This is a genomic window from Paenibacillus sp. FSL L8-0333 (genome assembly GCF_037965665.1).
Taxonomy (GTDB): domain Bacteria; phylum Bacillota; class Bacilli; order Paenibacillales; family Paenibacillaceae; genus Paenibacillus_AQ; species Paenibacillus_AQ odorifer.
Map to the genome: position 1 here is coordinate 2768229 of NZ_CP150186.1, position 230686 is coordinate 2998914.

Annotated in this window: 221 protein-coding genes, 1 pseudogene, 1 riboswitch and 1 other annotated feature (2 of these 224 only partly in view); of the genes and pseudogenes, 160 read left to right on the forward strand and 62 right to left on the reverse strand. The window is 43.7% G+C overall.

The genetic code is table 11. The annotated features are described in order from the left end of the window. Positions 1-2863, reverse strand: the 5' portion of a protein-coding gene (locus NYE72_RS12175; RefSeq protein ID WP_051491442.1) for a transglycosylase domain-containing protein. The gene continues 50 nt to the left of window position 1, outside the view; 2863 of the gene's 2913 nt are visible here — the first part of the coding sequence; the start codon lies at positions 2861-2863; the stop codon falls past the left edge of the window. A gap of 244 nt (positions 2864-3107) precedes the next feature. Further along, entirely contained in the window at positions 3108-3707 is a 600-nt protein-coding gene (gene rpsD / locus NYE72_RS12180; protein ID WP_036686147.1) for a 30S ribosomal protein S4, read from the reverse strand. 400 nt (positions 3708-4107) lie between these two features. Here rpsD and NYE72_RS12185 point away from each other — a divergent pair, with 400 nt between their 5' ends. The 5 genes from NYE72_RS12185 (at position 4108) to NYE72_RS12205 (ending at position 10108) form a co-directional block, all read left to right on the forward strand. Next, a complete protein-coding gene (locus NYE72_RS12185; protein ID WP_076099563.1) occupies positions 4108-6111 on the forward strand; it encodes a sensor domain-containing diguanylate cyclase in 2004 nt (667 codons plus the stop codon). Positions 6112-7218: 1107 nt separating this feature from the next. Next, entirely contained in the window at positions 7219-8046 is an 828-nt protein-coding gene (locus NYE72_RS12190; protein WP_076141716.1) for a hypothetical protein, read from the forward strand. Positions 8047-8141: 95 nt separating this feature from the next. Next, positions 8142-9257 (forward strand): aminopeptidase, encoded by a 1116-nt coding sequence (locus tag NYE72_RS12195; RefSeq protein WP_076141715.1) that lies wholly within the window; start codon positions 8142-8144, stop codon positions 9255-9257. A gap of 106 nt (positions 9258-9363) precedes the next feature. Beyond that, a complete protein-coding gene (locus tag NYE72_RS12200; protein ID WP_036686154.1) occupies positions 9364-9609 on the forward strand; it encodes an HPr family phosphocarrier protein in 246 nt (81 codons plus the stop codon). Between the two features lie 202 nt (positions 9610-9811). Beyond that, positions 9812-10108, forward strand: a complete 297-nt coding sequence (locus NYE72_RS12205) for a YlaN family protein (protein ID WP_036686156.1) — start codon at positions 9812-9814, stop codon at positions 10106-10108. Positions 10109-10195: 87 nt separating this feature from the next. Here NYE72_RS12205 and cax read toward each other — a convergent pair whose 3' ends face one another. Next, on the reverse strand, positions 10196-11266 hold the full coding sequence (cax, locus tag NYE72_RS12210; RefSeq protein ID WP_038570286.1) for a calcium/proton exchanger: 1071 nt from the start codon (positions 11264-11266) through the stop codon (positions 10196-10198). 154 nt (positions 11267-11420) lie between these two features. On the opposite strand from cax, the gene NYE72_RS12215 reads away from it, so the two are divergent. Beyond that, positions 11421-11786, forward strand: coding sequence for an Asp23/Gls24 family envelope stress response protein (locus NYE72_RS12215; RefSeq protein ID WP_019911482.1), 366 nt, complete (start codon positions 11421-11423; stop codon positions 11784-11786). Positions 11787-11874: 88 nt separating this feature from the next. Here NYE72_RS12215 and ftsW read toward each other — a convergent pair whose 3' ends face one another. Continuing rightward, the gene (gene ftsW / locus NYE72_RS12220) at positions 11875-13116 is read right to left on the reverse strand and encodes a putative lipid II flippase FtsW (RefSeq protein WP_080742469.1); all 1242 of its coding nucleotides are present in this window, start codon (positions 13114-13116) and stop codon (positions 11875-11877) included. Beyond that, positions 13113-13460 carry a YugN family protein gene (locus NYE72_RS12225; RefSeq protein WP_036686159.1) on the reverse strand — a complete coding sequence of 116 codons (348 nt, stop codon included), beginning with the start codon at positions 13458-13460 and terminating at the stop codon, positions 13113-13115. Before NYE72_RS12225 ends, ftsW begins: the two co-directional genes overlap by 4 nt. Before the next feature lie 239 nt (positions 13461-13699). Here NYE72_RS12225 and NYE72_RS12230 point away from each other — a divergent pair, with 239 nt between their 5' ends. The 10 genes and pseudogenes from NYE72_RS12230 (at position 13700) to NYE72_RS12275 (ending at position 22999) form a co-directional block, all read left to right on the forward strand. Next, on the forward strand, positions 13700-14881 hold the full coding sequence (locus tag NYE72_RS12230) for a M20 family metallopeptidase (RefSeq protein WP_076141714.1): 1182 nt from the start codon (positions 13700-13702) through the stop codon (positions 14879-14881). A gap of 63 nt (positions 14882-14944) precedes the next feature. Beyond that, positions 14945-15376 (forward strand): CBS domain-containing protein, encoded by a 432-nt coding sequence (locus tag NYE72_RS12235; RefSeq protein ID WP_036686162.1) that lies wholly within the window; start codon positions 14945-14947, stop codon positions 15374-15376. A gap of 119 nt (positions 15377-15495) precedes the next feature. After that, positions 15496-17208: a DNA repair helicase XPB gene (locus tag NYE72_RS12240; protein WP_076141713.1), complete on the forward strand. Its 1713-nt coding sequence runs from the start codon at positions 15496-15498 to the stop codon at positions 17206-17208. Continuing rightward, positions 17205-19130 carry a helicase-associated domain-containing protein gene (locus tag NYE72_RS12245; RefSeq protein ID WP_076141712.1) on the forward strand — a complete coding sequence of 642 codons (1926 nt, stop codon included), beginning with the start codon at positions 17205-17207 and terminating at the stop codon, positions 19128-19130. The genes NYE72_RS12240 and NYE72_RS12245 overlap by 4 nt, the downstream gene beginning before the upstream one ends. 20 nt (positions 19131-19150) lie before the next feature. After that, on the forward strand, positions 19151-19588 hold the full coding sequence (locus NYE72_RS12250; protein ID WP_036686168.1) for a YlbF family regulator: 438 nt from the start codon (positions 19151-19153) through the stop codon (positions 19586-19588). Between the two features lie 40 nt (positions 19589-19628). Next, a complete protein-coding gene (locus tag NYE72_RS12255; RefSeq protein WP_036686170.1) occupies positions 19629-19892 on the forward strand; it encodes a YlbG family protein in 264 nt (87 codons plus the stop codon). Between the two features lie 163 nt (positions 19893-20055). Then, positions 20056-20493, forward strand: a complete 438-nt coding sequence (locus NYE72_RS12260; protein WP_036686574.1) for a hypothetical protein — start codon at positions 20056-20058, stop codon at positions 20491-20493. A gap of 170 nt (positions 20494-20663) precedes the next feature. Then, positions 20664-21563 (forward strand): selenium metabolism-associated LysR family transcriptional regulator, encoded by a 900-nt coding sequence (locus tag NYE72_RS12265; protein WP_036686171.1) that lies wholly within the window; start codon positions 20664-20666, stop codon positions 21561-21563. 23 nt (positions 21564-21586) lie between these two features. After that, a pseudogene (locus NYE72_RS12270) lies at positions 21587-22039 on the forward strand (GNAT family N-acetyltransferase); the annotation flags it as partial. A 72-nt stretch (positions 22040-22111) separates the two neighbouring features. Beyond that, positions 22112-22999 (forward strand): PHP domain-containing protein, encoded by an 888-nt coding sequence (locus tag NYE72_RS12275; protein WP_076141744.1) that lies wholly within the window; start codon positions 22112-22114, stop codon positions 22997-22999. Positions 23000-23081: 82 nt separating this feature from the next. Here NYE72_RS12275 and NYE72_RS12280 read toward each other — a convergent pair whose 3' ends face one another. Beyond that, a complete protein-coding gene (locus NYE72_RS12280) occupies positions 23082-24965 on the reverse strand; it encodes an NFACT RNA binding domain-containing protein (protein ID WP_076141711.1) in 1884 nt (627 codons plus the stop codon). Positions 24966-25255: 290 nt separating this feature from the next. Here NYE72_RS12280 and NYE72_RS12285 point away from each other — a divergent pair, with 290 nt between their 5' ends. From NYE72_RS12285 to NYE72_RS12305, 5 genes are all read left to right on the forward strand, one after another. Then, positions 25256-28075 (forward strand): calcium-translocating P-type ATPase, SERCA-type, encoded by a 2820-nt coding sequence (locus NYE72_RS12285; protein ID WP_036686174.1) that lies wholly within the window; start codon positions 25256-25258, stop codon positions 28073-28075. A gap of 137 nt (positions 28076-28212) precedes the next feature. Next, positions 28213-29049: a diaminopimelate epimerase gene (gene dapF, locus NYE72_RS12290; protein ID WP_038570307.1), complete on the forward strand. Its 837-nt coding sequence runs from the start codon at positions 28213-28215 to the stop codon at positions 29047-29049. A gap of 146 nt (positions 29050-29195) precedes the next feature. Then, complete coding sequence (locus tag NYE72_RS12295; RefSeq protein ID WP_063829831.1) at positions 29196-30857, forward strand: spore germination protein; 1662 nt, start codon at positions 29196-29198, stop codon at positions 30855-30857. Then, positions 30775-32061: a Ger(x)C family spore germination protein gene (locus tag NYE72_RS12300; protein ID WP_081390148.1), complete on the forward strand. Its 1287-nt coding sequence runs from the start codon at positions 30775-30777 to the stop codon at positions 32059-32061. Before NYE72_RS12295 ends, NYE72_RS12300 begins: the two co-directional genes overlap by 83 nt. A gap of 22 nt (positions 32062-32083) precedes the next feature. After that, positions 32084-33184 carry a GerAB/ArcD/ProY family transporter gene (locus tag NYE72_RS12305; protein ID WP_036686178.1) on the forward strand — a complete coding sequence of 367 codons (1101 nt, stop codon included), beginning with the start codon at positions 32084-32086 and terminating at the stop codon, positions 33182-33184. Here NYE72_RS12305 and NYE72_RS12310 read toward each other — a convergent pair. Beyond that, positions 33157-33414, reverse strand: coding sequence for a hypothetical protein (locus tag NYE72_RS12310; RefSeq protein ID WP_036686181.1), 258 nt, complete (start codon positions 33412-33414; stop codon positions 33157-33159). The genes NYE72_RS12305 and NYE72_RS12310 overlap by 28 nt on opposite strands. A gap of 184 nt (positions 33415-33598) precedes the next feature. On the opposite strand from NYE72_RS12310, the gene NYE72_RS12315 reads away from it, so the two are divergent. The 16 genes from NYE72_RS12315 (at position 33599) to spoVM (ending at position 50656) form a co-directional block, all read left to right on the forward strand. Then, a complete protein-coding gene (locus NYE72_RS12315; protein ID WP_076141710.1) occupies positions 33599-35467 on the forward strand; it encodes a bifunctional homocysteine S-methyltransferase/methylenetetrahydrofolate reductase in 1869 nt (622 codons plus the stop codon). A gap of 38 nt (positions 35468-35505) precedes the next feature. Beyond that, on the forward strand, positions 35506-36399 hold the full coding sequence (locus NYE72_RS12320; RefSeq protein ID WP_036686185.1) for a YicC/YloC family endoribonuclease: 894 nt from the start codon (positions 35506-35508) through the stop codon (positions 36397-36399). Between the two features lie 48 nt (positions 36400-36447). Further along, positions 36448-36708: a DUF370 domain-containing protein gene (locus NYE72_RS12325; protein WP_006209218.1), complete on the forward strand. Its 261-nt coding sequence runs from the start codon at positions 36448-36450 to the stop codon at positions 36706-36708. 19 nt (positions 36709-36727) lie between these two features. Then, positions 36728-37297, forward strand: a complete 570-nt coding sequence (gene gmk, locus NYE72_RS12330) for a guanylate kinase (RefSeq protein ID WP_036686186.1) — start codon at positions 36728-36730, stop codon at positions 37295-37297. A gap of 52 nt (positions 37298-37349) precedes the next feature. Beyond that, a complete protein-coding gene (rpoZ, locus tag NYE72_RS12335; protein ID WP_036686188.1) occupies positions 37350-37550 on the forward strand; it encodes a DNA-directed RNA polymerase subunit omega in 201 nt (66 codons plus the stop codon). 216 nt (positions 37551-37766) lie between these two features. Further along, positions 37767-39002, forward strand: coding sequence for a bifunctional phosphopantothenoylcysteine decarboxylase/phosphopantothenate--cysteine ligase CoaBC (gene coaBC / locus NYE72_RS12340; RefSeq protein ID WP_076141709.1), 1236 nt, complete (start codon positions 37767-37769; stop codon positions 39000-39002). Then, positions 39002-41533: a primosomal protein N' gene (gene priA, locus NYE72_RS12345; protein ID WP_036686191.1), complete on the forward strand. Its 2532-nt coding sequence runs from the start codon at positions 39002-39004 to the stop codon at positions 41531-41533. Before coaBC ends, priA begins: the two co-directional genes overlap by 1 nt. Before the next feature lie 85 nt (positions 41534-41618). Next, complete coding sequence (gene def / locus NYE72_RS12350; protein ID WP_036686193.1) at positions 41619-42098, forward strand: peptide deformylase; 480 nt, start codon at positions 41619-41621, stop codon at positions 42096-42098. A 5-nt stretch (positions 42099-42103) separates the two neighbouring features. Then, positions 42104-43039, forward strand: coding sequence for a methionyl-tRNA formyltransferase (fmt, locus tag NYE72_RS12355; protein ID WP_076141708.1), 936 nt, complete (start codon positions 42104-42106; stop codon positions 43037-43039). A 137-nt stretch (positions 43040-43176) separates the two neighbouring features. Next, on the forward strand, positions 43177-44508 hold the full coding sequence (gene rsmB, locus NYE72_RS12360) for a 16S rRNA (cytosine(967)-C(5))-methyltransferase RsmB (RefSeq protein WP_256720278.1): 1332 nt from the start codon (positions 43177-43179) through the stop codon (positions 44506-44508). Positions 44509-44659: 151 nt separating this feature from the next. Continuing rightward, entirely contained in the window at positions 44660-45700 is a 1041-nt protein-coding gene (gene rlmN / locus NYE72_RS12365) for a 23S rRNA (adenine(2503)-C(2))-methyltransferase RlmN (RefSeq protein WP_036686196.1), read from the forward strand. A gap of 6 nt (positions 45701-45706) precedes the next feature. After that, the gene (locus NYE72_RS12370) at positions 45707-46480 is read left to right on the forward strand and encodes a Stp1/IreP family PP2C-type Ser/Thr phosphatase (RefSeq protein WP_076099575.1); all 774 of its coding nucleotides are present in this window, start codon (positions 45707-45709) and stop codon (positions 46478-46480) included. Next, the gene (gene pknB, locus NYE72_RS12375) at positions 46480-48726 is read left to right on the forward strand and encodes a Stk1 family PASTA domain-containing Ser/Thr kinase (protein ID WP_036686199.1); all 2247 of its coding nucleotides are present in this window, start codon (positions 46480-46482) and stop codon (positions 48724-48726) included. The genes NYE72_RS12370 and pknB overlap by 1 nt, the downstream gene beginning before the upstream one ends. A 96-nt stretch (positions 48727-48822) precedes the next feature. Further along, a complete protein-coding gene (gene rsgA, locus NYE72_RS12380; RefSeq protein ID WP_036686201.1) occupies positions 48823-49728 on the forward strand; it encodes a ribosome small subunit-dependent GTPase A in 906 nt (301 codons plus the stop codon). Positions 49729-49732: 4 nt separating this feature from the next. Beyond that, positions 49733-50398, forward strand: a complete 666-nt coding sequence (rpe, locus tag NYE72_RS12385; RefSeq protein ID WP_036686202.1) for a ribulose-phosphate 3-epimerase — start codon at positions 49733-49735, stop codon at positions 50396-50398. A 177-nt stretch (positions 50399-50575) separates the two neighbouring features. Next, on the forward strand, positions 50576-50656 hold the full coding sequence (gene spoVM, locus NYE72_RS12390) for a stage V sporulation protein SpoVM (protein WP_020431362.1): 81 nt from the start codon (positions 50576-50578) through the stop codon (positions 50654-50656). A gap of 101 nt (positions 50657-50757) precedes the next feature. On the opposite strand, the gene rpmB is transcribed toward spoVM, so the two are convergent. Beyond that, positions 50758-50946 carry a 50S ribosomal protein L28 gene (gene rpmB / locus NYE72_RS12395; protein WP_036686205.1) on the reverse strand — a complete coding sequence of 63 codons (189 nt, stop codon included), beginning with the start codon at positions 50944-50946 and terminating at the stop codon, positions 50758-50760. Between the two features lie 190 nt (positions 50947-51136). On the opposite strand from rpmB, the gene NYE72_RS12400 reads away from it, so the two are divergent. The 5 genes from NYE72_RS12400 (at position 51137) to NYE72_RS12420 (ending at position 56524) form a co-directional block, all read left to right on the forward strand. Then, positions 51137-52924, forward strand: coding sequence for a DAK2 domain-containing protein (locus tag NYE72_RS12400; RefSeq protein ID WP_038570325.1), 1788 nt, complete (start codon positions 51137-51139; stop codon positions 52922-52924). An 83-nt stretch (positions 52925-53007) separates the two neighbouring features. Then, positions 53008-53871, forward strand: a complete 864-nt coding sequence (locus tag NYE72_RS12405) for a DegV family protein (protein ID WP_036686209.1) — start codon at positions 53008-53010, stop codon at positions 53869-53871. A gap of 9 nt (positions 53872-53880) precedes the next feature. After that, complete coding sequence (gene recG / locus NYE72_RS12410) at positions 53881-55932, forward strand: ATP-dependent DNA helicase RecG (protein WP_036686210.1); 2052 nt, start codon at positions 53881-53883, stop codon at positions 55930-55932. Between the two features lie 66 nt (positions 55933-55998). Next, on the forward strand, positions 55999-56286 hold the full coding sequence (locus tag NYE72_RS12415) for a stage VI sporulation protein F (protein WP_036686212.1): 288 nt from the start codon (positions 55999-56001) through the stop codon (positions 56284-56286). A gap of 52 nt (positions 56287-56338) precedes the next feature. Further along, positions 56339-56524, forward strand: coding sequence for a hypothetical protein (locus tag NYE72_RS12420; protein ID WP_141118525.1), 186 nt, complete (start codon positions 56339-56341; stop codon positions 56522-56524). A gap of 927 nt (positions 56525-57451) precedes the next feature. Here NYE72_RS12420 and NYE72_RS12425 read toward each other — a convergent pair. Together NYE72_RS12425 and NYE72_RS12430 are read right to left on the reverse strand one after the other, a co-directional pair. Continuing rightward, positions 57452-58312 (reverse strand): YitT family protein, encoded by an 861-nt coding sequence (locus NYE72_RS12425; protein ID WP_051491444.1) that lies wholly within the window; start codon positions 58310-58312, stop codon positions 57452-57454. Between the two features lie 937 nt (positions 58313-59249). Then, positions 59250-59612, reverse strand: coding sequence for a hypothetical protein (locus tag NYE72_RS12430; RefSeq protein ID WP_038570328.1), 363 nt, complete (start codon positions 59610-59612; stop codon positions 59250-59252). 184 nt (positions 59613-59796) lie between these two features. Here NYE72_RS12430 and NYE72_RS12435 point away from each other — a divergent pair, with 184 nt between their 5' ends. Together NYE72_RS12435 and NYE72_RS12440 are read left to right on the forward strand one after the other, a co-directional pair. Next, complete coding sequence (locus NYE72_RS12435) at positions 59797-60210, forward strand: DUF2500 domain-containing protein (protein ID WP_249267720.1); 414 nt, start codon at positions 59797-59799, stop codon at positions 60208-60210. Positions 60211-60335: 125 nt separating this feature from the next. Continuing rightward, the gene (locus tag NYE72_RS12440; RefSeq protein WP_076141512.1) at positions 60336-63032 is read left to right on the forward strand and encodes a calcium-translocating P-type ATPase, SERCA-type; all 2697 of its coding nucleotides are present in this window, start codon (positions 60336-60338) and stop codon (positions 63030-63032) included. Positions 63033-63122: 90 nt separating this feature from the next. Here NYE72_RS12440 and NYE72_RS12445 read toward each other — a convergent pair whose 3' ends face one another. Then, positions 63123-64058, reverse strand: a complete 936-nt coding sequence (locus NYE72_RS12445; protein ID WP_036686216.1) for an NlpC/P60 family protein — start codon at positions 64056-64058, stop codon at positions 63123-63125. Between the two features lie 324 nt (positions 64059-64382). On the opposite strand from NYE72_RS12445, the gene NYE72_RS12450 reads away from it, so the two are divergent. The 12 genes from NYE72_RS12450 (at position 64383) to NYE72_RS12505 (ending at position 78188) form a co-directional block, all read left to right on the forward strand. Further along, entirely contained in the window at positions 64383-65453 is a 1071-nt protein-coding gene (locus tag NYE72_RS12450; RefSeq protein WP_076141508.1) for an ABC transporter substrate-binding protein, read from the forward strand. 61 nt (positions 65454-65514) lie between these two features. Further along, positions 65515-66438 carry an ABC transporter permease gene (locus tag NYE72_RS12455; RefSeq protein ID WP_076141507.1) on the forward strand — a complete coding sequence of 308 codons (924 nt, stop codon included), beginning with the start codon at positions 65515-65517 and terminating at the stop codon, positions 66436-66438. Beyond that, positions 66431-67225, forward strand: coding sequence for an ABC transporter ATP-binding protein (locus NYE72_RS12460; protein WP_036686220.1), 795 nt, complete (start codon positions 66431-66433; stop codon positions 67223-67225). The genes NYE72_RS12455 and NYE72_RS12460 overlap by 8 nt, the downstream gene beginning before the upstream one ends. Before the next feature lie 223 nt (positions 67226-67448). Beyond that, on the forward strand, positions 67449-69215 hold the full coding sequence (locus tag NYE72_RS12465) for a sensor histidine kinase (RefSeq protein ID WP_038574396.1): 1767 nt from the start codon (positions 67449-67451) through the stop codon (positions 69213-69215). Beyond that, entirely contained in the window at positions 69208-70776 is a 1569-nt protein-coding gene (locus tag NYE72_RS12470) for a response regulator (protein ID WP_076141506.1), read from the forward strand. The genes NYE72_RS12465 and NYE72_RS12470 overlap by 8 nt, the downstream gene beginning before the upstream one ends. 121 nt (positions 70777-70897) lie before the next feature. Continuing rightward, complete coding sequence (locus tag NYE72_RS12475; protein ID WP_036686225.1) at positions 70898-72235, forward strand: extracellular solute-binding protein; 1338 nt, start codon at positions 70898-70900, stop codon at positions 72233-72235. A gap of 143 nt (positions 72236-72378) precedes the next feature. Next, on the forward strand, positions 72379-73299 hold the full coding sequence (locus tag NYE72_RS12480; protein WP_076105030.1) for a sugar ABC transporter permease: 921 nt from the start codon (positions 72379-72381) through the stop codon (positions 73297-73299). Positions 73300-73302: 3 nt separating this feature from the next. Then, positions 73303-74142 carry a carbohydrate ABC transporter permease gene (locus tag NYE72_RS12485; protein WP_038570347.1) on the forward strand — a complete coding sequence of 280 codons (840 nt, stop codon included), beginning with the start codon at positions 73303-73305 and terminating at the stop codon, positions 74140-74142. 57 nt (positions 74143-74199) lie between these two features. Beyond that, positions 74200-75312 carry a rhamnogalacturonan acetylesterase gene (locus tag NYE72_RS12490; protein WP_038570350.1) on the forward strand — a complete coding sequence of 371 codons (1113 nt, stop codon included), beginning with the start codon at positions 74200-74202 and terminating at the stop codon, positions 75310-75312. Between the two features lie 112 nt (positions 75313-75424). Continuing rightward, positions 75425-76216: an SDR family NAD(P)-dependent oxidoreductase gene (locus NYE72_RS12495; protein ID WP_036686230.1), complete on the forward strand. Its 792-nt coding sequence runs from the start codon at positions 75425-75427 to the stop codon at positions 76214-76216. A gap of 181 nt (positions 76217-76397) precedes the next feature. Continuing rightward, positions 76398-77114, forward strand: a complete 717-nt coding sequence (locus NYE72_RS12500) for an MgtC/SapB family protein (RefSeq protein WP_036686231.1) — start codon at positions 76398-76400, stop codon at positions 77112-77114. Between the two features lie 84 nt (positions 77115-77198). After that, positions 77199-78188, forward strand: a complete 990-nt coding sequence (locus NYE72_RS12505; RefSeq protein ID WP_076141505.1) for an aldose 1-epimerase — start codon at positions 77199-77201, stop codon at positions 78186-78188. A gap of 80 nt (positions 78189-78268) precedes the next feature. On the opposite strand, the gene thrS is transcribed toward NYE72_RS12505, so the two are convergent. Next, the gene (thrS, locus tag NYE72_RS12510) at positions 78269-80182 is read right to left on the reverse strand and encodes a threonine--tRNA ligase (protein ID WP_076141504.1); all 1914 of its coding nucleotides are present in this window, start codon (positions 80180-80182) and stop codon (positions 78269-78271) included. A 472-nt stretch (positions 80183-80654) separates the two neighbouring features. Between thrS and NYE72_RS12515 the strand changes: the two genes are divergently transcribed. Next, positions 80655-81323 carry a TraX family protein gene (locus tag NYE72_RS12515; protein WP_036686237.1) on the forward strand — a complete coding sequence of 223 codons (669 nt, stop codon included), beginning with the start codon at positions 80655-80657 and terminating at the stop codon, positions 81321-81323. Positions 81324-81415: 92 nt separating this feature from the next. Beyond that, positions 81416-82933, forward strand: a complete 1518-nt coding sequence (locus NYE72_RS12520) for a copper amine oxidase N-terminal domain-containing protein (protein WP_081383565.1) — start codon at positions 81416-81418, stop codon at positions 82931-82933. A 98-nt stretch (positions 82934-83031) separates the two neighbouring features. Here the strand turns inward: NYE72_RS12520 and NYE72_RS12525 are convergent, their stop codons facing one another. After that, a complete protein-coding gene (locus tag NYE72_RS12525; protein WP_076179010.1) occupies positions 83032-84429 on the reverse strand; it encodes a metallophosphoesterase in 1398 nt (465 codons plus the stop codon). 272 nt (positions 84430-84701) lie between these two features. Between NYE72_RS12525 and NYE72_RS12530 the strand changes: the two genes are divergently transcribed. Next, entirely contained in the window at positions 84702-85301 is a 600-nt protein-coding gene (locus NYE72_RS12530) for a nitroreductase family protein (protein ID WP_038570356.1), read from the forward strand. Positions 85302-85372: 71 nt separating this feature from the next. Continuing rightward, on the forward strand, positions 85373-85567 hold the full coding sequence (locus NYE72_RS12535) for a hypothetical protein (RefSeq protein ID WP_036686240.1): 195 nt from the start codon (positions 85373-85375) through the stop codon (positions 85565-85567). An 83-nt stretch (positions 85568-85650) separates the two neighbouring features. Here the strand turns inward: NYE72_RS12535 and NYE72_RS12540 are convergent, their stop codons facing one another. Beyond that, positions 85651-86808 (reverse strand): peptidylprolyl isomerase, encoded by a 1158-nt coding sequence (locus NYE72_RS12540; protein WP_038570359.1) that lies wholly within the window; start codon positions 86806-86808, stop codon positions 85651-85653. A 185-nt stretch (positions 86809-86993) separates the two neighbouring features. Then, positions 86994-87329, reverse strand: a complete 336-nt coding sequence (locus NYE72_RS12545; RefSeq protein WP_036686243.1) for a hypothetical protein — start codon at positions 87327-87329, stop codon at positions 86994-86996. A 206-nt stretch (positions 87330-87535) separates the two neighbouring features. Here NYE72_RS12545 and NYE72_RS12550 point away from each other — a divergent pair, with 206 nt between their 5' ends. Beyond that, entirely contained in the window at positions 87536-88642 is a 1107-nt protein-coding gene (locus NYE72_RS12550) for a lactonase family protein (RefSeq protein ID WP_038570362.1), read from the forward strand. A gap of 137 nt (positions 88643-88779) precedes the next feature. On the opposite strand, the gene hfq is transcribed toward NYE72_RS12550, so the two are convergent. Then, positions 88780-89001 carry an RNA chaperone Hfq gene (hfq, locus tag NYE72_RS12555; protein WP_036686247.1) on the reverse strand — a complete coding sequence of 74 codons (222 nt, stop codon included), beginning with the start codon at positions 88999-89001 and terminating at the stop codon, positions 88780-88782. Positions 89002-89112: 111 nt separating this feature from the next. On the opposite strand from hfq, the gene NYE72_RS12560 reads away from it, so the two are divergent. Then, positions 89113-89754, forward strand: a complete 642-nt coding sequence (locus NYE72_RS12560) for a phosphatase PAP2 family protein (RefSeq protein WP_036686249.1) — start codon at positions 89113-89115, stop codon at positions 89752-89754. A gap of 68 nt (positions 89755-89822) precedes the next feature. On the opposite strand, the gene NYE72_RS12565 is transcribed toward NYE72_RS12560, so the two are convergent. Beyond that, positions 89823-90326 (reverse strand): hypothetical protein, encoded by a 504-nt coding sequence (locus NYE72_RS12565; RefSeq protein ID WP_076101670.1) that lies wholly within the window; start codon positions 90324-90326, stop codon positions 89823-89825. A gap of 184 nt (positions 90327-90510) precedes the next feature. Here NYE72_RS12565 and NYE72_RS12570 point away from each other — a divergent pair, with 184 nt between their 5' ends. The 3 genes from NYE72_RS12570 (at position 90511) to NYE72_RS12580 (ending at position 95572) form a co-directional block, all read left to right on the forward strand. Continuing rightward, positions 90511-91554, forward strand: a complete 1044-nt coding sequence (locus tag NYE72_RS12570) for an aromatic acid exporter family protein (RefSeq protein ID WP_038570371.1) — start codon at positions 90511-90513, stop codon at positions 91552-91554. Positions 91555-91774: 220 nt separating this feature from the next. Further along, entirely contained in the window at positions 91775-94126 is a 2352-nt protein-coding gene (gene helD / locus NYE72_RS12575) for an RNA polymerase recycling motor HelD (protein WP_076179011.1), read from the forward strand. A gap of 132 nt (positions 94127-94258) precedes the next feature. After that, complete coding sequence (locus NYE72_RS12580) at positions 94259-95572, forward strand: MFS transporter (RefSeq protein WP_081393389.1); 1314 nt, start codon at positions 94259-94261, stop codon at positions 95570-95572. Between the two features lie 56 nt (positions 95573-95628). Here the strand turns inward: NYE72_RS12580 and fsa are convergent, their stop codons facing one another. Further along, positions 95629-96276, reverse strand: a complete 648-nt coding sequence (gene fsa / locus NYE72_RS12585; protein ID WP_036686257.1) for a fructose-6-phosphate aldolase — start codon at positions 96274-96276, stop codon at positions 95629-95631. Between the two features lie 231 nt (positions 96277-96507). Between fsa and NYE72_RS12590 the strand changes: the two genes are divergently transcribed. Continuing rightward, positions 96508-96963, forward strand: a complete 456-nt coding sequence (locus NYE72_RS12590; protein WP_038570375.1) for a hypothetical protein — start codon at positions 96508-96510, stop codon at positions 96961-96963. A 154-nt stretch (positions 96964-97117) separates the two neighbouring features. Here NYE72_RS12590 and NYE72_RS12595 read toward each other — a convergent pair whose 3' ends face one another. Further along, positions 97118-97315, reverse strand: a complete 198-nt coding sequence (locus tag NYE72_RS12595; RefSeq protein WP_036686261.1) for a hypothetical protein — start codon at positions 97313-97315, stop codon at positions 97118-97120. A gap of 81 nt (positions 97316-97396) precedes the next feature. On the opposite strand from NYE72_RS12595, the gene rpiA reads away from it, so the two are divergent. The 5 genes from rpiA (at position 97397) to NYE72_RS12620 (ending at position 102780) form a co-directional block, all read left to right on the forward strand. After that, positions 97397-98077 carry a ribose-5-phosphate isomerase RpiA gene (gene rpiA, locus NYE72_RS12600; protein WP_143760539.1) on the forward strand — a complete coding sequence of 227 codons (681 nt, stop codon included), beginning with the start codon at positions 97397-97399 and terminating at the stop codon, positions 98075-98077. Positions 98078-98124: 47 nt separating this feature from the next. Then, positions 98125-98550, forward strand: a complete 426-nt coding sequence (locus NYE72_RS12605; protein ID WP_051491448.1) for a VanZ family protein — start codon at positions 98125-98127, stop codon at positions 98548-98550. Positions 98551-98553: 3 nt separating this feature from the next. Continuing rightward, a complete protein-coding gene (locus NYE72_RS12610; protein ID WP_038570379.1) occupies positions 98554-98994 on the forward strand; it encodes a GNAT family N-acetyltransferase in 441 nt (146 codons plus the stop codon). 172 nt (positions 98995-99166) lie between these two features. Further along, positions 99167-99622: a MarR family transcriptional regulator gene (locus NYE72_RS12615; protein ID WP_038570382.1), complete on the forward strand. Its 456-nt coding sequence runs from the start codon at positions 99167-99169 to the stop codon at positions 99620-99622. Beyond that, positions 99619-102780 carry an MMPL family transporter gene (locus tag NYE72_RS12620; protein WP_038570385.1) on the forward strand — a complete coding sequence of 1054 codons (3162 nt, stop codon included), beginning with the start codon at positions 99619-99621 and terminating at the stop codon, positions 102778-102780. The genes NYE72_RS12615 and NYE72_RS12620 overlap by 4 nt, the downstream gene beginning before the upstream one ends. Before the next feature lie 85 nt (positions 102781-102865). Here NYE72_RS12620 and NYE72_RS12625 read toward each other — a convergent pair whose 3' ends face one another. Then, positions 102866-103537, reverse strand: coding sequence for a tetratricopeptide repeat protein (locus NYE72_RS12625; RefSeq protein ID WP_038570388.1), 672 nt, complete (start codon positions 103535-103537; stop codon positions 102866-102868). Between the two features lie 194 nt (positions 103538-103731). On the opposite strand from NYE72_RS12625, the gene NYE72_RS12630 reads away from it, so the two are divergent. The 3 genes from NYE72_RS12630 (at position 103732) to NYE72_RS12640 (ending at position 106307) form a co-directional block, all read left to right on the forward strand. After that, the gene (locus tag NYE72_RS12630) at positions 103732-105291 is read left to right on the forward strand and encodes a hypothetical protein (RefSeq protein ID WP_339211823.1); all 1560 of its coding nucleotides are present in this window, start codon (positions 103732-103734) and stop codon (positions 105289-105291) included. A gap of 89 nt (positions 105292-105380) precedes the next feature. Further along, positions 105381-105974, forward strand: coding sequence for a TIGR00730 family Rossman fold protein (locus NYE72_RS12635; protein WP_052096989.1), 594 nt, complete (start codon positions 105381-105383; stop codon positions 105972-105974). 171 nt (positions 105975-106145) lie between these two features. Beyond that, positions 106146-106307, forward strand: coding sequence for a hypothetical protein (locus tag NYE72_RS12640; RefSeq protein ID WP_169744764.1), 162 nt, complete (start codon positions 106146-106148; stop codon positions 106305-106307). 78 nt (positions 106308-106385) lie between these two features. On the opposite strand, the gene NYE72_RS12645 is transcribed toward NYE72_RS12640, so the two are convergent. Further along, positions 106386-106598, reverse strand: coding sequence for a hypothetical protein (locus NYE72_RS12645; RefSeq protein WP_036686275.1), 213 nt, complete (start codon positions 106596-106598; stop codon positions 106386-106388). A 292-nt stretch (positions 106599-106890) separates the two neighbouring features. Here NYE72_RS12645 and NYE72_RS12650 point away from each other — a divergent pair, with 292 nt between their 5' ends. The 14 genes from NYE72_RS12650 (at position 106891) to NYE72_RS12715 (ending at position 122430) form a co-directional block, all read left to right on the forward strand. After that, positions 106891-108249 (forward strand): extracellular solute-binding protein, encoded by a 1359-nt coding sequence (locus NYE72_RS12650; RefSeq protein ID WP_036686277.1) that lies wholly within the window; start codon positions 106891-106893, stop codon positions 108247-108249. A gap of 103 nt (positions 108250-108352) precedes the next feature. Next, positions 108353-109306 (forward strand): sugar ABC transporter permease, encoded by a 954-nt coding sequence (locus NYE72_RS12655; protein WP_036686279.1) that lies wholly within the window; start codon positions 108353-108355, stop codon positions 109304-109306. Next, the gene (locus NYE72_RS12660) at positions 109303-110166 is read left to right on the forward strand and encodes a carbohydrate ABC transporter permease (RefSeq protein ID WP_038570403.1); all 864 of its coding nucleotides are present in this window, start codon (positions 109303-109305) and stop codon (positions 110164-110166) included. The genes NYE72_RS12655 and NYE72_RS12660 overlap by 4 nt, the downstream gene beginning before the upstream one ends. Before the next feature lie 83 nt (positions 110167-110249). Beyond that, positions 110250-111974, forward strand: coding sequence for a sensor histidine kinase (locus tag NYE72_RS12665; RefSeq protein ID WP_036686283.1), 1725 nt, complete (start codon positions 110250-110252; stop codon positions 111972-111974). Between the two features lie 61 nt (positions 111975-112035). Beyond that, complete coding sequence (locus NYE72_RS12670) at positions 112036-113355, forward strand: extracellular solute-binding protein (RefSeq protein ID WP_339211824.1); 1320 nt, start codon at positions 112036-112038, stop codon at positions 113353-113355. 17 nt (positions 113356-113372) lie between these two features. Continuing rightward, complete coding sequence (locus NYE72_RS12675; RefSeq protein WP_036686284.1) at positions 113373-114971, forward strand: response regulator; 1599 nt, start codon at positions 113373-113375, stop codon at positions 114969-114971. Positions 114972-114985: 14 nt separating this feature from the next. Beyond that, entirely contained in the window at positions 114986-116182 is a 1197-nt protein-coding gene (locus NYE72_RS12680; protein WP_036686286.1) for a hypothetical protein, read from the forward strand. A gap of 142 nt (positions 116183-116324) precedes the next feature. Beyond that, positions 116325-117389, forward strand: a complete 1065-nt coding sequence (locus NYE72_RS12685; RefSeq protein ID WP_036686288.1) for a fatty acid desaturase — start codon at positions 116325-116327, stop codon at positions 117387-117389. A 158-nt stretch (positions 117390-117547) separates the two neighbouring features. Further along, on the forward strand, positions 117548-118684 hold the full coding sequence (locus NYE72_RS12690) for a sensor histidine kinase (RefSeq protein ID WP_036686290.1): 1137 nt from the start codon (positions 117548-117550) through the stop codon (positions 118682-118684). Continuing rightward, a complete protein-coding gene (locus NYE72_RS12695; RefSeq protein ID WP_036686291.1) occupies positions 118684-119286 on the forward strand; it encodes a response regulator transcription factor in 603 nt (200 codons plus the stop codon). Before NYE72_RS12690 ends, NYE72_RS12695 begins: the two co-directional genes overlap by 1 nt. A 437-nt stretch (positions 119287-119723) precedes the next feature. After that, on the forward strand, positions 119724-120809 hold the full coding sequence (gene asd / locus NYE72_RS12700; protein ID WP_038570412.1) for an aspartate-semialdehyde dehydrogenase: 1086 nt from the start codon (positions 119724-119726) through the stop codon (positions 120807-120809). 121 nt (positions 120810-120930) lie between these two features. Next, complete coding sequence (locus NYE72_RS12705; RefSeq protein ID WP_038570415.1) at positions 120931-121329, forward strand: hypothetical protein; 399 nt, start codon at positions 120931-120933, stop codon at positions 121327-121329. Positions 121330-121445: 116 nt separating this feature from the next. Further along, on the forward strand, positions 121446-121628 hold the full coding sequence (locus NYE72_RS12710) for a DUF3934 family protein (RefSeq protein WP_038570418.1): 183 nt from the start codon (positions 121446-121448) through the stop codon (positions 121626-121628). A gap of 109 nt (positions 121629-121737) precedes the next feature. Beyond that, entirely contained in the window at positions 121738-122430 is a 693-nt protein-coding gene (locus NYE72_RS12715) for a pseudouridine synthase (protein WP_076101683.1), read from the forward strand. Here NYE72_RS12715 and thiE read toward each other — a convergent pair. The 6 genes from thiE to NYE72_RS12745 are packed head-to-tail and all read right to left on the reverse strand — an operon-like array spanning position 122411 to position 127233. Next, positions 122411-123067 carry a thiamine phosphate synthase gene (gene thiE / locus NYE72_RS12720; protein WP_081382642.1) on the reverse strand — a complete coding sequence of 219 codons (657 nt, stop codon included), beginning with the start codon at positions 123065-123067 and terminating at the stop codon, positions 122411-122413. The two genes, NYE72_RS12715 and thiE, sit on opposite strands and share 20 nt — an antisense overlap. After that, positions 123057-123887, reverse strand: a complete 831-nt coding sequence (thiD, locus tag NYE72_RS12725) for a bifunctional hydroxymethylpyrimidine kinase/phosphomethylpyrimidine kinase (RefSeq protein WP_339211825.1) — start codon at positions 123885-123887, stop codon at positions 123057-123059. The genes thiE and thiD overlap by 11 nt, the downstream gene beginning before the upstream one ends. Positions 123888-123910: 23 nt before the next feature. Then, a complete protein-coding gene (thiM, locus tag NYE72_RS12730) occupies positions 123911-124705 on the reverse strand; it encodes a hydroxyethylthiazole kinase (protein WP_036686302.1) in 795 nt (264 codons plus the stop codon). 41 nt (positions 124706-124746) lie between these two features. Continuing rightward, a complete protein-coding gene (locus NYE72_RS12735; RefSeq protein WP_339211826.1) occupies positions 124747-125784 on the reverse strand; it encodes an ABC transporter substrate-binding protein in 1038 nt (345 codons plus the stop codon). Continuing rightward, a complete protein-coding gene (locus tag NYE72_RS12740; RefSeq protein WP_081386761.1) occupies positions 125781-126557 on the reverse strand; it encodes an ABC transporter permease in 777 nt (258 codons plus the stop codon). The genes NYE72_RS12735 and NYE72_RS12740 overlap by 4 nt, the downstream gene beginning before the upstream one ends. Then, a complete protein-coding gene (locus NYE72_RS12745) occupies positions 126538-127233 on the reverse strand; it encodes an ABC transporter ATP-binding protein (RefSeq protein WP_169744765.1) in 696 nt (231 codons plus the stop codon). The genes NYE72_RS12740 and NYE72_RS12745 overlap by 20 nt, the downstream gene beginning before the upstream one ends. 198 nt (positions 127234-127431) lie before the next feature. Then, positions 127432-127535, reverse strand: a riboswitch (TPP riboswitch). A gap of 222 nt (positions 127536-127757) precedes the next feature. Here NYE72_RS12745 and NYE72_RS12750 point away from each other — a divergent pair. The 3 genes from NYE72_RS12750 to NYE72_RS12760 are packed head-to-tail and all read left to right on the forward strand — an operon-like array spanning position 127758 to position 130082. After that, positions 127758-128594, forward strand: a complete 837-nt coding sequence (locus NYE72_RS12750) for an amino acid ABC transporter substrate-binding protein (protein WP_076273865.1) — start codon at positions 127758-127760, stop codon at positions 128592-128594. A gap of 53 nt (positions 128595-128647) precedes the next feature. Next, the gene (locus tag NYE72_RS12755) at positions 128648-129316 is read left to right on the forward strand and encodes an amino acid ABC transporter permease (RefSeq protein WP_076275545.1); all 669 of its coding nucleotides are present in this window, start codon (positions 128648-128650) and stop codon (positions 129314-129316) included. 13 nt (positions 129317-129329) lie between these two features. Next, positions 129330-130082 (forward strand): amino acid ABC transporter ATP-binding protein, encoded by a 753-nt coding sequence (locus tag NYE72_RS12760; protein WP_036686311.1) that lies wholly within the window; start codon positions 129330-129332, stop codon positions 130080-130082. 95 nt (positions 130083-130177) lie between these two features. Here NYE72_RS12760 and NYE72_RS12765 read toward each other — a convergent pair whose 3' ends face one another. Then, on the reverse strand, positions 130178-130834 hold the full coding sequence (locus tag NYE72_RS12765) for an S-layer homology domain-containing protein (RefSeq protein ID WP_038570438.1): 657 nt from the start codon (positions 130832-130834) through the stop codon (positions 130178-130180). Positions 130835-131152: 318 nt separating this feature from the next. Between NYE72_RS12765 and NYE72_RS12770 the strand changes: the two genes are divergently transcribed. Further along, the gene (locus tag NYE72_RS12770; protein ID WP_036686314.1) at positions 131153-131632 is read left to right on the forward strand and encodes a transcriptional repressor; all 480 of its coding nucleotides are present in this window, start codon (positions 131153-131155) and stop codon (positions 131630-131632) included. A 69-nt stretch (positions 131633-131701) separates the two neighbouring features. Here the strand turns inward: NYE72_RS12770 and NYE72_RS12775 are convergent, their stop codons facing one another. After that, a complete protein-coding gene (locus NYE72_RS12775; RefSeq protein WP_036686316.1) occupies positions 131702-132382 on the reverse strand; it encodes a TIGR00266 family protein in 681 nt (226 codons plus the stop codon). A gap of 162 nt (positions 132383-132544) precedes the next feature. Between NYE72_RS12775 and NYE72_RS12780 the strand changes: the two genes are divergently transcribed. Together NYE72_RS12780 and NYE72_RS12785 are read left to right on the forward strand one after the other, a co-directional pair. After that, positions 132545-132751 (forward strand): hypothetical protein, encoded by a 207-nt coding sequence (locus tag NYE72_RS12780; protein ID WP_036686317.1) that lies wholly within the window; start codon positions 132545-132547, stop codon positions 132749-132751. Positions 132752-132812: 61 nt separating this feature from the next. After that, positions 132813-133544: a class I SAM-dependent methyltransferase gene (locus NYE72_RS12785; RefSeq protein WP_076275543.1), complete on the forward strand. Its 732-nt coding sequence runs from the start codon at positions 132813-132815 to the stop codon at positions 133542-133544. A 24-nt stretch (positions 133545-133568) separates the two neighbouring features. Here NYE72_RS12785 and NYE72_RS12790 read toward each other — a convergent pair whose 3' ends face one another. Beyond that, complete coding sequence (locus NYE72_RS12790) at positions 133569-134387, reverse strand: AraC family transcriptional regulator (protein WP_036686319.1); 819 nt, start codon at positions 134385-134387, stop codon at positions 133569-133571. Between the two features lie 277 nt (positions 134388-134664). Here NYE72_RS12790 and NYE72_RS12795 point away from each other — a divergent pair, with 277 nt between their 5' ends. The 6 genes from NYE72_RS12795 (at position 134665) to NYE72_RS12820 (ending at position 139925) form a co-directional block, all read left to right on the forward strand. Continuing rightward, positions 134665-135432: a sugar phosphate isomerase/epimerase gene (locus tag NYE72_RS12795; protein ID WP_036686321.1), complete on the forward strand. Its 768-nt coding sequence runs from the start codon at positions 134665-134667 to the stop codon at positions 135430-135432. Further along, positions 135425-136522 carry a Gfo/Idh/MocA family oxidoreductase gene (locus NYE72_RS12800; protein WP_076275542.1) on the forward strand — a complete coding sequence of 366 codons (1098 nt, stop codon included), beginning with the start codon at positions 135425-135427 and terminating at the stop codon, positions 136520-136522. The genes NYE72_RS12795 and NYE72_RS12800 overlap by 8 nt, the downstream gene beginning before the upstream one ends. 22 nt (positions 136523-136544) lie before the next feature. Next, complete coding sequence (locus tag NYE72_RS12805; protein WP_038570443.1) at positions 136545-137615, forward strand: Gfo/Idh/MocA family oxidoreductase; 1071 nt, start codon at positions 136545-136547, stop codon at positions 137613-137615. A 34-nt stretch (positions 137616-137649) separates the two neighbouring features. Further along, positions 137650-138618 (forward strand): sugar phosphate isomerase/epimerase, encoded by a 969-nt coding sequence (locus tag NYE72_RS12810; RefSeq protein ID WP_038570445.1) that lies wholly within the window; start codon positions 137650-137652, stop codon positions 138616-138618. Beyond that, complete coding sequence (locus NYE72_RS12815; RefSeq protein WP_052096991.1) at positions 138606-139595, forward strand: aminoglycoside phosphotransferase family protein; 990 nt, start codon at positions 138606-138608, stop codon at positions 139593-139595. The genes NYE72_RS12810 and NYE72_RS12815 overlap by 13 nt, the downstream gene beginning before the upstream one ends. 72 nt (positions 139596-139667) lie before the next feature. Beyond that, positions 139668-139925, forward strand: a complete 258-nt coding sequence (locus NYE72_RS12820) for a DUF2164 domain-containing protein (RefSeq protein ID WP_036686326.1) — start codon at positions 139668-139670, stop codon at positions 139923-139925. Between the two features lie 19 nt (positions 139926-139944). Here the strand turns inward: NYE72_RS12820 and fabV are convergent, their stop codons facing one another. Next, positions 139945-141135 (reverse strand): enoyl-ACP reductase FabV, encoded by a 1191-nt coding sequence (gene fabV / locus NYE72_RS12825; protein ID WP_038570448.1) that lies wholly within the window; start codon positions 141133-141135, stop codon positions 139945-139947. Positions 141136-141315: 180 nt separating this feature from the next. Between fabV and NYE72_RS12830 the strand changes: the two genes are divergently transcribed. From NYE72_RS12830 to NYE72_RS12845, 4 genes are all read left to right on the forward strand, one after another. Next, positions 141316-142278, forward strand: coding sequence for an aminoglycoside phosphotransferase family protein (locus NYE72_RS12830; RefSeq protein ID WP_052096993.1), 963 nt, complete (start codon positions 141316-141318; stop codon positions 142276-142278). Positions 142279-142345: 67 nt separating this feature from the next. Further along, a complete protein-coding gene (locus tag NYE72_RS12835; RefSeq protein ID WP_036686330.1) occupies positions 142346-142885 on the forward strand; it encodes an HXXEE domain-containing protein in 540 nt (179 codons plus the stop codon). 139 nt (positions 142886-143024) lie between these two features. Next, complete coding sequence (locus NYE72_RS12840) at positions 143025-144092, forward strand: ABC transporter ATP-binding protein (RefSeq protein WP_036686331.1); 1068 nt, start codon at positions 143025-143027, stop codon at positions 144090-144092. A gap of 189 nt (positions 144093-144281) precedes the next feature. Then, on the forward strand, positions 144282-145748 hold the full coding sequence (locus NYE72_RS12845) for a glycoside hydrolase family 43 protein (protein WP_038570451.1): 1467 nt from the start codon (positions 144282-144284) through the stop codon (positions 145746-145748). An 83-nt stretch (positions 145749-145831) separates the two neighbouring features. Here NYE72_RS12845 and fabF read toward each other — a convergent pair whose 3' ends face one another. Then, the gene (fabF, locus tag NYE72_RS12850; protein ID WP_038570454.1) at positions 145832-147070 is read right to left on the reverse strand and encodes a beta-ketoacyl-ACP synthase II; all 1239 of its coding nucleotides are present in this window, start codon (positions 147068-147070) and stop codon (positions 145832-145834) included. A gap of 127 nt (positions 147071-147197) precedes the next feature. Between fabF and NYE72_RS12855 the strand changes: the two genes are divergently transcribed. Then, a complete protein-coding gene (locus NYE72_RS12855) occupies positions 147198-148058 on the forward strand; it encodes a helix-turn-helix transcriptional regulator (RefSeq protein WP_038570458.1) in 861 nt (286 codons plus the stop codon). 60 nt (positions 148059-148118) lie between these two features. Here NYE72_RS12855 and NYE72_RS12860 read toward each other — a convergent pair whose 3' ends face one another. After that, the gene (locus NYE72_RS12860; RefSeq protein WP_036686338.1) at positions 148119-148406 is read right to left on the reverse strand and encodes a hypothetical protein; all 288 of its coding nucleotides are present in this window, start codon (positions 148404-148406) and stop codon (positions 148119-148121) included. 162 nt (positions 148407-148568) lie between these two features. Continuing rightward, positions 148569-149714, reverse strand: coding sequence for an MFS transporter (locus NYE72_RS12865; protein ID WP_339211828.1), 1146 nt, complete (start codon positions 149712-149714; stop codon positions 148569-148571). A 191-nt stretch (positions 149715-149905) separates the two neighbouring features. Here NYE72_RS12865 and NYE72_RS12870 point away from each other — a divergent pair, with 191 nt between their 5' ends. After that, positions 149906-150670, forward strand: a complete 765-nt coding sequence (locus tag NYE72_RS12870; protein ID WP_339212075.1) for an exodeoxyribonuclease III — start codon at positions 149906-149908, stop codon at positions 150668-150670. A 67-nt stretch (positions 150671-150737) separates the two neighbouring features. Here NYE72_RS12870 and NYE72_RS12875 read toward each other — a convergent pair whose 3' ends face one another. Together NYE72_RS12875 and NYE72_RS12880 are read right to left on the reverse strand one after the other, a co-directional pair. Further along, positions 150738-152177 carry a serine hydrolase gene (locus NYE72_RS12875; RefSeq protein WP_339211829.1) on the reverse strand — a complete coding sequence of 480 codons (1440 nt, stop codon included), beginning with the start codon at positions 152175-152177 and terminating at the stop codon, positions 150738-150740. A gap of 87 nt (positions 152178-152264) precedes the next feature. Further along, positions 152265-153401: a VanZ family protein gene (locus NYE72_RS12880; RefSeq protein WP_339211830.1), complete on the reverse strand. Its 1137-nt coding sequence runs from the start codon at positions 153399-153401 to the stop codon at positions 152265-152267. A gap of 152 nt (positions 153402-153553) precedes the next feature. Between NYE72_RS12880 and NYE72_RS12885 the strand changes: the two genes are divergently transcribed. From NYE72_RS12885 to NYE72_RS12895, 3 genes are all read left to right on the forward strand, one after another. Continuing rightward, positions 153554-153901, forward strand: a complete 348-nt coding sequence (locus NYE72_RS12885; RefSeq protein ID WP_339211832.1) for a hypothetical protein — start codon at positions 153554-153556, stop codon at positions 153899-153901. 103 nt (positions 153902-154004) lie between these two features. Continuing rightward, positions 154005-154463, forward strand: coding sequence for a hypothetical protein (locus NYE72_RS12890; RefSeq protein WP_339211833.1), 459 nt, complete (start codon positions 154005-154007; stop codon positions 154461-154463). Between the two features lie 104 nt (positions 154464-154567). Continuing rightward, positions 154568-155800 (forward strand): aminopeptidase, encoded by a 1233-nt coding sequence (locus NYE72_RS12895; protein WP_036686346.1) that lies wholly within the window; start codon positions 154568-154570, stop codon positions 155798-155800. A gap of 68 nt (positions 155801-155868) precedes the next feature. Here the strand turns inward: NYE72_RS12895 and trpS are convergent, their stop codons facing one another. After that, on the reverse strand, positions 155869-156864 hold the full coding sequence (gene trpS / locus NYE72_RS12900) for a tryptophan--tRNA ligase (protein WP_339211834.1): 996 nt from the start codon (positions 156862-156864) through the stop codon (positions 155869-155871). A gap of 104 nt (positions 156865-156968) precedes the next feature. After that, positions 156969-157251 (reverse strand) — a binding site (T-box leader). 197 nt (positions 157252-157448) lie between these two features. Between trpS and NYE72_RS12905 the strand changes: the two genes are divergently transcribed. Continuing rightward, positions 157449-157874 carry a hypothetical protein gene (locus NYE72_RS12905; protein WP_036686349.1) on the forward strand — a complete coding sequence of 142 codons (426 nt, stop codon included), beginning with the start codon at positions 157449-157451 and terminating at the stop codon, positions 157872-157874. 150 nt (positions 157875-158024) lie between these two features. Here the strand turns inward: NYE72_RS12905 and NYE72_RS12910 are convergent, their stop codons facing one another. After that, positions 158025-158408: a winged helix-turn-helix transcriptional regulator gene (locus NYE72_RS12910; RefSeq protein WP_036686351.1), complete on the reverse strand. Its 384-nt coding sequence runs from the start codon at positions 158406-158408 to the stop codon at positions 158025-158027. Between the two features lie 223 nt (positions 158409-158631). On the opposite strand from NYE72_RS12910, the gene NYE72_RS12915 reads away from it, so the two are divergent. Both NYE72_RS12915 and NYE72_RS12920 read left to right on the forward strand, forming a co-directional pair. Then, the gene (locus tag NYE72_RS12915; RefSeq protein WP_036686352.1) at positions 158632-159168 is read left to right on the forward strand and encodes a sigma-70 family RNA polymerase sigma factor; all 537 of its coding nucleotides are present in this window, start codon (positions 158632-158634) and stop codon (positions 159166-159168) included. Then, complete coding sequence (locus NYE72_RS12920) at positions 159161-160282, forward strand: DUF4179 domain-containing protein (RefSeq protein WP_076101707.1); 1122 nt, start codon at positions 159161-159163, stop codon at positions 160280-160282. Before NYE72_RS12915 ends, NYE72_RS12920 begins: the two co-directional genes overlap by 8 nt. A gap of 828 nt (positions 160283-161110) precedes the next feature. On the opposite strand, the gene NYE72_RS12925 is transcribed toward NYE72_RS12920, so the two are convergent. Together NYE72_RS12925 and NYE72_RS12930 are read right to left on the reverse strand one after the other, a co-directional pair. Next, on the reverse strand, positions 161111-162178 hold the full coding sequence (locus tag NYE72_RS12925; protein WP_305953804.1) for a hypothetical protein: 1068 nt from the start codon (positions 162176-162178) through the stop codon (positions 161111-161113). A 56-nt stretch (positions 162179-162234) separates the two neighbouring features. Further along, on the reverse strand, positions 162235-163107 hold the full coding sequence (locus tag NYE72_RS12930) for a LamG-like jellyroll fold domain-containing protein (RefSeq protein WP_076213038.1): 873 nt from the start codon (positions 163105-163107) through the stop codon (positions 162235-162237). A gap of 167 nt (positions 163108-163274) precedes the next feature. Here NYE72_RS12930 and NYE72_RS12935 point away from each other — a divergent pair, with 167 nt between their 5' ends. Next, positions 163275-164846: an ABC-F family ATP-binding cassette domain-containing protein gene (locus NYE72_RS12935; protein ID WP_076141492.1), complete on the forward strand. Its 1572-nt coding sequence runs from the start codon at positions 163275-163277 to the stop codon at positions 164844-164846. 2 nt (positions 164847-164848) lie between these two features. On the opposite strand, the gene NYE72_RS12940 is transcribed toward NYE72_RS12935, so the two are convergent. Next, positions 164849-166654, reverse strand: coding sequence for a sensor histidine kinase (locus NYE72_RS12940; protein ID WP_076141491.1), 1806 nt, complete (start codon positions 166652-166654; stop codon positions 164849-164851). Positions 166655-166659: 5 nt separating this feature from the next. Further along, positions 166660-168288 (reverse strand): response regulator, encoded by a 1629-nt coding sequence (locus tag NYE72_RS12945; protein ID WP_076104300.1) that lies wholly within the window; start codon positions 168286-168288, stop codon positions 166660-166662. A gap of 262 nt (positions 168289-168550) precedes the next feature. Between NYE72_RS12945 and NYE72_RS12950 the strand changes: the two genes are divergently transcribed. From NYE72_RS12950 to NYE72_RS13000, 11 genes are all read left to right on the forward strand, one after another. After that, entirely contained in the window at positions 168551-169942 is a 1392-nt protein-coding gene (locus NYE72_RS12950) for an extracellular solute-binding protein (protein ID WP_076104299.1), read from the forward strand. Positions 169943-170071: 129 nt separating this feature from the next. Continuing rightward, the gene (locus NYE72_RS12955; protein WP_052097471.1) at positions 170072-170920 is read left to right on the forward strand and encodes a sugar ABC transporter permease; all 849 of its coding nucleotides are present in this window, start codon (positions 170072-170074) and stop codon (positions 170918-170920) included. 12 nt (positions 170921-170932) lie between these two features. Next, a complete protein-coding gene (locus NYE72_RS12960) occupies positions 170933-171820 on the forward strand; it encodes a carbohydrate ABC transporter permease (RefSeq protein ID WP_076101717.1) in 888 nt (295 codons plus the stop codon). 58 nt (positions 171821-171878) lie between these two features. Beyond that, entirely contained in the window at positions 171879-172796 is a 918-nt protein-coding gene (locus tag NYE72_RS12965) for a dihydrodipicolinate synthase family protein (RefSeq protein ID WP_076141489.1), read from the forward strand. 8 nt (positions 172797-172804) lie between these two features. After that, positions 172805-173491: an N-acetylmannosamine-6-phosphate 2-epimerase gene (locus tag NYE72_RS12970; RefSeq protein WP_036686363.1), complete on the forward strand. Its 687-nt coding sequence runs from the start codon at positions 172805-172807 to the stop codon at positions 173489-173491. Beyond that, positions 173484-174491 carry an ROK family protein gene (locus NYE72_RS12975; protein WP_076101721.1) on the forward strand — a complete coding sequence of 336 codons (1008 nt, stop codon included), beginning with the start codon at positions 173484-173486 and terminating at the stop codon, positions 174489-174491. The genes NYE72_RS12970 and NYE72_RS12975 overlap by 8 nt, the downstream gene beginning before the upstream one ends. A 697-nt stretch (positions 174492-175188) precedes the next feature. Beyond that, positions 175189-175476, forward strand: coding sequence for a hypothetical protein (locus NYE72_RS12980; protein WP_036686365.1), 288 nt, complete (start codon positions 175189-175191; stop codon positions 175474-175476). Continuing rightward, positions 175421-175879: a PQQ-binding-like beta-propeller repeat protein gene (locus NYE72_RS12985; RefSeq protein ID WP_076179036.1), complete on the forward strand. Its 459-nt coding sequence runs from the start codon at positions 175421-175423 to the stop codon at positions 175877-175879. Before NYE72_RS12980 ends, NYE72_RS12985 begins: the two co-directional genes overlap by 56 nt. A gap of 11 nt (positions 175880-175890) precedes the next feature. Beyond that, positions 175891-176439 carry a hypothetical protein gene (locus tag NYE72_RS12990; protein WP_076213041.1) on the forward strand — a complete coding sequence of 183 codons (549 nt, stop codon included), beginning with the start codon at positions 175891-175893 and terminating at the stop codon, positions 176437-176439. A 243-nt stretch (positions 176440-176682) separates the two neighbouring features. Beyond that, complete coding sequence (locus NYE72_RS12995; RefSeq protein WP_076104294.1) at positions 176683-177411, forward strand: DUF4163 domain-containing protein; 729 nt, start codon at positions 176683-176685, stop codon at positions 177409-177411. A gap of 103 nt (positions 177412-177514) precedes the next feature. Beyond that, complete coding sequence (locus NYE72_RS13000; protein WP_081388037.1) at positions 177515-178921, forward strand: GNAT family N-acetyltransferase; 1407 nt, start codon at positions 177515-177517, stop codon at positions 178919-178921. Positions 178922-178976: 55 nt separating this feature from the next. Here NYE72_RS13000 and thyX read toward each other — a convergent pair whose 3' ends face one another. Together thyX and NYE72_RS13010 are read right to left on the reverse strand one after the other, a co-directional pair. Then, entirely contained in the window at positions 178977-179693 is a 717-nt protein-coding gene (thyX, locus tag NYE72_RS13005; RefSeq protein ID WP_076141485.1) for an FAD-dependent thymidylate synthase, read from the reverse strand. After that, positions 179690-180226 (reverse strand): GNAT family protein, encoded by a 537-nt coding sequence (locus NYE72_RS13010; RefSeq protein WP_076141484.1) that lies wholly within the window; start codon positions 180224-180226, stop codon positions 179690-179692. Before NYE72_RS13010 ends, thyX begins: the two co-directional genes overlap by 4 nt. Before the next feature lie 167 nt (positions 180227-180393). On the opposite strand from NYE72_RS13010, the gene NYE72_RS13015 reads away from it, so the two are divergent. Next, positions 180394-181635, forward strand: a complete 1242-nt coding sequence (locus NYE72_RS13015; RefSeq protein WP_076141483.1) for a stalk domain-containing protein — start codon at positions 180394-180396, stop codon at positions 181633-181635. A 119-nt stretch (positions 181636-181754) separates the two neighbouring features. After that, the gene (locus NYE72_RS13020) at positions 181755-181943 is read left to right on the forward strand and encodes a hypothetical protein (protein WP_036686376.1); all 189 of its coding nucleotides are present in this window, start codon (positions 181755-181757) and stop codon (positions 181941-181943) included. A gap of 143 nt (positions 181944-182086) precedes the next feature. Here NYE72_RS13020 and NYE72_RS13025 read toward each other — a convergent pair whose 3' ends face one another. Next, positions 182087-183376, reverse strand: a complete 1290-nt coding sequence (locus NYE72_RS13025) for an adenylosuccinate synthase (RefSeq protein ID WP_076141482.1) — start codon at positions 183374-183376, stop codon at positions 182087-182089. A 115-nt stretch (positions 183377-183491) separates the two neighbouring features. Here NYE72_RS13025 and NYE72_RS13030 point away from each other — a divergent pair, with 115 nt between their 5' ends. The 7 genes from NYE72_RS13030 (at position 183492) to NYE72_RS13060 (ending at position 192210) form a co-directional block, all read left to right on the forward strand. Next, entirely contained in the window at positions 183492-184370 is an 879-nt protein-coding gene (locus NYE72_RS13030) for a LysR family transcriptional regulator (protein ID WP_036686616.1), read from the forward strand. A gap of 51 nt (positions 184371-184421) precedes the next feature. Next, positions 184422-185663, forward strand: a complete 1242-nt coding sequence (locus NYE72_RS13035) for a molybdopterin-dependent oxidoreductase (RefSeq protein WP_076141481.1) — start codon at positions 184422-184424, stop codon at positions 185661-185663. 151 nt (positions 185664-185814) lie between these two features. Then, the gene (locus NYE72_RS13040; protein WP_076213045.1) at positions 185815-186558 is read left to right on the forward strand and encodes a hypothetical protein; all 744 of its coding nucleotides are present in this window, start codon (positions 185815-185817) and stop codon (positions 186556-186558) included. 13 nt (positions 186559-186571) lie between these two features. Then, the gene (locus NYE72_RS13045) at positions 186572-188260 is read left to right on the forward strand and encodes a VWA domain-containing protein (protein WP_076213050.1); all 1689 of its coding nucleotides are present in this window, start codon (positions 186572-186574) and stop codon (positions 188258-188260) included. A 24-nt stretch (positions 188261-188284) separates the two neighbouring features. Beyond that, positions 188285-189424 (forward strand): toxic anion resistance protein, encoded by a 1140-nt coding sequence (locus tag NYE72_RS13050; protein ID WP_036686385.1) that lies wholly within the window; start codon positions 188285-188287, stop codon positions 189422-189424. Positions 189425-189579: 155 nt separating this feature from the next. Continuing rightward, positions 189580-190302 (forward strand): sensor domain-containing protein, encoded by a 723-nt coding sequence (locus NYE72_RS13055; RefSeq protein ID WP_051491455.1) that lies wholly within the window; start codon positions 189580-189582, stop codon positions 190300-190302. Positions 190303-190818: 516 nt separating this feature from the next. Further along, complete coding sequence (locus tag NYE72_RS13060; RefSeq protein WP_036686387.1) at positions 190819-192210, forward strand: alpha/beta hydrolase-fold protein; 1392 nt, start codon at positions 190819-190821, stop codon at positions 192208-192210. Positions 192211-192382: 172 nt separating this feature from the next. On the opposite strand, the gene NYE72_RS13065 is transcribed toward NYE72_RS13060, so the two are convergent. After that, positions 192383-193111: an SDR family oxidoreductase gene (locus tag NYE72_RS13065; RefSeq protein WP_076213054.1), complete on the reverse strand. Its 729-nt coding sequence runs from the start codon at positions 193109-193111 to the stop codon at positions 192383-192385. Between the two features lie 165 nt (positions 193112-193276). Here NYE72_RS13065 and NYE72_RS13070 point away from each other — a divergent pair, with 165 nt between their 5' ends. From NYE72_RS13070 to NYE72_RS13100, 7 genes are all read left to right on the forward strand, one after another. Next, on the forward strand, positions 193277-193615 hold the full coding sequence (locus NYE72_RS13070) for a winged helix-turn-helix transcriptional regulator (protein WP_036686390.1): 339 nt from the start codon (positions 193277-193279) through the stop codon (positions 193613-193615). A gap of 75 nt (positions 193616-193690) precedes the next feature. Further along, positions 193691-194095 (forward strand): hypothetical protein, encoded by a 405-nt coding sequence (locus NYE72_RS13075; RefSeq protein ID WP_143763122.1) that lies wholly within the window; start codon positions 193691-193693, stop codon positions 194093-194095. Positions 194096-194312: 217 nt separating this feature from the next. Beyond that, complete coding sequence (locus tag NYE72_RS13080; RefSeq protein ID WP_076213058.1) at positions 194313-195329, forward strand: ABC transporter substrate-binding protein; 1017 nt, start codon at positions 194313-194315, stop codon at positions 195327-195329. A 13-nt stretch (positions 195330-195342) separates the two neighbouring features. Beyond that, the gene (locus NYE72_RS13085) at positions 195343-196359 is read left to right on the forward strand and encodes an iron ABC transporter permease (RefSeq protein WP_036686394.1); all 1017 of its coding nucleotides are present in this window, start codon (positions 195343-195345) and stop codon (positions 196357-196359) included. Between the two features lie 25 nt (positions 196360-196384). Continuing rightward, a complete protein-coding gene (locus tag NYE72_RS13090; RefSeq protein WP_076104305.1) occupies positions 196385-197389 on the forward strand; it encodes an iron ABC transporter permease in 1005 nt (334 codons plus the stop codon). Positions 197390-197408: 19 nt separating this feature from the next. Then, positions 197409-198209 (forward strand): alpha/beta hydrolase-fold protein, encoded by an 801-nt coding sequence (locus NYE72_RS13095; RefSeq protein ID WP_076104284.1) that lies wholly within the window; start codon positions 197409-197411, stop codon positions 198207-198209. An 11-nt stretch (positions 198210-198220) separates the two neighbouring features. Then, entirely contained in the window at positions 198221-198973 is a 753-nt protein-coding gene (locus NYE72_RS13100; RefSeq protein WP_076104283.1) for an alpha/beta hydrolase-fold protein, read from the forward strand. Between the two features lie 82 nt (positions 198974-199055). Here the strand turns inward: NYE72_RS13100 and NYE72_RS13105 are convergent, their stop codons facing one another. After that, positions 199056-199592 carry an SRPBCC domain-containing protein gene (locus NYE72_RS13105; RefSeq protein ID WP_036686397.1) on the reverse strand — a complete coding sequence of 179 codons (537 nt, stop codon included), beginning with the start codon at positions 199590-199592 and terminating at the stop codon, positions 199056-199058. A gap of 51 nt (positions 199593-199643) precedes the next feature. Further along, the gene (locus tag NYE72_RS13110) at positions 199644-199976 is read right to left on the reverse strand and encodes a metalloregulator ArsR/SmtB family transcription factor (protein ID WP_036686399.1); all 333 of its coding nucleotides are present in this window, start codon (positions 199974-199976) and stop codon (positions 199644-199646) included. 349 nt (positions 199977-200325) lie between these two features. On the opposite strand from NYE72_RS13110, the gene NYE72_RS13115 reads away from it, so the two are divergent. From NYE72_RS13115 to mnhG, 7 genes are all read left to right on the forward strand, one after another. Next, complete coding sequence (locus NYE72_RS13115) at positions 200326-200964, forward strand: universal stress protein (RefSeq protein WP_232061321.1); 639 nt, start codon at positions 200326-200328, stop codon at positions 200962-200964. Between the two features lie 127 nt (positions 200965-201091). Continuing rightward, on the forward strand, positions 201092-203956 hold the full coding sequence (locus NYE72_RS13120) for a Na+/H+ antiporter subunit A (protein WP_038574415.1): 2865 nt from the start codon (positions 201092-201094) through the stop codon (positions 203954-203956). Then, a complete protein-coding gene (locus NYE72_RS13125) occupies positions 203956-204291 on the forward strand; it encodes a Na(+)/H(+) antiporter subunit C (RefSeq protein ID WP_036686402.1) in 336 nt (111 codons plus the stop codon). Before NYE72_RS13120 ends, NYE72_RS13125 begins: the two co-directional genes overlap by 1 nt. Next, positions 204288-205766, forward strand: coding sequence for a Na+/H+ antiporter subunit D (locus NYE72_RS13130; protein WP_076101745.1), 1479 nt, complete (start codon positions 204288-204290; stop codon positions 205764-205766). The genes NYE72_RS13125 and NYE72_RS13130 overlap by 4 nt, the downstream gene beginning before the upstream one ends. 4 nt (positions 205767-205770) lie before the next feature. Beyond that, on the forward strand, positions 205771-206247 hold the full coding sequence (locus NYE72_RS13135) for a Na+/H+ antiporter subunit E (protein WP_076213071.1): 477 nt from the start codon (positions 205771-205773) through the stop codon (positions 206245-206247). After that, positions 206244-206537 (forward strand): Na(+)/H(+) antiporter subunit F1, encoded by a 294-nt coding sequence (locus NYE72_RS13140; protein WP_036686407.1) that lies wholly within the window; start codon positions 206244-206246, stop codon positions 206535-206537. The genes NYE72_RS13135 and NYE72_RS13140 overlap by 4 nt, the downstream gene beginning before the upstream one ends. Then, positions 206512-206910, forward strand: a complete 399-nt coding sequence (mnhG, locus tag NYE72_RS13145) for a monovalent cation/H(+) antiporter subunit G (protein ID WP_036686408.1) — start codon at positions 206512-206514, stop codon at positions 206908-206910. Before NYE72_RS13140 ends, mnhG begins: the two co-directional genes overlap by 26 nt. Positions 206911-207044: 134 nt before the next feature. Here the strand turns inward: mnhG and NYE72_RS13150 are convergent, their stop codons facing one another. From NYE72_RS13150 to NYE72_RS13170, 5 genes are all read right to left on the reverse strand, one after another. Then, positions 207045-207422, reverse strand: coding sequence for a PilZ domain-containing protein (locus NYE72_RS13150; protein WP_036686410.1), 378 nt, complete (start codon positions 207420-207422; stop codon positions 207045-207047). An 80-nt stretch (positions 207423-207502) separates the two neighbouring features. Continuing rightward, on the reverse strand, positions 207503-208312 hold the full coding sequence (locus NYE72_RS13155; RefSeq protein WP_076213076.1) for a hypothetical protein: 810 nt from the start codon (positions 208310-208312) through the stop codon (positions 207503-207505). A 60-nt stretch (positions 208313-208372) separates the two neighbouring features. Beyond that, a complete protein-coding gene (locus tag NYE72_RS13160) occupies positions 208373-209674 on the reverse strand; it encodes a HAMP domain-containing sensor histidine kinase (protein ID WP_256715451.1) in 1302 nt (433 codons plus the stop codon). A gap of 73 nt (positions 209675-209747) precedes the next feature. Continuing rightward, entirely contained in the window at positions 209748-210407 is a 660-nt protein-coding gene (locus tag NYE72_RS13165) for a response regulator transcription factor (protein ID WP_036686413.1), read from the reverse strand. Positions 210408-210619: 212 nt separating this feature from the next. Continuing rightward, positions 210620-212110, reverse strand: a complete 1491-nt coding sequence (locus tag NYE72_RS13170) for a 4-hydroxyphenylacetate 3-hydroxylase N-terminal domain-containing protein (RefSeq protein ID WP_076213082.1) — start codon at positions 212108-212110, stop codon at positions 210620-210622. 202 nt (positions 212111-212312) lie between these two features. On the opposite strand from NYE72_RS13170, the gene NYE72_RS13175 reads away from it, so the two are divergent. Both NYE72_RS13175 and NYE72_RS13180 read left to right on the forward strand, forming a co-directional pair. Further along, the gene (locus NYE72_RS13175) at positions 212313-212690 is read left to right on the forward strand and encodes a BlaI/MecI/CopY family transcriptional regulator (RefSeq protein WP_076213085.1); all 378 of its coding nucleotides are present in this window, start codon (positions 212313-212315) and stop codon (positions 212688-212690) included. A gap of 5 nt (positions 212691-212695) precedes the next feature. Beyond that, complete coding sequence (locus NYE72_RS13180; protein WP_339211836.1) at positions 212696-214936, forward strand: M56 family metallopeptidase; 2241 nt, start codon at positions 212696-212698, stop codon at positions 214934-214936. A gap of 166 nt (positions 214937-215102) precedes the next feature. On the opposite strand, the gene NYE72_RS13185 is transcribed toward NYE72_RS13180, so the two are convergent. After that, positions 215103-217166 carry a methyl-accepting chemotaxis protein gene (locus NYE72_RS13185; RefSeq protein WP_036686418.1) on the reverse strand — a complete coding sequence of 688 codons (2064 nt, stop codon included), beginning with the start codon at positions 217164-217166 and terminating at the stop codon, positions 215103-215105. Between the two features lie 375 nt (positions 217167-217541). Here NYE72_RS13185 and NYE72_RS13190 point away from each other — a divergent pair, with 375 nt between their 5' ends. The 3 genes from NYE72_RS13190 (at position 217542) to NYE72_RS13200 (ending at position 220603) form a co-directional block, all read left to right on the forward strand. Next, positions 217542-219497, forward strand: coding sequence for an AraC family transcriptional regulator (locus tag NYE72_RS13190; RefSeq protein ID WP_339211837.1), 1956 nt, complete (start codon positions 217542-217544; stop codon positions 219495-219497). 253 nt (positions 219498-219750) lie between these two features. Then, positions 219751-219936 (forward strand): hypothetical protein, encoded by a 186-nt coding sequence (locus NYE72_RS13195; protein ID WP_339211838.1) that lies wholly within the window; start codon positions 219751-219753, stop codon positions 219934-219936. A 208-nt stretch (positions 219937-220144) separates the two neighbouring features. After that, complete coding sequence (locus tag NYE72_RS13200; RefSeq protein ID WP_339211840.1) at positions 220145-220603, forward strand: hypothetical protein; 459 nt, start codon at positions 220145-220147, stop codon at positions 220601-220603. On the opposite strand, the gene NYE72_RS13205 is transcribed toward NYE72_RS13200, so the two are convergent. Next, positions 220604-220984, reverse strand: coding sequence for a hypothetical protein (locus NYE72_RS13205; protein WP_339211842.1), 381 nt, complete (start codon positions 220982-220984; stop codon positions 220604-220606). Between the two features lie 84 nt (positions 220985-221068). On the opposite strand from NYE72_RS13205, the gene NYE72_RS13210 reads away from it, so the two are divergent. Then, positions 221069-221536: a hypothetical protein gene (locus NYE72_RS13210; RefSeq protein WP_094901800.1), complete on the forward strand. Its 468-nt coding sequence runs from the start codon at positions 221069-221071 to the stop codon at positions 221534-221536. 375 nt (positions 221537-221911) lie between these two features. On the opposite strand, the gene NYE72_RS13215 is transcribed toward NYE72_RS13210, so the two are convergent. From NYE72_RS13215 to NYE72_RS13225, 3 genes are read right to left on the reverse strand one after another with little or no spacing between them, the layout of a single operon-like run. After that, positions 221912-222667 carry a class I SAM-dependent methyltransferase gene (locus NYE72_RS13215; protein WP_339211846.1) on the reverse strand — a complete coding sequence of 252 codons (756 nt, stop codon included), beginning with the start codon at positions 222665-222667 and terminating at the stop codon, positions 221912-221914. Positions 222668-222680: 13 nt separating this feature from the next. Next, complete coding sequence (locus NYE72_RS13220) at positions 222681-223028, reverse strand: cupin domain-containing protein (protein ID WP_036686430.1); 348 nt, start codon at positions 223026-223028, stop codon at positions 222681-222683. Positions 223029-223044: 16 nt separating this feature from the next. Continuing rightward, entirely contained in the window at positions 223045-223383 is a 339-nt protein-coding gene (locus tag NYE72_RS13225; RefSeq protein ID WP_076104275.1) for a cupin domain-containing protein, read from the reverse strand. Between the two features lie 172 nt (positions 223384-223555). Here NYE72_RS13225 and NYE72_RS13230 point away from each other — a divergent pair, with 172 nt between their 5' ends. Beyond that, positions 223556-224248 carry a Crp/Fnr family transcriptional regulator gene (locus NYE72_RS13230; RefSeq protein WP_339211847.1) on the forward strand — a complete coding sequence of 231 codons (693 nt, stop codon included), beginning with the start codon at positions 223556-223558 and terminating at the stop codon, positions 224246-224248. 271 nt (positions 224249-224519) lie between these two features. On the opposite strand, the gene NYE72_RS13235 is transcribed toward NYE72_RS13230, so the two are convergent. The 3 genes from NYE72_RS13235 to NYE72_RS13245 all read right to left on the reverse strand — a co-directional run bounded on the left by NYE72_RS13235 (position 224520) and on the right by NYE72_RS13245 (position 226321). Next, complete coding sequence (locus tag NYE72_RS13235; protein WP_339211849.1) at positions 224520-224810, reverse strand: DoxX family protein; 291 nt, start codon at positions 224808-224810, stop codon at positions 224520-224522. 201 nt (positions 224811-225011) lie between these two features. After that, positions 225012-225848 carry a sulfurtransferase gene (locus NYE72_RS13240; protein ID WP_339211851.1) on the reverse strand — a complete coding sequence of 279 codons (837 nt, stop codon included), beginning with the start codon at positions 225846-225848 and terminating at the stop codon, positions 225012-225014. Between the two features lie 101 nt (positions 225849-225949). Beyond that, on the reverse strand, positions 225950-226321 hold the full coding sequence (locus tag NYE72_RS13245; RefSeq protein WP_339211853.1) for a hypothetical protein: 372 nt from the start codon (positions 226319-226321) through the stop codon (positions 225950-225952). A 195-nt stretch (positions 226322-226516) separates the two neighbouring features. Here NYE72_RS13245 and NYE72_RS13250 point away from each other — a divergent pair, with 195 nt between their 5' ends. From NYE72_RS13250 to NYE72_RS13270, 5 genes are read left to right on the forward strand one after another with little or no spacing between them, the layout of a single operon-like run. After that, a complete protein-coding gene (locus NYE72_RS13250; protein ID WP_235219535.1) occupies positions 226517-227473 on the forward strand; it encodes an ABC transporter ATP-binding protein in 957 nt (318 codons plus the stop codon). Continuing rightward, positions 227466-228212, forward strand: coding sequence for an ABC transporter permease (locus tag NYE72_RS13255; RefSeq protein WP_339211855.1), 747 nt, complete (start codon positions 227466-227468; stop codon positions 228210-228212). Before NYE72_RS13250 ends, NYE72_RS13255 begins: the two co-directional genes overlap by 8 nt. Positions 228213-228214: 2 nt before the next feature. Further along, on the forward strand, positions 228215-228589 hold the full coding sequence (locus NYE72_RS13260) for a GntR family transcriptional regulator (protein ID WP_076101764.1): 375 nt from the start codon (positions 228215-228217) through the stop codon (positions 228587-228589). 13 nt (positions 228590-228602) lie between these two features. After that, a complete protein-coding gene (locus NYE72_RS13265; protein ID WP_179089030.1) occupies positions 228603-229304 on the forward strand; it encodes an ABC transporter ATP-binding protein in 702 nt (233 codons plus the stop codon). Next, entirely contained in the window at positions 229298-230026 is a 729-nt protein-coding gene (locus tag NYE72_RS13270) for a hypothetical protein (RefSeq protein ID WP_076144001.1), read from the forward strand. The genes NYE72_RS13265 and NYE72_RS13270 overlap by 7 nt, the downstream gene beginning before the upstream one ends. A gap of 111 nt (positions 230027-230137) precedes the next feature. On the opposite strand, the gene NYE72_RS13275 is transcribed toward NYE72_RS13270, so the two are convergent. Next, on the reverse strand, positions 230138-230518 hold the full coding sequence (locus tag NYE72_RS13275) for a PilZ domain-containing protein (RefSeq protein WP_036686449.1): 381 nt from the start codon (positions 230516-230518) through the stop codon (positions 230138-230140). Between the two features lie 123 nt (positions 230519-230641). Between NYE72_RS13275 and NYE72_RS13280 the strand changes: the two genes are divergently transcribed. Further along, positions 230642-230686: the 5' end (the start) of a pentapeptide repeat-containing protein gene (locus tag NYE72_RS13280; protein WP_036686451.1), read on the forward strand. The gene runs 564 nt beyond the window's last position; only the first 45 of its 609 coding nucleotides appear in the window; it begins with the start codon at positions 230642-230644; its stop codon lies beyond the right edge, outside the window.

Here is a 230686-nt window from a genome sequence, read left to right on the forward strand (position 1 = left end):
TACTGTTACCTCCACCGGCTGGTGTTTCCGTCGGTAGCGGGAGAATGTTACCTGGATCCTCAATAATGTCTCCTGGTGTCGTCTCAGGCTCTGTAGGCGGCTCTGTGCCAGGTTGTTGATCAGGTGTAGGAGTTGCTTCTGGTGTTGGTGTAATCCCTCCAGCAACGCTGCCAGAAGCCGTCTCATTACCTGCAACATCCACGGCGGTTACATAGAAGGTTGCATTAGCACTTGCCGGTGTACCCGGCGTGAATACCTTGTTCTCATCTGCCATGAGTATAGATTGCTTTTGGAAAGAACCTCCATTTAATGAACGATATAAGCGGTATCCCACAACATCTGCCGAGCTGCTAGCGGAGAAGCTGATGACCGCTTTACCAGTGCTATAAGAGACGTTAACATTTCCAGGAGCAGCAGGGGAAGCCCCGTCGTCCACTCGTGGATCAACTTCTGTTGGGAAATCCGTCTTGGCATCGGCTGGCATATAATACTCCAGTGATTTATGATCCTTCATCTTAGGGAAGGCAGCCAGGAGTTCTTTGACGAGTTCCTGTATCGGCTTCTCACGTTTAACGACAATTTTTTCCTTTAGGAACTCCTCTGGAGTACCTTCCAACGGGATATAATTGACGCCTTTGTAAGTAATATACTTGGCTTTGGAAATCCCGTCGTCGCTCTCTTTTGGCACATATTTTGTATTAAATATATCCGTTGTGAATTTATCAGTCAGAGATGTTGGCAGTTTGCCGCTATATGCTGAAACTGTCTTTTTGATAATTCCTTCAGGCTGTGCAAATTTGTCTGTGACGAATAGTTCCGGCTGCTTATCAATGACAGCATTCAATACTTTTGCCCATAATGTTTGGGCTTGACGTTTTTGTGTATCTCCCGTAAGGGTGTTGATTTGCTCTTTGTAACCGACCCACATTCCCAATGTGACATCAGGAGTGTAGCCCATAAACCATACGTCCCCATAATTCTGGGTAGATCCAGTCTTACCGACAATCGGAATTTCTTTAGAGTGTTTGTATGCTCTTTTTACGGTGCTGGCTGTACCCTCTGTAATTACAGTTCGCAGCATATCTGTCATTAGGTAAGCTGTTTGCTTAGAGAATACTTGCTCAGGATTAACCTTGTGCTGATAGATAATTTTGCCCTCTGAATTGACGATTTTCTCAATCATGTAGGCATCATTAAAGGCTCCCTGGTTGCCGATAGCGGAATAGGCATTGGTTAACTCTTCTACGGATACACCGTATTTGAGACCGCCTATAACCCCAGTCTGCGCGCTGTAATCATCATCTGTGAGGGTGGTGATCCCCAGCTTTTTAGTAAAGGCCCAAGATTTCTCTATTCCGACCTTTTCATTAAACAGCTTAAGCGCAGGCAAGTTGAGCGATTTATTAAGTGCGTAACGGGCAGTGACCAGACCTTGATAGCGGTTATTGGCATTCTTGGGAATATGGAATCCTTTTCCGCCGTCTTTTAGAATAATTGGCGCGTCATCCACAATCCCGGCAGGCTGAATCAGCCCTGCATCTAAGGCTGGTAAATAAGCTGAAATTGGCTTCATAGTCGATCCGGGCTGACGGATCATTTGGGTAGCATAATTCATCTGCTCAATATTGAAGTCGCGGCCCTCAATCATGCCGAGAATGGCTCCCGTTTTGTTATCAATTAACATGCCAGCCGTCTGTTCCATACCTTTGGTTTTGCTGTCTTTAGTAAAATTATTGCTGTCTTCTGAGACACTATGCATTGCATTGTAAACTTTTTTATCAATAGTTGTGTAGACTCGATAACCGCCGGTCATGAGCTGCTGTCTTGCTTCTTCAAGTAACACGGCATTGTCAGTAGTGCTATTGGCATCCGTTGTGCCATTTTTCTCTTCATTCAATGATAGAAGGATCTCGGATGCTTTACGCTCAGTCTCCATCATCAGGTATGGATATGTAGCATAGGCTTTTTTGGTATGTGGCGCCAGAGAACTCTTGATATCAAATTTAAGGGCTTCATCATATTGAGAGGTAGTGATCTTATTCTCCTCAAGCATACGACGAAGTACAAGATGTTGGCGGTCCATAGCTCTGTTGAAAGCTTTTTCGTTGAATTCACCTATGCCATTAAATGCAGAATAAGCAGAAGGGAGCTGCGGAAGACCAGCCAAATACGCTGCTTGAGCGACATTCAATTTGTCCAGATCGTCTAGACCGAATATCCCCTTGGCTGCTGCTTTAATCCCGAAAACATTGTAGCCATTCGAACCATTGCCGAAAGGAACCTTATTTAGATAAGCCGTTAATATTTCTTGCTTGGTCAAGAAGCGTTCCAATCTAAGAGAAAGTAGAATTTCTTTTACTTTACGATCTTCTGTCCGATCCAGATTCAGGAATACACGTCTTGCGAGCTGCTGGGTGAGTGTACTGCCTCCGGTCTGAACGGATTCGTTGAGAAGCTTTTGTTTGACGGCACGCAAGGTGCCTTTGAAATCCACGCCATTATGCTCATTAAAATTATTGTCCTCTATTGCGAGAACTGCATCGATAATAAGCTGGGGGATATCGTTGAATTCAATGAGCCTTCGGTCTTCTTCTGTCCGAAGCTGGCCGATCGGTGCGCCGTCTCGGAAATAAGCGAATCCGGTGATCGCATTTTGACTGACCTGCTGCTGAATCATTTCTTCGGAGCGAACAGGTTCATCCTTCACAATGGAAGCGACATAGCCTGCTACAGCACCACCGGCAAATAGAACGCCTATTATTCCAAGAATAAACATCCACTTAACTACAGAACCGAACCTGCTTAGGGCGGATCTGCGGGGTGAAGGCTTCTTAGCGTTTTTTTTCTTGTTCTCTTGAGCCATCGACGATAATTCCTCCTTTTAACGGAATTATTATAGCATAAATTGGCGTTTTTGAATGCGCTTCTACCTGATTCTCATGGTCTTAAGATTCGACTTTTGTGCAAAAATTATAAATAAAGTAATTTAGGGTATGATTTGCGAAAGCGTAATAGGCAACAAACGGCTTGGAATTTAGAATATAGACATAACAAAAAGCCCCCGGATTAATCCGGAGGCTTCGGTCATACCCGCTAAAAGCGAGATATTAACGGTTGTAGAACTCGACGATTTGTTTCTCATCGATATCCTGGGAAAGCTCGGAACGTTCTGGCAAACGGATATATTTACCTTCGAAAGATCCTTCAGCATATTCCAGGTAAGCTGGAAGGTGGTTACGGTTAGCAAGAGCTTCTTTGATGGAAGCCATGCCTTGGCTCTTCTCGCGAAGACCGATAACGTCGCCCAAGCTTACACGGTAAGAAGCGATGTCGACTTTTTTGCCGTTTACAGTTACGTGTCCGTGGGAGACCAACTGACGTGCTCCAGCACGGGAGTTAGCAAATCCAAGACGGTAAACTAGGTTGTCCAAGCGGCTTTCAAGCAAGAACATGAAGTTTTCGCCCGCAAGACCTGGAAGTTTTTGTGCTTTAGCGAAGAGAGTACGGAATTGTTTCTCTCCTAAGCCGTACATGTGACGCAGTTTTTGTTTTTCCAAAAGCTGCATTCCGTAGTTACTTACTTTTCTGCGTTGGTTAGCGCCGTGTTGTCCTGGTGGGAAAGGGCGTTTCAGGTCTTTGCCTGTACCGCTAAGGGAAATGCCCAGACGGCGGCTGAGTTTGAATTTAGGTCCGGTGTAACGTGCCATGTTATAGTAGACTCCTTTATATTTGAAATTTCAGGTTAGGGCTCTATTTGCGCCGCATTTCGTATCCGTGATTAGCATTATTGGCTTCCACACTACCAGGGAAGTTCAGCCGCTGCCCTGGCAGTAACGAAATGCGTGAGGGTGACACAACGTTACGCCCAAGTAAGACTTGTTACAGTCTTGTTCAACAATAAATATTATATGAAAGTAGTATATAAAGTCAAGCGCATATTAAAAGAGTTTTTGTCATTCTTTGTCGTTAGTTCTTTGGTCCTAAAAAAAATCCCGGAAATAAGGAAAATATAATGCAATACACAAAGAAAGGGAGTAAAATATAGTTAATTAGATGTTAATTGGGAAGGTTTTTTTTCTTAATTGAGAAGCAAAGGGGATCTTCGTTATGTCAGAACAGAAAGCATACGCTTATAAAGACAGTCGTATGCTGATACAGGACAAATTGCACGCTAGTAGAGATTCCGAAGATCCCACCGCCTGGCTTAGGGAAACGGAAATAGTGTCCCATGACTTCCCATATTTGGCCAATCTGATTGCAGACAGCTTCGAGGAATGGATCGATGGGCTAGAGGCTCTACCGTTCGCTAAATCATGGGATTGGTGTGTACTGAATTTTGAAGGCAGATATTTTGCTAATATTGCCGATCAGCAAGAACGATGGAGGCACCAATGGGAGCAGGCGGCGGCAGCTAGTTTACTTTCCGGCACAACCTCATCTGTTCAACTGACGGTGCAAGGTCAGGATATGAGCTTTTTTACTATACCGCTCATCACTCGCGTTGACAAAGAAATTTTTGCTTTCCTGGGCTGTGCTATGCCGACACAACAATATTTAATGGGTGGACGAGATACTGCTGAGGCTATATCGTTGCAGTACCGGACCATTTTCTATCATAAGTTTGAACATATTTTTGTAACTGATCTTGCGAGTGTTCATCTACATGCTGAACGTGAGAGCAATCGCCGCTCCTTGTTATTTCAGATCGTTCAGCGGATGCATGACAATATTGATGTGAACGCCGTGCTTACGGAGGTTATAGATAGCATTTCTGCAATGTACCCTGGTGCCAGGCTTGAGCTGTTTATGTCGCAAGATCACCGCAGCACTCATCCGCAGGTCAAACCTTTACCGTTTCAGATGTCCAGTGATGATGTCTGCGCTAGAGCATTTAAAGACGGCCGTGTTGCTCTGAACACCAATACTGAAGATCAACACATTGTAGAAATTGGTCTTCCGCTAGGCGGGAAGCAAGGGGTTTATGGCGTATTCCACATGGTGATGGATAACTCGATCTTTATGGATGTAGATTTACGTTTTCTCTCGATGGTGGCGGATACCGCAGGTACTGCTTTTGAGAATGCCAAGCTGTATGAACGGTCCAATCAGCTCATTCGTGAGCTGCGTATGAGTAATGAACTTACACAACGGCTGAATCAGAGCTTGCGTTTAGGGGATATTTTTCAATTTGCGTTTGAAGAGCTGTTAGAGATGTTTGGCGCAGACTACTGCTGTATTTTACATATGAACGAAGAAAAGGGCGGGCTAGAGGTTATTGCTTGCAATCATTCCTCCTTGCAAAATGAAATTTTAGAAGTAGGACAAGGTTTAGGCGGGAAGGTCTATACTACTGGGGAATCATTAATCATGTCTAACTACATAGATAATCCTAACACTACTTCTCGTTTAATGAATGCTACCGGGTCGCAGTCGCTGATTGCCACACCTTTAAGTGTAGGTGGTGAAGTGCGTGGTGCCATCATGTTGGCGCATCGCGATGCCCATTATTTCTCTTATGACAATTACAGATTGCTTCAGGCGATGGCGGGGCATATTGGACTTGCTGTAGGGAACGCAAGGCTGCATGCCGAAGTTAGACGTCTAGCGAACAGAGATAGCCTAACTGGACTTTATGCTCGTCATTATCTGGACGAAGAAATAAAGGAACGGCAGTCTACAGATTTTTGCGGTTGCTTAATCGTTGTGGATATCGATCAGTTCAAGATGGTGAATGATACCTATGGTCATCAAAAGGGTGACAAGATTTTAAAAGAGGTCAGTGAAATTGTGAAGTCCTCCATCCGACAAGGTGATATTGCTGCGAGGTGGGGCGGAGAAGAACTGTCGGTCTATTTACCATTAATGGGAGTAGAACAGGCAGTAAATGTGGCTGAGCGTATTCGCAAGCGGGTGATGAACGAAACCGAACCTAATGTAACAGTGTCCTGCGGTATAGCAGAATGGAGCTGGATGGACGAACGTGTAAGCGTGGAATCCCTGTTCTATCGAGCGGATATGGCACTGTATAAAGCTAAGAACAATGGGCGTAACCAGGTGATCGTTGACACTAAAGAGAATGGCAGTGGTGTGAAGGGATTGCCTCATAAGTAAAAAAAGATAGCAGAGCAGCGGTTCTCCCCTTATTGGAGAGTCGCTGCTTTTTGTTTTGGCAGATGGCTGGCTGCTTCGACTGTGTATCTATCATCCTGCTGCGATGCATCGGACTCAGATGACGTTATTTGCGTGATTTTAGCCATTGAAGCATGTTTTCGGACTCCGGAGACGCTATTGTTTGGAAAAGGACTCATATTGTGCGTTTTTGAGGTCAATAGCTGCGCTGGAGTCCGTTGGTATGGGAAATATCGGGAAATGCTGCGTTAAGGGTCAGTTGTGTCCGTTAGGGAGTTACTGTGCATATCTTTAGTTAGCCAGGACTGTGGCGCTGTAAGTCTCGCATTAACTATCGACACCACGCGGATTCATTAGCGAATATGTATGGACACATTGAATAGTTCTGAAAAAGGAAGGTGAGAGTGAAGTAGGTTCCTATGCACCACCGCATTACATTTGATAATGGCTCCATGCTTACGGTGACTTTGTATGCGCACAAGATTGCGACTACCTAATTGAGTCTATATCTTAAATGTACGCACATTTAAGATAGGTCGACGCTAATAAATCAGTATCTGACTCCCACATGAGCAGCGGTTCTCCGATATTGGAGAAATGCTGCTCTTTGTGTTGCACGTTAGCTTCGCGTTTCATCTGCGTCCACAGCATCCAACGTGCATCGGACTCAGATGACGTTATTTGCGTGATTTTAGCTTTTTAAGCATGTTTTCGGACTCCGGAGACGCTATTCCTTAATAAGAGGGGCATATCGGACGCATTTCGGATCAATAGCTGCAATGGAGTCCGTTGGCATACGAAATATCGCAAAATACTGTAATTAAGGTCAGCTGTGTCCGAAAGCGACAACGGTGCGGCGACTGGCAGCGGTAACTTCGTGAGTCTGAAGGTGGTATGTACTGACATTCGAAAGCAAGCGACGAACGCGCATAAGTTAGAGCAATGTATGGAAAACGATAGCAGCAACGTATTTGCATCTGTATAAGGCGCGCAGGAAGGGAGAACCCTATAGTGGGCTGTAAAGTAAAATACTCCAAGAAAGGCCTGATGACCGTGAGAAAGTCATTGTTACTAAAGGGGTTAGTTCTTATGATTTTTACCTTGTCCTGCGTGTTCAACAGCGGTTGCAGCGTTATTAGAGACAAACCAGCCAAGAAAGATCTAAGTTTGGTGTTAGCGGGTATAACGGGCAGCGATGGGGTTACTTTTAAAGGGTCAACCATGCTTACAAAAGGTGGAAAGACCGTTCCGGAATCCATGATATTTTACGAAGGCACAGTACAGGACCATAAGAAGGTCAATCTGTATACACTGCTTCCTGATAAATCCTCATCCACAAAAAAAGCAGCTAATAGCGCTAAAGATTTAAAAAGCGGCATCACTTCTATGAAAGCTTTCCATAGTCAGCTAGAGAAAAAAGAGGGGGAATGGGTAGCGTTGACCACTGAAGGTTCATCTGAGGACGGAAATCCGCTTGCTTTGCTTAATCCGTTAAAACAGCTGGAGGAGCTGCAATCCATGGAGGCTAATGTGACTGAAGATGCGGGTGCAGGCAGAGGGACAAATGTGCTGCGGATCGAGCTGACGCCTGCTGAGGCCAGAAAGCAGCTGACTGCTGAATTAGAAAAAGAGATGCAAGACCTTCGACCTGAAACACCTGATTCGGCTGGAAAAATAACAAAGAACGATCAGGCGGTTACGCAAGCTTTAGTGGAGCTGTGGGAGAAGAAAAATAATGAATTACAGCAAAAGCTGAAACAAGCTAATGTTGAGACAGTCTACCATTTAACGGTTGATACAAAACATAATCTGCCGAGAAAGCTCACCTTAAATCGTAAGGTTACCTACTTGGAAGCGGGGAATAAATCTGATAATGAAACTTATGTATCACAGGTAAATTTTTCAGGCTTTCGTTGATTTTCACATTATGCTACAGGTCTTGCGCTCCATACAGGGCGTGCTACAATAGAAAAGCTTGCTTATTTTTTAGACAGAGGAAGGAAGAATACACAATGAAAGATCCCAGAATTCAAAAGCTGGCGGCTAACCTAGTCGGTTATTCCGTAAATGTCCAGCCAGGCGAGAACGTGCTCGTCGAAATGATTGGCAATGAAAGAGATTTAATTAAAGCAGTTGTAGAGGAAATCGGCAAAGCCGGCGGTCATGCTTTTGTACAATTAACAGATCGTACAGTCCTGCGCAGCATGCTTAAATACGCAACTCGTGAGAGTCTTCAGACATGGGCTGAAATTGACTTGAACCGGATGAAGCAAATGGATTGTTATATCGGGATTCGTGCAGGTGAGAATGTGAATGACCTGTCTGATGTTCCTGAAGAAAATATGAAATTGTATAACTCGTTGTACTCCCATCCAGTGCACAGTGAACAACGTGTGAAGCACACGAAGTGGGTAGTGCTGCGTTATCCGAATGCGAGCATGGCTCAGCTTGCGAATATTAGCACTGAAGCGTTTGAAGACTTTTATTTCGAAGTGTGTAATTTGGATTACGCCAAGATGGACAAGGCTCAGGATGCTTTAGCTGATCTCATGCGCAGAACGGATAAGGTACATATTTTGAGTGCTGGAACAGATCTTAAGTTCTCGATTAAAGGAATCGGTGCAGAGAAATGCTCCGGGCAAAAAAATATTCCGGATGGCGAGGTTTACAGCGCCCCAGTTCGCAATTCTGTAAATGGAACGATCAGCTATAATGCACCGTCAGTATATAATGGAGTGACCTTTGAAAATATCAAATTCAAATTCGAGAACGGAAAAATTGTTGAAGCCACCAGCAATGACTCCGCCCGTTTGAACGAGATTTTGAATTCAGATGACGGCGCACGTCATATTGGCGAATTCGCTATCGGGTTTAACCCTTACATTCTTCACCCGATGAATGATATTCTTTTTGACGAAAAAATCGCAGGCAGCCTGCACTTTACGCCAGGACAAGCATATGATGTTACAGATAACGGTAACCGCTCCTCCATTCACTGGGATCTTGTGTTGATCCAACGTCCAGATTATGGCGGCGGAGAAATTTATTTTGACGATGTATTGATCCGTAAGGATGGAATTTTTGTGTTGCCGGAACTCGAAGGTCTGAATCCTGAAAACTTGAAATAAAATGTAATAACAAGAAAACTCCTTGCACAAGTAAGCGGATTCAATGTATCATAAGAAATGATAACAAAAGACTAAAGTTTTATAATCAAGTTGCGGAGGGATTTCTATGTCCAGTAACAATGCGGCAATTGTCGATATTGCCCAAACGGCAGGCCAGTTCAACTCTTCAATCGTTCTTCAAGCGGACAACAAGTACATTGATGTTAAAAGTATCCTTGGTTTGTTCACTACTTTGGTATCCAGCCAGAGCTATGAGCTTCATGTTCATGGGGCAGATGCTGAAGAAGCTAAGAAGGCAATGACTGAAGTGTTTGCAAAACACGGTTTGAAATTCACAGTTGTTGCTGAGTAATAGTCGTGCTAAAAACGTCCTACCGGTTTTCGGTGGGGCGTTTTTTCTAGAAGTAGATATGAAACTTGATAGGATAACGCAGCAGGTTCTTTTAAATATATGGTTAGTATAAACTGAATTGTTGTATTGATACCGGATTTCGTCTAATATTAAGTAAAATAGTAAAAGCAGCTTAACTTTTGGACATGGGGGGGATAGAGGCATGACTTCATCGGAATTACAGGAACAGTATAATCTTAAAGCAATCAATCTTCTACAAGAAGATGCCGATAAAATTCAGCAACTTATAGAAGTGCAGATGGAGAATCTGGCAACACGCTACTGCCCTCTCTATGAGGAAGTGCTGGATACCCAGATGTACGGTTTCTCCAGAGAAGTGGATTTTGCGGTTAGAGCAGGTTTGGTCCCAGAAATTACTGGTAAAATGGTACTAAGTAAGCTGGAGCGTAACTTAGCAGTACTCTACGAGGCTTTGAACAACAAAGCGAAAGAAGAATAAATATCGGTTTCTTAAGTATTTATAGAAGCGCACATGAGGACGAATCGCTCATGTGCGCTTTTTGTTGTGTACAATGGTTAATAATAATTATACGAGATAGAAGGAGACTCCTAAAATCAGGTAAACAGTTAATAACAAAAGGCCCTCATACCAGTTAGTCGAGCCGTCCTGGGTAATTGATTTGGCAATAAAGACGGCTACACCGATGGCGACAATCTCAATGGTCGTAAAAACAATGTCCATTGTATCACCCATGAAATAACTGGCGAAGATTAGGACAGGTGCTACGAACAGGGCGATTTGGAGACTGCTTCCAACTGCAATTTCTACGGCTGCACCGATTTTGTTCTTCATGGCCAGCATAATGGCTGCACTATGCTCTGCGGCATTACCGATGATGGCTACGAGGAACGCACCTACAAACAGCTCGCTGAATCCGAAACGTTCTGTTAAAGTCTCTAACGTCCCTACCAGCCACTCACTCACGAAGGCTACCATTACGGTGGCAAGCACTAGATAAAGGATGGATTTGTTTCTGGACCATGCAGGGGCATGCTCATGGGCTAACTCTTCTTTACCCTCTTCTGTAACGTCCTCTAGATGTTTCTTATGCGTGATCATGGAGAAGATTAGCCAAGCAATGTACGAAGCGATGAGCAGCCCGGCAACGATTAAACTGAGCACATCTGTATCCTTCTCCGTAATAGAGTGGGTGGTAAAGAACATAGCGGGAACAAATAAGGCAATGACGGCAACGATCATCAAGGAGCCATTCATTCCGGCAAGGGTTACGTTAAAGTTCTGAACTTTGAACTTCATCCCGCCGGCGAAAATACTCAATCCTAGAACAAGCAACAGGTTGCCGATAATAGAACCGGTAAGACTGGCTTTGACCATGTCGAACAATCCTTCCTTGACCAGGAAGAAGGCAATGATTAGCTCAGCAGCATTGCCGAAGGTGGCGTTAAGGAAGCCGCCCAGTCGCTGTCCGGCATAATGAGCTACACTTTCAGTAGCCCGGCCGAGAAATCCAGCCACAAACACCACAGCGATTGCTGAGAGAATGAACTGCAGGGTATGATCCCAATCGGCATAATGGCCGATTGCACTAAGGATAAAGGTGATACCCATCAGTGATGGTGAAATCCATTTTTTCAATGTAAAGGACACTCCTATCTATGTATTTAGATTGAATTCATAATCAATATACCCAAATTGTTCCTAGGTGTAAACGAGAAAGCGATAAAGTGATTTGCTTTTTAGCCTGTTTTGGAATTACAATAATTGATAATGAGTGTAGGGGGGATATGGCATGGCAGAACAACTTCAACTGGAAATGGGAAATATACGAATTTCAAATGACGTCGTCTCAAAAATTGCCGGTTTGGCTGCCTTGGAGACTCCGGGAATTGCAGCCATGTCTGGTGGCCTGTCAGAAGGCTGGGCGAAACGTCTAAGCGGTAAGAACGTTCAGAAGGGCGTTACCGTTGAAGTAGGACAGCTGGAAGCAGCAGTAGATCTACGAATTATCGTTCTCTATGAAACACCGATCCACGAAGTGTGCCGGATGCTTCAGCAGAACGTACGTGAAGCTGTGGAGAGCATGACTGGACTTCATATTGTTGAGGTAAATGTCAAAGTTGAAGGCGTAGCTTTCAAGAATGATGAAATCTCTTAAAAAACTTGTACACAAAAAAGCAGTCCAAGGTTAATTCCCTGGGCTGCTTTTTTATGTGTATATCCCCTAACCTCCGGCTTTATAAAGCTTACCGGGAACGAACCTGTCTAACCGTTGTTACAGATTTCGTTACTTCCTCTTTGGCAGGAAGGTTGGTTTCTCTTGAGATGCTTAGCATAATTCCCATGCACAGCATGCTGACAAGGAGTGAAGAGCCCCCGTAGCTGATAAACGGCAAGGTAACGCCGGTAAGAGGGATTGTATTGGTTACACCACCGATATTGACAAAGGCCTGAATGGCTATGAGGCCCATAATCCCAATTCCGACGAGCGTACCAAAGGGATCCTTACACCTTAAAGCGATTAGAATACCCCGCCAGATAAAATACAGATATAACATCAAAAATATGGAGGTCCCTAGAAAGCCGAACTCTTCACCAATTACGGGGAAGATAAAGTCCGTATAAGGGTATTTTAGATAGTCCAGCTTTTGAATGCTTTTGCCGAAGCCGGAACCACTTACTCCACCTTGGCCAAGAGCGGTTAAGGATTGAATAATGTTATAACCATCACCCTCAGCAACCTGATAAGGATCTAAAAAGGCAACGATACGACCTTTTCTATAATCCTGAGTGTCAGTGGCTTTATCGGATGGAGATAAGGAATCAATCGCTGCTTTGGCGCCTATAACTAGTCCTACACCCAGCACTAGCAGTGCTATAGAGCCCAGAATATGCTTCATGCTGGCACCACCGGCATAAATAACAAGTCCGCTGGTAGCTACGAGAATGAGGCAAGAACCTAAATCCGGCTGCATCATTATAAGTCCGGCAACAATACCCACGATAACCATTACAGGGATATATCCTGTACGGAAATCTCTAAACCGTTCACCTTTTTTGGTGATGAGTGCTGAGATATACAGGATAATCGATATTTTGGCTAATTCGGTGGGTTGAATTCCAAGTTTCCCGATACTAAGCCAGCTCTTGGCACCATTAATTTTTTCAGAGAAGGCTACCACGAGCAGAAGAATAACGGTGATGATAAAAATAGGTACATACCACTTCTTAAACTTACTGTAGTGAATGTTCATAGCTATAAACATAACAACGGTTCCGAGTACGATCCAGATCACTTGGCGTTTAATGAAATATAGAGGGTCATTACCGAACTTCGAGCTTGCTAATGTTAAGCTTGAGCTAGCACTGAAGACCATGACTAGACCGAAACCCACAAGTAGTAGTGTTAAGATAAGTAGTTGGAAATCGGGTGTTCCTCTTTTGGGCAGGCTGACATTTTGTTTCGTCGTTCCCTTTCTGTTACTCAAGCCTCTAACAGCTGCTTTAATTCAAGAATCCGCTTAGCAGCAGTGTCCAATACTGGTTTTGGCACCGGAGATTCATATTCCAGGCCATGAGGGAAGGTTGCTTTTCCTAAGTATACGGCTTCAATTGCAAGTACGGCATCAGACTTCTCTAGCTTTCCCTCGACAGCGCGAGTGTTAATGCGTAGGAAGTATTCGCCACCATCCTGTGGGTCTTCAATTTTGCAGTCGTAAGTGGCACGATAGTATTCCCATTGCCAGCGGATGAAGCCAGCTTTTGTGGCACTCTCGTCCAGATAGAGAAGATCACTCTTCAATCCTACGAGGCCCGTGTTCTCAAAAATCATAGCACGCATATCCCCCTTATGAAGTATAATGATGAATTTCTGATCCGATTGCTGATGTTCTACCTCATGATAGTATGTTTCTAAAGGTTGTGCAAGAGTAGGCAGTGCCTAACAATACCCAGTTTTTTGCGTTTCTGCTACAATAAAAGAATTATAGTCGTTCGCGGCTGGAACAAAGTGAACAGGACTGCTATCGCTTGCTATGGATGCGGGTTTATCGAGAAGGGGATGGAGAACTTATGAAGAGCTTAGCGGTTGATTCGCTCATGCCGGAGATCGTGGAATGGAGACGCCATTTGCATCGTCATCCGGAGTTGTCTTTTCATGAAAAGGAAACGTCAGCATTTATAGCAGATAAGTTAGCCAAATTCGGAATTGAAGTCAGAAAAAGCGGGACAGGGTATGGTGTGCTTGGCATATTACGGGGGAAGCGGCCGGGGAAAACCGTTGTTCTTCGCGCGGATATGGACGCCCTACCTATTAAAGAGGAGAACAAGAAGGATTACGTTTCGCAAAATGAAGGGGTAATGCATGCCTGTGGACATGATGGCCACACTTCCATACTGCTCGGTGTAGCCTCTTACTACAGCAGTCGGCTTGAGGAGCTGGAAGGGGAGCTGCGTTTTCTTTTTCAGCCCGCAGAGGAAGTATGCCCAGGAGGGGCGCAGGGGATGATCGCCGAAGGCATGTTAGAAGGAGCGGATGCGGTGTATGGTCTGCATCTGTGGACTCCATTGCCTATGGGAACTGTAGGGAGTGCTCCGGGACCGTTGATGGCGTCTGCGGACGAGTTTTTTATAGATATCATTGGCAAAGGCGGACACGGCGGCATGCCGAACCGTACCATTGATAGCATCGTGGCGGGAGCGGCGCTGGTGACCCAGCTCCAGAGCATTGTAAGCCGCTCTGTGAACCCGCTGGAGCCTGCTGTACTCAGTGTAGGAACCATTCAAGGGGGATTCGCCCAGAATGTCATTGCCGAGCAATGCCGGATCACAGGGACAGTGCGGGCATTCGACGAGGAGACACAGCATTTGATACGCCAGCGAATCGAAGAAATGACCGTTTCTATTGCCAGCGCTTACGGGGCAGAAGCTAAGATAGATTACGTAATGGGATATCCTCCCCTCGTAAATCACGATGGTGAAGTTCAGCGGTTTTTCGAGGTGGCCCCAGCGGCTTTAGGAGAATCTGTTGAGGTGATTCGGATGGAAAAGCTGATGCCAGCTGAGGATTTTGCCTATTATGTTAAGGAGATTCCGGGCTGCTTTATGTTTGTAGGTGCAGGAAATCCGGATAAAGAGGCTGACTATCCACATCATCATAGCAAATTTGATTTTGACGAAGATGCCATGCTGCACGGAATGAAGCTGCTCATTGCTATGGCGAATTCCTGTATGCGTGAGAACACAATCGTATAATTTCGTTTCATAGAGGAGAACCTATTCCCATAACATGGAGATCATGATTAGGAGGGTTCATTCTTGAAGACAGTGAAAGAGGTTATGACGAAGGAGCCTGCAACGGTTACGCTGCAAGATAATGTGTATGAAGTTGCCGTGAAAATGCGAGATTATGACACTGGATTTATACCTGTTGTTGATAATGAAGAACATAAGACACTGATCGGCGTAATTACTGACCGCGATCTCGTGATTAGAGGTTATGCGGCTAAACATCCTGGTTCAACCTCAGTGGAAACTGTAATGAGTAAAGAGATTCAGACCGTCTCGGAGAATACTTCAGTAGATGAGGCTGCAGAGTTAATGGCTGGCTGGCAAATCCGCAGGCTGGCGGTGACACGTGACCAGAAGCTGGTGGGCGTAGTGTCGATTGGAGATCTGGCTGTGCGCGACATTTTTGCGGATGAAGCTGGTGAAGCACTCCATGATATTTCGCAGCAGCATTTACATTAAATAGTCAGATAGGGAAGCTCATGACCGTTATGCGGGGATGGGCTTTTTCCTGTTATATGAAAATAAACAAAATTACATAGCGCAAGCTTAAATTACATGAACACTAGGGAGGAAAAACTATGAATGGATCAGGAGCTTGCATCGTGCGCAGGGACCGGACAATTTTACTGGAATGTGCTCATCCGGATTTTGAGGTGGCAAGGAAAAAGCTAGGGACCTTCGCGGAGCTGATAAAAAGTCCTCCTGCTTACCATACCTACCGAATTACCCCGTTATCTCTTTGGAATGCGGCTGCGCTTAATTATACTGCTGAGGAGATTATCACTAACCTGCATCACCTTGCACGCTGGGGTGTTCCCACAGGACTGGAGGAGGAAATCGAAACTCTTTTGTCCAGATATGGAAAGCTGACTCTTCATGGCCAAGAGACTCGGAATGAGGTCGTTATGTTAAGAGCGGATGCTCCTGAGCTTTTGGATGAATTGAGTGATGAACAAGGTCTAAAAGCGTTGGGTCTACTGAGAATAAATCCTCTGGAATGCTCGTGTCCTGCGGAGAATAGAGGGCTTTTGAAACAAGAGCTGATGAGATTGGGTTATCCAGTTCTCGACTACGCCGGATATCATGAAGGACAAGCGCTTAGCTTGACCTGGAAGGAGAATCTCGATGCCTGCAAGGCTGATACGGCAAACGATTCATTTGGCTTACGTGAATACCAGCAGGAGGCCGTTCAGCTGTTTCAAGGGACAGAAGGACAAGGGGGAAGCGGTGTGGTGGTGCTGCCTTGTGGCGCAGGAAAGACAATTGTAGGAGTAGCAGTACTTGAAAGTCTCCAATGTGAAACCTTAATTTTAACTTCAAATACAACATCCGTAAGGCAATGGATGGATGAACTGCTGGAGCGAACAGATTTGGCCGGGGAGGCAGTGGGAGAATATTCCGGTGAAAAAAGAGAAGTGCGGCCAGTTACCATTGCCACCTATCAAATATTAACCCATCGTTCGTCCAAAGACGGTCCGTTTCTCCATATGAAGCTGTTTAACGAACGCAATTGGGGCTTGATTATATATGATGAGGTTCACCTGCTTCCAGCGCCTGTATTTCGGGCTACAGCAGACATTCAGGCTACACGTCGACTGGGGCTTACAGCCACTTTGGTTAGAGAAGACGGGAAGGAAGGGGATGTGTTCTCTTTAATCGGACCGAAACGCTACGATCTGCCTTGGAAGGAGCTGGAGCAGCAGGGCTGGATCGCTGAAGTGGAATGTGTAGAGATCATTGTGCCCATGAATCCGGAGCTTAAACAAGAATATATGTACGCGGCGGCAAAAGAAAAATTTCGTATGGCTTCATGCAATCCTGCCAAAGCTGAGATTGTAGCCAAGCTTCTAAAGGTCCATGCAGGCTCTTCGGTACTGGTTATTGGACAATATCTCGACCAGTTAAGTGAACTGGCTGACAGGATCGGGGCACCTTTAATTACCGGCAAAACGAAGCAGCGTGAAAGAGACGAGCTATATGCGGCTTTTAACGAGGGAGATATACAGGTACTGGTGGTGTCAAAAGTAGCGAATTTCGCGGTGAATTTACCTGACGCGTCGATTGCTATTGAAGTCTCGGGAGCTTATGGATCCCGGCAGGAGGAAGCTCAGCGACTAGGTCGAATCCTCCGTCCAAAAGCGGGGGAGAATAAAGCCTATTTTTATACACTGGTATCTGAAGATAGCCGGGAACAGGATTTCGCTTTGCGCCGCCGGATGTTTTTGACTGAGCAGGGTTATGAATATGTCGTTAAAAAGATGCCGAGTGGAGAGGAGCGAACCATTCATTGAACCAGCTATCAACAGAAGCATTAGAGGTCTTAAAGCGGTTATGTGCAGCTTATGCTGCCCAGCCGTTTGAAGAAGGGAAAGAAGAACGATTGCGCCCTGTGGCGCTTTGTCGTGCTGAGCAAAAGCTTGCAATGAACGAATTGCGCCGCGAGGGGCTGTTAACTGCAAGGCATAAAATTTTGGGCGAAAAGCTGTATCAGATTCCGGTTGATCAACTACCGGCAATTGAACAAGAATTTTTCCCGTATCAGCCGCAATTCATTGCCGGGCATTTAGTGAGTCTTACCATGGAGGCGGGGGCCGGACTGGCGATAGATCTGTTTCGGGCTTTGCTGTTCACCGCTTGGGAAGGACTGCCGCTGACAGCCAAGGGGATTATTCATAAAAAGCACCTAAACCGCTTAGCGGCGCAGCTCTCTTTTGGCGAGGAGCATTTGCAATGGCTCTCCGTGGGTTCTCTTTTAGAGGAACAGAAAACTCTTTCTGTCATTGCGACGGTGGATATCCTGCTGTTTCTTGGACTTATTCGCAGGCAGAGCGCCGGGTACACGCTTGATATGGAGCTATTGGATCGTTGGCTGCAGCTTCCTGAAGCGACGATGAGTGACATTCTCTATGGAATTGTAATTAATCGCTGCGGATGCGTGGGACCTGCCGATCAACATTTTCGTTATATAATCTCAAATGCAGATTTTATCCCCGGGAAATGGATAATGCTGCCCGCGCTATTAGACTGGATGATGGATGCTAATCTCACAGGTACCGTTGCCCGTAATGAGCTTGAACAATCAAGCTTGAACTGGTTACGTTGTTTAACAGGCTTTGGCTGGTGCGAGCTGGGAGAAACCGCTGAGGGTATGTTGTGTTTTTGCTGGACCGCTGCTAAGCCAATGTTATCTGCTGAGAGGGGATCATTCGCTGCTGTTGGGTCTGGAGATACACAGGAACAGTTTATTGTGCAGCCGGATTTCGAGGTGCTGGTTCCACCAGAGGTCCCCTATTCTGTACGATGGACACTGGCTGGCTGCGCTGAGCTCCAGCAAAGTGATACGATATGGAGCTTCCGGCTGACGAAAGAGAGGTTGGAACTTGCAGCTGAGCGTGGAATGTCACCGAATGACATCATCTCATGGATAAGTGAGCATGCACTAGGCGGGCTTCCTTTGGTGGTTCAAATGTCTCTTGAGCAATGGGCAAAAAGCATTGGCCGTACCTCACTCACCCAAGTAATTATTTTGACCTGTCAGACGGAAGCAGATGGAGCTGCTATCGCAGCTCACCCGCGTTTACAGGAGAACCTTGAACGTATCGGTCCTTTACATTTCATAGTGGACCCGCAATGTATGGAACAGATACGAAAAGAGCTGTACTCCGCGGGGTTAGCGCCTTCCAGAATCATTGGAGGACAGGTAGAGGAAACAAACCTAGGGTGGTGTTTGTTTCCTCATGAAACAGGAAACCCCGAAGCAATGTATGTTCTTCCAGAGCTGAATGTAGAACTAGGATTGCTGTCCAAAGGGAATCCTTTTCTTAACCTGCCGGTTATTGCTCCTGAACAGGAGGAAGAGATTCTCTTCGGTGGAGAAAATGTACCGCAGATCTGGAGCAAAGAATGGCGGCATTATCATAGCTCGACTGCACAAAAGGTGATGGAGCAAGGGTTAAGATGGGGAGTCAAGGTGCGTTTTGCACTAAAGGATCAGATGTTAGATTTTATCCCTTCACGCATAAGTGGGAATCCATGGAGAGTTTCCGGACAACTGCTCTTTCATGATGGTGAAACGGTTGAAGATATAGAGCTCACTCCGGAAGACTGGAAGGAAATGAAGTTAGTTATTCCCAAAGGACGAAGAAATTCCTCTTCTGCTCAAGCGAGTGATTATGGTATGATAGAAAAGTCTACTGAATCGGTAGATCATTAACGAAGAAAAGAGCTGAGTTCATGAGCGTAGCTGAAATAAATACGGTCGATATGGCTGAAGTACTGACATACGCCTATGAATTAGGCGATATGATTAATCAATCCGCCGAGGTGTCGGATTACTTATACTGGAAAGGGCGGGTTGATACGAACCCCGAAATTCAGGCCATGGTCAAACGACTTCAGACTAAGAAGGAGCTGTTTGAAGAAACACAGCGTTTCGGACATTTCCACCCGAATTATCATTCAGCAAAGGATGAGGTTTCGGCAGTAGAAGCGGAACTGGAGCAGTTCGAAGAAGTTGTTCGTTTCAAGCTGGCAGAGAAGACCCTTGACGACATTCTGCATTCCATGTCGGAAGCGATTGCTTTTTCAGTATCAGATAGCATTAAAGTACCAAGTAATGATCCTTCCCCTAAAGGTGGATGCGGCAGCGGGGGAAAATGCTCCTGCGGATAAGCTTCCCTTAGGATTTAGAGAGAGAAAGGCGGTTTAGCTTATGTTTGCGGAACGGACAGGATACATCATTTGGGTAAGTGACGTTAAAGCGGCACGTAACCTTGAGAAATACGGAACATTACATTATGTTTCTCGGAAAATGCATTATGCAGTTATGTATGTAAATGCAGAACGGGCCGAGGAAGTTATGAAGAATGTCCGCAGACTCTCCTATGTACGAAAGATTGAAAGATCTTATCGTAACGAAATTAAGACAGAGTATACTAGTAATGGACCGGACAAGTCCCGTAATTACAGTATGTGATTCCAGGAGATAAACAGGCGCTTAAACAGCGCCTGTTTTTTTTATGCTTATTTACAAAAAAAGCCATTACTCTCAAGGGGAGAAACTTGTACAACTTTCGGCAATGAGGTAAGATGACAACATTAAGTGCATACTAAGACCCTTATGGTGGAGTGTGATGATGATGCGCAACAAGGGGATGGATTGGCCCAGCACTTATGAGCCCTTCCACATCATGCTGAACGATTACAGGGTCGCCGACATCGTTATAACAAATCATGCGAAGAGCCGTTATATGGACCGCATCAGCAATGGTGCAAGCAATGCCGAAGAGGTCGCTGCATGGATGTGGCAGTGCCTAATGCAGAATCGGATCAAGCCCTTTTCAAGCAGTGATTATAACGCATATTTAATTGACGATGACTCTGTAGTAATCGCTGAGTTTACGGAATTGACAGGTGAGAGAGATCTCTCAGGCCAGCCATTATATTCTATGATCATCGTTTCGTTTCTTGGTAGAATCTCGGTGATGCCACAGCTGAGAGATTTAAAGACCTATTTTTCACTGCTGCGTAATTCTCACCGTACAAAGCTGTCGAAGAAGAAGCGAAGACGCAAATAGTCTATAAAGAAACGGGCAAGAGGCATGCGGCGAGTCTGCATGTCCTTTTTGAAAATATAAGAATTTATATACTGCACAATTATAATATTCTTAGATTTCTACGGGAAACGATTGTCGTCTTTAAAGGACGGCAACGACGTTTCTTCTTGTAATATAAGGAGTTGCGAAGCATGAACTTTCACCAGCTGCATATTTTTTATACGGTCTCCGAGCGGGGAAGCTTCTCGGCGGCGGCGCAGACTTTACATATGACTCAACCAGCTGTGACCATGCAGGTACAGGCGCTGGAGGATTATTTTGGCACCAAATTGTTTAATCGTTCCACCAAAAAAATCGTACTCTCTGAGGCAGGGCACACTCTAATGCCATACGCGCTACGCAGTATTCTGCTGATGCGAGAGACGGATCAAGCCATGTCAGCATTCACACATATGCTGGAAGGGAGATTGCAGCTTGGGGCGAGTCTTACGATAGGAGAATACGTGCTGCCACGGCTGTTAGGCCCTTTCGGAAAGCAATATCCTAACATTTCAATTATGATGAAAGTGATGAACACCTCGCAAATTATGGAGGAAATCCTCAAGCATCAACTGAATTTTGGTTTAATTGAAGCCCCGGTCACACATCCGGACATGGAGATCGAGCCCGTGATGGGGGATGAGCTGAAGTTGATCGTGCCATATGATCATCCACTTGCGGAGCAGCAAGAGGTTACCTTGGAGCAAGTGCTTCAGCATCCTTTTGTATTGCGTGAGCAGGGCTCAGGAACACGGCGTGTGATGGAAGAGCAGCTGTTCTCCAAGGGACTTGATCCGGGAACAATGAAGATCGTGATGGAGCTTGGAAGTACGGGAGCTGTGAAATCAGCGGTGGAAGCAGGTCTTGGCATAACGATCATATCGACCTCTTCGGTTAAGCATGAAGTTGCGCTTGGACTGTTGAAAATTGTGAATATCTCCGATGCCTCTTTTAAAAGACAATTCTACGCCATTCATTTAAAATCAACATTGCTGCCAATTTCTGCAGTAACCTTCCTGACTTATTTGCGTGAGCATTCGAATGAAATCTGATAGTTAAAGCGGGGGATATCACAATGTCAATTGTTCTACGTGGAGAAAAGCTAGTATTGCGCGATATTACAGAGGCTGATTTTCAGAAGCTTTATTATCACTATCATGAAGCTGAAGACCGTGAACACTTGAAATGGGATGGTCCTTATAAATCTTTGGCACATCAAAGATTCGAAAAGTTTACCGAGGACTACATAGGTCATTTGGCGTTAGTTGAGACGGAAACCCCGCGTAACCTGTTGATCATAGAAATAGACGGCAAGGTAAAGGGGAAAGTAGGACGCTACTGGATATCGCAAGAAACCAACTGGATGGAGATTGGCATAGTAATCTTTGATTCTAGTTATTGGTCAGGTGGTTACGGTACGGAAGCGTTTAAGATGTGGATAGATTATTTATTTAATTCTCTTGATACAGTCCGTCTTGGAATAGGCACCTGGTCAGGGAATAAAAGAATGATCGGGTTGGCAGCGAAATGTGGCATGGTGGAGGAAGCTCGCGTCCGTAAAGCACGAATCGTGCGAGGAGAATACTACGATGCCATAAAAATGGGGATTCTGCGGGAAGAGTGGGAGAATGCAGGCAACCTACCTGCGAAGGATGTATGCGACCTCCATACCCATACTCAAGCATCTGACGGCATGCAGCCGCCAGCGGAGAATGTACGGCTTGCTAAGGAGAAGGGGCTAAGCGCTGTTGCCATTACGGATCATGATACAGTGGCTGGCGTGAAGGAAGCCTGTGAAGCAGGGGATAAGTACGGAATAACCGTTGTGCCTGGTGTAGAGATCAGTACGCGTGCTGGTGGCAAAGACATTCATGTGCTGGGCTATTATGTTGATCCTGAGAATGAACAATTTCTCTCACGTTTGGAAGGGCTAAGAGATACCCGGGCACTTAGAAATGAAGCGATAATTACCAAGCTGCAAGACCTTGGTATTGCGATTACCTTGGAACAGGTTATAGCGGGGATCGGGCGGGAATTGAAGCCTGATGAAAGCATCGGCCGCCCACATATTGCCGACGAGCTGGTTCGGCTTGGGGCAGCTACCGATATGAGAGATGCCTTCAACAAGTATTTGGCCGAGGGTGCAGCGGCCTATGTGTCACCTCCTAGAATCACACCGGAGGAAGCTTGCGAGTGGATCATTGAGGCAGGAGGGTCTCCAGTATTAGCCCATCCGGGTTTGTACGGGGATGACCTTCTGGTGCGAGATATTCTGGAGCAAGGCGCTTTTAAAGGGATTGAGGTCTATCACTCTGATCATGGACCTGCGGAAGAAGAACGTTACCAAGTTATGGCTGAGGATTATAATCTGTTAATAACCGGAGGTTCTGACTTTCATGGTGCCCGTCAAGGCGTGATTTTTCACGGGGATATCGGCAGTGTTACGGTTTCTACAGAAGTACTGAAGTTTTTAAACAAAAAGGCATGAAATTAGTGCGGAGCGAATTATAAAAAACCTCCAGCTTTAGATGTTCAACATCTGCAGCTGGAGGTTTCTTTATATCTAGTATTTAGCTTCTCAAAGTATTTGGAAGACTCTTAATTCTTTCCTCATTGGGTGTGACGAACAGTGTCTTTTGATGATCATAGATTACAAATCCCGGCTTGGAACCGCTTGGTTTACGTACATAGCGGATCAATGTACAGTCCACAGGCACACTGCTGGACTGTTTGGCTTGGCTGAAATAAGCGGCAAGCTGAGCGGCTTCTTCCAGCGTTGCATCTCCAAATTGCTCACTTCGGATGACCACGTGTGATCCGGGGATGTCCTTGGTATGCAGCCAAGTATCATTCGGAGAAGCCAGTCGATTGGTGACGTATTCGTTCTGCAAATTATTTTTGCCGACATAAATATCGATTCCTTCTGAAGAGGTGAAGACCTGTAATGTGGGTCTGGTGGCCTTTTTCTTCTTTTTGCCCTTTTTGCTCCGGTCTCGCAGATAACCTTGGCTTACAAGCTCGTCGCGGATCTCCTCAATATCGTTGAGGGAAGCGTGGGCAAGTTGCTGCAGCAGACTCTCCATATACAGAATTTCCTCATGCGTCTTCAAAAGCTGTTCATTAATGACAAGCAGGCTGTTTTTATATTTGTTGTATTTTTTGAAATAACGTTGTGCATTGTCCGAAGGATTTAATAACGGATCGAGCGGAACCACCATTTCCGCCTGATTTTCATCATAATAATTGACCAAGGAGGTTTCTTTATCCCCTTTGGATACCGCGTGTAATGAAGCGAAAAGCAACTCACCCCAAATGCGGTAACGATCAGCATCCTGAGCTTCGTCGAGATCCTTCTGCAAATTAGCGAGTTTCTTAACGTTTTTGCTCCGTTCATTGCTGAGGAAGCGGATCAAATCACTCACCCGTTGCTTTACAGTATCGCGCTCGGCTTTATCCCCGTAATAATCCTCCATACATTCACTGATGGAGTTGTAATGTTTCGCACTCTCACCCAGAAGTGTTAAGGGGATCGCAGAAAAAATCATCTTACCTTTTGCGTTTGCACCTGCAACAGGAGAAAATTCGTTATCGCGTACGGATCCCATTACGGAATGGAAGGCAACCCATAATTGTGTCGGAAATGCTGCTTCGGATTCTGTAACGCCTTTATCCAGGGTGTTTCTCAGACGAAGAGCAATTTCACCAGCAATCAGTGGGCTCATTCCGCTGAAAGCATGTACCATCCAGCCCACGGGGTCAGCTGAGGGAGAAGGACCGCCAGAGCCGTCAGGTTTTTGCTCTACTGCTTCTTTTGTGATCAGATTAGCAAGCTCACCCTCAATGATTTCTTCTGGCTCAGCCTCCTCATCATCCTCTATCAGTGCAGCTTCTTCAGCAGCCGAGATTAAATTGAGAAATTGCTCCTGGCCAATCTCCAAAGGGTTCAGCTTATGTTGCTGTGGCGGCTCTGTGTATGCGATGCCGGGCATCACAATCCGATAGCTGCTGATCGATGGAGTTACATGATGAATGCCGTCTATGATCGTTCCAGAGCTGAGATCAGTAAGAATGATGTTACTGTGTCGACCCATGAGTTCTATGATGATCTTTTTGGCAAAGACGTCACCAAGCTCATCTCTAGTCTTGACGTTTATGTGAATAATTCGTTCCATACCTACCTGCGTAATACTTTCAATGGTCCCTCCCTCACAATGCTTCCGCATAAGCATGCAGAACATGGGTGCTTCCGAAGGATTAATGCTGTTTCTTTCGGTAAAATGCACCCGAGGATACGTTGGATTAGCAGAGAGCAGCAGCTTGCCGCCGCCACCTGCGCCGCGCAGGTTAAAAATTAAATCGTGATTGTTCGGTTGATATATTTTTCCTATACGTGCACCTATGAATGATTGCAATTCGTGCACGATAGCTCGGGTAACAATGCCGTCTAATGCCATGATAAAGCTCTCCTGTCGCCGTGAAATGAATTTCTTAAATATAAGAAAGTAAAAGTTTCATACAATACTTATATCTTATATTTCTCGCTCAAACGCTTACCTGTCCTTATAAGGACACCGAAGACGTCTATGCTCACCTCTCTATGATGCCATACTTTAGGACATTCGCGCAAAAGGGGAATTGGATAGGGGTGATATTATTGGACGACCTTGAATACATTTGTCATGAACAGGTGGAAAAGCTGTGCGCCGCCGGAAGTAAAGAAACGACCGGGAGGGAAAGAAAAGTCATGGAACAAAACAGTTGGCACCGTCTCGGTGCAGAAGAGCTGCAGAAAATGTTCAATGTCCAGCCAAGGACGGGCCTCAGTGATGAGGAAGCCGCGGAGAGACGAAAGGAGAACGGGTACAACGAGCTGTCGGAAGGAAAGACAGTATCTCCGTTTACCCTGCTGTTGAACCAGTTCAAGGATTTCATGGTGCTTGTGCTCATGGGTGCAACGCTTGTATCCGGGTTGCTAGGCGAATACTTGGATGCCATCACGATCATCGCGATTATCCTACTGAATGGAGCGCTTGGATTTGTTCAGGAGTTTCGCGCCGAACGTTCGCTAAGAGCTTTAAAGCAACTCTCCGCACCTTCTGCCAAAGTGCTACGTGGAGGGAATAGCGAGATTATCCCAGCCAAGATGTTGGTGCCAGGTGATATTGTCTTGCTGGAGAGTGGAGATCGGATTCCTGCCGATGTACGTTGGTTGGAATGCAGTGCTCTATATGTGGAAGAATCCGCACTTACTGGGGAATCATTGCCTGTCTCGAAGCATTCGGAAGCGATCCGTGCAGAAGAGATTCCGCTTGGTGATCAGAAGAATTTAGGCTTCATGGGCACTATGGTGACCAGAGGAACAGGGCGAGCTGTTGTAATCCGTACCGGTATGAACACGGAAATGGGTAAGATAGCGGATCTAATCCAAAATACGGATTCTCAGGAAACACCTTTACAGCATCGGCTTGAGCAGCTAGGAAAGATTCTGATCTACGTATCTCTGGGATTGACAATTGTAGTTGTGGTAGCAGGTATTCTGCATGGACAGCCTGCCACCTCCATGTTCTTAGCTGGTGTGAGCTTGGCAGTTGCCGCGATTCCGGAAGGTCTCCCCGCTATTGTAACTATTGCGCTTGCGCTAGGCGTGCAGCGGATGATCAAACGCAAGGCTATCGTTCGTAAATTGCCGTCAGTGGAAACGTTGGGCTGTGCCTCGGTAATCTGTTCAGACAAGACAGGAACATTAACGCAAAATAAAATGACGGTGACCCGATTATGGACGGGTGGACGTGGTCTTGAGGTAACAGGTGAAGGGTATGCTCCAAATGGACAGGTTCTGGAGAAAGGCAAAGCAGTGGATCTAAAACATGATCAAAGCTTACGGCGGATGTTGCAGGTTGGCGCATTATGCAGCAACGCGGAAATTATTGAGACCTTCCAGTCTGAAGTGCGAGGCAAACGAAAAGGGAAGGATAAGGATGCTGTTCTTGAAAAGTCTGCAGACAACACTTCCGTTTGGGAACTGAAGGGCGACCCGACAGAAGGAGCGCTCGTGGCACTGTCAGGAAAGATGGGACTGACCGCTCAGACGCTTGCCGTAACCTACACTCGTGAACAGGAATTTCCGTTTGATTCTGAGCGGAAGCTGATGTCTGTGATCGTAGGCCATCCGGGAGGACGGATGGTATGTACCAAAGGTGCGCCCGATGTATTGCTGAATCGCTGCGCATATATGCTTTGGGAGGGCGGTGTTGTGCCTTGTACGCCAACTTTGCGGCAGAAGGTGCTTGATGCCAATGAGCAAATGGCTTCAGGAGCCCTTCGTGTGCTAGGTATGGCTTACCGGGATATGCGTCCAAATGAACATGTGAATAGTGAAAAGGATGCGGAGAATCAATTAGTCTTTATTGGCTTGGCAGGAATGATCGATCCGCCACGTCGTGAAGTCCGCGATGCCATCAGTGTCACACGCCGGGCAGGGATTAAGACGGTTATGATTACTGGTGATCATGGAACAACTGCCGAGGCAATTGCTCACCAGCTGGGAATTCTGCAGCGTGGTGGAACGGTGCTGACAGGCGCTCAGTTAACCCGGATGGATGATGATGAGCTGGATAAGATATCGGACAATGTGTTTGTATTCGCCCGCGTATCTCCAGAGCATAAGCTTCGGATCGTTAAATCTCTACAACGTCACGGTCACGTAGTGGCTATGACCGGAGATGGAGTGAACGACGCTCCAGCCATTAAGGCTGCAGATATCGGGATATCCATGGGGATCACAGGTACAGATGTGACCAAGGAAGCATCGTCACTTGTTCTCGGGGATGATAACTTCTCAACGATTGTTGCTGCCATCGAAGAAGGCAGAAATATCTATGAGAATATTCGTAAATTCATTCGTTATCTGTTGGCATCCAATGTGGGAGAGATTCTGACTATGTTTTTTGCCATGATGCTGGGTCTGCCTTTACCACTCGTTCCGATCCAAATTCTTTGGGTCAATCTAGTGACAGACGGACTGCCAGCGATGGCACTTGGAGTGGATCAGCCCGAGAAGGATTTGATGGAGCATAAACCTCGTGGTGCGAAAGAAAATATTTTTGCCCGCCGCTTAGGCTGGAAAATTATAAGCCGTGGATTCTTGATTGGTTTATGTACGCTAGGAGCATTTTGGCTAACTTTACGTATAGCACCAGAGAATCCTGCACAATTGATTCGGGCACAGTCCGTTGCTTTTGCAACACTAGTTATGGCACAGTTGATCCATGTGTTCGATTGCCGCAGTTCGCGTTCAGTGTTCCACCGCAATCCGTTCCAGAATAAGTATCTAGTGCTTGCCGTGTTGTCATCAGTCTTACTGATGCTGGCCGTAATGTACGTGCCTGTGCTCCAGCCTGTCTTCAAAACAGTGCCGCTCAATTTCCGCGAATGGTGTCTGGTGTTTGTAACAGCGGGGATCCCGACCTTCTTGATGGGTGCCGGCAGTGTTTGGGGCGGCAAACGTAATCGTGGACGCAGCGGCAGTAATCCGATGATAAAAAGTACAAAAATTTCAGCATAAAGTCAATACTAATGCTCCATTCCTAAAGGTATACTTGTTGCAGTTAACCGCTCATATGCTTGCGAAATGCTCAATTACACAGAACTTTAAGCTTAAGCGAATGCTAACATAACATAACCTTTAGGAGTGGACTTTTAATGGAATTCACAAAAATGCACGGCCTCGGTAATGACTTCATCGTTGTTTTCGGCGAGCAAGAGCTGCCAAGTAATGCAGCGGAGCTTGCTGTAACCCTATGCAACCGGTTCTTTGGAATCGGTGCTGACGGACTGGTATATATCCTGCCTTCTGAGCGTGGCGATTTCAAGATGCGTATTATGAATTCTGATGGTTCGGAGGCGGAGCAGTGCGGAAATGCCATTCGCTGTGTCTCTAAATATGTATATGACCACGGACTGGTAAGCTCAGAGCAGATTGTAATAGAAACGATTGGTGCCGGAGAACAAAAGGTTACTTTAAACGTGAAAGACGGTGTTGTGGAGACTGTAACCGTAGATATGGGCGAACCTGTATTGTCCGGTCTGCAAATTCCAGTATCTATTGATGCAGAGCCAGTGCTCGCTCAGCCGATTGAAGCGGACGGAACCGAATTTAAGTTCACAGCGGTATCCATGGGAAATCCTCATTGCGTGATTTACGTAGAAGATGCAGTGAATTTTGATCTTGCCACATGGGGACCTAAGCTTGAGGTACATCCTTTATTCCCGAGAAAAGTAAACGTTGAATTCGCAACGGTACTGGATCGGGGCAGAGTGGATATGCGTGTCTGGGAACGTGGGGCAGGACCTACGCTTGCCTGTGGCACTGGAGCCTGCGCAACCCTTGTCTCCTCTGTGCTGAATGATCTTACAGACCGGGCAGCTTGGATTAGTCTAAAGGGCGGCGATCTCTATATTGAATGGAATGAAGAGGATAATCATGTGTATATGACTGGACCTGCTGAGGTCGTATTCACGGGCAGTGTAGCAATATAGAAAAATAATAAAAAGGCAGTCCAAGAGCGCATTCTTGGACTGCCTTTTTTGTGTTTCTAACCTGAGGTGACTTTAAGCAGCCGAATAATGGAAGGAGTAACCGAGAATAATACTACAATGTTTATGAAAAAAAGGAGGGGAGCTTGTTGAACATCAACGGGTTAACTAAAAAAAATAAATCCGGTAAGGGACAGCAAGCTGACCCGGCAGGTCCAGGTTCTGGAGTGAGATTAACCATTTATCTGGAGCAGACGCTAAACAATATCATAACCGAGCTGGGAGATAGTCCGGATCTTAGAATCCGCCAGGTAAAGCTTGGTGAGGAATCCGTTGTTGAGGCTGCTGCGGTACATCTTAATGGTCTAGCTAAGACAGAAACCGTTAATCAATTTGTAATGGGTTCATTGCTCTCCATTACGGATGAGATGCTCAAGGAAAGCAATACTGCAGCAAATAATCTGAATGACCTCATCTTAAACCGTGCCCTGGAAATAGGTGAAGCGCAGCTGCAGGAGGATTGGAACGAGGTGCTGCTCGGAATTCTTTCTGGGAAGACACTGATTCTCATTGAAGGTTATGACAGTGGCATCATGTGTGAGACTGAAGGAGGGGAAGCACGTTCTGTCACTGAACCCTCCACTCAGCTAGTTGTGCGTGGTCCAAAGGATAGCTTTGTTGAATCTTTGGCTACGAATGTCTCATTAATACGCAGAAGAATAAGATCACCCAAACTAAGACTCGAGCATGTGAAGATCGGGTCGGTAACTCAGACCGATGTGGCTTTAATGTACATCAAGGATACTGCGGACGAGAAGCTGGTTGAAGAAGTTAGAAAACGGCTGCAGCAGATTAATGTAGATGCCATCATGGAATCCGGTTATATCGAAGAGCTGATTCAGGATAAGACCTTTACCCCTTTTCCAACCATCAATAACAGCGAGCGGCCAGACGTTGCTGCAACGAATCTGTTAGAAGGGAGGGTAGTGATTGTCGTAGATGGCACCCCCTTTGTATTGATTTTGCCTGCGGTTTTCACTCTTTTTTTTCAGTCAGCTTCGGATTATGCGCAAAGGTTCGATATTGCTATTCTGATGCGAATTATTCGGTATATCAGTTTTATCGTGCTTATTCTAGGGCCTTCCGTGTATATAGCTTTGACGACGTTTCATTATGAGATGATCCCTACGACTTTGCTGATCAACCTTTTATCGCAACGGGAAAATGTGCCTTTCCCCGCTTTTGTCGAAGCTATTCTAATGGAAGGTGCGTTTGAGATCATCCGGGAAGCGGGAGTAAGAATGCCGCGTGCAGTTGGGCAGACCGTATCTGTAGTAGGTGCTCTGATTCTTGGTCAGGCCGTGGTAGAGGCTGGAATTATTACGCCCGTTATGGTGATTGTGGTCGCGTTGACCGGGATTGCGAGCTTTGCCATTCCAGCGTATAACATGGCGATTGCGGGCAGAATTATCCGTTTTGGTTTTTTGATATTGGCCGGTATGTTTGGTTTTTACGGGATTACTTTAGGTTTAATCGTACTGGTTGCACATATGAACAGTCTGCGTTCTTTTGGCGTTCCTTATTTGTCTCCAATAGTGCCTTTGTCATCCAGAGGTCAGAAGGATGCCGTCTTAAGGCTGCCTTTGTGGGCGCTTGGCACAGCAGAACCAGCTCCTGCTACTGCGCAGCAAGGGAACATTTCAGAAGGGAAGGAGATCACAACCGGACATGAACAGAACCTATCTCCAAAAATTCTTGATAAGACTAAAGGGACACAGCCGCATAAGAAAGGAAAGCAAGATTCTGAGTAAATGCAATTTTTTCTTAGCAGGACTTTTACCTTGCGTATTGATCTGTCTTAGTCTCACAGGCTGCTGGGATAGTGTGGAATTAAACAGAAGAGCCATCGTTTCCGGTGTGTCCATAGATAGAGGACCTACAGAAGAAGAGAAATATGTATTATCCTTTCAGGTTATCGTTGCTGACGAAATCTCTGGGAAGAACGCTAGAGGAACTTCACCTGTTTCGGTTTATAAAGGTAGCGGCCGCACTATGTTTGAAGCATTAGCTAATGCCTCGCGTCAGACTGCACGTTTTTTGTCTTTAGGACATATTAGGGTGGTCATCATTTCCGAGAAGTTCGCTCAAGAAGGCATCAAGGATATCATGGATGTGCTGGAAAGGGAAAGCGAAACCCGGCTGACAAGCCTGATTTTTATTTCCAAGGGACAGCCTGCAAGTGAATGTATGACGACTATGACCGTGTTCGGAAGGATTCCAGCCAATGATTTGGTGGAGAAGCTGCAGACAACCTCTAAACAATTCGGATATAACTATCGGATGGAAGTGGATGATATTATCCGGGGGATTCAGGTTCCGGGTGGGGGGCCTGTGATCAATGGCGTGCTAGTGACTGGAGATTTGGACCAGAGGGAGAGCAACGATAATTTAAAGAACGTAAGTCCGAAGACCATAATAAAGGTTACCGGTCTTGCAGCTTTTAAAGAAGACAAGCTTAAAGGATGGCTGCTCGGCGAAGAGGCGATCGGTACCGTTCTACTTAAGAATAAAATATCTCAGATGCCGGTATTGGTCTCGATAGGGGAGAAGGACTATATATCGTTTAATGTGTATTTATCACAGGTACATATCCACGCGGATGCGAAAGATATAGAGCATCCTATCTTCACGGTTAATGTCACTCAGCAGGCTGGATTAAAGGAATCGCCCAATGGCTTGGATCTAACAGATCCAACAGTGTTAAACGATCTTTCGAAGCTTTTGGAAAAGAATATTCAAGAACAGATCCGCGCTGCCATAGCAACTGCCCGTTCATTAAAAAGTGATTATCTAGGTTTCGGTGAAGCAGTAGAAAGAGCTAATCCACGTGGCTGGAAACAAGTAAAAGATCATTGGGAGAGTATATTTGAAACCTGCCAGATTAATATCGAGGCTGATGCTGTGATCAGGCATACGGATATGCGAAGTGATTCCTTTCAATCCAAGAATAAGTAATGACAATAAAGGAGGGACAGCTATGGGAAAGATAAAAATAGGACTACTCCAATTTTTCACGTTGACTTTGTTGTTTGAGCTGGGAACAGCGCTGGTAGTGAATCTTGGGATGGAGTCTGGTAAAGATGCGTGGATTTCCATACTCCTCGGAAATTTGATCGGTTTGATTGTATTTTCGGGGTACACTTATTTGTACAGAAAGTTTCCGGATCTCCCCTTAACGGCTTATACCCGCAAGCTATTGGGAAAATCCTTAGGTACGGTGATTTCCGTTCTCTACATTACCCTATTCCTCAATTTAGCGGGTCGTGATTTACGGGATGGCAGTTCCATGCTGGTTATGGCTACTATGCACCGCACACCTTTGTTTATTATTTCAACGTTGATGATCTTATCTTCTGCGTATGTTTTGCATAAAGGAGTAGAGGTATTATCCCGAACTTCATTGGTATTCGCAACTCTTGTAATGCTGATAGGAATATTTTGCTCGATCATGCTGATGTTATCGGGCTCAATTAATTTGAATCGATTACTTCCTATTTTTGAGAATGGGTTCCAGCCTGTGATTGATTCTGTTATTCGCCAGAACTATATGTTCCCTTTTGGTGAAATGATTTGTTTTACCATGCTGATGCCCTATCTGAACAATGTTAAAAAAGGTCCTTGGGTCATCGCCGCGGGGATATTTGTTTCAGGTTTGCTCTTAAGTCTGACTATGATGCTGAATATTTCCGTGCTTGGCACAGATATAGTGAAACGGTCACCCCTCCCTCTGATGCCCACGATTAGCAAGATTTCAATCTCCGATTTTATTCAACGTGTGGATATTCTAATTGTTATGGTGCTGATTATCGGCGTTTTTTTCAAAATGTCTGTGTTTTTTGCGGCCGCACTTATAGGAATTTCGGAATTGTTCAAGATTCCTTACCGGAGAATGGTCTATCCCTGTGCTCTGATCATTCTGTTCAGCTCGATGTTGAATGCGCGGAGCTTTACTGAACATATTAATGAGGGGGGGAGATTGTTATATACGATTTTTCCCTTCTTTATGGTGTTGATCCCTGTAATTCTTATCATCGTTGCGGCGATAAGAAGTCATCTTTCCCCGCCACGTTCTGGTTGATGTCCTGTTTTCCAGTAATAGATATCGGGGATGAACAAGCAGAGCAGCAAAATACAAGCAGTAGCTTTCTCAGAGGCGGTATAGAATAGATAGTTAAGGATATACCCGACGTTACCCAGCCCATAGCCATACAGCCAATCTAGCAAATAAATATACAGCAAGCAGAGAGTGGCTAGCAGTAAAGTTACAGCGTATTTTCGGATCAGAAACTTTCTTGTTTTTTTCTTCAAAGTATTCTCTCCTTTATGGAAATAACGGCATTAACGTTAGTATGAAGCTTTTTACATATGAACATGCATGGTGATATTTTGGTCTAAATGCTTTTCTTTTGTAAAGCTTATCATCCATACCGATTTATGTTACATTAGTATGAAACTAAAGTTAGAAACTAATGTGGCAGGGGAGGATCTTGTTGTGAAGCCGGATTTACGTTCCGCATGGGGAAATAAAGTATTAGTCGGAGACGGAGCGATGGGGACCTACTTATATCAGAAGGGTTTCCCGGTCGGCATTTCCTATGAAGAATTAAATTTGACCTCTCCGGGGGTAATCGAAGATGTTCATCGCAGCTATATTGAGGCAGGGGCAGTGCTGCTGGAAAGCAACACCTTCTCGGCGAACTATGACAGGCTGTCCAAATATGGTCTAGAATCCAAGGTTGAGGAAATAAATCGAGCCGGGGTTAGAATCGCTCGCCAGGCTGCTGGAGATCATGGGTATGTATTAGGAGCTGTAGGATCTATTCGTGCGGGCAAACGTGCGAATCTCTCTTCCACAGAGCTGAAAAAATATTTTACACAGCAGATTGCTGCATTGCTAAAAGAGGACGTAGATGGCATTATGCTGGAAACCTTTTACGATGTTGAGGAACTGCATTTAGCTCTAAGAACGCTCCGCAAGATCAGCTCGCTTCCTGTAGTTTGCCAATTAGCTGTCGATGAAACGGCACGCACATTAGATGGATTAACTTTGCCAGAAGCCTTTCGTATTCTGGAAGGCGATGGCGCTGATGTTATCGGATTTAACTGTAACACAGGCCCGAACGGAATGATGCGAGCGCTCAAAGCTGTACAAGGGAATCTGGTTCTGCCAGCCTCTGTGTATCCAAATGCGGGTGTGGCGGATTATGTAGACGGAGAATACCGGTACGGGGCTTCACCAGAATATTTTGGCCAAATGGCACAGACTTTCGCGGAGATGGGCTGCCGGATAATCGGTGGTTGCTGTGGTACAACTCCGCAGCATATCGCAGAAATCTCCTCTGCACTGAAGAATTATGTACCGCAACCGCTTCCTAAACCGTTGCCACCTGCAGTGGAGCGTGTATCGCTGCAAGAGAATTTTGGCGATGAGGATAGAGATGGTAAAGAGCCGAACCTGGTTGATCTGGTAAAGGAACGACATACGGTTATTGTCGAGCTTGATCCACCTCGTGAATTGGATATTGCAAAGTTTATGCAGGGCGCAGAAGTTTTGAGAAGAGCAGGCGCGGATGCGCTGACACTCGCCGACAACTCCCTGGCTGTCACACGGATGAGCAACATGGCTTTGGGACATTTGGTGCACGCTAAAACTGGACTTCGTCCGCTAGTGCATATTGCTTGCCGGGATCGTAATTTGATTGGTACTCAATCCCATTTGATGGGTTTTGATGCGCTTGGAATTGATCATGTGCTGGCTGTAACAGGTGATCCTGCGAAATTTGGAGATCTTCCCGGCTCAAGCTCGGTTTATGATTTAACCTCTTTTGAGATTATTAGAATGATCAAGCAGCTGAATGACGGGATTTCCTTCTCAGGTAAACCTTTGAAACAGAAAGCGAATTTTGTAATCGGAGCTGCATTTAACCCGAATGTTAAACATTTGGATAAGGCAGTGCAACGTCTGGAGAAGAAAATTGCCTCTGGTGCCGACTATATTATGACCCAGCCTGTCTATGATCAGGAACTTATCGTGAAGATAGCTGAGGCAACAGCACATCTGGAAATCCCCGTATTCATTGGTGTTATGCCACTGGCAAGCGGACGTAATGCAGAGTTTCTACATAATGAGGTTCCGGGTATTCAGCTTACGGACGATGTCCGCAACCGCATGAAGGGACTTGAAGGGGAAGCTGGAAGAGCAGAAGGTGTCGCTATCGCTAAGGAACTGTTAGATGTTGCTACTGCCCATTTTAATGGAATCTATCTGATGACTCCGTTCATGTTCTATGATATGAGCGCACAGCTAATGGAGTATGTGTGGGAGAAATCAGGACGCAAATTGTCCCCCTTGTTTCGCTAGTAATAATCAATTACAATAGTGTAATGGATGTGATTCCGTTGTCATTTAGCATGACCGGATACGGTCAATCGTCCCTGCAATTCGGCGGCTACAAGATTATGTTCGAAGTGAAATCGGTGAATCACCGGTACTGCGAAGTTGTACTGCGGATGCCCCGGGATTGGACGGGTTATGAGGATGTGTTGAGAAGAAAGGTTCAACAGCACATCAAACGGGGAAGAATAGATGTTACCATCAATAGAGAGCACGATGAGTCGACAGTTAGACCGGTTCTGAATCACTCTGCTGTAATGACCTATCTAAAGGCAGCAGAGCAGCTTAAGAACGAATATGGTTTGACTGGTGAGTTGACTTTACGTGATATACTTTCTATACCCGGTATTATGGACAGCAAAGACGAGGCTGCGGGTGCCGTGTCTGCGACATTAGAAGACTACTCCGAAGTATTGGAGGCGGGACTTGAGCAGTGTTTGCAGTCTCTGCTGGAGATGCGCGCCCGTGAAGGCAGTTATCTAGCCGCAGATATTGAACAGCGCCTGAACCATCTTGAGAACATGCATGCTGAAATGGTTGAACTTGCACCTGTCGTAATCATTGAATATCGTGAGAAACTTCGACATCGATTGAATGAACTAAATGATGGGACGTTCGCTTTTGATGAGCATAAATTCGGGATGGAGATCGCTATTTTTGCAGATCGCTGTAATATTGATGAAGAGTTGACCCGGTTGTATAGTCATTTCGAGCAATGCAGAGCCCTCCTGAAGGGGAAAGGACCGGTAGGACGCAAACTGGATTTTCTCATTCAGGAGATGAACCGTGAGACGAATACAATCGGATCGAAATGCAATCATCTAACTCTCGTGGGTCTTGTGCTAGATATGAAAGCAGAACTGGAGAAGATTCGAGAACAAGCTGCGAACATAGAGTAATCGGGAATAGGTAATAGCATAGAACTTTATGGGGGGAACTACCGGAACATGGCAATCAAACTTATTAACATTGGCTTTGGAAATATTGTGTCTGCCAACCGCATTATTTCTATCGTCAGTCCGGAATCTGCACCAATCAAACGTATTATCCAGGAGGCACGTGATCGGCATATGTTGATCGACGCCACCTATGGCCGACGGACTCGTGCCGTAATCATTACAGATAGTGATCATGTCATCCTATCGGCTGTACAGCCGGAGACTGTGGCGCATCGCTTATCCAGTAAAGATGACGACAACGACGAATAACAACTAAATGGAGTGTATTATGTCAAAAGGATTGCTCATCATATTATCCGGACCTTCCGGCGTGGGTAAAGGTACTGTTTGTACTGCACTACGTCCGAAGATGCCCGAACTTGTCTACTCAGTTTCTGCTACTACTCGCAGTCCGCGTGCGGGTGAGGAAGATGGCGTCAACTATTTTTTCAAAAGCAAAGAGGAATTTATGACAATGATCGAAGCCGATCAATTGCTTGAATACGCGGAGTACGTAGGTAATTATTACGGTACTCCCCGTGATTTTGTAGAGAGAACTCTCAATAGCGGCAAAGACATTATTCTCGAAATTGAGGTTCAAGGAGCTCTCAAAGTCAAAGAGAAATTTCCTGAAGGGATTTTTGTGTTCCTTCTTCCTCCATCCATGGACGAGTTGAAGGACCGCATTCGCGGACGGGGTACTGAGCATCCAGATGTGATCGATCACCGCATGACTGTAGCGGAAGATGAGATCAACTTAATGCAGCATTATGATTATGCTGTAGTGAATGATGAGATTGATCTGGCTTGTAAGAGAATAGAAAGCATTATTATCGCCGAACATTGTAAAGTCAGATAATTTATGCTGAAGGTCAAATGGTATTAACAGTAAACTATGAAGAGGTGTCCCAGTGCTATATCCATCCATTGATGAAATGATGACCAAGGTTGACAGTAAGTATTCGCTCGTTGTCGCTGCTGCACGTCGTGCTAGACAATTGCGTGAGGGTGGCAAGACAGATGTGAAGAATCCTAGATCGCATAAATTTGTTGGTGTTGCTCTTGAGGAAATTTACGAAGATCGCATTACTCTAACCCGCGGTGAAGAGTAGTCTCAAGTATAAGTAATAATGACCTATTGTAGAAACGGATGCCGCCTATTTGTTTTGAGGCGCTGCCGTTTCTTCTTGGGTTATGGAGCAATTACGGGTCTTAAATTTATGATGAAAGCCCAGAACCGGGCTCTTTATGACAACCGGAAGGTTGTTATTTTTTTCTCGTCGTAAAGATAGCCATTCGTTGTAAGAGTAGGGAACAGGGGGGAGATCATGTTGAAGAGCTTGAAGGGGAAGACTATTTTACTTGGGATCACAGGAGGCATTGCTGCTTATAAAGCGGCGTCCTTGACCAGTAAGCTTGTCCAAAAAGGAGCCGAGGTTCATGTCATTATGACAGCTTCGGCGAAGCAGTTCATTACAGAATTAACTCTACAGTCACTATCGAAGCAACGAGTATATAGCGATACATTCCAGGAGAGAGATCCATCCTCCATTTCACATATTGATCTGGCAGATGCTGCGGATCTTGTGCTGGTAGCACCCGCAACCGCAAATATAATTGCCAAAATGGCACACGGGATCGCCGATGATATGTTATCTACTACACTGCTTGCTACTACGGCTCCTATTATGGTTGCACCAGCTATGAATGTTCATATGTATCAGCATCCAGCTGTACTTAATAATTTGAATATTCTCGCTAGCCGGGGCATTCAGTTTATTGAGCCTGGTGAAGGACTGCTGGCATGTGGATACGTTGGCAAAGGTCGGCTAGAAGAGCCAGAGGCTATTGTGAGTGTGGTTGAGAATTTTTTTGCACACCAAGCAAGCGTCGCATCCAAACCTCTTGCGGGTAAAAAAATCGTCATCACAGCGGGTGGAACGGTAGAACGGATTGATCCAGTGCGTTATATCTCCAATGATTCATCCGGTAAAATGGGCTTCGCGCTAGCACGTGCTGCACGTGCAATGGGTGCTGAGGTAACGTTGATTGCTGCGCGTACAGATGAGGCTCCTCCACTGGAACCAGAGATTTCAGTTATTCGTGTTCAATCTGCACAGGAAATGTATGAAGCAGTTACCGCACTGTGGGACAGCTGCGACATTATGATCAAGGCGGCTGCTGTATCGGATTACCGTCCGAAGCATAGTGAGCCTTCCAAGATTAAAAAAAGCGGAGAGACGATGACGCTTGAGCTTGTGAAGACAACGGATATTCTGGAAACACTCGGTAAGACCAAAAACAAGCAGTTTTTGGTCGGCTTTGCTGCGGAAACGGGCAATACGGAATTTTATGCTAAGGACAAGCTGGTCCGCAAAAACTGCGATCTCATCGTTGCTAACAATGTAGCGGCTGCAGGAGCCGGATTTGGAGCGGATACGAATATCGTTTCGATATATGATGTGAATGGATTGGTGCTTGAATTGCCACAATTGTCGAAGGATGAGGTTGCTCGTCGTTTGTTGACGCTCGTGGCAGAGCGGATTACTGGAGCTTCATTATAATGGATATCGCCAAGGTCATTGTGGATGTGCCTGTACGCAGCACTGACCGGCCATTTGATTATAGTATTCCAGAATCCCTGAAGTTATGGATTGAAGTGGGCAGTCGGGTAGCCGTTCCGTTTGGGCACCGGACAGTCCAAGGTTTTGTAGTATCTTTAGAATCAGGCGAGACCCTAGTGAGTCCTAGCCTGAAGCCTATTCAAGAAGTGTTGGATTTGCTTCCGCCTTTATCTCCTGAATTAGTTGAGCTTGCGGACTGGATGAGTAAAAGATATGCATGTAGACGAATTTCAGCACTGCAGGCGATGTTGCCCACCGCTCTAAAAGGGAAGGCAGAACGGCTGATTTCACTTGGAGATGTGCAGGAAGAGACAGCATTTCCAGAGGATGAATTGTTCCCAATGTTTGCCGACACAGGGGATGAGGAACGACTAATCACAGAATTTATTGGACGTAGTGGCGAAGTTTCCATGAAGCAGCTTACTCGTGCATTTCCTGAGGCTGCTGAGACGGTGAAGTTCATGCTGCGGCGTGGAGTACTTATAGAGAGTCAATCCATTAAGGATAAAATGGGCAAGAAAAAGCTCAAGGCAGTCGATCTGGCGATAGGTGTCACTGCTGCCCGTGAGGCTTTGAACAAATTCCCAAAAAAATCCGCACGCCAGAAGGAAGTTCTGAGCTTTTTAGTTGATATGGAAGCTACACTCCCTATGGCCCTTAAAGAAGTTTTGTCTGCACTCCAAGTAACGGCAAGTACTGTAAAGGCCTTGGAGGAAAAAGGTTTTATCGAGATCAGTGAAATTGAAGTCTATCGCGATCCTTATCAAGGACGAGATTTTAAACCTACCACACCTCTGCCGCTTACAGCGGAACAAGAGGTCGTATATACAAGAATTTCTCGAACCTTAGAGGAGCAGCTTCACGAAGTATTTCTGCTTCATGGAGTTACGGGTAGTGGTAAGACAGAGATCTATTTGCAATGTATTAAACGCTGTTTAGATCAGGGCAGACAGGCTGTTGTTCTTGTGCCAGAGATTGCTTTAACACCACAAATGGTGGAGCGGTTTAAGGGGCGGTTCGGCAGCGGTGTCGCGGTTATGCATAGCCGGCTGTCTGTTGGTGAGCGATACGATGAGTGGCGTAAAATCCGTGAAGGAAAGGCCACAGTCGCTGTAGGCGCAAGATCGGCCGTGTTTGCTCCTTTCTCCAACCTAGGGTTGATTATTATGGATGAAGAACATGAAACCTCTTATAAACAGGAGGAGAATCCGAAATATCATGCCCGTGATGCTGCTATTCGTAGAGCGGAACAGTGTGGCGCAGCTGTGATTCTAGGTTCTGCTACGCCTTCGCTGGAAAGCTATCATGCTGCAAGATCGCAGAGTGATATTCACTTTTCACCGGTACTGCTAGAGATGCCTACCCGTGCGCTTGGAAATGAACTTCCAAAGGTGAACGTAGTAGACATGCGGGAAGAGCTTAAAGAAGGCAACCGTTCGATGTTCAGCCGAAAGCTTCATTCAGCACTGGAAGAGAGGCTGGAACGCGGAGAACAGACGGTGCTGCTGCTTAACCGTAGAGGTTTCTCAACCTTTGTCATGTGTCGTAGCTGTGGTTACGTAGCCGGTTGTCCAGAATGTGATATCTCACTAACGTATCATAGCCGTAGTGACAATTTGCGTTGTCATTATTGCGGACATGCTGAACCAGCACCTAAGCTTTGTCCGGAGTGTGGTAGTGAGCATATCCGGTTTTTCGGAACGGGTACACAGCGGGTGGAGGAAGAGCTTGGTAAGCTATTCCCAGGCATACGAGTGATTCGTATGGATGTGGACACAACAACAGAAAAGGGCTCGCATGAGAAGCTGCTGAACCAATTTAGAGACAAAAAAGCGGATGTTCTCCTGGGCACTCAGATGGTAGCAAAGGGACTGGATTTTCCAGATGTCACTCTTGTTGGTGTAATCACAGCAGATTCAGCTTTGAACCTGCCCGATTTTCGCGCAGCAGAGAAGACATTCCAATTGCTTACACAAGTTGCAGGCAGAGCAGGCCGGCACCAGCTTCCAGGCGAAGTGGTCGTTCAGTCCTATACGCCAGAGCATTATTCTATTATTCATGCCAGCGGACATGACTATCTCTCTTTTGTACGTGAAGAGCTGAAGCATCGCAGAGGCCTCCATTATCCGCCATATTGCAGACTCATCCTGGTCACATTGTCTCATGAACAGCTGCCGCTTCTACTGCGGATGGCAGAGAATTATGCTCTGAATCTTCAGGGAAAGGCCAGACAGCTAAGGTGGTATGGAAGTCTCGATAAGCTAACCAGCGATGTGTTAGATCTGTTGGGTCCTGTGGCATCACCTATCCCTCGATTAAAGGGTAGATATAGATTCCAGTGTATGATAAAATGGCGCGGCGCCATCGATGTGATTGGACTTGTCCGCCAAGTGGCTGAAGAGTTAGAGGATTCTGTGCGGGATACCGGTCTTCAGATCAGCATTGATGTGGATCCGCAGATGTTGATGTAAATCCGTATCATGTTACAATGTAAAAAAAGAGCTTTATCAATTGACTTTAAATATAGAAATGTTCAGAACGGGAAGGTGTTTTGTAATGGCTATACGTTTGATCGTTAAAGAACCGGATGAAGTATTGCACAAAAAAGCTAAAGAAGTAGCTGTAGTTACTCCTAATGTTAAAAAATTGCTGGATGATATGGCACATACGATGTATGACGCTGAAGGAGTAGGGCTGGCGGCACCCCAAGTCGGAATTTTGAAACGTTTAATTGTGGTGGATGCGGATGAAGAGCATGGATTGATCAAAATGATTAACCCTGAAATCATCAGCATGGAAGGTGAACAGCTAGGACCAGAAGGATGCCTTAGTATTCCTGGCTTGAATGGTGATGTACGCCGTGCGGAGACTGTAACTGTTCGTGGCCTTAACCGTGAGGGAAAAGAGATTACGATAACCGGCAGTGGTTTACTTGCCCGGGCTTTTCAGCATGAGATTGACCATTTGAATGGAGTTCTATTTACAGATATCGCTGAAAAAGTATACGAGATGACTGCTAACGAGACTGAGGAGTGAGGAATATGAAGATTGTATTCATGGGAACTCCAGCTTTTGCGGTGCCAAGCTTGCAAATGCTGGTAGATGAAGGCTATGAAGTTGTAGCTGTCATCACCCAACCAGATCGTCCGCAGGGGAGAAAAAAGATCTTGGCTCCTTCACCAGTTAAGGAAGCCGCATTAGCTCTCGGATTACCTGTGCTTCAGCCAGAACGCATGCGTCGTCCTGAGGCAGTCGCCGAGCTGGCAGCTTATGAGCCGGATTTGATCGTCACGGCTGCTTATGGTCAAATTTTGCCTAAAGCTGTGTTGGACTTACCGCGGAATGGTTGTGTGAATGTACACGGTTCGTTGCTTCCTAAATATCGGGGAGGTGCTCCGATTCAGCGCAGTATCATCAATGGTGAGAAAGTGACCGGCGTTACTTTGATGTATATGGCTGAGGGGCTGGATACCGGTGACATGATCTCTCGTGTCGAAGTGGCTATTGAGGATGAGGATACCTCTGGAACTCTTTTTGAGAAGCTGAGCCTGGCTGGACGAGATCTGTTAAAGTCTGAAATGCCACGTTTAGTAAGCGGAAAAGTTCAAGCTGTTCAGCAAGACGATAGTGAGGCAACTTATGCCCCTAACCTTAATCGCGAGGATGAACGCTTGGATTGGAACGCTAGCTCACGTGACAACTATAATCGAATTCGTGGATTAGTTCCTTTTTCCGGCGCATTTACGCTCTGGAATAGTGAGACCTTTAAAGCTTGGGCTTCTAAGCTGCCTGAAGCGCAGAAAGCAAGCGATAGTGCTCCAGGAACGGTGCTTTCTGTAACTGAACGAGGTGTCGAAGTGAAAACAGGTGACGGAAGTCTGCTGCTGACAACGGTTCAACCTGCTGGCAAAAAAGCAATGAGTGCGGCCGATTTTAGCCGTGGTGCTGTTATGAAGCCAGGGACGGTGTTAGGTTGAGCGGCGGTGGAAATGGTGTTGGCCGATCAGCAGTAAATCCTAGCGCTGGTAAGAGACAGGGGAATAACTCTAAAGCAGTTGGCAACAACGGCAGAGCTGGCAACAAGGGTAAGGTTACCCCTGCTTCTGCCCGGGAAATCGCGCTTGATATAATGGTTAAAGTTGAGCAGCAAGGTGCTTATAGCAATTTGCTGCTCAACAGCAGTCTACAGAAGGCAACGCTTAGCAGAGAAGATGCCGGACTGGTCACAGAACTTGTCTATGGCTCTATTTCGCGGATGAACACCCTGGATTATGTGCTTGAAGGATTTGTTAGTAAAGGGATAGCCAAACTACAGCCATGGGTCCGTAATTTACTGCGGTTTAGTTTATATCAAATTATGTATCTCGATCGTATACCGTCCCATGCAGCTGTAAATGAGGCTGTTAATATAGCGAAGAAAAAAGGCCACCAGGGAATCTCAGGGATGGTTAACGGCGTGCTGCGCAGTGTATTGCGTGCTGGTGATCTGCCAGTTCTGCCTGAGGGGCTAAGTCAAGCGCAGCGGATATCGATATTATATTCACATCCGTTGTGGTTAGTGGAACGTTGGATTACCGAGTACGGTGTCGACACGGCGGAAGCTATTTGTGCATCAAACAATGAGCCGCCTGCGGTCAGTGTACGCGTGAATACAACGATGATCAGTCGTGAAGCTCTGCTGAACCAGATGATTGAACAAGGTCTGCAAGCTTCAGCATCTGATGTTAGTCCCTATGGCATTGTTGTGAAAGGCGGCGGAAACCTGGCACTCACCTCCTGGTATCGTGATGGATATATCTCCGTTCAGGATGAGAGTTCTATGCTAGTAGCTGAAGCGGTAGCTCCGGAGCCTGGCATGAGGGTGCTTGACTGCTGCGCTGCTCCTGGGGGCAAAACAGCACATATGGGCGAGCTCATGAAAGATGAAGGATCGATTTACGCTAATGATCTGCATTTGCATAAAGCGAAATTGATCTCAGATCAAGCAGAACGTTTAGGTCTTGATTGCGTATCTACAGGCAGTGCAGATGCGCTGGAGCTGGAGCACACTTTAGAGCATCAATCCTTTGATAGAATTCTTCTCGACGCACCTTGCTCTGGACTCGGCGTAATTCGCCGTAAGCCAGACCTCAAATGGCGTAAGCAGCCGGAAGATGTGGCTAGCGTAGCGTCATTGCAACGGGAATTGCTGCAGTCGGTCTCTAAACTGTTGAAACCGGGTGGCATTCTGGTATATAGTACCTGTACGACTGAACAAGCAGAAAATAGTGAAGTAGTAGCTGAATTTTTGAAGCAGAATCCTGACTTCACTGCTGTAACTTTTGCCTCCCCATTATGGGACAGGCTGGAGGGTACTGCGCTGGCTGAGGGTGAAGGAATTCAGCTGCTGCCTCATCATTATGGGAGCGACGGGTTCTATATTTCCAAGCTTCAGAGAGTCTTGTAATATAGCAAATTTTCTGACAATTGTAGTATCCTCCGCCCGCCGGGCTACCGTACGGCGGGCGTTTTCTTTTACCGTCTCTGAAATTTGTGTTAAAATAGGAAGAATGAGAAATAATACGCATATCCTTATGAAAGAACAGGTGTAGATAATAATGAAACCTTTAATATATGATTTTTCTTTAGAAGAGTTACAACAGTGGGCGAAAGACAATGGTGAGCCTGCTTTTCGTGGTGGACAAATTTTTGATTGGCTGTATGTAAAACGTGTAAATGACTTTGAAGCAATGAGCAATTTGTCCAAAGGGCTTCGCCAGAAGCTGAATGAACAATTCTCTATTGCAGCGCTAACTGAAATTACTAAAATGGAATCTAAAGATGGAACTGTAAAATTCCTGTTTGGATTGCATGACGATCATGCTATCGAAACAGTTATCATGAAACATAATTATGGCAATAGCGTTTGTGTAACAACCCAAGTAGGGTGCCGAATCGGCTGTACTTTCTGCGCTTCCACACTAGGTGGATTAAAACGGGATTTGACAGCGGGAGAAATTGTAGCTCAGGTAGTTCGTTCCCAACAAATCCTGGATGCGCGCGGCGAACGTGTCAGCAGCATTGTTATCATGGGTACTGGTGAGCCGTTTGAGAACTATGATGCAACAATGAGATTCCTGCGTCTAATGATTCATGAGAAGGGCCTAAATATCGGACAACGGCATATTACTGTTTCCACCAGCGGTATTGTACCGAGCATTTATAAATTTGCAGAAGAAGATACCCAGATTAATTTGGCGATTTCAATTCATGCACCTAACGACGCCTTGCGTTCAAAGCTAATGCCTGTTAACCGCCGTTTTCCGTTTGATGATGTAATTGAATCCTTGCGTTATTATCAAGCTAAGACGGGACGACGTGTCAGCTTTGAATATGCCTTGATCGGCGGGGTAAATGACCAACCGGAGCATGCTGAGGAATTGGCTGGGGTGCTTAAGAGCATGCTGTGCCACGTCAATTTGATTCCGGTAAACCATGTGCCTGAGCGAAAATATGTACGTACTTCACGCAATGATATCTTTGAGTTTCAACGTATTTTGGCTGATAACGGGGTGAATGTTACTATTCGCCGTGAGCAAGGCCATGATATCGCGGCCGCATGCGGACAGCTGCGTGCCAAACATATGGAGTTGGGGTGAGGATATTTGATCAGAACAGTTCATGCCAGCGATATTGGCCGAGTGCGCTCTGTCAATGAGGATTCGGTCTGGATCGGCGCGACGCGCCACGGTTATACACTCGGTATTATTGCCGATGGGATGGGTGGACATCAGGCTGGTGAAACCGCAAGCAGGCTCGCTTTGGAGACAATGAGGAATAACCTAGACGGGTTAGAGTCTGGACTTCAAGACGAAGCTCTGCGTGATGCGTTGTCAGCTGCTATTTTGGAAGCTAACAGCACTGTGTTCAGGGAGGCTTCCGGTGACGATAAGTATCATAATATGGGTACTACTGTCGTTGCTGTTCTTTTGAATGGATCAAACGGATATATTGGCCATATCGGAGACAGCAGAGCCTATTTAATAAAAGACAGTGCGGCAGTTCAACTAACCGAGGATCATACGCTAGTCAATGAGCTGTTCAAGAACGGTCAGATCAGTGTGGAGGAATTGGATAATCATCCGCGTCGTAATGTGCTGACGAGGGCACTTGGAACAGATGCTGAGGTTGAAGTTGATATGGCGCCTATAGCTCTGCTACCTGGGGAAATTTTGCTTCTATGCAGCGATGGTTTAAGCAACTTTGTCACAAATGAGCATTTAGGCAAAGTAGCAGGTATACATGAGATATCGTTAGAGGAAAGAGCGGACCGTTTACTTCAGCTGGCACTGCTCGCCGGCGGTGGCGATAATATTAGCGTCGCTTTGTTAGAACATCATGGAGAGGCCGCTGTGCCCGAAACAAAGGAGTGGGATTGATGATCGGTCACGAATTGGGCGGCCGTTACCAAGTCATCGAACGGATCGGCGGAGGTGGAATGGCGCTCGTCTATAGAGCACATGACATTCTTTTAAACCGAAATGTCGCCATCAAAGTATTGCGCAATCAGTTTGTGCATGACGAGGAATTTATTCGCCGTTTTAGGCGTGAGGCGCAATCTGCCGCATCTTTGTCTCATCCGAATGTCGTCAGCATATACGATGTAGGACAAGAAGACGAAATTCATTACATTGTCATGGAGTATATTGAGGGTCAGAATCTTAATGAAATTATAAAAGAACGAGCGCCATTACAGGTTGATGAATCCGTACGGATCGCTTCACAAATCTGTGATGCCCTAGATCATGCGCATCAGAATCAAATTATTCATCGTGATATAAAACCACATAATATCCTGATCGGACGCAACGGCCGGGTGAAAGTAACCGACTTTGGGATTGCCCGCGCAGTTACGTCAACAACCATTACACAGACCGGTTCTGTGGTTGGTTCAGTACATTATTTCTCGCCAGAGCATGCCAAAGGTGTCTCTACAGGAGAAAAGTCTGACTTGTATTCATTAGGTATTGTACTTTATCAAATGCTTACCGGAAGCCTGCCCTTCTTGGGAGAGAGTCCGATTAGTGTAGCTTTAAAACATCTGCAAGAAGAGTTTGAAGAACCAAAACTTCTGAATCCACTCATTCCGCAAAGCGTTGAGAATGTAATTCTGAGATCAATGCGTAAAAATCCGGAGGAGCGGTACGACTCTGCCAAAGAAATGTTGCAGGATTTGGAAACATGCTTATTGCCGGAGCGCCGCAGTGAGGCGAAGATTCTGTTCAACGATGAAGAAGATGAGGATCGTACGCGGGTTATCCCGGCGATAAAACCGATTCAAAGAAGCAATGGTAATCGTAATCATCGTGAGGAACGGATGGTTCGTGATGAAGATGATGAACCGGTGCCTTCAAGCAAAGGTAAAAAACAATGGGCAAAACCCACATTATGGATTGGGCTTACCTTGCTGTTGCTGTTGGCTATGGCCAGTCTCGTATGGTACGTTAAATCACAGCTAGTTGTTCCTGAGGTTTCCGTTCCTTATGTAGTAGGTAAACAGATAGAACAAGCACAAACTGAGCTTGAGGATTTGGGGCTTGAGGTTGCTGATCCTATTCTGTATGACTACAGTCCGAATTTTGAAGAGAATGTGGTCATTAAGCAAAGTAGGGAAAAGGATGCCAAAGTGAAAAAAGGAGCGTCCCTAATACTCACTGTGAATACGGCTAAGCCACTACCCAAGATGCCAGATGTAGTTAACAAGAGCTTTGATGATGCGGTTAAAGCATTGATGGCGCTGGGTGTAGCCCAGGACCGGATTGATAATAAACCTCTCTATGACGAAAATACAGATGAAGGTCTCATTGTAAAATCTGACCCTGCATTAAATACAGAATTCGATCCTGAGACGGTTCAAATCACCCTTTACGTTAGTAAAGGAGAAGAAAGTGTACTGTTGCCAGATCTCATCGGTAAGACGGAGAGTGAGGCAAAGGCGCTGCTGGAAGGTGCCAAGCTTGTTCTTGGAGAAGTTAAACAAGAATCCAGCTTCAGCATTGAAGAAGGTAAAGTAACAAAGACTTGGGCATTTGATAAGGGGACAGGTACTTCTGTTCCACCTGGAACAGCGATTACGATTTACTTAAGTACAGGTTATCCACCTGAAGCCCTGAATTATACCTTTAATGTGCCAGTCGCTCCTGCTCAGGATGGGAAAAAGAGCAAGATTCGTATCGAATTCGTGGATGCGCGCAATAATGGAGAGAAGCAGGATTGGGGAACACGTACCATTGGAAAGAGCCAAGTGTTATCTGTGAATCTAGTATTGGCTCCTAATAAAGATGGTTCAGTTATTGTTACCCGTGACGGTGTGCTTTTGGATACTTATGTCATTCCTTATATCGATGCTAAGAACGGAACCGTTCAGGAGCCTGAACCACCAGTTATAGCAACACCACAGCCAACTCCAACACCTTCTGCTGAACCTACGCCTACAATTGAACCTACGATTGAACCGGAGATCTTGCCAGGTTCAGGTTCAGAGAATGACGGAGGGAATAACGGGGCGGTGAATCAGACAGGGTTCGTAAACAATAGTTCTATAAATAGTGAATCGACTAATAATGGCAATAATAAGCACAACAATAAAGGCAAGGATAAATCTAAAGATAAAAACAACAACTAAACAGGGTTTAACCTGAACGGTTGGCGTAGCGAAATGACCCGGGGATATCAGACTTGGGTCATTTTCGCAAAATCAGGAGAGGAAGGCTCACTATGTATGCCTGAAGGTATAATTGTTAAGGCGTTAAGCGGTTATTATTATGTGAAACCGCTCCGCGAAGGATTAATTGCGACTGAAGAGCATTCTGTTCAATGCAGAGGCCGAGGAATTCTCAAGAAAAAAGGGATCGCTCCGCTAGTTGGAGATCGGGTTATTTATATACTTACTGAGCATGGAGAAGGAATGGTGGATGAACTTCTACCTAGAGAATCTGAACTGATTCGTCCACCTGTAGCGAATGTTAAGCTCGCAGTCCTTTTATTCTCCGTTCGAGAGCCCGATATGAACCTGAATCTGTTGGACAAGTTTCTAGTTCATATTGAGCATTCGGGTCTGGAACCCCTAATTGTTCTGACTAAACAGGATTTGGCGGATGATGATGGTGAAGCTACTCGTTATGTTAAAGAACTTTATGAGGATATCGGATATGAAGTGATGGTCACAAGTTCACTTACTGGTGCCGGAAGCGATGAGCTAAGACAACGGCTTACTGGTGGTATTAGCGTATTTGCGGGTCAATCGGGGGTTGGTAAGTCCACCTTATTGAATCGTATTGTTCCAGGGCTTAAACTGGAGACTGGAGAGATCAGTTTACGATTGGGACGTGGTCGCCATACGACCCGTCATGTGGAGCTGATGGATATTGGTGGTGGAGGTTTTGTTGCAGATACCCCAGGTTTTAGTCAGCTTGATTTCTTAGAGCTTGGTGTAGAAGAGCTGTCCACTTGTTTTCGTGAATTTGCTCAATATGCATCCGATTGTAAGTTCCGGGGCTGCAGTCATCAGCATGAACCAGGCTGCCGTGTAATAGAGGCTTGGAAAGCAGGGAAAATTGCGGATAGTCGCTATGATCATTACAAACTGTTTTTTAATGAAATGAAAGATAAAAAGCGGAGGTACTAACATCATGATACGAATAGCACCATCTTTATTGTCGGCGGATTTCGCGCGTTTAGGTCCAGAAGTAGCAGAGGCGGAAGCCAGTGGTGGAGATTGGATACATGTGGATGTAATGGACGGTCATTTTGTGCCGAATATCACATTGGGTCCACCTATTGTAAAAGCTGTATCGTTACATACCAAGCTGCCACTTGATGTTCACTTGATGATTGAGTCACCAGAACGTTATATCCCTGATTTTGCTGCAGCAGGTGCAAGTGTGATCACCGTTCACGCTGAGGCATGCGTTCATTTGCATCGTGTGGTTCATCAGATCAAGGAGCTGGGGCTGAAGGCAAGTGTAGCAATTAATCCGGGTACTCCGGCTTCAGCGGTGCGTGAGGTGCTGGAGGATGTGGATATGATTCTGGTGATGACCGTTAATCCAGGCTTTGGTGGTCAAGCATTCATTCCTAACACTTTGCGCAAAATCATTCAAATTCGAGAATGGGCGAATGAAGTGAATCCAGATTTATTGATCGAAGTAGATGGTGGAGTCTCGGAAGAGACAGCACCCTTAGTTGTGGCAGCTGGAGCCGATGTTTTGGTAGCGGGGAATGCAGTTTTTGGCCGGAGTGATCGTGCTGCGGCGATCCGCGGAATTCGAGAAGCAGCCGAATCTGCACTGCGTTAAAAAAATAGGCTATTGAGACTAGAGGTATAGGCCAAGTCCTCGGTGCATAAATATGGTTACATGAGCAGAAATCTCATGTAGCCTTTTTTGTTTTGGCAGGGAGGACTGCAGTTCGTTTCCGTTATTGACAAGAGGAAAGTCTCCTGCGTACGGCATGAATTGATGGGAGGGTAAATCATGAAATTTTACACGTTTAAGCTGCCAAGGTTTTTGGGAGGTTTTGTTAAAGCAATATTGAACACATTTCAGAAGAGTTAAGCCGCTAACAGAAAAGAAAACATGAAAAAAAGCACCTTACAAATGTAAAGGGTGCTTTTTGCTTCATATAAGTTATCGTTCGGTCTTAAAATTGCTAAAGACTAAACGCGTTCAACTTTACCGGCTTTCAAAGCACGGGTGCTGACGTACACGCGTTTTGGTTTACCGTTCACGAGGATACGGACCTTCTGAACGTTAACTCCCCAAGAACGACGGTTGCGGTTATTAGCGTGAGACACGTGGTTGCCGCTGCTCGGTTTCTTGCCTGTTACTGCACATTTGCGGGACATAGATTACACCTCCTTATTCCTAACACCTGCATAAACAATACTTATCTATAATATCACAGCAAATTTTGCTACGTCAACCGATTCAAAAACATTTATTTCTTTTAATACTTATAGTACAATGTAAATTAGTGCATTATGTCCTGTTAATCATAGAATGATTAGGCATGAAGTTAGGAAGGGGAATTCTCAATTGAGTAAGCGTTCTATAAACGGAACAGATTTTACCGCTATGGTATTGGCTGGAGCGGATAAGCTGCAACAGCATGCAGAACACGTCAATTCCCTAAATGTTTTTCCGGTCCCAGATGGAGATACCGGCACAAACATGAATTTGACGATGACCGCAGGTGCGAATGAATTAAAGAAAAATAACACCACTTCTGTGGGCCAATGTGCAGGTGTACTCTCCAAGGGCTTATTAATGGGAGCTCGTGGGAATTCCGGCGTTATTTTGTCCCAGTTATTCAGAGGGTTTAGCAGGTATGCGGCTCAACATGATGAGCTTAATACACAGCAGTTCGCTGCTGCGCTGCAAACCGGAGTGGACGCTGCGTATAAAGCAGTTGTAAAGCCCGTAGAGGGAACTATTCTTACTGTAGCTAAAGAGGCTGCAAGACATGCTGTTTATTATGCCCGCCGTACTACTGACGTTGTGGAGCTGATGACAGAGGTATTAGCCAAAGCAAAAGAAGCCTTAGCTTATACGCCTGAGCAATTGCCTGTATTGAAGCAAGTCGGTGTTGTAGATTCTGGCGGCCAAGGTTTGGTCTACATTTATGAAGGGTTTCACCAGCATCTGACGAATGGAAGTACTACCGGTCTGTCTGAATCTGTGCAAGGACAAACCCACACACCAGTTGCACCAGCGCCTAAACCCGTATTAACGAAACCTGAAAGTGAACTGTTTTCTGTACAGTCTTCTGCGCAGTCACAGCTATCTACTGAAGATATAGAATTTCTATATGATATGGAGTTTTTCATTAATCGCCAGTTAGGCGTTAACGTGAGAACCAATTTTGATGAGGAAGCTTTTAGGAAAGCGTTGTCAGTTAATGGCGACTCCATTATTGTTATTTCGGATGATGAGACGATTAAAGTGCATGTGCACTCTAAGGCTCCAGGTGAAGTGATGAACTTGGCTCTTCTTTATGGGGAGATCACGCAGATTCACATTCTTAATATGCGAGAGCAGCATCGTGACCTGCTGACTGCGGGCATGGATATTGCACCAATGCCTGATGTATTCGCTGATATGCCGAATGAGAAGAGCGCAGTGCAAATGTCTCCTGCTGAACCACCGGCCGATGATTTGGCGCCTTACGGCTTCATCGCGGTATCATCTGGCGCAGGTATTGCTGACATTTTCAAAAGCCTTGGAGTGGACGTAGTCCTAGCTGGCGGTCAGACAATGAATCCTAGCACTGAGGATTTCGTGAACGCGATTTCTTCCATATCTGCGAAGCATGTTTATATTTTGCCAAATAACTCGAACATTGTTCTTGCCGCTCAACAAGCTAAAGATCTTCTAGAGGGCGAACGTGAGATTACGGTGATTCCAAGTAAAAGTATTCCGCAGGGAATAGCAGCAGCTTTTGCATTCCAAGAGGAAGATGCAGTGGAGACTAATTCTGAGAATATGCTGGAAGCAATCTCTCATGTGAAGTCCGGACAAGTAACGAACGCTGTGCGTGATACAAGCTTTGATGAGCTGGAGATTAAATCGGGCCAATTTATTGGGATTTCTAATTCCAAAATTGTTGCTGCTGCAGATGATCTTTTGGCTGCAAGTCAGGCGCTGTTATCCAATATGCTGGAGAATGGCGACGAAATCGTTACGATCCTTATTGGTGCAGAAACAGAATCCGAGGCTACTGATTCTTTGAGTGAGTGGCTGGAAGAGACTTATCCGAATGTGGAAGTTGAGATTCATGAGGGTGGCCAACCCCTGTATTATTATCTGTTCTCTGTAGAGCCATAGGTAGGAATTAATGGTTCTTTAACAATGGAGTAGAAATTTGTTATTGCGTAGTTGGCAAAATTATAGCTTGGGGGAGAAAATCCATGAATCGTACCATTATCGTCACCGACAGCACTTCAGATATCCCGCCAGCAATGGCGGAAACGTACGGAATTGAGGTAGTACCGTTGACCTTAATGTTCGGCGAAGAGGCTTTTAGGGACAATCTGGATATGACTCCGGAGCAGTTCTATGAGCGTCTTCCCCGTACCTCACAGCTGCCGACTACTTCTCAACCCTCACCGGTTGAATATATGAATGTGTACCGCAGTATTCTGGAGCGTAACCCGGGCTGTTCTATCCTTTCCTTTCATATTTCTTCTGGACTGAGCGGGACTTATCAATCTGCATTGCTGGCTAAATCGATGCTGGAGGAAGAGGGAGAAGGGATCACTGTTGTGGATTCTCTCTCCGCTTCTTATGGTTTTGGATTTATGGTAGTGGAAGCTGCCAGAATGTCTGCTGAAGGCAAAGGACCTGAAGAGATACTTGAGGCTGTAGAAAGCCTACGTCAATCGCGTAAGCTTTACTTCTTAGTAGATACACTTGAATATTTACAAAAAGGCGGGAGAATTGGAAAAGCCTCCGCTATTCTGGGGACACTTCTGAATATTAAGCCGATATTGTCCATTGATGCAGAAGGTATTATTTATGCGGTGGAGAAAGTTAGAGGCCGTAAGAAGGCTGTCGCCCGTATGATTGAACTGTTCAAGCGGGATCTGCAGGGTGTAAACAAAATCAATGTGGCCGTAGGTCATACGGCTGAACCGGCTTCCGGCGAGGAGTTCCTGAATGAGCTTGCAGGACACTTCACCTTGGAAGAAAAAGTGCTGACGAACGTCGGCCCTGTCGTGGGCAGCCATGTCGGTAACGGTACATTAGCTGTGTTCATTTGGCCTGCAAAATGAGGGATAAATATGACACTGGCATTAAATCAAATTGAAGTAAAAAACATAACTGGCGTGAGTGCTCAAAAGCAAAGCGAGCTTCACGCCTTTGGCGTCTTTACAGTAAAGGATTTATTAGAGTATTATCCGTTCCGCTACGAGGATTATCGGCCCCGCTCGCTGAGTGAGACTAAACACGGGGATAAAGTGACCGTTGAGGCAAAAGTAATCGGTATCCCTGTACTGCAGCGTTTTGGCGGCAAGTCACGTCTTAGCTGTAAGATGGTTGCAGAGCCATGGATGTTCACAGCAACCTGGTTTAACCGCCATTACGTAAGAGAGCAACTCACTGTGGGACGGGAAATTGTGCTGACCGGAAAATGGGATCAGAAGCGCAATCAGATTACAGTGACTGATTATGAATTTCCGGATCGTGGTGAAGGGAAGACGGGAACACTGCAGCCAGTCTATTCGGTAGGTGGTAAGATCACTCAGTCCTGGATCAGGAAGGTTATTAATCAGGGACTTCAGCAGTATGGGGATCTGATTCCAGAGATTTTACCGCATTCTATTATGAGGGAATATGACTTCATGCCGCGTAAACGGGCCATTGCCACTATCCATAGGCCTGAGGACACTCGTGAGGGGCAGCAGGGGCGCCGTAGGATGGTATATGAGGAACTATTCCTGTTCCAGTTGAAGATGCAAGCGTTCAGGGTTCTGAACCGCGGGCGGATGGATGGGGTAGTCCACACAGTGGATAACGCGACGGTACGCCAGTTCGTGCGCAGTCTGCCCTTTGAGCTTACAGATGCACAGAAACGTGTAGAGCTGGAGATTTTACATGATCTGCGTTCACCATATTGCATGAATCGTCTGCTGCAAGGAGATGTTGGCTCGGGTAAAACAGTGCTTGCGGCTGTGGCGCTTTTTGCTACGGTAAGATCTGGTTTTCAGGGCGCACTAATGGTGCCCACAGAGATTTTAGCAGAACAGCATATGCGTTCACTTACCAGGATGTTTGAGCCGTTTGGGATTACTGTAGGACTCCTGACGGGCAGTGTGACTGGCCGAAAACGTAAAGAGTTATTGGCCTCGTTGCAAATGGGGATGCTTGATATCGTGGTAGGAACACATGCTTTGATTCAGGAGGATGTATTTTTCCGTGATCTGGGTCTTGTGGTAACTGATGAGCAGCATCGTTTTGGTGTGAATCAGCGTGGTGTATTGCGGCGAAAAGGATATAATCCGGATGTACTGACGATGACTGCGACGCCTATTCCACGTACACTTGCGATCTCTGTTTTTGGCGATATGGATGTATCCACTTTATCTGAAAGGCCGAAAGGCCGAGTTCCTATAACTAGTTATTGGGTAAAACATGATCTCATGGATCGTGTGCTGAATCTGATTAAGCGTGAAATTGATCTGGGTCGTCAGGCTTATTTGATCTGTCCGCTCATTGAAGAGTCAGAGAAGCTGGATGTGCAGAATGCTATTGATTTGCATATTCAGATGAGCCAAGCTTTCCCTAGCTATAAAGTTGGGCTTTTGCATGGGAAAATGACTCCCGCTGAAAAAGATGAAGTGATGCGGGCGTTTTATAACAATGAGCTGCAGCTGCTTGTGTCCACTACGGTGGTAGAGGTTGGTGTAGACGTTCCTAATGCTACATTGATGATCATTATGGATGCGGATCGTTTTGGCCTGTCACAGCTGCATCAGCTGCGTGGACGGGTAGGAAGAGGGCAGCATGCCTCTTTTTGTGTGTTGGTAGCTGATCCAAAATCTGAAATCGGACGTGAGCGAATGACTGCCATGACCGATACGGATGACGGATTTGAGATTTCCCGAAGGGATTTGGAGCTGCGTGGACCGGGGGATTTTTTTGGGACAAAGCAGAGTGGATTACCGGAGTTTCGGCTGGCAGATATGACGGCTGACTTTGAAATTCTGGAGCAGGCGCGTGATGATGTCGCAGAGCTGCTTAAGGATGAAGCCTTTTGGACATCACCTGAATATGCATCTCTTCGGCATTATTTACAGAGTGAACAGATCTTCCAAGGAGAATTAATTGACTAACTAGGCACATGTAGCACCGAAGGCTCATATACTGTGAAAGATTGGATATGACGGGAGGTGCTACACTTGGGTTATCAACAATTCGGAATTAGCCCTCAGTTGGTGGATCGCATCAAGCTGAAGATGAAAAACTCGACTGTGAAGGATCGTATCAAAAGTATGATTGAGGGCATCTCGAAACAGGAGCTGCAGGATCCTGCGGTTGTTCGCAGATTGGTACGGAAAGCGTCAGGTGTATTGAACGAGAAACTGACCTCGACACAGGAAGAACAAATTGTAAAGTTTATCATCGCGCAGAAAATCGATCCGAACAACACCTTTCATTTAATCCGCTTGTGGGGAATGTTCCGTTAAGTAGCGGATTAAATGAAAAGTAGGGGTTGTCCATGGGTGTTTTTTTCATCGTATGAGACAGTCTGCAAGCAGCGATCCTCCTATTACTGGAGGATCGCTGCTTTGCGTTTTTGGCCGTAGTTACGGCATGCTGCAATATGTCTCTAATCCGGATAAACCGATGCCACCGAACATAGTCATTCGTCGTCCGGTAACGCCTAATCATAGTCAACCGCCGTCTGATGTCACTGAATCATAGCTCCGCTTATCCGATACCGCTGAATCACATTCAACCATCTTCGGACGCTACCGAATCATGGTCATCTGTCGTCCGATCCCGGCGAATCACATCCATCCATCGTCGATGCCCCCGAATTACATCGCTCCATCGTCCGATACCACGGAATCATGTTCATCCACTGTCCGATACCGCCGAATCACATTTACCCATCGTCCGATCCCACCGAATCATGTACATCCGCTGAAGCTTTCGGACTCCAATGACGTTATTCGCAAATATATCGCCTTTGGAGCAAGGTTTCGGACCCCAGTGCAGCTATTCATAAGAAATAGGCTCGTAGTTGGCGTTTTTTGTGCCAATAGGGGCTATGCGGTCCGAATGCATTCAGAATTCCGGGAAATTCTGCATATAAGGTCCGCTGTGTCCGATACCACCGAATCATAGTCAACCGCCGTCTGATGCCACCGAATCATAGCTCTCCGCTTATTCGATACCGCTGAATCACTTTCATCCATCGTCCGATACCACCGAATCATATTCATCCATCGTCCGATCCCACCGAATCATGTACATCCGCTGAAGCTTTCGGACTCCAATGACGTTATTCGCAAATATATCGCCTTTGGAGCAAGGTTTCGGACCCCAGTGCAGCTATTCATAAGAAATAGGCTCGTAGTTGGCGTTTTTTGTGCCAATAGGGGCTATGCGGTCCGAATGCATTCAGAATTCCGGGAAATTCTGCATATAAGGTCCGCTGTGTCCGATAGCTGCCTCATGCGCGTAAACGTCTTCGAATAATGCGAAATTTGAGTTCTCGCAAGAAGTTTGGGGTCTCGAACAAGAAGTTTGAGGCCTCGCTCAGAAAAATTGGTTGCGATCAAAGGCTAAATTCAAAAAGAAGGGAGCGCTCCAGCCATTTTCATGGCTTAAGGGCGCTCCCTTTTTTTATTCGTGTAAGCGTGTTTGTCTATGATCTTTAGTGGCTGATCTGAACACGATTTGGCTCTCTGAATCACACTGTAGAACGATTGCCCGAAGATGATCTTCTTCCATTCTGTTTGTCAGACAAAACAACGTGCTAACCTCTCCATCTTGCCCTGAACCTTCGGCAATCGCAGCTTCTCGGTTTAGAGAGGTTGCGATTGCTTGCTGAATGTCCAAACATCGGCTGCTGGTAATCCAAGCAGTGCGGGAGTGGGATAATCCCCGTAGTGAGATACGAACACCTTCGAAAGCCAGCAGGTAGGCAATAATAGAATACATCGCTTGCTCCCAACCGAACAATGTACCTGCAAAAAGCAGAATTGCACAGTTCAGGATCATAATCACAACTTCCGTTGATTTTGGAGGTCCGCCGCTCAGCAGAGAATACCCCTGGTCACTGGCTTGTTTATTTACACCGCCGAATCTCACAGATATTCCAATACCTACTCCAAGACAGATGCCTCCTGCCATTGCGGCAGGTAAAGGATCGCTAATCACAGCAGGAAAACGATGCAGCGCAAGAGACGCGATGGTTAGGCAGGTTAATCCCAGAACAGTGTAAAGAGCAAAGCGGAGATTTACTTGTTTTCGCGACATAAATATAAAGGGCAGATTGAATAGAAATAGAAACAATCCAAGCTGCATTTCAGTAGTATGAGCGAATAATGCGGATAAGCCTGTAATCCCGCCGACAACAAGGCCATGTGGCATTAAAAATAATTCCAATCCTACAGCAGCAAGCAATGCGCCGGCAATGACGGTAAGAACTCGGAAGGTAGAGCTTCTTTGTAGCTGTTGACGTTGATTTATTTTGTTCTGCATAGTTTTTCCTCCTTCAACAGGGGAAACGACCTTACTCATTTTCAGTGGCTATGGCAGATTTTTTGGATATTCGTGCATCATGTCGTTTCTCAAAGTTGAATACTTTATCCATTATTTATAAATCTATTTAGATTCCTTCGTCAGACAATGTCCAAGGAGAACAAGGATCAGCACGTAAATGGCTGCAAATATCTGCAAATGTCTGCGAAAGGCTGCGAAAGGCTGAAAATGGCTGCAAATAGCTGCAAAGGGCCGCAAATGGTTGCAAATGACGGAGAATGTTGCAAAGGCTCCAAGTGGCTGCGAATGGCTACAAATAGTGAAGAATAGCCAGCACTCCGCAATGCTTTACCCAAATTGGCCATAATTATTGAAAATTCATCCCGCGCGACTATGGGCATCGAATGTTGGATGATGAAGCATGAAGGCTGTGACCAACGCTACGTCCGGCCAGCAAGCCTGCAATAAAGTTGCCATTTAGCGTAACGATAACTGCTGCAAGGGAGTACCAGAGCGCCTCACTGCCTAAGGTGAGTGGATCTATGTCAGTCCGAAGCTGAAGCAGAAGATGACACTGAAGAAATCACGAAACAGGATCACCAGATTTATCAATCCGTTTCACATGTTCGGTTTCAGCGAGGACAAGTCCACTAGTAGTGCGCCAATAACTTCTGTCTGCTAGATGAATGGTCTCGGAGAATCCAGCAATCAGGAATAGTGCTGCGAATATTACTAATGCAAAAAGCTCACCGGAAGAGATATTCAGGACACGTTTCAGCCAAAATACTTGCTTTCTTCCGGTGGAGGATGAGCAATGCGAGCATGTATACCAACCGGTAAATCCGCTTCTCTATATTCATGAATCATAAGATTATTTATCAATCGAAGTTCTAAAATCCCTTCAGCAGACATTCAATTAGGGCAGAGGTGAACTTCGCTAGGGGAGTGATATTAGAAAATGAGAAGTGAATTTTAACAGGTACAGCCGAAGTCGAAGCAGGAATTTATAAATCACTGGACGGAACAGTAAAGAAAGTACAGGGAGTATTGCAGCTACCGCAATAGACTTCGTTCCCCACTGTTCAGCTATTTTGATGGCTCCTACCTGAGGGGTTATTTGAGGTGCAATCCTTACGGGAGGTGTGAACTTTCGCTCGTAGCGTTCATTTTCGGATGTCGTTGATTCTTGCTCCGTAGTGAATGATCCTCCAGACCAGGCAGGTGGAAAAGAAAATATCATCCCCAGGATTAGGACTATACGAAGAAACCAAAGTAATGACAAACGCGCTATATATTGCACCGAAATAACACCTCCCAACTGCATGTAGTATAAAAAGCATACCATACCTTTTCCATTGAATCCAAATTGTTTTGTGAAAAAAATTCATATATAGATGATGAAAACATGAAACCGAACGGGAAAAATGACGTATTTCGCAGCATAGATAACTTTTATTATCTTGTTTCAGTCAGGAGGGATAAATTTGAGCGAATGGCAGGATTTTAACGGTTTTGATGAGCGCAGCTTTTTCGGAAGTTTCATTCATGAGATGCCACTGTTTTTTAAATTATTTGCTTTGCTTTTTCTTGGCCTTTTTGTTTTTATAATTGTTAAATCAGTGAGAATCTGGATATCCAATAACGCAAGTCCTTTGATAAAAGCAAACTGCACAGCGGTCACCAAACGAACCGAGGTATGGGGGGGATCCGGTGAATCGAGAGCAAATACTAGCTATTTTGTTACGTTTGAGTTTGCCGATGGCTCTCGATTGGAGTTGCAGGTAAGAGATCAGGATTTTGGTCTGATTGTGGAAGGGGATCGAGGCGAACTCCTGTATCAAGGGACCAGGTTTAAAAGCTTCAATCGCGATTTGAAGAAAGAACATCTAAATTTCTAAAAAAGTACATACCATTCAAGAATCACCATGCCTATTTTGGGTAAAACTCATATGAGAGGTTTTACCAGATCTCAATTCTGGAAGGAGGCTATGGTTTGAATTCAAATAATCCACAATCGCAAGGGCTGGTACCCTTCCATACACTGAGCGAGGAAGAAGTGCTGAATAGGCTGGAAACTCGGAAAGAGGGTTTATCTTCCGATGAAGCGTCCAAACTTGTGGAGCGATATGGGAAGAACGTACTTCAAGAAGCGAAGACCAAATCGCTATTAGGAAAGTTTATCGAACAATTTAAAAATGTAATGATCTTTATTTTGCTAGTAGCAGCTGTATTGTCAGGAGTCTTGGGGGAATGGACGGATACGATCATTATTTTGCTTGTAGTCATTTTGAACGCGGTGCTTGGAGTTATTCAGGAAAATAAGGCTGAGCAAGCACTCGATGCGCTAAAAAGTATGTCCTCTCCACACGCCAGAGTAAGACGTTCCGGCCAGGTTACTGAGATAAAAAGTGAAGACCTTGTGCCCGGGGATATCGTATTGCTGGAAGCTGGAAATGTAGTTCCGGCGGATATAAGACTTTTGGAAGCCGCTTCGTTGAAGACGGAGGAAGCCGCGCTTACCGGAGAATCATTGCCCTCTGAAAAGCGGGCCGGTGTGCTTGAGGGTAGCGACATTGTAATCGGCGACCGCACCAATATGGCTTATATGAGCAGCAGTGTAACTTATGGCCGAGCAATTGGTGTAGTTACAGCTACAGGAATGCAGACGGAGGTCGGTAGAATTGCCGGTTATATCTCGGAAGAAGATACAGATGTAACACCGCTGCAAAAAAAGCTGGATGAGCTAGGTAAATATTTTACCTTTATTATTCTTGGCGTCTGCGTGATTATCTTTGCCGTTGGGATCTTCGAAGGAAGAGAGCTGCTGGATATGCTACTTACCTCGATCTCACTCGCGGTAGCGGCTATCCCGGAAGGGCTGCCAGCAATTGTTACGATCATTCTCGCGCTTGGTGTGCAGCGAATGGCGGGACGAAAAGCGATTATTCGCAAGCTTCCCGCCGTGGAGACACTTGGAAGTACAGAGATTATATGCTCCGATAAGACAGGTACTTTAACATTAAATAAAATGACTGTCGAAAAAGTGCATGTCAACGGAAAGACCACTGATTCCAGTGCAGGGCTTGAAGGGATTCCTGGTGGCGAGTTATTGCTTCAAGCTATGACGCTTTGTAATGACTCCAGTATTGACGAAGGAAAGACTCCTAGTGAACCTGAAGCAAAAGCTGGAGCTAAGGACCCACAAACCAAGAGCGGAAAAGCAATCATCGGCGATCCGACGGAGACTGCGTTAGTCGATTATGCGCTTAGTATAGGCACTGACAAAAGGGAGCTGGAAAAGAAATACCCACGTAAAAATGAGCTGCCTTTTGACTCCGATCGCAAGCTGATGACAACGGTTCATGAGGTCGAAGCTGGACGTTATCGTGTGCTGACAAAGGGTGCACCAGATGTACTTTTGTCCAAATGCAGCCATATCTATGTGGATGGAGAAATTGTAACTCTACAAGACGAACATAAGCGGAATATCATGGAAAGTAATAAATTACTTGCGAATGATGCACTTCGAGTCTTGGCATTTGCTTTCCGAGATGAGGAGCAGCTGCCGACCGATCTCTCACCAGATACCACGGAGAAAGAGTTAATATTTATTGGTTTGGTCGGTATGATTGACCCGCCGCGTGAGGAAGTACGGGATGCGGTAGCTATCTGCCGTAAAGCGGGAATTAGACCTGTAATGATTACAGGCGATCATCGTGATACAGCAGCGGCTATTGCAAAAAGATTAGGGATTATTGAAGATGAATCAGGTGTATTAACGGGTAGTGAGCTGGATAAATTCAGCGAAGAGGAATTTGCGGAGAAGGTTACCGATTATTCGGTTTATGCACGCGTCTCTCCTGAACACAAGGTTCGTATCGTTAAGGCTTGGCGACAAAAAGGAAAAATTGTGGCGATGACCGGAGATGGTGTAAATGATGCTCCTGCACTTAAATCATCCGATATCGGCGTGGGCATGGGAATAACCGGAACGGATGTTGCCAAGGGTGTATCAGATATGGTGCTTGCCGACGATAACTTTACGACTATAGTTGTTGCCGTAGAAGAAGGACGGAAGGTTTACAGCAATATCCGCAAGGCTATCCAGTTCCTTCTCTCCGCTAATCTTGGGGAAGTGCTGACATTATTTATTGCCACTATGATTGGCTGGCGTATTCTAGAGCCGATCCATATTCTGTGGATTAATCTCGTTACGGATACCTTACCTGCACTTGCCCTCGGACTTGAGAAAGCCGGCGAGGATGTAATGGCGAAGAAGCCGCGTAAAGCAAGCAGTAGCATCTTTGCGGGCGGCGTGGGGATCGGGATTATATATCAAGGGATTATAGAAGCGGCGCTTACGTTGATCGTGTATCAATGGGCGCATACGCATTACAATGAAGGTATTGCGGTTACAATGGCCTTTGGTACATTAGGATTACTGCAAATCGCTCATGCTTTTAACGTCAGATCCAATAAAAAATCGCTATTCCAGATCGGTTGGTTCAGCAATCGCTATATGTTATGGGCTTCGCTGATCTCTATACTAATGCTTGTGCTTGTGATCATCATCCCGGGCTTAAACGACTGGTTTGGTGTTTCACATTTAAGTGGATTACAGTGGGGAATAGTATGTGCAGCGGCCGTAGCGATTATTGTTATAGTTGAACTTGTAAAGCTGTTTGTCCGGATGAGCGGAAGGGGCAAGAGCTGGGATTAAGAAACTGGATAAAAGTTATAGTCAAAAAGCCTGAACCCCATCAATAGGGATTCAGGCTTTTTGAATGATTTCTTTTAAAGTATGGGAAGCTTATAAAACACGTTGCATATGGAGGATTACATTACTCCAATAACCTGAGTCGAGGTCACTGATCTGAACTCCGGGTTCACCCCAGGTGTGGATAAACTTTCCGTCTCCAATGTAAATACCGACATGACCAGGTATAGCATCACTTTCAAATCGACCGGGAACGGTAAAGAAGATAAGATCTCCTACATCCAGTTCGCTTCGACTTACACGGGTACCTAAATTGTCCTGATCTTTAGCTAAACGAGGTAAGCTGACTCCGAATTTTTTGAATACATGCCTTGTAAAAGAAGAGCAATCAAATTTTTTGGTTTCTTCATAAGATCCAGCGCCAAAGTCGTAGGGAACACCCAAGAAATTTTTGGCAAAAGAGATTAACTCCTGTTTATCCGCTTCAGAAATACTTTGAATGCGTAAAGATTTAGATTCACTCGTGGATTCGACCGTCGATAATTTTTCGATAGTCTTACGTTCGGACGGTGTAGCAATGTTTATCTCACCCGACTGGGGATTCCAGCCTACTTCTGTTTGCAAAAATTTGGACAAGGCTAAAGGGGTGATATAGATTTGCCCTTCTTGCCGTCTAGGGGCTTGTGGCAGTGTGATTTTTTCCCCAAGTGAGAATACCTGTGGAGAGCCAGGGCGCAGCATATACATAACATCGCTATAACCGATTTTAGTGTATCCATCACTAGAACCATCATCCTTCATCCGATATCCGAGCGAAGTAACCGCAGGCTTGAGTGGAATCCAGTACTTTCCCTGAGCGTCAGTAATTGCAGATTGTTCATAATAACTGGAGGCATTTTTACCATCAGGAGTTAGCGCGTTAACCTTAGGTTTTTGCGATTGAGAAGAATAACCGCAGGATGAACTCGTTAAAGCGACAGCAAGCAATACAGTAGCGGTGGTTAGTAGTCTTTTGTGATTATTAGCCATTTAACACGCTCCATCTTCAAACTGTAAATTAAGTTTGTGCAGGGCGATTTTTTTTATGTAAAAGAAACGAAGGCAATCGCTGTAAGAGACAACCAAGCATTACCTCTTTTGATGTCATATATTCTTCAGAATTTGAAATCTATGGAAATATGATAAGTGATTGACGGATAAACAACCTCCATATAATATAGGTTTAATAGATTTCTATCATTAATGTGAGGTACGTGTAAGCTTATGCTTTAATGCTTTTATCGATAAAAGTGATAATGCTGAGTCGCTCACCTTGATGTATGCGTTAATAAACTAATGAAATGGGGTACTTTGATGAAAAAGAGAAACATTTTGGCGGGATTAAGCTTATGCTTCATGCTCGTAGCAGCTGGTTGTGGCAACAATAACACCGCTGAAAACTCAGGAAATGCAGTGAATTCCGGTAATTCCCCTACGAATGCAGGAGCAGCAGATTCAAAAACGTACAAAATTGCGATCTCACAATATGTGGAACACCCCTCACTTGATGCTACACGCGAAGGAATTCTCGCTGCTTTGAAGGATGCAGGAATCGTTGAAGGCGAGAACCTGAAGGTTGACCTTGAGAATGCTCAGGCTGACCAAGCGAATAACTTGTCCATTGCTCAAAAAATTGCCGCTGACTCAAATGATTTGGTATTGGCAATTGCAACGCCTTCCGCTCAATCAATTGTTCAAGCACTCAGCAAAGCAAGTAAGGATACACCGATTTTGTTCGCAGCAGTAACTGACCCACTCGACGCGAAGATTGTCACGGATCTGGAGCATCCAGGTGGAAATGTATCAGGTGTATCGGACACCAATCCCGAAGCGATTAACAGATTAATGCAATTTATAGCTACCCAATTTCCTAACGTGAAAAAGCTGGGCATCGTTATTAATGAAGGTGAACCCAATGCAGTAATTATGGCTGAGATTGCTAAAAAAGAATTGGATAAGCATGGAATTGAGCTAGTGAAGGCTGCCATCACGAATACCTCTGAAGTCAAACAAGCTGCGGAATCACTTGTGGGTCGTGTAGATGCATTCTACATTACTTTGGATAACACAGTCGTAAGTGCAGTGGATACCATTATTCAAACGGCTAATGACAAGAAAATCCCGTTCTTCTCCAGTGACCGTGATACGGTTGAAAAGGGCGCTTTTGCCACCGTTGGTTTTAAATATTTCGATCATGGTTATCAAGTGGGTCAAATGGCCGTGGATATCTTGAAAAATGGTAAAAAGCCAGCTGATATGAAAGTAACCATGCAAGAAAAACTTGATCTCATTCTTAACCTGAAATCTGCAGCAGCACAAGGCATAGAAGTGACTGATGCAATGAAGGCAGAAGTTGCCGATCAAGCTAACAATATTATTCAATAAGCCATTATATAGGGGCGATTTCGTGAGAACGCCCCTTTCCGCTCGAAGGAGGAAGTCATCTATGTTAAATTCGATGCTCGGGGCCGTTGAAATGGGTTTGCTTTACGCATTTATGGCTTTAGGTGTATACATTACCTTTCGTATTCTTGATTTCCCTGATTTGACTGTAGATGGGAGCTTTACCACTGGTGGCGCCATTGCCGCTGTTATGATTACTAACGGTTATGCACCATGGCTTGCTACCTTGGCCGCTATTGCTGGTGGAATGCTGGCAGGAATGTGCACGGGCCTATTACATACGAAAGGCAAGATTAATGGACTGTTATCCGGTATTTTGATGATGATTGCACTTTATTCCATTAATCTGCGGATATTTGGTGGCAAACCCAACTGGTCTTTAATGGGCGTCACTACCTTGTTCACTTCCATTGATCCTCTGCTCGTACTGCCGTTTGTAGTTATTTTTGTGAAAATAGTAATGGATTTATTCCTGCGTACGGATCTTGGACTTGCGCTGCGGGCTACCGGAGATAATGCAAGAATGATCCGTAGTCTGGGTGTAAACACGGATAATACCACTATTCTTGGTGTCAGTTTATCCAATGGAATGGTGGCGCTCTCGGGAGCGTTAATTACTCAGTATTCTACTTTTGCGGATTCCTCCATGGGTATTGGGATGATTGTAATCGGGTTAGCTTCGGTGATCATCGGTGAAGCCATATTTGGTGCCAAAAATGTATTTCGGGCCACACTGGCTGTTGTGCTCGGATCCATAGTTTACCGGATCGTAGTTGCACTTGCCTTGCGGGTACCGTGGCTGAAAGCTTCGGATCTTAAGCTGATCACAGCAATTATCGTTATTTTCGCTCTTGTATTCCCGTCGATTCAGCGTTTCCTGAAGCAGAAGAATATGGCGCGGAGGCGTTCCGTTGAATTAGCTGAGCAAGCGCTAAGCAGCAAGAGAGGAGGCACCATCGATGCTTAAACTGGAGAACGTATCTAAGCTGTTCAATCCCGGAACACCAGATGAGAAAATAGCGCTGCTCGGCATTGACTTGGAGCTTCTTCCCGGTGATTTTGTCACCATCATTGGAAGTAATGGAGCTGGTAAATCTACGTTGATGAACATTATTTCCGGTGTCATGAAGCCGGATCTGGGTACAGCCAGCATTGAAGGAAATTCAATCAGCCATTTGGCGGAATTTCAACGGAGTCGCTGGATCGGCCGGGTCTTTCAGGACCCAATGGCGGGTACGGCTCCACATATGACGATTGAAGAAAATTTAGCTATGGCTTATAAAAGAGGCAAAAGCAGAGGGTTAACCTTTGGAGTAAATAAAGCAAAAAGAGCTTTATTTCGCGACGAGCTAAGCCGTCTGGGGATTGGGCTGGAGGATCGCCTGCGGGCAAAAGTAGGGTTGTTGTCAGGTGGAGAGAGACAAGCGCTAAGTCTGCTAATGGCGACCTTTACTCAACCGCAAATTTTACTTTTAGATGAACATACAGCAGCCCTTGACCCTTCTCGTGCGGAGCTGATTACTAAACTGACAGAGTCCATTGTCCGTGAGATGAAGTTAACCACCCTAATGGTTACCCATAACATGGAGCAGGCCATTCGTCTTGGCAATCGTCTGATCATGATGGATAAGGGGCGTATTATTTTGGATATCGACGAGGTTCGTAAAAAAGATCTTACCGTAGAACGGCTGCTCGGAGAATTCGAGACAATCAGCGGACATAAATTGGCAGATGACCGAATGATGCTTGGTTAGTCTGTTGTAGGTGTGAAGGTAGCTCAATATAAGGGCTTGAAGTGAACTCTGATTCTGGATTTCATTTCGAGCCCTTTTTTACATAGGATTTTTTTCGCCGAGCCATTATACTATCCTTATCTTTCAGTTCACGTAAATTTACCCAAATGGAACATTATGGTTTATAATGGAATTATAGTGATAATAAATGAAAATTATCATATTTAGGGAGCGGAGAAAACAGATGATTTGGAAAAATGTTAGCGCTTACAGAAGTTCGGGCATTTTCAACAAAATGATACTGATTATTTCCTTTTTGCTTCTACTTTCCTTTTTATTCTCGTTGACCGTTTTGCAATATGTGTATCGTATCTATGACAAGCAAATTTATGAAAAGGCCTCTGAGGTATTGGGGATGTCCTCCATTAGCATCGAGAATGCCCTAAGAGAATTGGATCAGCTTTCTTTTACAGTGGTGTCTGATGAGCAAATCCAAGAATGCCTGCGCCAATTGCAGAATGATCCACAGCCTTATGAAAGACAAGTTCTACATAACAAGATCATAAACAGGCTGGTTGCTTTTGCAGGGGCAGAGAAATACGTTTATTCCATGATGCTAATGGATACGAGTGGCGGAGTAATGACTGCGGGCAATCGTGAAGGGGTATCACAGGATCTGCAGGATCAGTTAAAGCCGTTAGCTGCGGAAGCTAGCGGGAGTATAGTGTGGTATCCGCAAGGAAACAGAAATTCACTTTTGGCGGTTCGGCAGATTAAATCTTATACAGGGTCAACGTTTACGCTGGATGATCTGGGAACACTCGTGATCCGTATTCGGATCGATCTAATCATTGCGGATAGTACGAGCGATACCGACCAATTAATAGCTGTTGATGCCACGACGGGACAGGCGATCTATCCTGAAGCACCGATTCTTTTGCCAGAAGAGCTTAAAGAAGAGACAGAACGTCCGGAGCTATATCGCACGGCCAAATATCAAGAAGGTACTTATTTTATAACCAAGACGAAATCATCTTATATAGATTGGATCTACATCAATGCAACTCCATTTAATGAGATGTTCAAACATATTACTTTTGTCAAAAAACTGGTTGTCATCATATTCGCACTAATCTTATTAATTGGTCTCCTTTTAGGCTACAGGCTTGCTCGTAGTATTGTACGTCCGATCTCTAAGCTGACCAAAAAAATGAAGCAAATCGAGAAGGGCGATCTGGACAATCTGGAGGAACAGTCATTAGGTGTGGTTTCACAGACTGCGCAGGACGAGGTTAGTCAGCTAAACCGGACTTTTAAAATGATGATCCGCAGGATCAGAGAGCTTATTGATGAGAACTATGCGAAGCAGCTGATTATTAGAGAGACCGAGCTGAAAGCATTACAGGCACAGATTAATCCGCATTTTTTGTACAATACACTGGAATCGATCAATTGGTTAGCCAAAATGAACAAACAAGCCAAAATCTCAGAAATGGTAGAAGCGCTCGGTTACTTGTTCCGCAGCTCTATTGGTCTCAAGGATCCGCTAATTACACTTGAAAAAGAGATCACTATCGTGCGAAATTATGTCATTATCCAGAAAACACGGTTTGATGAGAGGCTTGATTTCCGGATGGATGTACCTGAAAATCTGCATGATGCATTAATTCCGAAGCTGACCTTGCAGCCTTTAATCGAAAATGCTATTCGCTATGCGCTAGAGCCTAATATTGAGCCGTGCACCATTTCTATAACAGTTAGTGAAGAAGATCAGGGCCTCGATATCAAAGTCAGTGATAATGGACCGGGGATGAGCGCTGAATTTATCAAAGATTTACAGATGGGGAGAGTTAAGACACGTGGAGAAGGCATCGGCTTAGCTAACATCGCGGAGCGTATTCAAATCGTCTTCGGCCCTGAATGGGGCACAGTCATAGAAAGTGAGCCGGGTCAAGGAACAACTATACATGTGCGTATACCTTACTTAAAAGGAGTGCTAGAGAATGTATAAACTGCTGCTGGTGGATGATGAACGCTTGATTCTGGAAGGGATATCGCAGGTTGTGGACTGGGGAAGAGCGGGAACAGAGCTTGTAGGCACGGCGCGGAACGGGATTGAAGCTTTGGTGAAAATTGAGGAGCTTAACCCTGAAATTGTGATCACGGATATTTCTATGCCTGGTCTAGATGGCCTGGGACTGGTGCAAAAATGCAGTGAACGATTTCCAGAAGTGAAATTCGTTATGCTGACTGGTTATAAGGATTTTGATTATGCTTGTATTGCTATGCAGAACGGGGTCAAACATTATCTTTTAAAGCCGTGCAATGAGAATCAGATCCATGAAGCACTGATTGAGCTGGTAGCGGAACTCGATGAGCAAAAGAGCAGAGGCGAATTCGTAAATCGTATGAAACAACGTCTTCAGAAGGTATTGCCCCATGTGAAAGAACAATTTTTGAAGGAATGGATCTCTAATAAAACTTATGGAAGTCAGGATCTAGAGTATTATCAGGAACTATTCGGCATTGAACTTAATGACAAAACGGTGCGCTTGCTCCTGTTCCGACTAGAAGGTTCTTACGAATATGAGCAACTGTTCGCTCTGCAAAATATTGCCCAGGACGTACTTCAGGAAACACTCCTGAGTGCGACGATAGGCGGTCATTTATTAATTTTACTAGAAGACGAAGGAAATACGGTGCAGAATAGCCCCCTGCTTAAACGTATCGCTGAAGTAAGAGAGGTATTCTGCAAGTTTTATAAAATGGATGTGACAATCGCGATTAGTGATGCTGACCTTATGATTCATTCCCGGAGATTGTATCGTCAGACCTTGCAGTGCCTGAACCATCGTTTTTATTTGGAGGCGGGCGGTTTGATTACCGGGAGTGATATCCCAAGTGATGAGCTAAGTGGAAGAAATGATATCGAGCTAGATGAAGAGCATATTTGTCTACTTATAAAAGCAGGCGATCAAAATACGGTTGAGCTGGAATTGGAACGATTATTCAACTTGCTCGCAGATGAGCGGTTAGATATTAACGTGACGCGTTCTTATGTTTTACAGTTATATTCCGCTATGATTCGTTTAGCAGTCCCTGATGAAAGAAATAGCTTCACATCGGGCTTGGCGGAGCTTGCCGAAATTAGAACCTTGGGAGGTTTAAAAGCATACGTCAAAGAGGCAGCGGTTCGCTTAACAGCGATGTATGACCGACATTTTAGTTCCCGGCAATCACTTATTGTAGACAAAATGTTCAAAATTATCGCAGAGGATTACAAGAATGCAGAGCTGTCGCTTAGCTCGGTCGCTGCTGAAATGTTATATATGAATCCCGACTATCTCGGCAAAATATTCAAAAAAATTACCGGGGAGAAATTCTCGAATTATGTAACCAATTACCGGATTGCTAAAGCATCGGAGCATATTTTGAGAAGTGGGGATGTGAGAGTATTTGAGCTGGCTGAAATGTTCGGCTTCGGTGGAAATGCACAATATTTCAGTCAGGTTTTTAAAAAAGTAACCGGCCAGACCCCTACAGATTTCATGAAACCCCCTCAAGCGAACTGATTATTGAACAAACAAGACGGTTTTTTGTATTCAATAATCACGGAATATTTGAGAAAATTTAACCAATGAAAGCGCTACCTAAAGGGATCAGAGCCTTTACACTATCATAGGAAAAGGGGACATGAAATTGAAAAAGAGATTCGCTTTACTAGCCGTACCATTATTGCTGTCGTCGATGTTAGCTGGTTGCGGTGGAGGTAACAACAATAACAATGCTGCCGCTACGGATTCCGCTACAAATACTCCTTCGGAAACGAAACCTGCGGCTACGACCTCAGCAGAACCAGTAACCTTGCGAATCGCATGGTGGGGTGGAGATACAAGACATTCTTATACACAACAAGTTATCGATATGTATGAAGCCAAATACCCGAATGTAACCATTGAGCCTGAATATGCATCCTTTGATGATTACTGGAAAAAGCTTGCTCCGCAAGCCGCTGCAAATAGGCTTCCTGATATCGTTCAAATGGATATTTCTTATATCAATCAATATGGATCTAACGGACAGCTCGAAGACTTGAAACCTTATTTGAACTCTCAGATTCAAGTCGGCGATGTGAATGAGAACGTGCTGAGTACTGGAGTGATCGGTGAGAAGCAATACGGAATTCCGTTAGGGGTTAACGTACTTGGTTTTCAATATGATCCAGAATTGCTGAAAAAGGCAGGTGTTGATTCTATCCCAGAGAATTGGACTTGGGATCAATACAAGGAAATCGCCGCAAAAGCTAAGTCGGCTGGACTGTATATGGACGGTTCCATGGCAGCAGACGTGTTCTTCAACTATTATCTGCGTACAAAAGGGCTGGCACTCTATAACAATGATGGTTCCGCACTTGGCTATGAGGACGATGCGTTGTTCACTGACTTTTTCGGAATGTTGTCTGGTTTGATTAAAGATGGAGCGGTCCCATCACAAGACAAACTGAGCCAAAATAAAGGGGTTATTGAAGAGTCGGATATTGTTAAAGGGACAGGTATCGGTGTATGGCAATGGTCGAACCAATACGTTGCTTTGCAAATCGCTGTAAATCGTCCTATGGAGCTGGCACAAATGCCTGGTCCAGATATGGATAAAGGGCTTTACATGCAGCCAAGTATGTACTGGTCAATTACTTCTAACTCTAAAGTGAAGGAAGAAGCAGCGAAGTTCGTTGATTTCTGGATTAATGATGTGGAAGCTAACAACCTGATCAAAGGCGAACGCGGAGTACCGATTTCAAGCAAAATCAAAGAATCTGTAGCTACACAATTAACTGATTCCGGTAAGCAAGTATTTAAGTTTGTTGCTGACATGGAGCCTACTACTTCACCTATGAGTCCACCGGTAGGATCACCAGAGGTTGTAGCCCTGCTTACAGACCTTGCTGAACAAATGAACTTCGGAAAAATCGATCCAGCAGCAGCAGCAGCACAGTTCCGAAAAGAAGCGAACTCTATTCTCTCCAGCCGTTAATCGTAGGGTAACAGATAACTATACTGCGTCTCACATGGGAAACGGCGTGCCATTTCGCTAGGCGGCATCCCGTTTCCCATATTATTCACATAAAAAGGAGTTGGAGACCCTTGGCATTAACGAATCCCCTACCTTCGAATCCATTGGCTGTTAAGAAAAAGAACCTCACCGGCCGGCGGTTACGAAGCAACCTTACAGGATATGCCTTCATCAGTCCGTTCGTCATTGGCTTCCTTTGCTTCACACTGATCCCGATGATCATTTCGCTGTATCTTTCTTTTACCAAATACAATTTATTCGCTCCACCTAAGTGGATTGGATTTGATAATTACATCAAAATGTTCTCAAATGACCCGAAATATTTGCATTCACTAAAGGTTACGCTGCTTTACGTATTTATCGGTGTGCCTTTACGTCTAACCTTCGCATTATTTGTGGCCATGATTCTAAATACGAAATCACGTATGGTAGGAGCCTATCGGACAACTTATTATTTACCTTCTATTATAGGGGGTAGTGTGGCGGTCTCCATCATGTGGCGTAATATTTTTAGTGATACTGGAATTATTAACGGCATGCTTGGCTTTTTCGGAATTGGACCGGTAAGTTGGTTTGGCAATCCGAACGCTGCGCTTATCATGTTGATAACTCTATCTGTGTGGCAGTTTGGCTCATCCATGTTGATCTTTCTGGCAGGTCTCAAAAATATTCCTGGTGAAATGTATGAGGCAGCTAGTGTGGATGGAGCCGGATTCTTCAGAAAGTTCTTCAAGATTACTATGCCACTCTTAAGTTCAGTGATTCTGTTTAATCTAGTTATGCAGACGATCAGCGCATTTATGACCTTTGTTCCAGCTTATATTATCTCTAAAGGTGAAGGCGGACCTATGGACGGCACTATGTTGTATTCTCTCTATTTATTCCGTCAGGCTTTTATGTTTAATAATATGGGTTATGCTTCGGCTATGGCTTGGGTGATGTTGTTGCTTGTCGGCATCATGACCGGAATCTTGTTCAAGACATCCAAATCGTGGGTCTTCTACGAGTCGGAAGGAGGAAAATAATCCATGGCGAAAATTAAACTGAAATGGCCGCTTTATCACATCCTTATAGGTGGCCTCGCTATCGTTATGCTGTATCCGATTCTGTGGATGATCATGAGTTCTTTTAAAGAGAGCCGGCTTGTGTTTGTTACAGCGCAGCACCTTATACCTGATCCATGGGAATGGGGGAACTATGCTAAAGGCTGGGAAGGTATTGCAGGTTACTCCTTTGGTGTCTTCATCAAGAACTCTTTCGTAATTGTCATTGTCGCAACACTGGGCGCAGTCATTTCATCTTCACTGGTTGCCTTTGGTTTTGCCCGCAATAAATTTGTAGGCCATGGCTTATGGTTCGGAATCATGATGATGACCCTGATGCTTCCTTCCGATGTGGTGCTCGTCCCTCAATACATTATCTATGCCAAATTGGAATGGCTCGACAGTATCAAACCGATCGTTGTTCCACAGTTCTTCGGTGTCCCGTTTTTCATTTTCCTAATGCTGCAGTTTATTCGGACCATTCCTGTTGAACTTGATGAAGCGGCTACCATCGATGGTTGTGGGAAATTTGGACTTTATTTCAGAATTATACTTCCGCTTATCCGTCCTTCTATGGCTACTGCGGCAATCTTTTCCTTCTATTGGCGTTGGGAAGACTTGCTTGGACCGGTATTGTACTTGAACTCACCTTCTAAATATACAGTTTCGATGGGGCTGAAAATGTTCCTGGACAGTGAGTCCGTATCCAACTGGGGTCCAATGTTCGCCATGTCTGTTCTAAGTTTGGCACCAGTCATGATTATCTTCTTTATCTTCCAAAAGCAGATTGTAGAAGGAATCAGCACCAGTGGTTTGAAAGGTTGATTTCAGCAAATGAATATAAATGTTTTGAATCTCTAATTAAGAAAGGTGCGGCTGAATTTGGATAGCTATCGTTTTGATTTTGGGATTAAGGAAGCTGAGCCTGGCTACACCAAAATTCGGCCGGACACATCTTATTCTAAGGAAATAGGGTATGGTTTCACTTCTGATTCCACCGTCTTTGGTCGTTTCAGAGGGGGAACAGATATACTGCGAAGTGATTGCTGCATCCCACAGAAAGCAGTTTTTCTTCTGGATCTCCCGAATGGGATCTACCGTGTTACGCTGCTGTTGGGTGATGCTCTGGCAGAGACCAGCACATTTATCAAAGCTGGAGAAGGCAAGTTCGTATTGGACACTCTAAATGTGCCTGCGGGCCAATATTTACGCGAATCCTTTGCAATTAGAATTAAGGATGGGCAGCTAAAGCTATCGTTCTCGGGTGCGGCACCGCGTATTAACGCCTTGGACATTCAGATGGACAATGAAGCGCTAGTCTTGTTTCTGGCGGGAGATTCCACGGTGACCGATCAAGGGGAAGAAGGTTATCCCTATGCGGGGTGGGGTCAACTGCTGCCACGCTGCTTCAAAGCGGGAATAGTTGTTGATAACCGAGCACTTTCTGGACGCAGTTCCAAGAGTTTTATTGAGGAAGGGCATTTGGAGGGCATTGCCGCAGATATCAGACCCAGAGATTATCTGTTCATCCAGTTTGGACATAATGATTCCAAAACTGATGATTTAAGACATACCGAGCCCTTTACTACATATAAGGAACATTTGCTCCGGTTGATTACAGTCGCCCGAGAAGCGGGGGCCTATCCGGTTCTTGTGAGCTCTGTACATCGGCGAAGATTTGATAGTGAAGAAGCAATTGTAGACACGCATGGAGATTATTTAATCGCCATACGGGAACTCGCAGATACCGAGCAGGTTTCACTGATTGATTTAGCCGAGAAGAGCCGCAAGCTCTTTGAAGCTTATGGCTCAGAGGGCTCAAAAGATTTATTCATGTGGAGCTATCCAGGAGAATTTATTGCGCATCCAGGTGGCGTGCAGGATAATACACATTTTCAGATTTTAGGGGCTCGTCTTCTAGCTGAACTTATAGTGGAAGGGATCCGGGAAGCCGGATTAAACGATCTCATCATTCATCTTCGTCAGGGAGAATAATAATCCTAAAGGAAAAGTAAATATCTGTCGGTTCAACTTCTGTATGCAAGGTTAAGGTTAAGGAAAGAACTTAACTGGAAGACTTGCATGATAAGAAGGAGGATATCACGATATGGCAGATAAAAAGCTTGTAGGTAAGGTTGCAGTTGTAACCGGAGGCGGCTCAGGAATTGGCCGGGCAACCGTGCTTGAGTTCGCACGTAACGGAGCCAAAGTTGTATTATTGGACAGAACTGTGGAGAACGCTGAAAAGGTTAGACAGCAAGTGGAGAAAGAGGGCGGAGAAGCCCTAGTTATCGAATGTGATGTTGCTGAACCACCACAAGTGGAAGCGGCGATAAACAAGGCGGCCGCGAAATGGGGTCGTCTTGATGTTGTTTTTGCCAACGCAGGGATTAATGGGGCGATGACGCCTATTGAAACGATGGATATTGAATCTTGGGATCAGACCATTCATATTAACCTGCGTGGAACCTTCGCGACTGTAAAATATGCGATACCGCATCTAAAAGAAAGCGGAGGCAGCATCCTGATCAACAGCTCCATTAACGGAAATCGTGTGTTTTCCAATGTTGGTTTTTCTGCTTACAGCACGACTAAGGCAGGACAGGTTGCTTTTATGAAAATGGCGGCACTGGAACTGGCTCAATTTCAAATCCGCGTAAATGCGATCTGTCCTGGGGCTATAAAGACCAATATAGATGACAACACTTTTCCATCAGAGGATCTGAAAGAAGTGAAAATCCCAGTAGAATTTCCTGAGGGAGATCAACCGCTGGAAGAAGGTCCGGGGCGACCTGATCAAGTAGCGAAGCTGGCTCTGTTTCTGGCGTCGGAAGATTCAGATCATATTACGGGGACGGAAATTTATTGTGACGGTGCAGAGTCGCTTCTGCATGGTTAATTTTCCAACATAATCTTGACCTCTCATAACGGATTCCATCCTCGTCGCTATGCCGGACCACACGGGTCGAAAGAGCATAAGCGCTGAGGATGGTTATACCGTTTTTTGTTGTAAAATAAAGCTAATCATTATCTCCAATTTCCGTTATAATGGAGTATCTCTGGAGAAAGGAGATTGCGATATGGATTTTCAATTGGAATCATTAATGAAGTTACTAGTGGCCATGCTGTTCGGGCTGTTCATCGGGATTGACCGACAGATCAAGCAGAAACCGCTGGGGATACGGACCAGTATGGTCATAAGCATTGCGAGCTGTCTTGTCACAGTGGTGTCTATCCATGCCTTTGATAAGTTCGCAGGGCCAGAGCATCCAAACATGGACCCAATGCGGCTTGCGGCTCAGATTGTCAGCGGGATTGGTTTTTTGGGTGCGGGTGTTATTCTGCGTAGAGGCGGAGATGCCATTTCGGGCCTTACTTCGGCAGCACTCATCTGGACAGCTTCTGGAATTGGTATAGCTGTGGGTGCGGGATTCTATATTGAAGCAGCATATGCGGTTATTCTGCTGATGTTTGCTGTGAATTTAGTTCCTCATTTAATCCGCTCGCTAGGACCAGAAGTACTGAATAAACATGAAGTTTCAGTGAGGATCATTATGGAAGCTAATTTCGTGCTTACAGAAGTGATCCAAAAAATCGAGCGGCCTCAGGTCAGCTCGCAGCGTAGTACTAGAGGTCCATCCCGAGCGATTCGAAGAATGAAAATTAAAGATTTGGAAGATGGCAGACAAATGATCGATATGGTGATCTCAGCCCCGGATCGAGATTACGCAACAGAAATTTATTACGATGTGAAGAAAATTGAACATGTAATGAGCGTAGAAGTGGAGCAATTGTAAAAAGAGCATGTCACCTCATGACTAGATGTGGTAATCTATCAAGTGGAGACAATTATCAGACACTGGAAGGGAGAACAATATATTATGTCAATCACAGCGTATGAAGGACAATATGAAGGAGAAGCAGCTATCTGGTTGAAAGCCGGTCGTTATGAGGCAGCTATTCTGCCAGGCATTGGCGGCAACCTGATCTGTTTCCGTGATACCGAAAACGGATATCGCTTCCTGCATGAGCCTGGAGCTGAAGAAATGGAAGCCTTCAAGGCAAGTCCGGGGATTCACGGAATTCCTGTATTATTTCCTCCAAATCGTTATGAGGATGGTAAATTTCCATGGAATGGTCAAACTTATCAATTCCCCGTAAATGAAGTTGCAACGGGCAACCATTTACACGGATTTTTACATACTGCAGCTTGGGAAGTCGAAGAATTTGGCAGCGGTAAGACTGAAAGCTTCGTAACCGTATTCATCAAGGTGGATGAGAATCATCCTTCTTATCAATATTTTCCACATAAGTATACGATCAAATTGCGTTACACCCTCGGCGAAGGAGGATTATCTCAACAGGTGCTGGTACACAATGATGGAGATGACGTGATGCCTTGCTTGCTGGCATTCCACACTGCCATTAACGCACCATTCGCACCAGGAAGCTCGGCACAAGATTACCGCGTAAAAGCTACTATTGGTGAGCGCTGGGAGCTTAACGACCGCATGCTGCCAACAGGCAAATTCCAGGCGTTGGAGCCAGGAGAAGTTCAGCTTCGTGAAGAAGGTGTGAATCCATATTTTGCATCGATGGACAATCACTACACGGCTGTACCTCAGAACGGACGCAACCGGATGGAGCTTACCGATAGCAAAGCTGGAGTAACCTTGGTGTACGATGTAGGGACTTCGTACAAACAATGGATGATCTGGAATAACGGTGCTACAGAACAGTTCTTCTGCCCTGAGCCACAAATTAACTTGGTGAATGCGCCAATGGTAGACCTTCCTGCTGATGATATCGGCTTGTTCAGCCTGAAACCAGGCGAATATTGGGAAGAAAGCAGCCGCCTGTACGTAAAATAGAGTTCATGTGAATATGAATAGGTTATAAAGAAGGGGCTGTCTCAAACGTAGTTTTTCTACGATTAGACAGCCCCTTAAATTTATCTCTTACTAATAATCTCTTCATTAATCTGTTTAATGATGTCTTGGATACTCTTCGAACCAAGATCACCTTCACCACGTTTTCTTACAGAGACAGTGTCGGAATTTTTTTCGTTCTCCCCCAGTACGAGCATGTAAGGTGCTTTTTCAAGCTGAGCTTCACGAATTTTGTAGCCTAACTTCTCATTTCGAATATCTACTTCGACACGAATGCCAGCCTTCTCCATTTGATGCTTCACTTGCAGTGCATAGTCAACATAGTTCTCAGAGACTGGCAATAACTTCGCATGAACAGGTGCGAGCCACAGTGGGAAAGCTCCAGCGAAATGCTCAGTAATAATCCCCATAAAACGATCGATCGATCCATACACAGCGCGATGGATTACGACCGGGCGATGTTTAAGATTATCTTCCCCGATGTAAGTAAGATCGAATTTCTCTGGCATTTGCCAATCTAGTTGGATTGTTCCACATTGCCAGCTTCGTTTTAGCGCATCTAAGATATGGAAATCAATCTTAGGTCCATAGAACGCGCCATCCCCTTCATTCACTCGATATTCGATCCCGAGATTGTCTAATACATTTTGTAAAGATTGTTCAGCCTGATCCCATAATTCTTCAGATCCCATATAATCTGCCGGCCGAGTAGATAATTCAATCTTATACTCAAAGCCGAACACTTGATAAATATGGTCAATCAGTGAGATTACCCGTCTTATTTCATCCTCGATTTGCTCTGGCAAAACGAAGAGGTGAGCATCATCCTGGCAGAAAGTGCGGACTCTCATCATCCCGTTAAGTGCTCCAGAATATTCATGGCGATGCACTTGACCGAATTCCGAGATACGGATAGGCAGTTCCCGGTAGGAATGCAGATTGTTTTTGAAAATTAGCATATGCCCAGGGCAGTTCATCGGCTTAAGGGCAAATTTTGTTTCATCTACATTTGTGAAATACATATTGTCCTTGTAGTGATCCCAGTGCCCCGACTGCTCCCAAAGCCGATTGTTCATCATCAGCGGTGTACGAACTTCATCGTAATCTCTCTGTCTTTGTAATTCCCGGGCAAAGTTCTCAAGCTCTGTACGGATTGTCATTCCCTTGGGAAGATAGAAGGGCATGCCTGGCGCTTCTTCAGAGAACATGAACAACTCAAGTTCTTTGCCGAGCTTACGGTGGTCACGTTTTTTAGCTTCTTCAAGAAACAGTAAATGTTCCTCTAACTGCGCTTTTTTAGGAAAGGCAGTTCCATAAATACGTTGCAGCATTTTGTTATTGGAATCTCCACGCCAGTAGGCACCCGCTACATTCAACAGCTTAAAGGCTTTGACCAAGCCAGTTGAGGGAAGATGTGGCCCACGGCAAAGATCGGAGAATTCACCTTGATCATAAATAGTTAATACTGTGTCTGCCGGCAGATCATGAATAAGCTCCAGCTTTAAAGGCTCATTCAACTCTTCAAAAAGTTTAATGGCCTCTGCGCGGCTCACCACACGGCGGACAATCTGGTGATTCTCTTGGATGATTTTCGCCATTTCTTGTTCGATTGCAGCAAGATCATCAGTGGATAGAGGTTTCTCAATATCAATGTCATAATAGAAGCCGTCTTCGATAACAGGACCTATGCCTAGCTGGACAGCTTTATCTCCATATATACGTTTTATGGCCTGCGCCATGATATGTGCAGTACTGTGTCTATAAACCTCAAGACCGTCTTTGCTATCCAACGTAACAATATCGAGCCGGCAATCATGTTCGATCGCTTGGTTTAGATCAACAGATTTTCCATCAATTTTTCCAGCTACAGCATTTTTTTTCAGACTGGTACTTATGGCACCTGCTGCTTCTTTAATCGTTGTTCCTTGCAGTACCTCTCTAAATGTTCCATCTTGCAGTGTTACCTTGATCTTCATGATTTTAGCCTCCGTTTCTCAAATATTGTTAGTTGTGAACGCAAAAAAACGCATCTCTCCCAGAAAGGGACGAGTGCGTTCAGCTCGTGGTTCCACCCTAATTCGACCTGTCACATGGACAGGACCTCATTGGTATCCGATATCGGGGATAAATCGGTGCCGCATACTACCGAAAAACAAAGTTCTACGGATTCAGCGTCACGGCTACAAAGGGGTAACTTCACAACCGGTAACTGGAGAAGCTTGCAGCCTGGACTTCTCTCTCTGGACAGTTCGTGTAGGAAATCATGTCTTTGATCATTGCCATATTCTGTTGCTAGTTAATATTACTCAATAGTATTCGATAAAGTCAAGGGGGGAGGTGCACAGAAAGCGGATGATCGTTTCTCCGCGTTCTTCATTTGCTTATTGGTAAAGGAAATGAGGAAGGGCTTGGCGAATTTATATTTCAACATGCTTAAGGAGGATTGTAATGCAGATTATTGCCATGCTGACGATGCTAATCGACCATATTGGCTATATCTTTTTCCCGGAGAATCTTGCTTGGAGATATGTAGGGAGAATAGCTTTTCCGATTTATTGTTATGGGCTTGTGCAGGGACATATTCATACTTCATCCAGACCTAAATATTTATTACGGTTGCTCTTGATAGCGATTATTGCTCAGATTCCCTATAATTTAGCGCTAAATTCTGGTGGCTGGAACGTGGTGTTTACGTTATTGCTGTCGGCAATCGTACTGGTTATTTTGGACAAACTGCCTTCACTATGGCTAGGTATACCTGTGGTAATTGCTGCTATAGTGTTAATGGATTATTACCCTATAGATTATAACGCGTACGGTTTGCTCTTAGTATTGATTTTTCGTTATACGAAATCGTACTGGCTTGTTGGAGCCCATTTGGCACTGAATCTATTCTATATGTTTTATAATTATTGGGTTGTACAGATGCTAAGTATTTTACCTACCTTGCTGATTGCTTTTACGCCTTTGATTTGGAATCGCTTGGAGCGGCATCGGGTTCCGCGCTGGGTGTGGTGGTCATTTTATCCTGCACATTTACTGATGTTGGCAATAGTTAAGGCTGTAATTTACAAGGAATGGGCTCAGATCGAATGGCGAAGTTTGTTGAATATTTAAACATTTTACAATAAAAGGAACTTTGATTTACAAAACTTACCTTAGCTGAGATAATGGATTGATTTCACAAAATAAGATGAAGGAGACATGCTATGAGTAGAGTTAAAGCAAAAATGAAGTGGTTTTTGCCTTTTGTCGCACTGATGCTAGTTCTTGCCGGCTGTCAGTCGGTAGGGGGGTTCGATGTTAATAAGGCGTTGATTGGGGATGTTGATGTTAAATCATCAGAATCCAGTATGACTTTTTCCATGAATGCTGAGCCCATAGAGGGAATTAGCACGGAAGATAAGGAAATGGTTGATCTTATTAATTCTTTTTCCTTGAATATTAGTAAAGCTAAGTTACAAGATAATGGGAGTTTATCGGCCCAAGGAACTGTTGGTTATAAACAATTGGATATTCCATTCACCTTGTTTATGGACAAACAAACACTTGCTTTTACAGTTGAAGGAGCAAAACAACCGTTCTACTTCCCTGTACAAGGATACGATGAAATCTTAGGTGAAGTAGGCTTGGATACGGCAAAAGCTGAAGATGTCAGTAAGCTGTTGACGAAATTCGTTGTTAAGAATCTTCCTAATCCTGGCGTAATCAACATTACACCGGTTAGTGATGCTGTGTATGGCGAGCAGTTGAACATGACGAAGCTGCATGCAGAAGTGACGGGTGATGAGCTTCCTGCACTGTTAAAAGGCTTCCTGAAGTCTGTCTCCAAAGACACAGAAGGTTTTACTGAATTGGTAGGTGGTCTTTACGACTATCTGTACCCTGTGATCAAAGCTATGGATGAAGACGGTTCTGGCGATATTTTCAATCTTGGATTCGGAGATATTCCACTGGATGATAAAGAAGCTGTCGTAACTGTATTGCATGATGCTGCCAAATTGGCTGTTGATGCATTGCTGCTAGTATATGACAATCAAGTGGACAGTCTTTACAAATCAACTCCTGAGATTAAGACTGTGTTGAGTAAGGATACGAAGTTATCTGTTGATATTTTCGTTGATAGTGCTCTGCATGTGCGTAAACAGAATGTTGATCTGAAAGTGGCGCTTCCGGGTACCGAGGATTTCCCACTGAAGAGTCTCTCGCTTAAAGCTTCCAGTCAGGTTTGGAACATTGGCGGTGCTGTAACTGCTGATCCAATCAGCACTGAAGGTGCACTTGATATTTCTTCCGGGCTTACACCTGGAGAGACTTTGAGAAACTTTGCCCCAGATTCTGATGTATATCGTATATTGAAGGATGATCTGGGCATTACGAAGAGAACCATTGTTATCGAACCTGATGACGAATATTATTACCCGATTGTAGACAAGAACACTACTTATATCCCACTGCGTTATTTGGCAGAAGATTTAGATGGTACTGTAGAATGGGATACTGTCAATCGTGCAATTAACGTTACTGATGGTGTGTACGGAGATAAACTGGTGTTCAAAATCGGTTCTTCCGAAGCCTTGATTAACGGCACGGCTGTAAAGCTTGCCCAACCTGTATTTGTTGACGAGTATGGCGATGCATATGTATCCTTGCGTCTGCTTGCTGAAGCGCTTCATGCTACTGTGTCGGTAGATGAAGATGGTTGGATTACTATTGTACGGAACTAGTTGCATCTTAACGATTAATTAACACAATAAACCCAGCTTCCATCTGACGCATAAATGCGAGTGGAGGCTGGGTTTTTTATATGAAATACATAAACCAGTTATTGCTTCGTTAATACCACCTCTAAAGCTATATTACTAAGCTCTTTATCCTCTGTCATACTTAGGATGTATCCACCTAAGAAACCTTCTTGTAGGCCTTCCCAAAGCTTGTAACCTGGCATCGCTTTAATATCTTCTGAGGAGCTGCCGGCTGTCCCCGCGAAGTATCTTACATTTAGCTTGGCCATTACCTCTGCCATCGATGCCTTTTCAGACTGCGTAAAGGAACTCTCCTTTAGACCATCCATAGCTTTGTTATAAGAGTTTGTAGCAAAAATATCCTCAGCATAGGTCTTAAAGTTTAAAAGATTCTGATCTGTAATGCCATTAGCTTTAGCCCATCCTTCTACATTTAAGGGCATTGCTTCATAATTGACGGTTCTGCTCAGAGGATCGAAGGTCATCGCTCCATATTGATGTGGATAAACAGCCATTGCACTTGTTGCGATATCATAAATTGGCATTACTTCCGAAGAAGTTGCCGGGTCTACCTGGATGTCCTGCATATGGATATGGCCTGACAAGACTAAATTAAGTTCATTTTCACGAAGTAACTTTATTGTTTCCTGACTGTTGTTAAGTTTAAAGCCTGAAACAGACATAGAGGTGTGGCTTAGTAGGTTGTGGTGCATAACCGTGAGGACAGAAGCATGCTCCTTAGCAGCTAGTTTAACAGAATTATCTATCCATGATAGGGTAGAGGCGGTCAGGCGTCCGTCCGTTTGGGGGAAACCGTATTTCTGATTGTTATGATATTGGCTGCTGTCAATCATAAGGAGCCATAAATTTGGAGCTGCTTTAACGATGTAACTTAGCGATTCTTTATCACGTGATACAGCCTCTTTGTAGCCGAAATTCTCATACATCTTGGTAAAGTCTTTGTCTGTAATAGAATCCGTAACGAGCTGCTTATCCCCGCTGAAGGATCTGGCCCAAGGATTAAATAGATCATGGTTGCCTGGAATGACATAAACAGAGGTTCCCTGCGCTTCAATTCGCTTTAGTTTTTGGGTTAGCTCCTGATGGCTGCTGCGTTCTCCGTTATTTGTTAAATCTCCACTGAGGATGAGAAAATCAGGCTTCTGCTGCTCAGTATCATAAACCAGGGTTTCAAGGATTTCATCACTGTAAGGCAGCATTTTCCCATCACCGCCAGTTACATATTTCTGAAAAGCTGTACCGCCATCCTGAAGCTTCTTATCTAAGAAGTGAGTATCCGTTGCCACCCAGAAAGTGAGGGGGTGAAGATCAGTCGGATCTAGTTCTGTAAAGGTCAAATTAGACGAATTTGTGTCTTTACAGCTAGTTAGAGCCAAGCTCAGGAAAAGGAGCAGCAACAAAGAGGTAAAGACTGATTTTTTATGTCGAACAAGGGCTTTCTTGCTCAGAAAATTCATGATTATAACCTTCCTTCTATACATTTGCTGCACTATTGTAGCGCATTTTAGCTCGTAGTGTATATCGGAAAAGGAAGAGGGCAGTTTCTAGCCCGCATGAATTGATTAATGATTAATAGATCAGGTGCATAATTAAGCCCATAAATGCGACAATAAGAGTTGGCAACGAATATATCCGACAAAATAAGTTGTGAATAACTGTTGTGTTTTCAGAAAAAAGGTGCTAAGATATACAAAAGTAAGTTACTAAAATTAATGGAGGTAGTTATTTTATGTCTAACAATTTCTTTGAAGCAGTAAAAGGAAGACGTTCCATATATGCCATCAGTAAAGAAACTACGATTTCGGATGCACAAATTGTAGAAATCGTTGAACAAGCGGTGCTACATAGCCCAACTTCATTCAACTCTCAAAGCTCAAGAGCCGTTGTTCTTCTTGGTGAACAACATGATAAGCTATGGGATATCACTACAGAAACATTGCGTAAAATCGTTCCTGCCGAACAATTTGAAGGAACAGCGCAAAAATTAGCGTCTTTCAAAGCAGGTTACGGTTCCGTACTATTCTTCGAAGATCAAACGGTAGTGAAGAGCCTGCAAGAGAACTTCGCTCTATATGCTGAGAACTTCCCAATTTGGGCTAACCAATCCTCTGGTATTCTGCAATTTGTAGTATGGACAGCACTTTCTGAAGCAGGTGTAGGTGCATCCTTGCAGCATTATAATCCACTGATTGATGATGAAGTAAAAGAAGCATGGGGGATCCCGCAAGAATGGAAATTGATTGCTCAATTGCCATTTGGTAAAACCGTTACTCCTGCTGGTGAGAAACAATTCCAACCGGTTGAAGATCGTGTTAAAGTCTTTAAATAAGTGAGATAAGCGTTTGAAACCTCCTTAACCAGGCTAAGTATGTATATAGACTGGTTAAGGAGGTTTTTTGTATGCCATGGAACAAAGAGGATTATCCAGAATCATTAAAGAACTTCACAGCACCTGTTCGCAATAAGGCAATCGATATTGCGAATGCGCTCCTCGAAGATGGTTATGAGGAGGGGCGGGCGATTTCAATTGCCACAGCGCAGGCGAAAGAGTGGGGGGAGAACCACGATAAACAAATCCGTAAAAAAGGCCATTAAGGCTTAATCAAAGGCCTGAGCATAGAAATAAAAAAAGCAGGACAGCGTTTATTAACGCTTGTCCTGCTTTTTGACGGGCACAATTATTTAGTAGATTCATTTCCTGCTGCTGCGCTTGCAGTTGGCTCAGCTGTTGCAGCTGCATCTTCTTTAGCGTCAGTAAGTGTGTTCGTAATTTTTGCTTTTTCAGTTGTTTCTGACAACCAAGTGGAGGACAGAGTGGAAACCTTTTGCGAAACTAGAGTTTTACGAATTTCATCTTTCTTTTCTTCCAGTGTATAGTCTTTAGCATCTTTATGGTCGGTTACTTTAATGATGTGATAACCATAATCGGATTTCACAGCATCACTGGTTTCACCAACTTTTAGCTTAAAGGCTACATCAGAGAATTCAGCTACCATATCGCCACGTTTGAAGAAGTCTAGATCTCCGCCATTATCCTTGGAACCCGTATCAGAGGATTTTTCCTTGGCAAGAGTAGCGAAATCTGCGCCTTCTTTCAATTGTTTCAGAATTGCATCTGCTTCTTCTTTAGTCTCAACGAGAATGTGGGAAGCGCGAACTTGTTCTTCTTCACTGAAAGTAGCTTTATTTGTGTCATAGTATTCTTTGATTTCATCATCCGTTACAGTGACTTGTGGCTCAAGGATTTTACGCAGCTTTACTTGCAGCGGCATTTGCTTTTTCAAGTCGTCTACAGTCATTGAGCTTTGGGACAAAGCAGCATTAAAGGCAGCCTCTCCGCCGAATTGTGCTTTAAGATCTTCAAGTTCAGTGTTGATGTCTTCATCTGTAACAGTTACGTTGGCTTTTTTAGCCTCTTGATCAACAAGCTCAGTAGTAATCATAGATTGCAGCGTGCTTTCTCCGCCTGCTTCGATCAATTTATCATAAAGTTGTTCTTTTGTGATTTTTGTTCCGTTTACTGTTGCAACAGCTTTTTTGCTGTCGTCTTTTTGGACGACCAGAACAATGATTAGTGCTGCAGCTAATACGATAGAGGCAATCATCCAAGCTTTATTGCTTCTAGGAGCAGTCGGAGGTGTAGGTGGCGTAGCGTTGTTCGCACCGACTTTGTTCATTACTGGAATACTGTCTGCTTTTGTTGTATTCACAGGTTCCTCAGCAGCTGCTTGCGCTACTTCAACCTCTTCATTGATAATCTCGGAAGTGTTCAAATCTTCTTCCGTGGTTCCGTTGTTTTCTAAGTTCTCATTTCCATTCAGATCTTTTTTGTCCATTATTAGTAATGACTCCCTTCAATATAGGTGTTGCTTGTCTATTTACAACTTTAACAGAAATCCTAATCCTAAACCTTAAGAAAGTATAAAAAAAGGCAGGATCTTTTTAAGTTTCTATTAATAAAAAGCAAAAAGCCGGAAATGGCATCAGTAACATGCCCTTCCGGCTAATGGGAATAAGATGTCTACTTCAGTCCTTTCAGAAGATGACGAATGCTTTCTTGTTTTCGTCTTGGGACACGTACGTTTTTAGCATACAGGCCCATTTCACCGAAATAAATGCAGTCATCTGCGATAGAGCTGATCTTGTTCAGGTTGACATAACAGCCACCGTACACATGATAATAACTTGAATTGGACAACAATCGATTTAATTGCTCGGCAGTCATTCTCTTTTTTATGTTATAGTTTCTGCCGTGAAAAATGACCAAATCATGGTCCCCGACCTTAAAGAACAGAATGTCTGTCTCCACCTCGAAGTCCTCGTACACATTTCTGGCTTCCAGCAGGATGCTACTCATTCATGTTCCCCCTTTATACGGAATAAAAGACTAATGTTAGCGCTTTCATTATATCACAACAGTTAATCGTTGGAAAGACCCATTTTTGAATTGTTTCGTACATTTCTAACTTTATCGTTTGTAATTAACGTTTAAAAATTGTAGATTATATAGATGATCACATCTAATGAGTGTGAAGTAGCAATACTTTGAGGAGGAATATAGAGATGAATGAGCAGAATAAGTTATTGCTGTTTACAGGTTCTTATGCAAGTGCCGCAGAAAGCGGAGTGCAGGTGTTTGAATTCGATGGAGCTGCAGGTGGTACGCTAAAGCTGCTGGATTCGGTGCAGGGCTTAACTAATCCTACCTTTGTTAATGTAGATGCCGCAGAGAAACGTCTATACGCTATAGGAGAAAAACCGAATGGTGAGGGTGGAAAAGAAGGCGAGGTTATTTCCTTTGCTATTGATCTAAAGGATGGGAAATTGAGTGAACTGAAACGCATTCCCTCCATGCCTGCCTCTGGCAATCGTCAAACAACCACCTGCCATATCAATAGAGATTTGAATGATGAATACGTGGTTGTATGTAGTTATCATGGTGGAAGTGTTGGCTTGATCAAATTAAATGAAGATAAAGCTGCAGATCAATTAGTTGATGTGGCCGTACATTCAGGTCATGGCCAACATCCTGAACGGCAGGACCGCCCTCATCCCCATTCCGCTATTTTCAGTCCGGACGGGCAGTATGTGTTTGTATCTGATCTTGGGCTTGATTTAATTCGGGCCTATAGAATCAATAGAGAAACCAACAAACTAGAGGTACATGGTGATACGGCGTTGCATCCAGGAGCGGGACCACGCCACTTCACTTTCCATCCAGACGGAAAGTCTGCTTATGTAATTAACGAGGTGGATTCCACCATTACATCGTTTACATATGACAGTGCCGCAGGCACTCTGCACACTGTAGATACAGTGCCGACACTGCCTGATGATTTTGACGAAGAAAATACATGCGCTGAAATCGCTATTTCCAAGGATGGGAAATATCTGTACGCTTCAAACCGTGGGGCTGATAATATTGCCGTGTATGCGGTGGATAATGCTTCTGCTAAGCTTACACATCTTGAATATGTATCTACTCGTGGAGGACATCCACGTCACTTCGCATTGACACCAGATGGAGCTTATCTTATAGTAGCGAATCGTGATGCGAATAACCTGGTTGTATTTTCAATAGAAGCGGCTAGTGGCCGACTCGAATTTACTGGAAATACAGCTGAAGTATCCAAACCGGTATGTGTGAAGCCCGTAATTGTTCCTGCATAAAGTTACTCCGCTTGAAGAGTGAATAAGTGATCTTGGGAAATGCTAAAGGGAACACCGGATATAAAGTCCGGTGTTCCCTTTTTTTTGAAAATAAAAGCCTGTGATTATCTGGTTGATGAGGTGAATGAGGGAGAAGACTATTTGAGCGAAACGGGCTTAAGAGGTACAATAGTGGATACTGCAGATTTGAATAGCACATTTTGCCTGCCATCACCTTGACCTTGTAAAGTGATTGTGAAAGCATCGTACGAGGTTACGAGCCCTTGCATTTTCACACCATTCGTCGTAAAAATCGTCACAGGCACCTTTGTGGAAATGAACTGGTTCAACAATCGTTCTTGCAATTTTAAACTCTCCACTTTGGCAGCACTCCATCTTCTGTGAATTTTTTTCTCTCAATAATTATAACATGGGTTAGTCCCTCACTGGAAATGAGATCAACAGTCACCAGAATAGACATGGAGGTATTTATGCTTTATTATCAGAACTGGTCTAGAGCTTTTCGCTTTTTTTTAGGTTTTGCTGCGTGTTTCGCCGTTATAGCTGTCCTTGTAAGTATGAATAAGGTATCAACCTTTGATAACTATATTATTGATTGGGTACAATCAGCGGAATCACCGGGGTTGACCTCATTCGCCAAAGGTTTATCTCTAATTGGTTCCTCTAAGATCGCTATTGGCATATCTATCGTTACCATGGCACTGCTCTATTTTTTGCTGAAACACCGGTTTGAATTAATCTTGTTCCTATGGGTTGGATTAGGCTCGCAGCTCTTGAATACAATAATGAAGTTATGTTTTCACAGAGAACGTCCGAATTTACATCGTATTGTCGAAGAGATTGGTTATAGTTTTCCGAGCGGGCACTCAATGGCAGCCTTCTCTTTGTACGGCGTTATTGCCTTTATACTGTGGCGTCATCTGCGGCGGAGGCATGAACGGGTCTTATTAATAATGTTCGCTGTATTCATGACCGTGGGGATTGGCTGGAGTCGTATCTATTTGGGTGTTCATTATCCGAGTGACGTTATTGGGGGATATATGGCTAGTGGCGCTTGGCTGATGTTGTCCATTTGTTTATTTCAAATCTACAAGAGCTCGCGTACGAATTAGGATAGATACAAAAACGGATATCTTTCATAGCGCATGAAGATATCCGTCTTTATGTGGAAGAAGATTGGTTAAGGGGTCGTCACATGTTGTTCAGATGTTTTGCGATCCTGGAATTGTCCCATTTTGCTTATTTTTTGCTTCAGCATCGCAGGAAGTCCTGCTTTAAGCTTTTGGGCTTCGTCTTTTGTCAGACGTCCTTCGGTGATGGCTTGATCCAGCCGTTGGTTTGCCGATTCGCAGAGCTTCTGAATATATTGATCTTCCGTCCAGCCTTTTTTCTCAAGAGCAAGCTGCGGGAGCGTTTTGCCTGCTTTCAGGCTATTGATTAGCTCTGTACGATCCATTTCCAGCAGTTTAGCCGTTTCAAAAATAATGAAATGTCCACCAGCCCTAACCTTTCCGTCTTTTCCTGGATGGTGACCGTGACCTTTCTCTGAAGGGTGGGCACCAGGTGCGGTGGCTGTGGGGGTTACTTTCTCAGCAGAAGCACTTCCAATTGGCGCAAGAGCTGGAGACAGGCTGAGAAAAATAACGGTTGTGAAAGTCATTAATCTTTTGATATGGTTATTCATTCACTCACCTCGTATGTTATGTGATAGGCACTACTCGGATTAGTATTCCCTGAAAGCTGAAAGAAACATGAGTGAGAGCTTAAATGTTCTTAAAATTCATCAACTCCAGGCTGGGGTAATTAGAAGTACGAGGGTTCGCTGATGTTCATATTGTAGCGTGGGCTAATTTTTAGGAGGGATAGGTTTGGCTTTAGGAGCTCGCATATTTAAAACAGGTTTGGCCGTTACGCTAGCCCTGTATTTAGCTGTAATGCTTCAATTTCCTTCTGCCGTGGGTGCAGGGATTGCGGCGATTTTCGCTATGCAGCCCTCTATTTATCGCTCTTGGCGTTATTTTCTTGACCAGCTCACGACTAGTACAATGGGGGCCGTTCTGGCTTTACTCGGAGGGATGCTGTTATCCAATAGCCCAATAGCAGTCGGTTTGGTCTGTATTCTAGTCATTATGATCAGTATGAAAATCAACCGGGCGGATACGATAAGTCTTACGTTAGTTACTGTAATAACAGTGATGGAGGCTTCGGGTGAATGGCAATTCGCACTTAATCGCTTTTTATTAACTTTGACAGGTATTGTTTCTGCATTTCTAATCAATATTATTGTCGTTCCTCCAAAACCTCGTAAGCAATACATTAAGCAAATTGAGAATGTTTTTTCAAGCCTCTCTTTATTGCTGAGAACAGCGGTTTCTCATGAGATGAAGGAAAGTGTATTTCGTGATGAAAAAAATGCCTTACATTCATCCATAAAATCGTTGGCGGATAAGTATGCATTGTTTGAGGAGGAGCAGAAGCAGTTAAAACGGGCCAAGTATAGCCAGACTAGACAAATGGTTGTGTATAAGAACCTGTTAGCTTCTTTGCAAAAAGGTTACGATGTTCTCGAGGCTGTAGATCGGCATTATTTCCAGGCGGATCGGACCGAACATACAGATGCTCTATTTGATAATCATTTGGAACATTTAATCAAATATCATCAGCACATCTTACTTAAGTTTGAAGACAAATTAAAGCCCAATGCCAATGATTCCGAACCCTTGGGAGAAGACAATGATGATTTTCTGAATACCGCGATTTTGGGGTATAATGCAGAGAAAATAGGTCAGCTGCGTTTATATGTTGTGGCAGCGGCGATTTATGATTACGGATATCAATTGGAGCGCTTAGATAAAGTGGCCGATCAGATGAATCGTATAGCAGAGGAGAAAGAATCTGTGCACGAAGCCTAAACATAACCTTGTGAAGAGCAACATATAAGCTTTGTAACAGTAAAAAAATCCGGTTCCTTAGGGACCGGATCATCTATTTAAGAGAATACTTGAAATCTCAACTTGTAATTGCTAAAATGAAAAGATATCGAATAAACATGCATTTAAAAACATAAATATGCAAATTTATCATATCACGATTCAAATGGAATGTCAACCTTCCAAAAGGGGATGAAATGTAGTGGATAACAATGAAAGTCAGTGGAAAGAGGAACAGCAACGGGTTGACGGAGTAACCAAACTTCTGTCAGCCCATATTCGCCATTTATCAGAGGAGCTTGGACTTCATCGCAGTGATGTAGTGGATATGCGGAAAGACTTCTGGGAAGAGGTAACCGTAAACTTCAGTAGCCCGGATGATTTGGGAGAAACCTCAACAAGTCTTCGCCAACAGTCCCAAATCCTAAATGAACGGGAACGTCATCATTTGCAATCAAGCAAAGCGCTGAAAAAATATAAAAAGCTGGTTGTCTCTCCTTACTTTGGCCGAATTGATTTCACCGAGGAACCAACTGGCGGGCTGGAAAAGATTTATCTAGGAATTGGATCATTGATGGAGGATGATGGTACCTTTTTGATTTATGACTGGCGCGCGCCTATTTCCAGTCTGTATTATGACGGAGCCCCTGGTCCCGCTGCTTATGAAACACCTGGAGGATTAGTCTCCGGAACAATGAACCTTAAACGCCAGTTTGTTATTGCTGACGGTGTAATTGAAGTTATGTTTGACACTGGGGTTACGATCGGGGATGAGCTGCTGCAGCAGGTGCTAAGTCATAGCGCTGACGATCGGATGAAAAGTATTGTTGCTACAATTCAGAAAGAGCAAAATGCGATAATCCGCAACGACAAAAGCAGGATGCTAGTTGTGCAAGGAGCAGCGGGAAGCGGGAAAACGTCTGCTGCATTGCAGCGGGTAGCTTATCTTCTATATAAATACCGTGAAGTATTATCAGCAGATCAAATGCTGCTGTTCTCACCGAATCCGCTGTTTAACAGCTATGTATCTACAGTGCTCCCGGAGCTAGGCGAAGAAAATATGCAGCAAACAACGTTTCAAATGTATTTGGAACATCGTCTTGGCCATGAATTCCAGCTCGAAGATGTCTTTTGTCAGACCGAAAGTCTACTAAATGCTCCTGATGGTCCTGAGGTGGCTATACGCAGAGAAGGCATTGCCTATAAATCGTCTGTACCTTTCCTAGATGTGATTCGGCGATATGCTACGTTGCTGGAACAGGAGGGCATGCTTTTTAAACCTTTAATGTTTCAAGGGAAAGCAGTGGTCAGTAAAGAAGAAATGGAACGCCAATTCTACGCGTACGATCCTGCCATAAAGCTTGCGAATCGTGTGGATTTGATGATCCGCTGGCTGCTTAAGAAGATCGCAGATTTTACCCATGAGGAAAGAAATGCACAGTGGGTTGAAGATCAGATCGAGCTGCTGGATTCCAGCGATTATCACCGTGCGTATCAGATGTTGCGCCGGAAGAAGAAAGCTTCGCAGGATAGCTTTGACGATTTTGATACCGAAAAAGAAGTGTTATCTCGTTATGTAGTCAGCCAGCGGCTCAAACCACTGCGTGGTTGGACTAAACGGGGTCGATTTGTGGACGTTAAGGGCTTGTACAGCACGTTATTTACAGATCGCGAACTTATGGAGCGCCTCAATGGTGATTATCCTTTACCAGAGGTGTGGGATGATATCTGTGAGCAGACATTGGAATCTATTGGAGTGAACGAGCTTGCTTATGAAGACGCTACGCCATTCCTTTATCTGAAGGAGTTAAGCCAAGGCTTCCGGACCAACACACTGATCCGCCATGTGATTGTAGATGAAGTACAAGACTACTCTCCATTCCAATTAGAGTTCATGCGCCGTTTATTTCCAAGAGCAAAAATGACCGTATTAGGCGACCTGAACCAGGCCATTTATGCACAAGGTGAGGTACTGGGGGATTTGTCTAGTCTCGTAAGTATATATGGTGAAGAAAACACAGAAGTGATCTCGTTAACCCAAAGCTACCGTTCAACTTATGAGATCGTGGAGTTTACGCGGTCAATGATCCCTGGAGGAGAACGAATCGTACCGTTTAATCGGCGGGGAGAAGAACCCCAGCTAAGTGTGGTATCCAGCGAGAAGGAGCTTCTGAATGCTGTAGAACAGGATATCCGGAAGCTGCATTCTGAGGGATATCATTATGTAGCTGTCATCTGCAAAACAGCGGAGGAAAGCGCAAGGGTTCATGCTGAACTGAATCGTAGCCTGCCGGTAAGACTTGTTACAAAGGAAACGCCGAATTTTCAGAAGGGGACACTGGTTCTGCCTGCTTATTTAGCAAAAGGTGTGGAGTTTGATGCGGTCGTCATCTTTGATGGCTCGGCTGAACAATATGGCAGAGAAAGTGAACGCAAATTGTTTTATACGGCTTGCACTCGGGCTATGCACTTACTGCATATTTTTAGCCTGGGTGAACCTAGTCATTTTATTCCGTCCGCTAATGTGGCATCTTTAAGCGCCGGATCGCTGTAACCATAGATCTCTTCATTTTAAGATCGTCCTTTTCGCAGCAGCGGAGGGACGGTTTTTTTGTTTTCATGAATAAAGAAGGGCGAACAAACCACAATAAAGAATGTTGTACACAATGACAAAGGTGGTCAGTTCATGAAGGAAAGAAAATGGGATCTGCTTGCCTTAGCATCAATCCCACTAATAATGACCCTCGGTAACTCCATGCTGCTGCCTATTCTGCCGCAGATCTCCAAAGAACTAGGCATTAGTGCTTTTCAAGTCAGTATGCTGATTACCGTGTATGGATTGATGGCAATTGTAATGATCCCTATTGCAGGTTATCTGTCAGACCGTTTTGGGCGAAAGAAGGTTATTCTTCCTAGTTTAATCATTGCCGCAATTGGTGGTGCCGTCTGCGTGGTAGCTGCTTGGTTTATGAAGGGGGTTAGCGCTTATTGGGTGATCTTAGCGGGGCGTCTGTTGCAAGGAATTGGTGCAGCGGGTGCTTTTCCAATTGTAATACCCTTTGTAGGCGATTTGTTCAAGGAAGAAGAGGATGTGAGCAAAAGTCTGGGAATCATTGAGACCTCCAATACGTTTGGTAAAGTACTCAGTCCAATTCTTGGTGCCTATCTTGGGATATGGCTCTGGTTTGCTCCTTTTATTGCGATTCCCATTCTATGTCTAATTTCATTTTTGTTAGTTTTATTTCTCGTCCGAAAGCCCGAAGCGAAGGATGAACCTGAGAAACAGGAAATCCGAGCGTTTTTAGCTGGAATTGTGAGTGTTTTACGTAAAAAAGGGCGTTGGCTGTATGCTATTTTTGCCATAGGCGGCATTTGTATGTTTGTGACCTTTGGTGTCCAATTCTATTTATCAGAAATGCTGGAAACTAAATATAAAATGCACGGGGCGACGAAGGGGTTTGTGCTGGCGATACCGCTTGCCCTCTTATGTCTGTCCTCCTACGGCACAGGAAAGATCATTGGTCAGAATAAAACGCTAATGAAATGGCTGGGCTTTGGAGGAATGGTGTTACTGACTGCGGCCATGATTTGTGCGGGATTCAACAAAGGCATTTATTTTTTAGTAGGATTTATGGGTTTAGGCTGTGTTGGAATCGGGATTGTACTTCCTTGTATGGACGCTTTAATCACGGAGGGGATTGAGAAGGAGAACAGCGGCACGATAACCGCTCTTTATAGTAGTATGAGGTTTATAGGGGTAGCGTTGGGACCGCCGGTGGTATCGCTGCTGTTAAGCAGTGGGCATTGGGTATTGTTCGCGTTGATGGCTACAGTAGGGGCAATTGGTGGATTGCTGACCTTATTTGCGGTAACTCCGAGTAAGGGGGAAAAGGGAGAACCAGGCGTTAAAGATACAGAGAAGATAATTCCTCCGATCTGGCCGAAACGTGTTCGCCAAACCTCTGCAATGTCTCTGGATGGAAAAAAGGGCTATCCCTAAGCTGCGTTGCCGCAGCTTGTGGGATAGCCCTCTTGATAAAAGAATAAAAGATATTCTTATGCTTGTGGAACGGATTCCCAATCCTTCAAGAAACGTTCAATACCGTTATCTGTCAGCGGGTGCTTCCAGAGGGTTGGCAGAAGTGAGCCTGGGATTGTAGCGATGTGAGCACCAGCAATAGCTGCTTGCTCAACATGTGCAATGTTGCGGATACTTGCTGCAATGATCTCGGATTTCAAGTTGTAGTTAGTCAGGATAGTCTTCAGATCCTTGATCAGCTTCATTCCATCAACACCGATATCATCCAGACGACCTACGAAAGGAGAGATATAAGTTGCGCCTGCTTTAGCAGCCATCAACCCTTGAGCCGCGGAGAATACTAGTGTAACGTTAGTTTTGATGCCTTTTTTAGTAAGCTCATAACAAGCTTCCAAGCCATCTTCAGTCATAGGGAGTTTAATTACAACGTTTGGAGCCCATTCAGCAATTTCGTATGCTTCTTTAAGCATTTCTTCTGCTGTAAGTCCGATTACTTCTGCGCTTACAGGTCCTGGAACGATTGCAACGATTTCTTTGATAACATCCTTGAACAATCTTCCTTCTTTAGCGATCAGCGAAGGGTTAGTCGTTACGCCATCCACTAGTCCCAGGCGAGTAATACGTTTGATTTCTTCAATGTTTCCGGTATCCAAGAAAAACTTCATTTTAAATTTCCTCCCTTGATTTCCATATGGATTGACAAGCAACATTCATATTTACATTATGAGACATGCAAATCAAAGTTTCAACTGTTATTTTGAATATTTCAAAATAACTTTATAGAACCAGTATTACCTGTATGCGCTGAATTTCAGATAATATAAGATTGGCTTAGGCCTCCCTCCATGATAATATATAACCGGAATTGTTATTTTGGAGTGGGGGGTGGGGATGGGATGATGTATGCGATATTGCTTATTTTACTTGTGCTTGTGCTGGCAGCAGCGGGATTCCTTGCCTACCAGAACAGCAAGTTGGTGTCTAATCAGAAGAAACTCGGTACTGCATCAAGTGATCCTTCCCTTATGTATTCTATCTTTGACCAATCTAGTGCAGCTGGTGTTGAAGAACCTGAGGCCATTCCGTTATTTCAATACACTGTATTTGCGCGGTCGAATGGAGCGGTTGTTGGGAACAAGCCTGTAGCTATGATTATTCTGTGCAGAGTTGCTGCGGGTAAAGGTGATTACTTACTGGCCGATGTTGAGCGTAATATGCTTGACAAGATTAGTAGGCCAATGCCTTTGAATGCGTATTCTGAGCATAAAGCCTACTTACACAGGACGGCTAATCACACAGAAAAAGAGATGGTTCTCAATCTAGAGGATGCAGTGAATTTACAATATACATAGAGTAGGTTGAAAGATATTGATTTTTTGCTCTGCGCAAAGCATAATACAAATTTGGATATAAAAAAGAATCAAACAGCCGGAAGCAATCGCGTTTTATGTTAAACACAGCTACCGCGGCACATTGATTGGTAAAATAATGGATGCCAGTCAGCACTTAGGCATGATATCTCCCTACGGGTGCATTAAGCACCCATTCCAGCATCATGATCATATCTTCTACTCTAGTGAGCTGAGTTTGTAGGTTATCTTGCTGTGGACTGTCTTCTGTTAATGAAGCTAATCTTGATTCCAGAGATCTGCGCTGCAGTGTCAATTCGTTGATTTTAGATTGAATTTGGTTTTCGGTTCTCATCCGGAATCCTCCTGAACAATAGGTGATTTCAACATCATCATAGATCATTATAACGGATAACATGGGGGTAATAAAATGAGTATCAATGTTAAACAATTAGCCGCGGAAAAAGCAGTGGAATTTGTAAAAGATGGCATGAAGATCGGCCTTGGCACTGGATCTACTGCCTATTGGGCGATCAACAAGCTTGGTGAGCGCGTCAGTGAAGGTCTAAAGATTACCGCTGTAGCAACCTCCCGTGCTTCCGAAGAACAGGCGCGTGAACTTGGGATTCCAATCGTAGCTTTTGGAGATATTGATAGTCTGGACCTGACCATTGACGGAGCGGACGAGCTGGATAGTAGTCTACAGCTTATTAAAGGCGGCGGCGGCGCGCTGCTTCGGGAGAAGATTGTTGCGAGTAACAGTACTCGTATGATCGTTATCGCCGATGAGAGTAAAGTGGTAAATACACTCGGCAAATTCCCGCTGCCTGTAGAAATTGTTCCTTTTGCATGGGAATGGACTGTGGCTGAACTTGCCAAGCTGGGTTGCAATCCTGAATTGCGTCGTAGTGGAGAAGAGCTGTACAAGACAGATAACGGCAATTACATCGCAGACTGCCGGTTCGAAGCGATTGAGTCCGCACCGAAGCTGGCACTGGCCATCCAAAGTATTCCGGGAGTTGTAGAACACGGCCTATTTATCGAAATTGCAGCTATGGCTATTGTGGGTAAAAAAGATGGAAGCATTGAAATTATAGAAGTTAAACCGGGCAATTGATCGTTCGTAGATCTAGAGAATCTAGCAGTTTACGGAAGCTGAGAGCATTGACACGGATAGGGCTGACTCTGTATAGTGCTACTGTTATCTATTGGATGTTCATCGGTTTTGGGCGTGAGATTCATACAGGTGGCCCGCTTCAGTACAATTTGATCCCATTACGTACGGTGTCACTTTATTTCGACATGAATAACGGGTTATCGCTGATCAGCCGGTTTGTGAATCTGCTTGGAAATGTTGTTGTGTTTATTCCATTTGGTATACTAATTCCACTTGCAAAGACACGGCCAATTTCTTGGATAAGAATCTCTTTATATGCTGTTCCTTGCATCCTGCTTTTGGAGTCTCTGCAAATGCTGCTGCATGTGGGAAGCTTTGATATTGATGATTTATTGTTAAACATGTTAGGGATATGGACAGGTTACGGTATGTTTCGAATCGGGTACAGAAGCAACAGAGAAGGAGGAATGTGAACAATGTTGGTAGATCTTAAATCCCTTATTGGTTCGCCTGAGGTGAACGAGCTGTTGACGTATGCGGTCATTGATGACCCCAACGCTTTGGAGCAGACTTCGTCTGAGTACAACGAACAAGCCGGGCTGAAGTTATATGGCTGGGAAGAAGAAGAACTCCTGCTTGGTCTTGTAGGCTTCGAAGAAACCGAAGACGGTTCTTTGGACATTCGGCATATTGCCGTCTTGCCAGAGAATAGAGGGAAAGGTTATGCACGGGGGATGATTCTGGAGCTGCTCGCTACTCGTCAGCCGCGTTATCTGGTAGCTGAGACTGAGGATGAAATCGCCGCAGATTTTTATCGCAGTCTAGGGTTCATGGTGTACAGCTTAGGAGAGAATGAAGCCGGAATTGAAATGTTAAGATGTGTATACGAAGTTGAAGAGACCGAGGATGAGGACTAAAAAGTCTTTGGAGGTCATAAAATGGCAGGTCGAGAGAAATCTCGGCCTGTTTTTTTGTGCATTTCGCCTTTAAATGCCCGAAAAAAAGCCAATTGACTTTTATAAAAGCAGGTATTATAGTTTGACAATGAAACTGTTCGACAGTTGAACTATATTTTGGAGGTAGGAAGCTTTGGATAACGAAGTGCAACATTGGATCAATCGCTACATGGATGCTTATTTGATTGTGACCAGACAAGTAGCAGCAAGAATTAAAGATAGTATTGCTGCGGAGACAACGAATGATCAGTATCAAATTCTTCGGTTGATTAATGCTCAGGAACAATGTACGTCTACATATCTTGCTGAATCTTTTTGCGTGGGTAAAAGCTCCATTACTGCAATCATTAACAGATTGGTGCAAGCGGGTATAATCGAGCGAACTCGTGACGAGAATGATCGCCGCCAGGTGTATTTGTCGATGTCTGAGCATGGAAAAAAAGTTTTTGAAGCAGCGGAGACGCAGGTACATGAAGTGATTTCCCCGTATTTGTTTCATTTTGAAGAGAAGGATATTGAAATGTTCGTCATGATGTTCGAGAAGCTGGCGAATTTAATTCAGAATGATGATGGAGGGAAGAATCCATGAAGACGATTCTAAAAGCAAGATGGGCGGTTATCGCAATCTGGCTCGCTGTGGCCGTAGTTTTGGTCATGACGGCCCCTTCGTTCTCTGATCTTGTACGTGAGAAGGGGCAGGTTACTGTACCTGATGGCTATTCCTCATCTAGAGCGGCAGAGATCTTAAAGGAAGCGGCGAATGACAAGGGCGGAGAGACACTGCATCAGGTAGCTCTTGTATTCAATAATCCAGAGGGAATCGGAGCCGATGAAACAGCTAGTATCCAGCAGGGCGTTGAGAAGTTGGCTGCGAATAAGGAGACGCTGCGGATCGATTCCATCACCGATCCTTTTTCACAAAGTGAACTTAAGGATACGTTGATTGCCAAGGATGGCAAGACGATAATGGTGGCGTTGTCTATAAAGGGCGGAGGAGAGTCTGTCACCGCACTTCCTGATAAAGTGGATGAATTACTCTCAGATGTTAAGGCGGATCATTATTTAACCAGTGAGGGTCTGATTACTGAGGATATGATTGCTAGCTCGGAAGCCGGGCTTAAGAAATCGGAATATATTACGGTAGTATTTATTTTACTTATCCTGTTCGTGGTGTTCCGTTCGTTCGTGGCACCGTTTGTTCCGCTACTGACCGTAGGACTCAGCTATATTGTTTCTCAGTCTGTTGTGGCTTTTTTAGTAGACCGTTATGATTTTCCATTATCTACGTTTACTCAAATCTTTATGGTTGCGGTCATGTTCGGGATTGGTACGGATTATTGTATCCTGTTGATCAGTCGTTTTAAAGAAGAAATGATGACAGCAGAAGATACCAAAAGTGCTATTATTGCAACCTATCGTAAGGCTGGTGGGACGGTGTTCTATTCCGGACTTGCGGTATTCGTAGGTTTTGTAGCGATTGGATTATCCAAATTCATTCTGTATCGCTCGGCGGTAGCCGTTGCCGTGGGGATTGCGGTTATGCTGCTGGCGCTTGTAACCATTGTTCCATTCTTTATGGCGGTACTTGGCAAAAAGCTCTTCTGGCCTTCACGCGGCAAGCTGGAGCACAGTGAGAGCCGTATTTGGGGAGCAGCAGGTTCTTTTTCCTTAAAAAGACCATGGGCCGCGCTGCTAATTGTTGCAGTAATCGTAGCTCCGTTCCTTGTTACCTATAGCGGAAAGCTGTCCTTCAACAGCTTGGAGGAAATTGGCTCAGAATATGCCTCGGTAAAAGGATTTAACATCATTTCGGATAGTTTCGGGCCGGGTGAATCCATGCCTGGCAAGATCGTAATCAAAAATGATGACCGGATGGATACTTCAGAATATCTTGGACTTGCAGAAAAAATCAGCCGCGAGCTGGAAAAAGTGGACAGCGTAAAATCGGTGCGCAGCATGTCTCGTCCAACGGGAGAGCTGATCAGTGATTTTTTAATCCCGAATCAGGTGGGGACTTTATCTGACGGTCTGGATCAGACCAGTGAGGGACTGACCAAGATTCAAACGGGATTGTCTGAAGCAAGTAAACAGCTGAGTGAAAATGCACCTAAGCTTACAGAGGCTGCTCAAGGCAGCGCTAAGCTGACGGAAGGCACAGCAGAGCTGAAAGATGGTATCGTCGCGTTAGGTGATGGGCTGGCACGTATTGAGAACGGAATAAAAACCGGCTCAGCAGGTGCAGGAGAGATCAAAGCAGGACTTCAACAGGCAGCTGCTAGTGCTAAGCAGCTTGCGGATGCCAATACGAAGCTGCTGGAGGGCTATAAAAAAATCGGCAGCGGTTTAACTGCGTTGGATCAAGGGCTTGGGCAGCTTCCGCAGCAGCTGCAAGGTGTGGCAGAAGCATTGAAGGGACTGGATGGTTCTTTTACGGGTCTTGAGAGCAGTTATCCGGAAATTCTGCAGGATGTTAATTACCTGACGATTAAAGGCACCGTAACGCAGAGTGGTACTGGGGCAGCGCAGCTGGCGGCGGGTCTCGGGCAGATCTCAGAGCAGCTTAAAGGAGCAGCAGCAGGCTTAAACGAGGCGAATGCTGGTTATGCCAAAGCTTCGGCAGGGCAAAGCGCACTCGCACAAGGTTTAGCTAAGCTCGTTGCGGGCATCGGTCAGCTGCAATCTGGGCTGGAGCAGGCCGCAACAGGCCAAGGACAGATTGTAGATAAAATTCCATCCATTACTAGTGGCCTAGATCAATTGCAAGGTGGACAGCAGCAGCTTGCGGATGGTTTTGGTCAATTAACAGGGCAGATAGGAGCCTTAACTACTGGATTAAGCGACAGTGCAAACGGCTTGAAACAAATTACCAGTGGGCTGGTTTCCGCACAAGATTATTTGAATCAGATTCAAGCGGCTAAGGATGATGAGCTGAGTGGATTCTTTGTACCGGCTGAGGCTCTTGAAGCTGAAGGTATAGAGCAGGTATTCGATACCTACTTGTCTGATGACCGTAAGGTGATGACGCTGGATGTGGTATTCACTGAGAATCCATATAGTTCAGAAGCTATCGACAGTGTTGATGATATTCAAGCAGCAGTAGATCGTGCAGTGAAAGGAACGAAGCTGGAAAATGCGGAGTCTGCAATCAGCGGGGTTACAAGCAGTCAGAACGATTTGCGTAATATTTCCAACGAAGACTACACACGTACAGTAATCTTAATGCTGGGTGGGATCTTCATCATCTTGGTGTTGCTGCTTCGTTCAATCGTAATGCCGATTTACCTTATTATTTCTCTTTTGATTACTTATTTTTCGGCATTGGGTGTTACAGAGGCTATATTCGTTCACCTTCTGCACTTTGAAGGGATTACCTGGACAACGCCATTCTTCAGCTTTGTTATGCTGATTGCGCTTGGTGTAGATTATAGTATTTTCTTAATGGCCCGCTTTAACGAATATAAAACATGGGATGTTCGAGAAGCGATCCTGCATGCCATGCGCAATATGGGAACAGTCATTCTTTCAGCGGTAGTTATTTTGGGCGGCACCTTCGCATCGATGTATCCTTCAGGCGTATTGTCGATGATGCAGATTGCAACAGTGGTGCTCGTAGGGTTGGCCTTGTATGCGCTAATCTTCTTGCCATTTTTTGTCCCTGTTATGGTACGGATCTTCGGCCGTGGGAACTGGTGGCCATTTGCGGTCAAACAAAGTGAAGAACCCACTAAACAAGATGTAAACATGTAATCACTCTACACAGCAAAAAACCTCTAGTGTTCGCCTAAATAAATAGGCGGCTAGAGGTTTTTTGGTTGAAATATAAGTGCAAAGGTTATTTCATCTTGGCAAAAAAGCTACGTAACGCCCAGCCGCGTTCTTGCCGTTTTTTATATTTGGGTAGCGAACGGTAGATGGCGGTGGATTCGTCGAAAGCACGTTTAGCATCCTCGGTTCTGCCCAATGCTTTGTACATGGAGCCGGCTAAATAATAGGCTTCACTAGAGGAAGACTGAATCTCTTGAAATTGAGTAACGTAATGCAACGCTTTATCGTGATCTGTATGGCGAAAGGTTTCCGCTAACCGAAGATATGGCTGACCATATTGGGCCTTTCGGTTGATTTCTAGACCACGAAGCATCTGATCTTCGCCTTCTTCAAAAGCGCCCAGCTTAAGATTCACATGACCCAGCTCTACCCAATATTCGGCAGACTGTTCGTAACGGTCTTCGATCTGTAGCAGAATATCTTTGGCTTCCTTATACTTTTTACGTTCTGACAGATTCCGGGCTAAATCAAATTTAGCAGAAACATCATTTGGATTCAAAGATACCGTTGTGCGCAGCTTGGAGATTTGCCGCACTCGTTTGAAGGGCTTTGTAATACTAGGGAAGATCCCCACGTATCGCCGATCTAAGAAATACAAGATAACAAGCAGGATGAATAAAGCCAGAAAAGGGTTGCCCACTAATCTGAAAAGCATCATAATACCTATAAATTTAAGCATGATTTCCCTCCATGATCATTTGGTTCCGGTATTGCGGTTGAATAAGAGCAGATCTAAGGCAGCGTAATTATATCATAATTCAAACCAATCTGAATCCCGGGATTTAAGATAAAGTACAACTTTTGTCAGCTTTATAGCGTCTTAGTGTAATAGAAATAATAATTACAATAATATCATAAGAAGGGAAAATCAAGATGCACTTATTTGCAAGGAAGCTAAGGCTGCTTAGTTTGTTGGTTTGTTCAACTCTGGTGACTGCATTGTCTGTCCCTCAAGTTATAAGTGCAGCTCCATCACCTGCGAAGTTGAGTGGGATTAAGGAGATTGTTGCTTCGCCAGGTTTCTGGGGTGGAAGCTCCTTCGCAGTGAGAACTGATGGAACTGTTTGGTCATGGGGGAGTAATGTTTTTGGTCAATTTGCTAATGGTGCCGCCGGGCCTGAGGGTTGGACGATTACTCCCCATAAAATAGCTGGGCTTGAACATACGAAACAGCTGGCGATCGGCGAAGCGTACTATGTAGCGCTGAACGAAGACGGCACGGTTAAGGCTTGGGGAGATTATCGGGATAAGAGTGTTGCAGAAGCTGGCAATGGGGCAAGTGCTAAACAACACAAGGTTCTGCTTCCTCAAGGGATCTCTGGAATGACAGATGTGGTTAGTATAACGTCAGGATTGCATAGTGCATTAGCTTTGAGAAACGATGGAAGCCTTCTCCAGTGGAATCCTCCAGAAGCTTCAGATGTGGGCTATACAGAGCTGCCTGCTGCCACTAAGGTACAGGGTTTAAGCGAAGTGAAGTGGATCGGAAGCAGTATTTATCATGCCGCCATTCGAACTAACGGTACCCTGTGGATTTGGAGTGCTATCCCGCAAACAGAGAACACGAACGTGATGAAGAAACCGACCCCAGTTAAGGATTTATACCATGTGAAGTCTGTTTCCATGAGCGATCGCAGTATACTGGCTTTAACCGAGAGCGGGAGCATCTGGGGAACAATTGACAGCAATAATTATAACGAAGTCACGATGAGCAAGATGCCAGGTCTTACGGATATTGTATCTGTCCAGACGAAAAACGGGTTCAACCTTGTTGCCAATAAAAAAGGAGAATACTGGGTATGGAAAGCTGGTACCTCACTACAAGGTCTGCAAAAGATTACAGCCGTAAAATCGATCTCGAAACTTACGCTGGATTTAGGCAACTTTGTAGCTGTTAAAAAAGATGGCACCGTGTGGACTTGGAGTACCCAACCTACAACCGACAACCGTTTGGTTTTTACGCAGCCTAAGTTAATAAAAGGACTAAGTGATCCTGTTTCTTTTGCCAAGGGTGAGAATAGTAAGTATGCAGTCCTGAAGGATGGTACAGCTGTGGCTTGGGGAACGAATATGTTTGGTCAACTCGGAATTAGTGCTGTTGATTCACGTCCTTTTGCTATATCTCCTATTTTAAAGCCTGTTACTGTAATTGTAGATGGTCAAAAAATTGACTCCGTACAGTCCGCTATTTTTAAGGATGGTAGTGTAAAAGTACCGATTAGGGATGTAACAGAAAGTCTGGGATTTACCCTCTCTTTGGAGGGGGAACTGACGTTGACGAAAGCTGGAAAGAAAATTTCATTACCGTCAGCAGAATCCATTAAAGTAAGCTATACTTCGCTAGTTCCAGCAGCAGCTTTGGCTAAAGCTCTAGGTCTTTCTGCGGATTGGAATAGTACGCTGTACCAATTAACATTACAGACAAAAAGATGATTTTCATTTAACACTTATATTAATATTCTGAGGTACAATAAGTGAATTAATCTCAATTGCACCATAATAACCAGTCTGGAGTGATAGGAATGGCTTTTACAATATGTGTGTTTGCCGGATCGAATCCAGGTCTTAACTCTGAATATACGGAAATGGCTAGGGAATTAGGTTATCATATAGCGGCACAAGGCTGTAGGTTGGTCTATGGAGGTTCGCGGAATGGCCTTATGGGACAGGTTGCGGACGGGGTACTTGCGAATGGCGGCGAAGCTGTAGGAATTATGCCAGTGGATCTTTTTCAAGATGAAATCAGACACTCCGGATTGACGAATTTGATTGAGGTCTCCAGTATGCATGAACGTAAGGCGGTAATGAGCGGTATGGCGGATGCTTTTATTGCTTTGCCGGGAGGTCTTGGAACCTTTGATGAGCTGTTTGAAATTCTGTGCTGGATGCAGATTGGTATTCATCAGAAGCCTATAGGGCTGCTGAATGTTCGAGGTTATTTTAATCCACTGCAAGCCTTGATTTCACATAGTGTGGCTGAAGGTTTTGCACCAAAAACTGCACTCCAAATGCTGCATACGAACTCAGATCCCGAATATTTGCTTGAACTGATGCGCGGTCGGATTGATCATAGTAATGAAACGAATGGGAAAGCAAGGTTCCCGTCACAACGCTAAAACAATAAGGAATATGAACAACCTCCAGCTGTTTTATATGGCTTGGAGGTTTTTTTTGACATTAGGGGGAGATAAAACTGTTTAAATTTTGGCGAAGCTGGGTAAATAAGCCGTAAGTAATTAAGCAGAAATGCAAAATTCAGGAACATCACGGAAGGAGGTTGAAATCCAATGAATGTGATCGTACATAATCTTATGGCTTACAATCATCAGTTTTTTAGACCTCAACCCGTGGTCAATCCCAAGCAAGGGAAAGCAGACAAGAAGAGAATGAGTTTCCAGGAAGTTCTGAATGAGAAAATGAAAGTGTACAGCACCTACAACAAAAATTAAGTATGAAAGCTATAACCTATGTTTGTTAAAGAAAGCCGGAACGCGATGATCTTAGAGATCATTGCATTCCGGCTTTCTTTAGGGTCTGACCTCAAAAAATTCGCAGCTCTTGCGAGAGTAGTAAGTCAGATCACTAACTCTAGATTGAATAACAACATCAAAATCAGTGAAGCGGACAACGGTAGCTCCTGAATTTACTAAATGATCGTCCTGAAATACACGAACAGGTAATTTGCGGTCAACGGCTTCTTGGAAATCGCTGTCGGTTAGCAGCGGGCGATTAATTGGCATGGGGAATAACTCCTTTGATCATGTAATGAAGTAAGAAATAAAAATAGTATACCTGCGGAAGCACAAGAAATCCAATTTAAGATGAAGTACATGTATCCTGTGAGGAACATAATTGGACAAAATTCTATACTCCCTCCTTAGCAGGTATAGGCCTGTACGAAATATTTGTTTGAGCTTTTCCGCGTTTCGTAATTATTTCCACCATAAATCGGAAGTTTACCTCCTCAAAAAAAGAATTTAAACCCTGTACACTAATTCTTGTAAGAGAAACCTTTGAAAGGGGTACAGGGGAATGAATAAAGTAAAACACTTGGCGCTATCGTTAGTCGCTATCATGCTCGTAGGTTCACTGGCAGCATGCGGAGGCAACAACGCCGAGAACAACAACACATCGAACAAAAATACAGGTAACAACGCAGCAAGCACTAGTGAACCTACTAAAGATGAGGGAACAGAACCGGCTGAGAAAATCGAACTTTCTTTCTGGACGCTGGGCAACGTGAACTACGAGGATTTAGCGAAGGAGTACACTAAGGAACATCCAAACATTACGATCAAAGTGCAAAATACCGGTGACCAAACCGCTCACCATAATAATTTGACCACTGCTTTGTCGGCAGGATCGGGTGCACCTGATATTTTCCAACTTGAAATCGGTTTCATGGAACGTTTCATCAACGCTCAGGACAAGTTCTATAACCTGAATGATCTGGGTGCCAAAGATATTCAAGCCAACTATCTGGATTGGAAATGGAAACAAGCATCTTCCGTAGATGGCAGCTTCCAGCTGGGTCTTCCAACAGATATCGGCCCAACGGTCGTATATTACCGCACAGATTTGGCTGAAGAAGCTGGGCTGCCAAGTGATTCCGAAGGATTCGGCGCTGCTATTGATACTTGGGATAAGTTCGCAGCTGTTGCCAAAGCTTTCAAAGAAAAAACAGGCAAACCATTTGTAGACCTTACGGATCTTACCTTTAATGCTTTGCGTGACCAATCTGCTGATGAAATCTATTTCAGCAAAGCTGATGGCAGCTTTATTGGAGATACCAATCCGCAAGTCAAAAAAGCTTATGATTTCACGGTTAAAGGTATTCAAGAAGGCTGGATCAGCAATGTTATGCTCTGGTCTCCTGAATGGGGTCAAGGCATGAACGACGGTTCATTTGCAGTAGTTATGGGACCAGCTTGGATGGCAGGAAATGTTAAGAGTAATGCTCCAGACTCCTCTGGGAAATGGAAAATTGCTCAGCTCCCTGAAGGTGCTGGTAACTGGGGTGGTTCGTTCCTGACGCTGCCAAAAGAAGGCAAACACTCGAAAGAAGCTTATGACTTTATCGCATGGATGGATAACAAGGAAAACCAACTGGAATCTTTCAAAACCAAAGGACTTATGCCTTCTATTCCTGCACTGTATGAAGATCCTGCATTCGTAGATTTCAAAGATGATTTCTTCGGTGGACAACAAACCGCTGTAGAATTCGGTAAAGCAGCAAACCGGGTAAAACCTGTATACTACGGTCCGCTTCATGACCAAACCGATACTTTCTTCAAAAACGCCTTGAAAAATGTGTTGGAGAAAAAAGCAGATCCGACCAAAGAATGGAACGAAGCAGTAAAACAAGCGAAAACATTGGCTGAACGCAGCTAAGATTTCAAGCTTATGAAATTTAATTTCTAGAAGGTCCGGATTCATAGAGTGAAACATTCTCTGTGAATTCGGATTTACACGTTAGATTACCTGGAGGTGTGACATGGCACAACCTGTTATTTCAAGTCCGCATGCCGAGAGCAAGCGCCGCTTTTTAACTGAACAAAGAAGGAGCCGCATCACTGCGTACACATTTATTTCGCCCTTTTTTATTCTGTTCTCGATATTTGGACTATATCCGATCTTTTTCACGATCTATCTCTCGTTCTTTAAATGGGATGCCCTGAATCCTATGAAATTTGTAGGGTGGAAAAACTATGATCTGGTCACAAGTGATCCGACTTTCTGGATTTCTTTTAGCAACACTTTAATTATGGGGCTTATGGGTACTGTTCCACAGATATTACTAGCTCTATTGATTGCTGTTTTGCTGAATTCAGCGATGACTCGCTTTAAGAAGACGTTCCGGGTTTTATTTTTTATGCCTAATATTACGTCTATCGTTGCGGTTACGCTCGTGTTCAGTACACTGTTTGGCAACAACGGAATGATCAACTGGATTCTAAACGGCTTGGGATTAGATAGTATGGCCTTCAACTCTGGTTGGTGGGGCGTTAAAATCGCGATTTCTACGATGGTAATGTGGCGCTGGACGGGGTATAATGCCATTATTTTTCTATCAGGATTGCAAAGCATCCCTACGGATCTATATGAAGCGGCTCGTATTGATGGTGCGAACAGAAGACAACAGCTAACCTTTATAACGTTACCGCTATTGAAGCCATTCATTGTATTTGTTACCTTGCTTTCTACTATAGGTGCCTTGCAGCTGTTCACTGAGCCTTATGTATTTTTGGGCCAAGCGGGAACTGGATCTACACGTCAGGAAGGAATCACTATGGTTACTTATTTGTATAGCGAAGCATTCCGTAACGGATTTTTTGGTACGGCAGCAGCTACGGCAGTCTTGCTGTTCCTGGTCACGATTATTTTCTCTGTCCTCAATATGCTGGTCTCAAATCGCATGGGTGGAGATACGGGAGGGGGTAAAGCGTGAGTACGCTGCGTGTATTTAAAAAAGATCCGGATGATCTAGGGATCATCGGCAAGTTAGGATTTTATCTATTGCTGATTGTTGGTGCGCTCGTGTCCATCTTTCCTTTTTACTGGATGTTTGTAGTTGGCACTAATGACAGAGGCGCAGTATTCCATGTGCCACCTTTACTTACGGTTGGAGACCAGTTTTTTGAGAATTTCCAGCGGGTACTGGACAAAACAGACTTCTTTCAAGCCTTGGGCAACTCTTTATTTGTCTCATCTATGGTTACAATATCGGTCGTGTTTTTCTGTACACTGGCAGGTTATGCCTTTGCCAAATATGAATTTCCGTTTAAAAATTTTCTGTTCTACTTTGTAATTGCTACATTATTTGTGCCTCAGCAGCTTGGTGTATTACCTACTTACGTAATTATGGCCAAGCTCCACTGGATTGACTCTTTCAAGGCACTTATTGTCCCAGCGATGGTTAATGCCTTCGGGATCTTCTGGATGCGGCAGTATATCACTACAGCTGTACATACGGAATTGATTGAAGCAGGTCGGATCGATGGCGGCGGACATTTCCGGATCTTCTGGAACATCGCTATCCCGGTCATTACTCCAGCTATGGCAACACTAGGTATACTGAATTTTATGACCGTTTGGAATGACTTCTTCTGGCCTTTAGTGGTACTGAAGAATCAAGAGCATTTCACAATTCAAATTGCGCTCCAGCAGCTGTTCTCCAATCGCGATGGTCTAGACTACGGAATGATCATGTCAGCAACATTTACGGCAACCTTGCCACTGCTGATTGTATTCCTGTTATTTAGCCGCTGGGTGATTGCTGGACTTACTTCTGGAGCTATTAAGAGCTGATCTTACTTTTTGATCTTTACAGGGAATAGGCGGTTTTGTGAAGAATACTAGAGGACAGAGACAGCAGGGGGAAGGGGAATATCATGAAACTCCGCCGTAAAATCTTGTTCGCTATTATTCTTCTCGTCTTTATTCCGGTTATTCTGATGGGGATCGTCACTTACGTTAATTTTTCTAATGCAATGGAGAAAAAATCAAGCAACTTCTACTGGATTTCACTGCTTGAAACGGATCGAAAGCTTAAATTCGCGCTTAGTGAAATCACCTCGATCACGAATTCAAAAATTACGCAGCCGGTTGTTCAGCAATCACTGAAGCAGAAGAACTTTGTAATCACTTATGATCGAAAGCAGGAGCTTAGCAGTTATCTTATTGATCATCCGATGATTACTTCATTTAGTTTTTATAGTAAAGATCGTTTAATTTATCAATACAATGCATCGATGTCCTTTGAGGACTTGAAAAGACAAAGCTGGTTTGACGCGATGGAAGGCGCCGAAGGGCGGCCCGTGTGGTCAGGACCGGGAGAAAATGGCTCGGAGATCTCCGGCAATCCGGTACTTGTACAAGCAAGAGTAATCAAAGATTCATATTCTCTCGAAGATATCGGATATCTGGTTGTTAATGTAAAACCTGATTTATTGGATCAGATTTTCTGGGAAGCAGCAACCCTCAAGAAGGGGGATATTTTGCTGGTCAACAAGCTAGGGAATATTGTTTTTAATAAATCCGGTGAACATATTGGACAACGCACAGATTTCCCCTTTTTACAAAATGATTATGCTAAAGAACATGACTATTACATCGACAACTATCAGGGGGAAAAATCACTTATAACCTTCCTACCTTCTCATAATGCAGCCTGGTATTTAGTAGCCATTACACCTATGAATCTAATCTCGTCAGAATCTGTATCCATCCGAAATATTGCGATTATTTTAAGTACTGTTTCGCTGTTGTCCGCCATTTTGTTCGACCGCTATTTCGTACGGAGGCTCGTTCATAGTATTAATAGTGCGGTTAACGGGATGAAGCGGGTGAAGCAGGGGATATTTACACCGATCACTACACCCTATCGTGCTGATGATGAAAGTGATTTGCTGATTGATGGCTTTAATCGGATGAGCACGCAGATCAATGAGCTGCTTGTGCAGGTGGAGACTGAGCAGGGACGTAAGAAGGAAGCAGAAATGCAAGCGCTAATGGCGCAGATTAACCCTCATTTTATTTATAATTCACTTGAATCGATTAATTCGATGGCAGTGTTGCAAGGCAATAAAGATATTAGCAAAATGGTCATCTCACTCGGCAAGCTGCTGCGAATCAGCATCAGTCAGAATCAGGAGCTGATTCCGCTGCATATGGAGTTCGAGCATGTCCGTCATTATTTGGATATCCAGAAGTTTCGTTTTGAAGATAAATTCTCGTATATCATAGATCTTTCGGATGGTCTTAAGACGTTCATGACACAAAAGCTGATCGTTCAGCCGATTGTAGAGAATGCGCTGTATCATGCGATTGAGCAGATGGAGGACCCAGGGATCATTGAGATTACGGCCTATGAAATGGGCACGGATATGATCATTATCGTAAAAGATAACGGCCCCGGCTTTGACCTTGCCAAGATGATGAGTCTTTGGGATAACGAGGGAAGTGCTCAGAAGAAGTACAGTGATAGCGGCGTGGGGCTTAAAAATGTGCATGAACGCTTGAATATTCGATTCGGCAGTCCATACGGCATACTAGTGTGTTCTTCCCCCGGCTTTGGTTCAACCATCCGAATCCGAATACCAAAAATACTGCCGTAATCGACCGTGCGGAAAGAAGGGGGAGATTGTTATCAAAAAATGGTTATTGAAATGGGGCTGGATGTGGTTATATCTAGTGCTGATTTCGGGTGCGGTTTTATTTATAACTTTAGGAAAGCAAGAACCCATTGAAGATGATTCACCAGAGAAAATCACATTAACTTTCCGTCATTTCTGGATTAAAGAGCATGATCGGCCACTGTTGACTATTTATGAAGATATCGTGGGCAAATACCAGTTAGAGCATCCAAATGTGAAAGTTAACTTTGAAGGTTTAGACCAGACGTTGCACCGTGATCAAAAGCTGAAGAACGAGATGGTTACTGGCACCCCGCCAGATATGTTTGTTTTGTTCGGTGGAGCGGAGATTGAGCCCTATGTACGCTCTAAGCGTCTGATTGATCTGACGGATTTCGTCCGGGAGAATGCGCTAACCAATCAATTCAAGGATCTGGATCTCTGGACCTTTGACAACCATATTTATGGCTTGCCTATTGAAGGGAATGCCGAACCTTTATATTTTAATAAAACCATATTCGAAAAGCTGGGTTTGAAGCCGCCAGAAACGCTGCAAGAGCTTGATGCTGCCATACTAAAGCTGAAGTCGGCAGGATATATTCCATTTGCACTTGGCAACGAGGATCGTTGGCCCGCAGGGATTTTTGCACATTATTTAATGGATCGTTATGCCGGCGCCGACTTAATCGAGAAGCTAATTACGGGTGAAGATCAAGCCAGCTTTCAGAATGAGGTCTATTTAAAGGCTTTTCAGCACTTGGAGCAATGGATCAAAGAAGGTGCCTTCAGCACGAAATCGAATGCGTTATCCACAGAAAATGCGGTGGGACTATTTACGAGCGGCAAGGCTGCGATGTATCTAAACGGAAACTGGGATATCAATTTATTTGCAGGAACAGCAGCTCCTTCGGATTTTCAAAATGAGGTAGGTGTTATTCCGTTTCCCACATTGAAGAAGGGGGAACAACCTTCGATAGCCGGCGGTTATACATTTGGCATCGGCCTTTCCTCCGAACTAAGCGGAGCGAAGCGGGAGGCTGCACTCGATCTCATGAAAGCTTTTTACACCCAGGAGGTTCAGACACGGATTGTATATGAAGGGTTGAGAATTCCGTCCATGCGCATCGCCTTTGATCCTGAGAAGACAGGACCCGTATTCGCGCAAGTCATGAATATGATGGAAGTTAACCGCAAGAGCTTTGTCCCTTATGATAATGTATTGTCACCAGAAGTGAAAAAAACGTTCCTGAGTGTTATAGAACAGATGATTAACGGAGAAATGTCTGCTGAGCAAGCGTTAAAGCAAGTGCAGGCATCCTCCATTCAATATTGGAATTTGATCCAAAGCTCAAGTGTACAATGATCCTGGAGGTGCAGGGAATGGATGAGTTACAAGAGAAATATAAAGTAATAATCGTGGATGATGAGCCGATTATTCTTCGTAGCTTAAAAGCAGCCATTCCATGGAATGATCTTCAGATGGAGATTGTGGGAGAGGCACGAAATGGAGAATTAGCTCTTCGCTTAATAGAAGACACTTCACCACATATCGTGATTAGTGATATTCGCATGCCCGTAATTGACGGGATTACGTTGATGAAGGAAGTATTGTCTAAAAATCCGAAGCTGGTGTTTATTTTTATAAGCGGGTACGGAGAGTTCGAATATGCAAGAGAAGCATTACGTCAAGGCGCTTTTGATTATTTATTGAAGCCGATCGATCATGATGAACTGGTTGAAATGTTAAACCGCGCGAGAACCAAGCTGGATGAACAGAAGCAAAATGATCAGCTGATTCATTCTGTGCAGATGCTGTCACTGCTTGCACGTGAACGTCTGTTTGCAGAAATCACTTTGGGAAATGCAAGGCCGCTTGAGCATCTGAAATGGCTGGAGAACAGTGAACTGGAGAGCGGATATTTCATGGCTGTTGTCCAGTTAGATGATTACTCCACACTGAGCAATCAATGGAGTGTAGAAGAAAAACGGCTATGGCTGTTTGCAATCCGCAATATTGTGGAAGAATGGTCACTGGAACATGGAGTGCTGACGGTTTTCCCGTTTCATAATGGAGAGTGGATACTACTGTTCCCTGGATCTTTAAGCGCCAGCAGGAGAGAACTTGGTGAACATTTGATAGCGGGGATCAAGAGATACTCCAAGCAGTCTTGTTCCGTAGGCATCAGCCGCACCACACAAGGCATTGATCAATTAAGTACGGTTTACCCTCTGGCTGCGAAGGCCTTATATCAACGGTTCTATTCGGGTCTTGCCGGGGTCTTTATTGATGAAGAGATATCGTTCCCTAGCAGTAAAGAGGTGAAATACCCCAAAGAGCTGGAAACCGCGCTGATTGAAAGTATACGTACCTTAAATAGAGACCGGATGTGGTCTTTATTTGATGAGCTTGCTTTATTTATTGAGTCACAAGCTGTTCCTAAGGATATGGCTGAACGTCTTCTTGTTGAAATGATCGTTGTGTTGTATAGAAATTATGAGTATTTGAATATAAATTCAGATTGGTCTTTACATGGATTGCTTAGCAAGATGCACAATCTTGGCACTTTAAATGAAGTGATCTCTGCTCTGAAAGAAGAGTTTGGTGTGCGATTGGAGCAAGGGAACAAGCCTGTGAATCGCGAGGATACGCGTAGCGCCATCGAGAAAGCGAAACGTTATATTGAGAGTAATTACCATAAAGATTTGAGTATTGAGGAAGTAGCGGAGCTGGCTGATCTCAGTATCAGTCATTTCTGTACTTTATATAAACAAATAACGGGCTATACCTTTTTGGAGTATGTTACACACTGCCGGATGGAGAGGGCGAAGTATATTTTGCAGAGCAGCAACGTAAAAGTGTATCAGATAGCTCCTCTCGTCGGTTATCAGGACCCGCGTTATTTTACACAGGTTTTTAAAAAGGCTAGTGGTCAAACACCAACAGAATACCGAGAAGAGCATACTAAGCAGATCCATTAACAAGGAGGTAAGGGATGGAATTTCATTTGGAGATGATTGTTAAGTGTTTAACGAACCACAAGCTGCAGAAATATTGGAAAGGATTCGAGGCTGTTTCTTTTGCATTTTATAATAAGGATAACGTGTATCTGTACAATCATCCCAAATTTAAAACGGTAGGATATCATCCACATTTGCTTCCTTGGAGTAATGAATTCTCAGGAGATACAATCATTTTATATGAGGATCACCCTACAGCCATCGTTAATCTGGAATTACATGAAGAATTCGAAGACTTGTACGCAATTTGTGTACACGAATTGTTTCACGGTTATCAATTCCTGATGGGAGATGAACGTTATGCAGATGAATTATTGATGATTACCTACCCTTTATCCCTCGAAAATATGGAATTGCGGATTCAAGAAAGACATCATTTATATCTTAGTGTAATGGCAGCTACTATTGAAGAGCGTAATCAAGCAATGTACAGATTTATTGCCTTACGTCAACAAAGAGAACAGCTGCTCGGGGAGTACGTGCTAAATGAATATCTTATTGAAACGCTGGAAGGACCCGCTTGGTATGTTGAATTAAATGCCTATGCCGAGAAATCCACACTTCCTAATGAGGAGGTATTGCAGAAGTTCAGTTCGTATTTAATAGATGAACTTGAATCATCGGCAAATATTAGAAGAAGCTGCTATGGTTCTGGACTGTTTATATGTTTGCTGCTGGATGAGCTTCGCACCGATTGGAAAGAAGAGTTTATGAAGTCGGAGTTAAGTTTATATGCGTTTTTTAAGCAATTTGTGGATCAAGTCATCATTCCCTTCGAGGAGATATCCATCAGCAAAGAAACGGAAGATATTATGCAATCGGTCAAAACAATCAGGGAGAAGGAATTCATTGATTTTATCAGCCTTGAAGGGTACCACCTGTATATTGAAGGAGATATAAAATCTACGGGTTTTAATCCTATGGGTATTATTGGTGGAGATGAGAAATGTATTCATAAGAATAATTTACGAATCCAAATCAATGATGCGGAGTATTTTCTGGAAAAGCCAGTGATTAGCTACTATAAAGCTGACCTTCGAAATATTAATAAACTGCACTTAGTATTAGATGAACCTCCAACTTTTAATAAAGATTCGTTAATCCTTAATGGAATTGGTGAGATCAAAGGTCAATATGAAGTGAAGGAAGATGGATGTTGGCTGCAATGCTGACGGAAATTGATTAGAATGAGAGTATGACATTTGTCATACTCTCTACTTGATGTTTATGACTTATAGGATGATACTTCATCGCCTATACTTAGAGTAGATGAAAAGATCCTTAGCCGGACACATCAAGGAGGAAACGATATAGATGACTACAAAACAGACATCACAGCTCTCCAGCCTTAAAAAGAGTGTAGCCCCTTACGAGAAAAATGACCGCAACGCAAGTATAAGACAGCTCATCAATACTTTAGGACCACTTGTGCTGTTATGGGGCGGAGCTTATTTCTCTTTATCCGTTTCCTATTGGCTCACCCTTCTGTTAGCTATTCCTGCAGCAGGATTTGTAATTCGAACTTTTATTATTTTTCATGATTGCACACATGGATCGTTTTTTAAGAATCGTAAAGCGAATGATATTATCGGAACGATCACAGGTGTACTGACACTGGTTCCTTATCGGCAGTGGAAACATAGTCATTCCATTCACCACGCCAGCTCCAGTAATCTCGATAAAAGAGGGATCGGCGATATTTGGATTATGACGGTCGATGAATACGCAGCAGCTTCCTTCTGGAAACGTCTATATTACCGGATTTACCGCAATCCCATCGTGATGTTTGGTCTTGGACCGATTGCTGTTTTTATGATTCAGTATCGTTTTAATGTTAAAGGTGCTAGACGCAAAGAGCGGATGAATACCTATTTGACGAATATTTCAATCGCAGCCCTTTATGGCTTGCTGATATGGGCTATTGGCTGGCAGGCATTTCTTATGGTGCAGCTGCCTGTAGCATTTGTATCAGGGTTTCTCGGCATATGGTTGTTCTACGTCCAACATCAGTTTGAAGACTCTTATTTCGAGAATGAATCCGAATGGAGTTATGTGATGGCCGCGGTTGAAGGCAGCTCATATTATAAGCTGCCGAAGGTGCTGCAATGGATTACGGGCAACATCGGCTTCCACCATGTGCATCATTTAAGTCCAAAGGTGCCAAACTATAATTTGGAAAAAGCGCATAACGCGACTCCACCGCTACAAAAAGCAACAACGATTACGATTGGTACCAGCTTGAAGGCTCTTCACTTCCGTCTTTGGGATGAGGAAAATAAACGTTTCATCAGTTTCAAAGAGATGAAGTCCATATTAAATAAACCTAAAACAGCAGGCGAGGTCCTGCAAGTTCATAAGCCCAGACTCCAGGGAGAATAATGGTCCACATTGTAATCAAATAGCAGCAAATGGAAGGTTAGAGCCGGAGAACTCATTCGCGCTCTAATCTTTTTTCTCTTTATCGTTGTGGTTCACCGGATTTTACCGGATTTATGCTAGAATAGGGTGAGTGGCATATGGCAAAAAGGAGAGCGAACATGCAGAAGTGGCATCATATTTTTCATAAAAGTACAGGTCTTAGCCCTTATGTATGGGTCGTATTTTATATTCTACCGTTTTATTTCATCTTTCGGTCCTCCTCTCCCTACCAGGTAGTTTCGGGAATCTTGATGATCGCTGTGTTTTTTGTTTGTTATGTGCTTTCTTTTGTCTCCAAGGGTTGGTTAGTTTATTTTTGGACGAGCGTGCAGATACTTGTCTCTATAACGATGACGTTGTTGTTTGGATATATGTATTTTGCGCTTTTTTTAGCCTTTTTTATTGGGAATATCCAGAATCGAGTAGGGTTTTTCACCCTATACTCCATTCATTTGCTGACTACGATTATTACGATCAATTATGAGCTGCTGTCGCGTAATCCCGTATTTATCAGCCAGCTTCCGTTTGTGCTTGTCAGTATGATTGCAGTGATCCTGCTGCCAATCAGTACCTATAACCGCAATAATCAAGGGAAACTGCAAGACCAATTGGAGGATGCTAATAAGCGAATCTCTGAATTGGTTAAGCTCGAGGAACGCCAGCGGATTTCACGTGATCTACACGATACATTAGGTCAGAAGCTTTCGTTAATTGGTCTGAAAAGTGATTTGGCAGGAAAGCTTATCGACAGTAATCCGACGCAAGCAAAAGCCGAGATCAATGATGTACGTCAGACGGCAAGAAGTGCACTGAAAGAGGTCCGGGAGATGATTACGCGAATGCGCGGCATTCGGCTTGAGGACGAACTCGTTCATATACAGCAGTTTCTTGCGGCTGCGGAGATCGACTATGTTTTACAAGGCAATCCTAAACTGTCTAACACTTCATTGATTACGGAGAATGTGCTCAGCATGTGTATTAAGGAAGCTGTCACAAATGTTGTGAAGCATAGTAATGCACAATCTTGCTCAATTATCATTGAACCCACACGCACAGATCTCATCATTAAAGTGAAAGATGATGGAACCGGCATCCCGGGCAATGATCTTTATTTTAAAGGACATGGGCTGCAAGGTATGCGGGAACGTCTTGAATTTGTAAATGGCTGTATGGATATCGTGCAAGATGGGGGAACTACGATCGTGATTAAGGTCCCTAATGCATTTAAGCATCCGGAACAGGAGGTAACCTTATAATGATTAAGATTGTAATCGCTGAGGATCAGCGGATGCTCCTTGGAGCGCTGGCATCTTTGTTGGATTTAGAAGAGGATATGAAGGTAGTGGGCCGGGCAAGCAACGGGGAAGAAGCTGTAGCGATGGTTCAGCAGCATAAGCCGGATATCTGTATTATGGATATTGAAATGCCAGCGATGAGTGGTCTCGACGCTGCGGAAGCACTGAAGAATAGCGGCTGCAAAACGATGATATTAACCACCTTTGCCCGTGCGGGATATTTCGAACGTGCGCTCAAGGCGGGAGTTCACGCTTATTTGCTGAAAGACAGTCCAAGTGAAGAACTGGCACTTTCGATACGTAATGTGATGGCAGGCAGACGCATGTATGCACCGGAGCTAATGGATGAAGCCTACAGCGGTGAAGTTAATCCTCTGACTCAGCGCGAGAAGGAAGTGCTTGGACTCATTGCCGACGGCAAAAATACAAAAGAGATCGCCAGCCAATTGTACATTACCACGGGAACAGTCCGGAATTACATCTCTGTTATACTAGATAAGCTGGATGTAGGTAACCGCATCGAGGCAATCACTCGATTTAAGGAAAAAGGTTGGTTTAAATGAGCGTGGGTAAGAAACGATTAGTTGGCAGAAGCAGCTTGTAAACGTGAATCGCTAATCGCTGATCGCTGTTTATACTCACCAATCGCAAATAGATGTATTTCCTACAACTATATGCTATAAAATGCTCTGCAGATGCGATTTAGTTGCATTTCTTACATCTAAAAGTTCGCTTAGAGGGCATTTCCATTATTTTTCGGGGAAATAGTTGTAGAGAATGCAGTTAAAGAGTTGTCTAAGCAGAAAATATACTTATAATTGTACTGAGTGCAGCTATTTCTTTTATTCGCATTAATGAAATTCAATATAATCTGCTAAAAATAAAATTTTTAATGTTATTTTGATGTTAACACTCGCCAAATGTTCCCGCGCCGTATATCATTAATTATCGGCCTATTATTCACAATAGGACAGTTAATCAAAAGGAAGTGTATTTTCTGATGTCAAGAAAGCTAAGAGCCGGCATAGTTGGCGGCACAGGTATGGTAGGACAACGTTTTATTGCCCTTCTAGAGAATCATCCTTGGTTTGAAGTAACTGCGATTGCTGCCAGTGCTAGATCTGCTGGAAAAACGTATGAAGAATCGGCCAAGGGCAGATGGAAGTTATCTACTCCAATGCCTGAGAACGTAAAGAATATTATGGTCCAAGACGCTTCTAAGGTAGAGGAAGTAGCTGCGGATGTAGATTTGATCTTTTGTGCTGTTGACATGAAAAAAGATGAGATTAAAGCGCTCGAAGAGGCTTATGCTCGCACCGGAACGCCAGTAATCTCCAATAACTCAGCGCATCGCTGGACGCCTGACGTGCCTATGGTCATTCCTGAGATTAATCCGGAGCATCTTGAGGTTATTGCACAGCAAAGAAAACGTCTGGGAACAGAGACAGGGTTCATTGCAGTTAAACCTAACTGCTCCATTCAAAGTTATGTGCCTGCACTTCATGCGCTCAAAGACTTCAATCCATCTAAAGTGGTGGTCACTACCTACCAAGCTATTTCTGGTGCAGGAAAGACTTTTGCGGACTGGCCAGAAATGCTGGACAACGTGATTCCTTACATCGGTGGCGAAGAAGAGAAGAGTGAGCAAGAGCCTTTGCGGATCTGGGGAAGCGTTGAAGAAGAGGGTATCGTAAAGAGTGAAGCGCCAACGATTACTTCGCAGTGTATCCGTGTGCCTGTAGCGGATGGACATATGGCTGCTGTATTTGTTTCTTTTGAGAAAAAACCGTCCAAAGAAGAGATTCTGAATCTCTGGAAGAGCTTTAAAGGACGTCCTCAGGAGCTTGAACTGCCTAGCGCACCTAAACAGTTCATTACCTATTTTGAAGAGGACAATCGTCCACAGACCAAGCTGGATCGTGATATTGAGAACGGAATGGGCGTATCGACGGGCAGACTTCGCGAAGATGCCCTCTATGATTACAAATTTGTAGGTCTATCTCATAACACCCTGCGCGGAGCGGCTGGCGGTGCTGTGTTGATCGCTGAGCTTCTGAAAGCAGAAGGTTATATTCAACCGAAATAAGTCCATACATGAGCTGCAAAGCTGATGTGAATAGACACCTCATCAAAGCTTAGTCTTTGGTGGGGTGTTTTTATTTTAATTTTACATTTGGTAAAATAAGTTATGGAAGGAGAGGATACCTTTGAATAAATATTTATTAGCTTTTATTTGGTTACCATTAATCCTGTTTACAAGCGGTTGTACATCGTCAGCTCAAGAGGAACAAGAGTATGGAGTGTCATCTATAAATGCTGAAATTCCAATTCCGAAGAATGCCAAAGAAATCGAAGTGATAACAAATTCAAATAACCCTAATATAAAAATTGGAGCAAAGTACGAGTTGGATAATATAGGGGGAGAACAAGGTCTTTATCGGCCTGACAGCTATTTTAATAAATTAAGCGATGATGGATGGATAGAGCTGGAGGACAAGCGGTTAGGGCATGTGCAATTTTTTGAAAAAAAGGACACCGTCATCGCCATCGAAATACATGAGGATAGCTTTGATATTCATGAAATGAATAAAGATGCTAAATTCTAAACAGTGGCTAGTTAGATGAAGCATTTGTTATTACTTAAACAGAAAGGTTGAGAGTGTGGTAAGATAGGTAAAGTGTATAAACTATACGAATTCTGAATGACTGACGGAGTGATATAATGGGTGCAAAAAGTAAAGGTGGCGGAACAGGCAGAGGTACGGGGAGTAAAGGCTGGACACGCTGGAACAAAACAGCAAAACCAGTTAAACCTGCTAAAGGTGACCCAACGACGGGTCCAGGTGCTAAAGGTGCAAGTGGAAGCAAGGGCAGTAACGTGAAAAAAAGCGGAAGCACCAAATAGCTCCAATAAACTGGGTTATTCCTGAAGGTTAACATCTGATTTTGATCGTTAAAATCAGGTGTTTTTTTATGACCAGATGTAAGTATATAGAGAGAAAGTAGGATCAGCAGTGAGAATCGATAAATATATAAGCGAAACAGGCTTTTGTTCCAGAAGGGAAACCAAACGATTAATTGCTGCAGGTCGAATCGCTGTGAATGGTATCGTCTGTGATGCGAACATTCTTATAGAGCCAGAGGATATCGTATGGATCGATGGGGAGCCGATAACAAGCAGTAAAGGGGAGCCAGTGTATCTCGCTTTGAATAAGCCGATAGGCATTACCTGTACAGCAGCCCCACATGTAGCTGGGAACATTATTGATTTTGTAGGGTATCCTTCACGGATCTTTGCGATCGGCAGATTAGATAAAAACTCGGAAGGCCTCATTTTGTTAACCAACGATGGAGAGATCGTAAATAAAATGATGCGTTCCGAGAATGGGCATGAAAAAGAATATGTAGTTAATGTAGACAAACCGGTTACGTCAGAATTCTTACAAGCGATGTCTAGCGGCGTGAACATTCTTGGAATCACAACGAAACCTTGTGAGGTCTATCGGATCACAGAATGTCAGTTTAGAATTATCCTAACTCAAGGTCTTAATCTGCAAATACGCAGAATGAGCAAGGAGTTAGGATATAGAGTACTAAAGCTGGAGCGCATAAGAATTATGAATATTACATTAGACGGCTTGGAGCTGGGACAATGGCGGCATTTAAGCAGTGAAGAGCTGAATGAGCTTATGTCCCGCTTAAACTAACTTTGTCAACAAAGCCTCTGGCAGTTGGGGTAATGTCTACAGCTCCGGCAATCGCTGAGATAACAGAGATCCCATCCGCACCGGCTGCTAATACAGGTGCAACATTTTGCAGCGTGATTCCCCCAATGCCAACCAAAGGGATGGTAATGCCTTTATTTCTTAGTTCTTCAATAATCGCAGTGCCTTGAACAGCTTTGGCATCCTCCTTGGATGACGTAGGATAAATGGGACCCACGCCCAGATAGTCGGCTCCATCGGCAATCGCCTGCTGAGCTTCAGCGAAAGAGTGAGCGGATACACCAATGATTTTATTCTCTCCTAGTAGCTGACGGATTGCCAATGCAGGTGTATCCTCCTGTCCTACATGAATTCCGTCCGCATCAAGCGCGATCGCTAAATCAATGTCGTCATTCACGATAAAGGGCACGCCATTGGCATGACAAATCTTTTGAAGTCGTCTCCCAAGATTAAGTCGAGCCTTATCGCTTAAGGAACCGGTACCCTTTTCACGGAATTGAAACATGGTTATGCCCCCAGCAACCGCTTCCTGCAGCACCTTAACTGGAGCTTTACGGCAATTTACACTGCCCATAATGAAATAGACTTTTAATAGATCTCGCAGATGTTCACTGTTCATTCGTTGCACTGTTAATCCCTCGCAGTCTGTTTTGATAAGCAAAATGATTGGTTGGTCCATGTCCAGCCCCTATGCCCAGCTCGTCTTCAATCGCCGCTTGTATAAACGCTTTGGCAGTTTGAATGGCCTCAGCTACGGATTTGCCTTTGGCTAGCTCGGCGGTGACTGCTGCTGAATAGGTGCAGCCTGTACCATGCGTATGTCTGGTCTGAATCCGGTTACTCTCCAATAAGGTATATTCGTCACCATCATATAGAAGATCGGTTACGGCTGTGGTCGAGGTATCATGTCCCCCTTTTAGCACTACATATTTGGAGCCCATGCCATGAATGATTTTGGCTGCTTTTTTGCGTTCTTCGATGGTGGTGATCGTCATCTTTGAGATTATTTCGGCTTCGGGAATATTGGGTGTCGTCACCAATGCTAAGGGCAGCAGATGGCTGACTAAGGATTGAACTGCCTCCTGCAGCAGCAGTGTGGACCCTCCTTTAGCGACCATCACAGGATCAATTACAAGATTAGACCAGCCGTAATGCTTAATTTTATCTGCCACAATGCGGATGATGTCACTGTTAAATAACATCCCGGTCTTTACGGCATCTGGTTGCAGGTCAAGTCCTATAGAATCAAGCTGCTGAATTATGGCGTCCAGAGTCACTGGATAAACCCCTTGGACACCCAGCGTATTCTGCGCTGTCACAGCTGTGAGGACGGACATGCCATAGACAGAAAGCTCCTGAAAGGTTTTTAGATCGGCCTGAATGCCAGCACCACCGCCGCTATCGGAGCCGGCAATGGTTAGAGCTTTGGATATAATCATCGAATTCACTCCTTCGAGGGTCATTAACTGAGCTGTTTGATGCTGGATCTTTCTAGGAAGACTTCTGGCGTGACCCATGTCAGTTGATTTAGAAACTCAACCTGAAAACTTCCCGGCCCTTGACCAGTCGTTAGTTCAGCGGCGATTTCAGCTGCTACTCCATAGAAGGAGAGGGCTTCCACTGCGGCCTCCAACGAGGCACCTCCACTTACCGCGAGAAATGCACCCACAACAGCGCTGAGTAAACAGCCAGTTCCTGTAATCTTCGTGAGAATAGGGTGACCATTGCTGGCAATAAAAGTGTTTTTTCCATTCGTGATCACATCGTCTTTTCCAGTTATGATGACCACACAGCTTAACTTCCTCGCAGCAGCTTCAGCCAAAAGGACTACATCGCCTTCACCTTCGCCAGCATCCACCCCTTTAATGGACCAACTCTCCCCAATGACATTAGCGACTTCAGCCACATTCCCCCGCAGTGCGGTGATTTGCATCTCATTCACTAGCTTTTGAGTGACAGCGGTCCGATAAGAAGTTGCGCCTGCACCTACCGGGTCAAGCACTAGGGGAACCCTGTGTTTATTAGCGGATTTACCAGCGAGCAACATAGATTGAATGGCGTAATCATTGAGTGTGCCGATATTTAGAACTACAGCAGACGACATAGCGGCGATATCGATCACTTCTTCGTGGGCATCCGCCATAAAGGGAGAGGCGCCAAGCGCCAACAGACCGTTGGCTGAGAAATTGGCTACCACAATATTAGTGATGTTGTGGATCAACGGGTTGGATTCCCGTACTTTGGCTAAATAACTCATTATAATTCCTCCTCAAGCTTGTATGAACAACTAACTAAACATTACAGATTGATAAAAGCTTCCTGTGCTTTAATATCCTCTGGTAGAAGATCGTTGGTGGATAACCACTGCTGAACCTTTTCCCAAGATGTCGGGTCTTGATATCCAAAAGATTGATCGCCAGCATTCATCAGCGGCAGCAGAATCTCAAGACTTTTTTTCTCAATCTCCTTGTCGAGCGGTGAAGTTGCATCTTCATGTGCAACCAGTAAATCCAGGGCTTGTTCAGGATTCTGCTCCACAAATTCCTGTCCTTTTGTAATGGCATTTAGAAATTTTTTAAAGTAGGCTTCAGAATTTTGCAATCCTTGTTCGCTGGCCACCAGCACAAGCTCATAATAGTCAGGCACTCCGTAATCCGTTGGATTAAGCGAAGTGACCGGATGTCCCTCTTTTTCAAGGATTAGTTGTTCATGGTTGATGAACCCGCCCATTATTGCGTCTACTTGTCCAGTAGAGATCGCAGGGATGAGGTCAAAACCTACGTCAATCAGCTTGGCGGATGAAGGATCGTCTCCATCACTCTGGATCATTGTCCGAATCATCGCTTCATAGAGCGGAATGGAGGAATAGCCGATTTGTTTTCCCGCGAGCTCTTTTGGACTATGAATACTGCCAGCCTGAGGAACCATCAGATGATTCAGTGGATGCCGCACGATTGCTGCAATCGAACGTACAGGGATTTTCTCGCCGCGTGCCATAAGTACCTGAGGCTGATAACTGAGCGCTAGATCAATTTGATTCGCTGCAACAAGCTTTAGGGAATCATTGCTGTCCGCAGGCATTTTGATCTCGACATCCAAACCTTCCTCTTGGAAAAAACCTTGCTGTTGCGCAGCGTATAGAAAGGAATGAACGGCATTGGGATACCAATCAAGCATAATCGTCAGCTTGTGTGACTGCTTATTTTCGGTATTGGAGGGATCGGTTTGGGAGTTGTTATTTATCTTGTCTGCCTTCCCGCAGCTGCTTAAGAGCAAAAGTGTGCATACTAGAAATACAGAAATAAGTCCTCGTTGTGGGGATTTTAAATGATTCATTGGTTTGATCCTCTTTTCTTTAAAAATAATTGTTCGAGTAAAGCTATCGCCAGAAAAAGCACCACACCAAGCGCGGACAGCAGAAATACAGCCGCGAACATTTCATCGCTCTGCATATTTCCGGCCATTCTGCGGCTGAAGTAACCGAGTCCTTTACTGCCGCCGAGCCATTCCCCGATAGTAGCTCCGATGACGCAGTATACAATGGACAGCTTTAAGCCAGAGAAAAAAGCAGGCAACGCCAGTGGAATTTGGGTTTTGACAAGCAGCTGCCAGCGGTTTGCACCAAATGTTAATAATAAGTCCTTGTAAGTCTGGCCACTTGTACGAAGTCCATCATATGTACTCACTACGACTGGAAAAAAAGCCGTCAAAAACACCACAGCCACTTTGCTCCACAGCGAATATCCGAACCACATAATAAAAATGGGGGATAGCGCAATTAATGGGATCGTCTGGCTAATGATAAGAAAGGGATAGATGGCCTTTTCTATGGGGCGATACAGGAACATTCCAGTGCCCAGCAATACACCACAAATAACAGAAAGGACAAAACCCACCAGTATCTCCTGTAACGTCGCCAATAAATGCTGTCCAAATAATAATTGCCTGTGCTCGATCAATGCGATTCCAATAGAGGAAGGTGCAGGGAGAATAAAGGCTGGAATCATGTGAAGGCGAACAGCTGCCTCCCAGATTACAAGAATGAGCAGTACCAGAAGAAGGAAGGGACCATAGTTGTCTAGATGTTTTTTAAAAGGTATAGGTTGCATGCAATCTTCGCTCCAACTCTTCCCGTAGTGCTATAAACCGGGGTTCATAGTTCATCTTATAATGTCTTGGCCTTGGTAGATCCACAACGATCTCCTGTAATTCGCTGTGCGCACCGCCAGATAATAAATAAATCCGGTCACTGAGCAATAGTGCTTCTTCCAGATCATGAGTGATGAGCATAATCGTCTGATTCAATTCACCCCATAACTCCAACAGCCAACGGTGTATCTCGCGTTTGGTCATGGCATCGAGAGCGCCAAAGGGCTCATCCAGCAGCATCAGACCAGTTCCGCCTCCAGCCACTAAGGTGCGCAGAAATGCGACTCGCTGTTTCATTCCACCCGAAAGTTCATGGGGATAAGCCTTCTCTACATCTGCTAAGCCGAAGCGGGTCAACATTTCCCGAATCTGAGTGATCGTTTCTTGTTTATTGAATCTGGGCTTGATCTCCCAAGGCAAAAGGCAGTTGTCGAGCACTGTCCTCCAAGGCAGCAATAAATCCTGCTGAGGCATATAAGCGATCTGACCTAAACGACTAGCGGTTGACGGGTGCGTAGAGAGTTTTATTTTTCCGTGAGTAGGTTCGAGTAAACCGGCAATCGTTTTGAAAAATGTACTTTTCCCGCATCCGCTAGCACCTACTACGGAGACGAATTCCCCTTGCCTGATATCCATAGATAGATCTGCGAATACAGGGGGGTGCTCAGATTCCGGAAAAGAGTAGGTTAGGCCTTGAATAGATAAAATGGTCGTGATGATCTAACCTCCTAAAATTTTTGTGGAGCGCCTAAACAAATAAAGACCCATTCATTTCCAGAGGAAATGAATGGGTCAAAAAGTTCATTCTGCATAATAACACTTAACATGCTTGATGAAAATTCTGCTCCACTTCCCTCCGCTGGTATGATCCAGATCAGGTTCCAAGGGTCCGGAGCTTGAAGCTCCGTCTCAGTCGGCCGACTCCCCTAGTGAAATAACAGGTCCATATTAATTTGTTAATAAATATACCATATCTTTCTGAGAAGTAAAGAGAGAAAGAAGTGAAGGATTAATCCAAGATTGGGTAAGATATAAGTAGAAATCTAGTTAATATTACAATTCCGATGTATATAATCGGAAAAAAGTATTGACGATCATGTGATGGCAGTGTACTATTCAATTTACCGGAAAAAAACCGGATAGAGAGAGGGGATTTAAGAATGAAAAAATGGAGTTTAACTATTATATTGGCGTTAACCGTGGTCCTTGTAGCGGCTTGCGGCAATAATTCGAATACCAATACGGCTGCTGAACCAACAGCTGGAACGAATGGTGGAACAGCATCTTCAGCGCAAAACAGTTTGGAGGCTGTGAAGGCCAGCGGCAAATTGCGGATAGGTACAGAAGGGACTTATGCACCTTTTACTTATCATGACACTGCGGGGAAATTGACTGGTTTTGACGTGGAAATTGCTGAAGAAGTAGCCAAACGTTTAGGTGTTGAAGCTGAATTTTTTGAAACTCAGTGGGATGGTATTTTTGCTGGGATGGATGCGAAACGGTTTGATGTCATTTTCAATGAAGTTTCCATTAACGAAGATCGCAAAGTGAAATATGATTTCTCTGAACCCTATATCGTATCCAAAGCAGTATTGATCGTGAGCGAAGACAATGAGGATATTAAGACCTTTGCCGATCTTAAAGGTAAAAAAGCCGGACAATCCCTGACAAGTAATTTATCCGATATCGCTCGTGAGAACGGTGCTGAAATCGTAGCTACAGATGGTTTCAATCAAGCGATGGACCTGCTGACTTCGGGACGTATTGATGCAACTGTGAATGATGGCTTGTCTTATCTGGATCTGAAAAAACAAAAACCAGATGCAAAAATTAAAGTGGTTGATGAGATTCCTGAAGGATCACAAAGTGCCGCAGTATTCCTGAAAGGCAATGATGAGCTGGTGAAAGCGGTCAGTGATGCGATTACAGAGATGAAGAGTGATGGAACGTACTTGAAAATTTCCGAGAAATACTTTGGAGCTGACGTTTCAAAATAATACAAGGCTAGCAAGGCTAATTAAGCCTGGAAGCTAAAAAGGATGTCTGAATAATGGATGACCGCAAAATACAAATTTTCTTAGACACACTGCTACCCCTGCTAAAAGCCGGGGTGGCTTTTACCATTCCGTTGGCGCTACTTTCCTTTGTGCTTGGATTGATTTTGGCGATCCTAACCGCGCTGGCACGTCTTTCACCGTGGGTAATTCCGAAGCTAATCGCCCGTTTTTATGTGTGGGTTATTCGAGGAACCCCGTTGTTAGTGCAGCTATTTATTATATTTTTTGGTTTGCCGGCTGTTGGTATTGTACTCGACCCCTTCATTGCCGCCACCATTGGATTTACCCTTAGCGTAGGGGCTTATTCATCGGAAATCGTACGCGCTGCTATCCTGTCGATACATAAAGGCCAATGGGAAGCTGCCTTCTCAGTCGGGATGACTCGTGGGCAGGCTCTGCGCCGCGTAATTCTGCCACAAGCTGCGCGCGTTTCTGTACCGCCGTTATCCAATTCCTTTATTAGCTTGGTTAAAGATACTTCGCTTGCAGCGATCATCACCTATACGGAGATGTTTAGAACCGCACAGCAGGTAGCCTCTACCACTTATGAGCCTCTGCTGGTATACTCCGAAGCAGGATTGTTTTATTTAGTGTTCTGTTCTGTGCTGTCGGCGCTGCAAAATTACTTGGAGAAACGACTCGATCGTTACTCTGCGACCTAAAGGAGAGATACTTGTGATTGAAATCATTAATTTGCATAAATCCTTCGGCGCACTCCAAGTGTTAAAGGGTATTGATCTGAAAATGGAGCATGGAAAGGTACTTGTCATTATTGGGCCATCTGGCTCCGGGAAGACTACACTGCTGCGCTGTTTTAATCTGTTGGAAATCCCGGATCAAGGCAGCCTGTCGCTCAGTGATATCACCATCAATTTTACAGATCATAAGAAAATTCCTCAGAATTCCGTATTGGCCCTTCGTCAGAAAACAGGGATGGTCTTTCAATCGTATAATTTATTTCCGCATATGACTGCGCTTGGCAATGTGATGGAGGGACAGGTAACTGTCCTGAAACGATCCAAGGAAGAAGCGCGCAAGCGGGGGCTTCAGCTGCTGGCTAAGGTGGGTTTGGCAGATAAAGCTGATAACTATCCACATCAGCTGTCAGGTGGACAGCAGCAGAGAGTGGCCATCGCCCGGGCTATGGCAGTAGATCCAGAAGTGTTATTGTTTGATGAGCCCACTTCGGCGCTCGATCCTGAGCTGGTAGGGGAAGTGCTTAAGGTTATCAAACAATTAGCGGCAGAAGGTATGACTATGGTGATTGTGACCCACGAGATGAAATTTGCCGCCGATGTAGCGGACCGGATCATTTTGATGGATGGTGGTCATATCTTAGAGCAAGGGACTCCGCAAGAAGTGCTGGAGCATCCGAAGAATCCCCGGGCTCTGCAATTTCTGAACAGACTGAATGGTGAAGAAGAGTAGAAAGACAATATACACGAAAAAGCGGCTCGGGAATCATCCGGAGCTGCTTTTTCATGTGTAGATTATTCAAATGAGAAGAGTATCTGAAATTTGGCTTATACTCCAGTTTTCAGAAATTCCAAAGCGTTGTAGAGCATAATCGCTGCTTCGGCGCGGGTGAGTTCGCTTTTTGGATTAAACTTTCCGTTAGCATCCAGGCTATTGATCTTGTATTTCAGGGAGCGCTGAATACTGCCTTGATACGCAGGAGTCAGAGAAGCTTCATCAGCGATATCTACTGGAACGATATTGATCATCGGCAGATTGCCAACGCCTTCGATCGCTTGCACTAGATAGTTAGTGAATTGCTCTTTGGTCATAATGAGGTTAGGATCAATGTCTTTAGGAAGCTTAACTTCATTGTAATAAGCATTGATAAAGGCTTCAGCGTACCAGGCTTTGTCTTTTACTTTTGTGAACAAGCCGCTGGCAACAGGAGCTTTGTTAAAATCAATGGCCGCGAGGCTAAGCTGGAGACCGCCGGAGATAAACTGAATCCCTTGGGCTGTAGTTACCTTAGAGCCAGGGAGAAATTGAGATTCGCTGACACCTTTAATTAACCCTTGATTTTTTAAAGAAATGATTTTTTCTTTGCCGTTTATGTTATCAATATCCTTAAAGGTGTTCCCAGCTGCAAACATCTGACCACCCAAAGAAAAGGAGAAAATGGCTACGGTTGTGATCGCTGCTAGTGTGCTTTTTTTCATGTTCATGTCTTTTCACCTCGTTGTATGGATAGGCTCCTTAGCCTTTGTCACTCCTTTAACGTTGTAAATTATGGAAAGGTTGCGGTCTAATCTGTATTATTTCACGAAAAGGTAGATTTTAATAGAAATATGGGCCAGATTGGGGTGTAGTACTTTGGATAAGTGGCATGAAATGATATAATGATGTCAGGCTCTTTTCATTCGTGGTTAATTTTGTTATGATTATATCGTAACGATTACTATTTATGGTTTGTCCAAACTGCATAAATAGGAGCGTCTCAGAGGGTACGGATGTTAAATCGTTCCGGGAAGGTAGGAGACCAAATGGATCAAATATCAAATATCAGTCAATTGTTTGCGGCGCAAAAATATAAATTAACGCCTCAGCGTGAAGCTATAGTGAACGTTCTGCTCGACAATGAGAAGGATCATCTAAGCGTAGAAGAAGTATATATGCTTGTTAAGAACAGCTATCCACATCTGGGCCTGGCAACGGTATACCGTACACTTGAGCTTTTATGTGAGCTACACATTGTAGAGAAGATGAACTTCGGAGACGGAGTTGCCCGTTACGATTTGCGCGGGAACGATCATTCGCATATGCATCATCATTTGATATGCAGCGTATGCGGTCGGTTGGAGGAAATTAAGGATGACTGGCTTGTGGAGCTGGAGAGAAGAGTGGAACGTGAATATGGCTTTAACGTCACGGATCACCGCCTTGATTTCAAGGGTACTTATGGAACATGTAAACGTACAGGCTGCAAAAAAGCAAAAGCAGAAGCAGATAAAGCAGTCTCGTAAGATCGCTTTCTAACCTAAAGACACAGGCTCCAAGCCTGTGTCTTTTTTGATTACTGCGTTTTAGGAAGTCTAGCTTCGAGTAGGTACAAAGGATTTGATCCACGTTCCGAAGCTGCCAGGGTTACGGCTCTGAACGAGAATTACACCTTCTCCACGAAAGCGGCACACAAGTGCTTCACCACTGGTTATGCTGTTTAGCCAGCCAGAGGCTGCCTTTTCTACCTTATAGTCCATATAATCTGGCCATGCTACGAGGTGTCCGTTATCGATAATCATTTCTTCACCAGGTCCTAAATTAATCGCATGGATAGCACCGAAGGAAGACAGGAACACCGTTCCTCTGCCACTGATTTCTACAATGAAGAAGCCTTCACCGGAGAAGAGCCCTCTGGTTAAATTCTGCATTTTGGTATTTACTTGAATGCCTTCAGTTCCGGCGAGAAATCCGTCTTTTTGAACTAACAGTTTATACGATCCGTCTAATTCTATCGCCTGAATATCGCCGAGTGAGCCAGGTGACAGCAATACCTCACTTTGACCACGGGTCGCTCTAAGTTCTTGAAAGAAGAATTTCTCACCGCTCAGCATTCTCCCGAGACCGCGCATTAAACCACCATCCACGGTTCCTTTTAATTCTACGTTAGGTGACATCGCGACCATTGCGCCCATTTCAGCCTTTACGCTTTCACCGGGATTTAGTTGGACCTTTAACATAGCAAAAGCACCTTCATACAAAACCTGGTAATTCATCCTTTAAACCTCCGCATCTATTTAGATAAGATAGAATACTAGCTTTGCTCTAAGTGTAACGGAATTCTTGCTTCGCTCATAGTCTGGAATATGTTAAAATGAAGTTGTCTTATAGATGTAAGATCAATAATCATTCACCCATGAATAGGAGAGTGGTGTCACATGGCACGAACCAAGACACAAAAAGCCTTGCGTAAGGCAGAGCGCTCCGGAGCCTGGTGCGCAGCACAAAGTCGTAGATCGAATAGTGATTATGGAGCCATTTCACAGCATGTACGGTTAACACCAAGCAAGCAGGAACAATTGAATAAGAATAGATATAAGGGGCAGATCTTCCAAGATGATGCTCCTTTTTTATTGGCTATTTGATAAGAGAACGTCGCTCAGCGTATAGTAATTGAAGAAATAATATATAGGAGATGTATCCCAGATGAAACAAAATAAATATGACGATTCGAATTTCTTCTCAGCTTACCAACAAATGCCTCGATCTATCGGAGGGCTTGCAGCAGCAGGAGAATGGCATGTATTAAAGGCGCTTCTTCCAGACTTACATAATAAAAGTGTGCTTGATCTAGGCTGCGGCTTCGGCTGGCATTGCCTATATGCCCGTGAGCAGCAGGCGAGTTCAGTTATAGGTGTGGATATCTCTGAAAAAATGCTGCAACAGGCGCGTGAAAAAACGAACGATCCTGCTATAACTTATATCCAGCTGCCGATTGAGGACATTGATTTTACGAGCGAGCAATTTGATGTGGTCCTCAGTTCATTGGCTTTCCACTATATTGAATCTTTTACAGCCATCTGCCGCAAAGTCCATGCGTTTCTTAAGCCTGGTGGGAGTTTTATTTTTTCAGTGGAGCATCCTATCTTTACTTCACGGGAAGAGCAAGACTGGTATACCGATGAACAAGGTAACCGCCTGCATTGGCCCGTAGATCATTATCAATCAGAAGGACTTCGTGAAACTAAATTCTTAACAGAAAATGTGATTAAATACCATCGCACGATTTCCACCTACTTTAATGACCTGATTGAAGCTGGCTTTACTATTAAAGCGGTTAAAGAACCAAAGCCTTCAGAAGAAATGAGTAATGATCCATGGATGAAGGATGAGGAGCGTAGACCGATGTTCCTGATCATTTCGGCTGTAAAAGAATAATTTTTCATTCTCATGTTTCTTCATTTACACCTGTTCTCTGCTGTGCACACGATATTCTCTTGGTGACATACCAAAACGGCTTCGGAAGACGCGGTGAAAATAGGTATAGTTCGCAAAACCACAAGTTTCTGCTACTTGCTCCAGCGGCATGGGACTGAAGGTTATCCGTTCTCTGGCCATTTCCAGTCGGACATCGTTTACATATTTAATAATACTGGTCCCAAAGGCTTCTTTAAATAAATGAACGGCTCGCGAGACGGATATACCCACAAAACCTGCTACATCCTCCAATAGAAAGGGTACGGTTGCGTGCTCCTCAACATATTGCTTCATTCGGTATGCCAAATAACCTTTTGGAGTAATTGCTGGCTGGTCTGTAATTAGCCGGTCGATTTCCATACATAGAATTTGCAGATAGCAGGCAGATATTTCTGGAGAGAAGTCGGAAAGTCGACGGTGCTCCAGAATTAACTGGCGAAACAAGCCAAGAAAATTCTCACTAAGCGGCACACTTAGGCGAGTGGGTCTTTGTGAACGTTGCCACCATTCATCAATCCATGTTCCCCCGCAAAAAATATGATAATCTCCGCTTTCAATTCGTGGCTTGCCTACAGGGTACTCTTCTTTATCTATGATCAAATAGTAAGGATCATTTGGAGCGAATAACATAATATCCCCGCTTTCCACAGGTGACATCACACCATCGATCAATGCACGGCTTCTTCCTTCCGTTTGCAGACGTATAAGAAAGTTCTGGTTCCCTTGACTTTGAGACATATGAAAAGGCTTGCGATGAAAAGAAAATCCGGCTGATAATACGTGACAGGTAGCAGAATGAGTCATAGGTCCTCCTAGGTGTATTGAAATGATAAGCAGATTGTTCATGTTTTAATCATATTCTTCATTTTAATATATACGCTTTCATATTACTATGTAGCTAAGCAATAAAGAAAGAAATCGACCATCAACGCTAGAAACAGTCGGTATTAGCTGTGCTTACAAGAATGACAGTTTAAGGAAACTGATGAGAATCAGATTAGTCAATTCTGTTACAGCATTATTGTTCAAGTGATTATCACTACAGAAAGCTAACTTTAAATCCAATTGGAGTGATTCGAAAATGCTGAAGATAGGCCTGCAATTGTATACGCTCAGAGAAGAACTGGAACAGGATTTTGAAGGGACACTGCGTAAAGTGGCAGCCCTTGGTTATAAAGGCGTGGAGTTTTTCCATTACTTCGGCCGTAGCGCAGCAGAAGTCAAACAACTGCTTGATGAACTAGGATTAGTTGCGCTGGGCGCACACCGTCCCTATGACGCGTTGTTAAATGATACAGAGGCAGAGATTGCGTACAACCTAGAGATTGGAAATCATAATCTGATTGTGCCGTATCTGTCAGAAGAACAACGTAACTATGAAGAAGTTGCTGCGAATCTGAAGATCATTGGAGAAAAGTGCAAGGCGCGTGGAGCGGTTCTTTTGTACCATAATCATGACTTTGAGCTAACTGATCGATATGGTGACCGTACAGCGTTTGACGGTTTGTTTGAAGAAGTGCCAGCTGATTTGCTGCAAGTTGAAATGGATACATGCTGGGTACATCACGCAGGTTATGATGCCGTAGAATATATCAACAAATACGCTGGCCGGTTGCCGATCATCCATCTGAAAGATTTGAAGAAACATGAGGATGGTTCACCAGAAACGGTTGTTCTAGGCGAAGGAGAAGTAAACCTTACAGCAATTCTTGATGCGGCTGTACAGGCAAAGGTAGAGTGGGCGGTAGTGGAGCAGGATTATTGCAGCCGTTCACCATTAGAAAGTGTAGAAGATAGTTTGAAATGGGTAAAAGCATACGCTAATCAAGGGGGAAATGTTCATGTCTAAAAAGTTGAGAATTGCTATTGTCGGTTGCGGTGGAATTGCTAATGGAAAACATATGCCAAGTTTGTCACGTCAAGCAGATGCTGAAATGGTAGCCTTCTGTGATATCGTCGAAGAACGTGCACAGGAAGCAGCAAAAACCTATGGTGCTGAAGGCGCGGCTGTATATACAGATTATCAAGAGCTTTTGAAAGCCGGAGGATTCGATATCGTGCATGTATGTACACCGAATGACAGTCACTCCGTGATCACAATCGCAGCATTGGAAGCTGGCAATCATGTAATGTGTGAGAAGCCTATGGCGAAGACTACAGCTCAAGCACAGGAAATGTTAGAGGCTGCTAAACGTACAGGCATGAAATTGTCTGTAGCTTATCAAAACCGTTATCGTGCGGATAGTGAATACCTTAAAGACGTTTGCGAAAACGGTGAGCTTGGTGAAATCTATTATGCAAAAGCGATCGCAGTACGTCGTCGTGCGGTTCCTACATGGGGCGTATTCCTGGATGAAGAAAAGCAAGGTGGGGGTCCACTGATCGATATCGGTACGCATGCGCTTGATCTAACATTATGGATGATGGACAATTATAAACCGCGTAGTGTTATGGGCTCGACTTTTCATAAGCTAGGTAACCGTAAAAACGGCGGAAATGCCTTTGGTCCATGGGACCCTGAACAATTTAAAGTAGAAGATTCAGCATTTGGATTTATTACCATGGAAAATGGTGCTACAATTGTACTGGAATCAAGCTGGGCTCTTAATGTATCGGAATTTGGAGAAGCGAAGACGATCCTCGCAGGTACAGAGGGTGGCGCAGATATGAAGGACGGGTTACGCTTAAATGGTGACCGTGGTGGCCGTCTATACGAGACTAAAATTGACTTGTCCGCAGGGGGAGTAGCTTTCTTTAACGGAGGACAAGAGAGTGAATCCGATCGTGAAGCTCGCTTGTGGCTTGAGGCAGTTAGGGAAGATAAAGAACCAGTAGTTAAACCTGAACAAGCCCTTGTCGTTACCCAAATTTTGGAGGCTATTTACGAATCTTCCCGTACAGGTCGTGCTGTGTATTTTGACGGAACATCAGATAACTAAACGAGAAGCAGGTGTGAAGTTCATGAGTTCAAACAGACATTCTGTAGTCATTGTTGGTTTTGGAGGAATGGGAAGTTATCACGCAGGATTGATAAAAGAGACCTCTACCTTAATCGTAGTTGGAACGTACGATGTGCTTGAAGCACGTCGTACCAATTCCAACGACGCTGGCTACAAGGCGTACCAAAGTTATGAAGAAGTATTGGCAGATTCTTCGGTCGAAATTATTCTAATTGCCACACCGAACGATGTGCACAAAGAAATTGCGATTCGTGCATTACAAGCTGGCAAACATGTCATTTGTGAGAAGCCAGTTACTCTATCGAAGGTTGAATTTCAAGAAATACTGGCAGCCGCTGATGAAGCTGGACGTGTGTTTATGGTGCATCAGAACAGACGTTGGGATGAAGATTTTTTAACCATCAAAAAAATGTACGATGAGGAGACGATTGGATCCCTATTCCAGATCGAATCCCGCGTGCATGGAGCGAACGGAATTCCTGGAGACTGGCGTCATGTTAAGGCACAAGGCGGAGGGATGCTGCTGGATTGGGGCGTTCACTTATTGGACCAGCTATTATTCATGATTGATAGCAAAATCACCAGTGTGAGCAGTAGTCTAAGCTTTATTTTAGGAAACGATGTCGATGACGGCTTTGAAGCTATTCTGCAATTTGAGAATGGAATTAAAGCGATCGTAGAGGTTGGGACGACTAACTTTATTACATTGCCAAGATGGTATGTGAAGGGTATCGAAGGCACTGGAATTATTGAAGACTGGTCATTAACCGGAAGATTGGTGACAAGAAATAACGCAGGTGAAAAAATCGAACCGAAGCCGATTCGTGCAGGTGTAGGACTAACTAAAACTATGGCACCTCCATCGGAGGGGGCAACGATCACTGAGGAATTACCTCAGCCGTCGGAGTTAAGCTCTAGCTTTTATGATAATTTCGCTGCTGTCATTGAGGGTACTGCAGAACCTATCGTTAAGAACGCTGAGGTTATGCGGGTACAGAATTTGATTGAAGTTATTTTTGAAGCTGCTGAGAGTAATCAAGTGGTGAAGAATTTTGATATCTACGGTAAATAATAAGTAAACTATTTCCAAGAGGAGGTGGCCTACAATGAAACTTGGAGTATTTATGGTCTTGTTTGGAGGTCGTAAGCTGGAGGATGCTCTTGATTATGTAGTATCCAAAGGGCTAAAGGCGGTAGAAATCGGTACGGGAGGCAATCCTGGCAACAGCCACTGCGACCCTAAAATGCTGCTGGAGAATGAAACAGCCTTACAAGAATTCAAACATGCTGTGGAATCTCGCGGACTTACAATCAGTGCTTTGAGCTGCCACGGTAACCCATTGCACCCGCAAAAAGAACTTGCTCAAAAGGATCATGAGGATTTCGTAAACTCGGTCAAATTGGCGCAGAAGCTAGGGGTTCCGGTTGTGAATACCTTCTCTGGATGTCCTGGAGATCATGAGGGTGCTAAATATCCGAACTGGCCTGTAGCTCCATGGCCAAATGATTATCAAGAAATTCTGGACTGGCAATGGGAGAACAAGGTTATTCCTTATTGGAAAGAATGGGGTGCCTTTGCCGCTCAGCATGATGTAAAGGTAGGTCTTGAGCTGCATGGCGGATTCTCTGTTCACACACCAGGTACTCTGCTACGGCTGAGAGAAGCAGCAGGTGAAGTGATCGGTGCGAACCTTGATCCGAGTCACATGTGGTGGCAAGGAATTGATCCTGTGCAAGCGATTCATATTTTGGGACGCCAAGGTGCAATCCATCACTTCCATGCGAAGGATACCGTTATCGATCCTGTGAATGTCAATATGCACGGATTAACTGATATGCAGTCGTATACCAAGATGCTTGACCGTGCTTGGCAGTTCCGTTCTGTCGGCTTTGGACATGATCTTAAGACTTGGGCTGACATTATTAGTGCACTTCGTTTGGTTGGGTATGACTATGTGGTTAGTATCGAGCATGAAGACGGGCTGATGTCTGTTGAAGAGGGTTTCTCCAAAGCTGTAAGTAATCTTCAACAAGTATTGATTGAGGAGCCACTGACAGAAATGTGGTGGGTTTAAACGAAATGGAGAGCTTCACGAAAGTTAAATTAAATGATGAACAGCTGGATATTTTGGTGAAAGCGGTTTTCGGTTCAGAAACTGTGATTAACCTAAGTTCAGAGCTTACGGGAGGCTTTTTTAATACAGCCTATGATTTGGAACTCAGCACTGGGAAATCTGTCATTCTAAAGGTTGCCCCTGCTGTAGAGACAGATACGTTAAGTTACGAGAAGAACATTATGCGAACTGAAGTGGAAGCTCTCCGAATGGTTGCAGATAAGGGTGTCGTGCCCGTACCTGCCGTCTACCATTATGATGAAAGTCTGCTGCTCATTCCTATTCCGTATTTCTTTATGGAGAAGGTGGAGGGCCAGCCCTACAGTGACGTGAAGGAGAGTCTTTCACTTCCGGAGAGAGACGCTATCGAAACTGAGCTGGGGCGTTACAATCGCATAATCAATGAGCTACGCGGAGAACGTTTTGGCATTTTTGGAACGGATTCAGAGGAGCCAAGAGCCTCGTGGAGAGAGACCTTTTCATGCCTGATGGAAAGTGTACTTGCTGATGCCAAGAGGCTGAATGCACAGCTCCCTGCGTCCAGTGAAGAGATTATGCAGGAGGTTTCCAAGTATCTCCCTGCATTAGATGCTGTAACCGAGCCACGACTGGTGCATTGGGATTTATGGAATGGGAATGTATTTGTGAAGGATGGAGTCATCGTATCGCTGATTGACTGGGAGAGAGCCCTATGGGGTGATGTGCTGATGGAGTATTATTTTAGGCATTTTGAGAATTCTTCCAGTTTCTATAAGGGGTACGGAACAACCTACGACAGTCCGAACGAGATTCAGCGGAAGAAGCTGTATGATCTTTATCTTGATCTTATTCTTGCTATCGAATGTTATTCACGCAAATATGCAGACGAAGGTTATGTCCGTTGGACGCATGATAACTTGACTGAGGGTTGGAACCGTTTTAAAAGCAGCAGTGAATGAAGGTTATAGGTGTAAAAAATGACGTGCGAAAGCACGTCATTTTCCTATATCTAATTAGATTGGAGGATTACTATGCAGCCGTTAAAAATACCGAGAGAACATAAGCTTCAGATTACAGCTAGTATTCAAGAATATTTTGATACAGAGCTGTCCAGTGAAATTGGGCAATTAGCCAGCGAGAACCTTCTCGATTTTATGCTTAAAGAACTTTCACCTTATATTTACAATCAAGCGTTGGCAGATGCACGTAAAATGATTGAGCAAAAGATGATTTCTCTGGAAGAGGAAATGTATGCTCTCGAACAACCCTTATCCTCAGGCAGAAGATAATCTAAAAACACGATAATTTTTAGCGCAGATTTATAACAGTTACATCTGGATCAGTGTCAGCTTCGTAATCTACACCTTCTGTCTCGAATCCAAATAGCTGGAAGAATTCCTGTTTATAGCTATGCAGATCCGTTAGGGCGTAGATATTGTCTGAAGTGAGCTGGTCCCAGATTTCGATAACTTCTTGCTGGACTGCCGGAGACAATTCCCAATCATCTATACGGATACGACCTTCTTCATCCACAGGAGTTCCTTTCGCTGCATAGAGATGTTCAGCAAACAACCGATAGGTCTGCTCAATACAACCTTCATGAAGACTGTGCTCTTTCATGACTTTGTAAAGGGCGGAAATATAGAGGGGCACTACAGGAATCGCCGAGCTGGACTGTGTGACAAGACCTTTTGTGACCGCTACATAAGCTCTACCGTGAGTAACAGATAACGCTTCGTTAAGTGTTCTCGCCGTAGCTTCAAGATGGTCTTTAGCAAGTCCAATGGTTCCCTGGCGATATACCGCTTGAGTAAGCTCTGATCCGATATACGAATAAGCAATAGTGGTTGCGTGATCTGCTAATACTCCGGCTTGCTGGAGTGCTTCTATCCATAGCTGCCAATCATCACCGCCCATCACCCGTACGGTATCATGAACTTCCTTATCGGTCGCGGGTTCAATGGAGATTTGACTTACCTCACCGGTGTGAAAATTTACAGTTTTGTTGGTAAAGGTGTCGCCAATAGGTTTGAGAACAGAGTTATATACTTCACCTGTCTCCGGATCTGTACGGCGCCCAGAAGCAACACTGTAGATGACCAAATCGACTTGTCCTAATTCGCTGCGGATCAGCTGAATCGTTTTTTCTTTGGTCTCTTTGGAGTATGCATCTCCGGTAACGCTGTAGGATTGCAGGCCTGCAGACTCCGCAAGTTGTTCGAAGGCTGCAGAATTGTACCACCCAGCAGAGGCTGTACGGGTTCCATTGCTGCTGCTCGGCCGATATACGCCTACTGTGCTGGCTCCAGCCCCAAAGGCGGCTGTAATCCGTGAGGCGAGGCCGTAGCCTGTGGATGCGCCAATGACTAGCACCTTCTGTGGTCCTTTGATCTCGGGTTGTGCCTTAATATACTCAATTTGCCGCTCGACTTGACGAGCGCAGCCTTGCGGATGTGCGGTTGTACATATAAAGCCACGTGTTCTAGGTTTTATGATCATAATAATAGTTTCCTCTCTTTCATGAAAAGCAGCTAATGATACGTGTTATTTCTAATTTTAACAATTTTCATTCCAATGGAGAAGGATTGTTTATCTTTCTTGTATCAAATACAATAAATCCTGGGCTTTTAAAAGGTTGGATTTTTGCATTTTTACTTAACTCTGTATGGTGGTGAAGTCTTGGAAAGTCAGACTAAAACAAAATTGACGGTTGAGCAGCAGGACATCCTGGTGGGTGCTGCTTTTGGAAGCCATGTGAAAATCATTCAAAGTACGGAATTGACGGGAGGTTATTTCAACGCAGCTTATGACCTTCTATTGTCAGATGGCAGGGCTACGATTCTTAAGATATCGCCATCTGATGAGACAGACACGCTAAGTTACGAGCACGATATCATGGCTACAGAGGTTGCGGCAATGCAGCTAATGAAGTCTAAAGGAACGGTACCTGTGCCTGAGGTATACGCTTATGATAACAGCAGAAATTTAATATCGAGTGACTTTTTTTTCATGGAGAAAATAATCGGCCAGCCCTATAATGAAATTAAGGAAGAGCTTAGTCCGCAGCAAAGAAGTTGTATTGAGGAAGAATTAGGTCGTTATAGCCGGATTATTAATGAAATTCAAGGGGATCATTTCGGATTATTTAATGTATCCTCGAAGATAAAGGGGACTTCTTGGCGGGAAACCTTTCAAAATTTAATTGGCAACCTCCTTGATGATGCTCGGCGATTAGATGCAAAGATGCCCATTCCTTTAGAAACGATTGAGGCGGAGATCAACAGCCGTATACATGTGATGGATGTGGTGACTGAGCCACGTTTAGTTCACTGGGATCTATGGGATGGGAATGTGTTTGTACGAGAGGGAAGCATTGTTGCTTTAATCGATTGGGAACGGGCGTTATGGGGCGATCACCTTATGGAATATTATTTTCGCTATATTGAGAATTCTGAGTATTTCTGTAGAGGTTATGGGGACAGCTTTGATAGCCCTAATGAATGTGCACGCAAAAAGCTCTACGACTTATATATCGATTTAATTTATTTCATTGAGTGTTATTCGCGTAAATACGATAGCCAAGGCCATTTCCAGTGGGCACATGATAATCTGCTGGAAGGTTGGGACCGTTTCATGGGTTAGGACATTTTCAGCAAGATCACAACATGAGAAGGTAAGGAGGCTGAGTAGGAGAAGGGAGAGGATTCACATGTTTGAGTGGCTAAGTGTACATATAGATATCGTAAGTTTGCTGTGGCTGTTGCCGATCCTATTTATGTTTCATGATTTTGAAGAAATATTAACGATTGAAGCATGGGGTGCAAAGTATAGAACCAAGTTAGAGGCTGCAATTCCTTCGTTTATGCGCAAGACATATCATTCGATGTTACAAATGACTACACGTAATTTTGCAATGGACGTATTATTCGTGTATATTTTGATAGTGACGGTAACTTGTATTGCAGTTTTCTTTTCTAATTATTTATTGTACCTGGCAGTGCTTGCGGTATTTTTCTTACATGTATTTACTCATCTAGGACAGACGATATATTTAAAGGTATATGCACCAGGGGTAGTTACAGCAGTACTAGTAGTTCTTCCCTATTCTCTTTATGCGTATTATCGACTATTGAATGACAACTTGGTATCCCTTGGAGATATCGGATGGTCTCTACTGTTAGTTCTTTTGCTGCTTCCGCCAATATTGTGGTTGTTAGTGAAGAATAGAGCTCGCATTAAACAGAACTAGTACATAAGGCTGCTGCTGGCCATATCTTTTTCAGAAAAATCTTGACTAGAACCCTTAGAACTAGATAAAATAATACTTATTGCTTACAACTTGGTGAGAATCATTATCATAATTGACGAGGAAATGAGAGGGTGACAAGATGGAGCGCCTTTTAGAGGTAAAAGATCTAGCGATATCATTCAAAACACACGGTGGAGAAGTACAAGCGATCCGTGGTGTTAGCTTCCATGTAGATAAAGGTGAAACTCTAGCGATTGTTGGGGAATCCGGTTCCGGTAAAAGTGTAACTTCACAAGCGGTAATGAAGCTAGTTCCAACGCCGCCAGGAGAATATAAACGTGGACAAATTTTATTTGATGGACAAGATTTGATCGGTAAGACTGAAAAGCAAATGCAGAAGATTCGTGGTAAAGAGATCGGTATGATTTTTCAGGATCCGATGACTTCCTTGAACCCGATGATGAAGGTCGGCAGACAAATAACTGAAGTACTGCACAAACATGAGAAAATCTCCAAAGAAGCTGCAAATAAACGTGGGATTGAGCTGCTTACGCTAGTAGGTATTCCTTCACCAGAGCGCCGCTTCAATCAATATCCACATGAGTTCAGTGGCGGTATGCGTCAACGTGTCGTTATCGCAATGGCACTTGCAGCAAACCCAAAGCTTCTGATTGCGGATGAGCCAACTACAGCGCTCGACGTAACCATTCAGGCACAGATTCTTGACCTGATGAAGGAATTACAGAAGAAGATTGATACGGCGATTATTTTTATCACCCATGATCTTGGTGTTGTAGCAAGAATGGCGGATCGTGTAGCGGTAATGTATGCCGGACAAATTGTTGAAATGGGAACTGCAGAAGAGATCTTCTACGATCCAAGACATCCTTACACTTGGGGATTACTTGCATCCATGCCAAGTCTTGAGAGCAAAGGTTCTTTGCTTACCGCGATTCCTGGTACACCTCCAGATTTGATCAAACCGCCTAAGGGTGATGCCTTCGCACTTCGCAGCACCTATGCTATGCAAATAGATATGGAGAAAGAGCCTCCAATGTATAAGGTTTCGGATACCCATATGGTGAAATCTTGGCTAATGCATCCGATGGCTCCTAAGGTGGAACCACCAACAGTTGTTAAGAATAGACAACGTGTGCTTAAGAACGCTTATCCAGAGCCTGTTTTAGTGCAAGAAGGCGCTAAGTAAGCAACTTGTTTTAACTAAATAATAAGAGGAAACGTTAGGCCATTTAGTTGGCTTAGCGTTTTTTTTATTTTCTAAAATGTTCACTATTATTTAAATAAGTATGAATTAATACGAACTTAATTAAATAAAAGGGTTGACTATTTATCGTTTTCATCTCAAAATGAAAAGGCATACATAGGGGGTATAACGATGAAGAAGATAATTATTACTACTTTACTTAGTATTTCATTATTAGCTGTAACCGCATGCAACAACGACACGGCTAACTCTGGCAACACAAACAGCGGACCTGAGCCTGTTCAGCCTGTCTTTAAAAATGTTTCTGTACATGATCCATCCATTATTTTGGCTGATAATAAGTACTATGTGTTTGGCTCTCATTTGGCTTCTGCTAAATCCGACGACCTGATGTCCTGGACTCAATTGTCCTCTGGAGTTGTTGATGGAAACGTACTCATCCCGAATGTCAAAGAGGAATTAAAAGAGGCCTTAACCTGGGGAAAGACGGACACCTTATGGGCTCCGGATGTCATTCAATTGGCGGATGGCAAATATTATATGTATTACAACGCTTGTAAAGGCGATTCCCCATTATCAGCACTCGGTATAGCCGTGTCAGACCATATTGAAGGACCTTATAAGAACAAAGGGATCTTTCTGAAGTCCGGTATGGTGGGCGCAGGGGATGACGGAGAAACTTATGATGCCACACAAAAGCCGAATGTTGTAGATCCGGATGTGTTCTTTGATAAAGAAGGCAGATTGTGGATGGTGTATGGTTCTTATTCTGGTGGTATTTTTATTATGGAACTGGATACAAGCACAGGATTCCCACTGCCAGACCAAGGTTATGGCAAAAAGCTTCTAGGCGCAAATCATGCGCGGATAGAAGCTCCCTATATGCTGTACAGTCCTGAGACGGATTACTACTATCTGTTCTTATCCTACGGAGGTCTGGCTGCAGATGGCGGATATAACATCCGTGTAGCTCGCTCGAAGACACCTGATGGACCTTTTGAAGATTCTGAGGGCCAGGATATGATCCATTCACAGGGCACAGCTGGCGTATTGTTTGATGATCCTGCTTATGCTCCTTACGGAGTTAAACTCATGGGGAATTTCGAATTCCTGAATAATGACGATGAGCTCCCAGTAAGTGGGGAAGGATATGTATCACCAGGACATAACTCCGCATTTTACGATGAAGAGACTGGCAAGTATTATTTGATCTTCCATACACGGTTCCCGAATCGTGGTGAAAAGCATGAGGTTAGAGTACATCAAATGTTCATGAACGCTGATGGCTGGCCGGTGGTCGCACCACACCGTTATGGCGGCGAGACCATTGATAAATATACGAAAGAGCAAATCGCAGGCGAATACAAATATGTAAATCATAATAAAGAGATTACGGCTGATATCGTGCAATCAGAGCTAATTCAATTGACGAAGAGTGGTAAAATCAAAGGCGCGGTTAAGGGCAAGTGGAAGCTTATCGACGATCATACTGCGGAGTTAACAATAGGTGGTTCTACTTATAAGGGTGTGTTCCTGAAAGAGTGGAATGAAGCTACAGCCAGTAATGTTATGACGTTTACTGCGGTTTCTAATGAAGGAATCTCTATCTGGGGAAGTCATGTATCACCTTCGGAATAAGCTTTTGTAAAGGATTAACAGCAGAAGGGGTTTCAACTAGTCGTGTTAAATGGCTAAGTTGAAACCCCTGTTATAATGTAAGATCAGTCTTCAAACTTACGGATTACAATAACAGCATTATGGCCACCGAAACCAAATGAATTGGAGATGCCTATTTCGAGATTAGCTTTTCGTGCAATGTTAGGTACGTAATCCAAATCACAGATGGAATCAGGCGTGTCCTGATTGATGGTAGGAGGAATGATCCCTTCTTGGATACTCTTAACTAACGCAATGGCTTCTAAGCCGCCAGCGGCCCCCAAAGCATGTCCAGTCATGGACTTATTAGCGGTTACGGGGATGTGGTACGCATGCTCGCCAAATAATTTTTTAATCGCTAGTGTTTCAGAGTGGTCTCCTACTACTGTACTTGTCGCGTGTGCGCTGATTACATCTACATTGTGAGGCTGGAGATTAGCTTCATTTAGCGCTAACTTCATAGCTTGATAGGCACCAATTCCCTCTGGATGAGTGGCAACCATATGATAAGCATCAGAGCTAGCACCATACCCGATCACTTCGCCGTGAATCTTGGCGTTTCTACGCTGAGCATGGGAGAGTGACTCTAGAATGACTATGCCGCCGCCTTCACCGATTACAAAGCCATCCCGTTCTCCATCGAAAGGACGACTCGCTTTCGTAGGCTCCTCATTTCGTGTAGATAAAGAGGTGGCATTCCCAAAGCTGGCCAGCGAGATGCCAGTAATAGCAGCTTCAGAACCCCCGGCTATAACGATATCCGCACCGCCATAACGAATTAAACGGAAAGCCTCGCCAATCGCAGTATTGCCAATAGAACAAGCTGTTACTGGAGACATGGTCGGGCCGAGAGCTCCAAATTTAATGCTGATCATTGCCGCAGCCATATTGGAGATCATCATGGGAATTAAGGTAGGGCTAACTCGATCAGGACCACGATCCTTCAGGACCGTACCTTGATCCATCAAGGTCTGAATTCCTCCAACGCCAGATCCTACATAAACGCCAAGTCTCTCCTTGTCAATCTTATCAAGCTGGAGATCAGAATGTTTCCAAGCCTCTTCAGTAGCTGCGAGGGCAAACTGACTGAATCTGTCCATTCGGCGTGCCTCTTTACGGCCAAATCTGCCCTCTGCATCGAAATCACGTACTTCGCCAGCAATCCTCGTCTTAAAACCTGTTGTATCAAATGAAGTAATCGGGGATATACCCGACTCACCAGAAATTAGCCGATCCCAAAATTGCCCGATTGTATTCCCAAGTGGTGAGATTAAGCCCATGCCTGTAATCACTACGCGTTCCATAATGAACCTCCTCAGCTAGTGTATACTAGTATTTTTTCATTTTATTTATCCTATTACAAGTTATCGTTTATCCTAGTATAATTTGTACTATACTAAAGGAACAGGAATCCCAAAGTGGAGGTAGCTTATGGCTAATCAAACAAGATTACAAGCATTATCCGATTTTTTGAAAGCACGTCGTGCGGCCATTTCACCAAGCTCTGTAGGCTTGCCGGAAGGCGCACGCAGAAGAACGCCAGGACTCCGCAGGGAAGAGGTTGCACAGCTTGCAGGGGTAAGCAGCACCTGGTATACGTGGCTTGAACAAGGCAGAGATATAAAAGTCTCGTCATCTGTTTTGGACTGTATTGCCACTGCACTTAGGCTGACTAAAGATGAGCGGAAGTATCTTTTTGCACTGGCTTTAGAAACTGGAACTGGAACCACACCCTACCCGCAAGATGAATCTTCTGTAATTAGTCCTTCGCTGCAGAAAATTTTACAGGAACTCAAATATTGTCCTACGATAATTTCTGATAGACGTTGCGGGATCGTCGGTTGGAATGATGCTGCCGCGCATGTTTTTCTTGATTTCTCAAAGCTGCCCATCGAAGAGCGGAATATGATCCGATTGTTATTTGTTCGTAAGGAGTTCAGACGCTTAGCGGTGAATTGGGAACAGTTCGTCAGCGGTTATCTTTCTATCTTCAGAGCGTATTACGGACAGTATGTAGAGGATTATTGGTATGATGAATTTATAGAGGAATTGAAAGAATTGCATCCGGCTTTTAATGAGATGTGGGAGCAAAGTCGGGTTAGTTCGGCCCCGGATGTGTTACTAGAATTCAGACATGCCAAGGCGGGGAAAATGTTATTTCATCTTACCTCTTTGCAGGTTCATGGCAGTGCCGATTTACGATGCAGCATCTATACTCCTGCGGGAGATTCGAATACTGAAACCAAGCTAAAGCAGCTTATGGAGCAGCATACAATAGAAGGATTAAGCTAGATTCACATAGAGAAGCATCCCTAGCTGAACTTTCAGCTAGAGATGCTTAATACTACACTATTAGAAATCTGATGTTGAAATTTCAATAGTTCCGAATGTGGTGCCAGCAGGAGTGCTTAAGAGTGCAGCTACCAAAAGGGCATGAACTGCAAGCGTAAGGCTATTGAACGCTGGAATCGTGTATGTGATAACTGGAGCATTCACACGAGTGATTACTAAATCTACTGGGAAGTTGGAGTTATTGTTCACAGTAACAGCAGCGTTAATACCACCTGCAAGGTTTTCATAATAAGATTTACCAATGACAGGGGCTAAATTGAAATATTGAATCGGTAATACGATGGCCATAGTAACGACCTCCTTTTCGTTTGATAGGATATTCTATGTTGAAAATCTATTAATGCTAGAGCGAATGCCATGGTGAATTAGCACTTTTTGATAGAAAAAACCGGGGATGTCCTATAGCCATTTAGAAAGTGGCTGGGACAACCCCGGTTTATTTTGGTACACTTAATTCGTTTTTTTTCGATAAAACAGATACAGTATCAATCCGAACAGCATGCCGACAAACGACATCGCGGAGATCGTTAAGTAAAGAGCTTTACCCCCAAAGGCATCATATAATGCCCCGCCAGCATAAGAAGCCAGGATACCTGATACACCGAAGAACAACAGTGCAAGTACGGTCTGGCCTGTAGCACGCCATTCCTCGGGTACAATACTGTACAGGTATTGAATAGCAGCCGAGTAGAACACAGGGAAGGTAAGAATTTGTAGAATCTGCAAATAGGCTAATAAGTGTGGATCAGTGATCCAAGCTGAAATAAAGAAACGAAGGAAATAGAAGCCTCCGGAAATCGATATGATGATCAGTTCTTTTCCTTTACGCAACCACCAGAAGCTTAATGCAAAGACAATGATTTCACTTATTGCCGCGAGGAAAAACGATTGGCCTACCAATTGAGGACTGCCACCAAGCTCACGAATATAAACTCCAATAAATGTATCGTTCATTCGTGCGGGTACAGAGCTAATAAATATGAGCACCAGAAACATCAATGTCTTTTTGTTGCCAAAAAAGTGCTTGAGGCTATCCAGCGTGACCGGCTTACCTGTGACGGGGGCATCTGGCATGTTCCAGCTTACTATAAAGCTTATAAGGCAAATGGCAACAAACAGAAGAGCAATTCCATGAGAGCCGAAAAAACCAAGCACATAGCCAGTAATCAAAGCCATTACACCATAACCTAGCGCACCATATGTACGGATAGAACCATAGCTAATTCCAGCCGCCTCAGAGACTCGGAAATTCAAGCTTTCTGTCAGCGGATCAATGGGCATCAAGAAGAAATACAGCAGCATAGCAAAAAGAATGAGAACAGCATAACTGCTGGAATCGAACAAAAAGTATCCGGTCACCGCTGAGCATAACAGCAGAGCTAACAGCACTTTGCGGATGGTTTTTGTTTTATCACTAATCATCCCCCATAAAGGTTGAGCAATGATGGTAACAAAACCACCAGTTCCAATAATGAAGCCGATTTGTGATGGGCTTAGACCTTGTTCACTTAGATAGACTGGCAGAAAGGGAATAAACATGGCCAGCAGAGCAAAATACAAAAAGTTAAACCCTCGTAAAAGATTTGGTGCATTCATAAGTTTTTTTACCTCACGTGTTAGAAAATTTGTATAGAGTCAATTTTGCTATTGTATCATGGATAGTAAATGATTAGGATATAAATCTATTCGCGGAATTGCTCAAGATGACCCTAATCCTCTATAAATTTCTGGTCATTATATGATAAACTGGTTACTATCAAAGCAAAATGCAAGGAGAAACGTTAATGATAAAGTTGGTATCATGGAATGTGAATGGCCTTCGGGCCTGTGTGAAAAAAGGGTTTGATGAATATTTTAAGGAAGTAGAAGCAGATATTTTCTGTGTTCAGGAGACAAAGCTGCAAGAAGGGCAGATTGTTCTGGAACAGGGTGAAGAATACAATCAATATTGGAATTATGCAGTGAAAAAAGGGTATTCAGGCACAGCTATATTCACCAAAATCAAGCCGATCTCTGCGAGATACGGAATGGAAGAGGATGAAGAAGCGGAAGGCCGGATTATTACGCTGGAGTTCGAACATTTTTATCTAGTGAATGTGTATACACCAAATGCCAAACGAGATCTGGCTAGATTGGATTACAGAATGGAATGGGAGGACCGCTTCCGCAATTACCTTCTGGAACTGGACAAGCTAAAACCAGTCGTTGTATGCGGCGATATGAACGTAGCCCATCAGGATATTGATATCAAAAATGCTAAAGCTAACCGCGGAAACTCTGGCTTTACCGATGAAGAAAGAGGAAAAATGAGTACGCTGCTGGAGTCCGGCTTCATAGATACCTTTAGATATTTTCATCCAGAGCTTGAAGGCGTTTATTCATGGTGGTCTTATATGCCGAAGGTGAGAGAACGGAATGTAGGCTGGCGGATTGATTATTTCCTAGCTTCTTCTAGACTTGCACCTAATCTGCTGGATGCCCAAATTGATTGCCACATTTTGGGGAGCGATCATTGCCCGGTCATCCTCAAGCTTGCTGATTTCACTGACTAGGATCGAATATTTAAAAGGCCGCTAAGTCTCTTTAAAGGACGAAGCGGCCTTTTTTATTCATTAAGAATTATAGTCTGCCAATGATCTCAGGGAATTCAGTCGGTCCCATATTCACATTAAACTTTTGTTTAAGAATTAGCTGCTTCTCTAGTAAGATTATTTCAAGAGTTATGCAAAAAGGCATTTCAATAAACAATAAAGTGAGCTGCAGCTGATCATCAGTAACCCAAGTAAAGCTGGACATGATTCGGTTTAAGGAAGCATCAATGACCTGTGCGAAGCTTTCGAGCCATTCCCCTCGACCAAGACGGATCACAGACTCCTCTCCAATCTTGGATTGGAAAGTAACTGCAGCTTCGTTGTTATTGAAAAAGATAGAGAAGGTGTCCAAGGCAAATTGGTTGTCATCGAGCTTATAGGTTAAGCCGTTTATTCTTTCTTCTTGTGATGAAGAGGGCTGCAGTTGTGGCGGTTGGATAGATAGATTCTTTAATTGTTCAACCAAGTGGGCAGAAGCAGCAGGTTCTAATGGCAAGGGAGCTGGCTTCATCGCGGGAAGCAGATGTTCCCACACAGCATTCAACATTCCTTGTATACTGTCTGATGCAGCAGTAGTAATAATTACGGCATCTTGCTCCGGAAGCACGACACAGAGTTGACCGAAGGCGCCATCTGCCCGGTAGGCACCGTGCTGGCATTGCCAGAACTGATACCCATATCCCATTGCCCAGTCATGATCACCATCGCCATTGGAAATATGTTTTGAAGTAGCCTCATTAATCCATTTTTCAGGCAGTACCCGTTGATTATTCCAGATTCCTTTTTGTAAGTATAGCTGGCCGAATTTAGCGATATCCTCGGTTGTAATGTTTAAGCCAAATCCCCCTGTGTTAATTCCGCGTGGACAAGACTCCCACGTTGCACCGTGAATGCCCAGAGGAACGAAGAGGCGTGGTTCTAAATATTCTAGCAGTGTTTGGCCAGTAACCCGTTGTAGGATTGCGGCCAGCATGTAAGTAGCACCGGTATTATATAGGAAATGTGTACCTGGTTGTTTCTCGACTGGGACGGAGAAGAAAGCTTTCACCCAATTCCCGTCGGCACTTTTGCGAAGTGTGTCCATAGTATCCACGACATGCCCGGTACCCATCATCAATAGATGTCTGATTGTCATATTAGACAGGTTCTCCGTGATAGTCGAAGGAGCCTCTTCAGGGAAAAAGGAGAGGACAGAATCATCGAGTGTAATAAGTTTCTCAGTAACAGCAAACCCGATTGCGGTTGAGGTGAAACTTTTGCTAAGGGAAAATAACATATGCGGAAGAACGGACCTGTAAGGAGCCCACCAGCCTTCAGAGACTACATAACCATGTCGTAGTAGCATAAAGCTGTGCAGGCCTAAATTTTGTTCCTCTACTGCATTAATAAAGCTGGATATTGCAGTTGATGAAATCCCCTGTTCTTCTGGAAGACTTCTAGATAACTGCAAACTGCTTGTAGTTTCCATACGCTCATCTCCTAAATTTTGAGAATGCTCACCTCCTAATTCTATAATAATTTCCAATGTAAAAATACCATTTATATAATAACTTGTTTAGCTTTCTACAGGGCTGTTGCTGGATACATCAGATTGGAGCCGTTTCTCTGGCCAAGAAATAACATGAGAAGTTCGACTTAGTTTCTCATATATTAGTTGAGTTTCTTTTTTGAATATACTAATGACTAAATGAATAAAGAAAGCCAAGTCTATCAATAGAACAAACAGATGAATAAGCATATTCCATACGGAGGAAAGATGCCCTAGAAGGGCGGAATCAAGCAAAAGAGCGTGAATCCCAAGCAGCACCCAATATAGCAGGCCATATCTGATCATCAGAGCCCAGAAAAAAGCATGATTCCCGCTGCTCTTCACCCGAATCCGCACCATCCATTTCCCTATGGTCCGTCCGCCCGTGAGAGCTGGAACAAGCATGAAGTAAATACCAGTTATAATCCAGAAGGCAGCTTTTATATCGAATCCGAAGAGTATCCCAAACCCGATGCTCCACACCATACTATCGATTAGAAAAGCTATTCCTCTGCGGGTATAGGAGACTCTTTTGGCTGAGCGGTCAATGTTTGTATCCAGTTGTTCTATACGTGGCAATAGCCCGGAGATCCAAATGGAAATTCGAAATCCAAAAATCCCTCCGATTGTGTTGGTAATGAGATCATCGACATCAAAAAGACGGTAAGGATGATCGAAGAAACCATAAATTCCTGTAATCTGCGTGATCTCAAAGGACAAAGAAAAGGCAAAGGATAGTAGAATGCACACGACCCAGCGGGTACGAAAATAATAGCCCAGAAACATTCCAAACGGTACGGTTAATGCAACGTTAAAAATGACCTGTAAAAATGCAGGCTCACGCAGTAATGACCAGTAGGTCGAGATTTGATCAGGGATGATCGACGATCCATCCACAATATCCTGAATAAACTGGAGGGGAATGAATTGGACGATACTCCCAGAAGGTGCAGCATTGTGCCGGGAGGATGGAAAAGGAAGCAAGACAAGAAAATAAGCGTTCATCAGATAGAGCAGCAGCAGATATAGGATTAAAGCTCTAAGCTTATGTATATAGCCATGTCTGCGGTATTGTACGATAAGAAAAGGTAGTGTGAAGAACAGCGCTGCTATTGGAAACATCATGAACGCATACGAAATTGGAAAAAAGTACGAATGAAACATAAGTCACCTGCCGTGGAATTGTTTTTATAAGAAATTTGACTCTACTTGGAAATTAGCTATCCCCGGCTCATTATAAGTTTTTATGATAGGGAACTCAACTAATTTATCGAACGTTTCCGGCATACATATGTCTATGAAGGAGCGTGAAGTGGATGGAGAAAAAGGTTCAGCAGTATTATCGGCTCAAGCAAAAGCAAAAAGATATTGAAAAAGAATTGGCCGAGCTTCGTCAGGATATTTTAAATTATTGTAGTGAGCAGGAAACCACCGAGACTGAAATTGGCAGCTATAAAGTGAAGCTGGTCGTGCAAAACCGCAAAGAATATGATGATGCAAAGTTATATGAGACCTTATCGGACCCTGAAGTGTGGCGTTTGCTCTCCAAATCAGATCCGGCAAAGGTGGCAAGCTTGATCAAGTTGAATGTAATTTCAGAGGATAAAATCATGCATACTTATGCTTTGAAGACAGTGACACTGTTACAGGTGGATAAAAAATAGGGGTTGAAGTGAGCGGTTCCTCGCGGGAGCCGCTTTATTTGCCTGATAACTGTCCAGATTAAGGGAATATGTTACAGTATTAGGGTAGAAGGGAGGTTGAATAGTGAAAAAAATAATCATCGGAGGCGTCATGGGCTTAACGATTTTACTTTTTTTCTTCTTTATTTTGCAGCATAATAATCAATCACTTGAGGTGAAACCGGAAGTTCTGTTCCCAACAGCGGAATACAGGGTGACTGATAGTAGTGCTCCAGGATTACCTATGCTTATAACTGCTGAAGGGGCGAATGTTATTAAGATACAGGCTACGTCCGGCAATTTATTGTTATGGAACCCCCCTGACTACAAGGTGCATAACAAAGGTCTTGAGCTGAAAATCAAATCTGGAGATCAAATTTATTGGAGTCCAATGGATGGAAAGAATAAACAAATAGATGAGCCTCAGGATACCAAGATCATAGTGATTGCTTACCATAATGATAAGCAGATCGGAACGTCCATTGTAGAGATTCATAAGAATGATCTAGGTGTCTATACAGGGGAAATACCTGAAGTGAAGTAACTGAGAATCTAAATCGAATCGCAACTATCCTCGTTTTGCGTTAAAATAAGAAGTGAAGCTGACCGAGTGCTTATAGCAACCCTAGAGATGGAGGAAGAGAATTCATGAAAGATTTTGAAGTAATGCTGGAGAAATACGCGAACCTAGTTGTAAAAGTAGGAGTAAATGTACAGCCTGGACAAGTCCTTATGGTACATGCACCGATAGAAACCGCAGAACTTACTCGCTTGATTGTAGCGAAAGCCTATGAAGCGGGAGCTAAATATGTAATTGTTGACTGGGACGATGAAGCAACCACACGGATCCGTTATGAAAAAGCCCCAGAGGATTCTTTCGATTACTATCCACAGTGGCAGGCTGAGATGATGGAGAAATTCGCGGAAGAAAATGGTGCCATCTTACATATTAAAGTACCTGATCCGGAACTGTTTAATGGCATTGATTCTTCTAAGGTATCTAGAGCAGTCAAAGCAGCAGCTATTGCTCGCAAGAACTACTCCAAATATACTCGGAACAGCAAAATCAGCTGGTCTCTGGTCAAAGCGCCAACACGTGCTTGGGCGAACAAGGTTTTTGCCGATCTTCCTGAAGAAGAGCGGGTAGAGGCGATGTGGGAAGCTGTATTCCAGATGAATCGTGTGGGCAGCGATGATCCGGTAGCTGCTTGGAGAGAGCATATTGGTCAGTTGAAAGAAAGTCAGGATAGAATGAACGCTAAACGTTATAAAAGCCTGCATTACCGTGCTCCGGGAACGGATCTGCATGTAGAGCTTCCGGAAGGCCATTTATGGCGCGGGGGTGGCGGTGAGAATGATAAAGGTGTTTATTTTGTTGCTAATATGCCAACGGAAGAAATTTATTCCATGCCCCATCGTACTGGAGTGAATGGCACAGTTAGAAGCACGCTCCCTCTTAATTTGAATGGACGTTTAGTTGAAGGACTTTCATTCACTTTTGAAAAGGGGAAAGTCGTAGCTTATGAAGCTGAATCCGGACGCGAGCATTTAACCTCACTGCTGGCAACGGATGAAGGTGCATCTTATCTAGGAGAAGTAGCCTTAGTGCAGCATGATTCTCCAATCTCTCGCTTGAACCGCATTTTTTACAATACAGGGATTGATGAGAATGCCTCCTGCCATTTCGCGCTAGGAAGTGCTTATCCTGTAAATATTGAAGGCGGCACAAAGCTTACGAACGAAGAGCTTGTGGCTAGAGGAGCTAATGTCAGCTTAACTCATGTCGATTTTATGATCGGTTCAGCAGAGCTGGATATTGACGGAGAGCTGGCGGACGGCACGATTGAACCCGTATTCCGTAAGGGAAATTGGGTGTTGTAAGGAGAAGAAAAAAGCCGGATCTCTTCCAATGAGCTTCCGGCTTTTTTGAGTACCTATAAATATCATTTTTAGATTGAAAAATAGTTAAGACTCATAGCCTCACGTACTTCGGCCATTGTTTCCTGAGCAATGCTGCGGGCATGCTGTGTTCCAGAGATTAAGATTTCCTGCACAAGCTTGGGCTTAGTAGCATAATAGGAACGCCGCTCTCGCATCGGTTCTATAAGCTGATCTAGAGCTGTCGAAATCAACTGTTTGCAAGCAGAACAACCCATGGTACCCCGCTCACAGCCTTCACGAATTTCGGTTACCCCCGCTGAGCGAAAAGAACCATGATAAGCAAAAATAGGACAGATATCTGGATGTCCAGGATCATTTTTATGCACACGCGCAGGATCGGTTGTGGCTTTTCTTATCTTGAAGGTGATTTCTTCCTTAGTGGAGTCCAGCTCGATGGCATTGCCAAGGCTTTTACTCATTTTAGCGTTGCCATCCGTACCCACAAGTCTCGGCGTCTCACTGATCAGCGCTTTGGGTTCCACCAGTATCGGGCTGTACAGCTCGTTGAATCTGCGGACGATTTTGCGGGTTAATTCCAGATGGGGGAGCTGGTCTTCTCCTACAGGAATGATCGTTGCTTTACAAAAAGTTATGTCAGCAGTCTGACTAACTGGATAACCTAGAAAACCGTAATACAATTCATCTAAGCTGGAATTTTTTGATTCGGCTTTAATCGTGGGATTATGCCGTAAAGAATTCACAGTAACAAACATAGAGAACAAGATGGTCAGCTCTGCGATTTCAGGGATCATCGATTGAATAAATATAGTTGTTTTTTCCGGATTTATACCTGCAGATAAATAGTCCAGTGTGATCTCATGCAGATGTTGACCCAGCAGCTGCGGACGATCAAAATGGGTCGTTAGGGCTTGAATATCCGCTAAAAACACAAAAGTTTCATATTGCTCCTGAAGGGCTACTCGGGTCTGCAAGCTGCCGGCGTAATGGCCAAGGTGAAGCTTTCCAGTCACTCGATCTCCAGTTAAGACACGTTCGTTCATCATATAAAAATTCCTCCTGTTATTTAGCATTTGGTTACACTCGAGTCGCCACCACCAGCCATCATCCATGGCCATCACCTCCTTTAAATGACAAAAAAACCTCATCCAATAAGGACGAAGTTGTCGTGGTACCACCTTAAATGATCGTGTCACCTTACGATTCTTGGCTTTCGATCTTCTCTTACCTGTACGGAGAGGTTGAATTAATTCTCGATACAGGTCCCTTGATAACGGCGGGAACCCCGGTTTTCCCTACTGCATCCATTAAGATAGTTCGGAAAAACAACTATAAAGGCCATTCGAGCATACGCTGGTCACCGGTTCGCACCTACCACCGGCTCTCTGAAGACCATGTTCGTCTGTCTACTTACCCTTTGTCATCGTTGTTCATGATATGTGAATTATTGTAATTCTGAACAGGGGTGTTGTCAATGAGTGGAAATCGTATGGTGATTGACAAGGTAACTAGGTTTATATGATCTAGCAAAGTATACCTTAAATGTATATAATCATCAGGAATTTAGTCCAATCTATCATTGCGGATTCACAATATACTACTCTATAACCTTGAAATGGAGTGATGATAAATGGCGACAATAATAAGTTATGGGTCACAGGCAAAAATCCCGTTAGATCCGTTTACTACAGCTATAACGGTTGCAGGGATTCCTGGAGCTGGAGCGGGTTTAGCCACAGCGCAAGTAAATATTAGTCCGGCTAATCCGGCTTCTTTCTCCAGTAGAGTCGAGTTAAATGGTAGTTTTAGTCTTACTGCACTTGCTAATAGCCAATTTCTTGTTATCATCCGACGAGCTGGAGTCGATATTTATAGATCTTTTTATCGTTTTACTACAATTACTGATATTCAATTAAGTGCTCAGTGGGTTGATGGTGCTTATATTGGAGTCCACAACTATGAATTGGTAATTCAGAATGATAGCAACTTGCCTATAAATCTATTTGGACCCATATCATTCACAGCAACTGCAATTGGAGGAGAGGGCGTAATTTAAGTTATGTTCCTGTGCGCCATTCAAGGGACGGGTGAATCAAAGCTTTGGACAGTTGAATCGATTTGATTCAGCTGTCCTTTTTTCATGAACGTATAATTGAAGTACAACTCTCGCAGCATAAATATCCAACCATACCCTTGATAGAGCGGTTTATTTATTTAAAATGTTATCCTCTAAAACAGCGTATTTATCGCCGAATTGCTTAATGATATGTTGTTCTCCCCAATTACATAATGCAGTCAAAATATCGCTTAAACTATCACCATATTCACTAAGCTCGTATTCTACTTTTGGTGGAACCTGATTATAAACAATTCGGTTGATGATTCCATCTGCCTCAAGCTCGCGTAGCTGCTGGGTTAACATTTTTTGAGTAATGCCGGGCATCAACTGTTTTAACTCGGAGGTGCGTTTTTTGCCATGAGTTAAATGACATAGAATTACGCATTTCCATTTCCCTCCGATGACCTCTAGTGTGGCTTCAACAGAAATATTGTATTTTTTCTTGACAGTTGTTGTTGGTGTTGTTGTCATGATAACCTCCATGGTATGGGTACTTTTTAGTACCTATGGCACTTTTAAGTGCGTACTATTGATTATGTCCAATTTAACCTATCATAACATTTTTCGTTCAATTTTTATAGAATGCTATAATTTAGAGAGCTTTGGGCAAAAAAGTTAAACGAAACAAAAACCGTTTCTATACCTCCCCCGTCTTAATCTATGAAAGGTTGAAGAGGGGAGGCTAAGGAAGGACATGACGATGACTAATGCAGAAATGAAAAAAGTAACGATTCTTGATACTCGGAGCGAGACGGATTTTTACGATTCGATATTGGTACATAGAGAACAACTGTACAGTATTGCTTATAGTTACTTGCGGAACCGAAACGATGCGCTGGAAGCGATGCAGGAAATGACTTGCCGGGCCTGGATTAAAAGAAAAACATTAAAGGACCCCAAAGCATTCAAATCATGGATTATTCGAATTCTAATTTATGTCTGTATAGATGAACAAAGACGAAGAAAACGTTCCATGCCGCTGGTAGATGAAAGAATAGGAGAACAGGTCACACATATTGGCCATCATCGGATGGAAATGTTGTGGGCACTTGAGCAGGTTAAGCCCAAGTATCGCCATGTGCTGCTGCTAAAATACTACAACGATATGACCTTGACTGAGATCGCTAACATTATGAATAAACCCGAGGGAACGGTTAAGACTTGGCAACATAAAGGGCTCAAGCAGTTGCGAACCATCATAAAGAATCGGGGTGAATGGAACAATGAGTAGTCAAGAGGAGCTTGCCATGTTAAGCGATGCCGAACGTATCCCACAAGAACAAAAAATAGAGAATGCAGCCGCTCAAATCTATGCGATCCAAGCAGGCTTGGAATTAGGCAAGAAACGTGGCAGAAGGTTAATGTTCACAAAAAGCGCGATGTCTGTGCTGGCGGCTGCAGTGATGATAGCGGGCCTGCTGTTCTTCAATCCAACCCAGCTGATGCCACAGCAAGGGACTTCGAGTGCTGAAACATTCGATCGGGGCGTGTTGGAGCCTTTTAAAACATTGGCTGCAGCTGATATTGATGCTCTTACTTTAGAGTCTGCAATCCGGAATGATTATGTACAAATCGTTAATAAGAGTGCTGAATCAAATGGATATAAAATTACTCTGAATGCTGTGCTTGCTGATGAAAACAAAATCATGCTGCTGTATACAGGAACAACAAGTGATGGTCAGGAAGTGTACAGTGTAAATAGTGTGAAGCTGACAGATGCTGAAACTGGACGAGATGTAATGGAGGAGAATGGGAATAGAGGCGGAATGGGAGCACACGCAGAGGGAACCCTATATACTTGGCTCGGCAAAACTGTATTTTCACTGGACCGAAATAAACCAAGGCCAACAGACGTAGTGGCGGATTTTCAGATTGCCTCTGTAGATCCGGGAATGTTAAGTAAACCGAAAACAGGAACGGTTTTATCCGACATGCGGTATTCTGATCGTTTAAAAGTGAACTTCTCTATTGATCCTAAGTTTTGGGAGCTGAAGACGGAGACATTAGTTGTTGACCACCCTTTCATAATTGACGGACAGGAAGTAAAACTAGCCGAAGTCGAGCTTTCTCCGTTAAGCATAGCGCTCAAATTTACGATAAATGAGGAATTGAAAACGGATTGGATCGTCCGAAATGAACTGTTTCAAAAGCTCCCCTATGAATTAACTGCGCAGGTTGGGAAGCACGACATTAAAATTAATCCGAATTCTGGTAGTGGAGCTGATGATGGATTTATAAGTTACTTCAGCAGTAATGTGTTGGATCACCCGAAGTCACTGCGTTTGAAGCTTAGTGCGGGGGCAGATCGAGAGAAAGAAGAGTATATTGATATTCTGAAAAAATGAGCGGTAAGCGATATTAGTGAATATGCGTTGGAAGTCGTAATATAGAAAAAGGCCGCTGGTTGCGGCCTTTTTGTTATTGTTGGGACATTATACTAACTTTGTGAGTTACCATTAACACCAAACGCATCACTTGTTAATGAGAACAAACTCCTAATGCTCCTATTTGGACTGTATGTGCATAATGCTCCTCACGGGCTACAGGCTCTTAATGTTCCTCAGGCTTCTCACGTTTCACAGGCTCCACATGTTTCACAGGCTCTTCATGTTCACAGGCTCCACATGTTTCACAGGCTCTTCATGTTTCACAGGCTCCTCACGTTTCACAGGCTCCTCATGTTTCACAGGCTCCTCACGTTTCTCAGGTTTCTCATGTTCCTCATGTTTCTCACGCGCGTAACACTCCTAACGGACTGTATTGCAACTATTTTGGCTTTTTTGACCATTTTGCTGAGTTTTCGGACTGCATAGCTCTTATTGGTCTAAATCCACACCAAAATTAAGCATATTGGGTTGAATAGCTGCATCTGAGTCCGATAGCACTGCGAAATGCCCGGATTCTTCGAAATAAGGGCTCCTGAGTCCGAACCGTCTGACCTCGTAAATACTGCACAGTAAACAGTAAATCACCGTCTGAGCGTCTTAGCTATTTCGGCAGAACAAAAGTGGCGTTAGTGCGGCGTTAGTGCGGTACAAAAGTTTGCTAATCTGGCGCTAATATGGCGCTAATATGGTGCAAAGGTGGCGCTAATGTGGCAACTAAGTTAGTAACTTTTCTCGTTGTAGTTATGGGAGTATGTGTTCAGTGATTAGTTAGTCGCATTAGTCGAATTAGTTACTGTAACTTGTTTTCAACCATTCCTCGTTTGACCAGGACAATTTGCCAGCCCCTGAACCGTCAACAGCGGTAAGTCTAGATTTTAGACTAACTGGGTCATCTGAAGTGTAGCTATAAGGTAGTGTTGTGAATCCGTTCCATGCAAATGCTTTAACGGCAGCGGGTGCAGGGGAGAGAGGGCTGTTCTTAGATGTACTGTCTCCTCTGAATGTTGCTCCATCTAGTGAATAGATCGTATCTAAAGCTGCGATTGCACCCGTATATTTGCTATTACTCGCATCCGCTTGATTGTTGCGAAGTGGATTCACTACATCAATGATTACAGAACTTTCAAGTAATACAGCTCCTCCTTCTGTCGAGATTGCTCCGTTACTTGTAACCCCGAAATGATACCCCTTGCTTGAGATCGCTTTTTCCATAGCGGAGGTTAGACGTTTTTTAGCCAATCTGGTATCTTCGTTGTCCATTACAATGTTATAGGCATGCGCATTACCACTACGAAGGCGGGGCATGCGGTCTTGTATATCTTTATAGTAGTTGTGATGGAGCGTCACAGAAAGAAGCGCATTATCAGCTGCAAATTCTGTTGCGCCTATTAAATGGCCCTTTTTTTGACTAGCGGCAATCGCAATGATGTCGTCTTTACTTAGGCCAACTGAGCTGCTTCTTAAATAAGCGTACATGGGATAAGCAGCCTTGTTGGCTTCCATAGCATTAATTTGCTGAGTAACCCAGCTGTTTGCGTTTCTATCATCCCCTAAGAAGGAAGACCATGAAATGGTGACGCCGTTGCTGCCTTTTTTAACATCGACAACTCCGTCATAAGATTTATTGAAGGTGCAGTGGTCGATCCATACGTTGTTGCTATTCTCAATGGTGATGTAGTCCCAGTCGTTTTTATCGTAATTTCCTTTGGTTGCTTCATCCCATTCCCACAGCTCATCAAATTCAAGGTTGCGGATGATGACGTTAGAGCTTCTTTTAAAAGTAAAAGCGGCATGTTTAATGGTTGCACCCTTAGCAGAGAAAATGGTCAAACCGTCGAAGTTGTCTATAGACACTTTGCTGACACCAGTCTCTATTAATACGGGATGTGTTAAAGCACTGTTATGAGCGCTTATTCACTAACCTGTACCGGTGTAGGCGTTGGTGAAACAGTTGGTATCGGCGTAGCAGTAGGTGTTGGTGTGACAGTCGGAGTCGGTATTGCAGTCGGTATCGGTGCAGCAGTAGGTGTTGGTGTAGCAGTAGGTGTCGGTGAAGCAGTTGGTGTCTGTGAAGCAGTCGGAGTCGGTATTGTAGTTGGTGTTGGTATAGCAGTCGGAGTCGGTATAGCAGTTGGTGACGGCGTGACAGTCGGTGTCGGTGTAGTGCCATTGGTGTCAGAAACGGTCACGTTGTCGAACATCGTAATTGTCTTAAAGGTAACGAGCCCTGCTGTACCTTTTTTTAATTTGGAATCGGAAGCTGAGAGCTCCAGCGTATCATTTACATACATGTTGATGGTATTTCCGCTCATTTCAAGTTTTACATTATACCAAACTCCTGTTTGCAGAGTGTAGGGTTTGCTGGTCAAAGTTGTAGTAGATCCAGAAACCTTTTTTCTGATTTCCAGCATGCCATCATTATTATTATACAAAGAAGCTGCATAAAAATTATTTCCATCTATGTATCTGCCTGCAACATAAGTTCTGTTTGAGCCATTAAAATCAACTACTTTTACATCCGCTTCCACAGTGTAATCGCTCCAGGCTGAATCACCTGCAGAAGTACGTCCTTCTTTTGTGACAGACTGGTAATATACGCTGTTGCCTTCGTCCTCAACAATAGTCCAATTCCCACTAGTGGATGTCCATAGATTACCGCCCTCTTCAAAGCGGTCTTGGAAGAAGGTAGAAGCACTTGCCGGATACACAATAAAAAGAGAAAAGAGCAGGGTTATGCACATAGTAACACTCACATTTTTCTTGATTGATTTTAGCAAACTCATTGTAATCCTCCTTATGTATTTATAAATTTATATTAATATAAATACATATATCGGAAATAAATATAAGTAATAATATGATTATAAAGTCCTTTTTTTAATTAGTGCTATAATAGCTTTTTGGGTATTCAACGATGAATTCTGATCTATACGAACTAGGAGTGATAGACTTGAGCGTAATCCGAATGGAGAACGTAACTAAGAAATATGAGAATACATTAATCTTTCGAGATATTTATTTTCGTGTGAGCAAGGGTGAACGTATTGGCTTAATCGGACGAAATGGAGCAGGTAAATCTACTGTTTTTAAGCTAATAATGGGAAAAGAGGAGCCAACGGCAGGAAAAGTAGAATTAGATCCCAATGTGAAGATCAGCTACTTCTCTCAATTCTCGGAGCTTTCCGGGTCTTTGTCTGTACAACAAGAGTTAGAACTTTGCTTCGAAGAGGTAGCACGCATTGAACAGGAGCTTAACCAAATAGGAGAACAGCTAGGGCAGGTGTCGGATGATGTCCAGATGAATGTACTTTTAGAGCGCCAAGCTGAGCTTTTTGGACAAATGGAGCATTTGGATGGCTGGAATGTATCTGTGGAAATCAATACGGTGCTGACTAAATTAGGATTCGATGAGAGATCGCGGCATCAACCTGTAGAGGAGTTATCCGGAGGCTGGAGGAACCGCGCGGCACTGGCTAAAGTCTTAATTGAAGGACCTGATGTTGTATTGCTCGATGAGCCTACTAACTTTTTGGATATGGAAGGGATCGTATGGTTGGAGCAGTGGCTGCACCGTTTCAATGGGGCGATGCTTCTGGTCTCTCATGATCGGCAATTTATTGACAGAGTGGTCACGCGGACGATAGAAATCGAGAACTATCATTTCCAGGAATATGAAGGGAATTATACCGATTACGTTCGTAAAAAGAAGATGCGCAAAAAAGTGCTCGATCGGCAATTTGAGTGGGAAGAAGAACTTCTCCTTATGGAGTCTGAGGCCATTGAAAACCGTGGTAGTAAGAAGTCCTCTAAGGACCGTCTTTCGCGTAAGCTAACGGATATGAAAAAACGAGTGGAACCTCATCCAGTTAACGTATTAATCACTGATATTTATAGTAATTTACGTTTTCCTGACAAGCTGGGGGAAGTGAAGCGGATTGGACAAAGTTATGATGGCCGCTCCATCTTCCAGAACATTAGCTTCGATATTCAAAAGGAAGACCGGATAGCAATCGTGGGTCCGAACGGCAGCGGAAAGTCGACACTCATCAAAGTACTGACTGGACAAGAAGCACCGGAATCGGGGGAAGTGACTTGGGAACGCGGGGTCAGCTATGCGTACTTTAATCAGATGTGGGATGAGCTGGATCATAAAGATACTGTCAGCCATGCCGTAAATGTTTATGGACTGGGACTGGACGCACCGCGGAAAAAGGTGAATAAATTTCTATCGATGCTGCAATTCTCGGAAATGGATCTGAGTAAAACGATTGGCAGCCTTTCAGGTGGACAGCAGGCCAGAGTGGCTTTAGCGAAATGCCTTCTCTCCGGAGCTGCTGTCATTATTTTAGATGAGCCCACTAACCATTTGGATTTAACTAGTATTCAGGTGATGGAGCAGGCGTTGATTCATTTTCCTGGCGCTGTAGTAACAGTTAGTCATGATCGGTTTTTTATTGATAAAATAGCGACGAAAATGCTCACCTTTGATCCTGAATTAGGCATTACTGAGCAAAATGTCTAGGATTACGCGGGAAGACGGATGATCACTGTCGTTCCTTCACCTACGTGACTGGAAATTTCAATTCCATATTTTTCGCCAAAATGAAATTGAATACGATCATGAACATTTTTAATGCCAATATGTTCCTCATCTAAGGTATCTGAGGGTTGAGAGAGACGGAAACGAAGCTGTTTAAGTTTCTCTTCCTCGATGCCAATGCCGTTATCTTTAACGATAATCAGCATATCATCCCCCGATATCACCGAGGATACCTCAAGCAGACCTGGTTCACTGCGACTTTCTAGGCCGTGTACGATAGCATTCTCTACGATGGGCTGCAAGGAGAAGTGCATGACCTTAACGATCTCGCATTGCGGATCTAGCTGTTCCATATACTGTAATTTATCCCCAAAACGTAACTGCTGAATTTTCACATATAGCCGGACATGCTCAAGTTCCTCGCGCAGGGTAACGGTGATTTTCCCCGTCTGAACATGAATCCGAAACAATCTGCCCACGATTCCCACCATCTCGCCAATCTCTCTTTGCCCATTGATGATGGCTTTCATTTGAATTGATTCAAGGACATTTGCCAGAAAATGAGGATTGATTTGGCTTTTGAGCGCACCATACTGGGCTACCTTTTGTTGAGCCTTGGCCATCGATGATCGCTCAATATAGTTTTGCAAATCTTTTACCATTTTACGAATTCCATTATATAGAACCCCAAATTCATCTTGGCGGTTACTGTACAAATCCACATCGAAATTACCCATCCCCACCAGCTTCACCTTCCGGCTTAACAGAATAATAGGTTTGGTTACGCGTTCCGAAAGGATATACATAAATAAGAGTGCAGTGACAAGCGATAAGAGCGCTAAGGTTAAAATGATTTTGCCAAGAAAAGAAGCCTGCTTAGTCATCTCTTTTTCATCAATATATTGAATGACCTTCCAGTTGGAGTAAGGAGAAGTAACAAAATTAATATACGAATCCTTGTCATCAAAAGTACCATATAAGCTTCCGGCGTCGTTTTTCATAAAAGTATTAAGCGCCTGTTTGTCGATGGGGATAGGCTCTAAAGGACTCGTCTCCAATGAATCTGAGCTATAAACGTTGCCTCCTTTATCGTCTAAAATAATGAATTTCCGCTTGCTATTCTCGGACAGCTTTAAGATTTCACGTAATGAATCCAGCCGGATATCAATTAACATGACACCTAAGGGCTGCTTGCTTCCTTTTTTATTAATGACTCTGGCGATGGAGATGACGGATTGTTTAGAATTGGTGCGATAGAATGGGAGATGACTTCCAAATAGGATTACACCACCCTTTTTTTGTTGCGTCTGTAAATACCAATCCTCTTGGGTGTAGTCCTTCACATCATAATCCGCACGATTGAAATTGGCGGAGTAGAATACACGTGACCCCGCGAAAATCTGCACACTGTCGACATTTTTAATCGTCATTTCAATCCCGCTGATGAACTGTTCAATCGTGTTTCCATACTGAATACTTAGATCATTCCCGATATTATCTTTGTTGATAGTCCAATGCTCGAGGGCGGTTTGTAATTGACTATCTACTTGGGCATTAAGGGTCCCTTTTTCAATGCTTTGCAGATACTGGTCGATGTTGAAAGAAAGATTATTAAGGATGAGATTAGAGCTGCTTTGATATTCATTTTTGACGGCTTGATTTGAAAAAATATAGATAATCGCGGATATAATCAGCAAAGGAATGGTAATGGTCAGGATCATCAGCACAAAAATCTGCCGATTGACATGCCGCATCCGATAACGTTTTTTTGGCTGGTTAATTTGCATCATTTTGCTTACCACCCCGATTGTTTTCTATAGTCTGATGGGGTCATGTTGGTAAAAATCCGGAACGTTTTAACGAAATGCTTATAGCTTTTGTAACCACACATTGTGCAGACATCGGTCACCAGAATCTCCGGTTTTTTTAAGCATTCCTGCGCGTATTCCATACGGATTTCGGTTACAAATCGCATATAGTTCTTATCGAGTTTTCTTTTGAACAGACGACTTAAATAAGAAGGGTTATAGAAGAATCGATCCGCTACCATTTGTAGAGTAATATCTTGATCAATATTAGCTCTAATGAAGGATTTAATATGTTCAAAGATAATCACATCCTGCTGATGGTTATCCGTCAGACCTTCGGTATAAATGTTTCCCAAATGAACCATCCAATTCCCCAGCCACTCGAACATGACCTCAAGGGAGTGGAAATCCTCTACAAAAGTGAGGTTTAAGAGTTTATCGCTGTACACACCATCCATATGAATCTGATTTTTATTAGCGAAGCGGATAATGACACTTATAATTTCTTGTAAATACGCAAGCCATAGATCAGTAGAAGAGCCATCTGTTTTATGCAAAATATCTTGTGCCAATCGTTGCGTTAATTGCAATATCTCTTGTTTATTGGCGTTTTCGATGCAGGAGATTATTCGTTTCTTATCGTTGTCATCTAGTTGAATAAGTGTTGGTTTAGTAGCTGTGGCGCCAGCCTTTATGGATGAGATATGGAATATATTGCGCTCTTTCTGATAGAAGCGCTGATATAACAGCTTTTCAGACTCGTGAAGTAATGAAGTGATTTGAGATAGTTCGTTCGTTACTGTGCCTATAGCAAGATAAAGGGCAAAATGATGTTCTAGTGTAAGCTTGTTCAAATGCTGATCGAGTTCAGTAAGTACTTGTGTCTCAAAAGGGATAGTGCTCGTTGCAGTCTGTGATCCCATGACTATTAGCCCGTATAGTTTGGATTTAGCGGAATATGTAAAAATAGATCTTGGCAGATCTGCCGGGAGATAGGCCTCCGTAGCAAGATGTATAAACTTAGTAGCCTGTTCTCTCATCCACAAGGTGGATTGTGAAGGAGTTTCTCTGATAAGGAAACCTGCCAAAACAAAAGGGAGATACAAATAATGTTTACTTTTGAAACTACATAATTCAGCGATTAAATTAGTGTCCATTGCAGGTTGTTCTTCTTCCAGTAGTAGCTTTATAAGTTGTGAGCCTTCCAGAGTAGAACGTTTTCTTTGTTCTTGTTGTTTAAGTTGCAGCTTGTTCATGCATTCTTGAATCACGGTTAGACTTTCTTCATATTCCAAAGGTTTGAGCAAAAAAGCATGTACACTCCCAAGTTTGATGGCTCGTTGAGCGTATTCGAAATCATTAAATCCCGTCAAAATGATAAACAAAGTATCAGGAAGGAATTGGCGAAGCTCTTCGATCATCTGAAGACCATCCATTTCGGGCATGCGAATATCAGTGATCACTAAATCTGGCTGCTCACGCAGTGCGGTAACGAAGCCTTCTTTTCCATTCTCCGCTTCAACAATACTCTGAACACCAAGCTCCTGCCACGAAAAGTAATGTTTTAATCCCGTCCGTATTAACGGTTCATCCTCTACAATCATAAGCTTGTACATGAAATCCCTCCGGAAGACTAGATTTATAGTGGATTATTCAACATCGATACCATCAAATGTAAGTTATAAGCTAAAAATTAAAATAATTATAGGTGAAATATGTAATGTATTATAACATTGAAGAGGGACTGAAAGAAGGTATAGGTCAGAATACGACCCTAAATGTAAAAGGAGTGGGATTCTCCTAAATTTATAATTGATTTATGATTAGCGCAAGGAATGATAAAGCATTTTATTCCACAAAAATAATAGGGGGTAGCACATGAGAGCAATGAAAAAAGGGCTAATGAGCATTGTTGGTGTCGCACTTTTAGGTACACAGTTAGTTGCATGCGGAAATACGAATACAGCGAATTCCGCCAATGAACCAAGTAAAAATACTGATAAGAGTGAGCCCGCGGCCACTGAGACTGCTGCTAAACCAGTAGAAATAACATGGTGGAATTTTCCGAGCTTTCAAGCTTTAGATGGTGAAGTTGGCAAATATGAGAAGGAAATCATTGCAGCTTTTAATGAGAAGAATCCGGAAATTAAAGTCAACCTTGAGATGATCACCTTTGAAGGCGGCCCTGAAAAACTGAATGTGGCGATTGCTTCGAATACCGCACCTGATGTAATTTATGATGCTCCTGGACGGATTATTGACTGGGGTAAAAAGGACTTATTAGCACCTCTTAATGATATGGTGACCGATGAAGTGAAAAATGATATTTCGGAAGCCTTTTGGAAGCAGTCTAGTGTTGGCGATGAGATCTTTATGTACCCGATCAATACAGCTCCTTTTATGATGGCGGTAAACAAGACCGTTTTTGAGAAGATTGGCGCGTTAGATTTGCTTCCTCTGGATAAGGAAGATCGAACTTGGACGTTTGAAGAATATAAGAAAGCGCTGGAAGCTGTTAAAGAAAAAGCACCTGATGTTATCCCTACCGGATTCTTCGCGAAGAGCCAAGCTGGAGATCAAGGAACTCGCGCATATCTTGCTAACTTAGGTGTATCCAGATTTCTAAATGAAGATAATTCCGCAGTCGCGATCAATACTGATAATGCTGCGAAAGCGTTGGATTGGATCGTTCAAGCTACAAAAGATAAACTTAGCGTTTCTGGTGCGGCTTCCCTTGCGGCTGCTGACGTGAATGACTTATTTTTGCAAGGAAAATTAGCCTTTACACTTAACTATTCTGCAGTACTTAAAGCTCAGAACGTATCTAAAAAAATGGTTGAATTCGAAGATGTTCTGCTTCCTTTCCCTACTTTAGATGGATCGGAACCTAAGCTTGAACCTTACCTCGGCGGTATGGCTGTATTCAATAATGGTGATGATGCCAAGATTGCAGCTTCTAAGAAGCTGATTGATTTTATCGCTAATGACCCTGTATGGGGTAAGAAAAACTTGATTCAAACAGGTGGTCTGTCTGTTCGTAATTCGATTACAGGCCTCTATGATGATGCAGAGTACAAATACGCTGAGTATGCTCGTAAATTCACAACAGATGCACCTACCATTGCCGATGGATATGCTGATATTCGTACTTTCTGGTTCCCTGAATTACAACGTGCTTTAACTGGAGGCGCAACCGGTAAAGAAGCTTTGGACAGCTTTGCTGCAAAAGCAAACGAAGCGATTACAAAAGCAAAGGCTGCAATGAAATAAAAAAAGTGAATGGTGTCCAAAAGAATAGAGTGCGGGAAGCACTCTTTTCTTTTTAAATCATCGAAGAAATGGGGAAGGACTGTGGGGACAACGGTTCGCAAAATAAAAGGTTATGTGATTCGCGACTGGATGATGAGTTATCTCTTTTTAGTGCCGGCATTTGGGTTTTTCCTGCTTTTTGTAGCTTATCCGATGGTGAAAGGGGTCTATATTAGTTTCTTCGATTATTCGTTGAGAGATTTCAGCTTTATTGGCCTCGATAATTATATCTCCTTAATAAAAGATGATAATTTCAGGAAGTCGATGGGAAATACATTATTGCTTGTACTCATAACCGTACCTATCGTTATTATTTTCTCGTTATTTATCTCTATGAATATTTATAAGAAAAAAGAGTTTGCCAGATCGTTTTTCCGCGGAGTGTTCTATTTGCCGGCTGTATCCTCGGTCGTAAGTATCACAGTCGTTTGGGGCTGGATCTATCATCCGAACTATGGGATTCTAAATTATTTAACCAGCTTTTTGGGAATGGAGCCTATATCCTGGTTAGGAGATACGAGGACTGCACTGCTTGCAATTATCGTGGTTCTGATAACGACCTCTGTAGGGCAGCCGATCATTTTATATGTGGCATCTATTGGGAACATTCCTACTTCTTACATAGAAGCAGCTGAGATTGATCGAGCGACGCCTTGGCAGATTTTCCGAAAAATATTATGGCCAATGCTAATGCCAACGAACTTATATATTATCGTGATTACCACGATCAACACCTTTCAATGTTTTGCGCTAATTCAGCTGCTCACCTCGGGTGGACCTGTGTATAGCACATCGACTGTAATGTATGGCGTTTACGAACAAGCCTTTATGCTCGGTCATTTTGGATATGCCTCGGCGATGGGTGTCATCCTTGCGATTGTGATCGGGATCATTTCTATCATTCAATTCAAATACTTTGGCAGTGATGTTGAGTATTAAGGAGGGGACATCATGAATTCTACGAATCCGTTAGAACTGAGAGCACCTATTGGCCAATCTAAGAAAGTAAGCAGATGGAAAAAAGAATTGACGATTCCAAAAATATTAGCCACTATCCTGTTGATTCTGGCAACGTTGTTTTTTATCTTCCCTTTTTATTGGGTGGTTTCAGGGGCATTTAAGCTTCAGACTGTAGCAACAACGATCCCCCCGGAATGGTTTCCGGCTAAGCCGACTCTGCAAAACTGGACCGAGTTATTTAAGAATCCCGTTGAGCGCTGGATGTTTAATAGTTTCATCATTGCTTTTTGTGAAATGGCAGCGATTTGTATCGTTTCTTCCTGTGCTGGATATGTGCTTGCCAAAAAGTCTTTTCCTGGCCGAGGGATTATTTTTACGATGTTTGTTGCCGCAATGGCATTGCCTAAGCAAGTTATTCTTGTCCCGCTGTTTACGATGCTTGCAGATTTTGGTTGGGTCAATACGTATAAAGGGCTTATTTTACCGGCGATTGGCTGGCCATTTGGAGTCTTCCTAATGAAGCAGTTCGCGCAGACCATTCCAGGAGAATTGATTGAAGCAGCCAAAATAGATGGCAGCTCTGAGATTCGTTTGTTCGGAACCATCATTTTACCTTTGTTAAAACCTGCAATAGGGGCACTGGCCATCTTTACCTTCATCACTTCTTGGAATGATTATTTCAGTCAGCTGATCATGACCAGATCGACTTCAATGATGACATTGCCACTTGGGGTAGCGACTCTTCGGGGTGAATTCACAACAAACTATGGACTGCTTATGGCAGGTGCTGCGTTAGCCTCTATTCCTATGATTGCAATTTTTCTAATGTTCCAAAAAGCCTTTACCCAAGGGATTACTATGGGGGCTGTAAAAGGCTAATTATTCTTATAACAACGAAAATTAATAGCAATGAATTAAACGACGGAGGCTATAATTTATGAAATCATATGATCTTCAATCCTTTAAAGGCATTATTATTGCTATGTACTCCAGTTATGATGCTGAGGGGGAAATCGATAAAGAAGCAGCCCGGAAATTAGCTCGTCATTATGCTTCTACAGGAGTTAAAGGTCTTTATGTTGGCGGAAGCTCTGGCGAAGGTATGCTGCAATCTGTAGAAGAACGCAAACAAATGCTCGAGGCAGTTATAGCAGAGGTTGGAAAAGAGCTTACAATCATTGCTCACGTGGGTGCTCCATCTACAAGAGACAGTGTTGAACTAGCTATCCATGCTGAGAAAGTTGGCGCACATGCCGTATCGGCTGTTCCTGCGATTTATTATCGTCTGTCTCCGGACAGTGTTGAAAGTCATTGGCAGGCGATTATTGATAGTACGGCGCTTCCATTTATTATCTATCACATCCCGCAAACTACAGGCTTTCAATTATCGAAAAGCTTGCTGATTAAGATGGCAGCTCAGGATAAAGTAATCGGGGTGAAAATTTCGGCGGAGAGCACGTTTGAGCTTCAGCAATTTAAAGCCGTAGGCGGGAAGGATTTTCTAGTCTTAAATGGACCTGATGAGCAGTATTTGGCGGGCCGCAGTATTGGGGCAGATGGCGGGATTGGTGGAACTTATGGGGTGATGCCCGAGTTATTCCTAAAAGTGGAACAATGTTATGTGCAAGGAGAGATGGCTGAGGCGCAGAAATGGCAGTTCATCATCAATGAGCTCATTGTTGAATTGCTATCCTTTCCTTCATTATATGGTGCGTGTAAAGCGATCCTTAGTGTGCGCGGATTTGAAACAGGTCAGCCAAGAATGCCACTTTTACCGATTAAGGATTCCGATCAGGAGCGGGTGGAAGCTCTGAACAATAGAATATTAGACTATATTCTTGAAGCGAAGGGATAGGGTTAATAATGACTCGAATAAGTGATATCTTTCCGGTGAAAGGTCTGATTGTTTCCTGTCAGGCACTTGAGCATGAGCCGCTTCATGGTGGGGATACAATGGCTAAAATGGCAAGAGCAGCGGTTCAATCAGGAGCTATAGGAATCCGGACAAATGGTGTTCCAGATATTGTAGCTATCAAAAAAGAAGTAAATGTACCGGTCATTGGACTTATTAAACGGGAGATTCCCGGATCAGCCATATTTATAACACCAACCTTAGATGAAGTGAAGGCGATTGTTTCTGCAAAAGCAGAGATTATTGCGCTTGATGTAACGAATCGGGAAGAACGCTTAGAGTCAGTAAAGCCATTAATAGAATATGCACATCTGAGAGGTGTGCTTGTTATGGCGGATATTTCTACATTTGAGGAAGGGCTTGCCGCTGAGAAATTAGGTGTGGATTTTATCGGTACCACGCTTTCAGGCTACACCCCATACAGTACACAGCAGGAAGGACCGGACCTTGTCTTAATTCAACAATTAAGCGGATCTGTGAACATTCCTGTTGTTGCGGAAGGACGTATATGGACACCGGAAGACGCAGCAAAAGCTAAGAATGCAGGGGCATCATATGTTGTTGTAGGAAGTGCAATTACTAGGCCACAATTAATCACTTCGAGATATGTTAAGGCCGTGAGCAATGTCGATGACTGACGGAGGTGAGTCCGCGGTGGAAGGATATGATCCTCATATAGAATATGCGATCGGAGTAGATATTGGCGGCACGAAAATTAATGCCGGACTCGTCTCTTCACAAGGGGGCGTTTTACATACTGTAAGCCTAAGCACATTGGCTGGACAGACGAAAACAATGGATCGCATTATACTAGCAATTCAGACATTAATGGATGAAATAACAGCACAACAAGCGGGAATTCAGCTCCAAGGAATTGGCGTAGGATCAGCAGGGCAAATGGATTGGGAGGCGGGGCGTGTCCGCTCCGCTTCGGAGCTTATCCCTGGCTATGCTGGCACAGCTTTGAAGGATTTGCTTCAGACACAGTTTCAACTTCCAGTAATCGTTGATAATGACGTGAATGTATTAGCATTAACAGAGAAATATTTAGGCTCAGGCAAAGAGGTAAAAGACTTTATCTGTCTTGCCCTTGGTACGGGCGTGGGTGGAGCGATAGTCGTAGACGGCCATCTTGTTCATGGTTCTTGGGGTGGGGCTGGAGAGTTAGGCCATATGTCCGTAGATTTCAAAGGTCCTGCATGCGTTTGTGGTGGAAAAGGCTGCTTGGAGCAGTATGCTTCAGGCACAAGTATCGCACGTCGCATGCGCGACAAGCTTTTATTACATAACCAGTCCCCAGAGAACGTAGACTCACGGGAAGTGTTAGCGAGATGGAGGGCGGGTGACTCTCTGGCTACAGAGTTAATGGTAGACACGATTGCTGCGCTCGGATCCGCGATCGCTTCATTAATCCATATTTTTAACCCTAAAGTCATCGTCATTGGCGGTGGAGTGGCTGAAGCAGGCGAACTTTTATTTGAAGGCATTAGAAGAGAAGTAAAGAGCAGAGTAATGCCATCGATGCTGGAAAATGTTCGTATTGAAGCGGCCTATCATGGTAATTTATGTGGAATGATCGGAGCGGGGCTGCAGGTGTGGGAGTATAGCCCCAATAAAGTAAAGAGAGCAGAGCTATAAGGATCTATGCACAATCTATCTGTATAGAAAGTCACCGGGAGCAATACGTAGAAGCATTTAATTGTAATTCGTACAACTATATTTCTCGAATCCCTCAAGCCGATGGGCATAAGTGTATTTTGTACAGCTATTTTCTTGATTTACAGCCTTAGTGGTGGCTTCTCGTGTTTTTAGTTGTATAAAATGCAACTAAAGTCAAAATGATTGCATTTGCCTACGAAATAACTGTATAGAATACATTTATTCCATTCCTCAGATTCCCCTGAGATCCGGTGTAATTGAGCCATTGAAGATTGATTAGTGTTTTGGGATTGATTAATTTTTTAAATAATTAAGTTAGAACCACATGTGAATAATACTCCATGTGGTTTCTTTTATTAGTTATAGCCCACCCCAGTACCCAATGCCGAATGAACCCTTCGTTCAACCATCAACACAACTAACCTATGTTATAGAGAGCAGTTTTTCGCTTTTTACGTTGAATTTATGATGGTGATTCATTAATGTGAGTATATCACACGATATCGCTACGACGAATTCAATGTGTCCAAAGACTCGGGGAAATTCGACCTTAACTGGTCCGGCTCGGATAAACTTGTTTGACCAAACCAGCCTAGCTAAGATTTTAATTAGGCTTAAGAAATACAAGATATCCAATTTGTATCCCTTAACTTATATAACAAAGGATGGGCAAACTATGGTCGATTATAATAACAACGAAGGAATAGGCGGTTTTCAACAAGGTAGCTATCGTCCATTAGCCATTCATCCCATTGATGCGAATTGGACCAGACAATCCCGATTCAGAGCTCCAACATCGCTTTCAGTTTTGAAGCGAGTTGTTGACTCGGGGCGGCCGGATTTTTCATATGGATTAAGCCCGTTTACAGTGGATGAACAAGGGAGAGCCATTTTAGCTGTGGGGCAGGGTGATTTCGAGCTTAATCATCAATACGGCAAACCATATTTACCTGTGTACATATGAAGATGAGTCACAAATTATTGGGAGACTCTATGCTTTTGACGCGGATGGAACCATAAGATGGGTTTACAAGTGCTCGTCCATATTTTGGTGCGATCCGGTTATTTCCCGTGAAGGAATCATATATGTTGGTCAAAATGTGAATTCCAAACTTTATGCTTTTAGTCCTGATGGAGAGTTGTTGTGGGAGAAACGGATGGGTCAAGGAGAAGGGCACCGTCCCCCTGTCATAGATCAGGATGGGGTTATGTATTGGTGTCTTTCTAGCCAGTTATATGCCATTGCTCCGGATGGCGAAGTGAAATGGATATACCAACCGGAGGAAAGTTACGTTGACACCAGCCCTTCCCTGGGCGCAGACGGTAATTTATACGTAAATTTGACCGGCGGGGAATTCATTTGTTAGGTGGTTGAATAATGGGAACTTCATTTGCTAATCTCCACGTGTTTACAAACGATAAGGAAGCCGTGCTGAAGAGCTTGAAACGGCTAAGACCTAAAGGAAGCTACTACATCGGGCAGTCCCAAGGCTGGACAACAGTACTGGGGGAGAAGTTCAACTGGGAAACGATTGGTGAAAGCGCCAGATCTTTGTCTAACTTGATCTCTTCCCTTGTACTTGCTATAGGATACTTTGATGATGGAATGTTGGACAGATATGCTGGAGGTGATGTTCTAGAAGAATATGAAATGGAGCCGGAGACTTTTGACTACGCTGCAGTCGTCGAACGTTTGGGGTTGACCGTTTCGCCCGATTCTTTGGGTGTCATGTTCCAGAATGATGATGTCCGGGAGATTGTAGAGCAACTGGAGACTGTTGTGCCTGCTCCGCTTATTCTGAAATATGACTGGATAGAGGACGATGAGTCGCTTTGTCGGGAATTTGTTCACGTCCGCAGAGACCTTCAAACTAGCAAATCCCAAGGGGATTTGCTCCGGCACAATGAATTATATAGTCCTAATTAGAAAAGTATTTTTTTTATAAAATGCTATAGATATGATAGGGAAAGCTAAATGAAAGGGAATTTTTCTTTTATAGTTCATGATGAAAATATAGATTTTGAGGAAATAAGTAAAAGGTTAGATCTATCACCAACTTCAATTATTAAAAAGGGGCAATACATTAGAGATGGTGGGAGAACAAAAGCGCTGTAGCTCAAATCATAATTCAATTTTGATGGAAGGAGCATTAATATTAAGAAAACCACCATGTTATCCATAATTCTTGCTGTAGTAATGTGTGCTGTAACAGCTTGTACTAACAAGGAGCCGACACTTGAAAACCACATAAACGAAACTAAGCTAATCGAAAATCAACACAGCATTTCTTATGAATTATCTCCGGAGTTATATACTTACAATGAACAAATTAATATTAACTATCCGCAAATATCTATTTTTGGAAAACCGAATGAACAAGAGAAGTTAAATGAAATGATCAAGGAACGTGCTTATAGTTATTTGGATAATTACTCTCCGGAGGAAAAAGAGACCTTTAGTTTAGATATGGATTATTCTGTATCTTTAGAAAATGAGGGCTTACTAAGTATTCAGTTTTCAGGATACAGTTATGTTGAAGGTGCTGCTCATCCTGTAGATATTTTTGATACTATAAATATTGATATGAAGAAATTTGAACCCCTACAATTAACTGATATCGTGACCATCGATGCGGAATTTTTGAAGGAGCTGAAGGAAAGTGAACTTCAATCCGATATTATTGAGCAAAAGAATATTCTTACTGAAAGATCAGATGAGGAATGGCTGACTTCACTTCAGCACGCAGATACTAGTGGAGCGGATATAAGATGGTACTTGACGGAGAATACGCTGGGGATAAGTGTGCAGATTTCTCATGCTATCGGAGATCATGCTGAGTTTGAAATCAAGTATGACAAACTGAAGCCTAAGCTGAATACTTTTTTCTTCCAGAAATAATAGAGCCTATTAAATTCCCTTGATTTAATAGAATAATTTACCGATAATGTTAATGGGGAACCCAGAATCAAATCCGTCATGAAGCAGGAGGCACTATCGGACAATGATGACTTTAATGAACATGGTGCGGGGAACGGAGAACGATCTTCCTGCTAAAGAAATGATTAAGTATTGGAATCATGAGCCTGGAACTTTAAAGATGGTAAGGGCCAGTAGCAATTTTATTTATACCTTTCAGTGGAATGGTAAACGCTTTTATTTAAGGTTTACTCATGAAGAGGATAATTCTGCAGACAATATCCAGGCAGAGCTGGATTTTATGATGTATTTATTAGAGCAAGGTTATGAGACCGTCGCTCCTGTGCGTTCTAAGTCTGGCAATTGGATTGAAACGTTGTTAACGAATCACGGGCGATACCACGGGGTAGTTTTTGAACAGGCCCAGGGTGAATATGTTTCACTTGATGAGATGAAGGAACCTCATTTTTATCAATGGGGCCAATCGCTTGCACGTCTGCATAATTTTTCGGAAACCTATGCACCGAGCACGCCTTATCGCAAAAGCTGGGTCGATTCATTGAATTTTATTTATTCCGTATTGAGCAGGCATCCTGAGGAGCATAAGGCGCTTAAGGAATATGAGCGGATTGAAGCTTGGTTATCAGAGCTCCCTTTTGGAGTGGGGCATACTGGGCTCGTACATTATGATTTTGAGATAGATAATATCTTTTATATGCAAGAAGAATCCCGCTACAGTGCCATCGATTTTGATGACTCTATGTATCACTGGTTTGCGATGGATATTACATCGGCGTTAAGAGACCTGACGGAATCGGATGATGATGAAAGTAGAAGAAACATTGATGTTTTTATTAGTGGATATAGATCGGTTAAGCAGCTAGATGATGAGTATATTAAGATGATACCTGAATTTCAAAGATTTGCAGACTTATACAGTTTTGCTAGATTACTTCGGTGTATGGAGAATTCGGATGATTCTATTTTCCCGGATTGGGCGCAACAGCTTAAACTGAAATTAGAAAGAATTTGTGACCGATTTCGAACCGGCTTTCAAGCACATATAGTGCTGAAGGATATCACGGAAAAAAACTGGTACGCTTGTACTCAATTAGAAGTATCGGATGCGCAAAAGTCTATTTTCCCCGTACCGGTGGTCTATTGGTTAGCAGAAGCAGCTTATTGTGGTATGACCCCGCTCGCTTTATATGCAGATGAGGAATTGGTAGGTTTCTCTGTGTATAGCGTAGATCCTGAGGATGGAAGTTATTGGATTATGGCTTTTATGATTGACCAGAAGTACCAAAACAGAGGTTTAGGCAGAACGGGTATGGATACCTTAATTCGTTATATTAAAGCAGAACATCATTGCGACAAAATCGTTATTGGCCATCGGATCGAGAACGAACGTGCTTCGAATTTATATACATCACTTGGGTTCGTTGAAGTCAGTAGAGACGAGGTTGAAGTTATACGAGGGTTGGTAGTGTAGAAAGGGAGAAGCCGCCAAAGGTTTGGCGGCTCTTTTTTTATATAAGGAAATAAAATTAATCTACAGAGCCGGTAGTCAGCAGCTGATCAAAAGAGACAGGGAATAGTGGCTCAATCAGCGATAAAATTGCTTTTGCATACTCCTGAATTTCTTTCTGAGCGTCATGCTCCAGTCTTTGATTTAAAAAATGAGCTACAGATTGAACTGAAGCTGTCCAGTACCAACGAACGAATAATCCATAAGCAGGTAGAAACAGTCTTGCTTGTTCAGCACATATGCCATCTGCTAAAGCTGCTTCATACTTAGATAATCCTAACTCGGTGTATTCTTGAAGCTCGCGGGTGAATTTTTCACCAAGCTCCCATGCAATGATGTCGCCACTGCCTTGTTTGGAATTCTCTGGTTTGGATCTCCATTCTCCCGCAGCAGGTTGATAAAAAGCGGGTTCTTCTGTAATGTATCTTCTGCTGGATTCGTTCCAGGCTTCCAAGCTATCCCCAGTACCTTCGTAATGAGCAGAACCGACTACGTATTTCCACCACTGTCTCGCAACCATTAATGGGGCATAAACCTCAAATTGAGTGATGGCATGGCGGAAAGGAGAGGTATGTCCTTCACGGGCAAGGAATTTTATTAGTTTAATATCCCGATCACTAAGCTCAAAAGATTGTTTAGCATAAGATACACGCGCAGCGTTAGCAACCGTTAAATCTGAGCCCATATGATCTACTAATCTTACATAACCTTCATTTAAAACTTTGATTGTTGTCAATTTAATGTAGCCTCCTTTTCCAAAGCAGAGTAAATGAACTCGTCACACCATTGTTGATTGCAAAATCTAGTCTCTCTGAGGATTCCATCTCTAATCATTCCTGCTCTAATCATAACTTTTTCAGATTGAAGATTCTCTGCATTGGCATATGCAACGACTCTATGGGCATTAAGAGAGCTAAAGGCGTAACCTATCAGTGTTTTGACGGCTTCAGTCGCATAGCCCATTTTCCAGTATTCCGGCAGTAGGACCCAGCCAATCTCCCATTCTCTGATCTCTTCCCAATTTAACTTTATACTTACGTTACCTATGGGTGTCCTATTTTGCTTAGTACATACTGCTAAATCATAATGCTCACGCGGATCGCTGGTAGTCTGAGTCAGAATCGACAGGTAGTTCTCTTTAATTTGTTTGGCATCTGGTGCGGAGTTTTCATATTTGTGAGACAACGGATTAAGTTCCAGTTCTTCATAAAAAGAAAAATCATCGCTTGTATAATCTCTTAATATCAATCTGTCGGCTATTATCTCCACTGGCTAACACCTCCTAATCCATGATTATAATGGAAGACTCTGTAATTATCACGGAGTAAATTCACTAGAAATACAAAAAAATATTTCTGTAAATTTTTCTCTAGTAAAATTGTGGAATTGTGATACAGTAATTAAGGTTTATATATTTAGAGGGGGATGTAAGGAAAATGAAAGCTATTAAATGGAGCATCACTGCAGCGTTAGCAGTATCTATGTTGGGTCCAATACATACAGTGAAGGCGGCAGATACGCGTAACGTCGATTACGATCAAGGTAGTATTTTACGGAGTGCCAGTTCAGTTTCGTCATCATACAATGAAGGCAATCGGCAGGTTGAAGATTTGATATTTCAGATGGATGCTACGGAAATCACTGTTGGGGATAATGTTCCGGTACAAATCTATGCTAAAGATGCCGATGGCATATCCGAACGCGTCCCGTTAGCTCAAGCAAATGTCGTAATTGAAAAGCCTTATTTGCTGCAAAAGCAAGCCGATGGCACAATGAAAGCCTTAGCGGTAGGAGAAACGAACGTAACGGTCATTTCAGGATCAGATACCAAAACAATAAAAGTTTCGATCAGTGCGGACCATGATATTGATCAAGGTGCATTTGTTAATGGAACAATGTATTTGCCGGTTCAATCGGTTTTTCAAACGTTGGGAGCAACAGTCCAAGTTAATACAGCAACTAAAACCTTTAGCATTCGTCTAGGTGATTTGCCAATACAGCTTCAACTCGGAAGCGATATTGCAATGGTGAATGGTGCGAAGGTCAAAATGAGTGGTAAAGTGCAAAAGATCGACGGATCTACAGTTTTTCCTGCCACGCTTTTAAAGACTGCACTGTCAGCAGAGTTAATTTGGGATGGAAATTATCAGACGATGGAGATCTACTTCGGCAAAGCAGAGTTGTTCGCCTATACGAAACAAACCGCGCAGATTTTTAAGAAGGAAGAACAAGGAAACCTCGTTAAGTTCATTGGAAAAACATATTGGCTCAATCAATTCGACTCCGATTATAAGTTCCAAAAAGTCACTATTGTAGATATTCTACCTGATTATGAAGGTGAATTCGCCATTTCATTTAAGATTTTATCGACGGGGCAAATTCTTAACTCTTATAAAATGTCGGGAGATGAGTTGATCCGTACATTAGGAAATAAAGAATATTTCTTAACAACGGATCCATTTAAGACCTATAAGTGGTCGGATGCGATTTGGACTAAGATTAAAAAGAGCATAGTTGCTACTGGGATGACCAAGCAGCAAGTGGAGTTTAGTTGGGGTAAGCCAATAAGTAAATCTACACTATCAGGTAGTGGCATTCAAGTGGAGACCTGGCAGTATGGTAATTATAACTATGTTACCTTTACGAACGGTGTTGTCTCCATGATCTATACGAATTAATTCTTCCTTATTTCTGCGTTACTTTAGTCATAGAGCCTGTCTTTGCGACATATCATTTTGGAGAAGCACTTTCAGAATTAAAGTGTTGACTATTGTTGTTCGAAATGAGGGGTTTATTCATGGCAAAGTCAAAACGTGGACATGCACTTTGGAATTTACCATCAAGGGGCAGAGGGACTTGTCCAATCTGTCAGAACACCCGTATTAAGCTGCTTTATCCCAAGAAAAAAACGGATGGAGCAGTCGTTAAGGTCTGTAAACGCTGTGACAAGGCTCCGCAGACAAAAGTAGATGCCGTGTTGATTTAAAAAGAGTACACAAAAAAGAGGCTGTCTCAAAAGTGGATTTTTCTACGTATGAGGCAGCCCTTCTCATGAATAAAACAAAGAAGCGCTTCTCTAATAAGAGAGGCGCTTCTTTTAAATTCTACAGAGATTTAGTACGTATATGATTATTTCGTTATCCGATTAATGACCTGTTCGCGTCTAGGACCCACGGAAATCGTAGTAATACGCGTGCCAATAGAGGTTTCAATAAAATCAATGTAAAGCTTAGCTTGTTCTGGCAGATCTTCGAAGTCGGTGATCTGAGAGATATCGCTGTTCCAGCCAGATAAATGCGTGAATATCGGTTTTGCAGAGTTCAGTTTATGGGTAGCCGGGAACTTGTCGGTAATCTCTCCATTTTCAAGCTCATAAGCCACACAAACCGGAATCTCATCCAAATAACCAAGCACGTCAAGATTAGTCAACACGACTTCAGTGGCACCCTGCATTTGGCAACCATAACGAGTAGCTACAGCATCAAACCAGCCCATACGTCTAGGACGGCCAGTCGTAGCCCCGAATTCCCCGGCATCGCCACCTCTTGTACGAAGTTCATCCGCTACGGGTTCTTCTAATTCCGTAACAAAAGGTCCAGCGCCGACACAACTGGAATAGGCCTTGGTTACAGCGATGACATTCGTGATAGCTGCTGCAGGAAGACCAGCACCGACAGGTGCAAACCCGGCAAGTGTTGAAGAGGAGGTGGAGTAAGGATAAATACCGTGATCAGGATCACGCAGAGCCCCAAGCTGACCTTCAAGTAAAATAGTCTCTCCCTTGGCATAAGCCTCTTGCAGTAAGTCTGTTGTATTGGCTACATAAGGCGCTAGCTGTGCAGCTTCTTCTTGCAGCTGAACCATTAATTCCGAGATTTGGATAGGCGTTTTCTTATATAAATGCTCAAGTAATATATTTTTGGAAGCGAGTAATTGTTCAAGACGTTTCTCAAGTCGAGCAGGATCAAATAAATCCGCTACCTGTATGCCTAGCTTTGCATATTTATCTGCGTAAAATGGTGCGATTCCTCGTTTTGTTGAACCGAATCCTTGAGATCCCAGACGTTCCTCTTCTAGTTCATCAAACAAACGATGGATTGGAAGCACGATTTGCGCCCGTTCGGATACGAATAACCTAGGTTTTGGCACGCCTCTATCCGTTAAAGCTTTCAGTTCTCTTATTAATACTTCTGTATCAAGTGCTGTTCCTGGTCCAATAATGTTTGTAACGGAAGGATAAAATACCCCAGATGGCAGCATATGCAATGAAAATTTTCCATATTGGTTTATGATGGTATGCCCAGCATTACTACCACCTTGAAAACGAACGACAAAGGAAGATTGTGCAGCTAGCACATCCGTCATTTTTCCTTTTCCTTCGTCGCCCCAGTTTGCTCCTACAATTGCAATTACGGTCACGCGTTTTCGCCTCCCAAGCTTGTTTTTGGCTACAGGACTAAGTATAATGCTAGTTAAATCATTAGAAAAATTGATATAAGTTATATCTATTATAAGGTGGAGTAATGACGTGGGGATGGACATTAATTTGGAGTGGTATCGCTCTTTTTATTGGGTAGCAAATACAGGGAGCTTAACTGCTGCGGCAGAACGACTCAATATTACACAACCGGCAGTAAGTCACACGATTAAACAATTAGAAGAGAAAATGGGCGGCCCGTTATTTTTTCGCACTTCTCGCGGGGTCGATCTAACAACAGAAGGAAAAGTACTGCTTAGCTTTATTGAGCAAGCCTTTCATCATGTAGACATGGGCGAAAGAGCGATCGCAGATATGAACAATCTGAACAGCGGCGAGATTCATATCGGAGCAAGTGACACCTTATGCAAATATTATCTGTTGCCTTTTTTGGAGCAATTTCACGAACAATTTCCCAATATCCGCATTCATATTACGAATCGTACGACACCAGAAACACTTACGCTTTTAAAAGAAGGGAAAATTGATTTTGGTATCGTCAGCTTGCCGACATCTGATAAACAGATTGATTTTCGCAAAAGTACTCAGCTTCAAGATTGCCTTGTAGGAGGCAAAGGTTTTCGTCATTTGGCGGACAAGACCATGCCGCTTGCAGACATTCAGCAGTATCCGTTGTTATGCTTAGAAGCGGGTGGGAGCACCAGAAAGTATATGGATCAGTTTTTAGCTTCTAATCATCTGACGATTACACCTGAATTTGAACTGGGAAGTGTGGATTTGCTTGTTCAGTTTGCGAAACGTGGTTTTGGCCTTGCTTTTGTTATTCGTGATTACGTAACCGAAGAATTGAAGAAAGGTGAGCTTGTCGAGATTCCTCTGGACCCACCTTTGCCAGAACGTAACATAGGAATTGCTACCCTGCGTGGAGTTCCTCTTACAGCTGCTTCAAAGTCTTTTCTAACATTATTAGAGTAGAATCAGGATAAAGAGCAATTTGAGCATACCTAGTGAAGAGGAGGAAAGGTAATGAATTCTTTACTGGCTCGGCTGCGCAAGGGATACGGGAAAAAGCTTCGGGCGCTTCATACCTGGAATGGCTGGCTGGTTGTGTTGCTCACGCTCACAGGACTTGTACTTGTAGGTGGCTTCTGGCGTGGCTTCTTAGGGGAAGGCAGAGTATGGATCAAAGGGCTTCATATCGTGGTCGGTGTTGTTTCGATTATTCCGGTTATTTATTATTTGCTGCTGGCAGGGAAACATTGGAAACAATTGAAGGAGCGGCCTTGGCAACGTTTTAATGTAATCGTTGTACTTTCATTGCTGCTAGGCTGGTTCGTTTCAGGAGTGCTACTTTGGCAATTCCGCGTGGTGGGTCCACATGTATCGAACGTTGCTCTGGTCGTCCATGACTTATTGACCTGGATAGGCCTTCCTTATATTATTTATCATTCTTTGACTCGGGTAAAATGGCTTAAAGAACCGAGCCGCCGGGTAGTGAAAAGCGGCATTGAGACAGGTAGCCCTTCGAATCATCGGGAAACCCCGCAGCCGGTTTATACACGTAGAGCTTTCATACGCGGATCGATTGGTGTTGGGCTTGCGGTAACTATAGGCCCATCGTTTATAAAATGGCTCGGCAGTTCAATTGGAAATATCGGGGGCAGCGAAACGATTGAAAAGCTGATCGAAAGTGATCGCAATCAGTTGTTGCCTGCACCCCAGCCACTGGCAGCATCCTCACCCCCTCTCGGAGGAGAGGCGCAAGGACAATTCCGTGTTTACACAGTCACTCCGATTCCGGAGTTTACGAACAACAATTGGTCTTTTACGATAGATGGGCTTGTGGAGCAGAATTTCAAGTGGAACTGGGAACAGTTCGTAAAGCTGAAGCGGACCGTTCAGGTGAGTGATTTTCACTGTGTGACAGGCTGGTCAGTCTATAAGAATACCTGGGAAGGCATCAAGCTAAAAGATCTTTTGAGTCAGGCCGGTGTGAAGCCCACAGCTAAGACTGTGAAATTCTATTCGGGTGATGGTGTATACACGGATACGCTCACATTGGAACAAGCCGACATGGATGATGTGCTGGTCGCGGTAATGCATGATGGAAGGCCGATTCCTAGCGATCTCGGCGGTCCTGTACGGTTAATCGTTCCGAAGATGTTCGCGTACAAGTCTGTGAAGTGGCTGAACCGGATTGAGCTGATCGAAGGCGATCATACGGGATATTGGGAGCAACGCGGGTATTCAAATGATGCGTGGGTATAAAATAGTGATCGTTAACCTTAATGGGCTTATTGCCTGTTAAGGTTTTTTTGTTGATTAATTCCTTATTTTTTTAACATATAGCAAAGGAAGAGACGTAATAACAGAAATTGCTCCATACAATAGAAGTGACTGGATGCAGGAGGTGGTTGTGATGAACGGGGTTAGAGCCATAAAGCTGTTGGGACTTATTCTCGGTGTGGTACTACTGAACATTATCGTGTTGTCACCAGGTTTATTAGGGGTGGAAATCGGAGGAACCAGTGTATTTGAAACCGCTTTGGGTGTGACATTGTTGTTTGTTAGTCTACTTGTTGTTCTTTATGGAAGTTATATTTTATTGTTTAAACCTTCATCTATCCCTGCTGTGAAAACACTGAAATCTTATGAGGATTATATAGCCGCGCTTACTCAATACAAAAATGTCAAAGTACTGAAAAAAGACATTGCGCTTGCTCTAGATCAGATATCCCGGATGGAAAAGAAGAGAAGTACCTTGTTAGATGTTTTAGGTCAGAGATTCGAATCCACTGAACTTAGCTTTAAAAAATTTAATGCAGTCAGTTATGAAGTAGCGAAGCTTTTTTACCTGAACATTCGAGGGATTCTGAATAAACTCAGTGTATTTGATGCCTCAGAGTTCACCCTTTTCTCCAGCCGGCATAGACCCTCGCAGTTCTCAGAAAAATTGGTGCAGAAAAAGACAGCTTTGTACAATGAATATTTGGCCTACGTAACAGGGTATCTTGGGGCAAATGAAGAGATTCTGCTGAAGCTGGATAAGCTGCTGCTGGAAATATCGCTACTCGACAGTACAGATTATACAGATGTTGAAGAGATGCCTTGTATGAAGGAAATCGATGAGTTGATCAAGCAGACGAAATTTTATAAGCAATGAAGGGGAGATGTGTATGGCTAATAAAGGAAAAACAGTAGCAGTTTTAGGGACCATTACGGTGGTAGTTTTTGCTCTCGTGTATTTTGGAATCACCTTAACCTCTAATATAGGAAAAACCGAAACCCAGATTTCTTCCGAAGATGCGGGGAAGCAGCTAGAGAAGCTATACAAGAACATAAACGTGACAACTGCTGAGCAAATCAAAGGCCAGATTGACCTGGATCCTGTTGCGATTGGGGATTCATTACCAGATATCTCAAAGTTTCCTGTATCCGTAGACAATACAACAGATAGCTTTGTAGAGATATTCTCTTCTACTGAAAAATCAGGAACAGGTAATGACGGGTGGCTGAATGAAGTTGCTACAGATTTTAACAACTCTAATATTAAGGTGAACGGGAGTCACGTTTCTGTGAAAATCCGTAATATTGCTTCAGGTACAGCGACAGATTACATAAGATCTGGGAAGTATGTGCCAGATGCCTTTACCCCTTCAAATGAGTTGTGGGGCGAAATGGTAAAAGCAAACGGGATGAACACTCAGCTAATCACTAAACGCCTTGTAGGAAATGTAGCTGGTATTGTTACCAGTAAGGCGAAATATGATGAACTAATAGAGAAATACGGTTCTTTAAACGTTAAGACGGTTACAGACGCCATAGCAAATAATGAATTATCAATGGGTTATACCGATCCTTTTGCCAGTTCTACGGGTTTAAACTTTCTGGTAACAGCGCTTGGGACGTTTGGCGGTGCAGATTTACTTGGAGAGCAAGCGGTGCAGGGCTTTGAGAAATTCCAAGCAAATGTACCCTTTATCGCCTCAACCACTTTACAGATGCGAGAGGCTGCAAAAACCGGTAAGCTTGATGCTTTTGTCTTAGAATACCAGATCTTTGTGAATGCAACAGATTTGAAGGGGGGGTATGTATTCACTCCTTTTGGTGTAAGACATGACAGCCCGCTTTATGCTTTGGGTGATCTTCCTCAGGAAAAACTCGATATTATTAAGAAGTTTGCTGAGTTTGTTGAACTGGATAAATACCAGGAGCTGGGTGAGAAAAAAGGCTTCAATGGTCTTAATGATTACCAATCAGAGCTTAGTACAGTGGATGGCAGTCTCATATCCTCAGCTCAGAAGCTGTGGAAAGAGAAGAAAAATGGCAATAAACCTATCGCCGCAGTATTTGTAGCAGATGTCTCAGGAAGTATGAACGGGGAACCCTTGAACCGTTTAAAGCAATCTTTATTAACAGGCCAGAAGTACTTGGGCAAGGATAACAGCATTGGTTTTGTCTCTTACTCTGATAACGTTACAATCAATCTTCCGATTGGAAAATATGACACGAACCAGCAGTCCATGTTTGTTGGTGCGATTGACAGCCTCCAAGCAAATGGGGGGACGGCTACTTTTGACGGAATCGCGGTAGCCATTCATATGCTTCAAACAGAATTACAGTTAAATCCGGATCTGAAGCCGTTGATCTTTGTATTAAGTGATGGGGAGACCAATGCAGGGCATTCCTTGAATGATATCAGAGGTCTGATTGAAACCTACAAAATCCCGATTTACACGATTGGATACAATGCGAATATCAAGGCGCTTGAGAGTATTTCGAGTATAAATGAAGCGGCCAACATCAATGCAGATACAGAGGATGTAGTCTATAAAATCGGCAACCTGCTCAATGTTCAAATGTAAGCTATATTTTATAGGAGGGGTTCTATGTCGTTTACTATGGAAGTCGTAAGTCAGGAAAAGCTGAAATCAGTAATTGAGGAGCAGGTCAAACCTGAGCCCGAGGAAGTATCACAACTCAAAGCACTGGCAGTAAACAATGTCTCCGCCATTCTGGATCTGAATTTAGAGTCACTGGATAAGCGAAAAGGGGTGCTGCAATCCATTGATAGCTTCGGTATGGAAACGATGAGATCCTCTTCGGACAAAAACTCCCTGTTGCAGATTTCTGTGGGGAATTTATCAAAAACAGGAGATGAAGGCGGCCAAGTAGCAAAAGGTTTGACGGAGCTTAATCTCCAGCTGAAGGATTTGGATCCCAGTGCAGTAGATTTTGCCAAGACGGGTTTTCTAGGTAAGTTCTTTAATCCATTACGTAGTTATTTTGCTAAATATCAAAAGGCGGATGCTGTGATTTCAGATATTATAATTTCTTTAGATAAGGGTAAGACCGTTTTGAAGAACGACAATACTACGCTGGAATTCGAGCAACAGGCCCTTCGGGAACTCACAAAAAAGCTACAAAAAGAGATTCAGCTCGGCATGTTGATGGATCAGGAGATAGAGACGCAACTGGAAGCGGCTAAGCTGCGTGATGAGGATGAGGAGAAAGTTCGGTTCATTACAGAAGAAGTGCTGTTTCCGTTGAGGCAGCGTGTTATGGATTTGCAACAGATGCTTGTAGTGAATCAACAAGGAATTATGGCCATAGAAGTAGTTATTCGAAATAATAAAGAGCTGATCAGAGGGGTGGACAGAGCTAGAAATGTTACCGTGTCTGCCTTGAAAATATCGGTTACGGTAGCTAGTGCGCTGTATAATCAAAGAATTGTTTTGAAAAAGATCGAACTTCTAAATCAAACCACCGATAGCCTGATCAGCGGTACCTCAAAAATGTTGAAAAACCAAGGGGCGGAAATCCATAAACAGTCGTTAGAATCAAGTATTTCAGTGGATACATTAAAGCAAGCTTTTACAGATGTGCTATCCGCTCTCGATTCCATCAGTACTTATAAGCAGGAAGCTCTCCCCAAAATGCGTGAAACTATTAATCAGTTCAGAGAGCTGGCGGATAATGGCGAACAGCAGATTGTACGGCTGGAAAAGGGAAATAACTTGGGATTGTAGCCTAGCAAAATCATAAAACCGATCAATTATGCGCCTTGAAGGAATAAATCCTAGCCTTTAGTCTGGTATGACTCCAGCCCCAAGACTGTTTTGAGCCTTCTCTTTCCCACGTATAATGAGATTAATTGAAAAACGTGAGAGGAAGGACAATAGAAATGAATGATAAGTTATACTCTATGCCGATGGGAGCTCTTGATTCCATGCATATTCCAGCAGAATCCCAACCCCAATCTAAAACGCGCAAACGTGGAGCAAGTCCAAAGACATATCGGAGTATTTTATACTTCTTAATCTCTTTGCCGCTTACGATTGTATATTTCGTGTTTATGGTGACAGGGCTGACGTTATCCATTGCGTTAACCCCAATATTCATCGGAATTCCTTTGTTTTTTGCAGTAGCTAAGGGATTGGATTACATCGTACAATTTGAGCAAGAGCTGGTCAGATCATTGTTAGATATTCCTAGACCTAGTGAAGAGGCCAGATCGGAAATGCAGCTGGAGGGAGCGGGCTTCCTGCAACGAATGAAGTTAGGTTTTCATGGAGCGAAGTTTGCCCGTAACGTTATGCTGATTATGGGTCGATTCGTATCCAGCATTATATTCTTTTCAATAACAGTAACTGTAGTAGCGGCTGCATTGGGCCTGATTACACTACCTGTGCTGCACCAGATTTTCTTGCAAACCATGGATTTGAACATTTTAGAGAATAGTGTGTTTGCTTTGTTCCAGATCGACTGGACATTATCCCAACAATATATCTCCTATGTAGTAGCTGGATTTGTTGTTGCCTTGTTAGCAAGTTGGGTGATTCGTATGCTTATGGATGTGCAACGTAGAATGCTGTTCGTATCCTACGAGGAAAGACAACAGTACTAATTGGAAAGAAGAGTTTGTCTCAAAACAACAACCCTTTCTGAATCTGAATAAAACACCAGACAGTGATCCTTCAGTTCGTGGAGAATCACTGTCTGGTGTTTTTGGTCTGCGGGGAGGTTTGCTTTTGCAAATGATGAGCTAGTGGAAGCTGACTGATTGCTTCTTTGATTTTTTTGGTGTCGGATGTTAATGTGGGATGTTGAAGGAATCTGCGAAATAGCTGTACTTTGTGCAGTTATTTCGAGTGCCAAAAGAATAATCCTGACTTTAACTGCACTTTATACAACTAAAAACTAGAGAATCCACTTATAAGGGAGTAATTTCAGAAAATAACTGCACGAAATACACTTATATCCAGTGATCGAGCGTTCTATTGGATTATAGTTGTATGAAATACAATTAAACTTGAGCGCTTTATAACGCTCCCCCAACTTGTGAAAAAATGTTCATAATCCCATATAAATCCTGTATAATAAGAGTTGTGAAAACGTTTGAACAAAAATCAGGAGGGGTTCTATGCATTCAAATGGATTATTTAGATGGAGGTTTTGGGGATTTGCAGTATTAGTTTTGTTAGCGCTTTCGGGATGTTCCAGTAACGGAAATGTAAATGAAAAAGTTGCTACATCACCAACCCCCAATCCAACGATAAGCAATACTTCTAATGCATCGGAGAACCCAACCAATGTGGGGGCGGCAAAAGGTACTGTGCACATAGAGAATCTAGGTGAGCGGAGAATATTTGTTTATTTACCTGCAGGGTATGAAGCTGACAGTGAGCGTTATCCTGTTGTGTATATGCACGATGGGCAGAATATTTTTAACACAAATACCAGCTCTTTAGGCAAAGAATGGAGAGTTGAGGAGATCATTGATCAGCTTGTTGCTGATGGAACCATGGAGAAGGTTATCGTGATAGGAGTCGCTTCAAGTGATGGATCAGAACGGGGAATGGAGTATGTTCCATTTCCGGATCAGTCTATTCCTTCGGATGGAGCGAGTGCAGCCGAATTTACCCAATATTTTATCAATACAGTTATTCCCTATGTGGATGGCGCTTACCGGACCATTCCCGATCGGGATCACCGGATGATCATGGGATCGTCATTCGGTGCTGTTCAGGCATTATGGATGGGGTATCAGCACCCGGAGACCTTCTCAGCGATAGGGGCTTTATCCCCTGCCACTTGGGTAAGCAATGGGCGTATATTGGATGAGTTGGCGAAAGAGTCCGGGAAGCCTGCATTGAAGATTTGGCTCGACATGGGTGTAACCGAAGGAATGCCAATTGATCCGCTTGTGACGGTACTAAAGTCGAAGGGATTTGTATTAGGGAAGGACCTATTCTTTCAGATGGACCCTTTGGGTACACATGAAGAGAAGTCATGGAATAGACGTGTACATAGTCCATTGATTATGTTCGCCGGGAAAGAGGCTGGACAAACGATCAAGCATGAAGTTAGCGACTATCTGACATTAATCGGACCAGAAGCTATCGATGTGCGTCTTAATTTACTAGTTACTATGGATAATGGGATGGATTTTACAATCCTTGACGGAGTTGAATATCAAGTGTTGAATCCTGAAGTAGGGCAGTTAGACAAGGCAGGTAAGGTGAGCTTCCTGAAGCCGGAATCCTTGAAAGTAAATGTTTCATTTCAAGGTGTTACTGAAGAACATTTAGTTAACTATGAGCATTATGTAAAGGTATTTAAAGTTTATGTGAAATCTCTTGATGTTGACGAGCATGGGGAGGAGTTCTCCATTAATCTGAAGCCCTCTGCTCGGAAATTAAATTCAACTCCTGAGTATATCTCAGCGCTAGTGAGCGCTGCTGAAAAAATCGGTATATATACAATTAAGGAGATTCAGGAGGATTCCATAAGTATAACCTTTAATACGAAGTAGTCATTGGAGTTCATAATCAAATGAGGTTATGCTCCTTATTTGAATTTACTATGATCTTAACTAAGGGAAACGGATCCCCTGGCTGATAATCAAGGAATTCTTCCCTAATTCTTTAAACTAAAAGAAGCTGACTCAATAAGTAGAAATTCTTACTTATTGAGTCAGCTGTTTTTTATCGCAAAATATATCCCCCATCCGGAAATAAAGTACTTCCTGTTGTATAGCCATTGGTCATCAAATAAATCGTTGTATGTGCTGCTTCGTCGGCATGGCCAACCCTGCCAAGGAGATTGATATTCGTATATTCGTCGTAAGCCTTGTCTCTAGTTTCCTGTTCTGCGCCTTCCCAATTAAAGTTGGTATGGATGGTTCCAGGGGAAATAACATTTACCCGAATCGGAGCCAATTCTACTGCTAATGCTTTTCCCAGACTTTCAATTGCGCCGTTACAAGCTGCATAGGAGGCACCGTCTGCAAGTGGACGTTGGCTGAATGCGCCGGACATAAGAACAATGGAGCCTGTAGGGTTGATAAAAGGGATAGCATGCTTTACAGCATTATATTGCGGCCAGAACTTTGCATTAAAGCAATTGTGAGCAACCTCTAAGCTCGAAGTTATCGGTCCTCTAACATAGGAGGCTCCCGGAGTGAACAAATGGTCAAATGCGCCGATTTTTTCAAAGAAAGCTTTCAAGTCCTGTTCATTTTGATTATCTAGTGAATATATTTCAACAGAATCGAAATCTAAAAACTGTTGAGCTTTCTCTAATTTATCTTGTGAACGCCCAGCGATTATGACAGCTGCGCCTTGTTCAACCGCTTGTTTGGCAGTCGCAAGCCCTATTCCGGAGCTTCCTCCGATAATGACGATACGCTGGTTTTTTAATGAAATAGTGGACATATTTATCTTCTCCGTTCATAGTTAATTGGACTTATTAAGTTCTGTTTTTTATTATTGGCTATAAAATATAACCTGCACAGTACGCACTTTTTTCGTACTAGGTACGATTTTTCGTACTAGCTGGTTCGAACATATAGTTATATAACTATCGAAAGAGGGGATCACATGGATTTGCTGGAGCCGAGATTGACTGGGGTTCTTACAACACTTGAAAAGATCGGTGGAAAGTGGAAGCCGCTCATTTTATTTATTTTATTGATAGATGGCACAAAAAGATTTGGGGAACTTAGACGGATCATCCCAGATGTTTCCCAAGGTACGTTAGCTAAACAATTACGTGAGCTTGAAGAGGATCAGCTTATCGACCGGGTGAGTTATCATGAGCTTCCTTTGAGGGTAGAATATAGTATTTCAGAACATGGAAAATCGCTAATTACAGTGTTGGATAGCATGTGTGGCTGGGGTAGGATGCATAAAGAATATTTGAATAATACAAATAAGTAGAGGGGGGACATTATTATTCATACTATTTTGCAGGAACCAACGGGTCAGACCTACAAGACGCTGGTACAGGTAGCTATGGAAGTATGTGATGAATTTATTCTAGTAAAACGTGATCAGATGGAGTTGGAGCCAGAAGGAGTTGAACTGCTTGAACAGCTGCAACCTTTTCTCAAAAAGGTCATAAAAGATGACTATTGGCCGGGGACTCGGCTTATGGGGCATTATGCAGATGTTTATTTTTTTCATTGTTCACCTGAAGCGGTCGATATTCTTTTATCCTATTCCACCAGCTTGTACTCGTGGGTACAGACCAGGCTGCCTGATGATCTTTGTTTTCTAAAACAAGGACAACCGTGGCTAATCAATACAGCCCATGAGAGAGAAAGCAATTTGATCACTGATGTGAATGAGGAACTTAATAGACTAGAGGAGTGCGGATTGTTGTTCCGTGACTTATCTGAGTTTTATAACGTTGATTAAAAATTTAACTCATATTTAGTGCAGAAGAACCCGCATTTGGTGCGGGTTCTTCTGCATGCTCATTAATATTTCTACGCATCTGTTAAACTACAAGATTTCATATATTCAAAGAAAAGTATTGATAATTATTCTCATATGATTTAATATGATAACGATTCTCATTATCATCACTTTGGTTTGAAGAATGATAAATAAAATATAGATGAGGAGATTGAATATGAATCAGAAAAAATATTTATTAGCTGGGGTATCAGCAGTTTTAGCTTTGAGTTTGGCAGCTTGCGGTAACAATGAGAAGGATAAGACAGCTTCAGAAAAAAGCACAAATAATGCTGCAGTAGCAGCAGAAGGAACAGCAAATAACAAAGGAAATGCGGCTCAGGAGGCAGTTGCCACTGAACAAACCGTTACATATTTGGGCAAGGATTATGTCGTGCCTGCAGAGATTAATAATATTGTAGCAGCAAGTCTCGAATCTATGGAAGATGCTGCCATACTGGGAGTGAAACCTGTAGGTGTACTTGCGATAGCTGATGCTATTCCAGGTTATCTGTCAACAGAGCTAGCGGGTGCATCCTTAGTGGGGGATAAATTTGCTCCAAGTAATGAAGCGATCCTGCAGCTGGATCCAGATGTTATCTTAGGGTCTTCCAAGTTTGGAGAAGATGTGGCCGGCGCACTTAATAAAATTCAAACGATGATTCCTTATTCACATATTTCAACGAACTGGAAAGATAACTTGCTCTTATTAGGTCAATTATCCGGTAAGACGGCAGATGCGGAAAAGATTATTAGCGATTATGAATCTAAAGCCGCTGATGCTAAGGCTGAAATCGGAGAAAAGCTGAAAGATCAATCCATTCTAGTCATTCGTATTCGTCAAGGCAGTATGTGTGTATATCCTGCTGGCGTTTATTTGAATCCGGTTATTTATGAAGATCTGGGCGCTGCCATTCCTGAGGTGATCTCCTCTACAGAGGCACAAGCAGAGCTTTCATTAGAAGCTTTGGCGGATATTAATCCGGACTATATTTTCTTGCAGTTTGAGACTAGTGAGAATACTGATAATGCAACAGCACTTGATGATTTGCTCAAGAATCCGATCTTCAAAAGCGTTACTGCTGTCAAAAATAATCATGTGTTTGTAAATGCAATTGATCCGTTGGCACAAGGTGGAACGGCTTGGTCTAAAGTAAGATTCCTGGATGCAGCAATTGAAAACCTGTTGAAGTAAAACCAAAGGTGCGATGAATAAAATGAATACAAAAAATTGGAAAGTTATATTGATCCTATCAACTTCTCCATTATTCATCGTATTAGCAATTGTTGTATCCGTCTTATATGGTGTTAAAGATATTGGAATATTGACAATATGGCAGGCGATTACACACTTCGATGCTAATAATGTGGACCACAACATTATTATGACATCTAGATTTCCGCGTGTAATCGCCGCTTTATTAGTTGGAGCGGCTCTGGCTGTTTCAGGGGCGTTAATGCAGGGGGTTACACGTAACTATCTTGCATCACCATCGATTATGGGAGTAAATGACGGATCGGCATTTGTTATTACGTTGGCTATGGTGTTTTATCCGGGATTATCGAATGTTCAGATGATTATTTTATCCATGGTGGGTTCAGCCATCGGAGCGGGTTTGGTTTTCGGATTTGGTTCCTTGGTCAAAAACGGTTTATCACCAGTCAGGTTAGCTATTATTGGGACTGTAATTGGTACTTTTTTAAGTAGTATCGCCTCAGCAGTAGCGATGTTTTTTCAAGTCTCACAAAATGTTAGCGTTTGGTATAGCTCGAAAATACATACCGTTAATCCAGATATGCTAATATTATCGATTCCTTTTATAATCGTTGGACTGCTCTTGGCGGTTAGTATTTCTAAATCAGTAATGGTTGCTTCCCTGGGGGATGAAACGGCGATTAGCTTGGGTCAACGAACAAAATGGGTGAAAATTGTCAGTATTATATCTGTTATATGTCTGACCGGGACAGCAGTAGCTTTAGTTGGCAAGATAGCCTTTGTGGGCCTAATCATTCCTCATATTACACGTTTTATCGTAGGTATAGACTATCGCTTTATCATTCCTTGCTCAGCGGTGATTGGAGCTGTTTTTTTAGCGTTATGCGATGTCTTAAGCCGTTATATTAACTTTCCGTTTGAGACGCCAATCGGTGTTGTAACAGCCTTTATTGGAATCCCGTTCTTCCTTTATTTAATTCGGGTTAAAGGGGGAGAGCAGCGTGGATAGAAGTAAAATACAGTTTAGCCGCTATATGCTGACACTATTAGTTTTTATCCTGTTAACCCTTGTGGCGGGGTATTTTCATCTTACGAATGGCGTGTTTGATATGTCTGTAATGGATGTGATAAAAACGCTGCTGCGAATAGATCCTAACCCTAAATTTGACCTGGTTATTTTTCAGTTTCGGTTACCACGGATCATTATTGCCTCATTAGTAGGAATAGGTCTGGGGATGGCGGGAACTGTCATTCAAGGAATTACCCGTAACGGGCTGGCTGATCCAGGGATCCTTGGGATTAATGCAGGCGCTGGAGCTGCCATTGTCGCGTTTATGTTTTTCTTTCAGATGTCGGGAGTTACTTTTTTCAAAGAAAGCTGGTTCTCGATACTAGCCATGCCGCTGTTTGGTTTTGTAGGTGGGCTTGCCGCAGTTGTGATTATCTTTATTTTCTCTTGGCGGAATGGTGCACTCGATATGCAACGCTTGATTTTGACAGGGATCGCGATTAGTAGTGGTTTTGGTGCGTTGTCGTTGTATATTTCTCTGAAAATGAATGCAAGTGATTATGAAATGGCCGCGGTTTGGAGTGTCGGAAGTATTTATAGCGCGAACTGGACTTATATCATTATGATCGCACCTTGGGTGCTTATTTTAGGATTTGTAATGTATCGAAAAAGCTATTTACTCAATTATTTTCAATTGGAGGATTCCAGTACAAAAAGCTTGGGGATCTCGGTAGAAAAAGAAAAGCTGATCTTTCTGTTATGCAGTGTGGGGATTGTAAGTGTTTGTGTATCTGTATCCGGTTCTATAAGTTTTATAGGCTTGATGGCTCCTCATATCGCCAGACGATTAGTAGGAATTAATCACCGCTATATTATGTTATCCAGTGCAGTGGTTGGGATGTTTTTGCTGGTGATCTCAGATTATTTTGCCAAAACAATATTTCAGCCGGCAGAGTTACCCGTGGGTATAGTCGTTTCGATTATTGGTATTCCATATTTCTTATATTTATTAGCCAAGTCAAGAGTGTAGGGGAGAGAGTACAGAAAAAATGACAACACAAGTAGAGCTCGAACACACAGAATCATGGAAACTTGAATCTCAGTATATGGGTTACACGTACGATATAAAGGTTTCTCTTCCCAGAGAAGCAGCACCAGAAAAGGGCTTTCCAGTATATTACATGCTCGATGGTAATTCATATTTTCAATTAGGTCGGGATGTCGTAAAACTGCAGTCAAGAAATGCCCCAAAAACTTTTATTGCACCAGCAATTGTGATTGGAATTGGACATTATGGTACAGATGAAGAGGTCTCTAAAAGAAGATTTTATGATTTCACACCTCCTGCGAGGCAGTATGTATATCCGGATCGATTGAAAAATGCTGACATAGGACCACATGGTGGGGCTGAGAAGTTTTTAGCTTTTTTAGAATTAGAGTTAATGCCAGCAATCAACAAGAAATATAATGTGGATCAGCATAAACAAGCCTTGTTTGGTCACTCTCTCAGCGGTTTATTTGTCCTCTGGACGTTATTCACTCGTGCGAAGCTATTCCAGTATTATTTGGCCTCTAGTCCATCCATTTGGTGGAATGATCATGAAATCCTGACGTATGCGGAGCGGTTTAATAACAATGGTCAAGTGAAGATGACCGATAAACAAAAGTTATTGATTACCGTAGGGAGTGAAGAGTCGTTTATGGTCGATGACGCAGCATTATTATTTTCAAAAATGAATGAATATGCTCTGCCTAATTTAGAGGTTGAGCACTATGTCGCACCCAATGAAAATCACGCTTCTGTAGTGCCAACGATTATGAGTAGAGCGTTTCGAGTGCTGAACTGTTAAGGAGTGGGGATATGACGCAAATTAGGGCAGGCGAGCTTGTGCTTTTTGAACATATAGATCGTCAGATTACCGTGTATTTACCGAAAGAATATCATCTATTTCCGGAGCGGATATTTCCAGCGGTTTTCTTACAGGATGGAGATTTTTTGTTCAAAGAGGCGATTATAGCTATAGAGAAAGATGTGGAAGAGGGAGTAACAGAGCCGGTTATTTTTATCGGGATTGATTCTCAACTGCGGAATGATGAATATACACCTTGGGAAATGCCTGCTCTTTTTAAGGATTGGTCCTTTGGGGGCAAGGGCGATGATTATTTGAATTACGTCTATCAGGATCTTGTACCCTATATCAAAAGCTCCTATCGCATCTCTAACGAGCCGAAGAAATTGGCTTTGGGTGGTGTTTCACTAGGTGGATTAATAAGTCTGTACGCAATGTACAAGACTGAAGCTATTTTTGGAAATTTTATATTCATATCTGCGTCTGTATGGTTTAAAGATTTCATTCATTACATGGAAGCTTCAAGACTAGATAGGGAATGCAGAATTTATATGTATGTTGGTGAACAGGAAGGTATCCACAAGACAAATGTCCAGAAGGACATGGTGCCTAACAGCAAACGTGCTTATGATATTTTAAAAGAGAAGATTGATGAAGCTGATCAGCGTGTGAAGTTTGAGACGGATCCGCTGGGCACGCATAATGACATGTTTTTCCTGCAATATTTTCCGAATAGTATCAGGTTCTTATTTCCTGCAAAATAAACATAATAGGACGAGCGGGAGAGAGTAGCCTTGCTTCGTCCTATTTATCGATGAAAAGGGTCATGGCTAGCACATAGCTGCTCTAGTTATTCTTCTGTAAATTCTCGAGATGGGCATCCAAATTGTCGAAGGTTTGGGAAATCCCCTCTAACATCCCCATATCAATAACTTGTTGCAAGGCTTCCGGAGAAGAGTATTTACCGGTATTCACCAGCTTCGTTTGACCATCCAGGACGATAAAATCTAGTTGGACAAGCGTCTCAGGCAAATCTTTTGAAATATTACCCTCTGCATCTGAGAACCCATCTGTATAAATGACTTGTTCTGGGACTGTAATTTCCTTATACAATGCCTTGCCCCAAGACTCCATACCGTAGAAATCACCTTGATTCTTATCCTCGCACTTCATGCAATAATGCCAAGTACCCCCTGGACGGAAATCGACATTACATACGGGAAGCGTCCAACCTTTTGGACCCCACCAGTGCTTCAAATGCTCAGCCTCAGAAAAAGCTTTGAATACAAGTTCACGTGGAGCTTGGAATACGCGCTCTAATACTAACGTGTTGCCATCAACAATTTTGGATACCACTTGGTTGGACGGGTTAGAATTTGTCATGGGATAGATCCTCCTCAAATTTGTTTGCTTCCTGCCAATTTCAGCCTGAGACTATGATTTTTTATTGTTTTCATTGCTCTGTAGCTTTTGCAAATAATCATCCAGTCGATCATATCGTTCTTCCCATATATGGCGGTAGGAGTCTAACCAATCGTCTATTTCCTTAAATGGATCAGGACGGAGCTTGCAAATGCGCTTGTTAGCAACAGCTTGAACTTCAATTAAGCCTGCTTCACTAAGGACACGCAAATGCTTGGACGCTTGAGGCTGCCGTAGCTGAAGACTTTCTGCAATCTCCCCAACGGTTAAGGGATTAACCCGTAATAGTTCAACGATCTGCATGCGGTGTGGCTCAGCTAAGGCACTCATAACGTTAGTATTCATAAACGAGGATCACTTCGATTCATTAAATTCATTCGCTCTATTAATGACGCACCATGGTTAAACGGCTCTATAGCGCCTCCTTTTTGTTATTTCCTGTTTGTAATATTAATTTTAATATACCATGACAGGAATATTCCTGTAAAGGAATGTATAAAATGCATTGAATGACACCTGCAAAAGAAGGGCATGATACAAGCATTAAAAAGAAATATGTTCCATGATAACCATCAAACTTTACAAAAAACATAGGAATAGATATAATTAAGTATAACTTATCGGGTTTTAGAAATACGCAAGGGGCCTAACGCCAGTGGGCTCCTTTTGTATTTCTTGGCCATGTTACAGGAGGGTGAAGGTCATACACAATGAAAAGATTATGGTTTGTGTTCATTATGGTCCGCATGGGGAGCGTTTAATCCGGCGTGGTGTCCAACTATCTGAAATTATAGGGGCGCCATTGTTTGTATTAAATGTCGATAGTTCGGATATTGATGAATATAATCAGAGCAAAGAAATGTATATGACGGTCTGGAAACGTCTTGCCGATGAAGCTGGCGCAGAGTTTATCATTCGGAAACGTGAAGGCCGAAAAACAACAGATATTATTGTAGAAGTTGCTGAAGAGAATGAGGTTACACAGATCGTCATTGGACAATCTGCTCAAACTCGGTGGCAGGAGCTTACCAAACGTAATTTCATCAATGAACTCATTGGTAAAATGAAAATGATGGATCTGCATGTCGTGGCTGTGCAGCGGATGCGCGCCGGGTTGGAAGAAACCCATGAGGAAGGCGTTATCGCCTACCTGGTCAAAAACGGGGCTGAATATCAGCTCAGTGATGAACCTCAGGGAGAGTATTCGCTTAAGGGAAAGTTCTTTCACGAACTACACACAGAATTTGAGAACGGTTTATTCAGAATTGAGCAGGAAGATGGAAAGGCTAGATATCTGCATATTTGTGATGGCACATTGACCGATTCTTTATAATCGGGCTTGCCCTTATCAACATTGGGGCCTTGTATATAAGGCCCTACCAATCATATGATCTTTGGCTTTTGGTGAAAAAGTAAGTACTAAAGTTCACAACTTGATAAGCTCAAGTGGAAAAGGAGGACTGCCTTTGCTGCATGTAATCATACTTGTTCCGTTTCTAATGGCCTTAGTAATCGCACTTTTGTCCAAGAGAGCACCCAACCTTCATAGAGGATGGCTTGTTTTCCCTGGTTCACTCGTTTTGTTTGTTTATTTCTTAACCCGGATTCCCGTTATTAAGGGTGGGGATTTGGGATATGAAACCATTTCATGGATTCCTTCACTAGGAATTGATTTAGTTTTCCATCTGGATGGATTAAGTTTGTTGTTTGCTTTGCTAATCACTGGGATGGGTAGTCTTGTAATTATCTATTCAATTTATTATCTTGACCGGCGAAAAGAAGCGTTAACCCCTTTTTATATTTATCTAATGTTGTTTATGGGGGCGATGCTTGGCGTTGTGCTCTCGGATAACTTGATGGTGTTATACGGCTTTTGGGAATTAACAAGTGTTTCGTCATTTCTGTTAATTGCCTTTTGGCATCGGCGGCAAAAATCGCGGTATGGTGCTCTCAAATCTATGTTGATTACCGTATTTGGTGGTTTAGCGATGTTTGCCGGCTTTTTAATGCTTTATGTAATGACAGGCACCTTTAGTATCCGGGAAATTTGGAGTGAGGTTGGCGATATTAGCGGGCATGCTTTATTTATTCCGGCGATGCTACTAATTCTTTTAGGCGCCTTCACCAAATCAGCGCAGTTCCCGTTTCATATCTGGCTGCCAGATGCCATGGAGGCACCTACACCCGTTAGCGCCTATCTTCACTCGGCAACGATGGTTAAAGCTGGATTGTATCTTGTCGCCCGTTTCAGCCCTGTTTTTGCGGGGCAATATGAGTGGTTCTGGGTTGTGTCAGGCGTCGGTTTGATCACCTTGATTTATGGCTCTATCCAGGCGATGAAGCAGACGGACCTGAAGGCTCTATTAGCCTATTCAACGATTAGTCAACTTGGACTGATTATGGGATTGCTGGGAATGGGATCGGCAGCGGCATTTTATGTAGGGGGAGATTCAGTCTTTTACACTGCTGCAACAACAGCGGCTATCTTTCACCTTATTAACCATGCCATCTTTAAAGGCTCTTTGTTTATGATGGTCGGTATAGTTGACCATGAGACGGGTACCCGCGACCTGCGGAAGTTGGGCGGACTGATTTCCATTATGCCGGTTACCTTTACGGTAGCGATGATCGGCAGTTTCTCGATGGCTGGTTTGCCGCCATTTTCCGGGTTTTTAAGTAAAGAAATGTTTTTTACAGCTGTTCTGAATATCCGAAACCTGGATATATTGTCTGTTCCCTCGTTGTTTACGCTCTTCCCGGTTTTGGCCTGGATTGCCAGCGTGTTTACTTTTGCATACAGTATGATTTTGGTTTTTCACACCTTTTTCGGAAAATATCAGCCTGAGAAGCTGGACAAAAAACCGCATGAAGCCCCATTTGGACTTCTGCTTGCCCCGTGCCTGCTAGCAGTGCTGTCTATATTTATCGGTTTTTTCCCGAATATATTATCCAATACACTTATTATCCCTGCAATGAATGCTATTCACCCAATCTTGCAGACCGGAGAACCCTTTGTTGTGAATATTCATTTCTGGCACGGCTTTACACCAGAAATATGGATGACACTTGGTGTTGTGATTCTTGGTATTATTGTATACCGAATCTATGGCCGCTGGAGTCTGGTCGATAAAGAATGGGGCAGTGGCTACACTTTAAATCAAGTCTATGACGGAGTAATCCGGCTGGTCGAGAAATCGTCTAGGGCGTTGACTGGCACCTATATGACAGGTTCCATGCGCCATTACTTGATGTATATCTTCGCTTTCCTGATCGTAGCCATTGGTGGAGCCGTGTGGTATACCGATGGAATTACGCTTGGGACAACTGAATATGCTCCGTTTTCGTTGTTTGAAGTTATTGTTGTTATGGTTATGCTTGTGGGCGCTTTGGCTATCCCATTTGTACGTTCCAGAATCACAGCCATTTTGTTAACAGGAATGGTTGGTTATATGGTTACTTTACTCTTTGTTCTGTTCCGGGCACCTGATCTGGCGCTTACGCAGATGATTGTCGAAGTAGTATCCGTTACATTGTTCCTGCTATGTTTTCGGCATTTGCCTAAGCTGGAGAAAGAACCGTTCAAACTTCGGTCCCGCTTGCCTAAGCTAATTATTTCCATCGGGATGGGAATAACCATGACATTGGTTGCACTTGCTGCTTTAGGCAGTAGTCCGTTCGAATCCATCTCGAAATATTATGTGGAGAATAGCTATACCTTGGGTGGCGGTAAAAATATTGTTAATGTTCTGCTCGTTGATTTCCGCGGCTTTGATACCATGTTTGAAATTACAGTGCTTGGCCTTGCCTCACTTGCTATTTATTCCATGATCAAACTGCAGTTGGATACGGATGGAACTATTGCCCCACTGAAGCGGGCTGTGAAGGATAATAAACCACGTTCTTCTGTAAGTGATGATGTGTTACTACAAGCGGTAGCTAAAGTAGCCTTCGTTATGATACTAATATTTTCGCTTTATCTGTTTTTCGCCGGACATAATAATCCGGGAGGCGGATTTATTGGGGCTTTGATGGCATCAGCCGCATTGGTACTGCTCGCCATTACTTTTGGGATTGATATGGTTGAGAAGGTATTGCCTATCGACTATCGTAAGTTAATCGCGATAGGGGTATCTGTAGCTTTTCTTACAGGAATAGGTTCGTTTTTATTCGATGTACCTTTTCTGAGCCAAGCGTTTGGCTATTTCCAACTGCCACTTATGGGCAAAACAGAACTGACCACAGCAATGTTCTTTGATCTCGGTGTTTTCTTAGCTGTTATTGGTGTCACTATGAATATCATATTTACGATCGGGAGGGATAGCTAATGGAGCTTATTATTGCCCTGGCGATCGGTGTACTGTTTTCCGTAGGTGTTTATCTAGTTCTTTCCAAAAGCTTGCTGCGTATCCTTCTGGGAACCACTTTAATAACGCACGGCGTTCATTTGTTGTTACTGACAATGTCTGGCCTCAAGACAGGTGCTGCACCATTGCTGGGTGAGGAAGCGGAAGCTTATGTCGATCCTTTGCCGCAGGCGCTCATTTTGACCTCTATTGTAATTAGCTTTGGAGTAACAGCATTTTTTATTGTTTTGGCATACCGGACTTACCGCTCGACGGGTACCGATGATGTGGAAGGAACCAAGGAGGAGAGACGATGAACAACTTGTTAGTGCTGCCTCTGCTGATTCCGGCCATTACGGCAGTTATACTCATTTTTCTGAAAGAACGAGTACGTCTGCAACGAATCATAAGTGCCGTCAGTGTGTTTTTAAATATCTTTGTTGCAGGATTCATTGTGTATCAGGTAAATACAAACGGTATCCAGACCTTATATATGGGGGGATGGCGTCCACCTTATGGCATTGTGTTTGTTGCCGATATGTTTTCGGCATTGCTCGTGTTGACAGCGGCCATTGTTGGTGCGGCTTGTCTGTTTTTTTCCTTCGCTAGCATTGGGGAAGACAGAGAACGGTTTTATTACTACCCGTTTTTCCATTTTTTATTAACCGGGGTTTTTGGCTCTTTCCTCACCGGGGACCTGTTTAACTTGTTTGTCTGCTTTGAGGTGCTGTTAGTTGCTTCTTACGCTTTGATCGTACTTGGTGGGTCCAAGGGTCAACTTCGAGAGACATTAAAGTATGTATTAATTAATGTGATTTCCTCTTCCTTGTTTGTGGCGACGATTGCTTATTTATATGCTGCGACAGGCACACTGAATATGGCGCATTTATCTATGCGTGTAGCAGAGGCGGGACAAGGCGGTGTAATGAACGTCATTGCGGTCCTGCTGCTAATTGTATTTTCGATTAAGGCAGGTTTGCTGCTCTTTTTCTGGCTTCCCGATTCCTATAGTGCACCGCCATTGGCTGTTAGAGCCCTGTTTGGGGCTTTGTTAACCAAGGTAGGATTGTATGCAATTACACGTACCTTTACTTTGATTTTTATTCAAGAACCGGGACTCACCCATACATTGATTGCCTGGATGGCGGGGGCGACAATGATACTTGGGGCAATCGGGGCATTGGCTTACAACGATCTGGGCCGAATATTTAATTATAATATCATCATCAGTGTAGGATTTATTGCTTTTGGGATCTCTGTCGCAACTCAGGATTCGTTAAATGGTGTAGTGTTTTATTTAATGCATGACATGGTTGCCAAAGCATTATTATTTTTCCTGGGTGGGATGATTATCTCAGCTTCGGGCACCGACCGATTAAAAGAAATGGGTGGTTTGATCCGACGTTATCCGTGGACCGGCTGGATGTTTTTTGTACTGACTTTGGCATTGGTTGGTGTTCCACCCCTTAGTGGTTTCGCTGGAAAAGTGATGATGGTGCGTAGTGGATTTGGAGAGAATCACGTGGCTCTGGCGCTGATTGCACTTGCATCCAGCTTTGTAGTGTTATATTCCTTGATCAAGGTATTCCAGCAAGTATTCTGGGGTGGCGAGAAAAGGGAAGAACAAGTCAAACCGCTTCATTATAAAGCCATGATGGCACCGGCGGCTGTTCTGTTCGTGATTGTAATACTGATGGGTGTAGGTGCGGAGACGGTAAACGGTTTTGTGAGTCAAGCCGGAGCCGTACTGGCTGATCCAGCACTATACATTAACGCTGTCATGAAGGAGTGATACTATGGCTTTTCAACTATTATTGAATTTCATGATAGCATTCCTGTGGATGTTCCTGCACAATGACTGGACTGGGCCACGTTTCGTCATTGGTTTCTTGATCGGTATCCTCATTCTGCTCGGAATGCGACGTTTTTGGCCCAGATTATATCTAGGAAAAGTGTGGGCAATTATTAAGCTAATCCTTTTGCTGCTGCGGGAACTGGTCGTTTCAAGTTATGTAGTGGTAAAAGCCGTTCTGAGACCGGAGCTTAATATACGTCCAGCAATCTTGAAATATACTACAGAGCTGAAATCGGATTGGGAAGTGGCTACTTTGATCACATTGCTCTGCCTTACTCCCGGATCTGTGGTACTTGAAGTATCGGATGATAACCGGACTTTGTATATTCATGCCATGGATGTTGATGATCCCGCACAGTTCAGAGCGAATATCCGTGACACCTTTGAGCGTGCGATATTGGAGGTGACCCGTTTATGATCCATTTTATTCTTATGCTCTCGCTTACGATTATGGCGCTGGCGATTGGTGTATGCGCCTGGCGTTTGTTGAAGGGACCTTCTTTGCCTGACCGGGTAGCAGCACTGGATACGATTGGAATTAATCTGTTAGCCATGGTAGCCGTTCTTTCTGTTTTACTCCGAACGCAGGCTTTTATCGAAATTATTTTGTTAATAGGCATTCTTTCCTTTATCGGCACGACGGCATTTGCCAGATACATCGAAAGGGGAGTGGTGCTAGAACATGGAAACGATCAAGACAGTCGGTGAATTGCTGTTTGCTTTGTTAATTCTGATGGGGGCATTGCTTAGTGCTGTAAGTGCTTATGGACTGATTCGGCTGCCTGATGTTTATCTGAGATCGCATGCCGCTGCTAAAAGTGCAACCCTTGGTGTTTTATGTGTTCTGAGCGGGGCCTTTCTATATTTTGCATTTTTTCTAGATCATATAAGTGCTAAGCTGCTACTGGGGATTGTCTTTGTATTTATGACCTCACCTTTATCTGCGCATTTGACAGGTAGAGCTGCTTATCGCTCAGGGGTTCCCTTATGGAATCGCAGAATTCAGGATGATTTAAGAGAGGTACTGGAGAAAGAAAAAGCTGTAGCAGCATCCCCTGAACGGGATGTGCCTCAAGAATAAAATTCAGGAAATGTTAGTCTGTAATTTCGGATTACAACAATAAGTTTGGATCGCAATAGCTAAAAAGCAACAACCCTGCATGAAAACGCGGGGTTGTTGCTTTTTTAGTTTAAAACTACTCTTTTTTTGTTATCTTAACGAACTAATATTTTGCCTTCTCCAGCAAGTATGCGAAGTACCCTTGGGAGTCGTTCACCGTCATTCTCAGGGATGTCCAACTGAATGCCGTAGTGGAAACTGCCTTGTTGTTCTTTGTTCCATTTCAATATTCCTTCTATGTACATAGATTCATCCGTAAGATTCATTTCCATGCCAATGCGTACTAGGTTATTTTCTGGGTTGATATTGAGGGGTAACGATAAGTGGCAACCCGATCGACTGATGTCGAACAATACAGCCCTTACAGGCTTGGAAGGAACCTGGATGCCGTTAATAGTAAGAATATGAAGATCAAATGTTACAGGTTCTTTAAGGGTATATCGAAAAGGTTCGGTTCTGCGATTAGTGTTCATATGCTCCTCCATACTTTTCCATGTATTATAAATTATCGACATAAAAGTAGGATTAGTGAAGAGCTGATTCTATTTTTGATTTATTTCACTACTTGAGCAGTCTCGTAGGTAAGGCAGCGCAGACTTTGATCAGGATAACGCATTTCTGCCGTGTAGCTGCTGCCATCTTCCAGCATCATCTGAACAGCGACCATGCCGCGTTTATCATTGGTTTCAGTGTTGATTAGTGTTGCTGTAACAATTTTTCGGCTTTCTTTTTGTTTATCTGTAAGGATAGTAATGGCCGTATTGATCCAACTAGCATCTTTATAGATGGCGCTGGCAGCAGAAGGGCTAATTGGTGTTCTTTTCAGAGAATTATTAATCGCGGTCGTATTCACTACCATACCGTTTATGGGATCAATTAGTACATCGTATTCCCAGAATTCCTTACCTTGCCCTTCTAGGGTCTTGGCGTTATATGGACTGAAATGTACAGCCCATGTCCACGGCAGCGAGGTTCGGGTATCACTCAGAATAACCCGCATCTGCAGCTTTCCCATGTCCACTTCGAATAATTTGCGAACGCTTGAAGCAGCGAGAGCAACGGTATCGCTTTGACTCAAATGCCCTACAGCAGGCGGTGTAACAGTGTTCCGTTTGGATACAGAAGTCTCATTACCAGCCATGTCTATGAAATTGTTAATTTGTTGTATTTCTTTAGGGCTCGTCTGCGGTTGTAGATCGTCATTCTCTGTGGACACCCGCGTGGGTGCTTCCAACTTCACCCCTGGGGTTTTGATGTTGGTTAAAGCTAAATGGGTGGTGTTTTGAATGACTGCACTGACGATTAGCAGACTCCCCGAGAACAGGAGTACAGCTAAAGCAGTGGGGAATTTTTTGTTATTCACTTGAATAACCTCCATTTGCTTCGGATGATGCTGAATCTTCCTAACCTTAAACTATAGATGTTATAGAGTAGGTGAACAGATGTTATGGAGTTGTAAAAAGATGCGGATACTTGTTCCTTGACCTAAAGTAGAATTCAGTGAAATTCTGGCTTGATGTGCATCTGCGATTTGCTTGCATAAAGATAAACCAAGACCCGCACCCCCGTATTCGCGTGTGCGCGATTTTTCACCTCGATAAAAGGGTTCAAAAACACGCGCGCTCTGTTCCGGGGTCATCCCAAATCCCGAATCACATACTTCCAATATGGCTTCATTTTGCAATGCATAGGCAAGCAAGCGGATGGTGCTCCCTTGCGGAGATGCATGAATGGAATTTTCGACAAGGTTAACCAAGAAGGAAGCTAGCAGATCATGATCACCCCAAACCGCAGGGATCGAATAATCCATTTCTAGTTTGATGCCTGCTTCGTCCAATTTAAGCTGCACAATCTGTTTAACCGATTTGAACAAATCTGATATGTCTACTTGTTTCAGAGTCAGAGGATGATGCCGTAGGACGGACAAATCCAGCAGTTTGAAGGCTAAATTCTTCAGGCGTAAGGTTTCACTAAGGATATATTGACCTGCCATCTGCTGTTCTTCCTGGCCTATATTTGCGGAAGTCAGAAATTCAGCAAATCCCTGCATACTGGTTAAAGGTGTGCGCAGTTCGTGGGCGAGGTTATCGACCATTCTCTGCTTTTCATCGGCCATATTAGACAGTTCGATCACGTGCTGTTCCACTGCGTTTGCCATTCGGTTAAAGTTCAGGGCTAACTCACCAAATTCATCTTTACTGCGCAACTGCACACGCTCAGTATATTTGCCTTCAGCGATCGTTTTTGTAGTCTTTGAAAGCTGTTTAAGTGGTTTGGTCAACTGCCGGATCAGCAAGTAGAGTAATAGGAGCAGAATTGGACCGATAATCCAGTTAATCATTACAAAAAAACGGTTCAGCTCATGCTGCTTAGCATACAGGTCACTGATATCACGTTGATAAACGATCGTCAAAGCTTGATAGGGAGCAGGGAGCTCAGTAGAGAGTTGAATAGAATGTGATTCCGGCGTTGAGACGGATGGGACTCCGGCATTCGGATAAACCAGCTGGTCATTCTCCCAGAGCTGTAGTCCGATTCCCTGCTTATGATAAAATTCACCATAGGATTGAGCCACGCTGGAGATTAAAGTAGAGGTAAGTGTGGCCCCACGGGTCTGAATCGATTCAAGATTTTCATAAATGTTGTTTGCAATTAATAGCTGTTCGCTTGAAGCACGCTGCATTTCGCTGTCCATGTTCAGCTGCCAGCTTTTTTTCATAATCATTATTACACTCACATCTAGGGCGACGATGAAGAAGGCGAGGACTGACAGCAGAATTTTATGCCAGAATCTCATACTAGACCTGAACTTCCAAGCGGTAACCAAGCTTAAATACGGTTTTAATTCGTTCTTCCCAGCCTAGTTTTTTGCGCAGCTGCCTGATGTGGACATCTACGGTACGGGTATCTCCTTCAAAATCATAGCCCCAGGCTAATTCCAGCAACTTTTCCCTTGATAAAGCAATGTTTCTGTTGCGGATAAGGACTTCAAGAAGCTCAAATTCCCTAGCGGTTAAATCTACGGGTAGTTGATCCACCATGACAAGCCTCTCAAGATAACGTACCTCAACGTTTTCACAAAGAAAATTGGAAGTGCCTTTTTCGCTCCTGCGTAACACCACATTGATTCTTGCCAACAATTCAAGGATTTCAAAAGGTTTAATGATATAATCATCGGCGCCCAGCTCAAAGCCCTTGATGCGATCAGCCAGTGAATCTTTAGCGGTGATTAGAATCACCGGAATTTGTAAGTGAGCAATCCGCTGCATGATCTCAAAACCATCCAGTTCGGGCAGCATTATATCGAGCAGAATTAAATCGGCCTTTTCACGTTCCAGCAGTTCAATAACCTCCAGCCCGCGATAAGCCTTGCTATAGGTATGTCCGACTAATTTTAGATTCATAGTAATTAAGTCACTGATTGCACGTTCATCTTCTACGACTATGATATGGCCCATAGTTCATTGTTCCCTCCTAAGCTAGCAAATCACTTCCTAATGCTAATAAACTATAAACAACTTATTACAGAATTGTCCAGTGAAGGTATGAAAAAGCATCTAGTTCTTCATAATTTTGATTGTGAATAGAGCTCAAAAAGGACTGAAAGAGAACGAAAGCAGTCTCTTAATCAATCCTAAAACACATCATTATAAGCCTTTGCAACTCTTTACTAATTGGAAATTCCATCCGTTGTTGACTTAGGCAAGGGGGTATCGGGGGCAATAAAATCGTGAACGATTTGACGGAAATATTCGTGATTATCATAGCTGTTGTACATACGCCAGGCCACCGTTTGGGAGTTGCCGAAAAATAACCGCTCGAACTGGGTTTGACGACCTCCGAATGCACCCGCTCCTAGTTCCCACGCCAGCCGGAATAAGGCATTTCGATACCATGCATCCGAGACATTCCCCTTCAAATATTCATAAAGATAAGAACCAGCGCTTGATGTAAAGTCGGCTTCAGAGGGGATCATGATGAGACCGCTTGAACTGAGGTTTTGAACCATTTCAACCATTTCTGGATAAAACTCTGAAAAGTGAATGGTTGAAGCCAATAGTGGTCCCTTGTCTGGAACGAGATATCCAAATTTGTCGAGCGAAGCCCCTATTTCCGCTGCAAGTCTTAAGGCTTTGAAAGTTTCTAAATAGGTTAATATTCTGGAAATAGGCAAAATCGTGTAGGATTCAAGGACAGCGTTTTGTTCTTCAGCCAAAGACTCTAGCATACCAAGAAAAAACTCGGTTTTTGTAATATAGCGGGTGACAATTTGGTGGGCCATATGCGTATGAAAGTTACTCTCGCCGAATAATCGGGAACAGTACATTTCATCGCCATAATAAAATATACGATCATGAGGGATAAGTACACGGTCAAAGATAACAAGGGTATCCATTTCTTCATATCTTGAACTTAACGGATGGTCGTAAGTAGATGAGGCAGCGTAGCTTTCACGGCAAAAAAAAGTCATTCCAGGCAGATCATTAGGCACCGCAAAGGCAAACGCAAAGGGATTATCATCATCCACAAGTGAGGGTGAGGGAGTCGGGAATACAAGCATTTCATCGCAGGTAGCTCCCTGTGTTGCCATCATAAAAGCACCGGTAACAATCATCCCCTCATCATTGATTTCTACGACTTTAGCAGCGATAGAATCCTCTGTAGCATCAATCTGGCCGGATATTTTGCTGGCTTGAGGCTGGATGAAGGCATGGGATAAGGTAATGTCATAATCACGACAGTAGGCATAGTATTTTCTGAGGTTCTCAGCATATTTCGGATTAAGGTCCTCAAGGATATCAGCAGCTGTGAAGAGAGACATAATGGCTGTATTCATATAATCGGGGGAGCGTCCTAAAAATCCATGATGTCTATTGGACCAAAGTTCAATCATTTTTCTCCGGCGTTCTAAATCTTCAGCATTTTTGGGTGGAAGAAAAGATAAACCAACAGGATCTCCAGTATCAGGTGAAGGATAGGTCATATGCGCCAAATAACGTTCATCACACTGCATGTTATACATTTCAGCTTGTGTTTGTATGAGACCCTGAAAGGCAGGGTGTTTGGATAAAGGACCTTCAATACGTGTTCCTCTGTACCAGATATTGATCTTTTGCCGGTCGATTCGTTCGATGTATTGATTACCTGTTTTTATAGGCATAGGTTCCACCTCATTGAAGTCATCTTTGACTAATAAGCCGTATTATTGCTATTAATGTACGTGACCATGAATCTACGTGTACATTGTCCATATACCGTGTGTGAACAGGGAGTTTGGGGTTGACATAAACGAAGCTGACTTGTATATTTTGGATATTGGATTACAAATGTAGTCATGCCAGGAAAGAATGGTGGATAGTATTATGTCTAAGGAAACTCCAAGGATTTCGGATGCCGAGTGGGAAGTGATGAAGGTGCTGTGGGCAAGTGCCCCGCGCACTGCAGGTGAGATTGTTGAAGCACTAGAAGGCAGCAGGGACTGGAACCCAAAGACGGTACGGACGTTGATTAAGCGTCTGACAGAGAAGCGGGCTATTGGTTATAACCAGACAGGTAGGTTGTATTCATATTATCCGCTGGTGAGGGAAGAGGAATGTGTCCAATCGGAGACACGATCCTTTCTGAAGCGGATCTACGGTGGAACTCTACGCCCGATGTTGGTCAATTTTTTGCAGGATGAAAAGTTGTCCCGGGAAGATATTGAAGAATTGAAGAGAATTTTGGATGAACGAAAGGACTGAGCCGCTTGCTGGAAGCTGCATACAATCTGTTCGTCAAGGTATTGTCGCTGTCTGCCATGGCGAGCGTGCTGGCTCTGCTGATCTTATTGACCCGGTTCCTGTTCAAGGATCGTCTAAAACCTACCTGGACGTATCTTCTGTGGATACCACTGATCCTGAGGCTGGCAATACCTTGGGCACCAGAAAGCACATTTAGTATTTTTAATCTGTTGCCGCTGGAGAAAGAAGCGGCGCAGAGTACCATTTTTCCGTCAGTACAGTCGGAAGTCGGCTTTACTTATATGCCCGGGTTGACCGGAGAGGAAGAGGAAGCAGCGTCAGTTACTGGAATTGCAGAAACTGGACCTTTGCCGGGAGCATCGGCATCGGATGATGTGGCACAAGTCAATCCGCAAATAGACAGTTCTACCAGGGCGACCGATTCAGGGTGGGAGCCTCTACATTTACTGGTTTTGGCGTGGCTTGGCGGAGCCGCGGTGGTACTGGGCTTGTCGGTTCGAGCACAACTGCGATTTACCGCACGGGTTCGAAGGGAACCAGAGATTCATTCCTTAGAAATCCAACGGTTGTTCCGAACCTGTCAGCAGGAGATGCAGGTACGGCGCCCAGTCAAGCTGATCGAGACGAAGCAGATTGCCGTACCGACACTACTTGGCGTTATACGGCCCAAGTTGCTGGTGCCCACCTCTACTTTACACACTCTGGAGACGAACGGGCTCCGTCATATATTCCTTCATGAGCTGGCGCATGTGAAGCGCCGTGATATTTTGCTAAATCTGCTGACAGGTCTGCTGCTGGCCATGCATTGGTTTAATCCTCTGTTGTGGTATGCCGTACGCCAAATGAAAGAGGATCAAGAGGTTGCCTGTGATGCTCTGGCCTTGAAGCATCTTGAACCAGCGTGCCACAGAAGTTATGCCCTGACACTTCTCAAATTGTTAGAAACCTTACCCGACCCGATCCGGTTGGCAGGTACAGCTGGCATTTCGAGCAGTAAAAAGGAAATGGAAAGAAGGATTATCATGATTACCAGACACAAAAAATTTACGGCAAAAAACTCACTGCTGGGCCTAGCTGTAATTATGGTCTTAAGTGGCTGTACCCTGACAGGGGCAAAGCTGAATTCTGCATCAGCCCCGGCAAAGAGCGCTCCTGCTACTTTTCGGGCAGAAGCGCAGGATAAAGAGAGCACGGCTTCCAGCGTTAAAGGCACTCTATTGGCGGAAAAAAACGGAATCACGGTATCTGCTAATCCCACTGGGGAGAATGCACTTTTGCATAAAGTCACGGTAGATGTGCGTGGTGAAGTAAGCCGTACGTTCTTGTGGAATGCCGGGGAAGATGAAACTCGGCCTCCATTGATTGAAGAAGCAGATGTGAACGGGGATGGGACTAAAGAAATCTTCATACGCATTACGACCGGCACAGGTACCGGACTTTCTATGAGTGAGATTCATGTGCTCCAGCCTGTTACCTTGGAAGAGCTTGTGGTCGAAGATCCGATCGAAACGTTGAATCAGAGGCTGAAATCCTCCATTACACACCGAAATAACCATACCTATGTATCTGCTGAACTGGACGGAAAGCATTTGACCAAAGTATATGATTACACTGAGGGAGCTTGGGGAGAGAAGGTCGGATTTGGCTCAATAGTTTCATACGAGCTGATAGATGACCAAATTATAGCCCACTTGGCTGGTGCAGCCTCTATGTCTGAGTTTCCGCTCGAAGTTATTGCCGTTTACGGGAAGAATCTGACTATTGAGAGCGCACAGATGTACTATGGTTCGTTTATATCTCCACCGCTCAGTGAACAGGACATCAAGTCCATGATGGAAAAACAGCTTCCGGCAAGCGGTTGGACCTTTAGCAAAGACGGAGATCAATATAGGGTGGATATAGATCCACTGAATGGCGAAGGGGAAGGCAACAGCTACAAAATTAATCCGCTTACCGGAACGGTTCATGACGTAACTTCTGGCAGTCCACTGAGAAGTCTTGTAAACCGAGAAGCGATAGATCTGTGGGATATCTCTAACGGTACAGAATACCAGAAGGAACTGTATAAGTTACTCCAACCTATCTTTGATACAGAGGGTTTCAAGCCAACAGGTACGGACTGGATTTCAGGGTTTATCGGGGATGGTTATTTGTTCAGTGATGTTAGGCAAGGAAGCAGGGAATTCACGATTAAAGTAGATATCTTTACTGGTCAGTGGGAGGAAATTCCTGACCCGTATAAATAGTTAATTATCATAGGTCTGTACCGTACGATTGAAGAGACCATTACTAGCGAATTGAAACTAAAAGCAGCCAGTGCGCGCCGATGGATTATCGGCATGCACTGGCTGCTTAATTTTTCTAGAAGGGAGGATAGTCTCATGACTGCGTAACTTACGGATGACTAGAGGGCTATTCGACCTGGAACTGGTTTAATTCGTCCTGAAGCTTTTTGGACAACTGGTTGAGCTGCTGGGATAGCTCGGCAACCTGTTCAATGCTGTCCAATTGTTCCTGCGTGCTTGCGCTAACTTCTTCCGTCGAAGCGGAATTCTCTTCTGTAGTTGAAGAAATGATTTCGAGTGCCTGTAGGATCTCATCTTTGTGCTTATGGACTTTGGAGGTGTTGCTGCTGATTTGAATCATACGTAATCTCAAAGCCTCCAAATCGCTGTTGATGCTAAAGAATACCTGTTTCGTAGCCTCCACGGATTTTGCATTTTCTTCGGCAATTTCAAGTCCTTGGGCTGTGTATTCCACGGATGCTCTAGTTTTTTCCTCGATTTCATGAACCTTTCTGCCAATCTCTTGTGTGGCCTGTGCGGTCTGCTCCGCCAACTTGCGAACCTCTCCGGCAACAACGGCAAATCCGCGCCCCTGTTCTCCCGCACGTGCTGCTTCAATGGAAGCATTTAGCGCCAGCAGATTGGTTTGCGTAGCGATTTGATGTACCGTGTCCACGATACTTGAAATTTCATGACGGCTTTGATCAATATCATGAATGGCAGACGATATCGAATGAGTGGAGTTGTGATTTTCTTCTGCCCATTTCGATAACTGATTCAATACACCCAACCCCAGTTCGCTCTGGTCGGCAGAAGCCTGCACCATCGTCTCTATGGCTATAGCATCATTTGCGATTTCGTCAATTTGACCAGATAATGATCCGGTTTTTTGCAAAATCGTATCCGTTTCAATCGACTGGTAGTTGGTCGCATTCGCAATCTCATTAATGGCCGTTGCTGTATCGTTCATCGTTATAGCTGTACGGGAAGAAATGGATTGCAGATCTTTTGAGGACTGGTTTAATACCTGAGCGGAGGTACCCACTATTTGAAGCATCCCTTGAATTTTCTGGACCATGTTGAATATTCCGTTGGAGATTTGTCCAATTTCGTTGTTGGAATAGGCATCAAATTGAACAGTCAAATCCCCATTTTCCACCCGTTTGATTTTGGTGAGCAGCTTCGGTATGGATCTGAGCAGATAACGGAGTGTGATATACGAAAATAGAACGAGCAGAATCGCCGCTGCCACAAACCCGCCAATAGTAATCCAGGTGAACTTTTTTAATTCGGAGAGCACTTCACGCTCTGAAATAGTTAAACCTACGGACCAGCCGGTATCTTTACTTGTAGCATAGCCGATGTAACGGCGTTCTCCGTTGTCATTAATCAGATGTACGCCGGATTCACCAGCGATCATTTTCTTGCCGATCCCCCCAAGATCACCTGGCAGCTCATTAATCTTTTCCTTTGTGACCTTAGACTGGTCTGGGTGATACAGTATATCACCTGTTTTGGAGGCGAGAATGGAATAACCAGTGCTGCCTAGCTTATAGCTTTCCATTATCTCAGGGATATTTTTAGACGCTATATCAACCGCGACAAAACCGATTAATGTATTGTTGTCATTTTTTATCGGATAAAAAATACCCATCAGCATATCGCCTGTAGTGATGTCAATATAAGGATCGGAGTAGTATAGGCCGTCTGCTTCGATTGCTGGCTTATAATACGGCCGTTCTTTAATGTTAAAAGCAGCATCTGATGTCGTACCATTGTTGAGGATGTAAAAACCTTTGCCGGCAGTACTAGCAATCCATGCATCTGCAAAAGTGGGTTCCACCTTTACAATGGCAGCTAGTGTCTTTGCTACTTCAGCGGCATGCGGTGAAGTCTTGGCCATTTCTGGAGATTTGGTGGTTTCGATGTATTGTTTGAATAAGTTATTCGTTGACATTTGCTTGACCAGTGAACCCTTTTCCTTAAATAGTGCATCAAATTGACTGACAAGTGCCTGTGTTTTGGTCTGAAGCATAGATTCTTGTTGTTTCACAAGTATGCTGCGAGTGCTGGAAAACATAAAGGTTCCCAAGATTGAGAAGACGACAACAATAATAACTAAAAGTACAATGGACAAAGTATTTGCTATGCTTGATGAACCGAACCGCCTTTTTTTTAGTTGTTTTAACATGCTACCATCTCCCCCAAGTTGTCTCTGAGCAAATAGCTCATAAGAACATATCGGAAGATAGTGAGATTTTCGAAATAGTAATTTTGAGAATAAAAAAATTAAATTAAAATGGATAACGCACAGGATAAACCCTTGACTGGTGCGGGATTTCAAGATGGTGGGGGGCGAGGGAGATCTTAACAATTAGTCTGTTGACTTGGCACATTGAAGTTACCGATTAGAGGCGAATTGTTATTTTTTTAGATGATGTTTAACTGCTTTTTTCGGACTTCTTGTTTGTATATTGCTTCCAGCTCTTGCGGTTGATAATGATTATCAATTATACTTCCGATAGGAAGGAGGCGAGTAAAGATTTTAAATACTGATGATAATTTGATGCTCTGGGATTATGCACATATCCGGCTGGTTGATATTCGCCATATGTTGTTTAAGGCCGGCGACAAGCTGACCTCCTATAGGTTCCCGGCTGCAGGTTTTTTATATATGGTTCGCGGCAACGCAGGTTTTCGGCTCAATGGAAATAAACATGCTGCAGAACGTTTTCATATCCTACACAGCGGAAAGGGAGGGCAACTGGATATTGATTGGGTCAGGGAGGAAATGGAGTTTTATTTTATTTTCTATAAAGCTTCGCTTTCGCTAACGTCCGGATCAGGTGTACGTAGACTTTTTGAAAGAAACAGTCCTTTTCAAAAACAATATGAATTTGCTCCGGATGCTCCAGTGGTTTTACTTTCTCAAGTAAAGGAGATGCACCGAAAATGGCTGGACTCAAGTTCACTTGAACGGATTCAGATCAAAGCAATGCTTTATCAATTTGTCTACGAAGTTGAGCGGCAGAGACAGGCATATGGAGTCTATCCCGTCAAGCCGGATCTGGTGGAGCAAGCCGTTCGATACATACGGGAATATTACAGTCAGCCTATTACCTTATCCTCTATTGCAGAGCAGCTTAATTATAGTGTGACCTATGTGGCGAAGCAGTTCAAAAGCAAGACGGGTACCAGTCTGATTGATTTTCTTATTCGGACGCGAATAGATAAGGCGCAGGAACTGCTGCTAAATACCGATGCATCATTGCAGGAGGTTGCCGCCGGAGTGGGGTACACGGACCTGTCCTATTTCATCCGTATTTTCAAGAAAACAACCGGTGTGACTCCGGGTAATTTTAAGTCATTGACCCTAGGCTCTGCCAAAGGATCAGATCGTCCTAAAATCAGGCTAAGATTGTCTAATGCAGGATGGGCTGAGCCAAGTTATATTGTTAATGATCATGATAATCATTATCAATATAGAGGAAAAGGGGATTTACTGATGGTTAGAAATACAAAAATGTCAATGGGAGCAGCGATGCTGTTATGTCTTGTTTTAATGCTTAGTGCTTGCTCTTCAGGGAACAGTCCTGTTAATTCTGCGAATGCTGGCCCTAGTCCGCTATCCTCTGTGCAAACAGAGACAAGTCCACCGGACTCAGCCACCAATTCAAAATCTACAAGGGTATATAAAGACAGTCAGGGGCATGAGGTTGATATTCCAGAGCGTCCACAGCGGATTGTGCTGCAGGGTAATTCGATCGGAGACCTGCTGGCACTCGGGATTCAGCCGGTCGGTGTCGACCGCCGGTTTATTGAAGAATCAGTCTATTTGGACAAGGAGATAACCCCGGCACAGGATATCGGATTTCCTACAAATCTGGAACTTGTTTTGGATCTGGAACCGGATTTAACAATGCTAGGTTATGTGATGGACAAACAATATGAAGAAGTGTCCAAAATATCACCTACTGTTGTATTTGACCAGAGTAAACCCTTGTCTGAGCGTCTGCCTGTCATTGGTGAGATAGTGGGTAAAAAGGCTGAAGCAGAGCAACTGTTGTCCGAATATAATCGCAAGGCCGAGAATATGTGGAGCGGATTGCGTCAGGAAGGCAAACTTGCCGAAGGAGAAACAGCGGTAGTGCTGATTTATTATTGGAACAAGACAATGTATTTGATGAAAACTGGTGGCATTCCTGCACTGCTGTATCAGCCGCAGGGCTACAAAATGTCAGAAGCAGTGAAGGAAATTGAGCCGGCAGAAGGCGCGCCTTATATTGAGGTCTCCCCTGAGCTAATGCATAAGATGCTTATTGGTGACCATTTGTTTGTCATTTATCCGGCCAATGCTGATGCGGAAAATTCCTTTAATGAGTTAATGAAAACTGCGTTGTGGAGCTCGCTACCTGCTGTTAAGAGCGGAAAAGTTACTTTTGTGGAGACCAAATGGAATTATGACGATATGTTGACCAGCAGCATGCTGCTGGATGAGTTCCCTAAACTGCTGGCTAAATAAATGAGATCAGGTTAACCCTTGACGTGAAGTTTAATGACCGTTTTGATTGAGGAAATAAGGGGCAACAAAGAAGCAGAGGAGGAACTCGCTGCTTCTTTATTTTGTTTATAAAGTAAAGAGGGTTGAATATAGAATAGTAATCGGTCATTGTTTTTTGTTGATTAGCTAGACTCCACGAGTAGCATCGATTAATCTGAAGAAGTGGAATGCGGGTTATGATTGAATCGTCGACATAGATAAACGGAGGCTGACTATGACTTACTCACAGATCTGGAACAACTCAGGAAATGAAGCTGATATTCTCTATTTGGAACAGCAGATTGAAACCGTAAAAAAAGAAATAAAACGAGTAGAAGCTGCAGAGCTTCAGGAAATATTGGATCAAGCGAATCGTAAGCTGGCTGAACTGGAAGCGAAGCTGGACGAGCTGGAGGATTAGGGGCAAGACGTCCATCGTACCACCCATAGAGTGGCTTTTCTGCGCTAGTTTAGGAACAAAACAGCTTGGGGGCTGACTTGACTTAAGTATTTCCTTCTGACCCCTGGCTCGTGTGCTATGTAGAAGTTAAAATAAGCAGATTTGCACCGATGTCTTTATAGTTTTATAATTGTAGCTTACAGAATCGTATTACTGGGAGGAATGGGAAATGGATAAAAATAGAAAATACATGCTTGTCGGTGCGCTTCTGACAGGGGTAGGTGTCTCTTTGATGGCCTATACAGCAAGCCGCTATACTTCGTTTAAACGAATCGTAGCCAATACCATCCGATTGGAAGAAATCGCCTCTCTAGAAATCTCGCGATTGTCTTCAGTTCCCGGTGAAAAGAAAGACATCATTATTACTGATCCTGCTGTTATTGAGCGGATCTTTACTGATTTCTCTCATGTTCAATTAATGAAATCGGCCCGAAATGTCAGTTCTGACAAAAATTTCAGCTATTATATTACGATAGTTCAGGCTGATCGCAAGCAACGATTTGATATTATTTTAAAAAGCAGACAGCATATGATCATCTATGACAATGATTTAAGCAATCCTCACTTGAATGCATATAAGATTATCAGCCCTTATGATCCGCAAGCATTGGAACAGGTTTTTGACTGATTATATAGAAGTGCGCAATGAAGTAATATCATAGCCCATTTCCTGCATAGCATCCAATCCATTTATGATCTCTATTGTCCGGGTGCCGTCCCAGCCTTTAGCCGTTCCATATTCGATCCATTCGCGGATACGCTGTGGATGGTTTAGATTATAGACAACATCAAACCCTTTTTTATGGTTTTGCAGCAGATAGCCTGTATTCAGCGGACATCCGGCAATCGGATCATCCCATGTTAGGATTTGGATGCGTAGCGGGTGGAGCTTTACATTTTTATGATAAACCTTTAATTCAAGCAGACTCTGTTTGTCATGGATTCTCATGCCCAGTATGTAGCTGTATTCCAGTTCCCTGAGCGTGATAGAACGCAGCTTTTTTTTCATGAAAATCGCCTCTCATCCCAATAATTTTGTTATCATAGCAAGCATAGGGATATTTTTCAAGCAATCAACAGGGAGGATGTTCATATGAAGTATGAATTTGGGGTCATGGCATCCATTACAGAATTGGTGGAGTACCCGGATGAGCAGAATGATGCCTACATTGCGCACCCGAATTTTCAGATCATCATGGATCAATTGGGCATTACAGTACCCGTTGCGGAGATTTATGAACATTTTTTTGCCAACCCTGTTCACAACGGACATGTGCTTGTTTACAGTAATCCAGTGCAGCCAAACGCTTGTATTGTCCTCGACACTTACCGTGATCCGCTGGACCAGCTAGATATGATTTATTTCGGATGGCGCTGTTCGTCCGAGATAGACTTGATCCGCGAGCTGTCCCGGCGTTTTTATGATGAATGTGAATTTGCGGTCCGTTATGAAGAAGGTCAATCCGTACTTTACAAGTTGTTGAAGGAGGATGCCTATCCGCGAAAATTTTACTACAATACCGTGTTTGAGCAGCAGTTGAAGCGATACCCGGCAAAATAGGCGATAGAAATACATAACCGAATAACTTAGCAAAAAAGCGCGAGTTCAGGGCAGTGCTACCCGGGCTCGCGTTTTCTATATACTTGATTTTAAAATGTTCTGCTTCATTCAGGCAATTACTGCGCCGTCAGCAGCTGCTCCAGAATTTCGGAGGGAGCAGCGGATTTGGGCGAAATTTCATTTTTTTGTTGCGAACAGGCACTTAACACAGCAAACTGAGGCACAAGGCATAAACAGATTTAGCTTTCATCGTGAGTTCCTTTCAAGCGGTTATTTTGACTTCTAGACGGTAATATCGATGAATTATATTGATAATCATTCTTAACGTCAGCGGAAATAAAAACCTATCATAAGACATGATAGGCCTGCGCACAACTATTGTTTGCTGCTGCAAACGGCAATATAATTCAGATCTTTACCCGTCGTATTAAAAAAGGTATACATCTTTTTGAACTGTTCCCGGTTCTCTTTCTTGAGCCCGTTTTTCACAATACGCAGCGCCCCGATAACCCCTTCATCACGAATGAGTCCATTGATACTCATCAAGGACATGGGACCGGTAGCATTGTCTACTTGCTTAAAGCCTGCGGAGTGGAACAATCCCGCCCAATGCCCAACAGACAGTGGTTCGACATTGATGTGAATGGTGCGGCGCAGCTCGGCCAGACGTTCTTCCATATTTTCCTTGGCAAAGGTAATATCATGGGTAAGCAGAATGCCGCCAGGTTTCAGTACCCGATAGTATTCGGCGACTGCCTTTTCCTTCGTAGGCTGGTTAAGCATCGTGAGCATGGCTTCATTAATGACAACGTCAAAGCTCTCATTCTCAAAAGGTAGCTTCAGTGCATTTCCTTGCCGGACACGGATATAGTTTTCCAAGTTGGCATTTTTGATATTTCGGTGTGCTTTTTCCAGCGCCCGCGGGTCCATATCAATACCGGTAATTTGACAGTGATATTTACCGGCCAGTTGAATGGAGGTGGTGCACATATTGCAGGCTACCTCCAATACCTGGTTGTCCGTACTCAGATTGGCTTGCTGGATCAACCAGTTGGTTGCTGCAACGCCGCCGGGCCGCAAACGTTTTTTTCCCAGCCGCGCCAAAAAATTATGGCCTACTTCCTTTTTCATCGCATTCACCCCATTACTTATCCGGCTTGACTACAACCAGAAGCATCTGAAACGCCTCTGTTGCGTGTAGGGCATGCGGAATATTGGCCGGCATAACGAGGGTCTCCCCGGCATGAACAGTGTACTTGTCTTCTCCAATTGTAATTTCCGCTTGCCCGGACAAAATGTTGACCATGGCATCTCCCGGGGAAGAATGTCCCCCAATCGACGAGCCTTTGTCCAGCGAAAGAAGGGTCATTGCCAGATTTGGCCGCTGTACAAGGGTCAGACTGGAAACCTGCTGTTCCTCTATTGTGATGATGTCCTTCAAATCAATGACTGCGGATTGCGGCAGCTTTTTAATGAATAAACCTGTTTCCATTTTGAATACCTCCGTTTTATATACTGATTTGCAGAAATTTGCAGCTGCTGCGGGCGGAATAATCATGCCAAGTGCCCGCTGGGACGATAACGGATGCGCCGGCTGTCAATTGATAGGGCTCTTCCGCCACCAGCAGATGAAGCTCGCCTTCCAGCACATGGATGATTTTAGATTTGGGGGCGGTCTCCGAACTGATGGTCTCCTCCTGATCCATGGCATACAATACCCATTCCGGTTGTGCCGCTGTTTCGGCTGCAGATACGGGCAATGCCAGCACTCGGCTCGCAATACGGTGTGGCTTAACGCTGATCATATCTGTTAAAAAAAATACCTTGCCTGCTGTAATTCCACTCATACGATCCCCCCTGTTCAAAGTACAGCATTTTGTTTATTTCCAAATTGCTTGATTGAATGATTCCTGCAATTTGATATAATGAGAATGACCAATGAGAATTATTCTCATTTATTTTATTGTAGCAGAGTATTTATCATGACTCTGTTGCCATGGCAACAGGAGGCTGAGAAAATTGCAGAAATATCTGAGCAGGATACAGAGCACCATTTTGTTTAAGGGGTTCGCGGAGCGGGAGGTGCAGCAAGCGCTGAGCTGTTTGCAGGGCTCAATCAAGGATTTTGCGCGGAAGGAGGTTATTTTTAGAAAAGACGATATTCTGGATTCGGCGGGCATTATTATCCATGGCAATGTTCTGCTGTGCAAAGATAATATCTCAGGCATGAGATTTATTTTCTCGGAGCTCGGGGATGGGGAAATCTTTGGCGAAACGGCGCTTCGCCTTGTCCAAGAACACAGCGGCTATGAAGCGGTTGCGGGTTCGGAATGCCAGATTCTGTTTATCAAAATAAATAAAATTGTCCGGCCCGGCCAGGACACTTGCCATTTAAGGGGCCGGATCATTGAGAATATGCTGGCCCTGCTGCTTGAGAACAACCGGTCCATCTATCAAAAGCTGGATCTGGTCTCCCACAAATCGCTGCGGGACCGTATTCTGCATTATTTAGTCCTCCAGACCAAAAAAAAAAATTCCGCCTGTTTTGAAATTCCGTTTACCCGCAGCGACCTGGCTGATTATTTGACTGTTGACCGCAGCGCCTTGTCCAGAGAGCTGCAGCGGATGGCGCAGGACGGGCTGATCCGGTTTAATCGAAATCAATTTGAGCTGTTGGACGCGGAGAATCAGCTGCGGATCAGCGATTTTTAGAATAATTCCTCCCAACCTTGAAAAGGAGTACGCAGCTAGAAAATGCACTAGAAAAGTATTTGACCGATCTAAACAGCATAAAAGAGGTAGTTGAAGTTAGTTAACTGTTGACTTGAGTTTTGATTTGTTGATTTTAGCTATCTATCGGAGTTACTCATAAATACAAGAGCCCGCGTCGGACGCGGGCTTTTGTATTTTACTCTCCTCCAGTAGCCACCGGGTTCTCCTCATATGAAATCCAAGTACTCCGACTACCCGCATACAACTTTCTTTATAGTCTTCCAATTGCCACGATCAACGCCAGAACTACAAAAAAGATATTTACGCTGAGCTCCCGATACTCTTTTCGCCGAATATGAAACAGCGTCCCGAGCAGTGCAACCGCAGCCAAAGCGATCGCGGCGATCAGCGTTAGCAACGGAGCTATGTTCAGTGCCCACGGCAAAACAAGGCCCAGCGCTCCGAGTAGCTCCGCGATTCCGATCAGAACAACTAGTCTTTTCGGCACATCATTTACCCAGGCCCATGTCTTTTTTGACGACTCAATACGAACGGTTTTCATCCATCCCGAATATACGAAGCCTGCCGCCAATACGATATGTACGATGCTGTACGGTGAAGAAGACGAAGCAGAGGCAAACGTATCCGACCTTCGGAAAATCGATTTCTTGCCGTAAACGTTTCGGTATTAAACGCAAGCTAAAAAAGCCCGCAAAGATTGCGGGCTTTTCCTTTTCTTAAATATACAAATAAAAACGAACGCTTAACCCTCTCCCGTAGCCACCGGATTCTCCTCATATGAAATCCAATCACTCCAGCTTCCCGCATACAGCTTAACATTCTTGTACCCGGCTTTGCCTAGCGCGAGCACATTAGGGCAGGCACTTACACCTGAACCGCAGTACACAATGATCTCTTGCTCAGGATCAATTCCTTCATAATGCTCTTTCAGCACCTCAGTTGATTTCCAGCGCCCTTGCTCATCGAGAACATCCTTCCAGAACTTATTGATCGCACCAGGAATATGACCTGCCTTCGGATCAATCGGTTCTTCCAAACCTTCATAGCGACGGGACTCGCGGGAATCAATCAATAGTGCGCCACCGGCGTTAACTACATTTTGCACATCTTCCATGCTAGCAAGCATCTTCTTCTGAATATCTGCTTCATACTGGCTAGGAATCCGAACCGCTTGATGATCACTGACCGGGAAGGATGCTTTTTTCCAAGCAGAGTAGCCTTCATCCATTACAAACACACGTTCATGCCCCAAATATTTAAGCATCCACCACAGACGGGAAGCGTAGGCACCACCTTGATCATCATAAGAAACAACAATACTATCTCTGTTAATACCAACCTTACTAAGTGCGGCAGTTAGCTTTGAAATTTCTGGCAGTGGGTGGCGTCCCCCGTGTGAGCTTACAGGAGCGGAGAGTTGTTCTTCCAGATGTAGATAAACTGCGCCGGGAATATGCTCTTCTGTATAGGCTTTACGTCCAGCTTCCGGGTCAGTAAGTAAAAAACGGCAATCAACTATAACAAGTTCAGGCTCGTATAACCGAGCAAGCAGCCATCGAGTAGAAACGATCGGTTCCATAAAGTAGCCTTCTTTCCTGTTTAATATGTATGGAGTCATTATAGCGGAAAATAAAAGAGGGCGCACCTTAAGCTTATGGCTTAAACTGCGTCCTCTAAAAATTAGATCAAACGATATCCCGAAGGCAAGTTACCGCTGCTGCGGATATTACGGATTTGTTCGAGGGTTAAGCGTTGGTTAGTAGAAATAATGGACTCCACGTCATTACCTGAAATGAAATCATCCAGATCCCTAATGTTGTGGTTTCCGCGAAGTACACGGAAATTCCCTCTAAACCGTGTTCTAGTGAAAAGTACCAGTGTAGCATTGCTGCTAGTAGAGAAGAACCGAAGGCTCTCAATACCATCGAGGATGTTGTCCGTATTACGAATACCCAGGTTGCCAGTATATATTCTACGGCGTCCATTGAAGTTTTCTTCATCGTACACGGTCAAGCGAGGGTAAGTCTGCGATACATGAACTTCTTTTTTCATTTGTAATTCCTCCTTTGTTATCTAATCTATGTTCATATAAATTTTTTGCTTGGCTAATAGTCTAATAGAAAGCCCTTATTTGCATTAACTTATCATTTTGGGCTTTACTTCAATAACATATTAGTGTACTATTCAACTATAACACTGACACAATAAAACGAATGAACAATACATTAGTTGGCAGGGAGGATCCGCATGAAACAGGGGAGTGGTGTAGAGATGAAAGATTCAGTCGTTCTGCAAATGAATGAGGTAAGTAAGATTATTAAAGGAAGACCGATTGTGGATAAGCTGACATTTGATATCCGTAAGGGTGAAATTGTTGGGTTGTTAGGTCCAAACGGTGCAGGTAAGACCACAACGATTCGAATGATGACGGGTTTAATACGGATGAGTGAAGGCGATGTGATTATCCAAGGTCACAGTGTAAGGAATGATTTTAAGCAGGCGATTGGCCATATCGGTGCGATAATTGAGAATCCAGAGTTTTATCCGTATATGACTGGACTTGATAATCTGAAGCAGTACCAAAGAATGACAGATAATATTGAGGCTGGCAGAATAGATGAGGTTGTAGAACTGGTAGGACTTCAAGAAGCGATGAATAAAAAAGTAAAGGCTTATTCGCTGGGCATGCGCCAACGTCTAGGGATTGCTCAGGCGCTACTCAATCGGCCAAAGTTATTGATTTTAGATGAGCCTACGAACGGACTTGATCCGGCTGGAATACGGGAAATGCGTGATTATATGCGTACCATCGCCGAAGTGGAAGGCATCTCTATTCTAATTTCCAGCCACTTGCTCACTGAAATTGAACAAATATGCCATCGGGCTATCGTAATCCAGAATGGTAAGCTGGTAACCGTAACTGCGATTGGTGAAGAGCAGGAAGCAACCGCACAAGTAAAGCTAACCATCCGTGTAGGATCGGTTGAAGCGGCGATAAACCTCTTGGAGCGTTTAGATTATGCGGAATTGGCCTCCATGGACAGCGCTCGTTCTGAAGTGATAGTAAGTCTGCTTGATAGCAGAGTACCGGAGCTTGTATCTGCTTTTAGTGATGAAGGTGTGGGAATTTTCCGGATTACGGAGAATAAACAGAGTCTTGAGGAAGATTTCTTGAAATGGACAGGAGGAAACCGCATTGCGTAACTTCAATAATCTTATTGTTAATGAATGGCTCAAGATCTCAAAGAAACGCACATTTATTGTGCCATATGTGATATTAATTCTATTATCCCTGCTATTAGGTTATATTGTTCATTCTGTTTCACCTGACATGTTTGAATCAGCTTATGATTTTTCAGCAATGATGATGCTTTCCCAAGGGATTGGCCAAGTGATTACAATTCTTGCGATCATCGGAACAGCAGGTATTGTCTCAAAAGAGTATAGTCAAGGAACCATCAAGTTCTTGCTTATCCGCGCCAGAAGCCGTACAGCAATCCTCGCATCCAAATATGTGATTGTACTGTTGTATGCTTTGACTTTGACCGTCATCGGAGGTATAGCCGTTTTTGGAACAGGGGCTTTGTGGTTTGGACTAAGTGGTGGAGAAGCGGGTATGAGTGAGATGCTTACAAACCTATTGTATAATCTCGTTAGTACAGTTGTGTATGGAACACTTGCTTTTATGCTGGGGATATTGACCACTTCAACGGGAGTAACGATTGGGGCTACTATGTTTGCGTTAATGATAGACAAATTGATTATTTCCCGTGATTTTTACAAATATGTTCTGTTTCCTAACTTAAATTTATCTGCTTATGAAGGTGGAGGAGCACCTATGCCTGGAATGACACTGACCTTTTCCATCGTGATGCTTGTCTTATACACAGTTGTCTTTCTTCTCATAGGTTTCTCCGTCTTTAGACGAAGGGATGTTGCTTAATCATGACAATCGAATTCGATAACAACCTGCCGATTTATATACAGATCATGAATTACATCAAAGGTGAAATCGTCACAGGTAAGCTGAAACCAGGAGATAAAATCCTCTCGGTACGAGAACTTGCCAGTGAGCTGCAGATTAATCCGAATACGGTGCAAAGAACTTTTCAGGAACTGGAGCGTGAAGAAATCGTGGAAACCCGGCGTGGAATGGGAAGATACGTCACAAGTAATGAAGGTACTATCCTGACCATCAAAAAAGAAATGGCCAAAGATGTGCTGGATCGTTTCATTCGTGGTATGCAGGATCTTGGCTTTCAAGGCGAAGATATTTTAGCGGCGGTAGCGGAGAATATCCGTAACAAGGATAAAGAATAGGGGGATAAACAAGTTGGAAAATATAGTTGAGGTTCATGAAGTTACAAAAAAATATAGTTCCAAGCACGCCCTCCGCGAGGTATCTTTTAATCTGAGTGCGGGTAAGATCACGGGACTGCTAGGCAGTAACGGCAGCGGCAAAAGTACACTTATGAAAATCATCGCCGGGTTGTCACAGCCTACCTCTGGTCGTGTATCCGTCATTGGGGGTTCTGTAGGAACAGAAAGTAAAGCGGTGGTGTCGTTTATGCCTGATAAGCCGCTTACAGAATCCTGGATGAGTGTTTCTGATGCTCTAAAGTTCCAAACTGACTTCTATCCTGATTTTGATCTGACTAAAGCCTCGCGAATGCTGGAGTTTATGAAACTAAGAGCGCAAGATAAGGTAAAGGACCTGTCCAAAGGGATGAACGAACGTTTACAGCTTACACTTGCCCTATCACGCCGAGCTAGCCTTTATTTGCTGGATGAACCCATTGGTGGTGTAGATCCGGTAGCTAGAACAAAAATTCTTAACGCGTTAGTAGAGTTTTATGAAGAGGACAGTACCATTCTCTTATCAACCCATTTAGTATCGGATATTGAGCGGATCTTTGATGATGTGATTTTTATAAAAGAGGGAGAAATTGTGATGCATACGGCGGTAGAGGATATCCGGCTTCGCCAAGGCAAAAGCATAGATGAACTGTTCAGAGAGGTGTACGCAGAATGCTAAAGCTAGTGAAGTACGATTTTAGACGAGATAGGGATAAGTTCCTTGCTGTTTTTGTAATCATAATTCTGGCGCAGATCGGGTTGGGGTTCACCAAATTGCATGACTATGAAAGGTTTATTTTAAACGGATTAATTTATGTCATCGCGGGGCTGATCTTTCTCGTCATGGCAGCACGAACCTTTTTTAACAATGTAAATTCCTATAATCGTCGCCTAGTGCCCGTAAGAACCCTGAACACTGTCCTTTCTCCGTTAGTGCTCTATTTAGCTCTACTGCTGGGTATTATTTTAATAGCTTTGATCCATTTTGGCGTGTATCTTTCAATATATTCCTCATCATTTCTTCCGGAGAATTTCTGGAAAGTGGGATTATTAGTTCTCTTGCAGGCGTATTGGTTTGCCGGTTATATTATGCTTACCTTGATGGTCTCCATTACGGTTGCGCGAAGTATGAAATTTAAGGGGCGAGTATGGATTGGGCTGGCCACAGCGTATTTGTTACAGAATGGAATATTCTATTTGGAATATTTGATTTTCAAAAGTAACTTCACTGCTTGGGAAAGTGTATTCCAGTTCGAGGTCATAGCTGAGACGGATACCCGAAGTGGGATACAGCTTACACAGGGTCACTTGAATCTAGCTCCTCTTCTATTTGAAGCGGTGATAGCAGTTCTCCTTATAGCAGTCATCATCAAGCTCGTTAAAAAAAGAGTGGACGCCTAACCACATGGCGGAATAGTTTTTAGAACGGAGGCAGAGCGATTTAGCTTTGTCTTCGTTTTTGTGCAAAAAAAAGACGTCCTTCTAAGTGAAGGGCATCTGTTATGGTAAGTTCTACAGACCTTCAACCCGAAGGGTGGCGGTCCATGTCTCAAGCTCTCTTATTAGGCGGTCTTCCTCATTTTCGTCCAAGCGGAATTTAACTCCATATTGATATTGGCCAAGTCCAAACATCCAACCCCAACGGGCGCTGCATAAGAGCTGAAGCTTCTCTTCATTTAATCGAAGATGAATAATAAGCCTGGTATCTCTTGCCGTGAATCGAAGATTCAAAGGGGTGCGTACTTTACAACCCGAACGGCTAAGATCGAGTAATACAGCCTCTGTTAACTTTCCAGCACCTGGACCGGAATTGTTAAGCGGAACTTCAATCCAGCATTCAAGCGGATGGTTCATAACATAACGGAATGGTTCTTTCCTGCTGGACACATCCATAATTTACCTCCCCATTGTTTATTTGCTATTATATCGAAAGGGAATGTTGAGAACAATCTACTAAAGTGCTATTTTTAATTAAGAATTAATTTTTTTAATACTGATGAAGGTGATGAGACTTATATGTACCAATACCTTAATGAAACGTTCCGTAATCACAATTTTGAC

Excerpts from the sequence above, each read along its gene's own strand:
- NYE72_RS12845 (WP_038570451.1), top strand. The coding sequence starts at position 144,282 with ATGAAGAAGATAATTATTACTACTTTACTTAGTATTTCATTATTAGCT.
- NYE72_RS13060 (WP_036686387.1), top strand. The coding sequence starts at position 190,819 with ATGCATTCAAATGGATTATTTAGATGGAGGTTTTGGGGATTTGCAGTA.
- NYE72_RS13055 (WP_051491455.1), top strand. The coding sequence starts at position 189,580 with ATGAATGATAAGTTATACTCTATGCCGATGGGAGCTCTTGATTCCATG.
- NYE72_RS12640 (WP_169744764.1), top strand. The coding sequence starts at position 106,146 with ATGAATGTGATCGTACATAATCTTATGGCTTACAATCATCAGTTTTTT.
- NYE72_RS12285 (WP_036686174.1), top strand. The coding sequence starts at position 25,256 with ATGGAACAAAACAGTTGGCACCGTCTCGGTGCAGAAGAGCTGCAGAAA.
- NYE72_RS12465 (WP_038574396.1), top strand. The coding sequence starts at position 67,449 with ATGATTTGGAAAAATGTTAGCGCTTACAGAAGTTCGGGCATTTTCAAC.
- NYE72_RS12545 (WP_036686243.1), bottom strand. The coding sequence starts at position 87,329 with ATGAGTAGCATCCTGCTGGAAGCCAGAAATGTGTACGAGGACTTCGAG.
- NYE72_RS12500 (WP_036686231.1), top strand. The coding sequence starts at position 76,398 with ATGGATTTTCAATTGGAATCATTAATGAAGTTACTAGTGGCCATGCTG.
- NYE72_RS12475 (WP_036686225.1), top strand. The coding sequence starts at position 70,898 with ATGAAATTGAAAAAGAGATTCGCTTTACTAGCCGTACCATTATTGCTG.
- NYE72_RS13070 (WP_036686390.1), top strand. The coding sequence starts at position 193,277 with ATGGATTTGCTGGAGCCGAGATTGACTGGGGTTCTTACAACACTTGAA.
- NYE72_RS13080 (WP_076213058.1), top strand. The coding sequence starts at position 194,313 with ATGAATCAGAAAAAATATTTATTAGCTGGGGTATCAGCAGTTTTAGCT.
- pknB (WP_036686199.1), top strand. The coding sequence starts at position 46,480 with ATGATCGGTCACGAATTGGGCGGCCGTTACCAAGTCATCGAACGGATC.
- NYE72_RS13140 (WP_036686407.1), top strand. The coding sequence starts at position 206,244 with ATGATCCATTTTATTCTTATGCTCTCGCTTACGATTATGGCGCTGGCG.
- NYE72_RS12560 (WP_036686249.1), top strand. The coding sequence starts at position 89,113 with ATGCTTTATTATCAGAACTGGTCTAGAGCTTTTCGCTTTTTTTTAGGT.
- fmt (WP_076141708.1), top strand. The coding sequence starts at position 42,104 with ATGAAGATTGTATTCATGGGAACTCCAGCTTTTGCGGTGCCAAGCTTG.
- NYE72_RS12980 (WP_036686365.1), top strand. The coding sequence starts at position 175,189 with ATGGTCGATTATAATAACAACGAAGGAATAGGCGGTTTTCAACAAGGT.
- rsgA (WP_036686201.1), top strand. The coding sequence starts at position 48,823 with ATGCCTGAAGGTATAATTGTTAAGGCGTTAAGCGGTTATTATTATGTG.
- NYE72_RS12855 (WP_038570458.1), top strand. The coding sequence starts at position 147,198 with ATGGCTAATCAAACAAGATTACAAGCATTATCCGATTTTTTGAAAGCA.
- fsa (WP_036686257.1), bottom strand. The coding sequence starts at position 96,276 with ATGAAGTTTTTCTTGGATACCGGAAACATTGAAGAAATCAAACGTATT.
- NYE72_RS12505 (WP_076141505.1), top strand. The coding sequence starts at position 77,199 with ATGTCAATCACAGCGTATGAAGGACAATATGAAGGAGAAGCAGCTATC.
- NYE72_RS12740 (WP_081386761.1), bottom strand. The coding sequence starts at position 126,557 with ATGCAACCTATACCTTTTAAAAAACATCTAGACAACTATGGTCCCTTC.
- NYE72_RS12810 (WP_038570445.1), top strand. The coding sequence starts at position 137,650 with ATGAAACTTGGAGTATTTATGGTCTTGTTTGGAGGTCGTAAGCTGGAG.
- gmk (WP_036686186.1), top strand. The coding sequence starts at position 36,728 with ATGTCAAAAGGATTGCTCATCATATTATCCGGACCTTCCGGCGTGGGT.
- rpmB (WP_036686205.1), bottom strand. The coding sequence starts at position 50,946 with ATGTCCCGCAAATGTGCAGTAACAGGCAAGAAACCGAGCAGCGGCAAC.
- NYE72_RS12280 (WP_076141711.1), bottom strand. The coding sequence starts at position 24,965 with ATGGCATTAGACGGCATTGTTACCCGAGCTATCGTGCACGAATTGCAA.
- NYE72_RS13085 (WP_036686394.1), top strand. The coding sequence starts at position 195,343 with ATGAATAAAATGAATACAAAAAATTGGAAAGTTATATTGATCCTATCA.
- NYE72_RS12950 (WP_076104299.1), top strand. The coding sequence starts at position 168,551 with ATGAGAGCAATGAAAAAAGGGCTAATGAGCATTGTTGGTGTCGCACTT.
- NYE72_RS12945 (WP_076104300.1), bottom strand. The coding sequence starts at position 168,288 with ATGTACAAGCTTATGATTGTAGAGGATGAACCGTTAATACGGACGGGA.
- priA (WP_036686191.1), top strand. The coding sequence starts at position 39,002 with ATGGATATCGCCAAGGTCATTGTGGATGTGCCTGTACGCAGCACTGAC.
- NYE72_RS12325 (WP_006209218.1), top strand. The coding sequence starts at position 36,448 with ATGGCAATCAAACTTATTAACATTGGCTTTGGAAATATTGTGTCTGCC.
- NYE72_RS12770 (WP_036686314.1), top strand. The coding sequence starts at position 131,153 with ATGGATCAAATATCAAATATCAGTCAATTGTTTGCGGCGCAAAAATAT.
- NYE72_RS12590 (WP_038570375.1), top strand. The coding sequence starts at position 96,508 with ATGATGTATGCGATATTGCTTATTTTACTTGTGCTTGTGCTGGCAGCA.
- NYE72_RS13040 (WP_076213045.1), top strand. The coding sequence starts at position 185,815 with ATGAACGGGGTTAGAGCCATAAAGCTGTTGGGACTTATTCTCGGTGTG.
- NYE72_RS12275 (WP_076141744.1), top strand. The coding sequence starts at position 22,112 with ATGGGGATTCTGCGGGAAGAGTGGGAGAATGCAGGCAACCTACCTGCG.
- NYE72_RS12975 (WP_076101721.1), top strand. The coding sequence starts at position 173,484 with ATGACTGACGGAGGTGAGTCCGCGGTGGAAGGATATGATCCTCATATA.
- NYE72_RS13215 (WP_339211846.1), bottom strand. The coding sequence starts at position 222,667 with ATGAAAAAGGAAGTAGGCCATAATTTTTTGGCGCGGCTGGGAAAAAAA.
- NYE72_RS12880 (WP_339211830.1), bottom strand. The coding sequence starts at position 153,401 with ATGTTTCATTCGTACTTTTTTCCAATTTCGTATGCGTTCATGATGTTT.
- NYE72_RS12485 (WP_038570347.1), top strand. The coding sequence starts at position 73,303 with ATGGCGAAAATTAAACTGAAATGGCCGCTTTATCACATCCTTATAGGT.
- NYE72_RS12780 (WP_036686317.1), top strand. The coding sequence starts at position 132,545 with ATGGCACGAACCAAGACACAAAAAGCCTTGCGTAAGGCAGAGCGCTCC.
- NYE72_RS12800 (WP_076275542.1), top strand. The coding sequence starts at position 135,425 with ATGTCTAAAAAGTTGAGAATTGCTATTGTCGGTTGCGGTGGAATTGCT.
- dapF (WP_038570307.1), top strand. The coding sequence starts at position 28,213 with ATGGAATTCACAAAAATGCACGGCCTCGGTAATGACTTCATCGTTGTT.
- NYE72_RS12520 (WP_081383565.1), top strand. The coding sequence starts at position 81,416 with ATGAGTAGAGTTAAAGCAAAAATGAAGTGGTTTTTGCCTTTTGTCGCA.
- asd (WP_038570412.1), top strand. The coding sequence starts at position 119,724 with ATGTCAAGAAAGCTAAGAGCCGGCATAGTTGGCGGCACAGGTATGGTA.
- NYE72_RS12260 (WP_036686574.1), top strand. The coding sequence starts at position 20,056 with ATGCGCAACAAGGGGATGGATTGGCCCAGCACTTATGAGCCCTTCCAC.
- NYE72_RS12240 (WP_076141713.1), top strand. The coding sequence starts at position 15,496 with ATGAATGGATCAGGAGCTTGCATCGTGCGCAGGGACCGGACAATTTTA.
- NYE72_RS12460 (WP_036686220.1), top strand. The coding sequence starts at position 66,431 with ATGCTTAAACTGGAGAACGTATCTAAGCTGTTCAATCCCGGAACACCA.
- recG (WP_036686210.1), top strand. The coding sequence starts at position 53,881 with ATGACACTGGCATTAAATCAAATTGAAGTAAAAAACATAACTGGCGTG.
- rpsD (WP_036686147.1), bottom strand. The coding sequence starts at position 3,707 with ATGGCACGTTACACCGGACCTAAATTCAAACTCAGCCGCCGTCTGGGC.
- NYE72_RS12905 (WP_036686349.1), top strand. The coding sequence starts at position 157,449 with ATGGCGACAATAATAAGTTATGGGTCACAGGCAAAAATCCCGTTAGAT.
- NYE72_RS13090 (WP_076104305.1), top strand. The coding sequence starts at position 196,385 with ATGCTGACACTATTAGTTTTTATCCTGTTAACCCTTGTGGCGGGGTAT.
- NYE72_RS13150 (WP_036686410.1), bottom strand. The coding sequence starts at position 207,422 with ATGAACACTAATCGCAGAACCGAACCTTTTCGATATACCCTTAAAGAA.
- NYE72_RS12735 (WP_339211826.1), bottom strand. The coding sequence starts at position 125,784 with ATGAATCATTTAAAATCCCCACAACGAGGACTTATTTCTGTATTTCTA.
- NYE72_RS12630 (WP_339211823.1), top strand. The coding sequence starts at position 103,732 with ATGCACTTATTTGCAAGGAAGCTAAGGCTGCTTAGTTTGTTGGTTTGT.
- NYE72_RS12195 (WP_076141715.1), top strand. The coding sequence starts at position 8,142 with ATGAAAGATCCCAGAATTCAAAAGCTGGCGGCTAACCTAGTCGGTTAT.
- NYE72_RS12915 (WP_036686352.1), top strand. The coding sequence starts at position 158,632 with ATGACGATGACTAATGCAGAAATGAAAAAAGTAACGATTCTTGATACT.
- NYE72_RS12775 (WP_036686316.1), bottom strand. The coding sequence starts at position 132,382 with ATGAATTACCAGGTTTTGTATGAAGGTGCTTTTGCTATGTTAAAGGTC.
- thiD (WP_339211825.1), bottom strand. The coding sequence starts at position 123,887 with ATGATTATATCCAAAGCTCTAACCATTGCCGGCTCCGATAGCGGCGGT.
- NYE72_RS12910 (WP_036686351.1), bottom strand. The coding sequence starts at position 158,408 with ATGACAACAACACCAACAACAACTGTCAAGAAAAAATACAATATTTCT.
- NYE72_RS12695 (WP_036686291.1), top strand. The coding sequence starts at position 118,684 with ATGATTAAGATTGTAATCGCTGAGGATCAGCGGATGCTCCTTGGAGCG.
- NYE72_RS12450 (WP_076141508.1), top strand. The coding sequence starts at position 64,383 with ATGAAAAAGAGAAACATTTTGGCGGGATTAAGCTTATGCTTCATGCTC.
- NYE72_RS13240 (WP_339211851.1), bottom strand. The coding sequence starts at position 225,848 with ATGGAACCGATCGTTTCTACTCGATGGCTGCTTGCTCGGTTATACGAG.
- coaBC (WP_076141709.1), top strand. The coding sequence starts at position 37,767 with ATGTTGAAGAGCTTGAAGGGGAAGACTATTTTACTTGGGATCACAGGA.
- NYE72_RS12185 (WP_076099563.1), top strand. The coding sequence starts at position 4,108 with ATGTCAGAACAGAAAGCATACGCTTATAAAGACAGTCGTATGCTGATA.
- NYE72_RS12955 (WP_052097471.1), top strand. The coding sequence starts at position 170,072 with ATGATGAGTTATCTCTTTTTAGTGCCGGCATTTGGGTTTTTCCTGCTT.
- NYE72_RS12305 (WP_036686178.1), top strand. The coding sequence starts at position 32,084 with ATGGGAAAGATAAAAATAGGACTACTCCAATTTTTCACGTTGACTTTG.
- NYE72_RS12625 (WP_038570388.1), bottom strand. The coding sequence starts at position 103,537 with ATGCTTAAATTTATAGGTATTATGATGCTTTTCAGATTAGTGGGCAAC.
- NYE72_RS12300 (WP_081390148.1), top strand. The coding sequence starts at position 30,775 with ATGAACAGAACCTATCTCCAAAAATTCTTGATAAGACTAAAGGGACAC.
- NYE72_RS12970 (WP_036686363.1), top strand. The coding sequence starts at position 172,805 with ATGACTCGAATAAGTGATATCTTTCCGGTGAAAGGTCTGATTGTTTCC.
- NYE72_RS12685 (WP_036686288.1), top strand. The coding sequence starts at position 116,325 with ATGACTACAAAACAGACATCACAGCTCTCCAGCCTTAAAAAGAGTGTA.
- NYE72_RS12885 (WP_339211832.1), top strand. The coding sequence starts at position 153,554 with ATGGAGAAAAAGGTTCAGCAGTATTATCGGCTCAAGCAAAAGCAAAAA.
- NYE72_RS13130 (WP_076101745.1), top strand. The coding sequence starts at position 204,288 with ATGAACAACTTGTTAGTGCTGCCTCTGCTGATTCCGGCCATTACGGCA.
- NYE72_RS12540 (WP_038570359.1), bottom strand. The coding sequence starts at position 86,808 with ATGGACAAAAAAGATCTGAATGGAAATGAGAACTTAGAAAACAACGGA.
- NYE72_RS13160 (WP_256715451.1), bottom strand. The coding sequence starts at position 209,674 with ATGATTATGAAAAAAAGCTGGCAGCTGAACATGGACAGCGAAATGCAG.
- rpe (WP_036686202.1), top strand. The coding sequence starts at position 49,733 with ATGATACGAATAGCACCATCTTTATTGTCGGCGGATTTCGCGCGTTTA.
- NYE72_RS13105 (WP_036686397.1), bottom strand. The coding sequence starts at position 199,592 with ATGACAAATTCTAACCCGTCCAACCAAGTGGTATCCAAAATTGTTGAT.
- NYE72_RS12620 (WP_038570385.1), top strand. The coding sequence starts at position 99,619 with ATGAAGACGATTCTAAAAGCAAGATGGGCGGTTATCGCAATCTGGCTC.
- NYE72_RS12745 (WP_169744765.1), bottom strand. The coding sequence starts at position 127,233 with ATGGATATCAGGCAAGGGGAATTCGTCTCCGTAGTAGGTGCTAGCGGA.
- NYE72_RS12755 (WP_076275545.1), top strand. The coding sequence starts at position 128,648 with ATGGATGACCGCAAAATACAAATTTTCTTAGACACACTGCTACCCCTG.
- NYE72_RS13020 (WP_036686376.1), top strand. The coding sequence starts at position 181,755 with ATGGCAAAGTCAAAACGTGGACATGCACTTTGGAATTTACCATCAAGG.
- NYE72_RS12225 (WP_036686159.1), bottom strand. The coding sequence starts at position 13,460 with ATGATTTTTGAGAACACGGGCCTCGTAGGATTGAAGAGTGATCTTCTC.
- NYE72_RS12535 (WP_036686240.1), top strand. The coding sequence starts at position 85,373 with ATGCCATGGAACAAAGAGGATTATCCAGAATCATTAAAGAACTTCACA.
- NYE72_RS12495 (WP_036686230.1), top strand. The coding sequence starts at position 75,425 with ATGGCAGATAAAAAGCTTGTAGGTAAGGTTGCAGTTGTAACCGGAGGC.
- NYE72_RS13250 (WP_235219535.1), top strand. The coding sequence starts at position 226,517 with ATGAAACAGGGGAGTGGTGTAGAGATGAAAGATTCAGTCGTTCTGCAA.
- NYE72_RS12990 (WP_076213041.1), top strand. The coding sequence starts at position 175,891 with ATGGGAACTTCATTTGCTAATCTCCACGTGTTTACAAACGATAAGGAA.
- NYE72_RS13245 (WP_339211853.1), bottom strand. The coding sequence starts at position 226,321 with ATGAAAAAAGAAGTTCATGTATCGCAGACTTACCCTCGCTTGACCGTG.
- NYE72_RS13270 (WP_076144001.1), top strand. The coding sequence starts at position 229,298 with ATGCTAAAGCTAGTGAAGTACGATTTTAGACGAGATAGGGATAAGTTC.
- NYE72_RS13095 (WP_076104284.1), top strand. The coding sequence starts at position 197,409 with ATGACAACACAAGTAGAGCTCGAACACACAGAATCATGGAAACTTGAA.
- NYE72_RS13065 (WP_076213054.1), bottom strand. The coding sequence starts at position 193,111 with ATGTCCACTATTTCATTAAAAAACCAGCGTATCGTCATTATCGGAGGA.
- trpS (WP_339211834.1), bottom strand. The coding sequence starts at position 156,864 with ATGATGAACGAACGTGTCTTAACTGGAGATCGAGTGACTGGAAAGCTT.
- mnhG (WP_036686408.1), top strand. The coding sequence starts at position 206,512 with ATGGAAACGATCAAGACAGTCGGTGAATTGCTGTTTGCTTTGTTAATT.
- NYE72_RS13195 (WP_339211838.1), top strand. The coding sequence starts at position 219,751 with ATGACTTACTCACAGATCTGGAACAACTCAGGAAATGAAGCTGATATT.
- NYE72_RS13170 (WP_076213082.1), bottom strand. The coding sequence starts at position 212,110 with ATGCCTATAAAAACAGGTAATCAATACATCGAACGAATCGACCGGCAA.
- NYE72_RS13015 (WP_076141483.1), top strand. The coding sequence starts at position 180,394 with ATGAAAGCTATTAAATGGAGCATCACTGCAGCGTTAGCAGTATCTATG.
- NYE72_RS12215 (WP_019911482.1), top strand. The coding sequence starts at position 11,421 with ATGGCAGAACAACTTCAACTGGAAATGGGAAATATACGAATTTCAAAT.
- NYE72_RS12645 (WP_036686275.1), bottom strand. The coding sequence starts at position 106,598 with ATGCCAATTAATCGCCCGCTGCTAACCGACAGCGATTTCCAAGAAGCC.
- NYE72_RS12710 (WP_038570418.1), top strand. The coding sequence starts at position 121,446 with ATGGGTGCAAAAAGTAAAGGTGGCGGAACAGGCAGAGGTACGGGGAGT.
- NYE72_RS12655 (WP_036686279.1), top strand. The coding sequence starts at position 108,353 with ATGGCACAACCTGTTATTTCAAGTCCGCATGCCGAGAGCAAGCGCCGC.
- NYE72_RS12795 (WP_036686321.1), top strand. The coding sequence starts at position 134,665 with ATGCTGAAGATAGGCCTGCAATTGTATACGCTCAGAGAAGAACTGGAA.
- NYE72_RS13200 (WP_339211840.1), top strand. The coding sequence starts at position 220,145 with ATGGATAAAAATAGAAAATACATGCTTGTCGGTGCGCTTCTGACAGGG.
- NYE72_RS12940 (WP_076141491.1), bottom strand. The coding sequence starts at position 166,654 with ATGATGCAAATTAACCAGCCAAAAAAACGTTATCGGATGCGGCATGTC.
- NYE72_RS12860 (WP_036686338.1), bottom strand. The coding sequence starts at position 148,406 with ATGGCCATCGTATTACCGATTCAATATTTCAATTTAGCCCCTGTCATT.
- NYE72_RS13185 (WP_036686418.1), bottom strand. The coding sequence starts at position 217,166 with ATGTTAAAACAACTAAAAAAAAGGCGGTTCGGTTCATCAAGCATAGCA.
- NYE72_RS13125 (WP_036686402.1), top strand. The coding sequence starts at position 203,956 with ATGGAGCTTATTATTGCCCTGGCGATCGGTGTACTGTTTTCCGTAGGT.
- NYE72_RS12200 (WP_036686154.1), top strand. The coding sequence starts at position 9,364 with ATGTCCAGTAACAATGCGGCAATTGTCGATATTGCCCAAACGGCAGGC.
- NYE72_RS12995 (WP_076104294.1), top strand. The coding sequence starts at position 176,683 with ATGTTATCCATAATTCTTGCTGTAGTAATGTGTGCTGTAACAGCTTGT.
- NYE72_RS12680 (WP_036686286.1), top strand. The coding sequence starts at position 114,986 with ATGGAATTTCATTTGGAGATGATTGTTAAGTGTTTAACGAACCACAAG.
- NYE72_RS12930 (WP_076213038.1), bottom strand. The coding sequence starts at position 163,107 with ATGAGTTTGCTAAAATCAATCAAGAAAAATGTGAGTGTTACTATGTGC.
- thiM (WP_036686302.1), bottom strand. The coding sequence starts at position 124,705 with ATGAGTTATTTAGCCAAAGTACGGGAATCCAACCCGTTGATCCACAAC.
- NYE72_RS13260 (WP_076101764.1), top strand. The coding sequence starts at position 228,215 with ATGACAATCGAATTCGATAACAACCTGCCGATTTATATACAGATCATG.
- NYE72_RS13045 (WP_076213050.1), top strand. The coding sequence starts at position 186,572 with ATGGCTAATAAAGGAAAAACAGTAGCAGTTTTAGGGACCATTACGGTG.
- NYE72_RS12265 (WP_036686171.1), top strand. The coding sequence starts at position 20,664 with ATGAACTTTCACCAGCTGCATATTTTTTATACGGTCTCCGAGCGGGGA.
- def (WP_036686193.1), top strand. The coding sequence starts at position 41,619 with ATGGCTATACGTTTGATCGTTAAAGAACCGGATGAAGTATTGCACAAA.
- NYE72_RS12420 (WP_141118525.1), top strand. The coding sequence starts at position 56,339 with ATGAGACAGTCTGCAAGCAGCGATCCTCCTATTACTGGAGGATCGCTG.
- NYE72_RS12675 (WP_036686284.1), top strand. The coding sequence starts at position 113,373 with ATGGATGAGTTACAAGAGAAATATAAAGTAATAATCGTGGATGATGAG.
- NYE72_RS12750 (WP_076273865.1), top strand. The coding sequence starts at position 127,758 with ATGAAAAAATGGAGTTTAACTATTATATTGGCGTTAACCGTGGTCCTT.
- NYE72_RS13000 (WP_081388037.1), top strand. The coding sequence starts at position 177,515 with ATGATGACTTTAATGAACATGGTGCGGGGAACGGAGAACGATCTTCCT.
- NYE72_RS12650 (WP_036686277.1), top strand. The coding sequence starts at position 106,891 with ATGAATAAAGTAAAACACTTGGCGCTATCGTTAGTCGCTATCATGCTC.
- NYE72_RS12865 (WP_339211828.1), bottom strand. The coding sequence starts at position 149,714 with ATGAATGCACCAAATCTTTTACGAGGGTTTAACTTTTTGTATTTTGCT.
- NYE72_RS12765 (WP_038570438.1), bottom strand. The coding sequence starts at position 130,834 with ATGAACATGAAAAAAAGCACACTAGCAGCGATCACAACCGTAGCCATT.
- NYE72_RS12425 (WP_051491444.1), bottom strand. The coding sequence starts at position 58,312 with ATGCAGAACAAAATAAATCAACGTCAACAGCTACAAAGAAGCTCTACC.
- NYE72_RS12550 (WP_038570362.1), top strand. The coding sequence starts at position 87,536 with ATGAATGAGCAGAATAAGTTATTGCTGTTTACAGGTTCTTATGCAAGT.
- NYE72_RS12255 (WP_036686170.1), top strand. The coding sequence starts at position 19,629 with ATGTTTGCGGAACGGACAGGATACATCATTTGGGTAAGTGACGTTAAA.
- NYE72_RS12580 (WP_081393389.1), top strand. The coding sequence starts at position 94,259 with ATGAAGGAAAGAAAATGGGATCTGCTTGCCTTAGCATCAATCCCACTA.
- NYE72_RS13035 (WP_076141481.1), top strand. The coding sequence starts at position 184,422 with ATGAATTCTTTACTGGCTCGGCTGCGCAAGGGATACGGGAAAAAGCTT.
- NYE72_RS13210 (WP_094901800.1), top strand. The coding sequence starts at position 221,069 with ATGAAGTATGAATTTGGGGTCATGGCATCCATTACAGAATTGGTGGAG.
- fabF (WP_038570454.1), bottom strand. The coding sequence starts at position 147,070 with ATGGAACGCGTAGTGATTACAGGCATGGGCTTAATCTCACCACTTGGG.
- NYE72_RS13075 (WP_143763122.1), top strand. The coding sequence starts at position 193,691 with ATGGAAGTATGTGATGAATTTATTCTAGTAAAACGTGATCAGATGGAG.
- NYE72_RS12790 (WP_036686319.1), bottom strand. The coding sequence starts at position 134,387 with ATGACTCATTCTGCTACCTGTCACGTATTATCAGCCGGATTTTCTTTT.
- NYE72_RS12840 (WP_036686331.1), top strand. The coding sequence starts at position 143,025 with ATGGAGCGCCTTTTAGAGGTAAAAGATCTAGCGATATCATTCAAAACA.
- NYE72_RS12875 (WP_339211829.1), bottom strand. The coding sequence starts at position 152,177 with ATGGAAACTACAAGCAGTTTGCAGTTATCTAGAAGTCTTCCAGAAGAA.
- NYE72_RS13190 (WP_339211837.1), top strand. The coding sequence starts at position 217,542 with ATGCTCTGGGATTATGCACATATCCGGCTGGTTGATATTCGCCATATG.
- thiE (WP_081382642.1), bottom strand. The coding sequence starts at position 123,067 with ATGAACAGTGAACATCTGCGAGATCTATTAAAAGTCTATTTCATTATG.
- NYE72_RS12785 (WP_076275543.1), top strand. The coding sequence starts at position 132,813 with ATGAAACAAAATAAATATGACGATTCGAATTTCTTCTCAGCTTACCAA.
- NYE72_RS13175 (WP_076213085.1), top strand. The coding sequence starts at position 212,313 with ATGTCTAAGGAAACTCCAAGGATTTCGGATGCCGAGTGGGAAGTGATG.
- NYE72_RS12670 (WP_339211824.1), top strand. The coding sequence starts at position 112,036 with ATGTGGTTATATCTAGTGCTGATTTCGGGTGCGGTTTTATTTATAACT.
- NYE72_RS12965 (WP_076141489.1), top strand. The coding sequence starts at position 171,879 with ATGAAATCATATGATCTTCAATCCTTTAAAGGCATTATTATTGCTATG.
- NYE72_RS12635 (WP_052096989.1), top strand. The coding sequence starts at position 105,381 with ATGGCTTTTACAATATGTGTGTTTGCCGGATCGAATCCAGGTCTTAAC.
- NYE72_RS13220 (WP_036686430.1), bottom strand. The coding sequence starts at position 223,028 with ATGGAAACAGGTTTATTCATTAAAAAGCTGCCGCAATCCGCAGTCATT.
- NYE72_RS13135 (WP_076213071.1), top strand. The coding sequence starts at position 205,771 with ATGGCTTTTCAACTATTATTGAATTTCATGATAGCATTCCTGTGGATG.
- NYE72_RS12405 (WP_036686209.1), top strand. The coding sequence starts at position 53,008 with ATGAATCGTACCATTATCGTCACCGACAGCACTTCAGATATCCCGCCA.
- NYE72_RS13275 (WP_036686449.1), bottom strand. The coding sequence starts at position 230,518 with ATGGATGTGTCCAGCAGGAAAGAACCATTCCGTTATGTTATGAACCAT.
- NYE72_RS13100 (WP_076104283.1), top strand. The coding sequence starts at position 198,221 with ATGACGCAAATTAGGGCAGGCGAGCTTGTGCTTTTTGAACATATAGAT.
- NYE72_RS12205 (WP_036686156.1), top strand. The coding sequence starts at position 9,812 with ATGACTTCATCGGAATTACAGGAACAGTATAATCTTAAAGCAATCAAT.
- NYE72_RS12190 (WP_076141716.1), top strand. The coding sequence starts at position 7,219 with ATGATTTTTACCTTGTCCTGCGTGTTCAACAGCGGTTGCAGCGTTATT.
- NYE72_RS12690 (WP_036686290.1), top strand. The coding sequence starts at position 117,548 with ATGCAGAAGTGGCATCATATTTTTCATAAAAGTACAGGTCTTAGCCCT.
- rlmN (WP_036686196.1), top strand. The coding sequence starts at position 44,660 with ATGAAACCTTTAATATATGATTTTTCTTTAGAAGAGTTACAACAGTGG.
- NYE72_RS12230 (WP_076141714.1), top strand. The coding sequence starts at position 13,700 with ATGAAGAGCTTAGCGGTTGATTCGCTCATGCCGGAGATCGTGGAATGG.
- NYE72_RS13235 (WP_339211849.1), bottom strand. The coding sequence starts at position 224,810 with ATGAAAACCGTTCGTATTGAGTCGTCAAAAAAGACATGGGCCTGGGTA.
- NYE72_RS13030 (WP_036686616.1), top strand. The coding sequence starts at position 183,492 with ATGGACATTAATTTGGAGTGGTATCGCTCTTTTTATTGGGTAGCAAAT.
- NYE72_RS13205 (WP_339211842.1), bottom strand. The coding sequence starts at position 220,984 with ATGAAAAAAAAGCTGCGTTCTATCACGCTCAGGGAACTGGAATACAGC.
- NYE72_RS12960 (WP_076101717.1), top strand. The coding sequence starts at position 170,933 with ATGAATTCTACGAATCCGTTAGAACTGAGAGCACCTATTGGCCAATCT.
- NYE72_RS12610 (WP_038570379.1), top strand. The coding sequence starts at position 98,554 with ATGTTGGTAGATCTTAAATCCCTTATTGGTTCGCCTGAGGTGAACGAG.
- NYE72_RS12455 (WP_076141507.1), top strand. The coding sequence starts at position 65,515 with ATGTTAAATTCGATGCTCGGGGCCGTTGAAATGGGTTTGCTTTACGCA.
- fabV (WP_038570448.1), bottom strand. The coding sequence starts at position 141,135 with ATGATCATAAAACCTAGAACACGTGGCTTTATATGTACAACCGCACAT.
- NYE72_RS12565 (WP_076101670.1), bottom strand. The coding sequence starts at position 90,326 with ATGAATAACCATATCAAAAGATTAATGACTTTCACAACCGTTATTTTT.
- NYE72_RS12665 (WP_036686283.1), top strand. The coding sequence starts at position 110,250 with ATGAAACTCCGCCGTAAAATCTTGTTCGCTATTATTCTTCTCGTCTTT.
- NYE72_RS13225 (WP_076104275.1), bottom strand. The coding sequence starts at position 223,383 with ATGAGTGGAATTACAGCAGGCAAGGTATTTTTTTTAACAGATATGATC.
- NYE72_RS12920 (WP_076101707.1), top strand. The coding sequence starts at position 159,161 with ATGAGTAGTCAAGAGGAGCTTGCCATGTTAAGCGATGCCGAACGTATC.
- NYE72_RS12820 (WP_036686326.1), top strand. The coding sequence starts at position 139,668 with ATGCAGCCGTTAAAAATACCGAGAGAACATAAGCTTCAGATTACAGCT.
- NYE72_RS12530 (WP_038570356.1), top strand. The coding sequence starts at position 84,702 with ATGTCTAACAATTTCTTTGAAGCAGTAAAAGGAAGACGTTCCATATAT.
- NYE72_RS13050 (WP_036686385.1), top strand. The coding sequence starts at position 188,285 with ATGTCGTTTACTATGGAAGTCGTAAGTCAGGAAAAGCTGAAATCAGTA.
- NYE72_RS12595 (WP_036686261.1), bottom strand. The coding sequence starts at position 97,315 with ATGAGAACCGAAAACCAAATTCAATCTAAAATCAACGAATTGACACTG.
- NYE72_RS13110 (WP_036686399.1), bottom strand. The coding sequence starts at position 199,976 with ATGAATACTAACGTTATGAGTGCCTTAGCTGAGCCACACCGCATGCAG.
- NYE72_RS12250 (WP_036686168.1), top strand. The coding sequence starts at position 19,151 with ATGAGCGTAGCTGAAATAAATACGGTCGATATGGCTGAAGTACTGACA.
- thrS (WP_076141504.1), bottom strand. The coding sequence starts at position 80,182 with ATGAAGATCAAGGTAACACTGCAAGATGGAACATTTAGAGAGGTACTG.
- NYE72_RS12470 (WP_076141506.1), top strand. The coding sequence starts at position 69,208 with ATGTATAAACTGCTGCTGGTGGATGATGAACGCTTGATTCTGGAAGGG.
- NYE72_RS12835 (WP_036686330.1), top strand. The coding sequence starts at position 142,346 with ATGTTTGAGTGGCTAAGTGTACATATAGATATCGTAAGTTTGCTGTGG.
- NYE72_RS12525 (WP_076179010.1), bottom strand. The coding sequence starts at position 84,429 with ATGAATTTTCTGAGCAAGAAAGCCCTTGTTCGACATAAAAAATCAGTC.
- NYE72_RS12515 (WP_036686237.1), top strand. The coding sequence starts at position 80,655 with ATGCAGATTATTGCCATGCTGACGATGCTAATCGACCATATTGGCTAT.
- NYE72_RS12805 (WP_038570443.1), top strand. The coding sequence starts at position 136,545 with ATGAGTTCAAACAGACATTCTGTAGTCATTGTTGGTTTTGGAGGAATG.
- NYE72_RS13165 (WP_036686413.1), bottom strand. The coding sequence starts at position 210,407 with ATGGGCCATATCATAGTCGTAGAAGATGAACGTGCAATCAGTGACTTA.
- spoVM (WP_020431362.1), top strand. The coding sequence starts at position 50,576 with ATGAAATTTTACACGTTTAAGCTGCCAAGGTTTTTGGGAGGTTTTGTT.
- NYE72_RS12445 (WP_036686216.1), bottom strand. The coding sequence starts at position 64,058 with ATGGCTAATAATCACAAAAGACTACTAACCACCGCTACTGTATTGCTT.
- NYE72_RS12895 (WP_036686346.1), top strand. The coding sequence starts at position 154,568 with ATGAAAGATTTTGAAGTAATGCTGGAGAAATACGCGAACCTAGTTGTA.